Annotated in this window: 210 protein-coding genes, 4 tRNA genes, 3 pseudogenes and 1 riboswitch (2 of these 218 running past the window's edge); of the genes and pseudogenes, 108 read left to right on the plus strand and 109 right to left on the minus strand. The window is 58.7% G+C overall.

The genetic code is table 11. The features are described from left to right. Window positions 1-883: the 5' portion of a 4-phosphoerythronate dehydrogenase gene (locus I6L41_RS08330; RefSeq protein WP_216963323.1), read on the minus strand. It extends 239 nt beyond the left edge of the window; the window shows 883 of its 1,122 coding nt (coding positions 1-883); the start codon lies at window positions 881-883; its stop codon lies off the left edge, out of view. A 247-nt stretch (window positions 884-1,130) separates the two neighbouring features. Between I6L41_RS08330 and I6L41_RS08335 the strand changes: the two genes are divergently transcribed. The 3 genes from I6L41_RS08335 to I6L41_RS08345 all read left to right on the plus strand — a co-directional run bounded on the left by I6L41_RS08335 (window position 1,131) and on the right by I6L41_RS08345 (window position 4,247). Continuing rightward, window positions 1,131-1,874, plus strand: coding sequence for a phosphatase PAP2 family protein (locus I6L41_RS08335; RefSeq protein WP_216963326.1), 744 nt, complete (start codon window positions 1,131-1,133; stop codon window positions 1,872-1,874). Between the two features lie 99 nt (window positions 1,875-1,973). Continuing rightward, the gene (gene rnt / locus I6L41_RS08340) at window positions 1,974-2,651 is read left to right on the plus strand and encodes a ribonuclease T (RefSeq protein WP_076491791.1); all 678 of its coding nucleotides are present in this window, start codon (window positions 1,974-1,976) and stop codon (window positions 2,649-2,651) included. A 273-nt stretch (window positions 2,652-2,924) separates the two neighbouring features. Beyond that, window positions 2,925-4,247 carry a Na+/H+ antiporter family protein gene (locus I6L41_RS08345; RefSeq protein WP_005361308.1) on the plus strand — a complete coding sequence of 441 codons (1,323 nt, stop codon included), beginning with the start codon at window positions 2,925-2,927 and terminating at the stop codon, window positions 4,245-4,247. A 491-nt stretch (window positions 4,248-4,738) separates the two neighbouring features. Here the strand turns inward: I6L41_RS08345 and I6L41_RS08350 are convergent, their stop codons facing one another. The 4 genes from I6L41_RS08350 to I6L41_RS08365 all read right to left on the minus strand — a co-directional run bounded on the left by I6L41_RS08350 (window position 4,739) and on the right by I6L41_RS08365 (window position 11,010). Continuing rightward, on the minus strand, window positions 4,739-6,640 hold the full coding sequence (locus I6L41_RS08350) for a DEAD/DEAH box helicase (protein ID WP_216963330.1): 1,902 nt from the start codon (window positions 6,638-6,640) through the stop codon (window positions 4,739-4,741). 180 nt (window positions 6,641-6,820) lie between these two features. Then, window positions 6,821-7,282, minus strand: coding sequence for a hotdog fold thioesterase (locus tag I6L41_RS08355; protein WP_216963333.1), 462 nt, complete (start codon window positions 7,280-7,282; stop codon window positions 6,821-6,823). A gap of 168 nt (window positions 7,283-7,450) precedes the next feature. Beyond that, complete coding sequence (locus I6L41_RS08360) at window positions 7,451-7,939, minus strand: hypothetical protein (RefSeq protein WP_216963336.1); 489 nt, start codon at window positions 7,937-7,939, stop codon at window positions 7,451-7,453. Continuing rightward, window positions 7,939-11,010 carry an FAD-binding and (Fe-S)-binding domain-containing protein gene (locus I6L41_RS08365; RefSeq protein WP_216963339.1) on the minus strand — a complete coding sequence of 1,024 codons (3,072 nt, stop codon included), beginning with the start codon at window positions 11,008-11,010 and terminating at the stop codon, window positions 7,939-7,941. Before I6L41_RS08365 ends, I6L41_RS08360 begins: the two co-directional genes overlap by 1 nt. 167 nt (window positions 11,011-11,177) lie before the next feature. Here I6L41_RS08365 and I6L41_RS08370 point away from each other — a divergent pair, with 167 nt between their 5' ends. The 4 genes from I6L41_RS08370 (at window position 11,178) to I6L41_RS08385 (ending at window position 16,438) form a co-directional block, all read left to right on the plus strand. After that, window positions 11,178-12,104: a cation diffusion facilitator family transporter gene (locus I6L41_RS08370; RefSeq protein ID WP_042080468.1), complete on the plus strand. Its 927-nt coding sequence runs from the start codon at window positions 11,178-11,180 to the stop codon at window positions 12,102-12,104. Window positions 12,105-12,404: 300 nt separating this feature from the next. Further along, window positions 12,405-13,940 (plus strand): TerC family protein, encoded by a 1,536-nt coding sequence (locus tag I6L41_RS08375; protein WP_216951016.1) that lies wholly within the window; start codon window positions 12,405-12,407, stop codon window positions 13,938-13,940. A gap of 242 nt (window positions 13,941-14,182) precedes the next feature. Next, window positions 14,183-15,304 (plus strand): alkene reductase, encoded by a 1,122-nt coding sequence (locus I6L41_RS08380; protein WP_216963342.1) that lies wholly within the window; start codon window positions 14,183-14,185, stop codon window positions 15,302-15,304. A 147-nt stretch (window positions 15,305-15,451) separates the two neighbouring features. After that, complete coding sequence (locus tag I6L41_RS08385; RefSeq protein ID WP_216963344.1) at window positions 15,452-16,438, plus strand: zinc-binding dehydrogenase; 987 nt, start codon at window positions 15,452-15,454, stop codon at window positions 16,436-16,438. Between the two features lie 111 nt (window positions 16,439-16,549). On the opposite strand, the gene I6L41_RS08390 is transcribed toward I6L41_RS08385, so the two are convergent. Further along, window positions 16,550-17,614: an adenosine deaminase gene (locus tag I6L41_RS08390; RefSeq protein ID WP_216963346.1), complete on the minus strand. Its 1,065-nt coding sequence runs from the start codon at window positions 17,612-17,614 to the stop codon at window positions 16,550-16,552. 197 nt (window positions 17,615-17,811) lie between these two features. Here I6L41_RS08390 and I6L41_RS08395 point away from each other — a divergent pair, with 197 nt between their 5' ends. The 5 genes from I6L41_RS08395 to I6L41_RS08415 all read left to right on the plus strand — a co-directional run bounded on the left by I6L41_RS08395 (window position 17,812) and on the right by I6L41_RS08415 (window position 23,318). Beyond that, a complete protein-coding gene (locus tag I6L41_RS08395) occupies window positions 17,812-18,561 on the plus strand; it encodes an HAD-IIA family hydrolase (RefSeq protein WP_005337281.1) in 750 nt (249 codons plus the stop codon). Between the two features lie 54 nt (window positions 18,562-18,615). Continuing rightward, the gene (locus I6L41_RS08400) at window positions 18,616-20,190 is read left to right on the plus strand and encodes a cation:proton antiporter family protein (protein ID WP_005337288.1); all 1,575 of its coding nucleotides are present in this window, start codon (window positions 18,616-18,618) and stop codon (window positions 20,188-20,190) included. Window positions 20,191-20,320: 130 nt separating this feature from the next. Then, window positions 20,321-20,689, plus strand: a complete 369-nt coding sequence (locus tag I6L41_RS08405) for a cupin domain-containing protein (protein WP_216963348.1) — start codon at window positions 20,321-20,323, stop codon at window positions 20,687-20,689. A 192-nt stretch (window positions 20,690-20,881) separates the two neighbouring features. After that, entirely contained in the window at window positions 20,882-22,546 is a 1,665-nt protein-coding gene (gene asnB, locus I6L41_RS08410; RefSeq protein WP_216963350.1) for an asparagine synthase B, read from the plus strand. A gap of 247 nt (window positions 22,547-22,793) precedes the next feature. Beyond that, window positions 22,794-23,318: an acyloxyacyl hydrolase gene (locus I6L41_RS08415; protein ID WP_216963352.1), complete on the plus strand. Its 525-nt coding sequence runs from the start codon at window positions 22,794-22,796 to the stop codon at window positions 23,316-23,318. A 77-nt stretch (window positions 23,319-23,395) separates the two neighbouring features. Here I6L41_RS08415 and I6L41_RS08420 read toward each other — a convergent pair. The 7 genes and pseudogenes from I6L41_RS08420 to ltnD form a co-directional block, all read right to left on the minus strand. Then, a pseudogene (locus I6L41_RS08420) lies at window positions 23,396-23,904 on the minus strand (IS3 family transposase); the annotation flags it as partial. 21 nt (window positions 23,905-23,925) lie between these two features. After that, window positions 23,926-25,428 carry a GntP family permease gene (locus I6L41_RS08425; RefSeq protein ID WP_216963354.1) on the minus strand — a complete coding sequence of 501 codons (1,503 nt, stop codon included), beginning with the start codon at window positions 25,426-25,428 and terminating at the stop codon, window positions 23,926-23,928. Next, window positions 25,425-26,372 carry a D-erythronate dehydrogenase gene (gene denD / locus I6L41_RS08430; protein ID WP_216963357.1) on the minus strand — a complete coding sequence of 316 codons (948 nt, stop codon included), beginning with the start codon at window positions 26,370-26,372 and terminating at the stop codon, window positions 25,425-25,427. The genes I6L41_RS08425 and denD overlap by 4 nt, the downstream gene beginning before the upstream one ends. Window positions 26,373-26,407: 35 nt before the next feature. After that, on the minus strand, window positions 26,408-27,181 hold the full coding sequence (gene otnI / locus I6L41_RS08435) for a 2-oxo-tetronate isomerase (protein ID WP_216963360.1): 774 nt from the start codon (window positions 27,179-27,181) through the stop codon (window positions 26,408-26,410). Further along, complete coding sequence (locus I6L41_RS08440) at window positions 27,178-27,810, minus strand: aldolase (protein WP_216963362.1); 633 nt, start codon at window positions 27,808-27,810, stop codon at window positions 27,178-27,180. Before I6L41_RS08440 ends, otnI begins: the two co-directional genes overlap by 4 nt. Then, complete coding sequence (otnK, locus tag I6L41_RS08445) at window positions 27,803-29,053, minus strand: 3-oxo-tetronate kinase (RefSeq protein ID WP_216963365.1); 1,251 nt, start codon at window positions 29,051-29,053, stop codon at window positions 27,803-27,805. Before otnK ends, I6L41_RS08440 begins: the two co-directional genes overlap by 8 nt. Then, window positions 29,050-29,958, minus strand: a complete 909-nt coding sequence (gene ltnD, locus I6L41_RS08450) for an L-threonate dehydrogenase (RefSeq protein ID WP_216963368.1) — start codon at window positions 29,956-29,958, stop codon at window positions 29,050-29,052. The genes otnK and ltnD overlap by 4 nt, the downstream gene beginning before the upstream one ends. A gap of 253 nt (window positions 29,959-30,211) precedes the next feature. On the opposite strand from ltnD, the gene I6L41_RS08455 reads away from it, so the two are divergent. From I6L41_RS08455 to I6L41_RS08535, 17 genes are all read left to right on the plus strand, one after another. Next, window positions 30,212-31,009 (plus strand): DeoR/GlpR family DNA-binding transcription regulator, encoded by a 798-nt coding sequence (locus I6L41_RS08455; protein ID WP_216963371.1) that lies wholly within the window; start codon window positions 30,212-30,214, stop codon window positions 31,007-31,009. 680 nt (window positions 31,010-31,689) lie between these two features. After that, complete coding sequence (locus tag I6L41_RS08460) at window positions 31,690-32,262, plus strand: TetR/AcrR family transcriptional regulator (protein WP_042056255.1); 573 nt, start codon at window positions 31,690-31,692, stop codon at window positions 32,260-32,262. Between the two features lie 21 nt (window positions 32,263-32,283). Further along, window positions 32,284-33,093 carry a transcriptional regulator gene (locus I6L41_RS08465; protein ID WP_216963375.1) on the plus strand — a complete coding sequence of 270 codons (810 nt, stop codon included), beginning with the start codon at window positions 32,284-32,286 and terminating at the stop codon, window positions 33,091-33,093. Window positions 33,094-33,296: 203 nt separating this feature from the next. Next, a complete protein-coding gene (locus tag I6L41_RS20775; RefSeq protein ID WP_254203409.1) occupies window positions 33,297-33,608 on the plus strand; it encodes a FidL-like protein in 312 nt (103 codons plus the stop codon). Window positions 33,609-34,312: 704 nt separating this feature from the next. After that, window positions 34,313-34,591, plus strand: a complete 279-nt coding sequence (locus I6L41_RS08475; RefSeq protein ID WP_010634659.1) for a BMC domain-containing protein — start codon at window positions 34,313-34,315, stop codon at window positions 34,589-34,591. A gap of 16 nt (window positions 34,592-34,607) precedes the next feature. Continuing rightward, on the plus strand, window positions 34,608-34,892 hold the full coding sequence (locus I6L41_RS08480; RefSeq protein WP_042080492.1) for a BMC domain-containing protein: 285 nt from the start codon (window positions 34,608-34,610) through the stop codon (window positions 34,890-34,892). A gap of 14 nt (window positions 34,893-34,906) precedes the next feature. Continuing rightward, window positions 34,907-35,185: a BMC domain-containing protein gene (locus I6L41_RS08485; protein ID WP_002442217.1), complete on the plus strand. Its 279-nt coding sequence runs from the start codon at window positions 34,907-34,909 to the stop codon at window positions 35,183-35,185. Between the two features lie 53 nt (window positions 35,186-35,238). Continuing rightward, on the plus strand, window positions 35,239-36,825 hold the full coding sequence (locus I6L41_RS08490; RefSeq protein WP_069526648.1) for an acetaldehyde dehydrogenase (acetylating): 1,587 nt from the start codon (window positions 35,239-35,241) through the stop codon (window positions 36,823-36,825). Window positions 36,826-36,851: 26 nt separating this feature from the next. Further along, window positions 36,852-37,109, plus strand: coding sequence for a EutN/CcmL family microcompartment protein (locus tag I6L41_RS08495; protein WP_216963382.1), 258 nt, complete (start codon window positions 36,852-36,854; stop codon window positions 37,107-37,109). A gap of 15 nt (window positions 37,110-37,124) precedes the next feature. Further along, window positions 37,125-38,279: a 1-propanol dehydrogenase PduQ gene (locus tag I6L41_RS08500; RefSeq protein WP_216963385.1), complete on the plus strand. Its 1,155-nt coding sequence runs from the start codon at window positions 37,125-37,127 to the stop codon at window positions 38,277-38,279. 25 nt (window positions 38,280-38,304) lie between these two features. Beyond that, entirely contained in the window at window positions 38,305-41,691 is a 3,387-nt protein-coding gene (cutC, locus tag I6L41_RS08505; RefSeq protein WP_216963387.1) for a choline trimethylamine-lyase, read from the plus strand. A gap of 74 nt (window positions 41,692-41,765) precedes the next feature. After that, window positions 41,766-42,752 carry a choline TMA-lyase-activating enzyme gene (gene cutD / locus I6L41_RS08510; protein ID WP_042080494.1) on the plus strand — a complete coding sequence of 329 codons (987 nt, stop codon included), beginning with the start codon at window positions 41,766-41,768 and terminating at the stop codon, window positions 42,750-42,752. Between the two features lie 12 nt (window positions 42,753-42,764). Then, window positions 42,765-43,217 carry a BMC domain-containing protein gene (locus I6L41_RS08515; protein WP_193860773.1) on the plus strand — a complete coding sequence of 151 codons (453 nt, stop codon included), beginning with the start codon at window positions 42,765-42,767 and terminating at the stop codon, window positions 43,215-43,217. Further along, complete coding sequence (locus I6L41_RS08520; protein WP_042056276.1) at window positions 43,214-43,834, plus strand: phosphate propanoyltransferase; 621 nt, start codon at window positions 43,214-43,216, stop codon at window positions 43,832-43,834. The genes I6L41_RS08515 and I6L41_RS08520 overlap by 4 nt, the downstream gene beginning before the upstream one ends. Before the next feature lie 11 nt (window positions 43,835-43,845). Further along, the gene (locus tag I6L41_RS08525; RefSeq protein WP_042056279.1) at window positions 43,846-44,547 is read left to right on the plus strand and encodes a hypothetical protein; all 702 of its coding nucleotides are present in this window, start codon (window positions 43,846-43,848) and stop codon (window positions 44,545-44,547) included. A 19-nt stretch (window positions 44,548-44,566) separates the two neighbouring features. Next, window positions 44,567-44,953, plus strand: coding sequence for a multidrug efflux SMR transporter (locus I6L41_RS08530; protein ID WP_216963390.1), 387 nt, complete (start codon window positions 44,567-44,569; stop codon window positions 44,951-44,953). A 42-nt stretch (window positions 44,954-44,995) separates the two neighbouring features. After that, entirely contained in the window at window positions 44,996-45,325 is a 330-nt protein-coding gene (locus tag I6L41_RS08535) for a multidrug efflux SMR transporter (protein ID WP_216963394.1), read from the plus strand. Between the two features lie 428 nt (window positions 45,326-45,753). Here I6L41_RS08535 and I6L41_RS08540 read toward each other — a convergent pair. Further along, window positions 45,754-46,671: pseudogene (locus tag I6L41_RS08540) on the minus strand (IS5 family transposase). A 217-nt stretch (window positions 46,672-46,888) separates the two neighbouring features. Between I6L41_RS08540 and I6L41_RS08545 the strand changes: the two are divergent. Genes I6L41_RS08545 through I6L41_RS08565 form a run of 6 tightly spaced genes read left to right on the plus strand, consistent with a single transcriptional unit; the run spans window position 46,889 to window position 51,409 of the window. Then, entirely contained in the window at window positions 46,889-47,173 is a 285-nt protein-coding gene (locus I6L41_RS08545) for a phage tail assembly protein (RefSeq protein ID WP_019445430.1), read from the plus strand. An 8-nt stretch (window positions 47,174-47,181) separates the two neighbouring features. Further along, window positions 47,182-47,313, plus strand: a complete 132-nt coding sequence (locus I6L41_RS08550; protein ID WP_041202707.1) for a GpE family phage tail protein — start codon at window positions 47,182-47,184, stop codon at window positions 47,311-47,313. Then, complete coding sequence (locus I6L41_RS08555) at window positions 47,310-49,745, plus strand: phage tail tape measure protein (protein WP_216963397.1); 2,436 nt, start codon at window positions 47,310-47,312, stop codon at window positions 49,743-49,745. Before I6L41_RS08550 ends, I6L41_RS08555 begins: the two co-directional genes overlap by 4 nt. Before the next feature lie 12 nt (window positions 49,746-49,757). Continuing rightward, entirely contained in the window at window positions 49,758-50,249 is a 492-nt protein-coding gene (locus I6L41_RS08560) for a phage tail protein (protein ID WP_216963400.1), read from the plus strand. After that, a complete protein-coding gene (locus tag I6L41_RS20780; RefSeq protein ID WP_254203410.1) occupies window positions 50,249-50,524 on the plus strand; it encodes a hypothetical protein in 276 nt (91 codons plus the stop codon). Before I6L41_RS08560 ends, I6L41_RS20780 begins: the two co-directional genes overlap by 1 nt. A gap of 45 nt (window positions 50,525-50,569) precedes the next feature. Next, a complete protein-coding gene (locus tag I6L41_RS08565) occupies window positions 50,570-51,409 on the plus strand; it encodes a contractile injection system protein, VgrG/Pvc8 family (RefSeq protein WP_254203411.1) in 840 nt (279 codons plus the stop codon). A gap of 83 nt (window positions 51,410-51,492) precedes the next feature. Here the strand turns inward: I6L41_RS08565 and I6L41_RS08570 are convergent. The 11 genes from I6L41_RS08570 to I6L41_RS08620 all read right to left on the minus strand — a co-directional run bounded on the left by I6L41_RS08570 (window position 51,493) and on the right by I6L41_RS08620 (window position 61,705). Then, window positions 51,493-51,579: transfer RNA gene (locus tag I6L41_RS08570), tRNA-Leu, on the minus strand. Window positions 51,580-51,620: 41 nt separating this feature from the next. Beyond that, window positions 51,621-51,694: transfer RNA gene (locus tag I6L41_RS08575), tRNA-Cys, on the minus strand. 35 nt (window positions 51,695-51,729) lie between these two features. Continuing rightward, window positions 51,730-51,805: transfer RNA gene (locus I6L41_RS08580), tRNA-Gly, on the minus strand. 181 nt (window positions 51,806-51,986) lie between these two features. Continuing rightward, the gene (gene pgsA / locus I6L41_RS08585) at window positions 51,987-52,541 is read right to left on the minus strand and encodes a CDP-diacylglycerol--glycerol-3-phosphate 3-phosphatidyltransferase (RefSeq protein ID WP_031227442.1); all 555 of its coding nucleotides are present in this window, start codon (window positions 52,539-52,541) and stop codon (window positions 51,987-51,989) included. A gap of 199 nt (window positions 52,542-52,740) precedes the next feature. Continuing rightward, window positions 52,741-54,594 (minus strand): excinuclease ABC subunit UvrC, encoded by a 1,854-nt coding sequence (uvrC, locus tag I6L41_RS08590; protein ID WP_216963404.1) that lies wholly within the window; start codon window positions 54,592-54,594, stop codon window positions 52,741-52,743. A 127-nt stretch (window positions 54,595-54,721) separates the two neighbouring features. After that, entirely contained in the window at window positions 54,722-55,366 is a 645-nt protein-coding gene (gene uvrY / locus I6L41_RS08595; RefSeq protein ID WP_005337448.1) for a UvrY/SirA/GacA family response regulator transcription factor, read from the minus strand. Window positions 55,367-55,578: 212 nt separating this feature from the next. Beyond that, window positions 55,579-56,328 (minus strand): 3-deoxy-manno-octulosonate cytidylyltransferase, encoded by a 750-nt coding sequence (gene kdsB, locus I6L41_RS08600; RefSeq protein ID WP_128815636.1) that lies wholly within the window; start codon window positions 56,326-56,328, stop codon window positions 55,579-55,581. After that, on the minus strand, window positions 56,325-56,513 hold the full coding sequence (locus tag I6L41_RS08605) for a Trm112 family protein (protein ID WP_005347033.1): 189 nt from the start codon (window positions 56,511-56,513) through the stop codon (window positions 56,325-56,327). Before I6L41_RS08605 ends, kdsB begins: the two co-directional genes overlap by 4 nt. A gap of 121 nt (window positions 56,514-56,634) precedes the next feature. After that, on the minus strand, window positions 56,635-57,636 hold the full coding sequence (gene lpxK / locus I6L41_RS08610; protein WP_216963406.1) for a tetraacyldisaccharide 4'-kinase: 1,002 nt from the start codon (window positions 57,634-57,636) through the stop codon (window positions 56,635-56,637). Then, complete coding sequence (gene msbA, locus I6L41_RS08615) at window positions 57,636-59,399, minus strand: lipid A ABC transporter ATP-binding protein/permease MsbA (protein ID WP_075115539.1); 1,764 nt, start codon at window positions 59,397-59,399, stop codon at window positions 57,636-57,638. Before msbA ends, lpxK begins: the two co-directional genes overlap by 1 nt. A 104-nt stretch (window positions 59,400-59,503) precedes the next feature. Continuing rightward, window positions 59,504-61,705, minus strand: coding sequence for a DNA internalization-related competence protein ComEC/Rec2 (locus tag I6L41_RS08620; protein ID WP_216963409.1), 2,202 nt, complete (start codon window positions 61,703-61,705; stop codon window positions 59,504-59,506). A gap of 27 nt (window positions 61,706-61,732) precedes the next feature. On the opposite strand from I6L41_RS08620, the gene I6L41_RS08625 reads away from it, so the two are divergent. Beyond that, window positions 61,733-62,251 (plus strand): DUF2062 domain-containing protein, encoded by a 519-nt coding sequence (locus tag I6L41_RS08625; RefSeq protein ID WP_005350890.1) that lies wholly within the window; start codon window positions 61,733-61,735, stop codon window positions 62,249-62,251. Then, window positions 62,245-62,748, plus strand: a complete 504-nt coding sequence (locus I6L41_RS08630) for a DUF2062 domain-containing protein (protein ID WP_139708487.1) — start codon at window positions 62,245-62,247, stop codon at window positions 62,746-62,748. Before I6L41_RS08625 ends, I6L41_RS08630 begins: the two co-directional genes overlap by 7 nt. A gap of 114 nt (window positions 62,749-62,862) precedes the next feature. Here I6L41_RS08630 and I6L41_RS08635 read toward each other — a convergent pair whose 3' ends face one another. The 9 genes from I6L41_RS08635 to glpT form a co-directional block, all read right to left on the minus strand. After that, window positions 62,863-64,053, minus strand: coding sequence for an amino acid aminotransferase (locus tag I6L41_RS08635; protein WP_216963413.1), 1,191 nt, complete (start codon window positions 64,051-64,053; stop codon window positions 62,863-62,865). Window positions 64,054-64,198: 145 nt separating this feature from the next. Continuing rightward, the gene (locus I6L41_RS08640; protein WP_216963416.1) at window positions 64,199-65,140 is read right to left on the minus strand and encodes a hypothetical protein; all 942 of its coding nucleotides are present in this window, start codon (window positions 65,138-65,140) and stop codon (window positions 64,199-64,201) included. A 175-nt stretch (window positions 65,141-65,315) separates the two neighbouring features. Continuing rightward, window positions 65,316-66,188, minus strand: coding sequence for an HTH-type transcriptional regulator HdfR (gene hdfR, locus I6L41_RS08645; protein ID WP_139406517.1), 873 nt, complete (start codon window positions 66,186-66,188; stop codon window positions 65,316-65,318). Beyond that, a complete protein-coding gene (locus I6L41_RS08650) occupies window positions 66,188-66,559 on the minus strand; it encodes a DUF413 domain-containing protein (RefSeq protein WP_005350885.1) in 372 nt (123 codons plus the stop codon). Before I6L41_RS08650 ends, hdfR begins: the two co-directional genes overlap by 1 nt. A gap of 298 nt (window positions 66,560-66,857) precedes the next feature. Continuing rightward, a complete protein-coding gene (gene eco, locus I6L41_RS08655) occupies window positions 66,858-67,340 on the minus strand; it encodes a serine protease inhibitor ecotin (RefSeq protein ID WP_005337529.1) in 483 nt (160 codons plus the stop codon). Between the two features lie 218 nt (window positions 67,341-67,558). Beyond that, complete coding sequence (gene glpQ, locus I6L41_RS08660; RefSeq protein WP_216963419.1) at window positions 67,559-68,647, minus strand: glycerophosphodiester phosphodiesterase; 1,089 nt, start codon at window positions 68,645-68,647, stop codon at window positions 67,559-67,561. Window positions 68,648-68,753: 106 nt separating this feature from the next. Continuing rightward, window positions 68,754-70,241, minus strand: coding sequence for a glycerol-3-phosphate dehydrogenase (glpD, locus tag I6L41_RS08665; protein ID WP_216963423.1), 1,488 nt, complete (start codon window positions 70,239-70,241; stop codon window positions 68,754-68,756). Between the two features lie 316 nt (window positions 70,242-70,557). Further along, a complete protein-coding gene (locus I6L41_RS08670) occupies window positions 70,558-71,316 on the minus strand; it encodes a DeoR/GlpR family transcriptional regulator (protein ID WP_005347045.1) in 759 nt (252 codons plus the stop codon). A gap of 102 nt (window positions 71,317-71,418) precedes the next feature. Beyond that, window positions 71,419-72,777, minus strand: a complete 1,359-nt coding sequence (glpT, locus tag I6L41_RS08675) for a glycerol-3-phosphate transporter (protein ID WP_005337540.1) — start codon at window positions 72,775-72,777, stop codon at window positions 71,419-71,421. A 489-nt stretch (window positions 72,778-73,266) separates the two neighbouring features. Between glpT and I6L41_RS08680 the strand changes: the two genes are divergently transcribed. From I6L41_RS08680 to I6L41_RS08695, 4 genes are all read left to right on the plus strand, one after another. Next, a complete protein-coding gene (locus tag I6L41_RS08680; protein ID WP_005350866.1) occupies window positions 73,267-74,115 on the plus strand; it encodes an MIP/aquaporin family protein in 849 nt (282 codons plus the stop codon). Window positions 74,116-74,169: 54 nt separating this feature from the next. Further along, window positions 74,170-75,672: a glycerol kinase GlpK gene (gene glpK / locus I6L41_RS08685; protein ID WP_005337546.1), complete on the plus strand. Its 1,503-nt coding sequence runs from the start codon at window positions 74,170-74,172 to the stop codon at window positions 75,670-75,672. Window positions 75,673-75,898: 226 nt separating this feature from the next. After that, on the plus strand, window positions 75,899-77,875 hold the full coding sequence (locus I6L41_RS08690; protein ID WP_216963426.1) for a methyl-accepting chemotaxis protein: 1,977 nt from the start codon (window positions 75,899-75,901) through the stop codon (window positions 77,873-77,875). Between the two features lie 193 nt (window positions 77,876-78,068). After that, on the plus strand, window positions 78,069-78,302 hold the full coding sequence (locus tag I6L41_RS08695) for a hypothetical protein (RefSeq protein ID WP_216963429.1): 234 nt from the start codon (window positions 78,069-78,071) through the stop codon (window positions 78,300-78,302). A 171-nt stretch (window positions 78,303-78,473) separates the two neighbouring features. Here the strand turns inward: I6L41_RS08695 and I6L41_RS08700 are convergent, their stop codons facing one another. Further along, complete coding sequence (locus tag I6L41_RS08700; protein WP_216963434.1) at window positions 78,474-79,376, minus strand: LysR substrate-binding domain-containing protein; 903 nt, start codon at window positions 79,374-79,376, stop codon at window positions 78,474-78,476. A gap of 191 nt (window positions 79,377-79,567) precedes the next feature. Between I6L41_RS08700 and I6L41_RS08705 the strand changes: the two genes are divergently transcribed. The 4 genes from I6L41_RS08705 to dkgB all read left to right on the plus strand — a co-directional run bounded on the left by I6L41_RS08705 (window position 79,568) and on the right by dkgB (window position 81,766). Then, on the plus strand, window positions 79,568-79,954 hold the full coding sequence (locus tag I6L41_RS08705; RefSeq protein ID WP_216963890.1) for a DUF6404 family protein: 387 nt from the start codon (window positions 79,568-79,570) through the stop codon (window positions 79,952-79,954). A 75-nt stretch (window positions 79,955-80,029) separates the two neighbouring features. Next, on the plus strand, window positions 80,030-80,248 hold the full coding sequence (locus tag I6L41_RS08710; RefSeq protein ID WP_159163860.1) for a hypothetical protein: 219 nt from the start codon (window positions 80,030-80,032) through the stop codon (window positions 80,246-80,248). A gap of 352 nt (window positions 80,249-80,600) precedes the next feature. Continuing rightward, on the plus strand, window positions 80,601-80,897 hold the full coding sequence (locus I6L41_RS08715; protein WP_216963437.1) for a putative quinol monooxygenase: 297 nt from the start codon (window positions 80,601-80,603) through the stop codon (window positions 80,895-80,897). Between the two features lie 65 nt (window positions 80,898-80,962). Next, the gene (dkgB, locus tag I6L41_RS08720) at window positions 80,963-81,766 is read left to right on the plus strand and encodes a 2,5-didehydrogluconate reductase DkgB (RefSeq protein ID WP_216963440.1); all 804 of its coding nucleotides are present in this window, start codon (window positions 80,963-80,965) and stop codon (window positions 81,764-81,766) included. A gap of 161 nt (window positions 81,767-81,927) precedes the next feature. Here the strand turns inward: dkgB and I6L41_RS08725 are convergent, their stop codons facing one another. Beyond that, the gene (locus tag I6L41_RS08725; RefSeq protein WP_254203412.1) at window positions 81,928-82,938 is read right to left on the minus strand and encodes an HAD family phosphatase; all 1,011 of its coding nucleotides are present in this window, start codon (window positions 82,936-82,938) and stop codon (window positions 81,928-81,930) included. Window positions 82,939-83,289: 351 nt separating this feature from the next. On the opposite strand from I6L41_RS08725, the gene I6L41_RS08730 reads away from it, so the two are divergent. Both I6L41_RS08730 and I6L41_RS08735 read left to right on the plus strand, forming a co-directional pair. Then, window positions 83,290-84,468 (plus strand): MFS transporter, encoded by a 1,179-nt coding sequence (locus tag I6L41_RS08730; RefSeq protein WP_216963444.1) that lies wholly within the window; start codon window positions 83,290-83,292, stop codon window positions 84,466-84,468. 146 nt (window positions 84,469-84,614) lie between these two features. Beyond that, window positions 84,615-85,286 carry an NAD(P)H-dependent oxidoreductase gene (locus tag I6L41_RS08735; protein WP_216963447.1) on the plus strand — a complete coding sequence of 224 codons (672 nt, stop codon included), beginning with the start codon at window positions 84,615-84,617 and terminating at the stop codon, window positions 85,284-85,286. A 98-nt stretch (window positions 85,287-85,384) separates the two neighbouring features. Here I6L41_RS08735 and I6L41_RS08740 read toward each other — a convergent pair whose 3' ends face one another. The 8 genes from I6L41_RS08740 to I6L41_RS08775 form a co-directional block, all read right to left on the minus strand. Next, window positions 85,385-85,993, minus strand: coding sequence for a DoxX family protein (locus I6L41_RS08740; protein WP_005337566.1), 609 nt, complete (start codon window positions 85,991-85,993; stop codon window positions 85,385-85,387). After that, window positions 85,990-86,784 (minus strand): putative DNA-binding domain-containing protein, encoded by a 795-nt coding sequence (locus I6L41_RS08745; protein WP_216963451.1) that lies wholly within the window; start codon window positions 86,782-86,784, stop codon window positions 85,990-85,992. Before I6L41_RS08745 ends, I6L41_RS08740 begins: the two co-directional genes overlap by 4 nt. Further along, a complete protein-coding gene (locus I6L41_RS08750) occupies window positions 86,777-87,634 on the minus strand; it encodes a DUF692 domain-containing protein (RefSeq protein ID WP_216963454.1) in 858 nt (285 codons plus the stop codon). The genes I6L41_RS08745 and I6L41_RS08750 overlap by 8 nt, the downstream gene beginning before the upstream one ends. Continuing rightward, entirely contained in the window at window positions 87,622-87,951 is a 330-nt protein-coding gene (locus I6L41_RS08755; RefSeq protein ID WP_042056354.1) for a hypothetical protein, read from the minus strand. The genes I6L41_RS08750 and I6L41_RS08755 overlap by 13 nt, the downstream gene beginning before the upstream one ends. Further along, the gene (locus I6L41_RS08760; protein ID WP_115522273.1) at window positions 87,944-88,903 is read right to left on the minus strand and encodes an MBL fold metallo-hydrolase; all 960 of its coding nucleotides are present in this window, start codon (window positions 88,901-88,903) and stop codon (window positions 87,944-87,946) included. Before I6L41_RS08760 ends, I6L41_RS08755 begins: the two co-directional genes overlap by 8 nt. Window positions 88,904-89,032: 129 nt before the next feature. Next, window positions 89,033-89,143 (minus strand): cytochrome bd-I oxidase subunit CydX, encoded by a 111-nt coding sequence (gene cydX, locus I6L41_RS08765; RefSeq protein WP_159143942.1) that lies wholly within the window; start codon window positions 89,141-89,143, stop codon window positions 89,033-89,035. A 16-nt stretch (window positions 89,144-89,159) separates the two neighbouring features. Beyond that, window positions 89,160-90,299, minus strand: a complete 1,140-nt coding sequence (cydB, locus tag I6L41_RS08770) for a cytochrome d ubiquinol oxidase subunit II (RefSeq protein WP_216963456.1) — start codon at window positions 90,297-90,299, stop codon at window positions 89,160-89,162. Beyond that, the gene (locus I6L41_RS08775) at window positions 90,299-91,870 is read right to left on the minus strand and encodes a cytochrome ubiquinol oxidase subunit I (RefSeq protein ID WP_216963458.1); all 1,572 of its coding nucleotides are present in this window, start codon (window positions 91,868-91,870) and stop codon (window positions 90,299-90,301) included. Before I6L41_RS08775 ends, cydB begins: the two co-directional genes overlap by 1 nt. 122 nt (window positions 91,871-91,992) lie before the next feature. Here I6L41_RS08775 and I6L41_RS08780 point away from each other — a divergent pair, with 122 nt between their 5' ends. Then, window positions 91,993-93,408 (plus strand): PLP-dependent aminotransferase family protein, encoded by a 1,416-nt coding sequence (locus I6L41_RS08780; protein WP_216963460.1) that lies wholly within the window; start codon window positions 91,993-91,995, stop codon window positions 93,406-93,408. 93 nt (window positions 93,409-93,501) lie between these two features. On the opposite strand, the gene I6L41_RS08785 is transcribed toward I6L41_RS08780, so the two are convergent. After that, a complete protein-coding gene (locus I6L41_RS08785; RefSeq protein WP_101531498.1) occupies window positions 93,502-93,960 on the minus strand; it encodes a GNAT family N-acetyltransferase in 459 nt (152 codons plus the stop codon). A 154-nt stretch (window positions 93,961-94,114) separates the two neighbouring features. Beyond that, window positions 94,115-94,753, minus strand: a complete 639-nt coding sequence (locus I6L41_RS08790) for a tellurite resistance TerB family protein (RefSeq protein WP_139428430.1) — start codon at window positions 94,751-94,753, stop codon at window positions 94,115-94,117. A gap of 141 nt (window positions 94,754-94,894) precedes the next feature. Here I6L41_RS08790 and I6L41_RS08795 point away from each other — a divergent pair, with 141 nt between their 5' ends. The 3 genes from I6L41_RS08795 to rsmS all read left to right on the plus strand — a co-directional run bounded on the left by I6L41_RS08795 (window position 94,895) and on the right by rsmS (window position 95,939). Beyond that, window positions 94,895-95,197, plus strand: coding sequence for a hypothetical protein (locus I6L41_RS08795; protein ID WP_088869296.1), 303 nt, complete (start codon window positions 94,895-94,897; stop codon window positions 95,195-95,197). 20 nt (window positions 95,198-95,217) lie between these two features. Further along, complete coding sequence (locus I6L41_RS08800; protein ID WP_216963462.1) at window positions 95,218-95,688, plus strand: acyl-CoA thioesterase; 471 nt, start codon at window positions 95,218-95,220, stop codon at window positions 95,686-95,688. Between the two features lie 95 nt (window positions 95,689-95,783). After that, window positions 95,784-95,939 carry a pleiotropic regulatory protein RsmS gene (rsmS, locus tag I6L41_RS08805; RefSeq protein WP_080768580.1) on the plus strand — a complete coding sequence of 52 codons (156 nt, stop codon included), beginning with the start codon at window positions 95,784-95,786 and terminating at the stop codon, window positions 95,937-95,939. Window positions 95,940-96,016: 77 nt separating this feature from the next. On the opposite strand, the gene I6L41_RS08810 is transcribed toward rsmS, so the two are convergent. After that, window positions 96,017-96,859, minus strand: a complete 843-nt coding sequence (locus tag I6L41_RS08810; RefSeq protein ID WP_101531500.1) for a LysR family transcriptional regulator — start codon at window positions 96,857-96,859, stop codon at window positions 96,017-96,019. Window positions 96,860-96,968: 109 nt separating this feature from the next. Here I6L41_RS08810 and I6L41_RS08815 point away from each other — a divergent pair, with 109 nt between their 5' ends. Continuing rightward, window positions 96,969-97,490: a nucleoside deaminase gene (locus I6L41_RS08815; RefSeq protein ID WP_216963464.1), complete on the plus strand. Its 522-nt coding sequence runs from the start codon at window positions 96,969-96,971 to the stop codon at window positions 97,488-97,490. Continuing rightward, window positions 97,483-98,757, plus strand: coding sequence for a cyanate transporter (locus I6L41_RS08820; RefSeq protein WP_216963467.1), 1,275 nt, complete (start codon window positions 97,483-97,485; stop codon window positions 98,755-98,757). Before I6L41_RS08815 ends, I6L41_RS08820 begins: the two co-directional genes overlap by 8 nt. Before the next feature lie 80 nt (window positions 98,758-98,837). Here the strand turns inward: I6L41_RS08820 and rluF are convergent, their stop codons facing one another. Both rluF and I6L41_RS20835 read right to left on the minus strand, forming a co-directional pair. After that, the gene (gene rluF / locus I6L41_RS08825; protein ID WP_115544538.1) at window positions 98,838-99,854 is read right to left on the minus strand and encodes a 23S rRNA pseudouridine(2604) synthase RluF; all 1,017 of its coding nucleotides are present in this window, start codon (window positions 99,852-99,854) and stop codon (window positions 98,838-98,840) included. Next, window positions 99,844-99,966 carry a hypothetical protein gene (locus I6L41_RS20835; protein ID WP_005359634.1) on the minus strand — a complete coding sequence of 41 codons (123 nt, stop codon included), beginning with the start codon at window positions 99,964-99,966 and terminating at the stop codon, window positions 99,844-99,846. The genes rluF and I6L41_RS20835 overlap by 11 nt, the downstream gene beginning before the upstream one ends. 345 nt (window positions 99,967-100,311) lie before the next feature. Here I6L41_RS20835 and I6L41_RS08830 point away from each other — a divergent pair, with 345 nt between their 5' ends. Then, window positions 100,312-101,892, plus strand: a complete 1,581-nt coding sequence (locus tag I6L41_RS08830; RefSeq protein ID WP_216963470.1) for a carboxylesterase — start codon at window positions 100,312-100,314, stop codon at window positions 101,890-101,892. 122 nt (window positions 101,893-102,014) lie between these two features. On the opposite strand, the gene I6L41_RS08835 is transcribed toward I6L41_RS08830, so the two are convergent. Beyond that, on the minus strand, window positions 102,015-102,383 hold the full coding sequence (locus tag I6L41_RS08835; protein WP_005337594.1) for a VOC family protein: 369 nt from the start codon (window positions 102,381-102,383) through the stop codon (window positions 102,015-102,017). Window positions 102,384-102,955: 572 nt separating this feature from the next. On the opposite strand from I6L41_RS08835, the gene I6L41_RS08840 reads away from it, so the two are divergent. From I6L41_RS08840 to I6L41_RS08850, 3 genes are read left to right on the plus strand one after another with little or no spacing between them, the layout of a single operon-like run. Further along, window positions 102,956-104,929, plus strand: a complete 1,974-nt coding sequence (locus I6L41_RS08840) for a hypothetical protein (protein WP_216963474.1) — start codon at window positions 102,956-102,958, stop codon at window positions 104,927-104,929. Next, a complete protein-coding gene (locus tag I6L41_RS08845) occupies window positions 104,926-105,699 on the plus strand; it encodes a hypothetical protein (RefSeq protein ID WP_216963477.1) in 774 nt (257 codons plus the stop codon). Before I6L41_RS08840 ends, I6L41_RS08845 begins: the two co-directional genes overlap by 4 nt. 2 nt (window positions 105,700-105,701) lie before the next feature. Then, window positions 105,702-106,433, plus strand: a complete 732-nt coding sequence (locus tag I6L41_RS08850; RefSeq protein WP_216963480.1) for a hypothetical protein — start codon at window positions 105,702-105,704, stop codon at window positions 106,431-106,433. 99 nt (window positions 106,434-106,532) lie between these two features. Here I6L41_RS08850 and I6L41_RS08855 read toward each other — a convergent pair whose 3' ends face one another. Further along, window positions 106,533-108,110 (minus strand): DNA cytosine methyltransferase, encoded by a 1,578-nt coding sequence (locus tag I6L41_RS08855; RefSeq protein WP_216963483.1) that lies wholly within the window; start codon window positions 108,108-108,110, stop codon window positions 106,533-106,535. A 68-nt stretch (window positions 108,111-108,178) separates the two neighbouring features. Here I6L41_RS08855 and I6L41_RS08860 point away from each other — a divergent pair, with 68 nt between their 5' ends. From I6L41_RS08860 to gloA, 9 genes are all read left to right on the plus strand, one after another. After that, window positions 108,179-108,628 (plus strand): very short patch repair endonuclease, encoded by a 450-nt coding sequence (locus I6L41_RS08860; RefSeq protein ID WP_216963486.1) that lies wholly within the window; start codon window positions 108,179-108,181, stop codon window positions 108,626-108,628. Between the two features lie 186 nt (window positions 108,629-108,814). Beyond that, window positions 108,815-109,396, plus strand: coding sequence for an electron transport complex subunit RsxA (rsxA, locus tag I6L41_RS08865; protein WP_005337600.1), 582 nt, complete (start codon window positions 108,815-108,817; stop codon window positions 109,394-109,396). Window positions 109,397-109,398: 2 nt separating this feature from the next. Then, the gene (gene rsxB / locus I6L41_RS08870) at window positions 109,399-109,977 is read left to right on the plus strand and encodes an electron transport complex subunit RsxB (protein WP_005350799.1); all 579 of its coding nucleotides are present in this window, start codon (window positions 109,399-109,401) and stop codon (window positions 109,975-109,977) included. Window positions 109,978-109,991: 14 nt separating this feature from the next. After that, the gene (gene rsxC / locus I6L41_RS08875) at window positions 109,992-112,703 is read left to right on the plus strand and encodes an electron transport complex subunit RsxC (protein WP_216963488.1); all 2,712 of its coding nucleotides are present in this window, start codon (window positions 109,992-109,994) and stop codon (window positions 112,701-112,703) included. Window positions 112,704-112,714: 11 nt separating this feature from the next. Further along, window positions 112,715-113,767 carry an electron transport complex subunit RsxD gene (gene rsxD, locus I6L41_RS08880; RefSeq protein WP_005337606.1) on the plus strand — a complete coding sequence of 351 codons (1,053 nt, stop codon included), beginning with the start codon at window positions 112,715-112,717 and terminating at the stop codon, window positions 113,765-113,767. 43 nt (window positions 113,768-113,810) lie between these two features. Beyond that, window positions 113,811-114,443 carry an electron transport complex subunit RsxG gene (gene rsxG, locus I6L41_RS08885; RefSeq protein WP_005359614.1) on the plus strand — a complete coding sequence of 211 codons (633 nt, stop codon included), beginning with the start codon at window positions 113,811-113,813 and terminating at the stop codon, window positions 114,441-114,443. A 24-nt stretch (window positions 114,444-114,467) separates the two neighbouring features. Continuing rightward, window positions 114,468-115,220: an electron transport complex subunit E gene (locus I6L41_RS08890; protein ID WP_216963896.1), complete on the plus strand. Its 753-nt coding sequence runs from the start codon at window positions 114,468-114,470 to the stop codon at window positions 115,218-115,220. Between the two features lie 13 nt (window positions 115,221-115,233). Further along, window positions 115,234-115,875 carry an endonuclease III gene (gene nth, locus I6L41_RS08895; protein WP_005350790.1) on the plus strand — a complete coding sequence of 214 codons (642 nt, stop codon included), beginning with the start codon at window positions 115,234-115,236 and terminating at the stop codon, window positions 115,873-115,875. Between the two features lie 171 nt (window positions 115,876-116,046). Continuing rightward, the gene (gene gloA / locus I6L41_RS08900) at window positions 116,047-116,460 is read left to right on the plus strand and encodes a lactoylglutathione lyase (RefSeq protein WP_005347113.1); all 414 of its coding nucleotides are present in this window, start codon (window positions 116,047-116,049) and stop codon (window positions 116,458-116,460) included. Between the two features lie 86 nt (window positions 116,461-116,546). Here gloA and I6L41_RS08905 read toward each other — a convergent pair whose 3' ends face one another. Beyond that, window positions 116,547-117,422 carry an OmpA family protein gene (locus tag I6L41_RS08905; protein ID WP_005337611.1) on the minus strand — a complete coding sequence of 292 codons (876 nt, stop codon included), beginning with the start codon at window positions 117,420-117,422 and terminating at the stop codon, window positions 116,547-116,549. Window positions 117,423-117,645: 223 nt separating this feature from the next. Between I6L41_RS08905 and I6L41_RS08910 the strand changes: the two genes are divergently transcribed. The 4 genes and pseudogenes from I6L41_RS08910 to I6L41_RS08925 all read left to right on the plus strand — a co-directional run bounded on the left by I6L41_RS08910 (window position 117,646) and on the right by I6L41_RS08925 (window position 121,367). After that, a complete protein-coding gene (locus I6L41_RS08910; RefSeq protein WP_139406468.1) occupies window positions 117,646-118,611 on the plus strand; it encodes an autotransporter domain-containing protein in 966 nt (321 codons plus the stop codon). Window positions 118,612-119,233: 622 nt separating this feature from the next. Further along, entirely contained in the window at window positions 119,234-119,776 is a 543-nt protein-coding gene (locus I6L41_RS08915) for a hypothetical protein (protein ID WP_216963490.1), read from the plus strand. 87 nt (window positions 119,777-119,863) lie between these two features. Beyond that, complete coding sequence (locus I6L41_RS08920; protein WP_216963492.1) at window positions 119,864-120,247, plus strand: hypothetical protein; 384 nt, start codon at window positions 119,864-119,866, stop codon at window positions 120,245-120,247. 79 nt (window positions 120,248-120,326) lie between these two features. Then, window positions 120,327-121,367, plus strand: a pseudogene (locus tag I6L41_RS08925) (IS481 family transposase). Window positions 121,368-121,590: 223 nt separating this feature from the next. Here I6L41_RS08925 and I6L41_RS08930 read toward each other — a convergent pair. Continuing rightward, window positions 121,591-122,628, minus strand: coding sequence for a porin (locus tag I6L41_RS08930; RefSeq protein ID WP_021231018.1), 1,038 nt, complete (start codon window positions 122,626-122,628; stop codon window positions 121,591-121,593). A gap of 395 nt (window positions 122,629-123,023) precedes the next feature. On the opposite strand from I6L41_RS08930, the gene dinG reads away from it, so the two are divergent. The 3 genes from dinG to I6L41_RS08945 all read left to right on the plus strand — a co-directional run bounded on the left by dinG (window position 123,024) and on the right by I6L41_RS08945 (window position 126,976). After that, window positions 123,024-125,096 carry an ATP-dependent DNA helicase DinG gene (gene dinG / locus I6L41_RS08935; RefSeq protein ID WP_201912583.1) on the plus strand — a complete coding sequence of 691 codons (2,073 nt, stop codon included), beginning with the start codon at window positions 123,024-123,026 and terminating at the stop codon, window positions 125,094-125,096. Between the two features lie 142 nt (window positions 125,097-125,238). Then, window positions 125,239-125,898 carry a DUF2057 domain-containing protein gene (locus I6L41_RS08940; protein ID WP_216963494.1) on the plus strand — a complete coding sequence of 220 codons (660 nt, stop codon included), beginning with the start codon at window positions 125,239-125,241 and terminating at the stop codon, window positions 125,896-125,898. A gap of 181 nt (window positions 125,899-126,079) precedes the next feature. After that, window positions 126,080-126,976 (plus strand): histone deacetylase, encoded by an 897-nt coding sequence (locus I6L41_RS08945; protein ID WP_216963496.1) that lies wholly within the window; start codon window positions 126,080-126,082, stop codon window positions 126,974-126,976. A 156-nt stretch (window positions 126,977-127,132) separates the two neighbouring features. Here the strand turns inward: I6L41_RS08945 and ylqF are convergent, their stop codons facing one another. Continuing rightward, window positions 127,133-128,083: a ribosome biogenesis GTPase YlqF gene (gene ylqF, locus I6L41_RS08950; RefSeq protein WP_005334061.1), complete on the minus strand. Its 951-nt coding sequence runs from the start codon at window positions 128,081-128,083 to the stop codon at window positions 127,133-127,135. Window positions 128,084-128,405: 322 nt separating this feature from the next. On the opposite strand from ylqF, the gene I6L41_RS08955 reads away from it, so the two are divergent. The 8 genes from I6L41_RS08955 to I6L41_RS08990 all read left to right on the plus strand — a co-directional run bounded on the left by I6L41_RS08955 (window position 128,406) and on the right by I6L41_RS08990 (window position 137,082). Continuing rightward, the gene (locus tag I6L41_RS08955; protein ID WP_005334065.1) at window positions 128,406-129,803 is read left to right on the plus strand and encodes an alkaline phosphatase; all 1,398 of its coding nucleotides are present in this window, start codon (window positions 128,406-128,408) and stop codon (window positions 129,801-129,803) included. Window positions 129,804-129,814: 11 nt separating this feature from the next. Then, window positions 129,815-131,206, plus strand: a complete 1,392-nt coding sequence (locus I6L41_RS08960) for an alkaline phosphatase (RefSeq protein WP_216963498.1) — start codon at window positions 129,815-129,817, stop codon at window positions 131,204-131,206. Window positions 131,207-131,278: 72 nt separating this feature from the next. After that, the gene (locus I6L41_RS08965) at window positions 131,279-131,965 is read left to right on the plus strand and encodes a hypothetical protein (RefSeq protein ID WP_216963899.1); all 687 of its coding nucleotides are present in this window, start codon (window positions 131,279-131,281) and stop codon (window positions 131,963-131,965) included. An 82-nt stretch (window positions 131,966-132,047) separates the two neighbouring features. Then, complete coding sequence (locus tag I6L41_RS08970; protein ID WP_216963501.1) at window positions 132,048-132,785, plus strand: ABC transporter substrate-binding protein; 738 nt, start codon at window positions 132,048-132,050, stop codon at window positions 132,783-132,785. Between the two features lie 245 nt (window positions 132,786-133,030). After that, window positions 133,031-133,426: a nucleoside diphosphate kinase regulator gene (rnk, locus tag I6L41_RS08975; RefSeq protein ID WP_005334070.1), complete on the plus strand. Its 396-nt coding sequence runs from the start codon at window positions 133,031-133,033 to the stop codon at window positions 133,424-133,426. Window positions 133,427-133,618: 192 nt separating this feature from the next. Further along, window positions 133,619-134,209, plus strand: a complete 591-nt coding sequence (gene uhpA, locus I6L41_RS08980; RefSeq protein WP_216963505.1) for a transcriptional regulator UhpA — start codon at window positions 133,619-133,621, stop codon at window positions 134,207-134,209. After that, window positions 134,206-135,726 (plus strand): signal transduction histidine-protein kinase/phosphatase UhpB, encoded by a 1,521-nt coding sequence (gene uhpB / locus I6L41_RS08985; protein WP_216963508.1) that lies wholly within the window; start codon window positions 134,206-134,208, stop codon window positions 135,724-135,726. The genes uhpA and uhpB overlap by 4 nt, the downstream gene beginning before the upstream one ends. Before the next feature lie 21 nt (window positions 135,727-135,747). Then, entirely contained in the window at window positions 135,748-137,082 is a 1,335-nt protein-coding gene (locus I6L41_RS08990) for an MFS transporter (protein WP_047439233.1), read from the plus strand. A gap of 18 nt (window positions 137,083-137,100) precedes the next feature. Here I6L41_RS08990 and I6L41_RS08995 read toward each other — a convergent pair whose 3' ends face one another. Next, complete coding sequence (locus I6L41_RS08995; protein WP_101529763.1) at window positions 137,101-138,237, minus strand: GGDEF domain-containing protein; 1,137 nt, start codon at window positions 138,235-138,237, stop codon at window positions 137,101-137,103. A 513-nt stretch (window positions 138,238-138,750) separates the two neighbouring features. Here I6L41_RS08995 and I6L41_RS09000 point away from each other — a divergent pair. From I6L41_RS09000 to I6L41_RS09010, 4 genes are all read left to right on the plus strand, one after another. Then, window positions 138,751-139,551, plus strand: coding sequence for a transporter substrate-binding domain-containing protein (locus I6L41_RS09000; protein WP_201955798.1), 801 nt, complete (start codon window positions 138,751-138,753; stop codon window positions 139,549-139,551). Window positions 139,552-139,650: 99 nt separating this feature from the next. Beyond that, window positions 139,651-140,610, plus strand: coding sequence for an amino acid ABC transporter permease (locus I6L41_RS09005; protein ID WP_019445267.1), 960 nt, complete (start codon window positions 139,651-139,653; stop codon window positions 140,608-140,610). Beyond that, window positions 140,594-140,716, plus strand: a complete 123-nt coding sequence (locus I6L41_RS20840; protein WP_265177556.1) for a hypothetical protein — start codon at window positions 140,594-140,596, stop codon at window positions 140,714-140,716. The genes I6L41_RS09005 and I6L41_RS20840 overlap by 17 nt, the downstream gene beginning before the upstream one ends. After that, on the plus strand, window positions 140,700-141,443 hold the full coding sequence (locus I6L41_RS09010) for an amino acid ABC transporter ATP-binding protein (protein ID WP_203116275.1): 744 nt from the start codon (window positions 140,700-140,702) through the stop codon (window positions 141,441-141,443). The genes I6L41_RS20840 and I6L41_RS09010 overlap by 17 nt, the downstream gene beginning before the upstream one ends. 107 nt (window positions 141,444-141,550) lie before the next feature. Here I6L41_RS09010 and I6L41_RS09015 read toward each other — a convergent pair whose 3' ends face one another. After that, a complete protein-coding gene (locus tag I6L41_RS09015) occupies window positions 141,551-142,342 on the minus strand; it encodes an ABC transporter substrate-binding protein (protein WP_216951155.1) in 792 nt (263 codons plus the stop codon). A gap of 168 nt (window positions 142,343-142,510) precedes the next feature. On the opposite strand from I6L41_RS09015, the gene I6L41_RS09020 reads away from it, so the two are divergent. Further along, window positions 142,511-143,350: a sterol desaturase family protein gene (locus I6L41_RS09020; protein WP_216963511.1), complete on the plus strand. Its 840-nt coding sequence runs from the start codon at window positions 142,511-142,513 to the stop codon at window positions 143,348-143,350. A gap of 110 nt (window positions 143,351-143,460) precedes the next feature. On the opposite strand, the gene I6L41_RS09025 is transcribed toward I6L41_RS09020, so the two are convergent. The 9 genes from I6L41_RS09025 to tadA all read right to left on the minus strand — a co-directional run bounded on the left by I6L41_RS09025 (window position 143,461) and on the right by tadA (window position 154,508). Then, complete coding sequence (locus I6L41_RS09025; protein WP_216963513.1) at window positions 143,461-144,876, minus strand: basic amino acid/polyamine antiporter; 1,416 nt, start codon at window positions 144,874-144,876, stop codon at window positions 143,461-143,463. 9 nt (window positions 144,877-144,885) lie between these two features. After that, a complete protein-coding gene (locus tag I6L41_RS09030; protein ID WP_216963515.1) occupies window positions 144,886-145,788 on the minus strand; it encodes a homocysteine S-methyltransferase family protein in 903 nt (300 codons plus the stop codon). Window positions 145,789-146,081: 293 nt separating this feature from the next. Beyond that, window positions 146,082-146,624: a hypothetical protein gene (locus I6L41_RS09035; RefSeq protein ID WP_216963517.1), complete on the minus strand. Its 543-nt coding sequence runs from the start codon at window positions 146,622-146,624 to the stop codon at window positions 146,082-146,084. Window positions 146,625-146,643: 19 nt separating this feature from the next. Next, on the minus strand, window positions 146,644-147,963 hold the full coding sequence (locus tag I6L41_RS09040) for a hemolysin family protein (RefSeq protein WP_005334094.1): 1,320 nt from the start codon (window positions 147,961-147,963) through the stop codon (window positions 146,644-146,646). Window positions 147,964-148,153: 190 nt separating this feature from the next. Further along, window positions 148,154-148,864 (minus strand): phosphate signaling complex protein PhoU, encoded by a 711-nt coding sequence (phoU, locus tag I6L41_RS09045; RefSeq protein ID WP_005334097.1) that lies wholly within the window; start codon window positions 148,862-148,864, stop codon window positions 148,154-148,156. Between the two features lie 85 nt (window positions 148,865-148,949). Further along, window positions 148,950-149,768, minus strand: a complete 819-nt coding sequence (pstB, locus tag I6L41_RS09050; RefSeq protein WP_005334102.1) for a phosphate ABC transporter ATP-binding protein PstB — start codon at window positions 149,766-149,768, stop codon at window positions 148,950-148,952. Window positions 149,769-149,901: 133 nt separating this feature from the next. After that, entirely contained in the window at window positions 149,902-151,551 is a 1,650-nt protein-coding gene (gene pstA, locus I6L41_RS09055; RefSeq protein ID WP_064336777.1) for a phosphate ABC transporter permease PstA, read from the minus strand. Window positions 151,552-151,583: 32 nt separating this feature from the next. Beyond that, on the minus strand, window positions 151,584-153,821 hold the full coding sequence (locus I6L41_RS09060; protein ID WP_216963519.1) for an ABC transporter permease subunit: 2,238 nt from the start codon (window positions 153,819-153,821) through the stop codon (window positions 151,584-151,586). 204 nt (window positions 153,822-154,025) lie between these two features. Continuing rightward, complete coding sequence (tadA, locus tag I6L41_RS09065) at window positions 154,026-154,508, minus strand: tRNA adenosine(34) deaminase TadA (RefSeq protein ID WP_234898553.1); 483 nt, start codon at window positions 154,506-154,508, stop codon at window positions 154,026-154,028. A gap of 305 nt (window positions 154,509-154,813) precedes the next feature. Here tadA and I6L41_RS09070 point away from each other — a divergent pair. The 4 genes from I6L41_RS09070 to aceA all read left to right on the plus strand — a co-directional run bounded on the left by I6L41_RS09070 (window position 154,814) and on the right by aceA (window position 158,937). Then, window positions 154,814-154,890: transfer RNA gene (locus tag I6L41_RS09070), tRNA-Pro, on the plus strand. A 223-nt stretch (window positions 154,891-155,113) separates the two neighbouring features. Continuing rightward, entirely contained in the window at window positions 155,114-155,254 is a 141-nt protein-coding gene (locus tag I6L41_RS09075; RefSeq protein ID WP_005334106.1) for a hypothetical protein, read from the plus strand. 688 nt (window positions 155,255-155,942) lie between these two features. Further along, window positions 155,943-157,550: a malate synthase A gene (aceB, locus tag I6L41_RS09080; RefSeq protein ID WP_216963521.1), complete on the plus strand. Its 1,608-nt coding sequence runs from the start codon at window positions 155,943-155,945 to the stop codon at window positions 157,548-157,550. Window positions 157,551-157,623: 73 nt separating this feature from the next. Then, entirely contained in the window at window positions 157,624-158,937 is a 1,314-nt protein-coding gene (gene aceA / locus I6L41_RS09085; protein WP_005344572.1) for an isocitrate lyase, read from the plus strand. A 105-nt stretch (window positions 158,938-159,042) separates the two neighbouring features. Here the strand turns inward: aceA and hda are convergent, their stop codons facing one another. From hda to upp, 3 genes are all read right to left on the minus strand, one after another. Then, window positions 159,043-159,744 (minus strand): DnaA inactivator Hda, encoded by a 702-nt coding sequence (hda, locus tag I6L41_RS09090; RefSeq protein ID WP_013723920.1) that lies wholly within the window; start codon window positions 159,742-159,744, stop codon window positions 159,043-159,045. Between the two features lie 102 nt (window positions 159,745-159,846). Beyond that, window positions 159,847-160,866, minus strand: coding sequence for a DUF2066 domain-containing protein (locus tag I6L41_RS09095; protein ID WP_088869418.1), 1,020 nt, complete (start codon window positions 160,864-160,866; stop codon window positions 159,847-159,849). Between the two features lie 150 nt (window positions 160,867-161,016). Continuing rightward, a complete protein-coding gene (gene upp, locus I6L41_RS09100) occupies window positions 161,017-161,643 on the minus strand; it encodes a uracil phosphoribosyltransferase (RefSeq protein WP_005334115.1) in 627 nt (208 codons plus the stop codon). Window positions 161,644-161,819: 176 nt separating this feature from the next. Between upp and purM the strand changes: the two genes are divergently transcribed. After that, on the plus strand, window positions 161,820-162,857 hold the full coding sequence (gene purM / locus I6L41_RS09105; protein ID WP_021231046.1) for a phosphoribosylformylglycinamidine cyclo-ligase: 1,038 nt from the start codon (window positions 161,820-161,822) through the stop codon (window positions 162,855-162,857). Next, window positions 162,854-163,492: a phosphoribosylglycinamide formyltransferase gene (gene purN, locus I6L41_RS09110; protein WP_139435723.1), complete on the plus strand. Its 639-nt coding sequence runs from the start codon at window positions 162,854-162,856 to the stop codon at window positions 163,490-163,492. Before purM ends, purN begins: the two co-directional genes overlap by 4 nt. Before the next feature lie 222 nt (window positions 163,493-163,714). Here the strand turns inward: purN and I6L41_RS09115 are convergent, their stop codons facing one another. The 5 genes from I6L41_RS09115 to I6L41_RS09135 form a co-directional block, all read right to left on the minus strand. Further along, the gene (locus I6L41_RS09115) at window positions 163,715-164,476 is read right to left on the minus strand and encodes a Nif3-like dinuclear metal center hexameric protein (RefSeq protein WP_216963524.1); all 762 of its coding nucleotides are present in this window, start codon (window positions 164,474-164,476) and stop codon (window positions 163,715-163,717) included. A gap of 141 nt (window positions 164,477-164,617) precedes the next feature. Then, window positions 164,618-165,961: a sigma-54 dependent transcriptional regulator gene (locus tag I6L41_RS09120; protein WP_216963527.1), complete on the minus strand. Its 1,344-nt coding sequence runs from the start codon at window positions 165,959-165,961 to the stop codon at window positions 164,618-164,620. Beyond that, entirely contained in the window at window positions 165,958-166,992 is a 1,035-nt protein-coding gene (locus I6L41_RS09125) for a PAS domain-containing sensor histidine kinase (RefSeq protein WP_005334126.1), read from the minus strand. The genes I6L41_RS09120 and I6L41_RS09125 overlap by 4 nt, the downstream gene beginning before the upstream one ends. A 106-nt stretch (window positions 166,993-167,098) precedes the next feature. After that, window positions 167,099-168,520, minus strand: a complete 1,422-nt coding sequence (locus I6L41_RS09130; protein ID WP_216963530.1) for a sigma-54 dependent transcriptional regulator — start codon at window positions 168,518-168,520, stop codon at window positions 167,099-167,101. Window positions 168,521-168,788: 268 nt separating this feature from the next. After that, window positions 168,789-169,667: a DUF2726 domain-containing protein gene (locus I6L41_RS09135; RefSeq protein WP_216963534.1), complete on the minus strand. Its 879-nt coding sequence runs from the start codon at window positions 169,665-169,667 to the stop codon at window positions 168,789-168,791. 196 nt (window positions 169,668-169,863) lie between these two features. Here I6L41_RS09135 and I6L41_RS09140 point away from each other — a divergent pair, with 196 nt between their 5' ends. From I6L41_RS09140 to ppx, 3 genes are all read left to right on the plus strand, one after another. After that, window positions 169,864-170,379, plus strand: coding sequence for a glycine cleavage system protein R (locus I6L41_RS09140; protein ID WP_216963538.1), 516 nt, complete (start codon window positions 169,864-169,866; stop codon window positions 170,377-170,379). Window positions 170,380-170,453: 74 nt separating this feature from the next. Continuing rightward, window positions 170,454-172,523 carry a polyphosphate kinase 1 gene (ppk1, locus tag I6L41_RS09145; RefSeq protein ID WP_005350671.1) on the plus strand — a complete coding sequence of 690 codons (2,070 nt, stop codon included), beginning with the start codon at window positions 170,454-170,456 and terminating at the stop codon, window positions 172,521-172,523. Beyond that, window positions 172,513-174,003 (plus strand): exopolyphosphatase, encoded by a 1,491-nt coding sequence (ppx, locus tag I6L41_RS09150; protein ID WP_216963541.1) that lies wholly within the window; start codon window positions 172,513-172,515, stop codon window positions 174,001-174,003. The genes ppk1 and ppx overlap by 11 nt, the downstream gene beginning before the upstream one ends. A 60-nt stretch (window positions 174,004-174,063) precedes the next feature. On the opposite strand, the gene mgtE is transcribed toward ppx, so the two are convergent. The 14 genes from mgtE to I6L41_RS09220 form a co-directional block, all read right to left on the minus strand. Further along, a complete protein-coding gene (gene mgtE / locus I6L41_RS09155; protein WP_019446139.1) occupies window positions 174,064-175,407 on the minus strand; it encodes a magnesium transporter in 1,344 nt (447 codons plus the stop codon). 122 nt (window positions 175,408-175,529) lie between these two features. Beyond that, window positions 175,530-175,699, minus strand: a riboswitch (M-box (ykoK) riboswitch). Between the two features lie 183 nt (window positions 175,700-175,882). Then, window positions 175,883-177,091, minus strand: a complete 1,209-nt coding sequence (flgL, locus tag I6L41_RS09160; protein ID WP_216963544.1) for a flagellar hook-associated protein FlgL — start codon at window positions 177,089-177,091, stop codon at window positions 175,883-175,885. Window positions 177,092-177,095: 4 nt separating this feature from the next. Continuing rightward, window positions 177,096-179,099 (minus strand): flagellar hook-associated protein FlgK, encoded by a 2,004-nt coding sequence (flgK, locus tag I6L41_RS09165; RefSeq protein ID WP_216963548.1) that lies wholly within the window; start codon window positions 179,097-179,099, stop codon window positions 177,096-177,098. Window positions 179,100-179,102: 3 nt separating this feature from the next. Beyond that, a complete protein-coding gene (flgJ, locus tag I6L41_RS09170) occupies window positions 179,103-180,176 on the minus strand; it encodes a flagellar assembly peptidoglycan hydrolase FlgJ (RefSeq protein WP_216963551.1) in 1,074 nt (357 codons plus the stop codon). Between the two features lie 43 nt (window positions 180,177-180,219). Continuing rightward, a complete protein-coding gene (locus I6L41_RS09175) occupies window positions 180,220-181,317 on the minus strand; it encodes a flagellar basal body P-ring protein FlgI (protein WP_216963553.1) in 1,098 nt (365 codons plus the stop codon). A gap of 8 nt (window positions 181,318-181,325) precedes the next feature. After that, window positions 181,326-181,997 carry a flagellar basal body L-ring protein FlgH gene (gene flgH, locus I6L41_RS09180; RefSeq protein WP_005350662.1) on the minus strand — a complete coding sequence of 224 codons (672 nt, stop codon included), beginning with the start codon at window positions 181,995-181,997 and terminating at the stop codon, window positions 181,326-181,328. A gap of 14 nt (window positions 181,998-182,011) precedes the next feature. Continuing rightward, window positions 182,012-182,800: a flagellar basal-body rod protein FlgG gene (flgG, locus tag I6L41_RS09185; RefSeq protein ID WP_005334158.1), complete on the minus strand. Its 789-nt coding sequence runs from the start codon at window positions 182,798-182,800 to the stop codon at window positions 182,012-182,014. A gap of 14 nt (window positions 182,801-182,814) precedes the next feature. Continuing rightward, a complete protein-coding gene (flgF, locus tag I6L41_RS09190) occupies window positions 182,815-183,561 on the minus strand; it encodes a flagellar basal-body rod protein FlgF (protein WP_216963555.1) in 747 nt (248 codons plus the stop codon). A 144-nt stretch (window positions 183,562-183,705) separates the two neighbouring features. Next, the gene (flgE, locus tag I6L41_RS09195; RefSeq protein WP_042080196.1) at window positions 183,706-185,079 is read right to left on the minus strand and encodes a flagellar hook protein FlgE; all 1,374 of its coding nucleotides are present in this window, start codon (window positions 185,077-185,079) and stop codon (window positions 183,706-183,708) included. A gap of 10 nt (window positions 185,080-185,089) precedes the next feature. After that, window positions 185,090-185,830: a flagellar hook assembly protein FlgD gene (locus I6L41_RS09200; protein ID WP_005350659.1), complete on the minus strand. Its 741-nt coding sequence runs from the start codon at window positions 185,828-185,830 to the stop codon at window positions 185,090-185,092. Window positions 185,831-185,845: 15 nt separating this feature from the next. After that, complete coding sequence (flgC, locus tag I6L41_RS09205; RefSeq protein WP_005350658.1) at window positions 185,846-186,265, minus strand: flagellar basal body rod protein FlgC; 420 nt, start codon at window positions 186,263-186,265, stop codon at window positions 185,846-185,848. After that, complete coding sequence (flgB, locus tag I6L41_RS09210; RefSeq protein WP_005334169.1) at window positions 186,265-186,663, minus strand: flagellar basal body rod protein FlgB; 399 nt, start codon at window positions 186,661-186,663, stop codon at window positions 186,265-186,267. Before flgB ends, flgC begins: the two co-directional genes overlap by 1 nt. A gap of 295 nt (window positions 186,664-186,958) precedes the next feature. Continuing rightward, window positions 186,959-187,783, minus strand: a complete 825-nt coding sequence (locus tag I6L41_RS09215; RefSeq protein ID WP_005350656.1) for a protein-glutamate O-methyltransferase CheR — start codon at window positions 187,781-187,783, stop codon at window positions 186,959-186,961. Window positions 187,784-187,800: 17 nt separating this feature from the next. Continuing rightward, window positions 187,801-188,712, minus strand: a complete 912-nt coding sequence (locus I6L41_RS09220; protein WP_005334174.1) for a chemotaxis protein CheV — start codon at window positions 188,710-188,712, stop codon at window positions 187,801-187,803. Window positions 188,713-188,858: 146 nt separating this feature from the next. Between I6L41_RS09220 and flgA the strand changes: the two genes are divergently transcribed. From flgA to I6L41_RS09235, 3 genes are all read left to right on the plus strand, one after another. Continuing rightward, complete coding sequence (gene flgA, locus I6L41_RS09225) at window positions 188,859-189,542, plus strand: flagellar basal body P-ring formation chaperone FlgA (protein WP_005334175.1); 684 nt, start codon at window positions 188,859-188,861, stop codon at window positions 189,540-189,542. Between the two features lie 91 nt (window positions 189,543-189,633). Beyond that, window positions 189,634-189,954 carry a flagellar biosynthesis anti-sigma factor FlgM gene (gene flgM, locus I6L41_RS09230; RefSeq protein WP_005334177.1) on the plus strand — a complete coding sequence of 107 codons (321 nt, stop codon included), beginning with the start codon at window positions 189,634-189,636 and terminating at the stop codon, window positions 189,952-189,954. After that, window positions 189,951-190,367, plus strand: coding sequence for a flagella synthesis protein FlgN (locus I6L41_RS09235; protein ID WP_181363449.1), 417 nt, complete (start codon window positions 189,951-189,953; stop codon window positions 190,365-190,367). The genes flgM and I6L41_RS09235 overlap by 4 nt, the downstream gene beginning before the upstream one ends. Window positions 190,368-190,403: 36 nt before the next feature. Here I6L41_RS09235 and yfcE read toward each other — a convergent pair whose 3' ends face one another. Both yfcE and I6L41_RS09245 read right to left on the minus strand, forming a co-directional pair. Further along, entirely contained in the window at window positions 190,404-190,946 is a 543-nt protein-coding gene (gene yfcE, locus I6L41_RS09240; protein WP_216963557.1) for a phosphodiesterase, read from the minus strand. A 10-nt stretch (window positions 190,947-190,956) separates the two neighbouring features. Further along, window positions 190,957-192,594 carry a peptide ABC transporter substrate-binding protein gene (locus tag I6L41_RS09245; protein WP_216963559.1) on the minus strand — a complete coding sequence of 546 codons (1,638 nt, stop codon included), beginning with the start codon at window positions 192,592-192,594 and terminating at the stop codon, window positions 190,957-190,959. A gap of 156 nt (window positions 192,595-192,750) precedes the next feature. Here I6L41_RS09245 and I6L41_RS09250 point away from each other — a divergent pair, with 156 nt between their 5' ends. Then, window positions 192,751-193,650, plus strand: coding sequence for a DMT family transporter (locus I6L41_RS09250; RefSeq protein ID WP_159158619.1), 900 nt, complete (start codon window positions 192,751-192,753; stop codon window positions 193,648-193,650). A 19-nt stretch (window positions 193,651-193,669) separates the two neighbouring features. Here I6L41_RS09250 and rsuA read toward each other — a convergent pair whose 3' ends face one another. Then, complete coding sequence (rsuA, locus tag I6L41_RS09255; RefSeq protein ID WP_021231067.1) at window positions 193,670-194,362, minus strand: 16S rRNA pseudouridine(516) synthase RsuA; 693 nt, start codon at window positions 194,360-194,362, stop codon at window positions 193,670-193,672. Between the two features lie 168 nt (window positions 194,363-194,530). Here rsuA and I6L41_RS09260 point away from each other — a divergent pair, with 168 nt between their 5' ends. After that, the gene (locus I6L41_RS09260) at window positions 194,531-195,730 is read left to right on the plus strand and encodes an HD-GYP domain-containing protein (protein WP_019446125.1); all 1,200 of its coding nucleotides are present in this window, start codon (window positions 194,531-194,533) and stop codon (window positions 195,728-195,730) included. Between the two features lie 18 nt (window positions 195,731-195,748). Here I6L41_RS09260 and I6L41_RS09265 read toward each other — a convergent pair whose 3' ends face one another. After that, on the minus strand, window positions 195,749-195,928 hold the full coding sequence (locus I6L41_RS09265; RefSeq protein ID WP_005344504.1) for a hypothetical protein: 180 nt from the start codon (window positions 195,926-195,928) through the stop codon (window positions 195,749-195,751). 128 nt (window positions 195,929-196,056) lie between these two features. Next, window positions 196,057-196,710: a fructose-6-phosphate aldolase gene (fsa, locus tag I6L41_RS09270; RefSeq protein ID WP_005334193.1), complete on the minus strand. Its 654-nt coding sequence runs from the start codon at window positions 196,708-196,710 to the stop codon at window positions 196,057-196,059. 128 nt (window positions 196,711-196,838) lie between these two features. On the opposite strand from fsa, the gene I6L41_RS09275 reads away from it, so the two are divergent. The 4 genes from I6L41_RS09275 (at window position 196,839) to I6L41_RS09290 (ending at window position 202,991) form a co-directional block, all read left to right on the plus strand. Beyond that, a complete protein-coding gene (locus I6L41_RS09275) occupies window positions 196,839-197,735 on the plus strand; it encodes a glycyl-radical enzyme activating protein (RefSeq protein WP_216963561.1) in 897 nt (298 codons plus the stop codon). 4 nt (window positions 197,736-197,739) lie between these two features. Next, window positions 197,740-200,172 carry a formate C-acetyltransferase/glycerol dehydratase family glycyl radical enzyme gene (locus I6L41_RS09280; protein WP_216963563.1) on the plus strand — a complete coding sequence of 811 codons (2,433 nt, stop codon included), beginning with the start codon at window positions 197,740-197,742 and terminating at the stop codon, window positions 200,170-200,172. A gap of 94 nt (window positions 200,173-200,266) precedes the next feature. Continuing rightward, the gene (locus tag I6L41_RS09285; protein WP_139472878.1) at window positions 200,267-201,013 is read left to right on the plus strand and encodes a DNA-binding transcriptional regulator YciT; all 747 of its coding nucleotides are present in this window, start codon (window positions 200,267-200,269) and stop codon (window positions 201,011-201,013) included. 127 nt (window positions 201,014-201,140) lie between these two features. Further along, window positions 201,141-202,991 carry an extracellular solute-binding protein gene (locus I6L41_RS09290; protein WP_216963565.1) on the plus strand — a complete coding sequence of 617 codons (1,851 nt, stop codon included), beginning with the start codon at window positions 201,141-201,143 and terminating at the stop codon, window positions 202,989-202,991. Between the two features lie 94 nt (window positions 202,992-203,085). Here I6L41_RS09290 and I6L41_RS09295 read toward each other — a convergent pair whose 3' ends face one another. After that, a complete protein-coding gene (locus tag I6L41_RS09295; protein ID WP_005334204.1) occupies window positions 203,086-203,478 on the minus strand; it encodes a DUF2750 domain-containing protein in 393 nt (130 codons plus the stop codon). Window positions 203,479-203,637: 159 nt separating this feature from the next. Continuing rightward, window positions 203,638-204,186 (minus strand): hypothetical protein, encoded by a 549-nt coding sequence (locus tag I6L41_RS09300; protein WP_216963567.1) that lies wholly within the window; start codon window positions 204,184-204,186, stop codon window positions 203,638-203,640. Between the two features lie 245 nt (window positions 204,187-204,431). On the opposite strand from I6L41_RS09300, the gene I6L41_RS09305 reads away from it, so the two are divergent. Beyond that, window positions 204,432-204,680, plus strand: coding sequence for a TIGR02647 family protein (locus tag I6L41_RS09305; protein ID WP_005334209.1), 249 nt, complete (start codon window positions 204,432-204,434; stop codon window positions 204,678-204,680). Here the strand turns inward: I6L41_RS09305 and I6L41_RS09310 are convergent. From I6L41_RS09310 to I6L41_RS09360, 11 genes are all read right to left on the minus strand, one after another. Next, window positions 204,667-204,972: a hypothetical protein gene (locus tag I6L41_RS09310; protein ID WP_108540234.1), complete on the minus strand. Its 306-nt coding sequence runs from the start codon at window positions 204,970-204,972 to the stop codon at window positions 204,667-204,669. The two genes, I6L41_RS09305 and I6L41_RS09310, sit on opposite strands and share 14 nt — an antisense overlap. 90 nt (window positions 204,973-205,062) lie before the next feature. After that, on the minus strand, window positions 205,063-205,272 hold the full coding sequence (locus I6L41_RS09315) for a cold-shock protein (RefSeq protein WP_005302803.1): 210 nt from the start codon (window positions 205,270-205,272) through the stop codon (window positions 205,063-205,065). Window positions 205,273-205,480: 208 nt separating this feature from the next. After that, window positions 205,481-206,581: a dihydrolipoamide acetyltransferase family protein gene (locus tag I6L41_RS09320; RefSeq protein ID WP_128816518.1), complete on the minus strand. Its 1,101-nt coding sequence runs from the start codon at window positions 206,579-206,581 to the stop codon at window positions 205,481-205,483. Further along, window positions 206,578-207,564, minus strand: coding sequence for an alpha-ketoacid dehydrogenase subunit beta (locus I6L41_RS09325; protein WP_151287062.1), 987 nt, complete (start codon window positions 207,562-207,564; stop codon window positions 206,578-206,580). The genes I6L41_RS09320 and I6L41_RS09325 overlap by 4 nt, the downstream gene beginning before the upstream one ends. Continuing rightward, window positions 207,557-208,645, minus strand: coding sequence for a pyruvate dehydrogenase (acetyl-transferring) E1 component subunit alpha (gene pdhA / locus I6L41_RS09330; RefSeq protein ID WP_139441541.1), 1,089 nt, complete (start codon window positions 208,643-208,645; stop codon window positions 207,557-207,559). The genes I6L41_RS09325 and pdhA overlap by 8 nt, the downstream gene beginning before the upstream one ends. Window positions 208,646-208,946: 301 nt before the next feature. Beyond that, entirely contained in the window at window positions 208,947-209,816 is an 870-nt protein-coding gene (locus I6L41_RS09335) for a hypothetical protein (protein WP_216963569.1), read from the minus strand. Further along, the gene (locus I6L41_RS09340) at window positions 209,813-213,802 is read right to left on the minus strand and encodes a non-ribosomal peptide synthetase (protein WP_216963571.1); all 3,990 of its coding nucleotides are present in this window, start codon (window positions 213,800-213,802) and stop codon (window positions 209,813-209,815) included. Before I6L41_RS09340 ends, I6L41_RS09335 begins: the two co-directional genes overlap by 4 nt. A gap of 125 nt (window positions 213,803-213,927) precedes the next feature. Beyond that, window positions 213,928-214,695, minus strand: coding sequence for a 2,3-dihydro-2,3-dihydroxybenzoate dehydrogenase (dhbA, locus tag I6L41_RS09345; protein ID WP_216963573.1), 768 nt, complete (start codon window positions 214,693-214,695; stop codon window positions 213,928-213,930). Further along, the gene (locus I6L41_RS09350) at window positions 214,692-215,624 is read right to left on the minus strand and encodes an isochorismatase family protein (RefSeq protein ID WP_216963575.1); all 933 of its coding nucleotides are present in this window, start codon (window positions 215,622-215,624) and stop codon (window positions 214,692-214,694) included. The genes dhbA and I6L41_RS09350 overlap by 4 nt, the downstream gene beginning before the upstream one ends. Then, complete coding sequence (locus I6L41_RS09355; RefSeq protein WP_216963577.1) at window positions 215,621-217,267, minus strand: (2,3-dihydroxybenzoyl)adenylate synthase; 1,647 nt, start codon at window positions 217,265-217,267, stop codon at window positions 215,621-215,623. The genes I6L41_RS09350 and I6L41_RS09355 overlap by 4 nt, the downstream gene beginning before the upstream one ends. After that, window positions 217,264-218,412: an isochorismate synthase MenF gene (locus I6L41_RS09360; RefSeq protein WP_216963579.1), complete on the minus strand. Its 1,149-nt coding sequence runs from the start codon at window positions 218,410-218,412 to the stop codon at window positions 217,264-217,266. Before I6L41_RS09360 ends, I6L41_RS09355 begins: the two co-directional genes overlap by 4 nt. Window positions 218,413-218,678: 266 nt before the next feature. Between I6L41_RS09360 and I6L41_RS09365 the strand changes: the two genes are divergently transcribed. Both I6L41_RS09365 and I6L41_RS09370 read left to right on the plus strand, forming a co-directional pair. Further along, a complete protein-coding gene (locus tag I6L41_RS09365; protein WP_216963582.1) occupies window positions 218,679-220,631 on the plus strand; it encodes a TonB-dependent receptor in 1,953 nt (650 codons plus the stop codon). A 125-nt stretch (window positions 220,632-220,756) separates the two neighbouring features. Next, window positions 220,757-221,821: a 3-deoxy-7-phosphoheptulonate synthase gene (locus tag I6L41_RS09370; RefSeq protein ID WP_216963585.1), complete on the plus strand. Its 1,065-nt coding sequence runs from the start codon at window positions 220,757-220,759 to the stop codon at window positions 221,819-221,821. 77 nt (window positions 221,822-221,898) lie between these two features. On the opposite strand, the gene I6L41_RS09375 is transcribed toward I6L41_RS09370, so the two are convergent. From I6L41_RS09375 to I6L41_RS09385, 3 genes are all read right to left on the minus strand, one after another. Then, entirely contained in the window at window positions 221,899-222,897 is a 999-nt protein-coding gene (locus tag I6L41_RS09375; protein ID WP_201990420.1) for a LacI family DNA-binding transcriptional regulator, read from the minus strand. Between the two features lie 177 nt (window positions 222,898-223,074). Further along, window positions 223,075-224,976 (minus strand): transglycosylase SLT domain-containing protein, encoded by a 1,902-nt coding sequence (locus I6L41_RS09380; RefSeq protein WP_216963588.1) that lies wholly within the window; start codon window positions 224,974-224,976, stop codon window positions 223,075-223,077. 99 nt (window positions 224,977-225,075) lie between these two features. Then, on the minus strand, window positions 225,076-227,580 hold the full coding sequence (locus I6L41_RS09385; protein WP_216963591.1) for a bifunctional diguanylate cyclase/phosphodiesterase: 2,505 nt from the start codon (window positions 227,578-227,580) through the stop codon (window positions 225,076-225,078). A gap of 368 nt (window positions 227,581-227,948) precedes the next feature. Here I6L41_RS09385 and raiA point away from each other — a divergent pair, with 368 nt between their 5' ends. Next, entirely contained in the window at window positions 227,949-228,287 is a 339-nt protein-coding gene (gene raiA / locus I6L41_RS09390) for a ribosome-associated translation inhibitor RaiA (RefSeq protein WP_005334257.1), read from the plus strand. Between the two features lie 111 nt (window positions 228,288-228,398). Here raiA and I6L41_RS09395 read toward each other — a convergent pair whose 3' ends face one another. Next, window positions 228,399-228,548, minus strand: the 3' portion of a protein-coding gene (locus I6L41_RS09395; RefSeq protein ID WP_201993345.1) for a VC2046/SO_2500 family protein. 360 nt of this gene lie beyond the right edge of the window; only the last 150 of its 510 coding nucleotides appear in the window; the start codon falls outside the window, past its right edge — the gene reads right to left on this strand; its stop codon occupies window positions 228,399-228,401.

The raw sequence follows: 228,548 nt of genomic DNA on the forward strand, positions 1-228,548 counted from the left end.
CATCGGGGGCAGGCAACAGCTGACTCAAATCCTGACGAGGCTGGCGTCCCAGCTGCTGGCAGAGCGCCTGATAGAGCATCCAGGTGCCGCGCGCCTTCCCCTCCAGGCTGTAACCGGCGATATGGGGGGTGGCAATCTCGGTATGGGGCACCAGCGCTGCCAGTGGCTCGGGCTCGTTCTCCCACACATCCATTACCAGTCGCAATGGCGCATCGCTCAGCTGGCGTGCCAGCAAGGCCCGGTTATCCCACACCTCGCCACGGGAAGCATTGATCAGGATCTGTCCGGCAGGGCGCGCGGCAATCTGTTCGGCATCGAGCAGATGGTAGGTGGCATCCTGCCCTTCGCGGGTAATGGGCACATGGAAGCTAACGATATCGGCACCAAGAGCGGTCTGATAATCGACAAAGCCCGCATCGGGGGTATTACGCGCCTTGGGTGGATCGCAGCGCAGTACCCGCATGCCGAGCGCTTGGGCCTTGCCAGCCACGCACTCGCCGGTATTGCCCGCGCCAATCACCGCCAACGTCATGGCCGAGAGGTCGAGTTCATAGCGCTCCGCCAGCACCAGCAGGGCGGAGAGTACATAATCCCCCACAGAATACTTGTTGCAACCGGGGGCGCTGAAGAAGGGAATATTGCGGCTTGCCAGCAACGCCTTGTCCACATGGTCTGTGCCTATGGTGGCGGTGCCGACAAAGCCGAGTTTGGGGCTGGTCGCCAGCAAATCGCTGTTGACGCGGGTGACCGAACGCACCAGCAGCACATCGGCATCCTGCAGATCGCGGGCCTGCATCTGCCGCCCGGGCAAGGGGATCACCTCGCCAAATTCGGCAAACAGCTCCACGGCATGGGGCATATTCTCATCAACGACTATCTTCATCGGGCTCTCTTTGGTCACAACCGCCACGGGGGCGCCATTCTAGCGCAAAGCCGCCCGAGATTTCAGCCTGTGATGCAATCCGGCGCGAGAGGGGACCACATTGCGCGGCAGCCGCCCCATCCGCCCGCTCAAACAGAGGATGTCGCCACAAATGTGTAAGCAGAGGTAACAAACGTGCTGCGCGGCTTTGTCCGAGCATATCACGGTGGCACAATGCCCCTCTTTTTCGCGATCGCCCATACCCACCATGCCGCCACACGCTTCGTCGCTCCCAACGTCAACCGCCTCACTCACCCGCAGTCAGGTGCTTGGCTTCACTGCCCTGTTGATCCTGCCCCTGTTACTGCTCGCCACCCTGCCCTGGCAGCCTTTTCTGACCGGCTCCCTGCAATCAGGCTGGCTATGGTGGTCATACGCCCTCACCCGCATGGTCGATATTCCCGGGATCGGGGTCAGTGGCGCCCTCTTGCTGCTGCTGACCCGCTACAAACTGAAACTGGAACTGACCCCCTTCATTGCGCTGGGATGCGCGCTGGCAGCCCTGCTCGCCAGCGACTGGGTGCTCAAAAGCCTGATCAAATACCTGACCGAAGAGCCCAGACCCTATCTGCTCTGGCTTGAGAGTCAGGCACTGATCCCTGCCATCAAGCACTTCTACGCCAGTAGCATCGATGTGCGCAGTGAACAGGTTCACGCCGCCAGCCAGTTGCTGGCCCTGCCAGAGTGGCTCGGCCACCACTGGCAGGCCGAGGTGAACTACGCCTTCCCCTCCGGCCACAGCATCGCCGCCATCAGCCTGGCCCAATTTTTTGGTCTGATCTGGCTGGCCCGCGCTCCCACGGGCGTCTGGCTGCTGCCATTGTGGGCACTGGGAATTGGTCTGTCGCGCATGGTGATGGGAATGCACTGGCCGGTGGATGTGCTGGCCAGCGCCCTGTTGGGGTCGCTCACGGCGCTGATTGCCGCCCGCTGGTGGCTGCACAGATATTGAATCCTGCGCCATCTTGGCGCGGCATCCTGCGTGGGATGGGGGGACAAGCCTGTGCTTTTTTGCCATAATGCCGCCTCATTTTATCCCGACCGAGATCCCATGACCGACGCAGTTCATACCCTCAAGGGCCGTTTCCGTGGTTTTTACCCCGTCGTCATCGATGTTGAAACAGCCGGGTTCAACGCCAAGACCGATGCCCTGCTCGAAATCGCGGCTTACACCCTGAAAATGGATGAGCAGGGCTGGCTCGTTCCCGATCAGGTATTCCACTTTCATGTCGAGCCCTTCGAAGGGGCCAACCTGGAAAAGGCTGCGCTGGAGTTCACCGGCATCGACCCCTACAACCCGTTGCGTGGCGCTGTCTCGGAAAAAGAGGCACTGACCGAGATCTTCAAGGGGATCCGCAAGGGAATGAAGGAGCAGGATTGCAGCCGCGCCATCATAGTGGCCCACAACGCCACCTTTGATCACGGCTTCGTGATGGCTGCCGCCGAGCGCGCTGGCCTCAAGCGCAATCCATTCCACCCGTTTGCGACCTTCGACACCGCTGCTCTCTCCGGATTGGCGCTGGGTCAGACCGTGCTGGCCAAAGCGTGCCAGAGTGCCCGCATCCCGTTTGACAATAAAGAGGCGCACTCTGCCCTCTATGACACCGAACGCACCACAGAGCTGTTCTGTCATATCGTTAACCGCTGGAAGAGCATGGGGGGTTGGCCGCCAGCGCATCCGGATGATGACACAACCGATGCTCCTGCCGACGATGAGGGGCAAGAATAAACGGATGAAGGCTGCCACTGGCAGCCTTCGCTTTTTGGGGAAGTGATTGATTGCACAGCGCACCGGAAATCTCTATCAAGGTCACTATCCACCGCAGCGCATGGGATGCACGGATACAAACAGGTCACAAACCCTCATGTTGAGCAACCTTGTGCCACATGCTGCTGCGATATGAGGGGGTTGACTGATTTTTTTCTCGACATTTGTCACATTTTTCGCAAACTAACTCCCCTTCACATGACAGACAGCAATAACAAACTATAAGGAAATCAAATGAATCCAGTTGTTATCGCAGTCGGGCTGATGCTGGTGCTCAGTCTGCTGCGGATCAATGTGGTGGTCTCGCTGGCGCTGGGGGCCATTGCTGGCGGCCTGGTCGGTGGGCTGTCGTTGACCGATACCCTCACCACCTTCAGCGGTGGTCTGGGCGGTGGCGCCGAGATTGCCCTCTCCTACGCCATGCTGGGCGCCTTTGCGGTTGCCATCTCCCGCTCCGGGATCACCGACCTGCTGGCCCGCAAGGTGATCAACCAGTTGGGCAAGGATGCCAGCTCGACCCGCATCATGTGGGTCAAAACCCTGCTGCTCTCTTCCGTGCTGGCCGTGGCGATCTCCTCCCAGAACCTGATCCCGGTTCACATCGCCTTTATTCCCATCCTGATCCCGCCACTGCTGCATGTGATGGCGCAGATGCAGATCGACCGTCGTCAGGTGGCCTGTGTCATCACCTTTGGCCTGACAGCTACCTATATGGTGCTGCCGGTCGGCTTTGGTGGCATCTTCCTGAACAACATTCTGGCCAAGAACCTGATCGATAACGGCGTGCCCATCACCACCAGCCAGATCCCGCTGGCGATGGCCATTCCGGTCGCGGGTATGGTACTGGGCCTGCTGATTGCGGTATTCATCAGCTATCGCAAACCGCGCCAGTACGATCTGGCCAAGATCCTGGATGCCGAGCCCGAAGCGGTCGAGCTCAACCTCACCCACATCTGGGTGGCCCTGCTGGCCATTGGCGTAGCGCTGGGGCTGCAACTGATGACCAACAGCATCGTACTGGGTGCGCTGGCCGGTTTTGTCATCTTCACCTGCGGCGGCGTCATCAAGTTTCGCGAAAGCCAGGATGCTTTCACCCAGGGGGTGCGGATGATGTCGCTGATCGGCTTCATCATGATCTCTGCCGCCGGTTTTGCCGCCGTGATGAAGGCAACTCACGGGGTCGACTCTCTGGTTCAGGTGGTCGCCTCCGGCATCGGTCAGCACAAGGGGATCGCCGCCTTCCTGATGCTGCTGGTGGGTCTGCTCATCACCATGGGGATCGGCTCCTCCTTCTCCACCGTGCCCATCATCGCCACCATCTATGTGCCGCTCTGTCTGCAGCTTGGCTTCTCACCGATGGCGATCATCGCCCTGGTCGGTACCGCAGGCGCGCTGGGGGATGCGGGTTCACCCGCCTCCGACTCGACCCTGGGCCCCACCTCAGGCCTCAACGCCGATGGTCAGCACGACCATATCTGGGACAGCGTGGTGCCCACCTTTATTCACTACAACATCCCGCTGGTGATCTTCGGCTGGATTGCCGCCATGGTGCTCTGATAGCCCCTCGGGCTGCGACCTCTGCACATCACAATGCAAAACAAGAAGGCGACCAGATGGTCGCCTTCTTTATTGATGCCAACCAATTACCCCGCTCGATATGAATAATGGCTGCCAGCCAGACAAAGCCTCTGAGCGGCCAACTAGTCGCCACCCCTTGCGACCGCCGGAGTCAGCGGGCGCAATGCTGTCACTCCCCATCCAACTATCCGCCCAAGTGCATACGTCCCAACGCTTGCCAATACAAAGAAACGGCTGCCAGCCCAGACCTATGGCAGAACGGCGGATGATACCCAACCACGTCACAACCGCCTGTCGAGTAGAAAAGGTATTCTCTCTTTCCCCGACATCCAGTCATCAAATAGTGGCCATCATGCGCTCCCCCATTTAACGGCTTATGCCGATCTGGCGTTCAGTAAGAACACAGGGTAAACCGCAGGCAGAAAAAAAGGCCGCTCAATGAGCGGCCTTCTTCATAACGGGATCAGCAATCAGCTTTCGCGACGCTTGCCACCGAATTTGCGATCTTTGTTGAAGCCACCTTCACGGCGCTCCCCGCTCTTGTTGAACGGACGGTCACCCTGGGGACGGCGATCCTTGTTGAAAGGACGGTCGCCACGGAACGGACGATCACCACGGGGCGGACGGCTGCTGGTGTTGCCACCGGCCGGCACTTCGGTGTAGCGAGTGATCTGCAGCGGACGCTGGCAAACACGGGCTTTCTTGATCACTTCCAGCACATCGGCGCTCATACCCTTGGGCAGGTCGACGGTAGAGAAGTCGTCAGCGATGTCGATGTTGCCGATGAAGCGGCTCTCGATATTCGCTTCGTTGGCGATGGCGCCCACGATCTGGCCCGGCTTGACGCCGTGATGAGCACCCACGTCTACACGATAGCGCTCCATCTCCACATCCGGGTTGTCTTTCAGCGGACGGGGCTCCAGGGACGGCATGCGACGGGCAGGACGATCGCCACGGTCACCGAAGTCACGACCACCACGGTCGTTGAAGTCACGGCGCTCGAAGCCACCACGATCGTTGCTGTTGTTGAACAGCGGATCCGGAATGGAATCATCCAGCAGCAGCGGTTGGTCACCCTGTACCAGCTTGGCCAGTGCAGCAGCCAGCTCCAGCGGATCGGCAGAATCTTCTTCGATCAGCTCGTTGACCAGGTTGTGGTAGATCTCGAGCTCTTCACCCATCATGGTTTCGCGGATGCGCTCTTTGAACTTGGCCATACGATGCTGGTTGATGTCCTCGGTGCTCGGCATCTTCATCGGCTCGATGGCCTGACGGGTTGCGTGCTCGATGGCGCGCAGCATACGACGCTCGCGCGGGGCGACGAACAGAATGGCTTCGCCTTTACGACCGGCACGACCGGTACGGCCGATACGGTGAACGTAAGATTCGGTGTCGTACGGAATGTCGTAGTTCACTACGTGAGTGATGCGCTCAACGTCCAGACCACGGGCGACAACGTCGGTGGCGATCAGGATATCCAGCTGGCCTTGACGCAGTTTGTCGACGGTACGCTCACGCAGTTTCTGCGGGATGTCGCCGTGCAGCGCTTCACAGGCGTGACCACGGGCGGCAAGCTTGCCAGCCAGCTCTTCGGCAGCGTTCTTGGTACGCACGAACACCAGCAGGGCTTCGTAGGATTCCACTTCCAGCAGACGGGTCATGGCGTCCAGCTTGTGCAGACCGGTTACCTGCCAGTAGCGCTGGCGAATAGTGGTAGCGGTAGCAGTCTTGGAGGCAATCTTGATCTCTTTGGGCTGCTTCAGGTGCTTCTGGGCCACGCGACGGATCTGCTCCGGCATGGTGGCAGAGAACAGGGCAACCTGACGAGTGCTCGGGCACTGCTCCATGATCCAGTCAACGTCGTCGATGAAGCCCATACGCAGCATTTCATCAGCTTCGTCCAGTACCAGAGCTTTCAGGCCGGAGAGGTCCAGGTTCTTGCGACGGATCAGATCCATCACGCGGCCCGGAGTACCGACGACAACCTGAGCACCGCGACGCAGGGCGCGGGTCTGGGTTTCGTAGGAGGCACCACCGTAGATCGGCAGTACGTGGAAATCAGGCATGTGGTGGGCATAGCGTTGGCACGCTTCAGCCACTTGCAGCGCCAGTTCGCGGGTAGGCGCCAGCACCAAGATCTGGGTGTTGCGGTTACCAGCTTCCAGACGAGACAACAGAGGCAAGGCAAAAGCAGCGGTCTTCCCTGTACCGGTTTGCGCCTGCCCCAGCAGATCGTGTCCCGCCATCAGGTGGGGAATTGCTGCGGCCTGGATCGGTGACGGGCGCTCATAGCCCACGTCCTGCAGCGCTTTCAATACAGGCGCGGCCAGTCCAAGCTCACTAAAAAGGGGCAGTTGTTCGGTATCAGACATAGATTCTTCCAGATTAAGGCAGGCGGCTAACACCGCGGAATAGCAAAAAGGCGGCGATTATAGCGCCACTTTGTTCTGCTGTCTTGAAAAATGTGATAAGCCTCTCAAGACGTTGGCAATTATAGAGGGATCTGGCGAGTATGGCTTGCTTATTTTGCACTCATAGTGCGTTATTGCAGATCACTCCTCGCTGGAGTCCTTGCCCCGCTTGTGTTTGAGCACCGCCATAGTCAGTCGGCTGGTGCACAATAAACGCTCACGTTCGTCCCGAATTTCAATCTGCCACACCTGGGTTGTTGCTCCCAGATGGAGCGGCGCGCAACGCCCGGTCACCACCCCTTCCCGCTTGGCTCGCAGATGGTTGGCATTCACCTCCAACCCCACACAGTAGCTATCTGGCCCCACCGCCATATTGGCCGCCAGCGACCCAAGCGTCTCCGCCAGCACCACGGACGCACCACCATGCAGCATGCCAAGGGGCTGGTGGGTGCGGTGATCCACCGGCATGGTCGCTTCCAACCAGTCGGGGCCAAAAGCGGTGTAGATGATATCGAGGTGGGCCATCAGGGTGTTGCGAGAGGTGGCGTTGAGGCCTTCCAGACTCATGGGTTTACGCCAGATGTGCGCAATATCGTGACTCATTGCGAGCAGACTCCTTATGTAAGCGATGAATGCGTACCGATATGAGTGAAACGACCTCCATCGGCAACATGGTTCGGTTATATGAGTTGTTGGTTACCAGGTGACTTGGTAACAACGCAGCCCCGACCCGGAGCTGCGTGTTACACAATCATGCCCTTAAGCGGGATGTCACCAGGGGTAGGTAACGCCGGGCCACTCGGACCAAGGCACATCTCGCCCCGGCAAGCGGGGTTCTGGCCACTGCCACCCCCTGGCGAGCCACTCGCGCAGCTGAATCTCCAGCTCCTCATCCGTGATGGGCGCCTCGGCCACCTTCCAAAAGAAGAGCTCCACCGCTACCTCTGGCAGCACCGAGGGGTAGAGATAAACCCCGCCCCAAAATTGCGGCTCCCGATCCGGGCTCCAGAGGCCATAGGCAAAGGAGCGCTTGGCCAGAAACTCCGACTGCTGCCACTCCAGATCTCCTTCGTGCTGGCTCAGGCTGAAGTTGGCCGAGGGCCAGATATCGTTCGGGCGAAACAGCTGATGGAGCTGCTCGCGCTCGCGCAACATGGCGACAAACTCCACCACCGCCTGAGCGGGAGTGGCGGGTAACAGCAAGAAACGTGGGTGCCGATAGGCCTTCGGCACCCGAAACCGCTTGGGAAACGTCAGCATCAGAGCAGCTCCAGCAGGGCTTGCAATGGATGTTTGAGCTTTTCCCCCTCCATCCGCTTGACCTGACTGCGACACGAATAGCCGGTCGCCAGGCAGCGCGCTTTGGGTAGACGGGCGAGCGGGTCGGCCCAGCTCAGTCCATAGATGCCCTTGGAGTTCTCCACCTGTTTGACGTCATGACCATAGGTGCCCGCCATACCGCAGCAACCCACAGAGACCGGCTGCAAGCTGGCCCCGAAACGACCAAACAGGGTGCTCCAGTCACCGTGAGTGGAGGGCTTGGCGGTCTTCTCGGTGCAGTGGGCAAAGAGATACCAGGGCTCGCCCCCCTCCTCGCTCTTGGTCTTGTCAGTGCGAGCAGGCAGTTGATCTGCTGGCAGCGAGAGCAGCCACTCCTGCGGCAACAACACCTGAAAATCACCGCGGGCCGACCCCAGCGCCTTGGCATACTCGTCGCGATAGCAGAGCACCATGGCCGGATCCACCCCCACCATGGGAATGCCAAGCGCCGCCACCTTGTTGAGGAACTGGGCGCTGTTGGCCGCTGTACGGGCAAAGGCGCGCAGGAACCCCTTGATATGCTGGGGTTTACCGTTGGGTTTAAAGGGCAACAAGTAGGGCTGGAAGCCGAGCTTGCTGGCGAGTTTCACCAGGTCGCGCACCACAGGGGCGTCGTAATAGCTGGTGAAGGGGTCCTGCACGATGAGCACCACCTGCTTGCGCTGCTCGGCACTCATCCGCTCCAGACCCGGCAGATCAAAATAGCGGGCGCGGTTATCGTGCAGGCTCTCGGCCAGGGTCGGCACCGAGAGCAGCGGCACATCGACCATGCCGATGCTCTTCTCGGTCGCCTTCTGGGCCCACTCTTTTTCGAGAAAGAAGTTGACCAGCTTCGGTGCCTTGGCGAGCAGCGGCGCATAGCTTTCAACGGTGCCGACGAAGTAATCCTTCGGCGCACGCAGGTAGCGGCCGTGGTAGAGCTGCATAAAGCGGGCGCGAAAATCGGGTACATCCACCTTGATCGGGCACTGGCTGGTACATGCCTTGCAGGCCAGACAGCCCGCCATCGCCTCCATCACCTCATGGGAGAAGTCATACTCGCCGCGCTGTTTGGCCCAGCTGTTGCGCACCTTGTCCACCAGCTGTTTGAAGCGCACACCACCGGATTGCAGTGCCACCTCTTCCGCCAACGGATCGAAGCCCTGCTCCGCCAGCTGACGCAACCATTCACGCATCAGGCCCGCCCGCCCCTTGGGGGAGTGGCGGCGATCGCGGCTGATCTTGACCGAGGGGCACATGGGGGAGTCGGTCTCGAAGGTGAAGCAGAGACCGTTGCCGTTACAATCCATGGCGCGGGTGTAGCTGGTGCGCACCGCGAGCGGGATCTGGCGGTCATACTTGCCGCGCTTGGGCCCATCCACCGACACTAACTCAGCGCCGCTACCGTAGGGGATACAGATCTTGCCCGGGTTGATGCGGTTGCCCGGGTCGAATACCCCCTTGACCCGCTGCAGCTCTTCCCACAGCTCGCCAAAGAAGGCGGGGCTGTATTCGGAGCGAAAGCCCTTGCCATGCTCGCCCCACATCAGGCCGCCATATTTGGCAGTGAGCGCCACCACCTGATCGGAGATGCGGCGCAGCAGCACCTCCTGCTCGGGCTCGCACAAATCCAGCGCCGGGCGCACGTGCAGCACACCGGCATCGACGTGGCCGAACATGCCGTAGTCGAGGCCGTGGGCATCCAGCAGGGCACGAAACTCCATGATGAAATCGGCCAGAGATTCGGGCGGCACCGCGGTATCTTCGGTAAAGGCCACCGGCTTCTTGCGACCTTCGGCATTGCCCAGCAGCCCCACCGACTTCTTGCGCATGGTGTAGATGGTCTCGATGCTCGGCAGGTGGTCACACACCTGATAGCCGATGATCCCCGCCTCACCCTTGGCCAGCAGCGCATCAATACGGCGACAGAGCTCCGCCACCTTGGCCTTGTGTTCTGCTTCATCGGTATCGGCAAACTCGACGATATTGAGCCCCTGCAGATCCTTGCCGGGCACATCCTGAATAAGTTCTTTCACCGAATGCCAGATGATGTCGGCGCGGGCCAGCCCGAGCACCCGGGAGTCTACCGTCTCCACCGACAGCGCTTGGGCCTCAACCATAAAGGGGGCGTTGCGCAGGGCGGAGGGAAAACTGTCGTACTTGACGTTGACGAGCGTCCGGTAGCGCGGGATTGGCGTGATATTGAGTTTGGCTTCGGTGATAAAGCCGAGAGACCCTTCAGATCCGCACAGCACCCGGCTCACATCCAGCGTGTCGGTATCCGGTTGATAGAGGTGCTTGAGATCGTAGCCTGTCAGAAAGCGGTTGAGCTTGGGGAAGGTCGCCTCGATGTCGGCGCGGCGCTCCTTGCCGATGCGATAGAGGGTGCGATAGATCTCTCCTTCGCGACTCTCCAGCGCCAGCTTGTCGGCCAGTCGCTCACCGGTCAGCGGCTCGGTGGCCATGATGTCGCCATTCTCCAGCACCGCCTTGAGACCCAGCACGTGATCCGAGGTTTTGCCGTAGACCAGAGACCCCTGCCCCGAGGCATCGGTGTTGATCATGCCCCCTAAGGTGGCGCGATTGGAGGTGGAGAGATCCGGCGAGAAGAAGTAACCGTGGGGCTTGAGATAGGCGTTGAGCAGGTCTTTCACCACCCCGGCCTGGGCTCGCACCCACCCCTCCTCCAGATTAATTTCCATGATCTGGTTCATATAACGGGAGAGATCGACGATAATGCCGCCGCCCAATGACTGGCCATTGGTGCCGGTACCGCCACCGCGAGGGAAAAAACTCAGGGAGGCGAACGCCGGCTCTGCGGCCAGCTTGAGCATTGCTGCTATGTCGTCCGCACTGCGCGGATAGAGAACCGCCTGAGGTACTACCTGATAGACGCTGTTATCCGTCGCCATCGCCAACCGGCTTGCATAAGACTTTTCGATATCACCACGAAATGCGCTGCGCTCTAGCAACTCAAGAAACTGCAGGGTTGCGGGTGACAAACTGTCCTGGTAATCGAGTCTCGGGATCATGAATCCTTGTTCCCATCCTTTGCTTGATGCCGGCACGCCGGCGACAACGACTGGCCAGCCGCCTGTCAATGGCAGTCAGGCCAGTCCGCTCACATGTGAGCGGGCAGTATATCAGCTAGAAAACCGCTTGCGCTTGGCAATATTCACCATTTGAAAGGAGGACTTTTATGGCTCACCACAGCCATGTTATCAGTACGCTGGTCACCACCGAAAAACAGGCGCTTACCCTGTCGCTGTTCGGTTGTATCACCTTTGCCATCTTCGGCATCGGCTACGGCCTCTTCGTCGGTTCCAACGCCATCATGCTCGATGGTATCTTCACCCTGTTCAGCATGGGCATGACAGGCCTCGGTCTTGTTACCGCCTATCTCGTTACCCGCCCTTCCGATGCGCGCTTCCAGTATGGCTACGCCCACTTCGAGCCCATAACCAACGTCATCAATGGCACCATTATTCTGCTGCTCTGCCTTGGCGCTCTCTATAGCGGCATCACCACCCTGCTGGAGGGAGGACGGGAGATCGATCTCGGCCACGCTCTCATCTATGCCGCCGTCTCCACCTTCTTCTGCGCCATCATCTATCGTATCGAAGCCCAGGTCGCCGAGCAGGTAGACTCCGAGCTGGTGCGGGTCGACTCCAAGGAGTGGCTGGTGGATACCCTGCTCAGCGCCACCCTGCTTATCGGTTTCGTGGTCGCCATCGGCCTCGATGCCATCGGCTACGGCCAATACAACCGCTACATAGACCCAGTGCTGGTTTCGCTACTGGCCCTTTGCGCCACTCTCATTCCCATCAAGGTGCTCGGTCGCAACCTGCGGGAAGTGTTGAAGATCGCCCCCAAGGGAGATGTGCCACGGCAAGTCGAGCAGGAGATCGAGGCGCTGCGCCAGCGCCACGGCATAGAGTGCTACAGCCATCTGGCCAAAAGCGGTCGCCGCTTCGATCTGGAATTGAACATTCTGGTGGCGCCGGGTCAGGAGTGGCCCGTCGAACGTCAGGATGCCCTGCGCCAGGAGCTCTGGTCTCGCCTTGGCGACACCCTGGGCGATGCCTGGCTGTCGGTCTGTTTCACCCGTGAAAAGCGCTGGTTGTAACGACCGCATGGGGGAGCGTGGCACCGCCGCCTCCCCCTGTCGCATCACAACCCCATCACGCCCCACTGACACTGCTCTTGCCAAATTGGCGCCAGCCGCTATCATCAGGGCTCATTTTTCACCCGAGGTTTTATTGCCCATCATGGACAATCCCCGAAGTTGCCCTTCGTCTCTCTCTGTCAAAGCCTATCTTTTTCTGCTTAATCAGCGCCTCTGAATAACACCTTTGCCTTGCTGTTACTGCGGCCATCGTGCGCCGTGATCACTCTCTGCTCTGTCTGTTTTTATTGAGGTCATACAATGGAATTGCTGCTGGATCCCCATATCTGGATTGGTCTGTTTACCCTGATCATTCTGGAAATCGTGCTGGGGATCGACAACCTGGTCTTTATCGCCATCCTGGTGAAAAAACTGCCCCCCGCCCAACGGGACAAGGCGCGCATTATCGGCCTGTCGCTGGCCCTGCTGATGCGACTAGGACTTCTGAGCGTCATGTCATGGCTGGTCACCCTGACCACCCCGATTTTGCACCTGTGGGATCACCCCTTCTCCGGTCGGGACCTGATCCTGATGGGGGGCGGCCTGTTCCTGCTGTTCAAGGCCACCTCCGAGCTGCACGAGCGGCTGGAAGCCAAACCTCAGGATGACGGCCCTGTCGGCGCCTACGCCAGCTTCGGCGTGGTGATCGCCCAAATTCTGGTGCTCGATGCGGTCTTCTCGCTCGACTCCATCATCACCGCCGTCGGCATGGTGGAACACTTGGGTGTGATGATGGCCGCCGTGACCATCGCCATGGTGGTGATGGTGCTGGCCTCCAAGCCGCTGACCCGCTTCGTCAACGCCCACCCTACCGTGGTGGTGCTCTGTCTGAGCTTCCTGCTGATGATCGGCTTCAGCCTGGTGGCGGAAGGATTCGGCTTCCATATTCCGAAGGGCTACCTCTACGCAGCCATCGGCTTCTCGGTGCTGATCGAGTTTTTCAACCAGCTGGCCCAGCGCAGCGCCATGCGTCACGAATCCAAACAGCCCCTGCGCGAGCGCACCACCGCCGCCATCTTCAAATTGATGGGCAGCAAGGCCTATCAGGATCAGCCGGATGACGATCTGGATGCCCCGGCCGTAGCGCCGGTGAGCTTTGGCGAGGAGGAGCGCTATATGGTGACCGGCGTGCTGTCGCTGGCCGAGCGCTCCATTCGCACCATCATGACCCCGCGCTCGGAGATGGCCTGGATCGATATCAACGACTCCAGCGACGAGATCCGCGCCCTGCTGCAGCGCGAGCCCCACAGCCTGTTCCCCATCTGTGACGGGGATCTGGACGAGGTGATCGGAGTGGTCAAGGCGCGGGACCTGCTGTTTGCCCTCAACGAAGGGCAATCCTTAAGCGCGCTGGCCAAGCAGAACGATCCCATAATCGTGCCGCAGACCATCAACGTGATCCGCCTGCTGGCGGAGCTGCGCAAAGCCAAGGGGAGCCTTATTCTGGTCTCCGACGAGTTTGGCGTGATCCAGGGGCTGGTCACCACCCACGATCTGCTGGAGGCCATCGTCGGCGAGCTGCCGGACGAGGACGAAACCCCGGATATAGTGCGCGATGGCGAAGGGTGGCTGATCAATGGCAGCACCAACATCCACCATGTGGAGCAGGTGCTGGAGCACGAGGGGCTGGTGAGCGAGAGCGACGAGTACGTGACCCTGGCCGGCATGCTGCTCTCCCACTTCGGCACCCTGCCCACCCCGGGCCAGCAGCTGCAACTGCAGGCGCTCAACTTCGAGGTGCTGGAGGTAAGCGAGCGGCGCATTGAGCGGGTACGGGTGATGCCGGTCGCTGGCTAATCGAGCCGCAACGCAATCATGAGAAGAGGGCCAGCGAGCCCTCTTTTTTTATTCGCCTTTCATTTGCATGTGATGCACCGATTGCAACACCCTCTCTGCCCCGCCAGCCATCCGCCGCGACGTTCATCCGCAGTCAGTCGCGATTGCTGCATTCAGTGCAATTCAATGGTGCAATTACCCCTCTTTGTTGCAACGCTATTGGCGGCTAGAGTCACCATCAATCCCACCATGAGGAACTCAAGATGAGCCACGATCACCTGTTTTGCCCGCAGCGACTGGGTCAGCTGCACCTTGCCAACCGCATCGTCATGCCCCCCATGACCCGCTCCCGTGCCAGTCAGCCGGGTGACGTGGCCAACGCCATGATGGCCACCTACTACGCCCAGCGCGCCGAGGCGGGCCTGATCATCAGCGAAGGCACCCAAATCGACCCCATGGGCAAGGGCTATGCCTGGACGCCGGGCATCTACAGCGCCGAGCAGATCGCTGGCTGGAAGCTCGTGACCGATGCCGTGCACGCCAAGGGGGGCACCATCTTCGCCCAGCTCTGGCACGTGGGCCGAGTCACCCATCCGGACAACATCGGCGGCGCCCAGCCCATCTCGGCCTCGGCCTTGCCCGCAGTGGGCGTCAAGGTGTTCGTCGATAATGGCAGCGATGCGCCGGGCTTTGTCGAGACCGTCACTCCGCGCGCCATGACCCAGGCCGATATCGATGCGGTGGTGGGCCAGTTCCGTCAGGCGGCCCGCAACGCCATCAGCGCCGGTTTTGACGGCATCGAGCTGCACGCCGCCAACGGATATCTGATCAACCAGTTCCTCGACTCCGAATCCAACGCCCGCACCGACAATTACGGCGGATCGCTGGAGAACCGGTTGCGCTTCCTCAAAGAGGTGACCGAGGCAGTCAGCAGCGAAATCGGGGCTGACCGGGTCGGGGTGCGCCTTGCGCCGCTCACCACCCTCAACGGCACCGTCGATGCCAATCCGCAGGAGACCTATCTGGCGGCCGCCCGCCTACTGGGCCAGCTCAACGTGGTCTACCTGCACATTGCCGAGGCGGACTGGGACGATGCCCCCCTGATGCCGAAGAACTTCAAACTGGGTCTGCGGGATGCCTTCCCCAACACCCTGATCTACGCCGGTAAATATGATGGTGATCGCGCACGCGCCGCCCTCGATGCCGGCTGGGCCGACATGATTGGCTTTGGTCGCCCCTTCGTCGCCAACCCGGATCTGCCGAACCGGCTGCGCCACGGCTATCCGCTGGCCCCACACGATCCGGCCACCCTGTTTGGCGGCGGCGAAAAAGGGCTGACAGACTACCCCGTCTATCAGGCCGAGGACGCAGCAGCCAGCCGCTGATTGCCAATGGCCAACCGGCCACGTAAAGCAGGCCCCACAGGTTGGGGCCCGCCGTATTGTTGCGCATTAGCAACAGTGATATGACTGACCGAATCACTGTTGCAATGACCTCGTTGTTCTCTCCCCTCGCTTTCACAAGGAGTCATCATGAATCACACCCAAGCCTGGTGCTGGCATGCCCCCGGTGAACCGACCCAGCTTACCCTCGCCGATCTGCCCCTGGCACCGCTCGCCCCTGACGAGGTACTGGTGGCCAACCGGGTCATCGCCTTCAATCCGGTGGACTGGAAGCTGATCGAATATGGCCACTCCAACTGGCAGGATGGTCAGGTGCCCGGCGTCGATGGCATGGGCACTATCGTGGCCCTCGGCGCCAACGTCAGCCATCTGCGCCTCGGTGCCCGGGTCGCCTATCACACCGACCTGCGCCACCACGGCAGCTTTGCCCGCCACACCCGGGTACCAGCCCGCGCCCTGCTGCCGGTGCCCGATGCCCTAAGTGACGAGGCGGCCGCCGCCCTGCCCTGTCCCGGCCTCACTGCCTGGCAGGCGCTGGCCAAGCTGCCGCGCCTGCAAGGGGAAGCGCTGCTCATCACAGGTGCCGGCAGCAGTGTCGGCCGCTTTGCGGTGCAACTGGCCCTCCAGCAAGGAGCGCGGGTCTTTGCCAGCGCCAGCTCACGCCACCATCACTGGCTCAAGCAGATAGGTGTGCAGGGGGTGGCCGATTATCGGGATCCCGACTGGCTGGCCACTTTGCAGGCGGCCAACGGCAACGAGCCGTTTGAGGGGATCATCGATCTGGTCTCCAGCCAACAGGCAGAAAGCTTGCTGCCCGCCCTTGGCTACTACGGTCACATGGTGACTGTGCTCGGGCGCATCCCGCACAATCCGCTGCCCGCCTTTAGCCATTGCCACTCGTTGCACGAGATTGCGCTGGGCGCCCAGCACGCCTTTGGCTCGGACAAACAGTGGAGCCGACTGGTCGCCGCCGGTGTCGCCATGATGGCGCAGATGGCGAGCGGCGAGCTGACCCTGCCGCCACTGGTGGTCGGCGACTTTGAGGAACTACCCACCCTGCTCGAGCGCTTCAAGCGCGAAGGACAAGGGGAGAAGTTTCTGGTGCGAATGGCATAACGCTGACCTGCCCTGATAACCACACCGACCATTGAAACGAAAGAGGCCCGCCAGTGATGGCGGGCCTCTCTTTATATAGTGCATGTCATCTCGACTTCATTGGCGCCTTACTCAATGCAAGATCACCCCGTGAGTCGCGGCATAACTGCGGATCTCCCGGGTCAGCCGCGCCTTGTCGGCCAGAGAGAGCCAGCTCGCCTCCACCGCATTGAGCGACAAGCGGCAGAGCTGACTCATGGTCGCGCCAAGGCCATCGGCCAGCGCCACAAAGTTGGCATTCATATAGCCGCCAAAGTAGGCGGGATCGTCCGAGTTGATGGTGACGCAGAGCCCCTGCTCCAGCAGCCGCAACACATTGTGCTGGGCCATATTGCCGAACACCTTGAGCCGGGTGTTGGAGAGGGGGCAGACGGTGAGCGGCAGCCGGGTATCCGCCAGATAGCGCAGCAGCTCGGGATCGTCGGCCGAGCGCACCCCGTGATCGATGCGGCATACCTGCAGCTCGTTGATCGCCTGCCAGATGTAGTCGGCAGGCCCCTCTTCACCGGCGTGGGCCACTACCGGCAGCCCCAGCTCGCGGCATTTGGCAAAAATCCGGGCAAACTTGGTCGGCGGATTGCCCTTCTCCCCAGAGTCGAGGCCGATGCCGTGAATGCGTGACAAGAAGGGCATAGCCTCTGCCAACGTAGCGAACGCTTCATCCTCGCTCAGGTGGCGCAAAAAGCTCATGATAAGCCGCCAGCTGACGCCAAACTCCTGCTCCCCGCGCTGCAGCGCCCGCTCGATGCCGCCCAGCACAGTAGCAAAAGGAACGCCGCGGGCGGTGTGGGTCTGCGGGTCGAAGAAGATCTCCACATGCACCACCTTGTCGGCGGCGCACCGCTCAAGATAGGCCCAGGTGAGGTCGAAAAAGTCCTGCTCGGTCACCAGCACGCTGGCGCCGCGATAGTAGAGATCGAGAAAGGATTGCAGGCAGTCAAAGTCATAGGCGGCGCGCACGCTGGCCACATCGGGCCAGGGCAGTGGCACACCGTTGCGGCGGCCCAGCTCAAACATCAACTCGGGTTCGAGGCTGCCCTCGATATGCAGGTGCAGCTCCAGTTTCGGCAGTCCGGCGATAAATTGCGCGGCGGTGAGGTGTTCGGGTGTGACTGGCTTGGAAATCGGGGTGTCCATAGCGACGGCTCCATCAGCAAAGTGATCCGGCGTCAGCCCCTCCACCAGACTGACCCGACGGCAGCTTTATTGTGCACCGAAGTGGCGAGACAGGGGAGACTTGTCATCAAACAGACTTATAATGGCGTCACAAAAATCATAAATGATTGAACATCTTAACGATTGGCGGCTCGCCTGCGCCCTGACAAGGAGTTTTCATGAAGAAGAACGTCATCTGCGATATCGACGGTGTCATCCTGCACAACAACGATCTCATCCCCGGTGCCGACCGTTTTGTCCATCGCCTGCTGGAGCAGGGCAGCAAGCTCTTGTTCCTCACCAACTACCCGGCCCAGACCCAGAAAGATCTGCAAAACCGCTTCCGCTCCGCCGGGATCGAAGTGCCGGAGGAGTGCTTCTACACCTCCGCCATGGGCACCGCCGACTTTCTCAAGCGTCAGGATGGCAAGAAGGCGTATGTGATCGGTGAAGGGGCGCTGACCCACGAGCTCTACAAGGCCGGTTTCACCATCACCGACATAGACCCCGACTTCGTGGTGGTGGGGGAGACCCGCAACTACAACTGGACCATGATGCAACAGGGAGCCAAGTTCGTCGATCAGGGGGCCCGCTTTATCGCCACCAACCCCGACACCCACGGCCCCATGATGCACCCGGCCTGCGGCGCCCTGTGCGCCCCCATCGAGCGGATGACCGGCAAGAAGCCGTTTTATGTCGGCAAACCGAGCGCCTGGATCATCCGTGCGGCGCTCAACCGGATGGAGGCCCACTCCGACGACACCATCATCATCGGCGACAACCTGCGCACCGACATTCTGGCGGGCTTTCAGGCCGGTCTCGAGACGGTGCTGGTGCTCTCCGGGGTGAGCAAGGTCGCCGATATCGACCGTATGCCGTTCAGACCGAACCACATCTTCGACTCCGTGGTCGACATCGATATCGTCTAATCACCACCCAAGCGTTAAACAGGGCAGGTCTCTCCTGCCCTTGCAGGATCTGTTATGGAACCCATTCTGATCGCCGTGGCCTTTGGCTGCGGCATGGTAGTCAATCTGATTGGCCTGCCCCCCCTGCTCGGCTTCCTGGCCGCCGGTTTTATCCTCAACGGCATGGGATATGAAAATACCCCTGCCCTGAGCGAGGTGGCCGATCTCGGCGTCACCCTGCTGCTGTTCACCATCGGCCTCAAGCTCAATATCAAGACCCTGATGCGGCGCGATGTGTGGGGCACCACCAGCCTGCACCTGCTGCTCTCCACCCTGCTCTTTACCGTGGTACTGCTGGTCTGCAAGGGACTGGGGCTTGAACTTGCCCTCTCGCTGGACTGGAAACTGGCGCTGCTGCTGGGCTTTGCCCTCTCCTTCTCCAGCACTGTCTTTGCGGTCAAGGTGCTGGAAGATCGCAGCGACATGAATGCCCTCTACGCCCGCATCGCCATCGGTGTGCTGGTCATGCAGGATGTGTTCGCCGTGGCGTTTCTGGCCTTCTCCAGCGGCAAGTGGCCCAGTATCTGGGCGCTCTGGGTACTGGGATTGCCGCTGCTGCGCCCGCTGCTGTTCAAGCTGCTGGAGCGTGCCGGGCACGGCGAGCTGCAGGTGCTGTTCGGGGTGTTTCTGGCGCTGGTGGTCGGGGCTGCCGGTTTTGAAGTGGTCGGCCTCAAGCCGGATCTGGGGGCCCTTATAATCGGTATGATGCTCGCCTCCCATCCTGCTGCGGCAGGGCTGGCCAAGGCGCTCTTCAACCTCAAAGATCTCTTTCTGGTCTGCTTCTTTCTCACCATCGGCCTCAACGGCCTGCCGACCCACGACACCATGTTGCTGGCACTGGCGCTGGTGCTGGCCCTGCCGCTCAAAAGTGTCCTCTACTATCTGGTCTACAGCGGCGCTCACCTGAGGGTGCGCACCGCCCTGCTCTCGACCCTGGCGCTCACCAACTTCTCGGAGTTTGGCCTGATCGTCGCCGCCATCGCAGCCAAGGCGGGCTGGCTCTCCCACGAGTGGCTGGTGGCGGTCTCGCTTGCACTGGCGGCGAGCTTTATGATCTCTGCCCCGCTCAATGCCCAGAGCGAGCGCATTTATCACCGCATCGGCCACTGGCTGCGGGGATTGCAAGCGAGCAACCTCCATCCGGAAGACAGACCCATCGAGCTGGGCGATGCGGAGGTGATCATCCTCGGTATGGGGCGGATCGGTCAGGGGGCCTACTTCGAGCTGGAGAACAAGTACGGCAACGTCATCCTCGGAGTGGAGAACGACAGCGAGAAACTGCCCACCCTGCGAGCCCAGGGGATGAACGTCATCGAGGGGGATGCCACCGATACCGACTTCTGGGACAAGGTGCTGCTCTCCAATCAAGTCAATCTGGTGCTGCTGGCGATGCCCCACCACTCGGGTAACCTCTACGCCATCGAGAAGCTGCGCAGCCATGGATTCAACGGCAAGATCGCCGCCATCGTCCGCTTCGAGGATGATATCGCCTCCCTGCAGGAGCAGGGGGTGGATGCGGTGTTCAACGTCTACAACGAAGCGGGCAGCGGCTTTGCCCGCCATGTGATCCGCCGTTTGCAGCCGCTCTGATCCTGCGGCCAGCGGCTATTGGCAAGGGAATGCGCATCGTTTAAGTTATGCATAACCTCGTTTAATAAAACGAACAAACGTGGGGCCTGTATGGCCCCGCTTTCCTATCTGCCGAAGCCAAGGAGGCACCATGAAGACCCTCAACGACTGGATTTTGCTCGATCGCCACGAGGCGGCCCCTACCCCGCTGATGCCCGCCCCCGATCGCATTAAAGCAGGCCATCCGAGTCAGACGGTGTGGAACCACTACTCCGATCCCAGCCAGCAGTTTCACGTGGGCTTCTGGGCTTGCGAGCCGGGCCGCTGGGCCATCCACTACACCGAGCACGAGTATTGCCAGCTGCTGGAGGGGGATGTGGTGATCCACGACAGTCAGGGCGGCCAGCTGGCCCTCAAACCCGGCGATCAATTCGTCATTCCCGCCGGCTTTGTCGGTGAGTGGGAGACCCTCAACCCCTGTCGCAAGGTCTATGTGATCTTCGAACCCGCCTCGGCTTGACGTTCACGTCACCCTGCCCCGTTGCAGCAGCCCTTATCCTGTTGATCCGCTTGACGCTTACGGCATGATTTTCTGCGGTTTTCCCGCTTGCAAAAGGTTTTTCCGCTAGGCATTGTGTCTGACGAGGAATGTAAATGGAATTTCGAGCCCAAACGTGGGGGGCTCATATAAAAATCAAGAGGATTACCGCCAATGTGTTCAATTTTCGGCATTCTGGATATCAAGTCCGATGCAGTAGCCCTGCGCAAATCGGCGCTGGAGATGTCCAAGCGACTGCGTCACCGCGGGCCTGACTGGTCCGGCGTCTATAGCTCAGACAAAGCCATTCTGGTGCATGAGCGTCTGGCCATCGTCGATCCGGGCAATGGCGCCCAGCCGCTCTACAACCCCGAGCGCACCCATGTGCTGGCGGTCAACGGCGAGATCTACAACCACAAGGAGTTGGAGAAAACCCTCAAGGTCGACTTCCAGTTCCAGACCAAATCCGACTGTGAAGTGCTACTGGCTCTCTACAAGGAGAAGGGCCCGGCATTTCTCGACGATCTCAACGGCATCTTTGCCTTCATCCTTTATGACGCCGAACAGGATGCCTACCTGATTGGTCGCGACCACATGGGGATCATCCCCCTCTATACCGGTCGCGATGAGCACGGCAACTTCTATGTTGCTTCCGAGATGAAGGCGCTGGTACCAGTCTGCAAGAGCGTCGAGACCTTCCCGCCGGGACACTACCTGTGGAGCAAGGATGGCGAGCTCAAACAGTGGTACAAGCGCGACTGGATGGAATACAGCGCGGTCGAGCACAACGTCAGCGACAAGGCCGAGCTGAAAGCGGCGCTGGAAGCGGCGGTCAAGCGCCAGCTGATGTGTGACGTGCCCTATGGCGTGCTGCTCTCCGGCGGGCTGGACTCCTCCGTTATCTCCGCCATAACCAAGCTCTATGCGGCGCGCCGCATCGAGGACGATGGCAAGAGCGAAGCCTGGTGGCCGCAACTGCACTCCTTCGCCGTGGGCCTGGAAGGGTCGCCGGATCTCGCCGCCGCCCGCAAGGTGGCTGATCACCTCGGCACCATCCACCACCAGATCCACTTCACCGTGCAGGAGGGTCTGGATGCCCTGCGCGACGTCATCTATCACCTCGAGACCTATGACGTCACCACCATCCGCGCCTCCACGCCCATGTACCTGATGGCCCGTTACATCAAGGCGATGGGGATCAAGATGGTGCTCTCCGGCGAAGGTTCCGACGAGCTGTTCGGTGGCTACCTCTACTTCCACAAGGCGCCCAACGCTAAAGAGTTCCACGAAGAGAACGTGCGCAAGCTCGCCTCTTTGCACCTCTATGACTGCCTGCGCGCCAACAAATCGATGGCCGCCTGGGGTGTCGAGGGTCGCGTGCCCTTCCTCGACAAGGAGTTCATGGACGTGGCGATGCGCCTGCAACCTACCGACAAAATGTGTGGCAAAGGCAAGATCGAGAAGCACATCCTGCGCGAAGCGTTTGAAGATCTGCTGCCCCACGAAGTGGCATGGCGCCAGAAGGAACAGTTCTCCGACGGCGTAGGTTATTCGTGGATCGACAGCCTGAAGGCGATGGTCGAGACCGAAGTGACAGATCAGATGTTCGAAGCGGCCGCCTTCCGCTTCCCCATCAACACCCCGCTCACCAAGGAGGCCTACTTCTACCGCGCCATCTTCGACGAGCACTTCCCGCTGGAAGCCGCCGCCCGCACCGTGCCCTACGGCAAGTCGGTCGCCTGCTCCACCCCTACCGCGCTGGAGTGGGATGCCAAGTTCAAGGAGATGGCAGACCCGTCTGGCCGCGCCGTGATGGACGTGCACCAGCAAGGCTACTAAACCCTAACGGGTTCACCCGAGCGGATAACGCCAGATAGCAACAAGCCCTTCACCATGGTGAAGGGCTTATTCATGTGCCCATTGCCACGCTCGCCAAATCACATTAGGCCATGCAGATAGTTGATTTTTCATAAATATTTAATTTTTTTACCAAGTGACCATGCATTGACAGAGAGCGCGTCGATTGACTATGCCTGAAGGGTGATCAACAGGATCACCAGGATGACAACAAGGATCGGGAGGGGGCATGGATGCTAACACTCTATCAAGGATCGGCCTGCTGGTTTCACTGTCCACCAGCACAGGGGCCGTGGCCAATGACAATATTCTTGCCCTGCAGCTGGGCAAGGCGTTCAGCAATGAAAAGCTCGACATCAAGATCGCCGATGCCAAGTTTCACCATATGTTCTGGCGCTGGGGAGACTCGGTCTGTCAATTTGGATTGGGAGTGCGTGTCGGTACCCTCAAGGTAGAAGATGAAGAGACAGCAAGACTGGGAGGCGGTGCCCGTATCGAATGCCAATGGGGTAACTGGGTGACCTGGCTCCCCGGCGAAATGGTCTGGCTCGATCAGTATCAATTTGGCAACCGCGGCCAAGGCTACAAGGATTACGGCGGCCCCTTCCAGTTCGCTCTGGGTATCGGCCTCGGTTACGCCATCACCAAGAATTGGCTGATCGGCTATCAGTATGAGCACATGTCCAACGCCTATATGTATGACAAGAACCCGGGGCTCGACAGCCATACCCTCCATATCGAGTACCGTTTTTAGCCAAACAGCTGCCACTGCTATACGTACAACAATGTCTAGTCCTGAAATAGGTTTACACATTTTCAACTAGCATTTCTCTACTCAGAACCCCGATGTACCGCATCGGGGGTTCTGTATTTCAACGCATGATGCGGCCGCTCCGCGTTGTAAATATCCACCGCTTCACGCACTTGCGTCAAATCCTGCGGGCTTTGCAACAATAACTCTCCTTTCAAAATCCCGTTCACCCGCTCCACCAACGCATTCTGATAACAGTCATACCCATCCGTCATCGAGCATTTCACCCCGAACCGTTCATGTAGTGACTGATACCGCCCAGAGCAATACTGCACGCCGCGGTCTGAGTAATGGATGAGTTCACCGCTGCCACGCCGTTGCTTCAGCGCTTTCTTGAACGCCATCGCCACCGACTCCGCGTGCATCCCTTCGTGCACGTGATGGCCCACTATCTTGCGTGAGTACGCATCCGTCACCAGGCTCAGGTACAGTGGCCCGCTCCTGGCTGGCAGATAGGTGATATCTGCGACCCAGACCTGCTCCGGGCCACCGGTGTGACCTGCTCTGGTCCCGCCTTGAGCAACGTCGGTGTAGCTATGTGAGCTAGTCGCTATTTATTTTCCGTCACAGTGTCACTGAGAACCGGAACAGGTTGACGACGAACAATCCAGATAATAAGCGCCAGTACCAGTAATGGCAGAACAGGATCAAGCCAGGTGCCACCGGAGCCAAACAGCAGGTTGAGCAGGGCTACGCAAGTACCGCCGATAGCCCAGGCGATAGTGGTAGGAATAGACCAGACCACCATTTGCTGCTTCACGTCGGATACCCCCATCATACGGTTAACCACCCAGAACAAGCTGTCGTTGAAGTAACCGAAGAACAGTGAGCCCATGGTTGCAGCTTGGGCAGCCAGCAACATGTTGACCCCGGGGATCTGTGCCAAGATTGGTGCCGAAATGGAGGCGGCCGTCACCATGGCGACTGTGCCAGAACCTTGGATGATGCGTACCAAGGTTGCCACGATGAAGGGGATCAGAATTGGGGAGATTGGCAGCAAAGCGATCTGCTCGGCAAGCTGTTGGCCAGCGCCGCTGTCACGTAGAACTGCCCCCAACGCCCCCCCAGCACCGGTCACCAGCAAGATGATACCGGCCGATTGCAACCCCTCTTCAAGGCGCTCAGCGGTGGCGTGCTTGTCCATGTGCGGCACCAAGGTATAGACCGCCAGCAGCACACTGATAGCGAGTGCGATTATCGGTGTGCCAATGAAGTTGACGCCCTGCACCAAGGGGTTCTCCATCAGACCATTCATTCCCTCCAGGGTGGCGAGCGTGGTGAAGATGGCCTTGAGGAAGATAAGCACGATGGGCACCAAGATCGGCAGCAGCGACAAGGTCAGGCTTGGCAAGGGCTTGCCCTCCTTCTCCTTGAGATACTGTTCGTAGGTGACCTGCAACTCATCCGGCGTTTTTTCCGCCTGCTGAGAAAACTCGGGGGACTTGCGGTCTAGCCACTGAGCGTAGAAGACGATGCCTATCACGCAGGGGATGGCCAGGGCCATGCCCATCAAAAGCATGGCGCTAATATCCACGTCAAACAGACCGGCGACACCGAGTGGGCCCGGTGTTGGCGGCACGGTGTGGTGGGTCACTACCAGGCCACCAGTAAGTGCAACTCCCAGGGTGAGCAAGGAACGCTTGCCGCTTTTCGCCAGCGCCTTGGCAACCGGGTATAGGATGACGAAGGCGGAATCGACAAAGATAGGAATGCTGACTATGTAGCCGGTAATGGCTAGTGCCCACTCCTCGCGACGTTTGCCGAGCCATTTGATGAAGCTATAAGCGATCTGCTCTGCTGCTCCCGACACTTCCAACAGGCGGCCCATCATGACACCGAGGCCAATGACGATACCAATGCTGCCAAGGGTGGAGCCAAAGCCCTGGGTGATGACGGTGAGGGTCTTGTCGATGCTCATGCCTCCGGTGATCCCGGCGATACAGGCCGCCGCCAACATGGCAATAAGGGCATGTACCCGAGTGCGGATAACCAGAAACACCAATACGAAAACCGCAATGATAAGGCCAATGATAGGGGTAGGAATGGTGCTCATAATGCCTCCTGCAGGTCATGGGCTATAAAGCTGTCAATGATCCCAGCAAACGTCCTGTCAGCCATGAAGCCGGATGCCAATGCCCGACTGTTGTCAATCTGTCCAGGCCAACTGGCGACGATGCGCTCGATGGCAGGATCGGCAGCAAACTGCACCCGATCCAGCGCAGCCTGACCACCAGTCCGAGCGAGGACCTCCATCATCTCGCCCACGGTAACGCTGATGCCGGGCAAGTTGATGCTGCGGAAATCGCCAGTGGCGGGAAGCCTGGCGGCCCGCAGGAAGTTATCAACAACAGTGGCGGGGCTTGAGAGCCAAAGGCGAAGCTCGGGGCTCACCGGGCAAATGGCGATCTCCCCTTGTAGAGGCTCGCGGATAATACTGCTGACAAAGGATGAGGCAGCACGGTTCGGCTTACCTGGTCGTACGCAGATAGTGGGTAGCCGCAGAACCAGCCCATCCACATAACCTTTGCGGCTGTAATCGTTGACCAGTAACTCCCCCATCGCCTTCTGCGCGCCATAAGAGGAAGTCGGGGTAAGCGCGGTGCTGTCGTCCACAATCTCAGGCAGTGGGCCGCCATAGACAGCCAGCGAGCTGGTGAATACAAAGCGGATGCTAGGATGGGCATGACGGCATGCCTCCAGCAGGCTGCGGGTGGTGTCCAGGTTGACCTTCCAGCCGAGATCAAAATCCTGCTCGGCGTGGCTGCTGACGATGGCGGCAAGGTGATAGACAATGGTAGTGCGTTCGCATATCAGAGATTCGGCCACCCCCAGGGTAGTCAGGTCTGCCTGCAGGCAGCGTACGCGTGGATCGGGCTGGCGCTGTGGCTCCTGAATGTCTACCAACAGTAACTCGCTGAAAGAGACTGTACTCTGCAACAGGGCACGAGCCAGCTTTTGTCCCAAAAAGCCGCCTCCTCCGGTGATAATTATCTGCATATCGTTATCCTCAGACTCATTCGTGTGTAGGGTTGTTATTGCTTTGTCAGCCAGGTCAGTCCTTGCCGGGTATTGCCTCTGGGGTTGTATTCACAGCCGATCCAGTCGTGGTAGCCCGCCTCCTCCAGTACCTTGAACAGGTACGGGTAGGCGATTTCCCCTTCGTCCGGCTCGTGGCGATCCGGCACTGAGGCGATCTGGACGTGGCCAATAGCCGAGCCCAGCTTGCCGATGAGACGGGTGAGATCCCCGTCCATGATCTGAGCGTGATAGAGGTCAAGCTGTACCCCTACGTTCGGTCTGTCTATCTCCTCTACTAGCGCCAATGCATAGAGCTGGTGAGCCAGAAAGTAGCCGGGCACGTCCCGATCGTTCAGCGGCTCAAGCAGCACCTTGATGCCGTCTTCTGCCAAAAAGTCGGCGGCGAAGCGGATGTTTTCTATCAAGGTCTGGCGATGGGCTGCAAAGCTGTGGGCCGGATCTACGATGCCGCTCATGGCGTGTACCTTGCGACATCCAAGCGCCAGGGCGTAGTCACGCACTGTTGATAGGTGGCTGCGAAACTCGGCTTCTCTGCCGGGGATGGCAGCCATGCCGCGCTCCCCCATCGCCCAGTTTCCCGGCGGCATGTTGAACAGCGCTTGCGTCAAGCCGAACTGCTGTAACTGGCGGGCGAGCTCGGCGGCTGGCCACTCGTAGGGGAACAGGAACTCCACCGCTTCAAAGCCAGCCTCACGGGCCGCAGCGAAACGTTCCAGAAACGGTAACTCGGTAAACAGCATGGTGAGATTGGCGGCAAATTTGCTCATGGTTTCAGACTCCTTAATTCCTTGATTTCTGGTTCGTTCAGATAGCGGATCTGCCTGCCTTGTAGCAGCAGGGCCAGGCGAGCCGTCTCCTCCAGTTCCTCCATGTTGTTGACCGCCTCGACCAGATCCTTGCCAGTGACCACGGGGCCATGGTTAGCCAGCAGGAAGGCGTTGCCATCAGGAGCACGGCGACCAAGTTCCTCAGCAATGCGTACATCCCCAGGCTTGTAGTAGGGAATGAGCGGCAGCTGGCCAACTCGCATCACGTAATAAGGGGTAAAGGGACGTATCACATTGGTCGGATCCAACCCCTCCAGACAAGAGAGGGCGGTTAGATGGGGGCAGTGCAGATGTACCACTGCCTGACAGTCCGGATTGTTGTGGTAGATGGCGAGGTGGAAAGCCACCTCCTTGGAAGGGCGGTCCCCCCCGAGGTGTTCACCGCTCATGCTCACGGTTGAGAGACGAGTCGGATCGAGCCTGCCAAGGCTGGAGCCGGTTGGGGTGGCAAGCAACGTGCCATCCGGTAGTTTGGCCGAGAGATTGCCAGCACCGCCTGTGGCATAACCCCGTTCGAAAAGAGATGCGCCCAGCATCACCATGGTGTTGCGCAGAGCCTGTTCAGTCATGGAAAAACTCCTGTGCCCGGCTGAAGAAGGTGTCGTCACCAAAGTTGCCCGATTTAAGCGCCAGCGAAAGCGGTGCGTCGGTAGCTCGAACCCATGGCACGCCGGGAGCAATCTGGGGGCCTATGTAGAAAGCGGCGATGCCCAATGCCTGGGTAATACGGCTTGAGGTTTCGCCGCCAGCGATGATGAAGTTATCCACGCCGGCCTCTTTCAGCAGCACGGCCACTTGTGCAAAGCATTGCTCCACCGCTTTACTTGCCGCGTCACGGCCATGGCGTTCCTGAATGACAGCTAGCTCGTTCGGACTGGTCGTAGCGTGGATCATAGGGGCAGGAGAAACCGGTCGGTTCAGGACCCAACGGGCCAGCTCGGCCGGATAGTCTGCTTGTGTCAGGCAAGCAGCCACATCAAGCGCCAGTGCCGGCGCAACAGAGCGATAGTGTGCGACCTGGCGGTTGGTCATTTCGGAGCAGGAGCCCGACAGCACAACAGCGCGGGTACCGACTGGCCGTCCTGCCTCGCGGGCAGCGGCCAGATTACCGCTGCCGAGCAACCGGGCCAAACCGATGGCGAGTCCGGAACCACCAGTGACCAACGGCATATCGATAGCGGCCTCAGCAATGTCCAACAAATGCTGCTCGGTAAGGGTATCTACCACGGCGTAACGCACACCATCTTGTTTAAGTTGTTCAAAAGCGTCAGTAATGGCACGAGGGCCCCGCTCGATGATGGCGAACGGCACCAGTCCGGCACGCCCTGCGGCCTGTGCCTCCATCAGTCGCAGCAAATTGCTGTCTGTCATAGGAGTGATGGGGTGGTGTCGCATACCAGACTCAGCGAGCAGCTGGGCACCAACAAAGAGGTTCCCTTGATAGACGGTACGCCCGTTTATCGGCAGCGCTGGGCAGATAAGCGTGAACCTGCTTTCCAACGCCCCCAGCAGAGCGTCAGTGACCGGACCGATATTGCCGGCTGCCGTGCTGTCGAAGGTAGAGCAATATTTCTGGTAGATGCGTGGACAACCGAGCGCCTTGAGCCAGTCTAGGGCAGCCAAGGTATCGCGCACCGCCTCGTCAGTCGGGCAGGAACGGCTCTTGAGGCTTATCACCACAGCATCAACTCCCGTCAGGTCCATCGTTGCAGGGATACCGGAGAACTGGATTGTGGCGAGGCCGTTTTCCACTAGAAAACCAGCGATATCGGTTGCGCCGGTAAAATCGTCTGCAATAACACCAAGTTTCATGCTGCGCCCTCCTGTTCCGGCAGGATTATGCCGTTGAAGATCTTGATGACAGCGCTGTCGTCCTCCTTCCCATGACCGGCATTGCTAGCCGTGAGGAACATATTGAGAGCAGTGCTAGCCAGCGGCAGCGGGAAGTTCAGCGCCTTGGCTGTATCAGCAACCAGATTGAGGTCCTTGACGAAGATGTCGACTGCCGAGCGAGCTTGATAGTCACCGGTCAGTACCCTGGTCATGCGGTTTTCGAACATCCAGGAATTACCGGCGGAATGGGTCACAACGTCATACATAAGGTCCAGTGAGACGCCTGCACGGCTTGCGAGTGCCATGGCCTCGGCGGCGACCGCAATGTGCACACCAGCCAGCAACTGGTGGATAATCTTGACTGTGCTGCCTTGTCCTGGCTCGCTGCCGATCCGGTAGACCTTTCCAGCCACAGCATCAAGAACCGGCTGCAAGCGTGCAAAGGCGGCGTCGGCACCAGCAGCCATTACTGTCATCTCACCCGCGTCGGCTTTAATTGCACCGCCTGAGACTGGGACGTCCAGCATCAATAGTCCGAACCCTGCCAACTCGCGAGCAAAAGTGGCAGCCTCATCTGCTGAGATAGTGGAGGAAATCATTACGCCCGTTCCCTGTTTGAGATGAGCGGCCAAACCGTTCTCGCCAAACAGGATTCTGCGTACTTGGGTTGCGTTGACCACTAGCAGTAGGACTGCGTCCAACGTCTCTGCTAAGGGGCGGGCGTCGGCCATAACAGCAGCAGCCCCGGCGGCCTGCAGTTGCTCTCGAGCGTTCTCGCAAAGGTCAATGCCATAGGTGACAAGCCCGGCCCGCAGGCAGGAGCGAGCTGCACCCATACCCATGGCACCTAGGCCTATGACGGCAACGTGATATGGTTTGCTCATCTGTTAGTTCCTCAATAACTACGGATGAGGCCATGATAGGGGCTTGAGGTGATCAAATATCAACCACCGATCACATAAATTAACTTCTTGATGTTAACATTTGTGATTAACCAAGTTTCTAGGATTTCCACCTCACTAAACATCGATTCTCATTGTGAATAAATGTGATTCCTGATGCTTTTTAAGAGTTTTTACCATTTTTTCCCATTCACCTGGGCTAAGATGGCTCCAGTATTTTGAACTGGAGATATCCATGATCCCGATAGAGCGGCAGCAACGAATTCTGCATCTACTGGCAGAACGTGGGGCAGTTAGTATTACGGAGCTCACTGAGTGGCTTCAGGTCTCCCATATGACCGTAAGGCGGGATATTCAAAAGCTTGAGGAACAAGGCAGGGTTCTGTCCGTTTCTGGTGGAGTAAGTCTGACTCAGCGTATTCGAAGCGAGCCCTCTCATGCGGACAAACGAACGTTAATGCAAGATGCTAAAGTCGCGATAGCACACGCGGCTGTTGAACTTATCGAGCATGGAAGTTCTGTCTATCTCGATGCAGGTACCACTTCCCTTGAGCTCGCTCGTCTGCTGGCCTCGCGTGATGACCTGATGATTGTGACCAATGATTTCATGGTGTGCGGCTATCTGATTGAGTTTGGAATGTGCAATCGTCTATATCACACAGGTGGATTAGTAGTCCGTGACAATCAGTCTTGTGCCGGTGAAGCCACTGCTCATTTTTTGCGAAACCTGCATCTTGATATTGCTTTCCTCTCAACCTCCTCATGGGATGCAACAGGCATCTCTACACCAAGTGAACAGAAAGTGCCTGTTAAGCGTGCAGTAATAGATGCTGCTGCCAAGAGGATTCTCGTTTGCGACTCATCAAAATATGGCAAAGTGGGGACATTTAATGTAGCTAGCTGGGAGGTGATCGACCAAGTTATCACTGATAAGAATTTACCCTTGGCAGCAGAAGAACTCCTTCTCTCCCACGGAGTTAAGCTGACCACGGTTGAACTACATGATTCGGGGCGTACCACATTAATCAAATGATAAAGACCACACTTAAAAAGCAACAGGAAACAAGAGGAACTCTCGTTAGGCCATTGCTTACTGGTTGTCGTCATTTGACTCATCATCCTATACAGGCCCAGTCATCAAAGTGACTCACATCTTCTTGCTCAGTAATACGCCTACCACGACAAACGTGTGATCTCGATCGACTGATTGCATTGTATATATGAAAAATCGGTGGCGACAGTGGCTACGCGGCTACAACTCCCTTCTAGACCGCGCCATTGCTGTGTTTGTCGTGTAGCCACTACTCAAAAAAATGGTGGCTACAGGTGGCTGCATACTTTTTACTTGGTGGCTACAGCCCCTTTTTGTAGCCACTGTAGCCACCATTTTTGCTTCTTTCATTAACAACGCCGAAATGGCATACCCGTGGCCCTTGGTTCCTGCTCACTGGGGTTATTCACCCCCTACGTCATCTCCTTCATCACCCAATACTCTTTCATCCAGCACATAGGCCCTCATCGACTTTCCCTTACCTGGCAATCTGCCCTACCGCAGTCGCTAATCATTATCTGGACTTGTGAGCTGATAGCCGGCCTCAAGGCACATGGGTAAATGTGACCTAATACACAAGAATGGCATCTCGTCTTGGAACACATCTTCTGAGTTGATAGCGATCAAACAAAATCATACCGTCTGGTCGGTATGATTCAGTAATGAACATGGAAACAGCACACCGTAAAAAAGATCCTGTCCGTTTGCAGGAACAACTGCTGGAGTCAGCAGCCACAATCGCTGCTCGAGACGGCATCGCAGCTCTGTCTTTGAATGCCGTAGCCACTGAAGCCGGTGTAAGCAAAGGTGGATTACTACACCATTTCCCTAATAAGCAATCACTGATCTTTGCTCTCTTTGCTCGTCTACTGGCAATTATGGAAGAGGCTATCTCAGCACTGATGGCTGCTGACAAGACTGAATATGGCCGTTTTACTCGTGCTTACCTGCACTATCTTTCTGCCCCTGAATTAACGGACACCCAGGAGAGTCGCCAGTTAATGGTACTTTCATTGGCCATGCCGGATGAACCAGTGTTGCGAAAATGTTGGCGTGACTGGATGCAGGCACATCTAGAGCAAGGAGATGAGTTGGACAATAGCCATACTGGTACGCTGGTACGTTATGCCGCGGACGGTATTTGGCTATCGGAGTTAACCGAAGGGCGCACCATGATTGCAACGCACCGTCAGGCGCTGGTTGAAACTTTGCATAATATGACGCTCCCCATATAAAGCACATGGATTGAGGCCGAGATGCGCTACTTCATCAATGCCCGCTTCATTTATGATGCGACAGATGGTTCCTTGACTCAGCGGGAAAGTGTTGAGCAGGACAGTCAATTATCCATTACCGCCAATGCGCTTTTTTATTTTTTCTTGCGAAATACAGGGATCGTGAGCCGAGACGAGGTGCTTAAAAAAGTCTGGGATGATAACGGATTAACTTCATCGAACAGCAATCTCAACCAATACCTGAGCATATTGCGCAAGGCTTTTCGCCAGTACGATATAGACAATATCATCATCACGGTATCGCGCGGTTATTTGCAGCTGAATCCAGACGTCATAATTGAACCTATCGATGATGCTCCCGCGCCCCCCAATGGAATAGCGACCCCACCAACCATGGTGGCGACCGCCGCACCGATAATTGAGCCTGCAGAGTGGCAACTTCCCCTCACTCCACACTCACGAGGAATATGCTGGTATATCGCAGGGGGCTGCATGCTCGTTTTTGCCCTACTACTGGTGGCATTCGGTCTGTTGAATGACCGTGAGCCCCACCCCCTTACAATGACACAGATCCCCAATAACCAGTGCGAATTACTGGCCAGCGACGAGATGCTGCGATCGGTCAGCACCACTGCCTACGGTGAGCATTTCGACCAGGTGCGGCAGCGTTTAAACATCAACTGCAAACCCGGCGAACGTTTTCTGTTTTTCTACGGAGATAGACTGGAGACCAACGGTTTGGGCAGGGTATTTCTTGCCCACTGCGCCATGCACGAAGACAACCCGTTCAGCTATTGCGATAACTATTTTTACTACTCTTGGAAGCCGTGATGAAACTTGCGCCGCGTCCCTTCTTTCTTTTGTCCTGCTCAGTATTCCTAGCTGCGGCAGTCTATGCCTGTTATCAGCTACCTACCGAAAATGATGGCGTCATGAGCTGCGCCACTAAAGGCATTATGCGTTTTGAAGACACGAACAAAGAGAACGTAAACGGTAATATCCACTTCAACTTTGGCCGCCAGGGAAAGGGCTCAATGGTAGTTGAAGGCTATACCGACTCGGCCGCCGGCTGGCTCTACCTCCAGCGCTATGTCACGTTCACTTACAACAGCAGCCGTGTCTCAACCACCGAACGCCAGTACCGCATCAACAAATGGGAGGCGAGCGCCTCCTCCATCGATCAGTCACCGGATGTGGTCTTCGACTACTTCATGCGTGAGATGTCCGATAGTCACGATGGGTTGTTCCTGAGTGCACAACGGCTCAATCAGCAGGCGATACTACTGAGCTCCATCAACTCACCACTCTGGATCTGCACCCTCAAATCTGGCAGCAAACTGAACTAGTCCCGTCAATACTATGGATGCTCCGACCCAAGCGTCGATGACGCTGACACATATCGCCCTCCCCCAACGACTTGGCGGGCTCAAATATCCTTGATGGCTCCCCACTCATGCGGCATGTCATCCCATTTTTCGTAAAGACAGCCATGTGGTAATTGTCTCCCTGCTCTTTCTCCTGATTCTACTCCCATAGCGACACTCGCCTCTTTCGTATCGCACAACAGGAGCGGCCCCTTCCACTTTTCCAGCCCACCCCATATGCTCTCTCAGCCTGCACGCAATACCCGCCTCTTTTTTTGACCCGCAGTCACCGCCTTATCACTCCCTCTTGCTACATCCCACTCACTTTCAACATTTAGCGTCACTGGCAAAATATGAGCTCCACCACAGTTAGCAGCCGGCCAAATTACCTCTCGCCCCCATTACCTAACAACTCTTTAACATCGACAGACGATATTTTCCCGAGCCTGAATCAGGCCTTATGCAAGGCGAAAACCCCCTTTCAACTGCAGCATGAATACATAAATACCGCGTATAAAAACCATAAAATAAGAATAAAAAACTAAAAATCACATTTTATTAGATTCAAATTCCACAAACGCTGCCAATACCTATAGTGGCGGTTGAACGCCGCAACCGTGCCTCAATGTCGTGATACGGACGGTGTTTCTTAACCACACAACACAACCTGTTCTGAGGAGATCACCATGGGTGATGCATTGGGGCTTATCGAAACTAAAGGTCTGGTGGCCTGCATTGAAGCTGCGGATGCCATGTGTAAATCCGCCAATGTCGAACTGATCAGCTATGAAAACATCGGCTCCGGCCTGGTCACTGTCATGGTGAAGGGGGATGTCGGCGCAGTGAAGGCGGCGGTGGATTCTGGCGTGGAGTCGGCACAGCGCATCGGTGAAGTAGTGACCTCGCTGGTTATCGCTCGGCCGCACAACGACATCAACAAAATCGTCATTAAACACAAGGCTTAAGGCTAGGAGAGTTCAAATGGGTGATGCATTGGGTTTGATTGAAACAAAAGGCTTGGTGGCCTGTATTGAAGCGGCTGATGCCATGTGCAAGGCCGCCAACGTCGAATTGATCGGTTATGAGAACGTCGGCTCTGGCCTGGTCACCGCCATGGTGAAAGGCGACGTAGGGGCAGTCAAAGCCGCTGTGGACTCGGGCGTGGAGTCTGCACAACGCATTGGTGAAGTGGTGACTTCCTTGGTTATCGCCCGTCCGCACAGTGACATCAGCAAGATTGTCGCCCACTACAAAATTTCCGAATAACGGGAGAGAACATGATGAAAGAAGCACTTGGTCTGATTGAGACCAAAGGTCTGGTGGCCTGCATTGAAGCGGCTGATGCCATGTGCAAGGCCGCCAACGTCGAGCTGATCGGCTATGAGAACGTCGGCTCAGGTCTGGTCACCGCCATGGTGAAAGGCGACGTCGGCGCGGTCAATGCGGCGGTGGATTCCGGTGTGGAAGCGGCGAAACGCATTGGCGAAGTGGTCACCTCTCGCGTCATCGCCCGCCCGCACAACGACATCGAAAAAATAGCGGCGCAGCACAAGGCATAACCTGAGAGGGCACGCCCCGCCCGCACTTTTTTAGTCTGATGAAGGATAGATTCATGATTGAACTCGATACCGATTTGCTCTCCCGCCAGAACGCGAGAGAACTGGTGCGCAACGCCAAGCAGGCACAGGTGATTATGGCCACCTTTTCGCAGCAGAAAATCGACGCCATCGTGAAGAACGTGGCCGAAGAAGCCGCGCGCCATGCCGAAACGCTGGCAAAAATGGCCGCAGAAGAAACAGGCTTTGGCAACTGGCAGGACAAGGTGTTGAAAAACAGGTTCGCTTCGCTACACGTTTACGATGCCATCAAAGAGATGAAGACCGTCGGGATCATTCATGACGATCAGGTGAAAAAAGTGATGGACGTGGGCGTGCCGCTGGGCGTGATATGTGCGCTGGTACCCTCCACCAACCCGACTTCCACCATCTTCTACAAAACTCTGATCGCCCTCAAGGCGGGCAATGCCATCATCTTTTCGCCACATCCGGGCGCACGCCAGTGCAGCTGGAAAGCCATTGAAATCGTCAAGCGTGCCGCCGAAGCCGCCGGGGCTCCGGCGGGTATCGTGGACGGCGTCACCCAGCTGACCCTGGAGGCGACCTCCGAGCTGATGCATAGCAAGGACGTATCACTGATCCTTGCAACCGGTGGCGAAGGCATGGTGCGCGCGGCCTATGCCTCCGGCACCCCGACCATCAGCGGCGGCCCGGGCAACGGCCCGGCCTTTATCGAACGCAGTGCCGACATTCACCAAGCGGTGAAGGACATCATCACCAGCAAGACCTTCGACAACGGCGTGATTTGCGCCTCCGAACAGTCGATCATCGTCGAACGCTGCATCTACGACGAGGTTCACCGCGAGCTGGCAGCCCAGGGCGCCTACTTCATGAACGAAGACGAGGCCGCCAAGATGGCCGCCCTGCTGCTGCGCCCGAACGGCACCATCAACCCGAAAGTTGTGGGCAAGACCGCATTTCATCTCAGCCAGCTGGCCGGTTTCAGCGTCCCACCCAGCACCCGCGTGCTGGTGGCCGAGCAGACCACCGTCTCCCACAGTAACCCCTACTCCCGTGAAAAGCTGTGCCCGGTGCTCGGCCTCTACGTGGAAGAGGAGTGGAGAGCCGCCTGTCATCGGGTGGTTGAGCTGCTGACCAACGAAGGCCTTGGCCACACCCTGGTGATCCATACCCGCAACCAGGATGTGATCCGCCAGTTCAGCCTAGAAAAACCGGTCCACCGAATCCTGATCAACACCCCAGCCGCCCTCGGTGGCATTGGGGCCACTACCAACCTAACGCCAGCACTGACCCTCGGCTGCGGAGCCGTTGGCGGAGGCTCCAGCTCCGACAACGTCGGCCCGATGAACCTGCTCAACATCCGCAAGGTGGGTTACGGCGTACGCACCATCGAAGAGCTGCGAGCCCCCATCCAACCGGTTGCGGTGCAGCCCGCAAGCTCCGCCCCGGCAGCACCCCAGCACTGCAGCATCCTAGACGATGCTCGCTTCAGTGCCCAGACGCCAACCTGCCACAGCGCCGACAACCGCTTTGCCGGCGCCACCGCCGAGGTCGGCGGCGAGATCAGCGAGCAGAACGTGGAACGGGTCATCCGTCAGGTGCTTGAGCGTCTTGGCAAGTAACCCATTGAGATAAGGCGATAAAAACCATGATTCTCGCAAAGGTAACCGGACATGTCGTCGCCACGCAGAAGTGCGATGAACTGCGCGGCAGCAACCTGCTGTTGATCACCCAACTGGACGATCAGCAACAACCGATGAAGGACCGCTCTTGGGTCGCCATCGATAGTGTCGGCGCAGGCATGCACGACATCGTTCTGGCCGAGGAGTACCTCGCGCTCAACAGAGACCGCTACAAGGCCATGTCGGTGGTCGCCATTGTCGAGAAGGTGTTTCGGGAGGCTTGAGGAGTAAATGATCCAATGAGTGAATTTTTGCTGAAACCCCGGATCCGCTTCGGTCAGGACGCATTGTCCGCCTTGGCCGAACAGCCGGCCCGCCAGGCGCTGCTGGTCACCGATCAGGTGATGGTGCAAGTTGGCCTGGCCGACCGGGTGACGCAGATCCTGCGCCAACGCGGCATCGCATTCCAGCTCTGGGACGATGTTGTGGCTGATCCGGACATAACAACGGTAGTGCGCGGCATGAAACTCATGGACAGCTGCTATCCGGATCTGGTGATCGCCCTGGGTGGCGGTTCGGTAATTGATGCAGCCAAAGCGGTCATGTTCGCTCTGGCGCAAACTCGCCCGAATCTGGGGCGCGAGCGCCCCTGCTTCGTGGCCATCCCGACTACCAGCGGCACCGGTTCGGAAGTGACCAGCTTCTCGGTGGTCAAGGCCCGCAGCGAGAAGCTAGTGCTGGTCGACCCGTCATTGCTGCCGGATATCGCCATTCTCGATCCCTCGCTGGTGGCATCGGTACCGCCAGCCATCACCGCCGACACCGGGATGGACGTGCTGTGCCATGCGCTGGAGGCCTATGTCTCACGGGCGGCCAGCGATTTTTCCGACGCATTGGCGGAGAAGGTGGTGCAACAGGTCTTTCGCTACCTGCCCGCTTGCTGGCGCAACGGTCACGATCTGCTGGCACGGGAGAAGATGCACAACGCCTCCTGCATGGCTGGCATGGCCTTCACTAACGCCTCGCTCGGCATCACCCACAGCCTGGCTCATGCCCTCGGCGGCGTGTTCCGTGTCCCGCACGGACGTGCCAACGCGCTCCTGATGGCGCAGGTCGTGGCATGGAACGCCGACTATGAGGGGCAGTGTGATACCCCGGCAGCCCACAAATATGCTCGCCTGGCCCACCTGCTGGACCTGCCAGCCAATACGCCGCGCGAGGGGGTCAACAGCCTGCTGGTGGCCATCCAGGCACTCAAAGACGAGATGAAGATGCCGGTCGGCATTGGCGATACCGGCCTCCTCGCTGCCGATTTCGACTTGCGGCTGTCGGAGATGGTCAGTCAGGCGCTGCGCGACAACTGTACCCCAACCAACCCGCGCACACCGGATGAGTGGGTATTAACCGAACTCTATCGTAAGGCATGGCGTGGCAACACAGCCCCCAGCCACTAAGAACAAGAACAGGAGAACTTACCTCATGGCACACTACAGCTTAACACCGCGCGTAAACGTGCTGGCTGAACGTTTATTAGCGCACAGCAGCACCTTGTGCAGCGAACACGCAACGATTCTGAGCAGGCTGGACGGTGACATCGCGGGCATTCCCGCCGCAGTCAAACCGGCACGCCGTTTTTACGAACTGATGCGCCAGCTGCCGCTGACTATCAGTGCCGACGAACTGATTGTCGGCAACCAGACCCGTACCCCCCACGGCGCCATATTTCACGATGAAAGTGCTGGGCAGCGTCCGTCTACTTTTCAGTTCCTGAATCTGAGCAACGCCATCGACTCCCCCGACTACAAGCTGGTAGTGGAGAAGGGCGTGCTCGCCATCAAGCTGCAGCTGGAAGAAAAAACCCGCGCGCTGGGCAGTGCCGTCAGCCGCAGCGGCATGGACGAAGTCAACGGCTGCCGAGCAGCCATCTACGCTTGCGATGCCCTGATGGCACTGGCACAAAACCTGGCCAACAGCGCCGAAACCTTGGCCGCCGCAGAAACCAACCCGTTCCGCCAGGCCGAGCTGCGCGACAGCGCCGCCATTTTGCACCATGTACCGGCATACCCGGCACGCAACTTCAAAGAGGCTTGTCAATCTTTCTACCTGTTCCAGCTGGCGCTCCAGCTCGATAACGGCAGCTATGCGGTTAACCCGGAAGGTGCCGACAAAGCGCTGTTGCCCTACTTTCAGCGCGATATCACCAACGGCGCTCTCACCGAACAACAGGCGTACGAAATCGTCGAGTGCCTGTGGTTCAAGCTGGCAGAGCTGAGTGAAGTGCGCGCCACCTGTGCCCTCGACGGCTACCCCATGTTTGATGCCCTACTACACGGCGCCAGCCTGGAGCAGGCGAGCATCAACCCGCTCTCCGAGATGTTCCTCTGCGCCCAACAAAACCTGAGCACCCTCAAACTGCCGGTACGCCTCTTTCGCGGAGTGCAGCACGTCTCTGCAGTCCCATTCGCCGCCAGTGCCGATATGCCAGTGATGGAGGGGTTGACGCCGCGAATGCAACGTCTACGGAATAACTATCTCACGATGCGTCCTAGCGTCTCCATCTACCGTGCGCTCGCCGTTACCGAAGTTGTCAAAGCAAACCCAGGGATGCCGACCATCTTACTGCGTGCTAAGGCATTCCGTCATGCCTGTGAAACAGGCCCCATCCTGATTCAGGATGACGAACTGATCGTCGGCCATCCGTGTGGTAAGCCACGTGCTGGCGCCTTTTCACCGGACATTGCCTGGCGCTGGGTTCATGACGAACTCGATACAATGAGCACACGCCCGCAAGATCCCTTTGAAATCAGCGAAGCGGACAAGAAAACTATCCGCGAAGAGATTGTGCCGTTCTGGCAGGGGCGCTCATTGGATGAGGTCATGGAAGCCCAATACCGTGAGGCTGGCGTCTGGGCATTTAGTGGCGAAACCTATGTCAGCGACCTCTCCTACCACCAGATCAACGGTGGTGGCGATACCTGCCCTGGCTATGACGTACTGTTGTTTACTAAGGGAATGAATGGCATCAAGGCTGACGCACTGGCTCATCTTGATCAGCTGAGCATGGAAAACCCGGAAGATATCGACCGCATCTATTTCTACAAGGCAGCAGTCGAAACCTGTGAAGGGGTTATCAACTACGCCCGCCACATCGCGGCTCACGCCCGTGAGCTGGCTGCCAAAGAGCAGAATGCCCAGCGCCGCGCAGAGTTGCTGACTATCGCCGAGGTTAACGAGAATGTACCAGCCAATCCACCGAAGACCCTGCAAGAAGCGCTGCAGAGCATCTGGACGGTGGAGTCACTGTTCGAGATCGAAGAAAACCAGACAGGCCTGTCGCTCGGTCGGGTCGACCAGTACTGCTACCCCATGTTCGAAGCGGATATCCGCGAGGGACGCCTAACACATGAAAGCGCGCTCGAGATGATACAAGCCTTTATCATCAAGTGTGCCGAGCTGATGTGGATGTCGAGTGAGCTAGGGGCGAAATACTTCGCTGGCTATCAGCCCTTCATCAACCTGACCGTAGGTGGCCAGAAACGCATCGGTGGCGATGCCTGCAACGATCTGACCTACCTCATCATGGATGCCGTGCGGTTCGTGAAGGTATACCAACCATCGCTGGCATGCCGCATTCACAACCAGTCACCGCAGAAATATATGGAGAAAATCGTCGATGTCGTGAAAGCAGGGATGGGTTTCCCTGCCTGCCACTTCGATGACTCCCACATCAAGATGATGTTACGTAAGGGATTCGATTTTGAGGATGCTCGCGATTACTGCCTGATGGGTTGTGTCGAACCGCAAAAGTCAGGCCGGATCTACCAGTGGACCTCCACAGGTTACACCCAATGGCCGATCGCCATCGAGTTCGTACTCAACCGTGGACGTATGGTGTTGTTCGACAGCGAACAAGGGCTGGATACTGGCGATCTGCGTGATTTGAGGACATTTGAGCAGTTCGATGCTGCGGTAAAACAGCAGATTGCCCATATCGTACGTATGTCAGCGATCGGGACTGTGATAAGTCAGCGTGTTCACCGCGATGTGGCGCCGAAACCATTGATGTCATTGATGGTGGAGGGGTGTATGGAGAGCGGAAAAGATGTCTCTGCTGGTGGTGCAATGGTCAACTATGGACCCGGACTCATCTTTTCTGGCCTTGCAACTTATGTCGACTCCATGGCTGCCATCAGAAAGCTGGTATTCGAGGAGAAGAAATACACTCTGGAACAAATCCGCGATGCGTTGCTAGCCAACTTCGAAGGGTATGAAGCATTGCTCCGCGACTGTCTTAATGCCCCCAAGTACGGCAATGACGACAACTACGTCGACCAGTATGCGCTGGATATTACCGAGTGGACGGAGAAGGAGTGTCGCAAGTACAAAATGCTCTACTCCAGAATGAGTCACGGCACCCTATCCATCTCCAACAACACGCCAATTGGTCAGCTGACCAACGCTACGCCAAACGGCCGCTTGGCATGGATGCCGCTTTCTGACGGCATTAGTCCTACCCAAGGGGCAGATAAACAAGGTCCTACCGCTGTTATCAAGTCTGTGAGCAAAATGAACGTGGAGACCATGAACATCGGAATGGTGCATAACTTCAAGTTCCTCAAGGGGTTGCTGGATACCCAAGAAGGTCGGCATGGTCTCATCACCTTGCTGCGTACAGCCTCAATCCTCGGCAACGGCCAGATGCAGTTCAGCTACGTCGACAACGAAGTACTGAAAAAAGCACAACTGGAACCGGAAAAGTACCGCGATCTCATCGTACGCGTCGCGGGCTACAGTGCCTATTTCGTCGAGCTGTGCAAAGAAGTACAGGATGAAATCATCAGCCGTACCGTGATTGAGAAGTTCTGACCGACATATTGATAACAGATATTTCTTAATCGTAAAAATAACCGGAAGTACTCCGTAATGGCAGGTCGCAAATAATGCAACCGCGGCCTGCCACATACGGAGAGGAGGCAAGCGTGAACGTGAATAATGAATTAACCGGCCGCATATTCAATATCCAAAAATATTCAATATACGACGGCGATGGCATTCGCACGCTGATTTTTTTCAAGGGCTGTAACCTTCGCTGCCCTTGGTGCGCTAACCCTGAAGGGCTGAGCAGCCAATTTCAGGTGATGTTCTCGCATGATAAATGCATTAACTGTGGTGACTGCGTAAATGTCTGCCCGGCCGGAATCCATTACCGAGCCGAAGAGAACGGCAGTATGAAACACTTCATTAATCGCAATAAGGATTGCATCGGCTGTCGTAAATGTGAAGAAGTTTGCACCCAGCATGCCTTGGACATTATTGGCAAGGATGTCACCGTCAGCGAGCTGATGGACATCATCATGCAGGACTATGACTTTTACATCTCCTCTGGCGGTGGTGTCACTATCGGTGGTGGCGAAATGAGCCTGCAGACTGACTTTGCTGTCGCGCTGTTTCGCGAATGTAAAAAGATGATGATCAATACCGCAATAGAGACCCAGGGCACCACCTCGCTGGCTAATTACCAGCAGCTTGCTCCCGTCACCGATACCTTTCTGTTCGATATTAAGCAAATAAATAGCGAACAACATAAGGCAATGCTGGGCATCGACAATGAAGGTATTCGCCGCAATCTGGAATGGCTAGTCGATTATGGTGCTAAGGTCATTGTGCGCATGCCCCTTATACGTGGATATAACGATTCATGGGATGCCATCACCGGCGCTATCGAATATGTACAGAAACTGGCAAAGCGGGGAAATATCCTACGGATCGACATGCTGCCGTACCACCAGCTGGGACGCAAGAAATATGAGCGGCTGGATATGCCCTACCCGATTACGCAAGACCCGTCTTACACGCCGGATGAATTAGAACGGCTGGAGACCTTCTTTGCACAATTTGATTTCGATATTCGCTTGGTCCGCCACTAACAGGAGTCGACGATGAAAAGTTTGGGCGTAATTGAAACGCGAGGATTGATCGCCGCCATTCAGGCCGTGGACGCTGCCTGCAAAGCCGCAAGCGTCACCTGCATCGGCTATCGCAAGGTGGGTTCTGGGCTAGTGAGTGTCTGCTTCCAAGGGGAGATCAGCGCCATCCATACCGCCATCGAGCGTGGTGTAGCAGTGGCTGCCACTATCGACCAGCAGGTCCATTCACTGGTGATTGCACGCCCGGAGCCAAGCGCGGTAGCGGCGCTTAGCAACCTCAAGGGCTTCCCGCCGCGCGCACCGGCCAGCACCAGCACTGAGCTAACGGCCGTAACAGGTGCAGCCCCGGCCCTGCCACCGCCAAGCGGTGCCGATACCGAACCGGCCACTCCACCGGCCAGCAAGCCTGCTGGGGATCAAGCGGAAGACAGACAGGCCGCGGCAAGAAAAGGGAAGAAAGTATGATCGATCCCCAGTTGCATCAAAAGATCGCCGCCCGCCTGAGCCTGGTTAGCCCGGCGATCCCGGTCGGCATCTCGAATCGCCACGTTCACCTGGCACAACAGGATGTGGAGGCCTTGTTCGGCAAGGGCTACACCCTGACACCGCTCAAACCGCTGCGCCAGCCGGGCCAATTTGCCGCCGAAGAGTGCGTCACCGTGGTCGGCCCCAAAGGCTCGCTAACCCGGGTGCGGGTGCTCGGCCCGACCCGGCCGGTTTCACAGCTGGAGATATCCCGCGCCGACTGCTTCACCCTCGGTATCAAGGCACCTGTCCGTGAGTCCGGCCAGCTGGAAAATACCGGCAGCGCGCTGCTCATCGGTCCCGCCGGCCACGTGGAGTTGCGATCCCAAGTGATCTGCGCCTGGCGGCATATCCACCTCTCGCCACAAGACGCCCGCCAGCTGAACGTGACCAATGGCCAGAAGGTGAGCGTGCGCAGCGACGGCGAGCGCCAGTTGACCTTCGATGAGGTGGTGGTGCGGGTGCGCGACGATTTCGCGTTGGAGTTTCACATCGATACCGAGGAGGCCAACGCCGCCGGATTGAAAAACGGCGCGCAGGTTAGGCTGCTCGGCTAATGGAGATCCCAATGACCGACCAACAAATTGAACGCCTGGTCGAGCAGATGCTCAAACGCCTGCAGCCGCCACTGCTGGTGATGGTGACCGCGGCTCAGGGCTATCGGCAGGCCATTCGAAACCGTCTGGCCAGCTGTGGGCAGCCTCTGCAGCTTGCACTGGCAGAAGAGATCGAGGATGGCGCGCTGTGGCAACCGCTGGGGGAGACAGTGCCGGCCAACGTCTGGCAACAGGCCCTACCGCTCGCGCCCTATCGCGCGCTGGTGCTGCCCTTTCTCGACTACCCGCTGGCGATGGACCTGCTGCACGGCTCGCTGCAAAGCCCCGTGGCCCGGCGGCTGCACGATGCCCTGTTGAGCGGCTTGCCGGTACTTGCACTGCGCTATCACTGCGATCCCACCAGTGAACTAAATCAACTTTTGGGAGCGCAAACGAACACGGCGTATGCCGGGCATATGCAGGCTGCACTAACAGGTCTGAACGAGATTGGCGTTACCTTATGCACCATGAATGAGCTGCTAGATAAATTGGCATCGGACCACTTTGCAGACTTGAAACCAGTGAATACGGCGAGCCCCCCACGACGCTATCTCACCGTCAGCGATGTGGAGATGAACCCGATGCTGGCCCGAGCCCCCACGGCACAGCTAACCGATGCAGCGATTGATTTTTTGAAAAACAGTAAAAAAGAAAGAGAACCTTACCTTAAATAACAACCCCGGAGTTTAAGTTATGTCTTCAAAAGCAAAATGTTGGTTATGGATGCTGTTGGTGATTGTGTCCGAAACATCGGCAACCTCCACCTTAAAAATGTTCGGTAGCAGTGAGGGCATCACTAAGATGCTACTGCTCGGCTTGCTCGTACTGCTCTATTGTACCTGCTACTACTCACTCTCTCGTGCGGTAAAAGATATTCCAGTTGGACTTGCCTACGCTACTTGGTCTGGCACCGGAATTTTAGTCGTATCTACATTAGGTATGGCTTTTTATGGCCAACATCCAGACACAGCTGCCATTATCGGGATGGCAGTTATTGCAAGTGGCATAGTTATAATGAACGTATTTTCAAAAATGGGTAGTGAAGAAGATGACGCCTCATCAGGCAAAGCTTCAAAATAACAACGCTAAAAATCTGATAATTAAAATTAAGGAATATACACCATGTTTAACATAGGTTTTTTATGGCTAGCACTGTCCATCGGCTCTGAAATAACTGGCACCTCAATGATTAAAAAAACAAATGGATTTAGCAAGCTAGCTCCATCAGCATTAGTCGTTTGTGCCTACAGCCTTTGTTACTTTGCTCTGACACGTGCAATGAGTACAATTCCCGTAGGCGTTGCCTATTCACTTTGGTGTGGATTTGGTATCGTTGGTGTTACAATTTGCTCTATGATTCTGTATAAGCAGAAGCCTGATTTACCCGCAATAGGAGCTATGATTTTGATTATTTCAGGCGGTGTAATTATGAATGTATTCTCTGCGATGTAAATTGTACGGGAGCCTTCACCAATATCGGCAAAGGTTCCCGTCATTTTAAAAACCACAAGATATTACCTTGACAAAGAAGCAGGCTAAACAACATACATCACCAGCTACATATTCGTTCATCTAAAACATTCTTGTAGCACCTAAATAAAATTCTATTTTTGACCAAGTGTCATATTTGCAATATAAGTGCTGTGCCAATTTAAATAGCTTACCCATGCAGAAAAAATGGAAAACTTCTAACTTTCTAAGTGCAAAAATAGATGTAGTGGTCAACTAAATCCGGACTCTTGGTTAGGCCGAACCTCGGCTTTTGCTGGCGGTATCCCGTCATTGTATTGATGTGGACGCCGCCAGTTGTAGTAATCCATCAGGGGCGTTGTTTCCCAAATCAGCTAAAAAGTCATGACTTCTACAGCCCCAGGTGACCGTTACACTCGGGGCTTTCTGACTGGCAGACCAAGCCTGTTCAGTTTGTTTATCGCACTCACATACGCCATCACTTCCCCTACCTGACCGTTGTATGTTCGCAGACTGATTTTGCCCATCATTAGCTGCTTGAACCGATACATTGCCGTCTATGCCAGCGAGCGACGGTGATACCCCGATATCTTCTTCCAGTGCGCCAACCCTTCCTTGCGTATTACCAGCACAGCCTCATTTCTTGGATGCCCCTTTTTCCACAGCCCAGCGTTCTTGCGGGGCGGGATACAGGCTGTCGCCCCTTTGCGCGAGATAAGCCGATGGCTGGCTTTGCTGTCATAGGCACCATCAGCATAAACATGTCCCAGCTTACGCCGCAGAGGGTTGAGCAAGGTGGGCAACACCTCGGCATCATGGACATTTTCCAGTGAGACTTCCGCCGCCACGATATCGTGGGTCACAGGGTCTACCGCCAGATGCAACTTGCGCCACACTCGCCGTTTCTCGGCGCCGTGTTTTCTGACCTTCCACTCGCCTTCACCAAATACCTTCAGGCCGGTCGAGTCGATAACCAGGTCGGTGATACGCCCCTTGGCGGGTTGTCGATAGGCCACTTTCACTGTGTGAGCGCGCTTGCTGACACAACTGTAGTCCGGTGCGCACAACGGCATATTCATCAACTCGAACAGAGAGTCGAGTAGTCCCTGAGTGGCTCGCAGAGTGAGGTTGAAAATCCCCTTGAGCATCAGGAAGGTACAAATGGTCTGGTCGGTGTAGAGCTGGCTGCGGCCCCGCCGTCCGTGATGGTCGTGGTGAAACCAGTTGTTCATGGCCTCGGTATCAACCCAGAAGGTGAGTGAACCACGGTTAATCAAAGACTTGTTGTATTGAGGCCAGTTGGTGATGGGATGAAGCGATATGCCCATAATGCAGACTTGAAGAGGATAGTGGTGATCAGATCACCAAGTCCTCAGTTAGTTCCATTCAAGCGGCATCGATTTGGGAAACAACGCCCCCCGATGGCGTCGACCGCATGGCCGAGCACCGCAAAGCCATCGGCCTCTAACCCCTTCTCTCATCCAATGGGCGGTCCTTATCCAACCAATAAGTGCCGCCCTCACCACATCACCAGGAACCCAGACCATGGAAAACAAAACCGTTACCCTCGACCAAGCCATCCAGCGCGGCGACACCACCCTCACCGAGATCCAGCTGCGCAAGCCCAAGGCTGGCGAAATGCGCGGCCTCAATATGACCGATGTGGTGCAGATGGACGTCAACGCCCTCACCAAACTGCTGCCCCGCATCACCACCCCTATGTTGACCGAGGCCGAGATCGGCAACATGGATCCGGCTGACCTGATGCAACTGGGCAGCGAGGTAAGCGCTTTTTTGGTACCGAAGAGAATGGCCTACCTCATTGCGTAGACGAGGTGATGGCCGATCTGGCCATCATCGCCCACTGGCCGCCGTCCGAGATGGCGGTCATGGAGATCAGCGAGCTGATGGGCTGGCACCAACGCCTCGTTGAGACCCACAACCGCATCAACGGGGCAGAACAACAATGAACTCTCTCAAACTTCAAATCCTGCTTAACGGGATCGACAAGCTGACCGCCCCCCTCAAGGCAGCCAGCGGCCAGAGCCGCATCACCGCCAAAGACCTGGTCGACACGAAAAAGCGCATCAAGGAGCTGGAAGCCCAGAGCGGCCAGATTGATGGTTATCGCACCCTCGGCCAGCAGATTGGCGCAACCCGCGCCCAGCTGACCCAAGCCCAGCGCGACGCCCAGCAGATGTCCCAGCAATTCGCCAAGGTCGAGCAACCGACCAAGGCCATGACCCGGGCTATGGAGCAAGCCAAGCAGAAGGTGCGCAACCTCTCCCAGCAAGAGCGGGAAATGGTCGCCCGTCACGGCAGCCTGAAACGGGCCATGAGCGAGACAGGCATCAACACCAAACAACTGGGTATGCACCAGCGCCAGCTCAAGAGTGATCTCGCTGCCGCCAACAACCAGCTCGACCGGCAGCGGGCCAAGCTGGGGCAACTGGCCGACCAACAAAAGCGCCTTAACCAAATCAAAGCCAACTACGACAAAACCATGTCGATGCGCGGCACTCTGGCGGGCTATAGCGCTGCGGGCATGGCAACCGGGGCCGCCGCCATCTACAAGGGCACCAATATCGCGGGCAAGGCGATGGGGTTTGATGTCGATATGTCCAAGGTGCAGGCGATCACCCGGCTGAGCAAAGAGAGCCGCGAACTGGCCGCCCTGCGGGCTCAGGCACGGGAGCTCGGCGCCAATACCGCCTTCACGGCGGGCGAAGCGGCGCAGGGTCAGGGCTTTTTGGCCATGGCCGGTTTCACCCCCAAGGCAATCCGTGACGCCATGCCAGGGGTACTCGATATCGCCAAGGCGGGCGGCGTCGAGATTGCTGCCGCAGCCGATATCGGATCCAACATCCTGACCGGCTTCAAGTTACCGGCCAACCAGATGACCCGCTTGGGAGATGTGATGGTCGGCACCTTCACCCGCGCCAACGTCGACTTGCAGATGCTGGGCGAAACCATGAAATACGTGGGGCCGGTGGCGGCAGGGCTCGGGGTCGACCTTGAAACCGCCTCCGCCATGGCGGGCAAGCTGGGGGATGCGGGTATTCAGGGCAGCATGGGCGGGACTGCCATCCGCGCCATTCTCGGCCGTTTGGCCTCTCCGCCCAAGGCGGCGAACGATGCGTTGGCTGCCCTCAACGTCAAGACCGCCGATGCGGCGGGCAACCTGCGCTCGCTGCCCGATATCCTGGACGAGCTCTACAAGAAAACCAGCAAGATGGGGGACGCCACCCGCTCTGGCTACTTCAAGGCCATCGCCGGCGAAGAGGCATTTGCTGCCCTGACCGTGCTGACCGAGCAGGCCGGTTCCGGCAAGCTGCAGGAGCTAATCGCCACCTTGAAGCAAACCCAGGGGGAAGCGGGCAAGGTCGCCAAGGTGATGGCCGATAACGCCATCGGCGACCTGGACAACCTCACCTCCGCCTGGGATGACGTAGGGATCCAGATGATGGAGACCGAAAACGGCCCACTGCGCGGCATTATCCAGCGCGCCACCGAGATCATCCAGGTCACTGGCGACTGGATGCGGACCAACCCAGAGCTCACCTCGACCCTGACCCGTATTGCGGCAGTCACCGCCGTAGCGGCTGCCGCTGGCGGGTCGCTGCTGCTGATTGTGGCCGGTCTGCTGGGGCCACTGGCTGCCATCAAGATGGGGCTTTCAACCCTGCTGGTTTATGGCGGCCCGCTGCTGACCTTCATCAAGGCGCTGACCATGGGCATGGTCAGGCTCGGGATTGCCATGCTCACCACCCCGATCGGCTGGTTCATCATGGGGATTGTGGCAATCGCGGCCGGGGCCTACCTGCTCTATAAACATTGGGATGGGGTCACCAAATGGTTCAGCGACCTCTGGGCCCAGTGCAAGGCCCCTGCTCTCGCCTTCTGGGAACTCCTGAAAGAGCTCTTCTCATGGACCCCCATCGGCATGCTGATCATGCACTGGAACGAGATCTGGGCCTTCTTCGATACCCTGCCTGCGGGCGCCGCCAACAAGGGTAAGGCCATCATCGACGGCCTGATTGGTGGCATCAGTGCCAAGTGGGAGAGCTTGAAGAACAAGATCAAAGCCCTCACCGACCTGCTGCCGGATTGGATGAAGGGGGGCGGCTCGGTCACCGCCAACGTCAATCCGTCCGGCTACCTCACCGGCAACTACAACACCCCGGCCATGGCGGGCGGTTCGGGATACGGCCCGCGCATCGTCACCCCGGTGCGACCAGTGGCCCGAGGCAACAGCACCACCCAGATCCACGCCCCGATCAGTATCACCCAGCAGCCGGGACAATCAGCCACTGATGTGGCGCAAGAGGTGCGCCGCGAACTGGACCGACGCGAACGGCAGGCGGCCGCCAGTGGCCGTGCCTCCCTGAACGACCGCAACTAAGGAGCAACCACCATGATGATGACCCTGGGCTGGTTCGTGTTTATGCGCTCGACCGTGGCCCCGCAATCCCAACAAGACGAAAAATCATGGCGCCACCCGGGCAATAATCGGGTCGGCGCCCGCCCCTCATACCAGTACCTCGGGCCCGATGACGAGCTCAGTAACTTAAGCGGGGTACTCTATCCAGAGCTCACCGGCGGGCCCGTATCCCTCGACATGCTCAATAGCATGGGTGACAGCGGCCAAGCCTTCCCCCTGATCCAGGGGGATGGCGTGATGCGCGGCTCGTTCGTGATAGAGGGGATCAGCACCACCCGCAGCGAGTTCTTCCAGGATGGCAGCGCCCGAAAAATTGAGTTCAGCATCAAGCTAAAACGGGTCGATGACAACGACAGTTCCCTCGGCAACACCCTGCTCGGGCGCACTGCGGGCAACCTGCTCGGTCGATTGGGCGTTGGCAAGCTGCTGAACACCGTAGGCGGCAAACTCGGGGGGCTGCTCTGATGGGGGCATTCGACCAGTTCGGTACCCGCTTGGCTGAAAACCTTGGCATCACCAGCCAACTGGATGCCCTGCGCCAGCAACATCCGGCGCCCGCCTATCAGGTACTGGTCGATGGCAGCGATATCTCGGGCACCCTGCGCCCACGCCTGATGCACATGACCATCACCGATAACCGGGGCTTTTCGGCCGACACCATCGAGATCGCCATCGATGACAGCGACGGCAAGCTGGCCATGCCGCGCCGTGGGGCCACCCTCCAAGCCAGCATTGGCTGACAAGGTGGCCCCCTGGTCGATAAAGGCACCTTCAAAATTGACGAGGTGGAACACGGCGGCGCACCGGACGTGCTCACCATCCGGGGTAAGTCGGCAGATCTGCGCGGGAACATGAACAAACTGCGCGAGCGCAGCTGGCATTTCGAAACCATCGGCGCCATCGTTGAGCAGCTGGCCGTCCGCTATGGCCTGACACCGAGCGTTGGCGACGCCTTCAAGGGGATGGTGATCGACCACATCGACCAGACCAACGAGAGCGATCTGGCCTTTCTCACCCGCTTGGCTACCGAGCAAGATGCCATCGCCACTGTCAAATCTGGCCGCCTGATGCTCATCAAGGCGGGCAACGGCACCACCGCCAGCGGTAAGTCACTGCCGGCTGTCACCATCACCCGCCAGGACGGCGATCAGCACCAGTTCTCGGTGGCCGACCGCGACGCCTACACCGGCGTCATCGCTTACTGGCAAGACAACAAAGCCGCCGAGAAGAAGAAAATCGAGGTGAAGCGCAAGCGAAAGACCAAACCGAAAGAGGAACGGCCGCTACCACCGGGGGTGGTAGTCAACAAGAAGGAGAACGATCTGCTGGTTGGCGACAGTGAGAACGTCAAGGAGCTGCGCCACGTTTACGCCAGCCAAGGCAACGCAATGAGGGCAGCGCGGGCTGAGTGGGAAAAGCTGCAGCGAGGCGTGGCAGAGTTTCAAATCACCCTGGCCAAAGGTCGCCCCGAGCTCTACCCGGAACAACCCACCACGGTCAGGGGCTTCAAACCGCAAATCGACGAAGCAGACTGGCTACTCACCCAGGTCGTCCACGACCTCACCGACCAGGGCTACACCAACCGCTTGCAACTCGAAGTGAAACTGGCAGAGCTGCCGGAATAAATCTGTGTGGATCAAATGTGGACACTGAAGAAAAAGAAAAAGGCCACTATTTCTAGTGGCCTTTCGTAACTCTTTGATTTTAATGGTGCCCGAGGCCGGAATCGAACCGGCACGACGCGAACGTCGAGGGATTTTAAATCCCTTGTGTCTACCGATTTCACCACTCGGGCACCGCAATCGGTATCAAGCTCGCGTGGCGGGCTTGTCAATATGGAGGCACGTTCCGGAGTCGAACCGGACTAAACGGATTTGCAATCCGCTGCATAACCGCTTTGCTAACGCGCCATGCAAAAGAGAGTTGGCTCTCTATTGTCTGAATTTGGAGCGGGAAACGAGACTCGAACTCGCGACCCCGACCTTGGCAAGGTCGTGCTCTACCAACTGAGCTATTCCCGCATTGGTCTGGCTGACTGCCTGACTACGAGGACGCATTCTAGCGATGTTCCTCGCCCAGTCAACCAGAAATATTTAATTACCTGATCGTTCGGGCATTTTTTGCCCTTTTTGAACAGTTTTAGCGCCTTTGGCCGTTTCCTGCCTCAAATCAGCGGAAACCTCACCTTGCGGCGCAAGTGACTCACAGGTTGGCGTGGTGGGTCAAATCGCCCCAGGCCGCCTTCATGTACTGGAACATCGACCAGAAGGTGAGCACGGTGGCGACATAGAGCATCACATAGGCGAGCCACACCATCCAGACGTTGTATTGCCAGATAAGACCGGTGAGCGACACCATCTGGATCATGGTCTTCCACTTGCCAATCCAGCTGACCGCCACCGAGGAGCGTTTGCCGAGCTCGGCCATCCATTCGCGCAGGGCGGAGATGATGATCTCGCGGCCAATCATGGTCATGGCGGGGATGGTCACCCAGATGGTGTTGTAGTGTTCGACAATGACCACCAGTGCGGCGGCAACCATGATCTTGTCGGCAACGGGGTCAAGGAAGGCGCCAAAAGCGGTGGACTGATTGAGCTTGCGGGCCAGATAGCCATCAAACCAGTCGGTGGCAGCGGCCAGAATAAAGATGATGGCAGCAGCCAGATAGGACCATTGATAAGGCAGATAGAACAGGATGACGAAGACGGGAATGAGCAAAATCCGGAAAAACGTCAACAGGTTAGGTATATTTGTCATTATTTTCAGCCACTTCTTGTACGTCGCTACATAGTGCGCCAAAGCCGATTTGCGATGCAACCGCACTGGCGCCCGTCTTGGTCTTTTTAATCCATCAATCTTCTCAAAATGCGATGGCCATTATGGCATTTACGCCCCCCCCGCGTCACGGCTCTTGTGCATCAAGGAGTTAGCGATTTTGCCATGCCGCTAACCCTGCTCAGGCGCTGTGCAAGCCATCGTGGATGGTCTGGGCTAGCTCCTGACTGATGCCGGGTACCTTGGCCAGTTCATCCACGCTCGCCTTTTTGACCTCCTGCAGGCCACCCAGATATTTGAGCAGCGCCTGCCGCCGCTTTGGCCCCACCCCCGGAATATCCTCCAGACTGCTGCTGGTGCGGGCCTTGGCCCGTCTGGCCCGATGGCCAGTAATGGCAAAACGATGGGATTCATCGCGAATATGCTGAATAAGGTGCAAAGCGGGCATATCTGCCGGCAAATGCAACTCTTCGTGACTCTCCCCCATGATGAGAGTTTCCAGCCCGGCCTTGCGGGTGACCCCCTTGGCAATCCCCACCAGCAGCGGATATTTGCCGCCGAGGAACTCCAGCTGACGGGCCAGGATCTCTTCGGCGCGGCGCAGTTGGCCGAGGCCACCGTCAATAAACAGCACGTCCGGCACCTTGTCCGGCTCCTGCTGCTTGCCAAAGCGGCGCTCCAGCGCTTGCTCCATCGCCGCGTAGTCATCGCCGCCAGTGATACCGTCGATATTAAAACGACGATATTCCGATGAGAGCGGCCCCTCCCGGTTGAACACCACGCAAGAGGCCACGGTGCGCTCCCCCATGGTGTGGGAGATATCGAAACACTCCATGCGGGCGATGGGACGCTCCAGCTCCAGCAGCTCTTCCAGCTGATCGTAGCGGGCGGTGATGGTGCTCTTGTGAGCCAGCCGCGAGCGCAGCGCCGTCTCGGCGTTGATGGAGGCGAGCTTGATAAAGCGGGCCCGTTCGGCGCGGGTACGGCTCACCACCCGCACCTTGTAGCCTGCGGTCTGGCTCAGAGTCTCGGCGATGACGCTCTCGTCCTCAAGGGCCACATCGAGCAGCACCTCGCTCGGGATCTGCCGCCCCCCCTGCCCCGACAGATAGAACTGCAGCAGGAAGGATTGCACCACCTCGTCAAGCGGGGTGTCAGCCGGCACTTTCGGGAAGTAGCTGCGCGAGCCCAGCACCTTGCCCTGACGGATAAAGAGCACGTGGATGCAAGCAGCACCTTGCTCGAAGGCGACCCCCACTACATCCAGCTCGTCCAGCACGTTGCCGCTCACCGACTGCTGCTCGGTGACCCGGCGCAGCGCCAGGATCTGATCCCGGTAGCGGGCCGCTTCTTCAAAGCGCAGATCGCCGCTGGCGGACTCCATCTTGCCCACCAGTTCGCCAATCACCTGCTGGTTCTTGCCCGCCAGAAACAGCTTGGCCAGCTCCACCTGCTGGGCATATTCGGCCTCGCTCACCAGTCCGGGTACGCAAGGGCCGGCGCAGCGCTTGAGCTGATAGAGCAGGCAGGGACGGGTGCGGTTGGCATAGACCGCATCCTCGCACTGACGCACCGGAAAAATCTTCTGCATCAGGTGCAAGCTCTCACGCACCGCGCCGCCAGAGGGGTACGGGCCGAAGTACTCCCCCTTCACCTTGCGGGCGCCGCGATGGACGCCGATACGCGGATGCTGGTGCGCGGTGATGATGATCCAGGGGTAGGATTTGTCGTCCCGCAGCAGCACGTTGTAACGGGGCTGGTACTGCTTGATCAGGTTGTGCTCGAGGATCAGCGCCTCGGTCTCGGTGTGGGTGACGGTGACCTGGATATCGGCGATCTGTCGCACCAGGGTGCGGGTCTTGATGCTGTCGACGTTGGTGCGAAAGTAGGAGGCGAGCCGCTTTTTCAGATCCTTGGCCTTGCCCACATAGATCACGGTGCCACCGCTGTCATACATGCGGTAGACGCCGCTCTGATGGGTGACGGCGCTCAGAAACGCCTTGCTGTCGAAGAGTGGTTCGGGAGAGAGGGTCATCAGCTACTCGGCTCACACAAAGGCAAAAATTGACGGGCAGAGCATACTGCCCCCGCCGCCTGAAAAGCAAAAGGGCAGAAAAGCAAAAAGGCGGCACGCGCCGCCTTTGTGACCACACGCCACCCGATTAGAGGGTATCGGCATCCAGCATGCCATAGCGAATGGCCAGATGGGTCAGTTCCACGTCACCGTTGATCCCCAGCTTGCTGAACAGCCGATAGCGGTAGCTGTTGACCGTCTTCGGGCTCAGATTGAGCTGCTCGGAGATATCGGTCACCTTCTGCCCCTTGGTGATCATCATCATGATCTGCAGCTCGCGCTCGGAGAGGGACTTGAAGGGATTCTCGTCAGCGGAGGCAAATTGGCTGAGGGCCATCTGCTGGGCGATCTCCGGGGAGATGTAGCGCTGACCGGAGTGCACCAACCGGATCGCCTGGATCATCTCGTCAGGGGCAGCCCCCTTGGTCAGGTAACCGGCGGCGCCGGCCTGCATCACCTTGGTGGGGAACGGATTTTCTGAATGAATGGTCAGCACTATGATGCGCACATCGGGGCGGATCCGCAGAATTTTGCGGGTCGCTTCCAGACCACCAATACCCGGCATGTTCATGTCCATCAGGATCACGTCCGGATGGTGTTGGCGACAGAACGTAACTGCTGTCTCGCCGCTCTGTGCTTCGCCCACCACCTTGATCCCGCGCACATCTTCAAGAATGCGTCTTATCCCTGTACGCACCAGCTCATGATCATCGACCAGGAATACATTTATCACCCAAACACCCCGTTTTATCTCGTTTTAGCCGCCCGGTTAGGGTTAACAGGGCGTCTTGCATCATAACCAAACTCGTCGCTTTGGCAAACCATGCACGCCAAAAGTTTGAGAAAACCCATGTTTAGCGTTTAAAATCAAATAATTATATAAATTTTCAAAACAAAAAACGGTGCCTTGCGACACCGTTTTTCATGACGTTAGTGCTGTGGCCATCACTTGGCCAAAAAGGCGCGCACCTTCTCCAGATCGGCCTGGGTATCCACCCCAACCGGCGGTGCTTCAAGGGCCTGGGCGACGTGGATCTTCTCCCCGTACCAGAGCACCCGCAGCTGCTCCAGCGCCTCGACCTGCTCCAGCACGCTCGGTGCCCAGTCTACGTAACGCTGGATAAAGCCGGCGCGATAGGCATAGATACCGATATGACGCTGGTAGTGGTCACCAATTTGCTCATGGCTCTTGGCAAAGCGATCCCGATCCCAGGGAATGCTGGCGCGACTGAAGTAGAGGGCGTAGCCATCCTTGTCAGTCACCACTTTCACTGCGTTCGGATTGAACGCCTCTTCGGCATCCTTGATCGGCACAGACAGGGTCGCCATCGGCGCCGTGGCAGCGGCCAGATTATCCGCTACCTGACGAATGATGGCGGGCGGAATGAGCGGCTCATCCCCCTGCACATTGACGATGATGGTATCGGCGGCAAAGCCGTAGTGACGGCACACCTCGGCCAGACGCTCGGTGCCAGACTGGTGATCCGGTGAGGTCATGCATACTTCGACGCCGGTGCTCAGCAGTGCCTGCTGTACCCGGGCATCGTCAGTGGCGACGATCACTCGATCGGCACCTGATTGCAGAGCTTTCTCCACCACGTGCTGCACCATGGGTTTACCATGGATATCCGCCAGCGGCTTGCCCGGCAGACGAGTTGACGCATAGCGGGCAGGAATGACGACGACGAAACTCATGACGGCAGCTCATCGCTGTTGAGCGGACGGGCACGGTTCTCCAGTAGTACCGGGATCCCCTCTTCCAGCGGATAGGCCAGCTTGTCGAAGCGGCAGACCAGCTCATGAACTGCTTTGTTGTAATGCAGCTTACCCTTGCAGACCGGGCAGGCGATGATGTCGAGCAACTTGATGTCCAAAGCCAAAACGATACTCCTTCAACGATGTCGCGCTGGCGGCTTCATCACGCCAGCGATGGATGTCGAGCAACCAGCTATTCCATGCGGGGCATATTCCCCCCCTGCTCCCCCGCCGAGGCGAGAGAGATTAATCTTGTGCCTTGGTTACGCCTTGCGCCTTTCCACTCGTGTTCAGCTTGTGCAACAAGGTATCGAGCAAGGAGGCGGGCAACTCGGCGCTGACCGGCAGATACCACCAGTTATCGAGGGCAAACGGGCGGCACTTGACCGCATCCTTCTCGGTCATCAGCAGCGGCTTGCTGGCAAAGCGCCCCACCAGCTCATCCCGATCGAAGGGGTGATGATCGCCGTAGGCGGCCTGCTGATCCAGCTGATAGCCGAGCCCTTCTAGGGTGGCAAAGAAGCGGGGCGGATGACCAATCCCCGCCAGCGCATCAACCGGCCCCGACAAGGGGGCGGCCAGCGGGGCATCGTCGCGCACCCGGCGCGGGGTGTCGGCAACCAGTTGCATGGGGTACTCCCCCTTGCCCGGCTCGCCGCCGTTGCAGATGATGGCGTCCACCCGTTTGAGACGAGTGACCGGCTCGCGCAGCGGCCCCATCGGCAGCAGGCAGGCGTTGCCGAAACGGCGCGCTCCGTCCACCACCACCAGCTCGATGTCGCGGGCCAGCGCATAGTGCTGCAGACCATCGTCGGTGATGATGATATCCACCTCACCGCTCTGCTCCAGCAGTCGTACCGCGTCGGCCCGTTTCGGGGCAACCACCACGGGGCAGCCGCAGCGCCGGGCAATCAGCACCGGCTCATCTCCGGCCTGCGCCGTAGTGCTGGTCTCATCCAGCCGATAGGGGTAATGGGGCGCCTTGCCACCATAACCACGGCTCACCACCCCTGGGCGATAGCCGCGGGCTTGCAACTGCTCCACCAGCCAGACCACCACCGGCGTCTTGCCGTTGCCCCCCACCGAAATATTGCCCACCACGATCACCGGCAAGGAGGCGCTATACCCCCTGCACCAGCCGTGACGATAGGCGTAGCGGCGGGTGCCGCTGATGATGGCAAACAGCAGGGCAAAGGGGGCCAGCAACCAGCGCCAGCCACTTTTGCGATACCAGAGCCGTTCCAGCATCAGGCCTTGCTTCCCGCGTTGCCAAACTGAATGGCGCGCAGCTGGGCATAGGTGCCGCGCTGCTCCATCAATGCTTCGTGGTTACCGCGCTCGACGATATGACCTTCGTCGATCACCAGGATCTCGTCCGCCTTCTCGATGGTGGAGAGACGGTGGGCGATCACCAGCGAGGTACGCGCCTTGCAAAGCTCGTCGATAGCCGCCTGAATGTGGCGCTCGGACTCGGTATCGAGGGCCGAGGTGGCCTCATCCAGCAGCAGAACCGGCGCATCGCGCAGCAAAGCCCGCGCAATGGCAACACGCTGGCGCTGACCACCGGAGAGGGATGCACCGTTCTCGCCAACCACAGTGTCATACCCGTTGCTCATCTTGCTGACGAACTCGTCGGCATGAGCGATACGGGCGGCCTGCACGATCTGGTCGCGGCTGTATTTGTCTTCTGCCGCGTAGGCGATGTTGTTGGCCACCGAGTCATTGAACAGGTGAACATGCTGGGAGACCAGCGCGTACTGCTTGCGCAGCTCGCTCAACTTGTATTCGCGGATGTTGATGCCGTCCAGCAGGATCTCGCCCTGATCGATGTCGTAGAAGCGGGTCAGCAGGCTGGCAATGGTACTCTTGCCAGAGCCGGAACGGCCCACCAGCGCCACCGACTTACCCGCCTCCACCTTGAAGCTGACGTTGTGCAGCGCCGGGGTGTCCTTGGTCGGGTAGGTGAAGGTGACGTTGCGAAACTCGATCTCGCCGCGAGCACGCTCCAGAGTGCGGGTGCCGGTATCCTGCTCCGGCTCGGTGTCGAGCAGGCCAAACAGGCTGTGGCAGGCAGTGATGGCCCGCTGGAACTGGTTGTTGACGTCGGTCAGGCTTTTCAGCGGCTTGAGCAGCATCATCATGGAGGTGATCATGACGGTAAACGTACCGGCAGTCAGCTCGCTGCGCACACTGTCGATGGTAGCTACATAGAGGAAGGCAGCCAGCGCGATGGAGGCCACCATCTGCACCACAGGGCTGCCGATGGCATCAGCCGCGACCATCTTCATGGTTTGCTGGCGCATGTTGTTGCTGACCTGGAAGAAGCGTTTCTCTTCCACCTTCTGGCCACCAAACATCAGCACCTCTTTGTGCCCTTTGAGCATCTGCTCGGTGGAGGTGGTGATATCCCCCACCGCCTGCTGAATGTGACGGCTGATCTGGCGGAAACGACGGCTGATAAGGCCGATGATGACCCCCACCAGCGGGCCAACCACCAAAAAGATCACCGACAGCTGCCAGGAGTGCCAGAACATCAGGCCGAGCAGGCCGACCACGGTCGCCCCTTCCCGCACCAGGGTCACCAGCGTGGTACTCGCCGCCGAGGAGACCTGACTGGCGTCATAGGTCACCTTGGAGAGCAGATGACCGGTATTCTGACGGTCGAAGAAGCTCATCGGCATCGCCACCATGTGATTGAACACCTGCTGTTGCAGACGCATCACGACGTGGTTGCCAACCCAGGCCATGCAGTAGTTGGAGAGAAAGTTGGCGACACCGCGCAGGGCCACGATGCCGAGGACGAAGAAAGGCATCCATTTCAAAACGGTGCTGTCGTTGCCATTGATGCCCTGATCGATCAGCGGCTTGATGGAGTAGACAAAGGTGGTATCCACGGCGGCATAGCCCAGCATCCCGATGATGCCACCGACCAGGCCCAGCTTGCGATCACGGACATAACCGAGCAGGCGTTTGAATACTGGCCAGCTCTCTTGTGAGGTTTCTTGTTGCATGAATAGCCGTTAGTAATGGAAATGACGGGCTATTCTAGCCAAAGCGCAGGCTTACACCAAGCGCCGCCACCTATATCGCATTCCTCCACGGCAGAAATGGCCGATTATTGCTCAAACCACACTCGCGGTCGCCACCACTCGCCACTGCGCCGGTACCAGGGACCCAGATCTCGCTCGGCAGTGACGCTCAAGCCCGCTGCGGTGGGTTCGACCAGCATCGCCCCTTGCTGACCGGTGATCCACTGGCGGGCATCCCGATAGCGGGCCACCACATCGGGACGGGGAAAGCCCCACTGATTCATAAAACCGGCGCTGTGGATCACATCCTTTGCCGCCACCGCCGCGACAAACGAGGGTGTGGAGGAGGTGCGACTGCCATGATGGGGGCTCACCAGCAAGGTGCTGGCCAACCCCTCCCCCTCCAGCGCCACCAGTCGTTGTTCGGCCTGCCGTTCGATATCGGCGCTCAGCAATATGCTGCGCTCGCCATCGCTGATGCGTACCACGCAGCCATCGTTGTTACGCCCACCGCCTGGGTATTCGGGCCAGAGCACCACAAACGAGAGCCCCTGCCAGCGCCACTGTTGCCCACGCTGGCACAGGGTGGTTCCCTCACTGAAGGGGTAAGAGGAGAACTCGTGACGCACCGGCATGGCGCTGAGCAGTCGCTTGCGATTGCCGGCATGGTCCCGATCCTTGTGGCTGATGATGAGGCGATCGATGACCCAGATCCCCAGATGGCTTAGCTGGGGCAGGATCACCGCGTCCGCCATGTTGTAGCCTCCGGGATAGCGATCACCTGTGTCATAGAGGATGGCACGCTCCCCCTTGCTGATCAGCACTGCCAGCCCTTGCCCCACATCCAGCACCCGCAGTTGCCAGCGGACTGGCGTTGGCCAGAGCGCCAACAACAGCGCACACAGACCCGGTAGCAACAGCCAACGTGCCGGGCGCCACTGCGCGGCGAACCAGAGCAGCAACAGCAGGGTGCAAAGCGGCAGCCACCAGCCGGGCAGTGGCCACCACAGTTGCAGTTGATCGGAAAGCCAGTTCAGGATCGTCAACACCCACCCGAGCCCCAAATCCGCCAGCCAGAACAGGCCGTAGGCAAGCGAGGTGGAAAGCGGCGCCAGCAGCACACCGATCAGGGCCAGCGGGATGATGGCGATACAAAAGAGCGGCACCGCCAACAGGTTGATCACCATGGCAAGGGGCGCTATCCCCTCGAACAACGCCAGTTGCAGCGGCAGCAGACCGAGTAGCAGCCAGAGCTGGATCTGCCAGAGCCCCGGCTTGTCGTGGACATATCCCACCAGCAGCAAGATGGCCACCGCCAGAAACGAGAGCCAGAAGCCGGCCGAATAGAGGGCGAAGGGATCCCAGAGGGTCAATACCACAAAGGCCCACAGCCAGATGCGCCAGGCCGGCCACTCTCGCCGGCTCCAGCGCAATACACTCCACACCAGCACCATGATAAGAGCCCGTTCGGTGGCCACCGCAAATCCGGCCAACGCACTGTAGACGGCGGCAAACAGCAGGGAGGTGATGATGGCGCCGCGCAGACCAAACAGCCTGCCCAGCCACCACCCAAGCACCGCCACCAGCGCGATGTGTTGCCCTGAGATGGCGATGATATGGGTCAGGCCGCTGCCGCGAAACAGCTCCCACTGGGCATCCGTGATGCCGCTCTGCTCGCCAAAAGTGAGCGCCGCCAGCAAGGGGGCATGGTCAAGCGGACGCCAACTCTCGGTCGCGGCCCCCAACCAGCGTTCACGCCAACCCGCAGGTGCCTGTTGAATATCTATCACCCGACGCAGATTGCCAGTGGCGGTGATCCCCTTGCCCAGCAGCAGACGCCGCCCATCCAGCCCCGCCTCGTTGGCAAGACCGTGAGCCGGTTTCAACGAGGTCACCAGGGTGATCCGGCTGCCTACCGTCATGGCGGGTAATGCCTGATAGGCATTGACCCGGATCAGGGGCTCAGGTGTCACCGGTTGCTCGTCGAGGGTGCTCACCCGCAGCAGCAGCCGGACAAATTTATCCCCCTCGGGCTCTGCACTTTGCAGCTGTGCGGTTATCATGTGGCTCGTCTGATCGCCCAACCGCTCCAACCAGGCCAGCCGATAGGCAAGATTGGCCTGCATCCAGAGGATGCCGAGCAGGAGAAACAGCCACCGCCAGGCACGGCAATATGCAAGGGGGATCAGCAGGGACAGCAACAGGCCCCCCCATGCGAGTGAAGGTAACCATGGCCAGAGCAGTGAGGAGCTTGCCCCCAGGGCAAACGACAACAGACGCAGATCCATGGAGCAAGTATTTAGCAAGGTTTCAATATGCCCAAACGACTCATTAAACGCTGGATGCCCGATCAGCAAACCCTGAAAGAACACAAGCACCTGCGACTGTTCGGCAAACTGCTGCTCGATGCCAACCTCTGGCACCTCAACCGCCGCTCGGCTGCCGGGGCATTTGCGGTGGGCCTCTTCATGGCCTGGGTGCCGCTCCCCTGCCAGATGCTGCTGGCCGCCGGTGGCGCCATCCTGTGCCGGGTCAATCTGCCGCTCTCGGTGGCGCTGGTCTGGCTCTCCAACCCCTTTACCATGCCGCCCCTGCTCTATGGCGCCTATCTGGTGGGTTGCCAGCTGCTGGGACATTCGGCGCAGCAGATAGAGATTGAGTTCACCTGGGAGTGGCTGGTCTCGGTACTGGGCACAGTGGCACCGCCGCTGTTGCTGGGCTCGCTGATCCTGGCCCTGCTCAGTTCCCTTATCGGCTACACCCTGATCCGTACCTTCTGGCGGATCAGCACGGTGCGCCAGTGGCAAAAACGCAAGATGGCCCGCCCATGCTGAGTCGCTGGTTTTCCCGCTTCAAGCTCGATCCCGATACCCTGCGCCAGCAGAAGTGGTTTGCCCTGTTTGGTGAGCGACTGCTTGCCCCTGCCCTCTGGCAAGGGGGCACTCGCGCCCTGAGTGGCGCGGTGGCGGCCGGGATCTTCGCCTGCTGGTTCCCCATCCCGATGCACTCGCTCATCGCAGTCGGTCTGGCGCTGGCATTCAGCCTCAACCTGCCACTGGCGCTGCTGGCGGTCTGGTTCAACAATCCGCTGACCCTGCCGTTCATGTACCTCTACGCCTATCGCACCGGTTGTCTGGTACTGCACCAGACGCCGGAGCCTTTCCACCTCAGCTGGACCCTGCACTGGCTGGAGCAGGAGGCGGCCACTCTGGTGCCTCCCTTCCTGCTCGGCAGCCTGCTGCTGGCGGTACTCACCGCCCTAAGCGGCGGCGCCCTGACCGCGCTGCTGTTGCAACTGCGCAAGCTGTGGCAAGGTGCACGCCACCAGTGAGTCCCCCTTCCCATTGTTTGACTGTTTGACGATCAGCCGTTGGCGATCAAAAAAGCCCGTCACCAAGGTGACGGGCTTTTTCATGGCATAGTGCCAGAGCACAAGGCAATGCGATTACAGCACCTTGGCAATGGCCTCGCACAGGGGATCTATGTTGGCGCGGGTGATCCCGGCTACGCTGATCCGGCCTGAGCCGACGATGTAGATGGCAAATTCACTCTTGAGGCGCTCCACCTGATCCTTGGTGAGACCGGAGAAGGAGAACATGCCGTTCTGCTCGCGGATAAAGCTGAAATCCTGGCTCACGCCGAGGGCAGCCAGCTTCTCTACCAGCAGTTCGCGCATCTCGCGAATACGCACCCGCATGGCCGCAACTTCTTCGACCCACTCGGCATAGAGAGCCGGATCGCTCACCACGGCGGTGACCACAGCGGCGCCGTGTGACGGCGGGTTGGAGTAGTTGGCACGAATGACGGTCTTGACCTGGGTGAAGGCCACATCGGCGATCTCTTTGGTCGCGCTCACCAGCGTGAAGGCGCCGACCCGCTCGTTGTAGAGGCCGAAGTTCTTGGAGAAAGAGCTCGCCACCAGCAGCTCGTCATGGCACTCGGCGAAGATGCGCAGGCCTTCGGCATCCTCTTCGATACCACGGGCAAAACCCTGATAGGCGAAGTCAAACAGCGGCAACCAGCCGGCGGCAGCACTCTGCTTGGCCAGCGCGCGCCACTGATCGCTAGTGGGGTCGATACCGGTCGGGTTGTGGCAGCAGCCGTGCAGCAGCACCAGCTCACCCGGCTGCACTTCGGCCAGCGAGGCCTGCATGGCAGCAAAGTCGAGCCCCTTGGTGGCGGCGTCGTAGTACTTGTACCACTTGACGGTCAGACCGGCGGCCTGGAACACGCTGACGTGGTTGGCCCAGGTGGGATCGGAGATCCAGATGGTCTTGGCCAGACCGTTGCGCACCACAAATTCGGCGGCGATACGCAGGGCACCGGTACCACCCGGCGCTTGGGCGGTCTTGGCGCGGCCGCTGGCAACCAGCGCAGAATACTGCCCGAACAGCAGTTGCTGTACGATGCGGCCATATTCGATATTGCCTTCAATACCGAGGTAGTTCTTGGTCTTCTCGTCGGTCAGCAGCTTCTGCTCGGCTTTCTTGACGCAGTGAAGAATGGGGGTGGCACCGGACTCGTCCTTGTAGATCCCTACGCCCAGATTGATCTTGTGGCTGCGAGAGTCAGCACGGAAGGCTTCGGTCAGGCCCAGGATCGGATCCGCTGGGGCGGCAACAACCTTTTCAAACATGGTATTCCCTGTATTCCGTTGAGTTCGTTGGGTGGCAAAGCGGCTTGATAAACAAAAGCGCTCATCTGGCGAGCGCTTCGTCAACTCTTTATATCACCGCGTTCAATGGGGGAAAACCGCTTTTTGGCTCGCTTTCAGACCAATTTCAACCAACGGCATGCCACGCTGGCGCCAGTGCGCACACCTCGGCCGACAAGCCACCATTGAACTCAACCAAACCGCTACAAACTGCTAACAATGGCTTGGGGATCCGGCTCGGTTCCCACGGCCTAGCCTCAATCAAAGGTTGGGCATACGCACTGAGAATGGGGGCCAGATCACGGGGCAACCACCAGCTGGCCGGACGACCCAGCCGCTGGGCCAACGCCTGCAGCCGATCCACCCCTGCAGGATCGAGGGAGGTGAGATGACTCCACAGCACATTGGGGGGCAAGGCGGCCACTACCTGCTGCAAGGCGAGAGGAGCCGATGGTGGGGCCCACACCAGCAAGGTGCCAATATCAAGGGACATCTCGGCAAAGGCGCCGACGCTATCGGTGGTGATCACCCGCTCGATACTCCCCTCCCCCCACAGGATCTTGCCAAGACCCGCCAGGGTGCGCTCGGGTAGGGCCACCTCCCCCAGCGCCTGCAACCAGGGGGCAGCATCGATCAGGGTGCCGCCGCTGAAAAAGAGGCTGAACGGCTGGGCGGCGCGCAAGCGCAACAGCTGATCGGCACAGAGCCGGATGCCCTTGTCCTCGAAATCAATCTGCTCGTTGGGGGTGAAGTTCACTTCGCTCTTGCGATAGAGCGCCGCCAGCACCCGTTCATTGACCAGCTCCCCCAATTGCCAGCCCTGAGCATGCAACCACTCCTCGGGCTCGGGGGGCGCGGTGGCGATCTCGGCCAGCATCAGCTCGCGGGTGAGATAGCGCCGTCCGGCCGGGGTGAGCTCATAGCTGTGGCTGCCATGGGCGAGCAGCAGCTGGTTATCCTTGAGCAGGCCCACCAGCGGTTGCCACTGGCGGCCACGGATCACCACAGGTGAGTGGCTCAGCAACTGCTGCGCCAGCGCCCGCCATTCGGGGTGACTAAAGTCGATCAATTACAATCCATTCCTGTCAGTGCTCAATCGGATAAACAAACAGCCTGAAAAGGTACCGTTACAGACCGATGACGCCAAGCCTCCCACGCCAATTACGTGACCTCGCTCCCTGCAATTTTCCCCAAACAGAAGAGCCCACCGTGGGGTGGGCTCTTCCTTGGATAACACTCGACGCTTATTCGACGTTGAGGCGCAACTCGGCATCGTGCCAACCCAGTGGCAGGGTCAGCAACTGATCGATCAGCTCCCGGCGATCGGATTTCTCCAGATAGGCGAGATAGAGCGGGCGGCTCAGCGGCTGGCCCCCTTCTACCAGATACAACGCCCCCTTCTCGAGGAAGGGGCTGACCATCCGCCGTGGCAGGTAGGCAGCACCACCGTTGGCCAGCACGAACTGCAACGCCATGCTGGCAGAGCTGGAGTGCAGCACCGGGGTCTTTTGCAGGCTCTGCAAACGGCTGGGTTGCGGCTCGAAGCTGGTGCCCCAGTCGAGGTGGATGTGCGGCATCTGCATCAGGTTGTCGGCATTGGCGGCCGGATCCCGGCTCACCAGCTCGAACACCAGCTCACCGATGGGATGCAGGGCAATCTCGTCGATCTTGGTGGGCTCGGAGAGCAGGGCCAGATCGAGGGAGCGCTCCAGCAACTGGCGGCAGAGATGCTCGCGGGAGGCTGTTTCCAGCCGTACCGCCAAACCGGGCGCCAGCGCATAGATGTGGTTAAGCCAGTCGTTGAAATCGAGCTCCCAGAACACCGCGGGCGCGCCGATGGCCAACTGCTGGCTGAATCCAGGTGAGAGCGCCACATCCTGCTTGGCACGGCCAAGGGTGTGCAAGATGGCGTCTGCATAGGGCAGCAGACGCTCACCGGAGGCGGTCAGGCGGATGTTGTTGCGATGACGGGCAAACAGACTGACACCCAGTTGCTGCTCTAGCTGGCGGATCCGGAAACTCACCGCCGACTGGGTCAGGTAGAGATTTTCAGCAGCCCGGCCAAAATGCCGGGTCTTGCTCACCTCGATAAAGGTCCGAAGCAGCTCGGTATCCATTAATCGATGGACTCGTCACTGCCACCGCCGCTGCCACCACCGACATCAAAACTGCCGCCACCGCTGCTCTCTTCGCTGGCGCCGCCAACGACGGTGCAGAGGCGATGAACGCGCTTGGGACCGATCACCTTGAGGTATTTGAACCACACCTTGGCATGGGGGTTGGCACCGGCTTCGCCGGATTTGACCTGCTCGACGAAGGCGGACTCGACATCGTCACGGGGTGCAAGGTTGCCCTGGTAGAGTGCCAGCATGGCGGTACCATACTTTTCCAGACTGTCCGCTTCGGCCACAGTGAATTCGCCACTGCGACGCAGGCCACGGGGAAAATGTTTGAAGTCGTTGAAACGCTTGTCTGATTCGAAGCTCATAGTGCTCTTTTTTCTGGTTAGTTTGACCTTTGCGGGCAAGTATCATCAGGCCATCGCCGAGTGCAAAATCAATTTTCTCACTATGTTAATAAATATCTTTTATCGAAGTCAGTTTGCCCCATCGTTGACGCCGATTTTGTGGCATAACACACAAAAAACGTTGATAAATAATAAACTTATGTAAACGTGCAGCCAATTTGCACGTCACTTTCTGGACTGTGCAGGCAAAAATAAAGCGCCATACGGCGCTTTATTTGTCACATCAGGTGAACCAGCTGAACCTTTGGTTCAAACATGCTTACTCAATCATGGCCGGTTGGGCCAGGTTGTCGGCACGCCACAGACGGTAGCGCACTTCATACTCCTGCGGCACGTAGATCACGAATGGCAGTTTTGAGTTGTAGTTCACGAAGAAGCCCTGACCGTAGATCTGGACGAAGGTCTCTTTCTGCTGGTTATCCGGGCACATCATCAGGGTGCTGATGGGGTCGGAGACTTTGCCCAGTTTCAGGTAGTTGTAGCCCCAGCCTTTGACGCTGTGCTGTTCCAGGTTGCCTGCAAAACGCGGTACGTTGCAATCAACCATCATCTTTTTGCCGACCTGCAGCTCGACCATCATGTCGGCTTCTTTCTCGACTTCAGGCAGGCGGATCACCACACGTTCCTGATTCACGTCAGCGGCTGGGAACATGCTGATATCAAATTTTTTCGGCTCGGCGGCGAAGGCATGGCCACCCAGCAACAAGGCGCCCAGCAGGCTAAAACGCAATACGGTTTTCATCTGTACCTCATGGGGTTGGTTCAACGCCGCTAGACTAACCGCTCTGCCGATTTCATGCCAGCGATCTGCTACGTAAAAACTGCGTAAAATGATGCAGATCCGGCACACCATGACGTGATCTGGCTATTTTCTGACAGGGCGCACACTCCCGTTGCAAGAGCCTGAAACAAAAAGCGAGGCCAATTAGCCTCGCTTTGCATTCAAATGGCGCCAGAGTGCTATTTGGCCGCCTCTTGATGGGCCTTGATGACGGCCACCGCCTTGTCAGGGAAGTCGCTGAACACCCCGTCCACATCGGCTTGATAGAGGAAGATGTTGAGCAGATCGGTAAAGTCCTTGGCATAGGCCGGGATCTGCCCCTCATCCTGACGGAAGGTATAGGGGTGAACTTTCAGGCCCGCCGCATGGGCTTCTTTTACCATACCGGTGAAGACCGGTTTGCCCAAAGTGCCCGGCTCGGTGACGATCATCGGTTTCCACGGGCCAATCCCTTCGGCATAGCTGGCGATGGTTTTCATCGCTCCCGGCTTGAACATCCAGTCATAGTTGTAGGGGGTCGCCTTACCCTTGGCGTCGTAGACCATGGTCTCGTTCCAGTCGGTCTCGGCCATCAGCTGCACCAGTTTCAGATCCATACCCATGGCGGGCATCAGCTCGCTGTTGATGCGCTTGAGTTCATCGGCATCGAAGCACTGCAGATAGACCTTGTCATCCTTCCCGGTGTAGCCGAACTCCTTGAGCACCTTCAGCACCGCCTTGGAGATATCCTTGCCTTCGTGACGGAACAGCCAGGGCGCCTTGATCTCCGGGTAGATCCCGATGTTCTTGCCGGTGCTCTTGTTGAGCCCCTGAATCATCTCGATCTCCTCCTGGAAGGTATGGATCTTGAAGTCTGACTTCCAGAGCGGGAAGCGGGCCGGATAGACCGGCACCTGCTTGCCATCCACCAGCTGGAACGGCTCGGTCATACGCAGGGAGCGCACCTCGTCCAGGGTGAAATCCACCACATAATAACGGCCGTCCGGACGGGCACGACCGGGGAAGCGCGCCGCCACATCGGTGATGCCATCGAGGAAGTGATCGTGCATCACCACCAGCTGGTCATCCTTGGTCATGACCAGATCCTGCTCCAGATAGTCAGCGCCCATGCCATAGGCCAGCGCCTTGGACTCCAGGGTATGCTCGGGCAGGTAGCCGGAAGCGCCACGGTGGGCGATCACAACCTTGCCTTCATCGGCAGCCAACACGGGTAATGAGAGGGATGCCCCAAGGCTCAAGGCGATGAGAGAAACGGCGAGTTTTTTCATATGTGATGCTCTTTATTATTGTGTGTAGGTAATTGTTCTATCAGAGGTTTGTTGCATATTTACGGTGGAAAGCGGTGGGCAGCAGCGCACTGCCCACCGTCACTCATCAGCTCGCCTTGCGCAGAGCCTGATGGTATTGGTCGAGCCAAATCTGCAGCATCTGCTGCTCTGAGTCGTTCAGGCGCAGCCCCAGCTTGCTGCGGCGCCAGAGGATATCGTCCAGTGAACAGGCCCACTCCCGCTCGATGAGATAACGCACTTCCGACTCGTAGAGGCCACCACCGAAGTGAATGCCGCGATCCTCTTTCAGCCAAAGACGGGCATGGGCACCATAGGCCTCGGCAATACGCAGGGCGCTGCGATCATCGAGCCAGTCAAACTCCAGCGCAAAGGCGCGGGCCAGCTCGCGCACCGAGCAGTCAAACTCGCCGCCGGGCAGACGGGTGGTCGCCGTCCAGTCATCCCCCATCTGGCTAAACCAGGGCTTGAGCTTGTTGCAGGCGGCCTGCGCCAGCTTGCGATAGGTGGTGAGCTTGCCGCCAAATACCGAGAGCAGCGGCGCACCGTCGGATTCGCCAGAGAGTTCGAGGGTGTAGTCGCGGGTCACCGCTTGCGGCGAGTCTGACTCGTCATCACAGAGCGGACGCACTCCGGCATAGGTCCAGATCACATCTTGCGGCGCAATTTGGCGAGTGAAGTGGGCGTTGACCACCTTGCACAGGTAGGTAATTTCGGCCTCGCTGATCTTCGCTTCCCGCGGGCTGCCGTGGTGCTCCACATCGGTGGTGCCGATGAGGGAGTAGTCCTGCTGATAGGGGATGACGAAGACGATACGGTTGTCTTCGTTTTGCAGGATATAGGCCTCTTCGCGCTCATGGATGCGCGCCACTATCATGTGGCTGCCTTTAATAAGGCGAATGCCGCGTGGGGATTTCTCGTGCAGGCTCTCGTCATAAAAGGTCTTGACCCAGGGGCCCGCCGCATTGACCAGACCACGGCAGGTGACGGTGAACTGCTCGCCCCCTTCCCGCTCCAAAGTGAGCGTCCAGTGTTTGGATCCACGTACCGCCTTGATGCAGCGGGTGCGGGTCTGCACGTCGGCCCCCTTGTCACGGGCCATCATGGCGTTGAGTACCACCAGCCGGGCGTCGTCGACCCAGGCATCCGAGTATTCAAACCCCTTATTGACCCCTGCGGTCAAACCATCTTGCGGCAGGAAGCGCACGCCACAGCTCCCCTTTAGCTTGTCGCGCTTGGCCAGATTGTCATAGAGGAAGAGACCGGCACGGATCATCCAGGCCGGACGCAGGTGCGGGCGGTGCGGCAGACGAAAACGCATGGGACGGGCGATGTGAGGCGCCATACCGAGCAGCACCTCCCGCTCCGCCAATGCCTCTTTCACCAGCCGGAATTCGTAATGCTCGAGATAACGCAAACCGCCGTGGATCAGCTTGCTGGAGTTGGACGAGGTGGCAGAGGCGAGATCTTGCGCCTCAAACAGGGCAACCTTCAGACCCCGTCCTGCCGCATCGGCTGCGATACCGACCCCGTTGATGCCGCCACCGACGACGACCAGATCATAATGTTCGCTCATGTTCACCTACTTTCATTTTTATGATTGCTATAACAGCAATGTTTGATTTCGCTCATTTTAGAACATGAAAATACAACAAACGAACATTTTATGATGAAAGTGTGATCGCCACAGCCCGCCAGAGGTGGCAAAGGGGACAGGTCAGCGGAGCAAATGGCGTCGGGCCAACATCGGCGGGTTAATAGCCAAAAAAACAGATTGAATTGTGGTTTTTGCAATACCTATAAAGGGGTGAGATGAGTCCGGGGCTGGGGGAGAGAAAAAGAAAGGAGGCCGCCCTGACGGGCGACCGGCACAGCCTTGGCGTGTTTCGCCGTCAGCAGATGTGGCAAGCGATCTGGTGTTGCGCCATCAATCGCGTCAGCTTTTCCGGTGGCTCCTGATCGGTAAAAAGGGCGTGGATCTGGCTGAGATTGCCCAGATTGACCATGGCGTTGCGACCAAACTTGGTGTGGTCGGCGGCCAGGAACACCTGACGGGAGTGGGCGATGATGGCCTGGGCGATCTTCACCTCGTGATAGTCGAAATCGAGCAGGGAGCCGTCGTTGTCGATCCCCGAAATCCCGATGACACCATAGTCCATGCGAAACTGACCGATGAAGTCGCGGGTCGCCTCCCCCACGATGCCGCCATCGCGGTTGCGGATCTCGCCACCGGCAATGATGACGGTGAAGTCATCCTTGGCCGTCAGAATGCTGGCCACGTTGAGGTTGTTGGTGACGATGCGCAGCTCACGGTGATCGAGCAGGGCGCGGGCAATGGCTTCGGTGGTGGTGCCTATGTCGATAAAGAGCGATGAGCCGTCGGGAATATTGGCCGCGACCTCGCGGGCGATGCGCTCTTTCTCCTTGAGTTGCATCACTTTACGGGCGCTGTAGGCGGTATTGACGGTACTCGAATGCAGGGAGGCACCGCCATGATGGCGCCGGATCTTGTTCTGTTCGGCGAGATCGTTCAGATCCCGGCGAATGGTCTGGGGGCTGACGTCAAAGTGGGTCACCAGATCGTCGGTCGAGACAAATCCCTGCCGCGTCAGGACGTCCAGGATCTCCAGATGTCGTTGGGTTTGCTTCACGCTTGCACTCCGATGATGAAACGAAAAAAGGCCCCGGCAGATGCGGGGCCTTTTGGCAGTTTACCTGATCCCCTTTGGGATCAATAAGCTGAGGATCACGTTTTATGCCTTATGGGCAGCCGCTTTCTTGGCCGCAACAGCAATGTTCTCATGCTTGAGGGTCATCGCCAGCAGTATGATGGAGAGCACGCAGGAGACGGTCAGCACCATGAAGCCGCCATCCCAACCGAAGTGGTCAACGGTATAACCCAGCATGGCGTTGGCTGCCACGGCGCCGCCCAGATAACCGAACAGACCGGTGAAACCTGCCGCAGTACCGGCTGCTTTCTTCGGTGCCAGCTCAAGAGCATAGAGGCCGATCAGCATGACAGGGCCGTAGATCAGGAAGCCGATAGCCACCAGCGCCATCATGTCGATGGTCGGGTTGCCGGCCGGGTTGAACCAGTAAACCAGCACAGCCAGGGTCACCAGCACCATGAACAGGATACCGGCCGGGGCACGGCGGCCCTGGAACATCTTGTCAGAGATCCAGCCACACAGCAGGGTGCCCGGAATACCGGCCCACTCGTAGAGGAAGTAAGCCCAGGAGGAGTTGTCGACGGTGAAGTGCTTGGCCTCTTTCAGGTAGGTTGGCGCCCAGTCCAGCACACCGTAACGAATGAGGTAAACGAAAGCGTTGGCGATCGCGATGTACCACAGCAGTTTGTTGTGCAGCACGTACTTGACGAAGATCTCCTTGGCGGAGAACTCCTGCTCGTGGCTCTCGTTGTAATCCTTCGGATAGTCGTTCTTGTACTCCTCGATGGGAGGCAGACCGACCGATTGCGGGGTATCACGCATCACGAAGAAGGCGATCACCGCGATGGCGGCCGCCGCAGCCGCAGGTACATAGAAGGCGCTGCGCCAGTCGTTGAACCAGCCCATCCCGAGGATAAACAGCGGGCCAATCATGCCGCCACCCACGTTGTGCGCCACGTTCCAGACCGCAACCACTTCGCCGCGCTCTTTCTGTGACCACCAGTGCACCATGGTGCGACCGCAGGGCGGCCAGCCCATGCCCTGTGCCCAACCGTTCAGGAACAACAGCACAAACATGATGGCAATGCTGGAGGTGGCCCAGTGCATGGTACCCATCATGAACATGATGGCAGCCGAGAGCAGCAGACCGGCGGAGAGGAAGTAACGGGCGTTGGAACGGTCAGAGACGTTCCCCATCAGGAACTTGGACAAACCGTAAGCGATGGAGACCCCGGAGAGCGCGAAACCGAGATCACCACGGGAGAAGCCCTGCTCGATCAGATAGGGCATCGCCAGACTGAAGTTTTTCCGTACCAGATAGTAGCCGGCGTAACCGAAGAAGATCCCGAAAAACACTTGCCAACGCATGCGTTTGTAGAAGGGGTCGACCTTGTCAGCCGGGAGCCTGTCGATGTGCGCCGCAGGCCTGAAGAGACTAAGCATGTTCTGCTTCCTTATTGTTGTTATGGGCGGTTGAGGATGCCCTGACCATTCCAACGAATCATGTGAGTCCGCTGATTCGTAAGCGAGCCTATTGTGCTCATATGCGCTCATTTAATCTGTGATGCATGCTCAAATATTGCAGTTTTATTACAAATAAAAGCTCCAAATGAGAAATTACTCAGCAAGCGCCAGCCCTTGTGTGGCAAGGGTTGTAAGCTACCCCCTAAGTGGTAACTAGCGGTTATCAAGATGCTTTACGTCACATTTTCTTAGCAATGAGTGGGATCTTGTCCACATTTCCTATGGAGGGGGGATGGTGAAATTATTGGGAAGGGTTATTTTCTGTCACGACCGATAACGAGCGCAAACGAGCATAACGTTTGCGCAAGACACAAAAACAACAAGGAAACGTTTTCGGCGGCAACGGATAGACACAAAAAGATAAAACGGAACATCAAACCTCTACGGGTGGATATAAGGAACAAAAGTATGAGCATACAAAGACCCAATACCCTGCTTGGCGAGTGCATCGCCGAGTTTATCGGAACCGGCCTGCTGATATTTTTCGGCGTCGGATGTGTGGCGGCACTGGTGCTGGCAGGTGCCAACTTCGGGCAGTGGGAAATCTCCATTACCTGGGGTCTGGGTGTGGCCATCGCCATCTATGTGACCGGCGGCATTTCAGGTGCTCACCTGAACCCGGCTGTAACCCTGGCGCTGATGACCTTCTGCGGGTTCGACAAGCGCAAGGTAGTGCCCTACATCATCGCCCAGATGGCCGGTGCCTTCTGCTTCGCGGCCCTTGTCTACTTCCTTTATGGTAACCTTTTCACCCAGTGGGAAGTGACCCATAACGTGGTGCGCGGCAGCGTCGAGAGCCTCGGCACCGCCGGGATCTTCTCCACCTACCCGAACGCCCTGCTGACCAACATGCAAGCCTTCGCCGTCGAGCTGGTGATCACCGCCGTGCTGATGCTGGGCATCATGGCGCTGGGTGACAACAACAACGGCGCCCCCAAAGGGTTCGCGGCCGCCCTGCTGATCGGTATCCTGATCGCGGTGATCGGTGCCTCCCTTGGCCCGTTAACCGGTTTTGCCATGAACCCGGCCCGTGACTTTGGTCCGAAACTGTTCGCGTTCTTTGCTGGCTGGGGGGATGTTGCCCTGACCGGTGGTCGTGACAACCCCTACTTCTGGGTTCCGATCCTTGGCCCCATCGTTGGCGCCCAGATTGGTACCGCTCTGTATGTCAAAGTGCTGGCTCCCTGCGTCCCGGGCAACCGTGTCGTCACCACCGAGCAAGCGACCCAAACCGCCAAAGAAGAGGCTGCCGCATAAGAGCGGCCCCCTCCAACGTATAAAAACGTGGAAAATAGAAACGTGGAGAACATCATGTCTGCTGAAAAGAAATATGTCGTCGCTCTGGACCAGGGTACTACCTCTTCCCGCGCCATCGTGTTTGATCAGGATGCCAACATTGTCGGTACCTCCCAGCGCGAATTCACCCAGCACTACCCGAAAGCGGGCTGGGTAGAGCACGACCCGATGGAGATCTGGGCGACCCAATCCTCCGTCTTTACCGAAGTGCTGGCCAAGACCGGCCTGCGCAGCGAAGAGATCGCCGCCATCGGTATCACCAACCAGCGTGAAACCACCGTCGTCTGGGAAAAGGCCACCGGCAAGCCCATCTACAACGCCATCGTCTGGCAGTGCCGCCGCACCGCCGCCATCTGCGAGGAGCTGAAAGCACGCGGTCTGGAAGAGTACGTTCGCGAAAACACCGGTCTGGTGCTGGATGCCTACTTCTCCGGTACCAAGGTTAAGTGGATCCTCGACAACGTGGAAGGTGCCCGCGAGAAAGCGATGAACGGCGAACTGCTGTTCGGCACCATCGATACCTGGCTGGTCTGGAAGATGACCAATGGCGAAGTGCACGTCACCGACCCGACCAACGCCTCCCGTACCATGCTCTACAACATCCGCGAGCTGAAGTGGGACGAGAAGATGCTGGACGAGCTGGGCATCCCCATGTCCATGCTGCCGGAAGTGAAACCCTCTTCCGAAGTGTACGGCTACACCACCCGTGGCGGCGGCTCCCGCATCCCCATTGCCGGTATCGCCGGTGACCAGCAGTCTGCCCTGTTCGGCCAGCTCTGCTTTGAAAAAGGGATGGCCAAAAACACCTACGGCACCGGCTGCTTCATGCTGATGAACACCGGCACCGAGCCGGTTCGCTCCAGCAACGGCCTGCTGACTACCGTCGCCATCGGCCCGAAAGGGGAAGTGAACTACGCGCTGGAAGGTGCGGTATTCATGGGCGGCGCCACCATCCAGTGGCTGCGTGACGAGCTCAAGATCATTCACGATGCCCGCGATACCGACTACTTCGCCTCCAAGGTGGGTGACACGAACGGCGTCTATCTGGTGCCGGCCTTCGTCGGTCTGGGCGCCCCCTACTGGGATCCGTATGCTCGCGGCACCATGGTCGGTCTGACCCGTGGTGCCAACCGCAACCACATCATCCGTGCTGCGCTGGAATCCATCGCCTATCAGAGCCGCGATGTGCTGGATGCGATGCAGCAGGACTCCGGCATCAAGCTGGCAGCTCTCAAGGTAGACGGCGGAGCCGTAGCCAACGACTTCCTGATGCAGTTCCAGGCTGACATGATGCACACCCCGGTGGTACGTCCGACCCGCATCGAGACTACCGCCATGGGCGCCGCCTTCCTGGCAGGTCTGGCAGTCGGCTTCTGGAAGAGCTCGGACGAGCTGGAAGACAAGTTCAGCGTTGACCGCGAGTTCATCCCGCAGATGGACAGAGACGATCGCGCCAAACGTTACAGCGGCTGGCAGAAAGCAGTTGAGCGTTCACGCCGTTGGGCTGAAGAGGATTGATCGGGTACCCGACATTCCGTTGAGATAAACACCCAAGAGGCCGACCGCAATGTCGGCCTCTCTTTTTATGCTTTCCCTTGCCGCTTTCTGCCCCCTTCCCCGCTCATTGCTCACTCCTGTTTTTCTGCCGCCCTCTGTTGTTACCATCCGCCACAACGCAATTGAGTTCTCTATCTATAATCATCATCTGGGTCGCATATGCGACCTTATTTATGAGGAGAGCGATATGGAGAGGGCGATACACCGTTTTACACTGCAATCACTCTGGTCAGGGCTCGGGATCCGCACCCGGATCCTCGCTGGCGTGGCGATACTGATGGCCATCGCCATCAGCTGCATCACCTTGATCCTCGAGCAGATATCCCACAGTCAGGCCCAGCAGCGGGTCGAACGCTACGAGCTACCAAGCAGTGTGGATCGCATTGCCAACCAGCTGACCGCGCAGCTTATCCAGCACCTGACCGAGGCGCAGGCGCTAGCCAGCAACCGTTTTGTCATCGACTGGCTGACCGCTGGCATGCCAGAACAAGAGTGGCCCGCCATGGAGCGCTACTTTCAGGATCTGCAACGGCGGATCGGCGGCAACGTCTTTATCGCCCCCCGCCAGAGCAACACCCTGATCAACTTCAGCGGCGGCCCCATCGCCCAGAAATCGCTGAGCGAATCAGACCCGAAAGATGGGTGGTTTTTCGGCTTTCTCAAACGCAGCAAACCCTATGAGCTGAACCTCGACATCTCGGATTTTGACAAGCGCGCCTCCCTCTATATCAACACCGCCGTCACCCACGAGGGCAAGACCCTGGCGGTGGCAGGTACCTCCATCGACATGAGTGCCCTGAGCAAACTCATCAGCGGCTATCGGATCGGCAAGAGCGGTCAGGTCTATCTGGCGGACATGGAGGGCAATATCGAGATCCACCCCGAGCAGGAGGTGGAGGGGGCCGCCCACCACCAGCAATCCTTCCTCGATACCGTCAAACGGCTTATTCCCAATGCCCGGGAACAGGTGGCGGTAGAGGCGCTAACGCTGGAGGGGCAAACCTACCTCATCGCGGTGCGTTACATCCCCACCCTCAACCGGCTGCTGATTGGCGAGATCAACAGCGCCGAGCTGGAAGAGGGACTGCAGGAATCCCGCCAGCTCATCATCATGGTCTCGCTCGCCATCGGCGGGATCGCCATGCTGGCCTCCGCCTGGCTGGCTCACTCCATCAGTCGCCCCATTCGTCAAGCAGCAGATGGCATGCATCACATCACTGCCGATCGGGATCTGGCGACCCGCCTTGACTTCTCTGATGAGTCGGAGCTGGGAATGATGGCCCAGAGTTTCAATCAGCTGATCCAGAGCCTGAACCAGAGCTTCTCCCGCTTCCAGCAGTCAGGCAGTGCCCTCTCCGCCCAGTCGTCCCAATCCATGCAGCAGGCCCAGGCACTGGCAGGAGAAGCGTGCCAGCAGGCCCAGAGCATTCAGGAGCTGACCACTGTGGTCACCACCATCGGCGACAACGCCGAGCAGATCGCCAGCCGCTCTGAAGGGGTCAACGACGTGACCCAACGCATCGCCAACCATATGCTCAGCATCGAGCAGGATGTGACCCAGAGCGCCGCGCAACTCGACACCTTGCGCAGCAGCATCGGCAGCTCCTCAGCCCTGCTCGATGAGGTGGTGAAAGACAGCAACAACATCACCCAGATCATGAACCTCATCCGCGATGTCTCAAACCAGACCAACCTGCTCGCCCTCAATGCGGCCATCGAAGCGGCCCGTGCGGGGGATATGGGACGGGGCTTTGCGGTGGTGGCCGACGAGGTACGCCAACTGGCGGTGCGTACCCAGACCGCCACCAAGGATGTACAGGATCTTATCTTGCGCCTGCAGGAGGGAACGCGGCAGGCCAGCAGCTCGATGGCAGACTCCCGCAACCTGAGCGAAGAGGGATACAACCGGATGAATCAGGCCAGAGAGGTGCTGGTTGATGCCACCAGCCAGATCAACCAAACCGCCCTCGAGATCAACGAGATCAGCGCGCTGGCGCAGGCGCAGAATCAACAGATGGGGCAAGCCAGAACGGCGCTCGACGAGCTGGCCATGGTGGCCGAACACCAGCGGGAACACGCACAGGAGAGCAATGCCGCCAGCCGCGAACTGTTCGAACTGGCCAAAGCCATCGACGAGCAGATCCGCCAATACCGGATTGGCTAGACCCGGCGCTTCCCTCTCTCCCTCTCAATAACCAAGACGCCACCACAGGGTGGCGTTTTCATTTTGCAAATCATTTTGCCTGCGCTCTCGAAACGGGAATGACGACAGAACTCGCAAGGCATTGATAATTAACATGAAAAAATGTGGAACGGCCATTGCTTAGTGATATCAGACTCAACAGAGGGATATCGCCATGAAACCGACCACCACTCAAGCGTCCGTAGCCCACGTCGCCACTCAAAAAGAGACCCTGACCCCCCGCGAAGGCACCTTCCTGATGATGGTGGCCCAACTGGTGGTGCTCACCTGCATCGTACTGGCCGCCACCGTCGGCGGCCTCTCCTGGCAGTGGACCCTGCTGCTGGCCATTCCGCCGGTGATCGGCGGCGCCCTGCTCAGCCGGGTATGGGGCAAACTGCCACGGTAACTGCGCTTCACCTCACACACCTTCCCGAACCGACGGCCGCCCCTCAAGTCGGCCGTCTGTTTATCTGCCGCCAGGCTAATGCTGATTGACCCCAACGAATGAGCGGCTTGTTTTTCGTTAAGCAAACCGCAGCGACTAACCGTTCAAACAAACCGCACAAACCAACCTGTGCTAAAGGGTATGGCTGCCCAGCTGCTCTTTGAGAAAATCGAGCCAGACCCGCAGTCGGATATCCCGCTGGGCATCGGAGTAGAAGACCGCATTGATGGGGCGCGAGGCGCCACTGTTGCTGCGGGCCAGCACCTCCACCAGCGCGCCGCTCTCCCGATCCGGCCCGGTCATGAAATCCGACAGACAGACAATCCCCTGACCCGCCAGCGCCAGCTGACGCAAGGTTTCACCACTGCTGGCACGCAGGCTGGGGGTGATGGCAAAGCGATCCCCCTGCTCGGCACTGAGCAGCGGCCAGTGGTTGAGGTGATCGGGATGCAAAAAGCCAAGCAGCTCGTGACCGCTCAGCAGATCCGCCGGTTGGCGCGGGATGCCGCGCTCGCTCAAGTAAGCAGGAGAGGCCAGCAGCCGCAGCCGCGAACGGCCAAGCGGCAGCGCACGCAGGGAGGAGTCGGTCAGCTCGCCGATGCGGATGGCCATGTCCACCCGCCGCTCCATCAGATTGATAAAGCCCTCCGAGCTGTGCAGCTGTAGCTCGATGGCAGGGTAGCGACGGCGAAACTCGCCGATGAGCGGCACCAGCCGGTGCAGGATAAAGGGGGTGGCCGCATCTACTCTCAACACCCCTTCGGGTTGTTCCCGGCGCATCAGCAGATGCCCCTCCGCCTCGCTCATCTCGGTCAGGATCTTCACCGCCCGCTGATAGAACCAGCTCCCCTCCTCGGTCAGGCTGACCCGGCGGGTGGTGCGATTGAGCAGCACGGTGGAGAGCTTCTCCTCCAGCCGCTTGATACCGCGACTCACCACCGAGTTATCCATGCCGAGGTTCTCCGCCGCCTGGCGAAAACTGCCCGCCTCCACCACCGCCACAAACAGGGTCAGTTCATCAGAATGGGTCTTCATTGCTGTTATCCGGACAAGAGTAATGAGTCTTTATAGGCGTAGCTGCTGTGGATTGGCAAGCGTGCTCAGAGAGACGATCTTGTTTTTCGAAGAGAAATAACCAGAGAGAATCACTATCGCTCATCCTGTTTAATCAGTAGAATGCCATCAAGAGGAATCGTATGAAGCCAGATCATCAAGGAGATACATTAATGGAGTTTGAAGAACGGCTGGCTATTGCCCATCAACTACTGGCTGATAGTGGCCTCAAGGAATTTCACTACAATCCGTGGCTGTTCAAATTGCTGCGTAAACTCGACGTCCCCGTCAAGCCGCCTTATTACGCGGGCTGGCTTACCAATTTCCTCTGTTCCGGCCTCTCTATTGCGCCGTTATGGGGTCTGATTATGTGGACATTCGTCTGGCATCCAGAGGGAAGGGATCTTTTATCAGCCCTGTTCAACACAGCCATGTTCGCTGGCGTATTTGGTCTTTTCACCTTAATTGGACTCTGGCTCAAGCGCCGGCAGCTTGGATTGACCCCATGGGAGCAGTTGGATCACCAGCACATCAGTGAAGGCACAGCAGAAGAAGGTTAAAGCTCCTGCTGCCGATTGAAACTGGGTGCAATACAGGTTCTGAAGAGCACACTTTCACAGACTCGGACTCTCACCTTGCCAGATTTCGTTAAATTTTTTATCAGCTTTTCAATTAACTGCCTCATCCAAACCGCCATTGGCCTCTTGGTTCTCGCCTACAGGCTTTTCCGCCACCACAATGGCAACTGGCGCAGCTATCGACGAAGCTGGGATCCTCTCCCTCTATTTGCCTCCATTTTCCTTGGCATGGTGATCGCAAAAAAGCTTCATCCGGCCATCATGGCAGCCTTGTAATGATTGGCTATAGCTTGGACGTTCATAGCCACAAATAATCAAGTAGTTCACTAGATGATCAAACAGTTGTGCCCTCACTGTGAGATAAGCACTGGATCAAAGCGTCCATACGGGCCAGTAATATCTCTTTGCGGGTTTTAGGTGGTTTGCCATTGAACGCGCAATCAGCGAAGGTGAGCTGATGACTCATGCAGAAACAGGGGGGTTGACTACAAATTCAGACAATCATTCATAAAAATTTCTCACTACTGCTATTGCTGCTCTCCCCTCAATACTGTTTTGCGACCAGCGCTCTGTTTCCAGCAAGTCACGGCAGGCATACTGGCCCTTCGTTTTTGCCAAGGAGGTTCAGATGTCATCACCCGTGATTGTGATTGCCCAGCTTGAAGCCAAACCCGAATTCGCCGCCCAGTTTCGCGCCGCCCTTGAGCCGCTGATTGCGGCCACCTTGCAAGAGGCGGGCTGCCAGCGCTATCAGCTGCATCAGAACTTGGACAATCCCTACAGCTGGATGCTCTACGAGGTATGGGAGAGCGAAGCGGTCCTCACCGCCCATCAGGGCCAACCCCACTTTACCGAATTTGTCGCCAAGGCCGAGCCCTGGTTTGCCAGCAGCACCATTCGCCGCTATCTGCCGCTGGGCGCCTGACTGGCCCCTGTGCCACTTTCCACTTAGCCCATCAAGGGCCAACCACCACCCCATTGAGGAACAAGATGATCAATATGCCACCCATGGGTCTGGGCACTTTCCGCCTGAAGGGCGAGCCGCTGCTTGCCACCCTGACCAACGGTCTGGAGCTGGGCTATCGCCATATCGATACCGCCCAGATCTATGACAACGAAGCCGAGGTCGGCGCCGTGCTGACCCGCAGCACTGTTGCCCGCCACGAGATCTACCTGACCACCAAGGTGTGGACCAGCGAGTTTGGCCCGGGCAAGCTGATCCCGAGCCTGGAGGTAAGCCTGGAAAAACTGGGCACTGACTATCTGGATCTGGCGCTGATCCACTGGCCCTCCCCCAAGGATGAGGTGCCGATGGCGGTCTATCTGGAGCAGTTGGCCGAGGCCAAGGCCCGGGGCCTGACCCGGGAGATCGGGGTCTCCAACTTCACCGTGGCCCAACTCAAACAGGCTATCGAGATTATGGGGCCTGGGGCCATCGCTCACCAGCAGATCGAGGTTCATCCCCTGCTGCAAAACCGCAAGGTAGTCGAGTTCTGCAAGGCCCACGGTATCGCCGTCACCGCCTATATGCCGCTCGCCTATGGCAAAGTGCTGAGCGAGCCGCTGCTGATGGAGATTGGCCAGCGCCACGGGGTATCGGCGGCGCAGGTGTCGCTGGCCTGGCTGCTGGCGCAGGACATGACAGTGATCCCGAGCTCCACCAAACGGGAGAATCAGGCTGCCAATCTGGCCGCTCTCGATATCACCTTGAGTAGCGAGGAGATGGCCGCCATCGCCACGCTGGATCGGGGTGAGCGCTGCGCCAATCCCGACTTTGCCCCTGCATGGGACTGACGCGAAAGGCGTGAGACTAACGCGAAAGAAAGGCTGGCTCGCCAGCAAGCCAAATTAGACAGGGAGAGCATCATGCTCTCCCTGTCTCTTTTCTTGCCTCACGCTTTGCAGCGCTTGCTGAACGTCCAGTCGCCACATTGATGCCAGATACAGCCCCGCAATCAGGGCGCGTTCTGGCAAAGGGCGGGATCGAACACTTGCTTCCAGTCTGATTTCATATCGACCACCACCCAACCCCGCGCTTTTGCCTGTGCCAGCCCATCGATCAGCTTGCCGCTGGCAGGCGGATGGCTGTCGTAGGCGTATTCGCGCGTGGCATCGGTGTGGTGCACCAACAGACCAAAAGTGTGGTAATCCGGGTTGGTCGAGGTGTATTGCAGCATGGGCACGTCGCCATCGCTGTTACCAAAAGCGCCGACCGGACGCTGCCCCATAAAGAGGTGAATGGCGGCCGGTTTCGCCTTGCTGTCATCGAAATAAGCGCCGTTCATGGTCTTGCGGATCTCGCTGCCCTCCCCGGTCAGGGCAAACTCGCCGAGGGTAAAGGAGCCAATCACCTGCTGGGGCGGGATACCATACATCTGCTCGGACATCACCCGCATAAAATCGACGCCGCCGCCGGAGACAATCCAGGTCTGGAAGCCATTATCCCGCAGGTACCCCAGCAGCTGCTTCATCGGCAGATACCCGAGCTGATCGTAGTGGCAGCCAAAACGGGGATCCTTGCTGCTGTTGACCCAACGGCTAACCCGCTCGGTAAACTCGGTGGTGGTCATGCCGCTGTGGGTCAGTCCCACCAACTTGGCGAACCCCTTCTCCCCCGATTTGGCCACGGCTTTGAGGTCGTTGTTCAGCACTGCCGCGACGATGGGGTCAGCCTTCCACTCCGGGTGTTCCGGCGCCAGGCGCTTGATCTCGTCCATCGCAAACTGCAGCTGATAGGTCATGGGCGCTTCAGGCCAGAGGGTGCCGTCATTGTCAAACACCACATGGCGCTTCTCTGGCGGAATAAAAGTGGCCTGCTGCTGATCGGTGGCATTGGTCACCCAGCGGGTAATCGCCTGCTTGGCCGCCGTGTCATTCCAGGCAGAGAGGGGATCGCTCTGGCCAGCCTGTACCGCAAAGGCGCCGCACAGCAGCAAAAGAGAGGAGAGTCGATTCAATGTCATCATGTTACCTGTCAGCTGGGTATTGCCTGTCTATTGCCTGTAGATGAAAGCGCACGGCCATCACAACACCGGCGCGCATGGGTTCAACACACACGGGTTTCACAGGGAAAATCCTATGGCGGCCAGCTTGTACTGGAGCTTAAGCAAGCTCAGAAAAGGAGCAGCGTTCATCCCGTTCTGCGAGGCAGATCACTGCGTTGCGCTCACGCAGCGGGCAGCACAACCCCCTCCCACTCATCGCCATTGCTGCTAATTTGGCAAAAGTAATTTGATGTCACCGTCATTTTTGCCAACAAAACCCATCGGCATACTGGCGCCATTCTCCCGTCGGGAGTCCCTATCCAAGGAGTTGTTATGCCACTGGCGTTATTTGCCCTTACCTTAAGTGCCTTTGCGATCGGCACTACCGAATTTGTGATCGTGGGGCTTATCCCCACCATCGCCCAGCAGCTCAATGTCTCGCTCCCCTCGGCGGGCCTGCTGGTCAGCCTCTATGCCCTTGGGGTAGCCATCGGCGCCCCTGTGCTCACAGCGCTGACTGGCAAAGTGCCGCGCAAGTGGCTGCTGGTGGGGCTGATGGCACTCTTTACCGCCGGCAACCTGCTGGCCTGGCAGGCCCCGGGTTACGAGAGCCTGATCGTGGCCCGCATCCTCACCGGATTGGCGCACGGGGTCTTCTTCTCGGTGGGCAGCACCATCGCCACGGGTCTTGTGGCCAAAGAGAAGGCGGCAAGCGCCATCGCCATCATGTTCAGCGGCCTCACCGTGGCGCTGGTGACCGGCGTACCGCTCGGCACCTGGATTGGTCAGGTCTTTGGCTGGCGTGAAACCTTTCTGGTAGTAAGCCTGCTCGGCCTCATCGCCATGGTGGGTAGCCTGCTGCTGATCCCGAGCAACCTGCCCAAGGGGGCAGCCTCGACCATCCGCGAGCAACTCTCGGTACTGACCAAAAAGCCGCTGCTGCTGGTCTACGCCAAAACCGCCCTTGGTTATGGCGGCGCCTTCACGGCCTTCACCTTCCTCGCCCCCATCCTGCAGCAGGTGAGCGGCTTTAGCGCCGGTGCGGTGAGCCTGATCCTGCTGGTGTACGGGGTATCGGTTGCCGTCGGCAATATCTGGGGCGGCAAGCTGGCCGACAAGATGGGCCCATTGCCCGCACTGAAACTGCTGTTTGCCGGTCTGGCGCTGGTGCTGCTGGCCCTCACCTTCACCGCCCCCCATCCGGTGCTGGCCGTGCTCACCATTCTGGTGTGGGGCGCCTTTGCCTTCGGCAACGTGCCGGGTCTGCAGGTGCTGGTGGTGAAACAAGCCGAACTGCACACCCCCAAGGCAGTGGATGTTGCATCGGGCCTCAATATTGCCGCCTTCAACGTCGGCATCGCGCTGGGATCTGTGGTTGGTGGTTTTGTAGTAGAGCACCTCGGCCTGATGCACACCCCCTGGATCGGCGCCCTTATCGTGCTGCTGGCCTACGGGCTAACCCATGTCAGCGAGCGCCGCGAAGCCCTCCGGCTCGCCGCCTGTCAGGCATAAGCTGCGCCAGCAGGCGTCACGCAAGGGCGTGGCGCCTGCTGCAATCGGCGCGGCAGGCTTCTATGCTGTGACACAGCGGCAACCATTTCAGCAACTGTTTCAGTAACCAAGCCTACCCCCTAGCATCATTTGCCACGGAGTCTGTTATGAAGGTGCTTATCGTCTATGCCCATCCCGAACCCAAAAGCTTCAACGGTGCCCTCTTCTGCCACGCCATCAGGGCGCTGGAGCAGGCGGGCCACACAGTGATGACCAGCGATCTCTATGCTATGGGCTTTGATCCCGTCTCGGATCGGCGCAACTTCACTGCCGCCAGCGATCCCGATTTTCTCAAGCTGCAGCTTGAAGAGCTGGCTGCCACCGAGCAGGGCAGCTTTGCCCCGCAGTTGGAGCAGGAGATGCAAAAGCTGGAGGCGGCCGATCTGCTGATCTTCCAGTTCCCGCTCTGGTGGTTTGGCCTGCCCGCCATTCTCAAGGGGTGGGTGGATCGGGTCTTTGCCATGGGGCGAGTCTACGGTCAGGGCCATATCTACGAGAGCGGCAAGTTTCGCGGCAAGCGGGCGCTGCTGAGCCTCACAACCGGCGGCCCCGCCGAGGCCTATCTGCCCGATGGCTTCAACGGCGATATCGACGGGGTGCTGCGCCCCATCCAGCGCGGGATCCTGCAATTTGTCGGCTTCGATGTGCTGCGCCCCCATATCTGTTATGCCCCGGTGCGGGTCTCGCAAGAAGAGCGGGAAGCCTGGCTCGCCCAGTGGGCCGAGCGCCTTGGCCAGATTGAGCAGGAGTCCCCCATCGCAGTCGGCCGCTACCAGTAGTAGCTGCCCCCCCAAAGCACAAAAACAGCGAGCGGCCCCCGGCCGCTCGCTGTTTTTCACGCTCTGTCGTTATGGTTTTTGTTATCTGTGGGCAAGCATTATGCCGCCTGTTGCACGCCTGCTTTGCCGGTCACCGCCCGCTTGAGCCAGTAGTCGAGGCTGACGTAGCGGCCCCCGCCGTAAACCAGCAGCACCAGCAGCATCACGAAGTAGGTAGCGGCAAACTCCATCCCGTTGTTGAGCATCACGGGATCACCCAGCTCGGTGATGTAGTTGTAGCGACCGGGGAAGTTGGCGGCCAGCCACTCGATAAATCCGTTGAGGCGCACAGTGGCCTCCATGCTGCCGGTGGCGATGGCGTCCCAGCCGTGCTTCCAGTGCACCATGGCGCTCGCCACGCTCATCAGGAAGATGGTGGGAATGGCCATGATACGGGTAAAGAGGCCAAGGGCGATGCAGATGCAGCCCAGTACCTCGGTGCCCGCCGCCAGAAAGGCGAGCAGTGTCGGGAACGGCAAGTTGAGCCCCCCTTCCGAGACCGGGGCACCAAACCAGGCGACCGTGCCGGCAAAGCCCATCACCTTGGAGTGGGCCCCCACATAGATGACCGGAATGAGATAGAGACGAATGGCCAGCAGGGCCAGAAAATCGAGCCGCTTGCACTGGGCCACCGCCCGCTCGTACCACTGGATCAGAGTGTTGTTCATGGGAATTCTCCTTGGTGTTTGCTAAATGGGGGCAAGGGGGCGCCGGGCTGGCGCTCGCCAACGGACAAGGTCAGCAGACCCAGCCGGTGAAAATGGCGAGCCCACTCGCTCAGATCAAAATCACTGCGAACCTGTTGCACCTGCTGCTGGAACGCGGCTTGGGTGATCCCAGGTTGCTGTTGCAGCAACTGGATCAGCGCCACATCCCATTCGCGCAAGCGCTGGGTCACCACCTGATGTTCCGGGCTGCGAAACAGGCCATAGAAGTGGTTGCCCTGTCGGGTCGGCACCACGCCGCTGCGACGAATGGCAAAGGGGAGCTCAAGCAGTTGCAGGGTGGGATTGAGCGTAAACGAACTCTCCGCCGTTACCTCCTCCCCCGGCAACACTTGCGGCACCACCCCTTCATCAATCTCGACACAGAGGCAGGCCCACTCGTACTCCAGCAGCGCCAGCCGCTGCCTGGGCCAGTTGAGAGAGCCTTCACTGTGGCGATGCTGCACATAGCGGACAAACTCGGTGGCGATATGGTGAAACTCGGGAGCCTCGGCGCCGTGCGCGATAACAAAGCCCTCCACCAGTTGCCACCTGTCCACCGCTGCCCAGTGAGCGTGGGTGAGCGGAAAAGCGCTCTCCAGCACCAACTCCACATTGGCGCGCACGCTGCGGGCATAGTGGCTGGCGATGCCATCCTGCGGCAGCCGCACCCGGCTCGCCAGCCAGGCGGTCTGCTGCTGCATCCGCTGCGGTGCCGTTTTGGGCGCAGTGATCAGAGATAACCGTCTATCCATAGCGCACCTCCCGCACCTGACTGTCAATCGCCTCACAACAGGCGCCGTGCACCCGTGCCAGCTCGGCCTCCAGCTCTGCCAGCGGTGGCAGATGGTGATCCCGCTCCAGCAGCAGGGGGCGCAGGCCGTGGGTCTGCACCGTATAACGGGCCAGCGCTACCACCTCCTCACAGACCGGACGACCATGGGTATCCAGCAAGGTGCCATCCGCCTCTTCCAGATGACCGGCGATATGGAAATAGCTGATCGCACTGCCCGGCAGCCCGGCAATCATCCGCTTGGCGCAGTAACCGTGGTTGCGGCTGTTCACAAAGACGTTGTTGATATCGAGCAGCAGCTCGCAACCACTGCGCGCCACCAGCTCGGCGAGAAAATCCTCCTCCGGCATCTCGTGGTCATAGCCGTGGTAGTAGGAGATATTTTCCAGCACCAGCGGGCGGGCCAGCGCCTCCTGCACCTGCGCGATCCGCTCTGCCAGATAGGGGATGTTCTCCCACTGACGCGGCACTGGTAAGAGCTCGTAGAGATATCCCTGCTGGTCGCGGGAAAAGCTCAGGTGCTCGCTATAGACCTCTATGCCGAACTCGTCCAGAAAGGTGCGGATTTGACTGAGCAGGGTGCGATTGAGGGGCTGGCAATCGCCGAGGGAGAGGCTGAGGCCGTGGGCCACCAGCGGGTAACGCTCGGCCAGCTGATGCAGCTGCGCCCGCTTGGCTCCGCCTATAGCCATCCAGTTCTCCGGCGCCAGCTCGAGAAAGTCGATGCCGGGGCGGACGGGGCCGGAGCAGAGCGCATCCAGATGCTCCTGACGCAGCCCGATCCCCCGACTGCGGGAGCTTATTGGCCGCATACCCCCTCCGTCATCTTGCTGCCCTGGCTGGATGTATTGCCATCAATCCCCTCGCCCGCCACGCCACACTTGCCATCGCGGGCGCGCACCAGCCGCCCCTGTGGATCACTGTCGAGGGCTTGCTTTTCAAAGCGCTTCTCGGTGCCGCACTTGCCCGCCGCGCACTTGCCGCCGTGCTGTTCGCTGGGGGCGGCTTTCACCGGCGCATCGCTCGGGGTGGCCGCCAGCGCCAGCCCCGGAGTCAGGGCTATCAGGCTGGTCATGGCGATGGAGAGGGTCAGTTTGCCGGTGGTTTTGTTGCTGCTTGAGTTACTCATGAGCGGACTCCTTGACTGCTGAAACGGGGTAACTGGAGAGATCGCGGGCGGCCACGATCTGACCGTGGAACTGCTGCTTGACGATGGCCATCGCCTCTTTCTTGTGATTGAGGCCAACCCCCATCCAGTGGTTGAGCACCAGCAGCTTGGGGTTCACCTCGGCGGCAATCTTGGCCACCACAGATGGCTTGGCGTGAAGCGAGGCGGAGACCGGGTCGGCCCCTTCGTGGATGGCGAGCGGCATCACCAGAATGTCGGCCCCCTTGGCAAACGGCACAAAAGCCGGGTTGCTGCCGTTCTGATCCGCCGAGATAACGATGGTCCCCTCGGCGCTCTCGATGCGATAGGCCAGACAGGGCACGTCACCGTGAGGAATGCCGAGCGCGGTGATGGTCAGCCCATCCTGCTGATAAACGGTGTGAGGCTGCGGGCTCTGGTAGGGCACATCATGGAGGGTGATGGGGAAGAGGCCATCGGTGCCATCCTTGAAACCGCTCAGGTAGGCATAAGCGCCCTTGTCTTTGTTGAAGAGGGCATCAAAGTAGCCGCTCATGCTGGGGAAGGCTGAGCCGGCCTCTGGCCCCGCCAGATCCAGCGGATCGCTGCGCTCGAAGAAGTAGGCCCCCTTGAGCAGGGCGGGCAGGTCGGTCACATGGTCGGTGTGAAAGTGGGTGATGCCGATAAAATCGACCTCTTCGAGCTTGGCCCCCGCTTGGCCGAAGCGCAGGTAGACGCCGCCACCGGCATCGATCAGGATGCGGGATTTTCCCTTCCACCAGATCACCTCGCTGGAGGAGGCGCGCAGATCGTCGGAGATGGGGCCACCACTGCCGAGCACCTGCAGGGTGAAGGTTTTATCCAGTGGCGTCAGTTGTACCGGTTCGGCACAGGCCGGGGCGACGGTGAGCGCGCAGCCGATGGCCAGCGCCACCGCTTTCAATCTCTGTTTCATCACAATTACCTGTCGGTTGGTTGTCAGTTGAAAGTGTGTCGTGTGTGTCGTTTAAAGAGGGGGAGAGAGGGGCCGATGGCGACGAGTGAACGCCAGCCACCGGCCATGGCGGGGCGCGAGTCCCCGCCGTCAGTTGCCGTCCCGTTCATCGGCTTCCCAGCGCGCTTCCAGCCAGAGCAGGTTGCACAAGCCCAGCAGCAGGGCAAAGCCGAGCCCCAAAATCCAGGTGAAGTACCACATAGCAGATCCCTTGAGGTCAGTAGAGTTGATGGCTGTCGCGCTTGATGCGGGCACGGTCGAGCTTGCCGCGCACCACTCGATAGACCCAGCCGGTATAGCCCAGGTTGATCGGCATCAGCACCAGCACGAGGCCGAACATGATGGCCAGGGTCTTGTAGCTGGAGGTGCTGTCCCACAGGGTCAGACTGCTGACCGCATCGAGGGATGAGGGCAGCACGAAGGGGAACAGGGCGATGGCTACCGAGCAGAGCATGGCGGCGCAGGCGATGGCGCTGGCCAGCAGCGCAATCCGGCCCCGCTCCAGCCAGGAGGCAATCCCGCTCACCAGCGGCGCCAGCGCCCCGATGATCGGCACCAGCCACAACAGCGGATAGTCAAAATAGTTGCGCAGCCAGCCTCCGGCGTGGGGGATCACCCCCTTCATCAGCGGGCTGATGGCAGCATTCGGGTCAAAGGGTTGTGTGCCGACACCGGTCAGCTGAAACCCTTGCAGATCCACCAGATGCCAGCCGGCCAGCAGGTAGCAGAGGGTCACTAGCGGAGCCAGCAGGATGGCGATCCCCCGAGCCCGCAGCGCAGGGGTGCCGTTCACCTTGGCTTGCAGAAAACCGGCGCCGTGCAGCAGCAACAGGCTGATGGCGGTGGCCAGCACCGAGAGCAGCCAGCCCCAGTGGAAGTCGAAGGCGCCATAGTGCAGACGCAGCGCCGTGTCGAAGCGAAACGGCAGCCCCTCCATCACCAGACCGATAGCCGCACCGAGGATGAGCGCCGGTATCAGGCCGCCGGCCACCAGTGCCCGATCCCACCAGCGGCGCCACACCGGATCGGCCAGCTTGCTGCGATAGTCAAAACCGACCGGACGCAGAAAGAGCCCGAGCAGCAGCACCACCATGGGGATGTAAAGCCCCGAGAAGGCGGCGGCATAAACCAGCGGCCAGGCGGCAAACAGGGCGCCGGCACCGGCAATCAGCCACACCTGATTGCCCTCCCACACCGGCCCCACGCTGTTGATCACCAGACGGCGGTCGTCGTCATCTTTCGACACCACCGGCAGCAGCATGGCGATGCCGAGATCGAAGCCATCCATCACGATAAAACCGACCATCATGAAGAGCACCAGTGCCCACCAGATGAGTTTCAGGGTTGCGTAATCCATCAGGCGATCCTCGCAAGTTCGGGTTGTTCACCGCTGTAGCGGCCGGTATGGAGAATGGCGGGCCCCTTGCGGATCACATGGCGCAACAGGAACAGCTCCACCACCAGCAACAGGGTGTAGATGGAACAGATGGCGATGAGGCTGAACCAGAGTTGGCCCGGCTGAAGCAAAGAGACCGAGGCCGAGACCGGCAGCACATCGCTGATGGTCCAGGGTTGACGACCGAGCTCGGCCACCAGCCAGCCCGCCTCGATGGCAATCCAGGGCAGCGGAATGCTCCAGAGCAGGGTCTTGAGCAGTCGTGGCGAGTCTTGCAGCCGGTTACGGCAGAGCTGAACAAAGCTCACCACCATCAGCCCCAGCATGGTGACGCCAAGCCCCACCATCACCCGAAAGCCCCAAAACAGCGGTGCCACCGGCGGGATGGAGTCATCGACCGCCTTGGCAATCTCCGCCTCACCGGCCTTGGCGATATTGCTGGCATAGGGGGTGAGCAGCATGCCGTAGCCGAGATCCTTGCCATGCTGCTCGAAGCGGGCGCGGTTGGCAGGTGTATCAGCGCCCTGCCGGATCTGGTCGAGGGCCTCGGCTGCCACCATGCCGCTGCGGATGCGCGCCTCGTTCTGCACCTTGATATCCTTGAGGCCGGTCACCGCCTCGTCGATGGAGCGGGTAGCGATGATCCCCATCAGATACGGGATCTTGATGGCGGCGTGGGTGGTCTCGGCACTCTGATCCGGGAAGCCGAACAGGGTAAAGGAAGCTGGCGCTGGCTCGGTCTCCCACTCCGCCTCGATGGCGGCGAGCTTCACCTTCTGCACCTCGCCGGTGCGATAGCCCGACTCATCCCCGAGCACTATGACCGAGAGAATGGCCGCCAGCCCGAAGCCGGAAGCAATGGCGAAGGAGCGCAGGGCAAACTGCACCTCGGTTTTGCGCAGCAGATACCAACTGCTCACCCCCATCACAAACATGGAGGCGGCCACATAGCCTGCCGCAACGGTGTGAACGAACTTCACCTGCGCCACCGGGTTGAACAGCACGGCGGCGATATCTACCAGCTCCATCCGCTGGGTCAGCAGGTTGAACTCGGCCCCCACCGGGTTTTGCATCCAGCCGTTGCCGATCAGGATCCAGAGCGCCGAGAGGTTGGAGCCGAGCGCCACCAGCATGGTCACCAGCAGGTGCTTGCCGCGAGAGAGCTTGTCCCAACCGAAGAAGAAGAGCCCCACCAGGGTCGATTCGAGGAAGAAGGCCATCAGCCCCTCGATGGCCAGCGGAGTACCGAAGATGTCCCCCACATAGTGGGAGTAGTAAGCCCAGTTGGTGCCGAACTGAAACTCCATGGTGATCCCCGTGGTGACCCCCATGACGAAGTTGATGCCAAACAGTTTGCCCCAGAAGCGGGTGATGTCCTGATAGATCACCTTGCCGGTCATCACATAAGCCGACTCGGCGATCACCAGGATCCAGGACAGCCCCAGCGTGAGGGGCACAAACAGGAAGTGGAACAGGGCCGTGGCGCCAAATTGCAGGCGAGACAGGCTGACCACGTCATCCGGATTGATCATGCGTCACTCTCTTTTGTTGTATTTGCCTTGCACGTTTCGTGCGTGACAAGTACATCACGGAGCATGACACCTATAACAGATGCAGTTATATTGAATTACACCTATAACAGTTGATCCAGATCATGCCTCTTTACCAACAACTGGCCGAACGCCTGAGCCGCGAGATCGATGACGGCATCTGGCAACCGGGGGAGCGCATCCCCTCCATTCGCCAGAGCTGCAAGACCCACGGGCTCAGCCCCATGACGGTGTTGCAGGCCTATCAACTGCTCGAAAGTCAGGGGCGGATCCTCGCCCGCCCCCAGTCCGGCTACTACGTCAAAGCCGCCTCACCACAGCTCGTGCAGCACACCCCGAGCCAGACCCACTACAGCGGCTCGGTGGATATCAACGATCTGGTGTTCGAGGTGTTGCAGGCGAGCAAATCGCGGGATCTGGTCCCCCTTGGCATGTCGGTGGCCGATCCGACCCTGTTCCCACATCCCCAGCTCGGGCGGGCGCTGGCCAGCTGCATGCGCAAGCTCGATCCCTTTAGCACGGTGGCCGACCTTCCCCCCGGCAACGAAGCGCTGCGTCGTGCCATCGCCCAGCGCTACGCCAGCGATGGGGTGGCGGTCAATCCGCAGGAGATCATCATCACCACCGGCGCCATGGAGGCGCTCTCCCTCAGCCTGCAGGTGCTGACCGAGCCCGGTGACTGGGTGGTGGTGGAGTCCCCCACCTTCTATGGCGCCCTGCAGGCCATCGAGCGGCTGAAACTCAAGGCGGTGGAGATCCCGGTCATTCCGGGGGTGGGCATCGATCTCGACCTGCTGGCCGACGCCCTCAGCCAGATGCCGATCAAGGCGTGCTGGCTGATGGGCAATGTGCAGCACCCGCTCGGCCACACCATGCCTGATAGTCACAAAGCGCGGCTGATGGCGCTGCTCAACAGCCATGGGGTGCCGCTGGTGGAGGATGACGTCTATGCGGAGGTCTACTTTGGCCGCGAGCGCCCCAAGCCGATCCGCCACTGGGATCAGCGTGGCGACAGCCTGCTCTGCAACTCCTTTTCCAAGTGCCTGGCGCCGGGCTTTCGGGTCGGCTGGGTGGTGGCGGGGCCCCATGCCGAGCGGGTGCAGCGGCTGCAACTGATGTCCACCCTCTCCACCAATGTGCCGAGCCAGCTGGCGCTGGCCGAGATGCTGCGCCAGGGCGGAGTCGATGCCCACTTTCGCCGCCTGCGCCACACCCTGGCCCAGCGCCAGCAGCAGATGCGGGCGGCCCTGCAACGGCTGTTGCCGGACGAGGTGCGGATCTCCTCCCCCGATGGTGGCTACTTCCTCTGGCTGGCGCTGCCTGCTCATTTCGACAGCCGCGCCCTGCACGCCAAGGCTCTGGGCAGCGGTTTTTCAGTGGCTCCCGGCGCCCTCTTTTCCAGTCAGGGACAACACAACCACTGCCTGCGCCTCAACAGCTCCCATCCCTGGAGCGAACAGCTGGAGCAGGCCCTCACCCGGCTGGCCGCACTGATTGCCGCACAACTCGGTGAAAAGTAACGTGGCAAAGAGCCGCTGACGAAACGAACAAAGGCCCGTAACGGGCCTGTGTAGTTGGGGAGTGACGCGCCTTGGCTCGCCATCAGAAACTGGTTATCTGGCCATGATCTGCGACTGCACCTTGAAGCCCAGCGCCTCGTAGAGCGCTTGGGCACGCTCGTTGAAGGCCATCACCTCCAGCCGGATTTGCTGAGCATCACGGGCCTTGGCCCACTCATCGCAATGGGCGATCAGCGCCTTGCCAATCCCGCGGGAACGGTGCTGCTCATCCACCACCACCGAGCCGATGCGGCAAATCGGCGCACGGGTGAGAAAAGGCACGCTCTCATTGATGTCGATCCGCGCCGTCAAAAAGCCCACCACCCTGCCATCCTGCTCGGCAACGCAGAACAGACGCCCTTCTGCACCGATGGCGCCGAGCAGAAATGCCCGCTCCTCTGGCGAAGGGGGGCTGAACACTTCGGGATAGTGCTGATGGTGGATCTCTCCTATCTGCCGGTTCAGCTCGACAATCGCGTCGATATCCAGTTCGCTTGCCTTGCGTATCTCCAACGGTTGCTCCTTGCAAAAAGGGTGATGGTCCTGCGCCATCTTAGGGGCTGTGCCCCACAATCCAAATAGGCTCATCCGTATCTTTTGGCGGGCAGCAGAAACAACAACGCCCCTTGAGCGGGGCGTTATCGGCAATCCATGGCGATGAGGGGTATCAGGCGGGGGCGTTAAGCTGGGCCACCTGCCGCTCGATGCTCCCTTTGAGGTTGTCATCGAGTTTGAGGGCCCGTGCCAGCTCGTCGAGATAGCCTCGCTCCATAAAATGATCCACTTCGATGGCGAGCAGGGAGGCGAGATAGACCTCGGTGGCCAGCTCCATATCGGTCACTTCCCGCGCCAGCGCGTGGGGATCGAGGGGACGGGCCAGCTCGGCGTCAATCCAGCGGGCGACATCGCTCTGACCCTGTTCGGTCAGGTACTCCTGAATTTTCTGGCGCTCGGCGCCGTCGATATGGCCATCGGCCCGTGCCGCAGCCACCATGGCGCGCACCAAAAGCGCCGCACGGGCATCCAGCGCATTGCCTTCCAGCCCACTGATGGGATGGGTGGGCTGGGCCGGTGCCGCCTGCTGGGCCTGCCAATCCTGATAGAGCTTGTAGGCCAGCCCGCCAAGGGCCGCCGCGCCGCCCACGGCAGCGGCCTTGCCGCCATATTTGCGCACTTTTTTATTGCCCAGCAGCAGACCGAGCGCGCCACCGGCCAGCGCCCCCTGCATCTGCCCCTTGCGCTTCTCTCCGCCTTCGTTGAGCCAGCCTTTGCCAGCCCCCAGCAACTGTTCCAGCATCTGTTTCATCGTGACACCTCGCTATTGTTCGCCCCATGCTGGCGCTGGCGTCATGAACCAAGAGTGAATGGGCCCCATTATTGCGCCGTCCCCTGTGCATCCTGCCGCCATTCGCGGTATACCTGAAACAGGTCAACAAAGAGCATCAGGATGCGCATCATAACCCCTTTCGTGGTTCTGCTGTTGTGCGGCACTGCCAGTGCCGCCAGCGAGCTGGATCGCTCAGCCCAGCAGGCCAAGCTGGATGCCGCCTGCCAGCAAGCTCAGCAGCAACTGGTCGAGCAGGGCAAGCAACAGCGGATCGACGCCTGCATCAAGGAGGGCGGCAAGGCCGACAAGTGCCAGCAGGAGTTCGCCAGCTTCGGCCAGCGCGAGGGCAACAAGCGGCCCGACCTCAACAACCTGCCCCCCTGCCAACAGGCTGACGCCTACCGCAAGAGCTACCGTCAATGACCCCGAACCAAGGAGAGAGCATGATCCCCCCCCGCGAACTGACCCTGCAATTTCTGGCCGAACCCTCCGACGTCAATTTCGGCGGCAAGGTGCATGGCGGCATGGTGATGAAGTGGATCGATCAGGCGGGCTATGCCTGCGCCGCTGGCTGGTGTGGCGGCTATGCGGTGACCGTCTATGTAGGGGGGATCCGCTTTTTGCGCCCCATCCAGATTGGCCAACTGGTAGAGGTGCACGCCCAGGTGATCCACACCGGCACCACCAGCATGCATCTGGCGGTGGATGTCTACAGCCGCCATCCCACCGAGACCGAGCGCCACAAAACCACCCACTGCATCATCATCTTCGTGGCGATGGATGAGCACGGCAAGCCGACCCCAGTGCCCCAGTGGCAGCCGGTGAGCGAGAGCGATCTGCAGTTGCAGCAGTACGCCAAAAAGCTGATCGCCCTGCGCGAGGAGATCGACAAGGAGATGCGCCAGCACCTCTGACCCTGGTGATTCCCCTTCCCGATACAGCGGGCGCTTTCGGCCTGCGGCGGCGCCCCTGTATAATCCCCCCTCTTCCCGCAACCGGAACCCTGCCCATGTCACTGGAAACTGCCCCGCCCGAGGTAAAACTCGCGGTGGATCTGATTGAACTGCTGGAAACCAATGAGCTGGCTCCCGAGCTGGTGCTGGCGGCACTGGCCATTGTGAAACAGGATTACGAGCGCAAGCTGGCGGAGGGGAAGGATCACTGATCCCTCCCCGCACTTTTTCTGCCTTATCTTTCCGACGCCAGTTTTTCCCCACAGAAGTTTTTCCCCCACATAGCCACTCACTGCGGCCCCATCACCTCGTCGCACAGGGCGATTAGGGCCGCACTCAAGCGGGTGAGCGGCTCGCTCCCGCTTCCCCCGGCATGGAGCGCCAGCTCCACCGGCGCCACCTTGGGCCACTGGGTCAGGGCCAGCTGATCGGCGGGCATCAGCCGTTTGGGCAGCAAGCTCACCCCGATCCCCGCGCTCACCGCCCCCTGCAAACTGGCGAGGCTGGCGCTGACATAGGCGATACGCCAACGCCGCCCCAGACCATCGAGCGCCTCGGTCATCTGGCGCCGATAGAGCCCTTCGCTCGGGAACACCACCAGCGGCAGCGGATCCCGTTCCCGGGCGGGCCAGTCGCGGCTGTCGACCCACACCAGCGGCTCGCGCCAGCTGGCAAGGGGCGAACCCTGCCCCCGCGTCTGTTTGACCAGCGCCAGATCCAGCTCTCCCGCCTCGAAGCGCTGCCAGATCTCGTGGCTCAGGCCGCTCTCCACCTCCAGCCGCACCTCGGGGTAATCGCGGGCAAAGGCGGCCAGTACCGGGGTGATGGCACCGGCGGCGAAATCCTCCGGCACCCCGAGGCTGAGCGCCACGCTCCCTTCCGTCACTTGTTCTTCGGCCTGCGCCAGCAGCGCCAGAATGCGGCGGGCCAGCCCCAGCAATTTTTCCCCCTCCGCCGTCGCCACCACCCTTCGGCCAGCGCGATCGAGCAGCGGGCAGCCGAGCTGCTGCTCAAGGCGGCGGATCTGCTGGCTGATGGTGGATTGGGTCAGATGAACCCGTTCACCGGCGCGGGTAAAACTGCCGGTGTCGATAATGGCGACAAAACTGCGCAGTAACAGGGGATCCAGCATGGGGCACTCCATTTACAAAACCACTGAAACTCATTCTATCATTTAATTTCCAAATGACTTTTTTCGCCGCTAGGCTGGCATTTGTTCTGTCAAGTCAGGGTTTTTCATCATGTCACAGCCTCTTGTAGCGTCTACCCCTCTTCGCTCGCTCACCCCATCAACCTCACTACAGACTCACCGACAATGGCTGGAGCAGGCGGTGCAACTGGCCAGAGCAAATCACCGGCAGGGCGGTCGCCCCTTCGCCGCCCTGCTGGTGCGCGATGACCAGCTGGTAGCGAGCGCGGTCAACGGCATTCATCTGGATGGCGATCCCACCAGTCACGCCGAGCTGGAGGCGCTGCGCAAGGCAAGCCAGAGCGCGCCGCTCGCGGGCAGCATCGTCTATGCCAGCGGTCACCCCTGCCCCATGTGCCTCGGCGCGCTGGTGATGAACGGTATAGCCGCCGTCTATTACGCCTTTGATAACGCCGATGCGGCCCCGTTCGGCTTTGACAGCACTGCCGCCTATCAAACGCTGGGACTGCCGCTGGCACCGCCACCTCTGCCGCTGGTCAAACTGGCCGTCACCATGACGGCGGCGGATCTCTACGGCCACCAGCCGCAACAAGCAGCGCCTGATCATGAGTAAAGGGACTTTCGAACGCCCGGCAGAAGCGCGCCGCCAGCAGTTTGCCCTGCTGGTGCTGGTGATCCTGACTGGCCTGAATCTGCGCCCCTTTCTTACCGCCATCGGCCCGCTGAGCGGCGAGATTGGCCGCGCCCTGTCGCTGGGGATGGACACCCTCGCCTGGCTTACCCTGTTGCCGCTCTGGCTGATCGGGGTTGGCGTGCTGCTCACCCCCAGCCTGCGTCGGCGCGCCAGTGCGTGCCAACTATTGGGGGCGGCCCTGCTGCTGCTCGGCATTGGCAGCGCGATGCGCTTCGATGCCCAAAGCGGTGCCTTGCTGATCGCCAGCGCGGCGCTGTGTGGATTGGGGTCGGCACTGGTGCAGGGAGTGCTGCCCGCCCTTATCAAGCAGGCCTTCGCCCGCAAGGTGCCGCTGGTGATGGGGATCTTCTCCGCCTGCATGATGGGGGGAGGGGCGCTGGGGGCCAGCCTCACGCCAAGGCTGGCAGTGAGCCTCGACTGGTCGCGGGCGCTGGCACTCTGGAGCCTGCCGGTGCTGCTGGCCCTCGTCTGGCTGGGGTGGAAAGTGCGTCTGCCAAGCACCGCGGCAGTCGCTATTCCCCACGGCGAACAGCGGCTGATCACCCTGCCCCGCAGCTGGTTGCTGATCGTCTGCTTTGGCATCATCAACAGCGGTTACGGCATCGTAGTGGCCTGGCTGGCCCCCGCCTATATGGCGAATGGGTGGAGCGCCGCGCAGGCGGGCGAGCTGGTCGCCTGGCTGGCACTGGCCCAGACTGCCAGTGGCCTCGGCCTGCCGCTGCTGGCCGCCCGCAAGATGGATCGGCGGCCATGGATGGCGCTGGCAATTGCCATGCAGCTGGCGGGATTCGGCGGCCTCTGGCTGGCGCCAGCCAGCGCCCCCATTCTCTGGTGTATGCTGTGCGGCGCCGGTCTTGGCGGCAGTTTTTCGCTGATCATGGTGATTGCGCTCGATCACCTGCCAGACCCGCGCCGCGCAGGCACCCTGAGCGCCCTGATGCAGGGGTTCGGCTTTATGCTGGCGGCCACCGGCCCCTGGGTGGCGGCGCGGCTCTATCACTATGTGGGCGACTTTGCGGCCGCCTGGCAGTGGCAACTGGGGGGCTTGCTGCTGATGAGCCTGCTGGTGCTGCGCCTAGACCCGCGCCACTATCCCCGCGTCATGGGGTTACCGACCGCCAGCGAGCCGACCATTTCGGCCCCCCTCCCAACCAGCTCTGCTGCCCAAAACAACACACCGGCCTGAGGCCGGTGTGTTGGAGATAATAGTGTTGGGGATAACCGTATTGGAGATGACTGGCGGCTGATGCCACTCAGGGGAGCAACTTAGCGCCCCTTCTTCTGCCGTCCGGTGTTAGCGGTGCGCGGCTTGCCAGCGGCCGGTTTGCCACCCTTGGGAGCCCCTTTGCCAGCGCCGCCCTTGTTGGCAGCACCTTTACCCGCGCCCCCCTTGCCCACCGGCAGCTTCTTCTCGAAAGCCTCCGGGCCCGGCACATTAGGACGCCCGCCAATCTCGTGATCATCATCGCGGCGCGGCTTCTTGCCCTGCCCCGGTTTGGCGGTTTGCGCCGCAGGGGCCTTGGCCGCCTTGGGTTTGTCGCCTTTGGCCGGTTTCACCTCGGAGGAGGAGTCCTCAATCAGCTTGAACAGATCGATCAGCTCGTCGTCGGTCAGATCGCGCCACTCGCCCACCGGCAGCCCCTTGAGGCTGACGTTCATGATGCGGATACGCTCCAGCTTGGTCACTTCAAAACCGAAGTGTTCGCACATGCGGCGGATCTGGCGATTCAGCCCCTGCACCAGGGTGATGCGAAAGACGAACGGTGCCTCTTTCTTCACCTTGCACTTCTTGGTCACAGTACCAAGGATCGGCACCCCGGCCGCCATGCCGCGCACAAACTCGTCGGTCACCGGCTTGTCGACGGTCACCAGATACTCTTTCTCGTGATCGTTGCCTGCCCGCAGGATCTTGTTGACCAGATCGCCGTGGTTGGTGAGGAAAATCAGCCCCTGCGAATCCTTGTCGAGCCGCCCGATGGGGAAGACCCGGGTGCTGTGGTTGACGAAATCGACGATATTGTCTTTCTCGCCCGCCTCCGTGGTACTGACGATGCCCACCGGCTTGTTGAGGGCGATTAGCACCAGACTGTCCGCCTCGCGCGGCTCGATCACCTGACCGTTCACCTTGACCAGATCACCAACCTGCACCTGATCGCCAATCCCGGCGCGCTTGCCGTTGATAAAGACGTGGCCCTGCTCGATAAAGCGGTCGGCCTCGCGGCGCGAGCAGATACCGCTCTCGCTGATGTATTTGTTCAGGCGCATGGATTCGTTAGCCAGCATGGATCACCTGCCACAGGTTCTGGGCCGCGCCCGGTTGTGCCATCGCCTGTTCCGGCTGTGCCGGGGAGGCTGTTTGCTGCATCAGCCAATTCACTACGTCAAAGTTCTGCATACCATTCCATCTTCAAAAAAGGCCAATGCCAGCTTATCCATCAAAAAACGCCGCTACAGTAGCATAATTGCCCCCTTTCAGGGGCAGATAGTTGCAAGGTCGCAGCGCCCAAGCGGGCATCCGCGGATAAGTTCACAGCGCCAGATGGCCCGCGATGCAGCCTTCGAACGGCCAGCCTGATGCCAACGGCAGGATCTGGTGCCCACAGCCAGCGCGGACGAACGCCATCAACTATACATATCACCTTGTTTCCATTAGGCTTTAAGCCGGTTGGCAGCGCCTTGGATGCTGCGCCAAACTTGCCCGCCCAGAGGCGGCCCCATCTCTATCGCCAAGGATTGCACCATGCTGGCTCACACTCGCCGCCTTGTTCGCCGTGCTCTGCTGACCCTGTTGCTGCTGTTGCTGACCGCTTGGGCGGTGATCGCCTACTTCGCCTGGCAGGCAGCGCCGCTGCAACTGTGGCACACAGTGGTGCCCCCCGAACTCAGCGCCGATGAGCTCGACAGCAGCGACTGGCAAACCTATCTGGCCCGCGAAACAGAGCTGTTCGAGCTGGTGGCCACCGAGGTAGTCGCCAAGACGCCGCCGGAGCAGCAACTGGCCAGCAATCGCTACTATCAGGACGCCCCCATCAATCCCGCCCGCTTTCAACAGAACTGGAACCGCTCCTACCTGCTGCGCCCCGAGGGGGACATCAAAGGGGTGGCGGTGCTACTGCACGGCCTGACCGACTCCCCCTACAGCTTGCGCCATCTGGCCAGACGTTATCAGCAGCAGGGCTTTATTGCGCTGGGGCTGAGGATCCCCGGCCACGGCACCGTGCCCGCAGGCCTCGTGGATGTGGATTGGGAAACCTGGCTGGCCGCTACCCGACTGGCGGTGCGGGAGGCCAGATTGCTGGCACCGGGCAAGCGGCCGCTGCATCTGGTGGGCTTTTCCAACGGCGGCGCGCTGGCGGTGAAATATGCGCTCGATGCGCTGGCCGACCCGAGCGGCACGCTGGCAAAACCGGATCGGCTGGTGCTGATCTCCCCGATGATCGGGGTGACCCGCTTTGCCCGCTTCGCCGGGCTCAAGGCCGTGCCTGCCCTGCTGCCCGCCTTTGCCAACGCCGCCTGGCTCGACACCATGCCGGAGTTCAACCCGTTCAAGTACAACTCGTTTCCGGTCAACGGCGCGCGCCAGTCCTATCGCCTGACCCACGCCATCCAGCAGCAGGTACGCCAGCTGGCCGCCAGTGGCGAGCTGGCGGCGTTTCCCCCCGCCCTCACCTTCCAGTCGGTGATGGACTACACCGTCAGCACACGCTCCATCATTGCCGATCTCTACCACTACCTGCCGGCCAACGGCAGCGAACTGGTGCTGTTTGATATCAACCGCAGCACCCTGTTTGGCCCGCTGATGAGCTCGGCCTCCGAGCTGGCGCTGCAACGCTTGCTGCCAAACGCCCCCGAGCACTATCGCCTCACCGTGGTGGGCAATGTGGAACCCGCCTCTCCCGCAACCCAGGCCAGAACGCTGGCCAGCGCCGATCAGCCTGAGCAGCTCCGCCTGCTGGGTATCGATTATCCCAAGGAGATCTACTCCCTCTCCCACGTGGCGCTCCCCTTCCCGATGGACGACCCCCTCTATGGCATGGCGGCGCGCCCGGAGCTGCGGGAGCAATACGGCATCAATCTCGGCGGTCTGGCCCTGCGTGGCGAGCGCGGCGTGCTGATCGTCAACCCCGGCGCCCTCACCCGCACCTCCTCCAACCCCTTCTACCCCTATCTGCAGCAGCGGGTGATGGAGACCCTCACCGCCCCTCCCGTCGCCCGGCCTGCCGCCGTAATACCTGCCAGCAGCAATCAATATGATGCGGCCTATCAGGCAGAAGTGGAGCAGTTTTTACAGGAGAGCGACGAGAGCAGCGCGCCTTTCTAGGGCGTTTCTGGAGTATCGGCAAAGAGCCACTGGCGCTGGGTCGATGGCGATACGAGAAAGGGGTCGTCAATTGACGGCCCCTTTCTATTGATGATGGCAATCGGAGTGATGGCTTGATGGGCTCAGGGATAGATGCTCACTTCTATCAGGTTCTGGTCAGGGTCGAGGAAGTAGATTGATTCTATCGGCCCGCAGGCGCCACTTTTGGTCACCGGGCCCTCGACAATCTCCACCCCGTGGCAGGCAAGCTGGGCCATCACCTGCTCCAGCGGCCAGCGGGTAATAAGGCAGACATCCCCCGACCCCACCTGCGCCCGATTGCGCGGCTCCTGCCCCAACAGTTGCAGATTGATCTTCTGGTTGCCAAACCCTACCGCCCGGCGCCCTGCACCGAAGGTGATGGCCTCCATATTGAGCACCGAACTGTAAAACGCCACGGCCCGTTCGATATCACTGACCGTCAATACCAGATGGTCGATATGGCTGATCATGTATGAATCCATATTGATATAGTCGCGGACGATTCTAATGAATATAAAAGAAATAACTAATGCAGATAAATCAATTCGAACTAACAATCTAGTTATACTTACCAACAACAAGATAGATTTTTTCACTATATGAGATTTGGATCACGCTAATAAAGGCATACCGTGCCAAATGTAAATAAAATGTTTCAGATGGGCGTGTCGCTATGAATGCGATAGTTTACCTACCCATACAATACCAAGCTCAAGCTATCACTTGACTGTTGCACACATGCATTGCACTTGATATACAAAAACATTAAATGAACATTGGGCCACGGCCAAGTATTGATTAAAAAAACAATTAATAATAGAATAGATATATTTGCTCGCTTTGCCAAACATAGGCGACCTATCTCTATAAGTAGCTGCTGTATGAGGGTAGCCTTGTATATAACTCAACCTAGCTTAATATATGTTTTCATGGCACTTTAGACAGTTGGGATATGCCAGCACTGCTTTCGAATGTAGCATTGCATCTTTTGAAGGCTCTTAGAACCATGTACCAAAACAATTTTTCCTTTCGGAGAGATATCATGACCGAACAGCCACAGTGGCGCTTCTTGGAAAACCCCAAGGGAGCCAAAGCTCGAGACCCGATGCAGGATGAATTTTTCCAAGATCAGTCTATCGATGGGATCGGACACGCGTTGATTCGTGAGACAATCCAAAACTCCTTAGATGCACGAGAGAGTGCTCACGGAGCTCCTGTCAAAGTAGTCATATCACTAGGCTCGCTCACAGCTGATAGAGCTAATTTTTGGTTCCCAGCAGAAATTAAAAATCACTATGCAGCAAAGGAAATTAAATTATCCAACCTACCTAACTGGGGGATGGAAGAATGTACCTATCTCACCATTGAGGACTTTGGAACCAAAGGACTTGAAGGGAAGGTTGACTCAGAAACACCTCAAGAAGGCGGAAATTTTTACCACTTTTTTCGCGCTGAAGGCCTGTCCAATAAAAAGGAAGGTGAGCGGGGTAGCTGGGGTGTTGGAAAAATAGTTATTCCACGGGCGAGCAGAGTGCGTTCTTTTTTTGCAATGACACAGAGAGCATCCGATAAAGGTATGCACCTCATAGGTCAGACCATTTTACGACATCATGAATTGGATGGGAAAAGATATACTCCAGATGGCTGGTTCAGTAAAGACAAAAATGGATTACAAGTTCCATTTACTAGTGATTTTGTGACAAATCAATTGATGAAAGACTTCCGATTAAGTCGAAACAATGAGCTAGGATTAAGCGTTGTAATTCCATGGATATATAAGGAATATTTAACTTTAGAAATACTATCTACAGTTATTGCCAAAGAATATTTCATTCCCATATTGGCGGGAGATCTTGTTGTAGAACTGAAAGACCACAGTAGTGACATTTATCAACGGTTCGATGCAAGCTGTGCTGAAGAGCTCAAAAAAACAGCCCCAAATGATGATCAGCTACAAGATGCAATCCAACTAGCTAGCTGTTTACTTCGGCTAGGCCAAAACGAACCGTTAGAGGTCAAAGTAGCTCATGAATCTGGTTCGGATGAAATCAATTACAACTGGAATAGTTACCGAACTGAAGTGCCATCGCAAGATATTGAGTCAGAACTAGATCATGGGCGCGTAGTACATTTCAAAGTCCCAATGACAATAAAAGCAGCAGATAAATCGCATGTTGAAGCTACATTCGATGTACTAATAAAGAGAAAGCCTGGGCGCCATTACCCTCTCTATATTCGAGATGGTCTGGTCATTCCCAACCAACCAACCAGAAAGAAAACACCGGATAGCATAGCATTAATTTATTGCGCAGATAATGCTATTTCTGGAGCATTGAGACAAGCAGAATGCCCCGCACACACCGACTGGAAAGCCAGCCGAGATAAATTTAAAGAGCAGCGGTATCGTTCTGCAAACTTATTAATACCATTTGTACGTGAAAGTGCTCATAAACTAATTGAAAAATTATCCACGGAAGATGAAAAACCAGATCATAACTTATTGGCAGATTTACTCCCGCACCCCTCAAACAACTCCTTTTTGCAACCAAGCAACAATATTCCCTTGAACGATCGAAATAAAAAAGAAAGAACAACGAAATCAGACCACCCTAGCATTCCGCCTTCAACTCCACGATGCTGGAAATTGAAACAATCCCAAGGGAAAATTAATCTAACTGGTAACTATAGTGGCTTTACTAATGGGTGCGGATATAGATTAACGCTTCAGGTTGCATATGATATCCATGGTCGAAACCCATTTAAAGCACATTCAAAATACGACTTTAATTTAAAGCAAGCTGCTGAAAATGGGACAGATAATATAACTGGATTCCAAGTTGCCATCAGAGGAGCAGAAATCGAGAGTGGTGATTATGGACGCTTGGTGATTCTAGTGAAAAATCCTGATTTCGAGGTAATCCTTCAACCAGCAGACCTTAATCGTGATTTGATCATAAAAGTAAATTCAGCTCCTATAGGGGAGTCTTCATATGAAGATGAGGAGATAACGGAATGAGTCATCGCTTCAACTTTACAGAGCGTGAAAAAATTTCAACGGATGATGTGAATATCACCATTGAACATAGAAATAATCGCATCGTAAGCAATATCAAACTCAAGCTAGACATTAATAAGTTTAGCCATGATGCCTTGGTTGTTGTGGAAGCGGAACGAGGTCGAGTTCTACGCTTAAGACATGATTGGGGATGTGCAGGCCATGCGTTCACAGCCGATGGAGCAAGCTCCGAGTTTGACATAACTTCCATTGGAGATACAGAAGACGTACGTTTCCGCGTTATGGTTGTTGATCCAAAATCATGCCGCCTGCTAGCCACTGCTGAAAATTTAGAAGCTTATGACCGCGAGAATGGTGACCTCCCTCAAAGATCTTTGCTTCCAATAAAAATACGTGATTTACAGGGTGGGATTTGGGAACTAGAAAATATGGATGATATGCCGACTCTTGTACTGGATAGCAATTTAGGCACCAAGCAAGAACTCAAGTCTAGCCCTGTACTATCATCTCTTCTACCAGGTGTGATAAGAGCCATTTTGGTATATCAAGCTTATGCTCACCAAGACAATATCCATGATGATGAATTAGATACCGATGGCGGTAGCCCAACGACTTGGCTAGCATTGGGAAAAAAATGGGTCGGAGAGTCCCATCCAAATAATGGTAACCATCAAGAAATTGATGACTGGGCTCAAAAAGGTTCTACTGGTTTTTGTCGAGAGAAAAAGCTTCGTGACCGACTTATTAATTTTTTAGCTTTGGAGGATTAAAAATGAAAACCCTACAAATGCGAGCCTTTAACGAAAGTGGCATAGAGCAAATGCGTATCTGGTTGGAACAGGCTAGACATAGCTCATCGATTTCAATCCCAATTGAGTTATTGGAATGCAATGAATTTACTGATGTGAGAGGTAAACCAATTTCTCCTGATATATTTAACCATAAGGCATTCAGCACAAAGTTGGATCTAGCAAAAGCCATAGACATAGCCGTGAAAGATGCAGGGCTTGAAGAAGAATCCTTAGAATCAGATCAAGGTTTCTGGAGCTGGTTAACGCTCAGATATGCTGATAACTTCATTGGGAATAAAGGAAATATAGGTGAATATGCTCTATGGATATATGAACCTGGTAACTGGCGAAAAGTATATCGTCAAAAAATGGCACCTCTTTGGTTAGCTTATAGAGCTCACCGAAATACCCCAGAATGTCTCAGAGCTGTATTGGGTATTCCGGTCAACAAGACTGGTGAAGTTTTTGAGCAGATGATGGCTAGGAAATGGATTGTACTAAGCACAGGAATTATGACATTAGTTACTAAACTTTATTTTGATGAACAGGAAGGGAAATTAAAAAAAGGGAGTGGAGGAAAAGATAAAGGAGCACCTAGACGTCTTTCAACCGTACTAGAACAGCTTGGGTTAACTTATGACATTGAGAAATTGGAATGGAATAAATTAGCTGCCATGCTACCAAAAGATTTCGATAGGTTCAAACCACTCTAGTTAATTAATCCTGTCATTGCATAATGTTAAAAAAATTATGCAATGACATTGCTCATTAATTATTAGTTATTTTCAGGTCAATTAAAAACATATTATAAATTAACCATCCTTACATAAAATAGAGTATGCTATTTTTGCAATTTTATTCGAAAGTAATGGCGGCACGGCATTACCAACTTGATGATACTGCTGTGTCCTTCCCCCTTGGAAGAAATAGTTGTCAGGAAATGTCTGCAAGCGGGCGGCTTCTCTCACTGTCAGACTGCGACATTGCCTTGGATCGTAGTGAATAAAGTAATGCCCATCCTTAGATATATGACTGGTGATTGTTGTTGATGGTGCATCAGCCAGCTGCACTCTGAATCTGTCAGAAAAATTGCCAGACTCCCAATTTTTATGATCCGGAGCCAATCCAGGCAGACAAAAATCTGTATGGCCTTTTGGTGAACGACCATATTCTTCAGCAAAACATGCCGCAAAACCATAACGGGCCAAATCATCAACGCGATGCCCTCTGGTTTCATGATTCAACCATACCTTAAGCTTGGGATCAGAATACCACTCATCTAACTCGTAATTGCCAATAAAACCAGACTTGTCATCTTTTTTAAGACGCAATGCACCAGTATTTCTTGCATCAAGGGTTTCAGCCACTGCAGACAATTTATTGGCAAGAGGCTTTATATGATCAGCGCCTAATGGTGCATGCAGGGCAAGTTCCATTAGTTGATCATTAACAGAAGAAACCCAATTTTCATAAGAATCTTCCTGCTTGCTCAACTTGCTTCTCAATACAGGCAAGCCCCCTATTACCTGCTTTACGGTAATGGGATCTTCCTTCGACAATTTCGGCAACTCAGTCAATATACGATCATCCCGAATGCCGAGCAAAATGACTCGGTGACGAGCTTGTGGAATGCCATAATCCTCTGATTGAATGATGAATTTTCTTGCATCAATTGCCTTGGGGTCATCACCATCCCTGAATACTTCGTCGCTAACCAGTGACACAATCTGGTAACGCAAATCATCATCGGGCATATCCAATGCAGCATTGGGATTTGCCAGATCTCGAAGTATCTGATGAAAAATGAAATCCCCATTTATTTTTGAAGAGAGGATGCCTTTGACATTCTCCATGACAAATATATCTGGCCTGTTTCTTTGAATAATCCGCAGATACTCTTTGTATAAAAAATGTCGATGGTCTTCTTCCGGTTTGTAATCGGATTTGCCCTTGTTTCTGGAACGCCCAGCAAGGGAGTATGCTTGGCAGGGCGGTCCGCCAATCAACACCCATGGCTGTGATTCGCTTCTGTTTTCAAGCGCCTTGGTAATCGCCTGATCAAGTCGTTGATTGCCAGATTCACTGCCGATCTCCAGACACATGGCTTCCAAACCAGCCTTTTCCCACAGGTCAATGCTCTTTTCCGTGTAGGGCTGTTCAGCATCTCCATTGCAATACTGGTAGTAATCGTGGAGGCAATCTCGCCGATGATTCTTGAGCAGACGATAAAAGGAGCGAAGCCTCAAGGTTTCACGCGCTATTGGGTCCTTCTCCGCGGAAACCCTAATCTCGAATGCCTTGCCATCGTTGAGAGATGAAAACCCCTCACCCAAACCACCAGGACCGGCAAACAAATCGACTACGGGGATGGATGATGAAAAAATGCTCATTGGTAATTACTGTGTTTTTGATCAGGCCATAAAGATACCAGGAAGCTTGCCAAGCAGGAAGCAAAAGCATGGATGTTGTCGATACAGCAACCCGTTCAGCCATGATGGCTGGCATAAAAAGCAAAAACACACGCCCTGAGCTGACACTGCGCAGATATCTTCATGGATTGGGATTTCGTTTTCGACTGCATGTCAAAGAGCTTCCCGGCAAACCTGATATCGTTCTTCCCCGCTACCGGCTCTGCATTTTCGTTCATGGCTGTTTTTGGCATCGCCATCCGGGCTGCCGCTTTGCTGCAACCCCCAAAAGCAATACCGAGTTCTGGCTGCAGAAATTTGCGGCCAATACCGAGCGTGATGAACTGGTTGAAAAACAGCTGCATGAAGCTGGCTGGCGAGTGTTCAGGATTTGGGAGTGCGGACTCAAAAATGCCGATGTTCAGACATTGAGCTGGCTGCAGGAACGGATAAAGGGAACAACTTCTTTTCTTGACTGGCCTGAGTTCGAAACCCTCTGAGTACCCTCTAGTCATGGTGCTCATGCGAACAGCTTGCCAAACTGCCTCAATCTTGCCCAAAACCCCGGCTAAATTATCCAGTTGCATAATAACCATGCGGCCTTGCGGTTGTTTAACTGGCCCTAACGTCAGATAATACCGCCCGCCTTCAAACCCCGATAACCCGACTTTCAGTGACGGTAATTGATGACTGAGTACCTGCTTTTATTGATCGGCACCGTGCTGGTTAACAACTTCGTGCTGGTGAAATTCCTCGGCCTCTGCCCCTTTATGGGGGTCTCCGGCAAGCTGGAAACCGCCATCGGCATGGGGCTGGCGACCACCTTCGTGATGACCCTCGCCAGTGCCAGCTCCTATCTGGTGGAGCACTATATCCTGCTGCCGCTGGATATCGCCTATCTGCGCACCCTCGCCTTTATTCTGGTGATCGCCGTGGTGGTGCAGTTTACCGAGATGGTGGTGCGCAAGAGCAGCCCGACCCTCTATCGCCTGCTGGGGATCTTCCTGCCCCTCATCACCACAAACTGTGCGGTGCTCGGGGTGGCGCTGCTCAGCATCAATGAGCGACACGACTTTATCCAGAGCGTGATCTACGGCTTTGGCGCCGCCACCGGCTTCTCGCTGGTGTTGATCCTGTTTGCCGCCATGCGCGAGCGTCTGGTCGCCGCCGATGTGCCCGCGCCGTTTCGCGGGGTGTCGATTGCCATGATCACCGCCGGTCTGATGTCGCTGGCCTTTATGGGCTTTACCGGCCTTATCAAGATATAACCATGATCCATATTCTCTTTGCCATTCTGGTGCTCACCCTGCTGGCGCTGGCGTTCGGGATTATCTTGGGCTTTGCCGCCGTCAAGTTTCATGTGGAAGCAGACCCCATCGTCGATCAGCTCGATGCCCTGCTGCCCCAGACCCAGTGTGGCCAGTGCGGCTATCCCGGCTGCAAACCCTACGCCGAGGCGCTCGCCAACGGCGATCAGATCAACAAGTGTGTGCCGGGTGGCGAGGCCACCATGCGCAAGATTGCCGATCTGATGGGGGTCGAGCCCCAGCCGCTGGGGGGCAGTGACGAGGCCGCCGTGCCGGTCAAAAAGGTCGCCTTTATCCACGAAGATCAGTGCATCGGCTGCACCAAGTGCATTCAGGCCTGCCCGGTGGATGCCATTGTCGGCGCCACCAAGGCGATGCATACCGTGATTGCCAACGAGTGCACCGGTTGCGATCTCTGTGTCGATCCCTGCCCGACCGACTGCATCGAGATGATCCCGGTGCCCACCACGGTCGATAACTGGAAGTGGGATCTCAATAACGTGCATGTTCCGGGCAAGATTCCGGTCAAGATAGTGGAATAAACAGCGGAGCAATCATGCATTCCTTACTCGAACGTATCAAAGCCGGCACGCTCTGGGACTTTCACGGTGGCATTCACCCCGCCGACAACAAGCTGCAATCAAGCCAGAGCCCGGTGGTAGACGCCGGTCTGCCACCGCGCCTCATTATTCCGCTGCGCCAGCACGCAGGCCCCGCCGGCGATCTGCTGGTGCAGGTGGGCGACAAGGTCAAAAAAGGGCAGCCACTGACCCGTTATGCCAAGGGTCGGATCGTCCCTGTCCATGCCTCCACCTCCGGCACCATCACCGAGATTGGCAACCACACGGTTGCCCACCCCTCCGGACTCGGCGATCTCTGCGTCATTCTCACCCCCGATGGCGAAGATGAGTGGGGCGAGCGCAATGGCAAAGCCGATTATTGGAATCTGGAGCGGGGCGAGCTGCTCGAGCGCATCCAGCAGGCAGGGGTAGCGGGCCTTGGCGGCGCCGTATTCCCGACCCACAGCAAGCTCGACGGCCGCGGCCAGCTCACCGAGATCCTGATCGTCAACGGGCTGGAGTGCGAACCCTATATCACCACCGACGATCGGTTGATGCAGCAGTATGCCGACGAGATTATGGATGGCATCCGGGTGCTCAAGCACCTGCTCAAACCCAAGCTGACCCTGATCGGGGTGGAAGACAACAAGCCCGAGGCGATCGAGCAGCTGACCCGCCACGCCACAGACCCGGATGTGCTGGTCAAGACGGTGCCAACCAAGTACCCCTCGGGCGGTGCCAAGCAGACCATCGAGCTGCTCACCGGCCGTCAGGTGCCCAAAGGTGGCCGCGCGGTCGATATCGGCATCATGGTGCTCAACGTCGCCACCGTGTTTGCCATCAAGCGCGCCATCATCGACGGCGAGCCGCTGATCGAGCGGATCGTCACCCTCACCGGCGACAGCTTCAAAAAGCCCGGCAACGCCTGGGTGCGCCTCGGTACGCCGGTGCGCTGGCTGTTGCAGCGTTTCGAGCTGCAACCGGAAGCGGAGCAGCGGGTGATCATGGGGGGCCCTATGATGGGCTTTACCCTGCCCCACGCCATGGTGCCTGTGGTCAAGGCCACCAACTGCCTGCTGGCGCCGACGCAGGCCGAACTGCCCGCCCCCGGCCCGGAGCAGCCATGCATCCGTTGCAGCGCCTGCGCCGATGCCTGCCCGGCTACCCTGCTGCCGCAAGAGCTCTACTGGTACAGCCGGGCCAAGGAGTATGACAAGGCCGAGAAGCTCAACCTGATGGACTGCATCGAGTGCGGCGCCTGCGCCTGGGTCTGCCCGAGCGAGATCCCGCTGGTGCAGTACTACAAGATCGCCAAAGACGACATTCGCGAAGCCCGTGCCGAGGCCGAAAAAGCCGAACGCGCCAAGCAGCGTTTCGAGGCCAAGCAGGCCCGTTTCGAGCGGGAGAAAGCAGCCCGCGAAGCGCGCCACGCCGAAGCCGCCGCCCAGCGCCGTCAGACCATGACGGCCGCAGGCGGGGAAGATCCGGTGGCAGCGGCACTGGCCCGCATCAAGGCCAAGCAGGATGCCCCCATCACTGCCATTGCCGCCACCGCCGAGGGCTTGCCTGACAACAGCGCCGTGATTGCCGCCCGCGAAGCCCGCAAACGGGAAGCGGAGGCGCGCCGCGCCGCCAAGCTGGCAGAGAACGCAAACAGCGACACTGCCGCTGCGGCGCAACCCGCCGAGGCGGTTGACCTCGCCAGCGATCCCAAGAAAGCGGCCATCGCCGCCGCACTGGCCCGCGCCAAGGCCAAGAAAGCCGCTCAGGCTGGCGAGAGCGCCGAGCCTGTGACTGCCGAAGCCGTTGCTGCGCCTGCGGTAGATGCTGATCAGCAAAAAGCAGAGGTTGATCCGAAAAAGGCGGCGATTGCTGCCGCCATTGCCCGCGCCAAGGCCAAAAAGGCCGAGGCGAATGGTGAACCGGTAAGCGCTGCCAACGGCACGGCAGCCGAGGTCAACACGCAAAATGATGCCCCTGTCGATCCCAAAAAAGCTGCAATTGCTGCCGCCATCGCCCGGGCCAAAGCCAAGAAGGCCGCCCAGCAGGGTAACAGCGCTGAGGGCGATCTGACTGCAAATGCTGGCGCCAGCGAATCCGCTGCAACCCAAAGTGATGCGCCATCTGCGGCCAGCGAAGCGGTCGATCCCAAGAAAGCCGCTATCGCCGCGGCCATTGCCCGCGCCAAGGCCAAAAAGCTGGCCCAACAGGGCGAAAGTGCCGGTGCTGAGGGTACGCAAGTTGAGCTATCAGCAAGCGCGGAGACCCGTGACGTGACGCTAGCCAAGAGCGAAGTAACCACCAGCCAAAGCGATACGGCTGCAAGCGAAGCGGTCGATCCCAAGAAGGCCGCTATCGCCGCTGCCATCGCCCGTGCCAAGGCCAAAAAGCTGGCCCAGCAGAGCGCAAGTACCAGTGCTGAGGTAGAAAGCGCTGGTACTCAGGTAGAGAGTGCCGGAACTGAGGGTGAGCGCGCACCGGCCGAGCCGATGCAAACCGATGCAGCCAGCAGTGAGCAACCACTTGCCGTCACTGCCGAGCCTGAAGCGAACGCCCCTGCGGCTGATGCCCCGGTTGATCCGAAAAAAGCGGCCATTGCAGCCGCCGTGGCCCGCGCCAAGGCGAAGAAGCTGGCGGCCGAGGCAGCCAGAGCCGCAGAGACCGCCGCTGAAGATGCCCCGTCAGCCGACCGAACAACCACAAGGTAATCGACAGACTCATGTTCAATATTGCGACTGCGCCGTTTGCCCATAACCGCAAACAGACCCGAACCCTGATGCTGCTGGTGATCCTGGCCTGCGTGCCGGGCTTGCTGGCCCAGACCTGGTTCTTCGGCTGGGGCTCCTTTATCCAGATCCTGCTGGCGTTGGTGACCGCGCTGCTGTGCGAGGCGCTGGTGCTCAAGCTGCGGGGCCGCGCCATCAAGCCTGCCCTGATGGATGGCAGTGCGGCGCTCACCGCCGTGCTGATCGGTCTCTCCCTGCCGCCGCTGCTGCCGTGGTGGATGCTGGTGGTGGGCACGGCTTTTGCCATCATCGTCGCCAAACACCTTTACGGCGGACTGGGTCAGAACCTGTTCAACCCGGCCATGGTCGCCTATGTGCTGCTGCTGGTCTCCTTCCCGGTGCAGATGACCAGCTGGCTGCCGCCGGAGAGCGTGCGCGCCTACAGCCTCGGCTTTGGTGATGCGGCGTCGGTCATCTTCACCGGCTTTAGCCTCGACGGCTACAGCATGGCCCAGCTCAAGCAGGGGGTGGATGGTCTCACCATGGCAACTCCCCTCGATACCCTGAAAACCGGCCTGACTCAGGGGCTCACCACCGGCGAGATCCTGAGCGGCCCACTGTTTGAGGGTTGGGGCGGCATCGGCTGGAGCTGGGTCAACCTCGGCTATCTGCTGGGCGGCCTCTTCCTGCTGCAACAGAAGGTGATCAACTGGCGCATTCCCACCGCGATTCTCGGTGCCCTGCTGGCGGCCTCCACCATCGGCTATCTGGTAAGCCCGGATGCGACTGCCACGCCCATGTTCCATCTCTTTAGCGGCGCGACTATGCTGGGGGCCTTCTTTATCGCCACCGATCCGGTCAGCGCCTGCACCACGCCGCGTGGCCGACTGGTCTATGGCGTGCTGATCGGGGTGCTGGTCTACATCATTCGCCGCTTTGGCGGCTATCCCGATGCGTTTGCCTTCGCCGTGCTGCTGGCCAACCTCTGCGTACCCTTTATTGACAGCCTGACTCGCCCGAAAGTGTATGGAGCCCGTCGCCAATGATGTTTCTGCCCTTTTCCCCCATCACAGCTGACGGAGCCCGGACATGTTAAAGAGCATGCGCAAGAACGGCCTTATTCTGGCGATGTTCGCGCTCGGCTGTACCGCGCTGGTGGTACTGACCAACGAGCTGACCAAGGATAAAATCGCTCACCAGCAACAGCTGGAGAAACAGCAGACCCTCTCGGTATTGCTGCCAGAGGGGAGCTATGACAACGATCTGGTGGCCAGCTGCAAGCAGGTGACCAGCAGGAAGTATCTCGGCAGCGATCAGCCGCAGGCCCTCTATACCGCCAGCAAAAATGGCGTGGTGACCGGCTATGCATTGGAGGCGATTGCGCCGGATGGCTACAGCGGGGCGATCCGCATCGTGGCGGGCTTTGATGCCAAGGGCACCATCACCGCCGTGCGTGTGCTCGCTCACAACGAGACCCCGGGCCTGGGTGACAAGATCGAGCTGAAGAAATCGGACTGGATCAACAGCTTTGCCGGAAAATTCCTGACCCATGACAACGAGCCCCAGTGGGCGGTGAAGAAAGATGGCGGCGAGTTCGATGCCTTTACCGGCGCCACCATCACCCCGCGAGCCGTGGTCAAGGCGGTGAAGAACCTGCTTAAACTGCAGCAGGAGCAACCCGAACTGCTCAGCAACGCCCCGGCTTGTCCGGCGGCGAACTAACGGAGTCGAGCCATCATGAACCAGATGGAACAGATTGAAACGGGCGCAGCCCCGATTACCGAGCTGGAAAGCCGCAAGGGCGAGCTCAAGGAGCTGATGAGTCAGGGGCTGTGGAAGAACAACCCCTCGCTGGTGCAGGTGCTGGGGCTCTGCCCGACCCTCGCCGTCTCCTCCACCTTTACCAATGCGCTGGGGCTGGGCCTTGCCACCATGGCAGTGCTGGTCTGCTCCAACCTCGCCGTCTCTCTGGTGCGCAACTGGGTGCCGAAGGATATTCGCATCCCGGTCTATGTGATGATCATCGCTTCGCTGGTGACCAGCGTGCAGCTGCTGATGAACGCCTACACCTATGGCCTCTATCAGGCGCTCGGCATCTTTATCGCCCTCATCGTCACCAACTGCGTCATCATCGGCCGCGCCGAGGCCTATGCCTCCAAGAACCCGCCGCTGCTGGCGGCCCTCGACGGCCTGATGATGGGCCTTGGCTTTACTCTGGTGCTGCTGGTACTGGGCGGCATGCGCGAGATCATCGGCATGGGCACCCTGTTTGATGGCGCCGAGCTGCTGCTGGGCGAGTGGGCCAAATCCCTGCGCATCGAGCTGTTCCACGCCGATGCCAGCCTGCTGCTGGCGATTTTGCCGCCGGGCGGCTTTATCGGGTTGGGACTGTTGATCGCCGCCAAGAACGCCATCAACGACTGGCGGGACCGCAAACAGGCCGCTACCGTAGCCCACTGCAACGTTGCCCCGGCCCGCGTCCGGGCGACCGAACTATGACCGGACGCAAGGCATGAACAACCAGAAACGCAGAGAGATCCTCGAGCGACTGCGGGCAAACAACCCCCACCCCACCACAGAGCTCAACTTCAACTCGCCGTTTGAACTCCTGATCGCCGTGCTGCTCTCGGCGCAGGCGACCGATGTCAGCGTCAACAAGGCAACCGACAAGCTCTATCCGGTGGCCAACACCCCGCAGGCAATGCTGGATCTCGGGGTGGACGGGCTCAAGGAGTACATCAAGACCATTGGCCTCTTCAACACCAAGGCCGAGAACGTCATCAAGACCTGCGCCATCTTGCTGGAGCGCCACGGCGGCGAGGTACCTGAGAACCGCGAAGCGCTGGAAGCCCTGCCCGGCGTCGGCCGCAAGACCGCCAACGTGGTGCTCAACACCGCCTTTGGCTGGCCCACCATCGCCGTCGATACCCATATCTTCCGAGTATCGAACCGCACCGGCTTTGCGGTAGGCAAGAACGTGGATCAGGTGGAGGAGAAGCTGCTCAAAGTGGTACCCGCCGAGTTCAAGTTGGATGTCCACCACTGGCTGATCCTGCACGGACGTTACACCTGTCTGGCTCGCAAGCCCCGTTGTGGTTCCTGTATCATCGAGGACTTGTGCGAGTACAAAGAGAAGGTCTATCCCGAGAGCTGAATGACTGGGCGCCACAACCGTCCTACCTGTCTCGCTCGCAAACATCTGCTGCAGTGGTTCCTGTATCATCGAGGACCTCTGCGAGTACAAAGAGAAGGTCTATCCCGAAAGCTGATAGCCTCGCAACCGAGATTGAAAGCAGTACACATCACCAACCCGGAGAACTGAGCAATGAGAATTCTGCATACCATGCTGCGTGTCGGCGATCTGCAACGCTCCATCGACTTCTACACCCGTGTCCTTGGCATGAAGCTGCTGCGCAAGAGCGAGAACAGCGAGTACAAGTACACCCTGGCCTTCGTCGGTTACGGTGACGAGAAGGATGAAGCGGTGATCGAGCTGACCTACAACTGGGGGGTGAGCGAGTACGAACTGGGCTCTGCCTATGGCCACATCGCGCTGGAAGCGGACGACATCTATGCCACTTGCGATGCCCTGCGCGCCGCCGGTGCCAAGATCACCCGCGAACCGGGCCCGGTCAAGGGCGGTACCACCGTCATCGCCTTCGTCGAAGATCCGGACGGTTACAAGATTGAACTGATCGCCAAGAAAGATGCCGGTACTGGCCTCGGTGACAGCTTCTAAGCTGCCCTAATCCCGCTGCCTAATGGCAGGATCAAAAAAGAGCGCAGATGCGCTCTTTTTTATGCTTCTCTGACCGGGCCGCAAAGCTAGATCTCGCCGTTACGCCCCATGCTGATCACCACACGCCGGTTCTTGGCACGACCCTGTTCGGTTTCGTTGGAGGCGACGTGCTGCTTCTCGCCATGCCCCTCCACCGAGATCTTGCCGGGATCGATCCCCAGATCGACAAACACCTTCTTGATGGCATCGGCCCGCTTCTCGGAGAGTTTCAGGTTCGGCCAGCGGCCGCCATAGCTGTCGCTGTAGGCGTCGATCACCACCACATCGATGCTCTTGTCCGCCTTGATAAACTCGCTGATCATCGCCAGCCGCCGCTTGGAGGGGATGGAGAGCTGATCGCTGTTCTTGTCGTAGGTAAGCACGCTAAAGGCGATGTCATTGAAGCTGTAGGGCAAGAGCCCGCTCAGACAGTCGATAAAAGCCTGATATTTCACCCGAAAGTTGACCGACGAGAGGGACACCCGCACCGCGCGGTTCTGGCGATACCAGTCCCGATACTGGAAGGTCGGCATCCGCCCCCCCTCCAGCTCGTCGAGCATGGTCCAGGCGGTTTGCCCCTCTACCAGCCCATCGAACTGCTGATAGAAGCGCAGCTGGCTCACTTCTCGCCCGGCGATCCCCGGGCGCCATACCGGTGGCATGATGCCAAGACTCACCGTCTGTGTCTGGGCCTGTGGCCGCTTGCCCTTGAGCTCGAAGTCGAGGTTGATCTTGCGCCCGGCGCGGCTGACAAAGGCCCCCGTTCCCCAATTGGGAATAGGGTGTTCGAGGCGACACTCAATCTGGGTATCGGAGGTCAAACGCCAGACGGATTGATCCAGACCGGCACCAAATTCGGTGACCCCAGCCTGTAACTGCATACTCACGGATATGCTGACCAACCCCAACACCCAAGCGTTCAATTGCTTGTCCTCCACACGATCTCACAAGGGGTATCGGCGGCAAGAGGCCAAGCTTTAGCGACAAACTGCAAAGGCGTGCCGTTGGTGTGGCAAAGGCTTGCCCCCGGCGGCAACCGACCACAAGCGGCGCTCACTCTCCCCCTCTTTGCTCCGTGCCAACCGGCAGGAAGCTCGCTACAGTAAAGCCAGGGCAATCAGACGCCGCTTATCGGGAACCAAACTCATGCACCGCTCTTGCTCCTCTTTATTGCAGATGTTGTTGCCAATGCTGCTGGCGCTATCCGGCGGCGCCGTCAAGGCTGCAACACAGGATCAGGAGTGGGCACAGGAGCGCGCCAATGCGGTGCTTTCGCTGATGACCTTCACCGTGGTGCCCGACATCACCGCCAGCAACCTCGATATCGGCAGCGGCACCAATCAATCTGCCGCCCTTAACATGACCCAGATCGGTGGCGGCGCCACCATGAGCGAAGCCGTGCCCATCTATCTGGAAGGGGCGATCGGCTTTAGCCGCTACGATCCCCAGTTTGTGGTGAGCAACGGCACCGAGAGCCGCACCCTCCCGACCAAATGGAACAGCCTGACCGCATCTGGTGGGGTCGGCTGGGATATCGCCCTCCATGAAGACCCGCGCGGTGGCCACTGGGTGCTGCGCCCTATCGCCAACGTCTCGCTCGGTACCATGGCCAGCGATCTGCGGATCGGCAACTGGCTGCTGGAGCGCACCAAGGGCTACTCGCTGGATTTTCTCGATGGTGGGCAGCTCAATATGTACGGACTGGGGGGCTCGCTGATGCTCGACTACGAGCTCTTTTCAAAGGCGCAGGATATCGATATCGAAGTGCGCTACTCCTACCAGCACCTGCAGAGCTTTGGCGGTACCTCGACCAGCGTCCGTGGTCACGCCGAGGCGGAGAACCTCGGTCTCTATCTGCGTCGCCGGGCCCCGCTGTTTGACTGGACACTGCTCGACAGACCGGTGCGCTATGTACTGGAGGGGGCCCATACCGCATATCTGGGGGAGCAGCGGGGATTGCTTGGCTTTGACTCCCTCAACTCCATCGGCGCCGGTCTGGAGCTGGACAGCAGCAAGTACGACATCATTGTCACTCGCACCCGGCTGGTTGCCCGCTATATGTTCAGCCACAACACCAGCGGTTATTCCATCGGGTTGGCCATGAGTTTCTAAGTCGTTATATTTTCCTGCCACGAATGGGGAATCCTCTGGGAAAACACATTAACACTCCATATAATCATGCATCTATTGACGGAGGGTTTATTTATCTTGTCCCCTTCATATTCCTCACCACCCTGCCATATCAGGTAAAAATATCCACCTGCTGGTAGGCTAATCCTCCCCTCGCACACCGAATATTGGAGTTTTTGTCTTTGTATTTACGGCGCGCAATGGCTGATTGGCCCTTGATGTCGCCAGCCTGTGCCCGCTTGCAACAGAAAAAATACCAAACGCCCGACATCATAGACCGATGGCCAACTTTATCGATGCCCATAAGGAACCATTTCGGATGGTCCCCCATCTTTTGCAAAGTGCCCAGAACACACCTAACTCTTTGTTTTAAATGCTTTATAGTTTTTCATATTTTATGAATCCAATTAATCCTGTTTTATTTTACTTACATCACCCGACTGCTAAATTTGGCGTCATCCCGGCAGGACCAGGCGCACTGAAACGACTGACTGCGGGCTACCGATAACAGGTGTGCAATGGGCACAGAAATAACGTTAAGGCATAGCAACCGTTATTTTGACGACATCACACTTGCTGATCCTTGTTGATTTGAGGTTATCTGATGAAAAAAACGCTGCTTGCTCTCTCTGTATTGTTCATGACCGGAACCGCATATGCAGGGGTGCCTGATTTATCCGCCAGTTGTCCTGGACATATTAATCTTCGCGTCGAAGATGGCACGGCTTATATCAATAACCAGCCAGTTCCACTTAAAAAAGTGAATTCAAATTTCTACGAGGCGAGCAAGGGGCGCACCACCCTCTCCATGGTGAAAAATGGCGACTGGGGCATCACCTATTTTGTCCAAAATGGCGACAGCGGCGCCTGCCAGCCCAATGACGATGAGAACAATGACGACGGCGATGATAATGAAATCGCCAGTAGCAGTGTCTACAACGGTAGCACTGCGCAAACCAAGGTTGCCGAGAACGCCTGCATGAACGCCGTCGCCAGAAAAGCGGGCGTCAGCCGCAGCAAACTGACCCTCGACTATGTGGCCGGCTCCCAGGCGGGGATGATGATTGATATCAAGGGGCCCCATGACCGGCTCTGGCACTGCCTCACCGACTCCCGCGGCCATATTTCTGGCATCAATCAGGACTGATTTCGAGCCACGGCTCAGCGGGGCCCACACCGACCGTAGGGGCTCCACCCCTTATCCATTGCAATTATTTGATACAGGTAAATGAAGATGAAATCCAAACAGACTCTGCTCAATGTCGCCCTCGGTTGCCTGCTGGCGGTCGGTATCTCCGGCTGCGCCGTGGCCAAAACCCATCATGGCCACAAGACCCATGCCCAAGCGCACGCTCAGGAAGGGGCCGTGCAGTATGGGGACGAGAGCCCGTGGGCTGGCAACTATAAAGCAGTCACTGACGATGGCCGCACCGTGGCCGAAATTCACGTCGATACCACAGGGGAGACCTATATCGATGGCAATCAGGTCAAACCGAGCCACAGCGGCAGCGACTACCTGAAATTCAAGCAGGAGACCATCACTTACACCCTGCGCAACAGCGGCGCCAGCTGGAAAGACAGTGATGCTGGCACCAGCGGCCGCATCCTGTTCGATTGATAATCCCGACAACGGCCTGCCAGACCCCAAGCCCCGCCAAGGGGCTTTTTTGCACCTGTAAAATACTATCAGCCTCTGCATGATCACCAACGAGAAAGTAGCACGTCGCAAACTCAGCCTGCTAGAGCTCGCCAAAGAGCTCAATAACGTCAGCAAAGCCTGCAAGCTCATCGGCTACAGCCGTCAGCAGTTCTACGAAATTCGCCGTAATTACCAGACCTATGGCGCCGAGGGATTGCTCGACAAATTGCCTGGCTGTAAAGGGGCTCATCCCAATCGGGTCGCTCCCGAGATTGAACAGGCCATCCTCGATTACTCCCTCACCAGACCAACTCAAGGCCCGCTGCGGGTCGCGCAAGAACTGGCTCTGCAAGGCATCAATGTCAGTGCGGGCGGTGTGCGTGGCGTGTGGCAACGGCACGACTTGCTCTCTAAACACGACCGCTTGCTGCGCCTTGAGAAAACTCACCGTGAGCAGACCATTGAGCTCAATGACGAGCAAATTCGCCTGTTAGAGCGATTCAGTCCCGAGTTCCGAGAACGCCAGATTGAGGTTCACTACACCGGAGAACTGGTGGCGGTCGACACCTTCTTCGTCGGCGCGCTCAAGGGGGTTGGCAAGGTGTATCTACAAACCGTGCTGGACTGCTACAGTCGCCACGCCTGGGGAAGGCTCTACACCAGCAAGCTGCCCATCACCTCGGTACATGTGCTCAACGAAACGGTGCTGCCATTCTTTGAAACCCACGAGGCACGGGTCTACACCATCCTATCGGATAACGGACGTGAGTTCTGTGGGCGCCCAGACCATCATCCCTACGAGCTGTTCCTGCAACTGGAGGGGATTGGGCACCGGACAACCAAGGTACGTAGGCCGCAAAGCAACGGCTTTATCGAGCGGCTGCATCGCACACTGCTGGATGAACACTTCCGAATCAAGGGGAGGACGACCTGGTATTAGTCGGTAGAGCAGATGCAGACAGACCTGGATAGCTATCTGGTGCACTACAACACCCAGCGGCCACATCAGGGCAGGATGATGGAGTGTCAAACCCCCTACAGCATGTTCAAGAAGGGTCTGAAATTGATACCGAAGGAAGTGCGCTCTAAAGTAGCGTAAACAAGACACCGGTTTGAGGCCGGTGTCAGGTGATAACTAGATCTGTACAAATTAACCGAGACCGGCAATTTGCCAACTATCACTAGAAATTACAATCCGGCGATTCACCAGAACTCCGTTACGCAATAGCAATGCAGCCAAAAAGAAAATGGCCGAGATATCATCTCGGCCATTCGTAGCTTGGTCAAAGACTCAAGCCTGGATATTACTCATGTGCAACTTATTAGAAGTTGTACTGCAGAGCAACAGTCCACTCGTCGTCTTGCTTGTCGATGCCCTGGATCTTGTACTCGGTGTAAGCTTTCAGCTTCGGAGTGAAGGCATATTGAACACCCAGCAGGGTCTCGTCAACCAGATCCTTGTAAGTAGAACCGGCAGCTTGAGCGTTAGCCTTGCCTTCTTTGAAGTTGTAGCCAGCCAGGAAGGTCCAAGCGTCTACGTTGTAAGAAGCAGCCAGCTCGTAACCACGGCCGTCATCTTTCATGCCCAAGCTCTTGTTCTTCACTTCGCCTTCAGTGTAAACACCAGCGAAGTAGAAACCATTGATAGCGTAGTGCGCGCCCACAGCCCACTCGTCTTTCTTACCAGTGTGGCCATTAACTTTGTTTTGCAGGTCAGAGTAGGCATAACCGGCATTGAAGCCCAGACCGAAGTCAAAGTCATAACCAGCAGCTACGCCGTAAGCTTTCTTACGCTTAACGTCTTTACCCCAAATAGCGTCTTCTTTGATCTTCTGACCAACGTCAGTGATTTTGACCGCTACGTCATCGTTGGTTTGGTAGGAAACTTTACCTTTGAAACCACCGAAGGTGTTGGAGTAGATGATTTGACCTTCTTGACGACCGTCATAGAAGTTACCGGCATCGCCCCACTCGTTGAAAATATCGGTCGGCTCGAGTACGTCGTAGAAAGCGGTATCGGTCTGACCGAAGATGATTTTACCGTACTGGGAACCATCAAAACCGGCATAGATGTGACGCGGATCGATGTCGCTGGTGTTGCTACCAGAGTTTTCAGCAGCTACTTGCCACTCGGTTTTAGCAATGGCAGACCAGGTGTTGTTCAGAGCTACTTTACCAGACCAGCCCAGACGGGTTGCACCAACCAGTTCTGCTGATTTGTCGTTAGCTTCGCCGTAGTAGTTAGCCTGTACACGGCCGTATACGTCGAAAGTGGTGCCGTCTTTGTCATAGATCACTGCGGCGTTAGCGGCGGATGCAAACAGAGCCGGAATAGCAATAGCCAGAATTGTCTTTTTCATAGTTTCCAATGCCTACTGTAATTAAACACTAAGTTGTTGTTATTCCCTGTGTTAGCGATGTTCTTTGCATCACTATGCCGCCGAGACTAGCACCGGATTTTTTGAACCGCAATGAAAAAACTTGGAACTTTTTACGGAAACCATAGTCATGGAGGCAAAAATGTGAGCCAAGTCTCACCTAGCGGCAAGGCAAAAGGAAAACGTTTACAATGAATCCTGCTGATTATTTGGACTCAAATAGTCTATTTTGCATGCAAATAACGCTAACTACCTGATAAACAACCAAAGTGGTCTGATCAGCGTAAAACAGCCGTGATAATGGCAGTTGCCTCGACCTCACCAAGGGGTTGCGGGTATCCTTGTCCTTCGATTAACCTCTAACTGGCCTTCTCTTCATGCTCTCTACTCGCCTTAAAGCCACCATTCGTCAAACCTATCGCCAGATTTCGGATGGATTACCCGGTTTTGTGCCGCGCAAAGAGCAGAACTTTCTGGTGGCAGAGATAGCCAAAACCCTGACCGGCGAGTACGACAAGCAGCGCCGGATCCTGGTGGCCGAAGCGGGCACCGGTATCGGCAAATCCCTCTCCTATGCGCAGGGTGCCATCCCGGTGGCGCGGCTCACCCAGAAGAAGCTGGTGATCTCTACCGCCACCGTGGCCCTGCAAGAGCAGCTGATCCACAAAGACCTTCCTTTTTACCACCGCCACAGCGAGCTGCCGTTTCGCTTTATGCTGGTCAAGGGGCGTCAGCGCTACTGTTGCGAGCATCTGCTGGAGCAGGCAGCCAGTGGCGCCGAGATGGCCAACTTCGAGCTCGACTTTGGCAGTCTGAGCAAATCCAAACCATCTGACAGCGACAAAGATCGCTACCAGGCTCTGTGGCAGGCCTACACCAATGGCAAGTGGGATGGGGATCGGGACAACTGGCCGGAGCCCATTCCCGACACTTGCTGGGATCGCATCGCCGCCGACCGCCACACCTGCAACAAGGCGCTGAGCCATCACCAGCACTGCCCCTTTCATCGCGCCCGCAACGACATGGAGAGCGCCGATGTGCTGGTGGTGAACCATGCGCTGCTGCTCTCCGATCTCACCATGGGCGGTGGCATCATTCTGCCTCCCCCTGATGAGTGCATCTATGTGCTGGATGAGGCCCATCACCTGCCCACTATCGCCCGGGATCACGGCGCAGCGTCGGCCAGCGTCAAAGGCTCGCGCCGCTGGCTGGAGAAGCTGGTACAAAGTGCAGGCAAGCTGGCGCGGACTCTTAATAAGGAGAGCCTGCTCGACCCCCAACTCAAGCTGCAGGATGCACTGGCCTCCATCCAGCCCGACCTGAAGGCGGTCGAGCAGTGGCTCAGCGCCAACGATCGGCTGTTTGGCAGTGAACCTCACTACCGCTTTGCCGAAGGGGTATTGCCGGATCCCCTGCCCATGCTGGCGGAGAATCTCAAGGAGTCGAGCAAGAAGGCACTGCGGGCGCTGGATCGGATGCAAGGGGCCATAGGTGAAGCGCTGAAAGATGGCGAGATCCGCCGCAAGGAGGCCGAACCTCTGCTGGCAGAGAGCGGTTTTCATCTGCAGCGGCTGGAGAGTTTCTGCGCCCTGTGGGAGATGCTGGGGCGCCATGTCCCGACCGGTAAAACCCCGCTCGCCCGCTGGATGGCCAAGAGCGATGACGGCGATATCTGGCTGCATGCCTCCCCCATAGAGGTGGGCTATCTACTGGAGGAGTGGCTCTGGTCAAAATGTTTGGGGGCCGTGCTGGTCTCCGCGACCCTCACCGCCCTCTCTTCCTTTAGTTATTTTCGCCATCAGGTGGGGCTCAAGGAGCACGACGGCACCCGCTATCTGCGCCTGCGCTCCCCCTTTGACTATCAGAAAGCCGAGCTCTATCTGCCCAAAATGGAGCACGAACCCAACTCGCCGGCCTTTACCAACGAGCTCATCAGCGTACTGCCACGCATTTTGGCGGGCAAGGAGGCGAGTCTGGTGCTCTTCTCCTCCTACCGCCAGATGAATGAGGTGGCCATTGGCTTGCGAGCCAAGGGGCTGTCACTGCTGGTGCAGGGGGAAGCCTCCCGCAATGCCCTGCTCACCCTGCACAAACAAAAATGCGATGGCGGTCAGGCCAGCATCCTGTTTGGTACCGGCAGCTTCTCGGAGGGGCTGGATCTGCCGGGTCACTACCTTACCAATCTGGTCATCACCAAGCTCCCCTTTGCGGTGCCCAACTCGCCGGTCGAGGAGGCTACTGCCGAGTGGGTGGAGCAACGAGGCGGCAACCCCTTCCTGCAACTGACGGTCCCGGAGGCATCGCGCAAGCTTATCCAGGCCTGTGGCCGCCTCATCCGCAAAGAGGCTGATCGGGGACGGGTCACCATTCTCGACCGCCGCCTGCTGACCAAACGTTATGGCAAGGGGCTGCTCGACGCCCTCCCCCCGTTTACACGGCGGATCGAATAAATAAGTCGGTCGCTATTGATAAACAAACTGACAGCAGCGCGAACATCGACCACCAGAAAGAGCCATTGCCGCAGTAGGCCAAACCTGTAAAAATGAGCCCCTGTTTTCAGTGGGCAATCGCCTGACTGTTCAAGGAGATGAAATGAAACTGACTGTTCTGGTACCGGCGCTGGCTGGTCTGTTGTGGGCCGGTAGCGCTCTGGCTGATGCCCAATTGGAAGTGACCACCCCGTATGTCGTCCAGCTGATCGATGGTCAATCCATCAACCCCAAGCTGCTCGACAAAACCAGCACCTTCCCCCTCTCTGCCGGCAAACACCAGTTGGTCGTCGCCTTTGAAGGCAACTACTCCAGCCGTAACGAAATCAAGCTGGTGACCGCCGAGCCGCTGGTGCTGAACTTCACCGCCGCCGACAATCAGCTGCTGGTGCTGGACTATAAAAAGCCCCGCAACGAAGCCGAAGCCAAGCAGTTTGTCAAAGATCAAAAAGTGGCGCTGAAAGACAAGGTCAGTGGTCAGCAAGTGAGCAGCGAACAGTTCGTGATGCCGAAAGTAGAGGGCTTCCAGCTGACCCGTGACTATCAGCAAGAGCTGATCAACCTGGGGAAAGCCTTCAACCAGCCCAAAGCAGTGGCCGTCTCTTCTGCTGCCGTGATGGCTGCCGCCAGCGCACCGGTTCAGGTTGCCCCCAGCAAGGCTCAAAGCAATCCGGAAGCGCTGACCCAGTTGCAAAACTGGTACAACAAGGCCGATGCGGAAACCCGCAAAGCCTTCCAGATCTGGGTTATCCAGCAGCAATAAGCCGGGCTGAGAGATTGACTGAAAGGGGAGCCAAGCTCCCCTTTTCCATATCTTGCGGTCTTACTCACGACGCGTCTTGATTTATGCGCTGCCACTTCCCCTTTATATAGGGAGTACATATATGGATTCATCTGCTGATTTCATATATAGAAAGCGCCACCTTGCCAGGGAGAATGGCACCATGTCGTTGCGCATTTTCTATCACCCCCTCTACTCCTCCCTGACGCTACCCGAGCGCCATCGCTTCCCGCTGGCCAAGTATCAGGGGCTGTTTGAACGCCTGCAGGTGCAGGGTTACCCCGTGGGCGAAGCGCCCGCCGCTACCCAGGAGCAAATCTGTCGCATTCACGATGCCGATTATGTCGCGGCAGCCCTGAACGGCCAGCTGGAAGATCGCGCCATCCGCAAGATCGGTTTTCCCTGGTCACCCATGCTGATAGAGCGCACCTTGCGCTCGGTGGGTGCCACTATTGCCGCCAGCCGCTATGCACTTGAGCAGGGCTGCGGCTTGCAAATCTCAGGCGGCTACCACCACGCCCATCGGGATCACGGCAGCGGTTTTTGTCTGTTCAACGATTTGGTGATTGCCGCCCAGACTTGCCTCGATGAGGGGCGCTGTGAACAGGTGCTGATCGTCGATCTCGATGTGCATCAGGGAGATGGCAGTGCGGCCCTGTGCGCCGAACGGCGCGATATCATCACCCTCTCCCTCCATGGTGAGCACAACTTTCCCCACAACAAAACCACCTCTCACCTCGACTTTCCGCTGCCAAGCGGCATGACGGACGATACCTATCTCACCACATTGCAACAGGCGCTATCACTGGCACTGCGCCTCTATTCGCCGGACCTCATCCTCTATCAGGCGGGCGTCGATGTGCATCATGCCGACGAGCTTGGTTATCTCTCCTTGAGCGATGAAGGGGTTCGCCTGCGCGATGCCATGGTATTTGACTGTGCAATCAAGCATGGGTTGCCTGTCGCCGCTGTACCCGGTGGCGGCTATCGCCGCGACTGGCAACAGCTGATCCCGCTTCATATGTCGCTGTTTGAGGCAGCGCTCCACCGTTTTGGCTGATGGCATGGCTTTATAGCGCGGACACCCCATCAGAGTGGGCGGCATTTCACCAGATAAAACAGAAGAGGCGACCCTTGGGGTCGCCTCTTCGTGTTTCGTCATCTCGGTCACACAAGCTCGCTCGCAGTCAGGCAAGCTCGGGACGCCTGAGGATAACTATTTCTGACGCTTGCGGGCGTACTTGCGACGGGCGCGGGCCTGACGCTCCTCTTCCCGCTCGGCCTTCTCTTTGGCTTTTTGCTCGGCTTCTGCGGCGGCTTCGACAATCTCGACACTCACCATCTCCGGCGTCTCCAGCGAGATGCGGCCAAGCAAGCCTGAGCGGAACTCGTTAATCAGGATCTCGGACGCCTTGTGCAGGTCGGCCAGCCCCCCTTTGCGCATAAACGCTCGCTGGCGGGCGATCATCTCCAGCAGCTCGATCTCAGTCTCGGGCAGCTCGTCAATCTGGTAGCGCGCCTTGATCCGCTCCGGATAGGCCTTGATGAAGTAATCGGCGGCGAACATGGCGATATCGGCATAGTCGAACACCGTGTCCTTGATGGCCGCGGTGATGGCCAGACGATAACCGCAGGAGGGCGGATTGAGCTTGGGCCAGAGAAAACCCGGGGTATCGGTCAGGATAACGTTGTTATCCAGCTTGATCCGCTGCTGGGACTTGGTCACCCCCGCCTCGTTGCCGGTACGGGCGATGATGCGCCCCGCCAGGGTATTGATCAGAGTAGACTTGCCCACGTTGGGGATCCCCATGATCATCGCCCGCACGCCGCGCAGCTCAAAATTGCGCTCCGGCAGCATCTCATGGCAGAGGGTCAGCAGTTGCTTGATCTTCTCCGGCTCTTGTTGTGTCAACGGCAGCGCCTTGATCCCCTTCTCTTTTTCCATGTGCGCCACCCACAGATCGGTGATCGCCGGATCGGCCAGGTCCGCCTTGTTCAGCACCTTGATCACCGGGGTATCACCACGCAGCTCGGGCACCAGCGGGTTTTCGCTGGAGAAGGGGATGCGGGCATCGAGCATCTCGATGATCACATCGACCTGGGGCATGACCTCGGCAATCTCTTTGCGGGCCTTGTGCATGTGACCGGGGAACCAGTTGATGGACATATCCGTTACTCTCTGTGGGGCTGCGGGCGCGCGCATGGAACAACAGGCGCTCTGCCGCGGGCATCGAACGAAGGGGGGGCATTTTACCTGCTGCGGGCCTCTTTTGACAGGTCATTCTAACCATCACCTCATCAAATCAGCAAACCGCCGAGGCGGAGCAACCTTGCCGGAAGCGACCGGACCAACTGGCTCAATTGATAGATAACACATTGATATAGTGTAACATTTTCATCACTTTTTCACACAACCGTCACCGATAGTCAGTAAAAGTGTCATCTACCCCCTCTAGGCTGCGCTCAGGTTTTACAAGGAGCGAACCCCAATGAGAAAAATGGCAGGACTTGCAGTGATGATCGGCGCCGCCCTGGCTGCCGGCTGCAAATCAGACAATGACACGGTGGCGACCAAGCCCGCAGCCCAACCCACCAACGTCATCTTCTTCCTCGGTGACGGCATGGGCCTCAACACCCTGACGGCCGCCCGCATCTACGGTGTCGGCGAAGAGGGTGATCTCACCATCGATACCCTGCCAGAGACGGCCTTTATCAAGACCTTCTCCCACGATGCCCAGGTCACTGACTCGGCCCCCTCCATGGCGGCCTACATGACCGGGGTCAAGAGCAACAACGGCGTCATCAGCATGGACGGCGACGCCACCTATGAGAGCGACTGCAGCAAGAGCGCCGGCAAGCCGGTGACTACCCTGCTGGAGCTGGCCAAAGCCGATGGCCGCGGTACCGGCGTGGTAACCAGTACCCGGGTGACCCACGCCACCCCGGCGGCTACCTATGCCCATATCTGCAACCGGGATCTGGAAGCGGATATCGCCGTCCAGCTGGTACCGGGCGGCAAAGGCTACAACAGCGCCCTCAAGGAGGGGCTGGATGTGGTGCTCGGTGGCGGCAGCAGTTTCTTCCTGCCCAAAGCCGACAAGGGCAAGCGGGAGGATGGCCGCAACCTCATCAGCGAAATGCAGGCCAAGGGCTACCAGTTTGCCAGCAATCTGGATGAGCTGAACAAGGCCGATGCGGGTAAGCCGCTGCTGGGGCTGTTTGGTTCCAGCCACATGAAATATGACCTGGACCGCCCTGCCAGCGAGCCGTCACTGGCCCAGATGACCCTGGCCGCCATCAAGCAGCTCAAGGGCAAAGAGAAGGGTTACTTCCTGATGGTGGAAGGGGGCCGTATCGACCACGCCCTGCACGACACCAACGCCAAGCGGGCGCTGCAGGACACCATCGCCTTCGACAACGCCATCAAGGCCGCCATCGACGAGGTGAAAAAGAGCGACCCCGAGCTGAAAAACACCCTGATCGTGGTCACCGCCGATCACGACCACACGCTCGTGCTCAACGGCTATGCCAAGCGCACCGGCAAGACCACCGCCGACAACCCCGGCGTACTCGGGCTGGTGAAGAACTACGAGACTGGCGAGCCAAGCAAGGATAGCGAGGGCATGCCCTACACCATCATAGGTTTTGGCAACGGCTACAACCGGGTAGATGGCCCGCGCAGCAGCGTTGCCCCGCTCGACGATGCCACCGTCTCCGCCAATGACTACCACCAGGAAGTGGTGGTCAAGGTAGGCGAAATCGGCAACGAGACCCACGGCGGCACAGATGTCTTCCTCGGCGCCATCGGCAAGGGGGCTGACAGCTTCCATGGCTCACTCGATAACACCGCCGTGTTCGGCAAGATCAAGGCTGCGGCCAAGCTGTAAGGAGCACTTTCATGAGCAAACAGATGAACACATCCATCAAGCACACGCTGGTCTGCGCCGCCCTGTTCAGTGCGTTGGGCGCAACCACCCAGGCACAGGCCGGTGATGCCAAAAACGTCATTCTCTTTATCGGTGATGGCATGGGCCCCACCGTGCTCACCGCCACCCGCCTGTTCAAGGTGGGGGAAGAGGGCAATCTGGAGATGATGAAACTGCCGCGCAGTGCTCGCATCAAGACCTTCTCCAACGATGCCCAGACCACCGACTCGGCCCCCTCCATGGCGGCCTACACCACCGGGGTCAAGATGAACAACGAGGTGATCGCCATGAGCAGCGACACCAAAGCCGTCGCCCCCGGCAAAGACGTCAATGGCAACAAAACCGTCAACAATTGCAGCAGCGATAACGGCAAGCCGGTGCCCACCATCCTGGAGCTGGCCAAGGCAGCAGGCAAATCGGTCGGGGCCGTCACCACCACCGAGCTGACCCACGCGACCCCGGCGGCTACCTACGCCCACATCTGCCATCGGGATGCTGCCTATGACATCGCTGCACAAGCTGTTCCGAGAGGCGCAGGTTTCAACCAGGCGCTGGGAGATGGGGTCGATGTGCTGATGGGCGGTGGTGCCAACCACTGGACCCCCTACAGCGCCAGCAACAAGAGCGGTCGCAATGACAACCGCGACCTGACCGCCGAGATGAAGGCGCAGGGATACAGCTATGTCACCACTCAAAGTGAACTGGCCAAGGTCACCAGCGGCAAGGTGCTCGGTCTATTCAGCAGCAAATCCCACTTGGACTACGAGCTGGATCGGGTCGCCAAGGGGGCAGCCAATACCCAGCCGTCCCTCTCCGAAATGACCGCCAAGGCGATCGACCTGCTGAGCAAGAACAGTCAGGGTTACTTCCTGATGGTAGAAGGCGGCCGGATCGATCATGCCCTGCACGGCACCAACGCCAAGCGCTCGCTCACCGATGCGGTGGCACTGGATGAGGCGGTCAAGACGGCGCTGGGTAAAGTGGATCTCAACAATACCCTGATCGTGGTCACCGCCGACCATGACCACACCATGACCATTAACGGCTACTCCGCCAAGGGCAATCCGGTGCTGGATCTGGTGAAAAATGGCGACGGCTCGACCCAGAACGACGTGGATGGCAAGCCCTTCACCACCCTGGTGTTCGGTAACGGCCCCAACCGCCCTGATGTGCGCCCCGTCCTCACCAGCGATCAGGTGATGGCCAATGACTATCTGCAGGAGACCGGCGTCAAACTGACATCGGAAACCCACGGCGGCGGCGATGTGATGCTGTTTGCCGATGGAGCCGGCAGCAACCGCTTCAAAGGCACGCTGGATAACACCAAGGTGTTTGGCAAACTGCGGGAGGCGCTCGGCCTGTAAGCAGCAGGGGCCCGGGTGCATCTGAGCAATTGACTCAGCGGCCCGGGCCCCGGCTCTTTCGAGCGACAGATGATGATGCGACTTTTGCTTTCGTTATGGCTGCTTGGCAGCACCCTCGCCTTCCCCCTGCATGCTGACGACACGCCCCCGGATCTCGCCGCCCGGATCAGCTATCACGACCGGAACACCGGCAGCGATGGCATCGCCAGAGAGAGTGTCTGGCAAGAGAAGTGGCTGCGCGTTGGCAATCAGGTGTGGAGCCAGCGGCTCATTCCCCTCCCCCTTGCCCGTGCCTATCACGCCACTCACGACGCCACCCCCGGCCACAAGCACTTTACCCACCAGATGGCGGCCCGCTGGGTCAGTCGCAGTGATGAGGGTGAACTTCAGCTGCGCTATGCCGACAGCTGGCACAACCAGCTGGTTGAAGTGCCGGTGGAAGAGTATGGCCAGGTGGCCTTCAAGCCCGACTGGCTGCGGATCCGCCATCTCGTCAACCCGGTGCTGATCGAGGGGATGACCCCACTGGATGAGGCCGCCCCCGAGCAGGCCCGCTGGTATGAAAAGCGCGAAGGGCAGCAACGAACCCGCATTCTCTGGTCGAGTCAGTGGCAGATCCCGCTGGTGGTCGAGTCGGCCAGCCTCGATGGATATCGCAGCTACCGGATGGAGGTGACCCTGCGCAAGCTGCCTGCTCAGCTCCCCTGGCAGCAACTCTCTGATTACGAAGTGCGCGATCTGCGGGATTTCTTCGACTGAGATCCCAACCCCTCAGCGGGCACAACGACAACGCAGGCAGGAATGTTACACTCTGCATATTCGACTCTGGCTCACGACCTTGATGCGCGCTCTCTGCCTGCCCTTTTTTGCCCTGCTGTTATTGCTGGTGAACACCGGTGCCCAGGCTATTGTGCTGGTGGCGGCCGAGCTGCCCCCCTATGTCATTCGCTCCTCTCACGGCAAACCAAGCGGTGTCGCCATCGAGATCATGGAGGAGGCCGCCCGACGCCTTAAAGAACCGCTCATTATCGAGCTGATGCCACTGGCCAGAGCCCTCACTCAGGCTATCCACCGCAAGGATGTGCTGCTGATCCCGCCGGTACGCAGCACTCAACGGGAACACCTCTACTACTGGGTAACACCGATACTCGATGACGATTTTGTCATCGTCAGCGATCGCCACTTTCATCCTTCTCCCCTCAAAGTGACAGATCTCCCACCGCTGCAGATCGGCACCCTGCGCTACTCCTTCGGTCAACATCTGCTGAGACAACGACTTAAGCTTGAGAGTGATACCGTGGCCACCGAGAAGCTCAATGCCCAGAAATTGCATCGGGGCCGTATCGATGCCTGGGTGGCCGCCTGGAACGCCATCCTCTATAACCAGCGCCTTGGTGATTTGCCAACCGACCGGCTGGTACGCGGGGAGACTCTGATGCGTACCCAGTTTTATGTCGCCGCCAGCAAAGAGCTCCCCTTCACCGAGGGACGTCGCTGGCAAGCCGTAATCGACGAGATGCGTCATGATGGCACACTGGCGCGGATCATCCGTCAGTACAACTATCAGGCTCCTGAGTAGTCACTCAATCGCGGTTGCCAAGGCCGGCCAGAATGGTTATGGTAGCCCCATGAAAATACTCGCTATTTCCGCGCATTTGCTCACACCCTGCTGAGCCCCCGCCTCGCTCCTTCGGCCGCGAGTCGCTTGGGGGCATGGCATTTTCAATCGATTGAACCTGTTGAATCCATTTTTGTAACACTTTGCGTGATGGCCTACCTGCCCCCGCCGGTATGGGGCTATCCGCTATTGATAAGGAATATCTTATGAAACAACCTCATCTGGTTATCTCCAGCCTTGATCTGGACCGTATCGAACAACTGCTCGGCAACCATCCGCAGCATCTGGCCCTGCAAGAGGAGCTGGACCGCGCCGAGATCCGCGAACCGGCCGACATGCCGCCGGACGTGGTCACCATGAACAGCAAGGTTCGCTTCAAGATGCAGAGCAGCGGCAACGAGTTCTGCCTCACCCTGGTCTACCCGCGCGATGCCAAGGGCGACGAGAGCAACATCTCGGTACTGGCGCCGGTAGGGAGCGCCCTGCTCGGCCTGAAAGTGGGCGACAGCATCGCCTGGCCGGGCCCGGCCGGTCGCACCATCGAGGTCGAAATTCTGGAAGTGGTTTATCAGCCGGAACGCGCCGGCGAGCTGCACCGCTGAGTCCCCCGGGCTGGTCATCCCCTGTTGATCAGCCCGCTTGCTCGCCCTTGCCAGCTGATCCCGATCAAGCTTTGCGCACCTTGCCCCCCGGTTTTTAGCCCCTTTTCCTGCTGCTGCTTGAGCCTGACTCGGGGGGCAGGTATCTTGTTGGCCGCGTCATGGTCATGACGCACCGAATTTCAGGCTGACATCATGATAAAAATTGCCCTCATCGACGATCACCAGATCGTCCGATCCGGTTTTGCCCAACTGCTCAATCTGGAGCCCGATCTGCAGGTGGTCGCCGAATTCGGCTCCGCCAGCGACGCCCTTGTCGGTCTGCCCGGCAGCGGGGCGCGGGTCTGTGTCTGTGACATCTCGATGCCCGACCAGTCGGGACTGGATCTGCTCAAGCAGCTCCCCTCCGGCTTGGCTGTAGTGATGCTCTCGGTTCACGACAGCCCCGCCCTCATCGAGCAGGCGCTGCAAACCGGTGCCAAGGGATTTCTCTCCAAGCGGTGCAGTCCGGACGAGCTGATCGCCGCGGTGCGTACCGCCGCCCAGGGGGGGTGTTATCTGACACCAGACATCGCCCAGAAGCTGGCCAGCAGCAGCCGGGATCCCCTCACCAATCGGGAGCGGGAGATTGCCCAGTTGCTGGCACAGGGGCTGGAGGTGAAAGCCATCGCCGAGCAACTTGGCCTCTCCCCCAAGACGGTTCACGTCCATCGCGCCAACCTGATGGACAAGCTCAAGGTCAGCAACAACGTCAAGCTGGCCCACCGCATGCTGGATAGCTGGTGATCTCCCGTTTTGCCAGCTATGTCGCCATCGCGCTGGCGGCCTGCTTCATCTTTGCCGCTGGCTGGTTTTGCCTCTGGAGCATCAGCCTGCATCTGGCGGGTGGCCCGGCGCTGGCGGTGCTGCTGTTCCCCTTCGGCCTGCGCCTCGGCTTGCTGCTGCAAAGTCCCGGCCACTACTGGCCGCCGCTGTTGCTGTGCGAAGGCCTGCTGCTCTACTGGCTCAATCTGGAGGTAGGGCTGCCCCACTGGCCTTGGCTGGTCGCGGGCAGTCTGCTGACCCTGCTACCGCTGCTGATTGCCCGTCGCCAACAGGTGCGCAACGACTGGCAGCAACTGTTGCTGCTGCTCGCCACCGTCACGGCGGCGGCGCTGCTGCAAGCCCTGCTCTGGCATCTGGCCGGGGAAGATGGCCTCTCGGCCCTGCTGCTCAGCCTGACCGGCGGGCTGACGCTGACCTCCACCTGCATGCTGATCTGGCACTACCTCACCCGCGCCACCTGGGTGCCGCTGGGGCCTGCGCTGGTGGATCAACCGGTGGAGTGGCGCTTTCGCCATCTGGTCTGGTATCTGCTGCTGTTCGTATTGAGCCTCTGGCTGCAACTGGGGTTGCCCAACTCGCTGGTACGCTTTACCCCGTTTTGTCTGGCCATCCCCATCATCGCCATGGCGTGGCGCTACGGCTGGCAGGGGGCGCTGCTCGCCACCCTGATGAACACCATCGCCCTGCTGGCCAGTCAGGCCTGGCACGATCACCCACTGGATCTGCTGCTCTCCCTGCTGGCCCAGAGCCTCACCGGCCTGCTGCTCGGCGCCGGGATCCAGCGCCAGCGCGAACTTAATCAGGCGCTGACCCGCCAGCTCGCCCACAATCGCCAGCTCACCGAGCGGCTGCTGGAGACCGAGGAGAGCATCCGCAAGGAGGTAGCGCGCGAGCTGCACGACGACATCGGCCAAACCATCACAGCCATTCGTACCCAGGCAGGGATCGTGCGCCGCCTCGCCCCCGATAATTCCGGGGTGGGCCAGAGCAGCGCCCTCATCGACACACTGTCGCTCGGGATCTACGACGCAGTGCGCGGTCTGCTCGGGCGGCTGCGCCCGCGTCAGCTCGACGACATGACGCTGGAACAGGCGGTACGGGCACTGCTGCGGGAGCTGGAGCTGGAGCGTCACGGCATCGTCACCCGGCTGGAGTGGCAGCTGGCGGATGGGGATCTCTCGGATGCCCAGCGGGTCACCCTGTTTCGGGTCTGTCAGGAGGGGCTCAACAACGTGGTCAAACATGCCAACGCCCACTCGGTCACCATTCGCGCCCGGACCAGCGGCGAGCAGTTGCAACTGGTGCTGGAAGATGATGGCCGCGGTCTGCCGGAAAGCCGCCCGCAACAGGGCTATGGCTTGCTCGGTATTCGCGAGCGGGTACAGGCCCTCGGGGGCAGTCTGCAACTCTCCTGCATTCACGGCACCCAGCTGACGGTCAATCTGCCCAGTCGCAGACGGGAAGAGAGTCATGGCTAATCACCACCAGAGGGCCTGCCTGTGCTGAGTTTTATGAGAAGCGCGCCGCCCCGGCCCCTTATCCGGGATCAGGCCGAGATCGATGCCACCTATCGCCACTGGCGGCTGCACCTGCTGCTGACCATGTATCTGGGCTACGCGGTCTTCTACTTCACCCGCAAGAGCTTCAACTTCGCCATGCCGGACATGCTGGCGAGCGGCATGCTAGACAAGTCCGACATCGGCATGCTGTGGACCCTGTTCTACATCACCTACGGCTGCTCCAAGTTCTTCTCCGGCATCATCAGTGATCGCGCCAACCCGCGCTACTTCATGGGTGTCGGACTGATGGCCACCGGCGTGATCAACATCCTGTTCGGCCTCTCGTCGGCACTCTGGATGTTTGCCGCCCTCTGGGTCGCCAACGCCTTCTTCCAGGGCTGGGGCTGGCCACCCTGCTCCAAGCTGCTCACCAGCTGGTATTCGCGTACCGAGCGCGGGGTCTGGTGGTCGGCCTGGAACACCGCCCACAACGTCGGCGGCGCGCTCATCCCCCTTATCGTCAGCACCATCGCTCTGCAACATGGCTGGCGCTACGGCATGATAGTGCCCGGCCTTATCGCCATCATCGCGGGGTTGTTCCTCTGCTGGCGACTGCGGGATACCCCGAGTGCCATGGGACTGCCGACAGTAGGCGAGTGGCGCAAGGATGCCATGGAGCTGGCCCAGCAGACTCAGGATGCGGGGCTCTCCCATCGCCAGATCCTGCGCAAATATGTACTGGGCAACCCCTATATCTGGCTGCTCGCCTGCTGTTACGTGCTGGTCTATGTGGTGCGCACCGCCATCAATGACTGGGGCAATCTCTACATGACCGAGCAGCGCGGCTTCAATCTGATGAGCGCCAACTCGGCCATCTCCATGTTCGAGGTGGGAGGCTTTATCGGTGCGCTGGTGGCGGGCTGGGGATCGGACAAGCTGTTCAACGGCAACCGTGGCCCGATGAACCTGATCTTTGCGGTGGGGATCCTGCTGGCGGTGGGGTCGCTCTGGCTGATGCCCTTCTTCAGCTATGTGATGCAGGCGGCCTGCTTCTTTACCATCGGCTTCTTCGTGTTTGGCCCCCAGATGCTGATCGGCATGGCGGCGGCGGAGTGCTCCCACAAGAACTCGGCGGGGGCGGCCACCGGCTTTGTCGGGCTGTTCGCTTATATGGGGGCGGCGCTGTCAGGCTATCCGCTGGCCAAGGTGATGGAGATCTGGCACTGGAACGGCTTCTTCGTGGTGATCTCGGTGGCAGCGGGCGTCTCGGCCCTGCTGCTGCTCCCCTTCCTCAAGGCGCAGGCACCGCGCCCCCAGCCTGCCGAGATAACGTAATACCGGACTGAACGGGAGTTACACCTCCCGACCAGCCTGACAGACCCGGTTCTTGCCTTGCCGCTTGGCGCTGTAGAGCGCATGGTCGGCCTGAGTGAACAGAGGGTCAAAGTGCCACTCCCCTTGCCAGTGGGAGAGTCCCATGCTGACCGTGATGGAGAGGCCGCCCATGTTGCGGTTCGCGACCTCCTCCAGCAATCCCTCGCAGCGCTGCAGGGCCAGCACGCCGGGCTGCGAGAAGAGCAGCACAAACTCCTCGCCACCGAAACGACTGCACACCAGATCGGGCTGACTACCCAGATAGGCACCGAGCTCGGCCAGCACCCGATCACCCACCTCATGGCCATGCTGGTCATTGATCTGCTTGAAATCATCGATGTCGAGCACGGCCAGCGCGCCACTGTCACCCCACTTTTGCTGCTTCAGCTGCTCCATAAAGCCACGCCGGTTGAGCAGACCGGTAAGAGGGTCATGGCTAGCCTGCTGGCGCAGCGCCAGCGCACGATACTGGGTACAGAGCAGCAGCACCCCGAAGGTGGAAAGATAGCTCCCCATCAACATGGAGAGGAAGGGCAGCACATTGACCCCGCTCTTATCCATCAGCATCTGTACGTTGTCCTGCCAGAGGAACCAGAGCCGCATCAGGTAGAAGGCGTAGAGCAGCACGTTGACCAGGGTAAAGACCATCACCGCCGGCAGATAGTGGGGGTAACCGTGGCGCCAGACCAGATAGACGATCACCGCACCCAGCATCATGTAACTCAGGCAAGCCAGCAACACCCGGGACGCCATCCCCCCCTCCACAATGCACCAGCTCAGAAGCAGCAGATAGACCAGCATGAAGAGCCCCCCGGCACGCCAGTTCGGGGGCTGTCCGAAAAAGCGCTGCAGCGCCGGCGGCATCAACACAATGCAGAGCGTGATCAGGGTATTGGCCAGCCAGATGCCGGAGGAGCTGGGGAAAAATGCCTGTAACGAGAAAAGTATCTGGGCCACCAGCGCACAGAGACTGGACCACCACCATAACCCGATGCCCGGGATCTCCCGGTGGGTCGACCAGATAATGGAGAGCGTGATAAACCCGAGGCTATATCCCCCCAATGCCATCACCATCAGGGTAAATACATCCAGCTTCAGCAACAACGAGACATCCATATCAAAACCAGGCAGAGGGAGGTAAGTGAGTATATGAGAACCGTTTGCCAAGACCCAGAGACCCTGACTGTTTTCACAATAAAAACATATTGTTCGTCTGTTTTTCACACCACCAGATAACTCACACCATTCCGCTATAGCAGGTTTGAGATATGCAAGAAAGATAAGCCCAACCAGAATAGAGCCACATACGAGCCCCTCTCTATGTAACAAAATGTCTTGGGGATAATTTGGGCTTGAACCCACCCCATTAGATAGATATGTTGTTTTCGTGTGATTTTATGAATGAAGCCATGAGCAATAAATGTCTCTAACCTGTTGAGTCTTCTGACACAATCTGTTTTTGGTACATTTTTCACTCAACCACTATTCATAGCATCTCATATGGGGCTTTTGTCCCGCTCAAGACATTCATCCTGTCTTGCCTGTTGCCGGATGCAGCAGTCTCTTGTGCCACGGAGTCGCACGGGATCAGGTTCAAGGCCGAACACACCACCGACAGAGACGTCACTTATGATCAAAAAACTGATTCTTTCTACCCTGCTGTTTTGCGGGATCGCCACGGCGGCCCCGACCCCTGCCCCCACCTCCACCCTGGATGCCGTACTCGAACGCGGCGTGCTGCGAGTCGGCTTCGATGCAGGCTATCAACCCTTCGAGATGACCAACAAGCAGGGCCAATACATCGGCTTTGATGTGGATCTCGCCAAGATGGTCGCCAAAGAAATGGGCGTGAAGGTCGAATTCGTCAACACCGCCTGGGATGGCATCATTCCGGCGCTGCTGACCAACAAGTTCGACGTCATCATGGGCGGCATGACCGTCACTCCCCAGCGCAACCTGCGGGTCAACTTTGCCGATCCCTACATCGTGGTCGGCCAGACCATCGTCCTGCGCAAAGAGAAGGCGGGCGAAATCAAATCCTTCACCGACCTCAACGACCCGAAATACAAGATCGCGGTCAAGCTCGGCACCACCGGCGAGCAGGCAGTCAAGCGCCTGATCCCCAAAGCCACCCTGCTGCAGTTTGAAACTCAGGATGACGCCAAGCTGGAAGTGATCAACGGCAAGGTCGATGCGTTCGTCTATGACCTGCCCTACAACGCTATTTTCGCCTCCCAGAACAAGGGCGCCGTGGTACACCTCGACAAGCCGTTCACCTTCGAGCCGCTGGCCTGGGCCATCCGCAAAGGGGATCAGGACACCCTCAACTGGTTCAACAACTACCTGCGCCAGATCAAGGGCGATGGCAGCTACGACCGTCTCTACAAGAAGTGGTTCGAATCCAACGCCTGGCTGAATCAGCTCAAATAACCTCCAGGGGGCGGCACATGCCGCCCCTGCACCACGCAGCTCCCCACACAATAACGAGAAGAGGTTGTGACTGTGCACACACCCAAACCGACAAGACAGATGGAAAAACAGCCCAATCAGCTACTCTGGCATGGGGTTTTCCTGCTGATGCTGCTGGTTGCCGTATTCGGCATCTACAAGGCTGTCCAGTCAGTGGATTACACCTGGCGCTGGGAACGCATTCCCCAATACATCGCCTATCAGGCGGAGCAGAAGAATCTCGCCGAATTTGACGGCACCGTGATGGCGGGCACCAGCGAGGCCGAGAAGGGCAAGCTGTTCCTGCAAGACGATCTCGATCCCAATGTGCGGCAAGCCATCGCCAGTACCGGCGTACAAGTCGCCGAAGGGGATACCGTTTTTCGTGGCGATACCCTCGACACCCAACTGAGCTGGACCGCAGGCCCCATCGCCTGGGGCGTCTGGGTCACCGTCAAGCTCTCGCTGGTGGCGGGCATCTTCGCCATCCTGCTCGGTACCCTGGCCGGGCTGGCGCGTCTCTCCCCCAATCCCGCCCTGCGCAATCTGGCGGTCACCTACGTTGAGCTCATCCGCGGCACGCCGCTGCTGGTACAGATCTTCATCGTCTACTTCTTTATCGGCACCGTGCTGAACCTCGATCGCTTCACCGCCGGGGTCGCCGCGCTGGCGGTCTTTACCGGTGCCTATGTGGCGGAGATCGTCCGCGCCGGCATCAGCTCCATTCACAAGGGGCAGATGGAGGCGGGCCGCAGCCTGGGAATGACCTCCGCCCAGACCATGCGCTATGTCATCCTGCCGCAGGCGTTCAAGCGGGTGCTGCCACCGCTGGCAGGCCAGTTCATCAACCTGATCAAGGACTCCTCGCTGGTCTCGGTCATCTCCATCACCGATCTGACCAAGGCGGGGCGCGAGGTGGTGAGCTCCACCTTCAGCCCGTTCGAAGTGTGGTTTACCGTGGCCCTGCTCTATCTGGTGCTGACCGGCACCCTCTCTTTCCTGGTACGCCGTCTCGAGGTGAAATATGCACGCAGCAACTGATCCCATCATCAAGGTGCTACAGGCATCGAGAAGTGCAGCCATCACTGGCACCCCCTTCGCCTTCCCGGTTCGTTTTCTGGAGGCGAAATATGCGCGCAGCAACTGATCCAATCATCAAAGCGACCGGTGTCGAGAAGTTCTACGGCAGCGAAGTGCATGCCCTGAAAAATGTCAGCACCGAGGTGGCCGAAGGGGAAGTGGTGGTGATCGTCGGCCCCAGTGGCTCGGGCAAGTCCACCTTCCTGCGCACCCTCAACCAGCTGGAGACCATCAACGACGGCAATATCGTGGTCGATGGAATCAGCCTGACCGAGCCCGGCGATGTCAACAAGCTGCGGGAAGAGGTGGGCATGGTGTTCCAGTCCTTCAACCTCTTCCCCCACCTGACGGTGCTGGATAATATCTGCCTCGCTCCGCAGAAGGTGCGCGGCCTGTCGCGCAAAGAGGCCGAAGACAGAGCCAAGGCCCTGCTGCTGAAAGTGGGGCTGTCGGTGAAAGCGGCCAGCTATCCCTCCCAACTCTCCGGCGGTCAGCAACAGCGGGTGGCCATCGCCCGGGCGCTCGCCATGCAGCCACGCATCATGCTGTTTGACGAGCCCACCAGTGCGCTCGACCCCGAAATGGTGGGGGAAGTGCTGGATGTGATGAAGGGGCTGGCCCGCGAAGGAATGACCATGGTGGTGGTGACCCACGAGATGGGCTTTGCCCGCGAGGTGGCGGATCGGGTGCTCTTTATGGAGAGTGGCGAACTGCTGGTAGATGAAAAACCGGCCGACTTCTTCGACAATCCCCCCTCCCCACGCCTGCGCCAGTTCCTCAGTCAGGTGCTGTAGCCAACACGCTCTGCTGGATAAACGAAGAGGGACCGCAAGGTCCCTCTTCTTGTGCGCCACGCTGAGCAGGCTTAACCCAGCTGAACCCGAGTGCCCCTCTCATCGGCTCAGCGCGGGGACTTTCCCAGATAGCGCTCCACGATCACTTTCACCCCGTCACGTTTTTTGAGCTGATAGAGCTCCTTGTCAAACTGGTCGATAAAGGCCTGTTTGTAGGGATACTCCCCCTTGCGGCTGTAGCCGAGAAACCCCTGCTCCTTGCTGAGCACCGGCCCCTGTTTGAGCAGGGACATATCGGCCACCGCCAGCTGATCGGCCTTTATCATGTTGAGCAACTCATAGAGCAGGGAGAGGCGATCATTGATGGTGCAATCGACCCGGCCGCGAACAATCTTGAGCAGGTTCTCCCGATTGCTTTTCACCTCCTCCACGTCGATCTGCTTCTCTTTTACCGCCAGCCAAAAGGCATCGCCGCCGACGGCAAAACCGGCGTTCATGCCAAAGCGTAAACCATGATAGTCGAGCGGAAATCTGGCCTGCGGGGTATTAGCCGCCACACTGGCGCCGCACATCACCACCAGCTCTTCATTCAGCATCGGCTGGGAGTAGGGCCACATATAAGGGCGGGTATCGGGCATGTAGTAGGGTGGAAAGATGGCGAAGGCGGCCCCCTGTTCCACCATGCTCAGACCGCGCCGCCACGGCATGGGCTTGAGCACCACCTCATAGTCAGGCATGGCAGAGGTCACCTCGCGGATGATGTCAGCATAGATCCCCCTGACCTCCTCCCCTTCCTGCCAGGAGTAGGGGGGATAGGCGGCATCCGCCAGGATCTCGACCCGGGTCTTGGCGTGCGCCATCATGCACAACCCCAACAACAAGCAACACCAGACGCGCATAAGCCAGCACCTCCTGAAAAAGCCTGCATCAAGCATAGTCATCCACTGCGCCTTCCTCTGCTGGCGCGCCATATTTCATGCCATCTCTTCGTTGGCTGAAAAATGTTAATGAAATATTAAAACCATCCTTTATGCTGGAGAGCAATTGCTCTGAATGGATGGCCGCATATGGATGTGCAACTGCTTCTGCTCTATCTCTCCCCGATTTTTCTGGCCTTTATCGGCTGGGAGATGCTCTACCTGCGCAAACATGGCGCGGCCTTTCCCACCGCCACTTACCAGTGGCGGGATCTGTTCGCCAACGCCGCCCTGGCCCTGATGCACCAAGGGGGCGATGCGCTGGCGGCCATCGCCATTGCTTATCTGTATGACACCCTCTGGGGCTGGCGACTGTTCGACATCGACCTCACCTTCTGGAGCGTATTGCTGCTCTTCCTATTGCAGGATCTCTGTTACTGGCTGTTCCACTTCACCAGCCACCATGTCCGCTGGCTGTGGGCCTCCCACGTGGTGCATCACAGCTCGGAGCGGCTCAACCTCTCCACCGCTTTTCGCCAGAGCCTGATGTATCCCATCTCCGGCATGTGGCTGTTCTGGATCCCGATGATTGTCATCGGCTTCCCGCCCGAGGCGGTGGTCGCCACCGTGCTATTGAGTCTGGGTTTCCAGTTCTTCGTCCACACCCAGGTGGTGGGCAAGCTCGGCTGGCTTGAGTGGATCTTCAACACCCCCTCCCACCACAGGGTGCACCACGCCAGCAACGCCAAATACATAGACCGCAACTTCGCCGGGGTGCTGATCATCTGGGATCGTCTGTTTGGCACCTTTGTGGAAGAAGACCCGGCCGAGTCGTGTCGCTTTGGCATCACCAAGCCGATCCACAGCTTCAACCCCCTCACTCTCACCTTCCATGAGTGGCGCGACATGCTGCGTGACGCCCGTGGCCTACCCTGGCGACAAAAGCTCGCAGTGCTGTTTGGCAAACCGGCCGGACCTGCCAGCCGCTGAGCCTTCGCATCGAATAGCAACTACCGGATAGCAAGCCCCTGATAACCAGTCCTTGATAACAAGAGAGCGCCACTGGGCGCTCTCTTTTATGGTCTGCCATATCTTCGGTGTCAAAGATGGGCGAACGACCAGACGGCGGGGATCAGGCTCAGCAAGGTCACTCCGGCCAACAGCCGTTCGCGACCACTCAGGCAAAGATCTGCGCCCAGCTGACGGCGGCTGTAGAGAAACAGCAGCAAGCCCGGCCCGTAGAGCAACAACGACAGCAGCAGATACTCCACCCCGGCGGCATAGAGCAGCCAGAAGCCGTAACCGCTCGCCACCAGTGCCACCGCCCGCATCAGGCCTCGGCCCTGCCCACTCTCTCCCTCCTTGCTGAACGAAAGCTTGAGCAGAAACAGGCCGATCAGCAGGTAGGGCACCAAAATCATCGAGGTGGAGATAAGCAGCAGACTGGTGTAGCCCTTGCCGAGCAGCCACACCAGCAGCAGGCAAGTCTGCACCGTCACGCTGGTGAGCCAGAGCGAGGCGATAGGCGTCCCATTGCGGTTCTGGCGCCGGAAGATTGCGGGAAATGCGCCGTGGCGGGCTGCGCTGAACGGTACCTCCGCCGAGAAGAGGGTCCAGCTCACGTAGGAGGCAAGCACCGAGACGATAAGGCCGACGCTGATGAGCAGCTTGCCCCAGGAGCCGGTCATCTGGGCCATCAGCCCTGCCATGGAGGGGTTGGGCAGCGCCGCCAGCTCGGGCCGACTCAATATTCCGAGCGCCAGCACCGAGATAAGCACATAGAGCAGCAACGCCAATACCACGCCAAGCACAGTGGCCGTGCCCACATCTCGCCGGTTTCTGGCGCGGGCCGACAGCACCGCTGCCCCCTCGATACCGGTGAAGACCCAGAGAGTGATCAGCATGGTATTGCGCACCTGCTCGGAGACCGGTACCGCCAGGGTGCTGCCCTGCTGATCCGCCGCGAAAGTGACCGGATCGAACCAGTAGCAGGCAAACAGGATAAACAGCAGCAGCGGCAGGCTCTTGGCCAGGGTAGCCACCAGATTGAACAGCGCCGCCTGCTGCACGCCGCGGGCCACCAGCAGATGCACCGCCCAGAGGATGCAGGACTCGCCGACAAACACCGCCAAAGTGTTTCCCTCACCAAACCAGACCTGCTCCGGCGTATCGACGAAGCTGCCCAGCGCCGCAAATGCGATCACCAGATAACCCACCACGCCGATGGTGGCGCAGAGCCAGTATCCCCAGGCGGAGAAAAAGCCCACCAGATCGCCAAAACCGGCGCGGGCGTAGCTGTAGATGCCGCCGTCGAGATCCGGCCTTAACCGCGACAGATAGAGAAAGCTCATGGCGAGCGCCAGGATGCCCACTCCCGTCACGCCCCAGCCGATCAGCACGGCGCGCGCCCCCGCCACCTCGGCCATGTTCTGGGGCAGGCTGAAAATCCCCGCCCCCACCATGGAGCTGAACACCAGCGCGGTGAGTGACCAGAGCCCAATCTTGCTCTCTTTCATGGAAGCTCCTTAGCGCAACCGGCTGCTCAGCGCCTGAATATGCTCGGGGCCGATGCCGCAGCAGCCGCCGATGAGGCTAGCCCCGGCCGCGCGCCAGCGCTCGGCCCAGCCGAGATAATCCAGCGGCCCCAGATCGCCGCGTATCTCGTCCAGCCCGTCATTGGCGGTGGCCTCTTTGGGTTGCGGTGGGAAGGCGTTGGCGTAAGCACCGAGGCGGATGTCGATGCGACCCAGCGCCTGCAATCGGGTGCGGGCAACCTCGAGGGCCCCCTCGATCACCTCGGGCTGACAGCAGTTGAACAGGATGGCATCGACCCCGGCCGCCACCAGCGAGGTCACCGCATCAGCCACCTGCTCGCCGGAACGCAGTCGCGGCTTGTTGCCCGGCGCCTCATCTTCCAGGGTGAAGGAGACCCAGAACGGCTTGCCGTCATCAGGCAGCAGCGCTTTCAGGGCCAGTGGCTCGGCAATCAGGCTCATGGTCTCGGCCAGCCAGATATCCACATAGGGGGATAGCGCCCGGATAAGCGGCGTGGCCAGCTCGTTCACCCGGTCCGCCTTGAACAGGTCGGCACGGTAGGAGCCAAACAGCGGCGGCAGAGAACCCGCCACCTGCACGGCCCCCTTCTGCTCGTCAGCCACCTCACGGGCCAGTTGACCAGCAAGCGCTGCCAGCCCCTCCCCTTCGGCAAAGAAACGCTCATCGCCGATATGAAACGGCACCAGCGCATAGCTATTGGTAGTAATGACCCTGGCCCCGCTCGCCACATAGGCCTGATGCACATCACGCACCGTCTCTGGCGCCTCCATCAAGGCCAGCGCCGACCACTCGGGTTGACGAAACGGTGCCCCCCGCCGTGCCAACTCGCGCCCCATGCCCCCATCCAGCACCCACAATTCCCTGGTTTCCATCTGTCGTGTCTCTTTGTTATGTGCGTTGTTTATTTGCGTATTTATCTGTTTGTTTTGTTGATCTGCGGTTTCGCATCGAATCGCTGCAGATCGTCCTGCTTCATCCTGGGAAGCCCTTTTATTATGCAGCCATAAAAACATATGGATGTTTAGATGGCCAAAACAAGATAAAACAAAGTGCCACGGGCGGCAATCAGTATCAGCAGAAATCAGCGTGCAAACGGCGAGGCAAACGCAGAAATGCAAGAGGCCACCCTAAGGTGGCCTCATCACAATCTTGATCCGCTGGTAACTTAACGCCCGGCCAGCACTCGCTTAATCTGTTTGACCCAGTCGGAGACCCGGCCCTGCTGCGGCAAACCGCGCCAGATCTGCTCCCATTGGGCAGGGCTGAGCGGACGACCGAGGCGACGCTGCACACCCGCATAGAGGTAGTCATGGGCCGTGGTGGCCGCATGCTCGGAGGTGAGGAATTTGGAGACCGGATCGGTCAACCGCACATCCCGCATGCCGAGCAGCGGATAGTCGTTGTGCACCGCAGCCAGCATGGTCTCGCGCATGGCGGACTCGATATAGCCACGGGCAAACAGGGCGGTCACCGACTCCAGCGATCCCAGATCCAGGCCGTGATACTGCTCGTCAAAGACCGGGCTCGGCTCGGCCATGCCACTTTGTACCACCGCATCGGGATCCGGCTGCGGCACGACCACGGCAGGCTTGGGGGTTACCGGCTTGGCTGCCACTGTGGCTTTGCGCGGCGCACTCTGACTACAGGCACCCAGTGCCAGGGCGAGCGCGACACAGGCCAGCGCACGGGAATGAGACTGCATCTTCATGACTCTTATATCGCTCCTTTTACGATTCCTGAGCTGGCTTCTCGGCCACAGCCGGTTCGACCCGGGTAACCAGCAGCTGGTCAATCTTGTAACTGTCGATATCCACCACTTCGAACTTGTAACCGGCGTATTTGACCGAGTCAGTGCGCTTGGGGATCTTGCGCAGCATATACATGATAAAGCCGGCGATGGTCTCGTAGTTCTGGTTCTCGGGGAACTCTTCGATATCGAAGGCGCGCATCACGTCGGAGATGGGGGTAACCCCGTCCACCAGCCAGGAGTTCTCGTCGCGCTGGACGATCTGCTCTTCCACCACGTGGGTCGCCCACTCGCCCATGACAGTACTCATCAGGTCATTCATGGTGACAATCCCCACCACCAGCGCATACTCGTTCATCACCACGGCAAAGTCACCACGATGATTCTTGAAGTACTCCATCGCCTCATAGAGGTTCAGGGTATCGGGGATGATGATGACGTTCTGCACCAGGTTGCCACCGATCAGGTCGATGCTCTGGCCGCCGATAACGCGGATCAGCAGCTCTTTGGCATCGACAAAGCCCTTGATGCTGTCGAGGTTGTGGTCACAGACCAGAAACTTGTTGTGGGGATGTTCGGCGATCTTCGCTTTGATGCTCTCTTCACTCTCTTGAAGGGTGAAGTAGATGAGGCTCTCGCGGGCCGTCATGGCAGAGGTGACACCAAGGGACTGCAACTCGAACACGTTCTCGATGAGCTGATGCTCCTCACGCTGGATAACCCCCGCCTCGGCACCGGCATCCATCACGGCATAGATATCGTCGGAGGTGATCTCGTCGTTGCGCACCGTGGAGACACGCATCAGACGGAACAGGGAGTTCGCCAATCCGTTGAAGACCCACACCAGCGGCATCAACACGGTGACGAAGAAGAGCATGGGGCGTACCACCACCACGGCAATCTGCTCGGGCATGGTCATGGCCAGACGCTTGGGCATCAGATCGGCGATCAGGATAAACATGCCGGTGACGAACACGAAGGAGGCACCGGAGCTGATCTCGCCAAGCCAGGGGCCCTGGTAGAACTGGGAGACAATTCCCTTGATGGCAGGGTTGAGGGCAGACTCCCCCAGGATACCGCCCAGAATGGCGACGGTATTGAGGCCAATCTGCACCACGGTGAAAAAGTTGCCCGGTTGGGCCTGCAGGGCCAGCACCTTTTCGGCCTGGCGATTACCTTCATCCGCCATCACCTGCAATTTGATTTTGCGAGACGCGGCGAGAGAGATCTCGGAGAGGGAGAAGAACACACTGCCGCCAACCAGCAGCATTAAAAAGAACAAACTATCGGCAAAACTCATGATTAACCTATTGCTACACCCGCCTTAGCACAAGACGGCAAACTGGGCCCGGGAGACCGGACCGTGAGCCCATCCGGGACTCACACAGGGGGAGTATTCTATCAGAAAACAGCCAGTTGGGGGCTTTATCTTACTCCGACCAGTTATGCAACAAAAAAGGCGCTTCACGCGCCTTTTTATTCACTTCCGGTTAGCCCTTGCCCAGCAGGGTGCCCAGATCATCCGCCTTGGTGTGGCGCACATCCTTGCCTTTCACGTAGTAGACGATGTACTCGCAGATGTGCTGGCAGCGATCGCCGACCCGCTCGATGGCACGCGCCGCCCACAAGACGTTGAGCACCTGGGGGATGGTGCGGGGATCTTCCATCATGTAGGTCATCAGCTCGCGGATGATGGACTCGTACTCCCGGTCTACCTTGTCATCTTCCTTGTAGACAGCCAGCGCCGCATCCAGATCCATGCGGGCGAAGGCGTCGAGCACATCGTGCAGCATCTTGATGGTACGACGGCCCATGTTCTCCAGAGACACCAGCGGCGGCTGCGGCTTGTTGGCGTTGTCGGTCAGCATGCGGGCGATCTTGTCGGCCACGTCGCCAATGCGCTCCAGATCGGTGATGGTCTTGATGATGGCCATCACCAGTCGCAGGTCGGAGGCTGTCGGCTGACGCTTGGCGATGATGCGGGTGCACTCCTCGTCGATCGCCACTTCCATGGCGTTGACCTTGTGGTCGTTGGCCACGATTTTGCGGGCCGCATCGAGATCCTGATCGTGGATCGCTGCGATGGCGTCGGTGAGCTGCTGCTCCACCAGACCGCCCATCACCAGCACCTGGTTGCGCACGCTCTCTAGCTCGGCATTGAACTGACCGGAGATGTGTTTATTGAGGTTCATATTGTCCATACAAATAATCCTTGATTGCTCCGATTATGCCTTAGCCGTTGAACCGACTGCCAATCTGTTTGCTGAGATTCATCCTCTCCTCTCCTTAGCCGTAACGACCGGTAATGTAATCTTCGGTCTTTTTCTTGGCCGGGGTGGTGAAAATGGTGTTGGTATCCGAGTACTCGATAAGCTCGCCCATATACATGAAGGCGGTCTGATCCGACACTCGCGCAGCCTGTTGCATGTTGTGGGTCACAATCACCACGGTGAACTGGCTCTTGAGCTCGTTGATCAGCTCCTCGATGGTCAGGGTGGAGATGGGGTCGAGCGCCGAGGTCGGTTCATCGAGCAGCAACACTTCCGGCTCAATGGCGATGGCACGGGCAATCACCAGACGCTGCTGCTGACCACCGGAGAGACCGAAGGCGTTGTCATGCAGACGATCCTTCACCTCGTCCCACAGGGCCGCACCGCGCAGAGAGCGCTCGGCGGCCTCATCCAGGGTACGGCGATCATTGATCCCCTGCAGGCGCAGACCATAGACCACGTTCTCGTAGATGGACTTGGGAAACGGGTTCGGACGCTGGAACACCATGCCCACCTGACGGCGCAGGGCAGAAACATCGACGCTCTTGTCATAGATGTTGTGGCCGTGCAGCTGAATTTCCCCCTCGATGCGGCAGATCTCCACCAGATCGTTCATCCGGTTGATGCAGCGCAGCAGGGTCGATTTACCACAGCCTGACGGGCCGATAAAGGCGGTCACCTGCCCTTTGGGGATCTTCATGTTGACGTTGAACAACGCCTGCTTGCTGCCGTAGTACAGGTTGAGATCCTTCACCTCCAGCGCGGTCTGCTCCGGGGTCAGGTTGAGCAGGTCCAGCGCGGTGTGCTGGGTAGACGTGGTCGTTACGTTGATCATCTGTTACCTCAAAATCTATCTGGAGTGGCCGGACAGCTGCCGGCGCCCCTCACGTATTGGTGCAGAGAGATGGCGGCTCGCGCTCGGCCGCCCCTCTGTTATCTCACTCTTGTATCACTCAAGAGGCGCCGGATTAATGCTCCAGCGACCGGAATTTCTCGCGCAAGTGGTTACGAATACCGATAGCGGTCAGGTTCAGACCCACGATCACCGTCACCAGCAGGAAGGAGGTGGCGTAGACCAGCGGGCGGGCAGCCTCAACGTTGGGGCTCTGGAAGCCGACGTCATAGATGTGGAAGCCCAGGTGCATGAACTTGCGCTCCACATGCAGATACGGGAAGTTGCCATCCATCGGCAGGGTCGGTGCCAGTTTTACCACCCCCACCAGCATCAGCGGCGCCACTTCACCGGCTGCACGGGCAATCGCCAGAATAAGGCCGGTCATGATGGCCGGACTCGCCATCGGCAGCACGATGCGCCAGAGGGTTTCGGCCTGGGTCGCGCCCAGTGCCAGCGAGCCCTGACGGATGGTGCTCGGGATCCGCGCCAGCCCCTCTTCGGTGGAGACAATCACCACCGGCAGGGTCAGGATGGCCAGGGTCAGCGCCGACCAGATCACGCCGGGTGAACCAAAGGTTGGGCTCGGCAGCGCTTCCGGGTAGAAGAGGCGGTCGATGCTGCCCCCCAGGGTGTAAACGAAGAAGCCCAGACCAAACACGCCGTAGACGATGGAGGGCACGCCCGCCAGGTTGATCACCGCAATGCGAATGATCTTGGTCAGACTGTTCTTACCCGCGTATTCGTGCAGGTAGACTGCCGCCACCACCCCCAGCGGGGTCACGATGATCGCCATCAGGAACACCATGAACACCGTGCCGAAGATAGCCGGGAACACCCCGCCCTCGGTGTTGGCTTCACGGGGATCGTCAGAGACGAACTTGCCGATCTGGTGGAACCAGTGACCCACCTTGGCCAGCAGGCTCATGTCGTTGGGCCATACCACGTCCAGTACCTTGGACATCGGCATGGTCACCAGCTCGCCACGCATATCCTTGACGGTGATGGCGTCGCGGTCCGCTTGGCTACGCAGGGAGAAGAGCTCTTTTTCCAGCACCTGATAGCGATCGTTGAGGGCCTGACGCTCGCTGGCCAGTTCGGCTTTGAGCTGATCGGTCAGCTTGTCATCCAGCTCGGCCTTGCGCTCTTTCAGGCGCAGCCGCTCCAGTTGATAGTTGATGCTGCCGATGTCCCCTTTTTGCAGATCGTTGGCCTGTTCGGAGAGGGCATTGGCTCGCGCCAGCACCCGCTGCAGGGCAGGATGCAGATCAGAGGTGAGCTCGCGGCCATCCTCTTTCACCCCGACGATATAGCCATAGAAGTTGCCGTTGGTGGCACGCTCAACCATGGCCAGCTCAGCTGGCTGGCTCTGGGACTTGATGTCCGTCTCCAGCACCCAGCGAAAATCGAGGTCAACGAACTCGCGGTTGCCGGTCTTGACCAGATAGCGGGTCAGCAGCTCGCGCTCTTCCCCTTCCAGTGGCAGACCTGCAGCGCGCAGTCGCTCCACCGGTACCTGCTCGCGATCGTTGATCTCGCCGATCAGTACGCTCTTGTTGCCGCTGGCATCTTCCAGCTGCCACTCATAGATGGGGTGCGGCCAGAAGTAGACCAGACCACGCCAGCCGATCAGCAGCAGCAGACCCAGTACCGCCACCAGACTCAGGCTGACGGCACCGCCGGTCATCCAGATCCAGGGGGCCCCTGATTTAAACCACTTACCCATTGTCGATTCCTTGTCCATTACAGAGTCGCCCCTTACATCGAGCTGTATTTTTCACGCAACCGCTGACGGACAAACTCGGCCAGGGTGTTGAACAAAAAGGTGAACACAAACAGGACAAAGGCCGCGAGGAACAGTACCCGATAGTGGGAACTGCCCACTTCCGATTCCGGCATCTCCACCGCGATGTTGGCGGCGAGGGTGCGCAGCCCCTGGAACATGGAGAAGTCCATGATGGGGGTGTTGCCGGTAGCCATCAGCACGATCATGGTCTCGCCCACGGCGCGGCCAAGGCCCATCATCACCGCAGAGAAGATGCCCGGGCTGGCAGTGAGGATCACCACCCGGCTCAGGGTCTGCCACGGGGTGGCCCCCAGCGCCAGCGAGCCCTGAGTCAGGTGCTTGGGCACCGAGAAGACGGCGTCTTCGGCGATGGAGAAGATGGTGGGGATCACCGCAAAGCCCATGGCGATGCCGACCACCAGGGAGTTGCGCTGGTCGAACTTGATGCCCATGTCGTGGGTCAGCCAGATGCGGGAATCCCCGTGCATGAAGGCGTTCTCTATGATGGGGCTCAGGGCGAAGGCCCCCCAGCCAATCAGCAGTAGCACCGGGATCAGCAGGATGGCGTGCCACCCCTCCGGCAGCCAGGACTTGCCGCGCTCCGGCAGATAGTTCCAGAGCAATGCAGTCAGCAGCATCCCCATCGGCAGCAATATCAGCAGCAGGATCACCCCGGGCAACGCACCCTCGATGATCGGCGCCAGCCACAGACCCGCCAGGAAGCCCAGGATAACGGTCGGCAGCGCCGCCATGATCTCGACCGTTGGCTTGACGTATTTGCGCAGCCCCGCCGACATGAAGTAGGCGGTATAGATGGCACCGGCCACGCCGAGCGGCACAGCAAACACCATGGCGTAGAAAGAGGCTTTCAGCGTACCGAATACCAGCGGCACCAAACTCAGCTTGGCTTCAAAGTCGTTGCTGGCGGAGGTGGATTGCCACACATACTGGGGCTCCGGATACCCTTCGTACCACACCTGTTGCCAGAGGGCAGACCAGGTCACTTCGGGGTGTTCGTTCTCCACCGAGAAGAGCTTGAAGGTATTCCCTTGCTGCATCAGCAACAGGTTGTGACGGGGGGAGATGGCCAGGGCAGAGAGTTCACCCCCTTCCACCGTCTCGGTCAGCAGCTTGGTCTCGCCGGTGGCGTGGAAGAAGCTGATGATGCCGTCCTTGTCGGCACTGATGAAGCCTTTGCGAAAGTGCTCGGGAGTCAGCAGATCCACTGCGCCATCGCCCTTGAAGTCACGGATCTGGGTGAACTGGCGTTTGCCATCCTTTGCCACTTCGAACCACTGTGAAATCACGCCGTTGTCATTACCCACCAGCAGTGAAGAGGCGCCGGAGAGCAGCTGAACCCGGGTCACATTGGCGTTGGGGGCATTGATCTCCAACACGTTGCGCAGGGAGATTTCGCTCAGGTTATGAATGTCATAGACGGAGAGGCGATTACCCTCGCGCACGAACAGGATCCGCAGATTAGGGGTCAGCAACATCTGATCCACATGGCGCGGCAGGGAGGGAATCGTGTAGTTTTCACTGCTCCACTCAATCTCCCCGGAGATGAAGTTCTCCTCACCGCTCATCACCGTCATCACGCCACGACCATCTTCGGTCACGGCGGCGGTCGCCATCTTGTCCTTGGTGGCTTCGAACACCATCAGTTGCAGTGCCTTCCCTTGCGGGTCGATCACCACCGGCTCTTCGCCGAAGGGATATTGCAGGCTGGGTTCAATCACCCGCACATCGTTGGGATAGGAGACCTTGAACGCTGGCTGGACGACCTGCGCCTTGCCATCGGCAAAGCCGTAAGCAATCAGCCGCTGGCCCGGTGCCGGGGTCGCTACCGTGGTGATGTCACCAGCAACCTGGGCCTGACCCAGTGACTGGCCGACCTTGATCTTGTCATCTCCCTGCACCGCAAAGAAGTTGACCTGCCCTTTATCGCTGAAGCGATAGCCGATCTCGTTCTGCTCTTCCACGCCGAGCCAGGCGGTCTTCCCTGCGGCAGGCAGGGTAAACGAGGCAGTCGGCTCCATGGAGGCGCCATTGAAGATGGGTTTCACCACATAGAGCAGATAAAAGAAGATAAGCAGCAGCGCCACCAGTACCAGGGCTCCGCCTGTGGTGACGCCATATTTGGCCAATTTATCCTTGATCCGGCGTTTTCTACTGCCCGCCATGACCAGGTTTAACGATTCCGATGACATGCAAGACCTCAATGTAAGCTAGGCTTCGCGGCATTATATGGCGGTTGCATGACAGTTTTGTTACATCGAGAGCGCTTTAACAGAGGTTGTTAACGGAAAAATGGGCGGGGATCCTTTCGAAGGAAAATGGACGCAATATATTGTTTATAAAGGGATATTTATGAGGATAATCAGCAAGGGCAGCCTGCGCTGCCCCCGAATGATTCAGGAAAGGGTATCGTTTGATTGTTGCAACGCCAGTTTGGCCGCCTTTTTCTCGGCGCGGCGGCGCTTGAAGAAGGCCGACAACTGAGCCGAGCAGGCATCGGCCAGCACGCCGCCGGTCAGCTCAACGCTGTGATTGTGGCGCGGGTCCTGCAAGATCTCGAACACCGACCCCGCGGCACCGGTCTTGAGATCTCGGGCGCCGTAAACCACCCGCTTGACCCGGCTATGGATCAGCGCACCTGCACACATACAGCAGGGCTCCAGCGTCACATAAAGAGTGGTGTCGAGCAGCCGGTAGTTCGCCAGCTGCTTGCCCGCCGCCCTGATTGCCATCACCTCGGCATGGGCACAGGCATCGTGTTCGCTGATGGAGCGGTTCCACCCCTCGCCCACCACCTGACCATCCATCACCAGTACGGCACCGACCGGGATCTCGCCAATCCCTTCGGCCCGGGCAGCCAATGCCATGGCATGGCGCATCCACTGTTCGTCCAGCTCGGTTTGACTCGGTGTCTCTGGGACCTCTGATGGTTTCACGCCCATCCCCTCTTTATATTGTTCAAGTTTGCATTCCAGCTATCCATACCTGTCAGATGATTCCATAGATAGCAGGCATGATAGCTCGCGGTGACAGGGCGGCGATTATGCCAAATCTGCACGTCAGACCCAAGCCGCATCCCGACTGAGCAATAAAGAAGCAATCGGCATCTCTATGATAAAAAAGGAGTTGCACCCGTTTGGCCATGCTATTAGACTCCCTCCCCGTCAGCCGAGTCTGACTCCGTCGGTGTGTAGCGCAGCCAGGTAGCGCATCTGCATGGGGTGTAGAGGGTCGGAGGTTCGAATCCTCTCACACCGACCATTTTCCCCGAGAATAGCCCAGTCAAACGACTGGGCTATTTTTTTGCCTCCGATTTATCCTCCTGACAACGCCAGCCTACCAAGAACAAAAAACACTCAGAACCACTTGAATCTTTTTGCCGAACTCATTAAGATGCGCAACTTTCCGCCGGTAGACAACACAGGGAGGTGGAAACACGAGTGAAGGGATCACTGTCCGGCTTGCGTGCAACACAGGACCAGGCATGAACCAGAACACCGATTTCGCACCCGCCATTACGCTTTACTCCGTTCCTCACGACACCCCTTGCCACACCGAAAGCGAAAATGAACAGGTCATCCAGCTGGATGTGATCGATCTTGCCGAACCGGATGATGACTATTGAGCACGGCCAGATGGCTGCTCAATCACCGGCACATCGCCTGTTCAACGCTCTCCGTTTCAGGTCCTTGGCGAGAAATCTGCAAAAAACGACAAACTGCTAATTCTATCAAGGATGGCAGTATTATTGACTGATGTGTCTCCCCCTTCCCTCTCCGGCATTCCCCCCGACAACTGATACAAACCTACGTTATTGCGCTTCACTTTCCATCGTTGCAACCGCTGGTGCCAACAGAGCCTGCATCACCAAGCTAAGTTTAAAACGAACGTTCACTAACTAGGTCTAGCAATAGCAAAACATTCATTGCCACATTCAAACGCACTTTATACGGCTGTTTTGGCAAAGCCTGGAGTTAGGTCGGGATTTGTTTTTGCATTTGTAATTTTATTACGTAATAAGTTACATAACGAGGCGCAGGGTAACGGCCCAAATTAGCCGTTGTTCGATGGGAAAAAGCAGGAGCATAACCATCTGCGTAGAGTTTTTATACCAATCAAATAAAGCAATAAAAAACATCAACTTAACCATATCCAAAAAACAAGTGTTTAAAAAAAACTGTTGACGTACTCAACAATATTTCGCACCTTATCAATCGTGTTACCCCGTTGTTGCGGGAACGTTTCAGGAACAGGGATTCGACTTTAGTCGTAGTTAGTAAGTTCAAAATGTAATTCTCAAAGGAGTGAACCTTATGTCGGCACCGGCTCAGACCCACTGCAGCGCCCGCCTTCGCATCCAGGGCGAGATGCTGCCCGAATACGCGCAAATTCTGACGCCGGACGCGGTGGCTCTGGTCTCCGAACTGGTGGAACGTTTTGCTCCCCAAAGAGGGGAATTGCTGAAACAACGTGTGGCACGCCAGGCCCGTATCGATGGCGGCGAGCTGCCGGACTTCCTGCCGGAAACCGCCCACATCCGTGAAGGTGACTGGACCATTCGCGGCATTCCCGCCGACCTGCAAGACCGCCGTGTGGAGATCACCGGCCCGGTCGAGCGCAAGATGGTGATCAACGCCCTCAACGCCAACGTCAAGGTGTTCATGGCGGATTTCGAGGATTCACTGGCTCCCGCCTGGAATAAGGTGATCGAGGGCCAAATCAACCTGCGAGATGCGGTCAACGGCACCATCTCTTACACCAGTCCGGAAGGAAAGGCCTACACCCTGACCCCCAATCCGGCGGTGCTCATCTGCCGGGTGCGCGGTCTGCACCTGCCGGAAAAACATGTCACCTTCGATGGCGAGCCCATCCCCGGCGGTCTGTTCGATTTTGCCCTCTACTTCCTGCACAACTATCAGGCGCTGCTGGCCAAAGGCTCGGGCCCCTACTTCTACGTGCCCAAGTTGCAGAGCCATCTGGAAGGGCGCTGGTGGAGCGAAGTATTCGCCTGGACCGAGGACAAGTTCGGTCTGCCCCGCGGCACCATCAAGGCCACCGTGCTGATTGAAACCCTGCCAGCCGTATTCGAGATGGATGAGCTGCTCTATCAGATGAAGGATCACATCGTTGCGCTGAACTGCGGCCGCTGGGACTACATCTTCAGCTACATCAAGACCTTGAAGAACCATCCGGATCGCGTCCTGCCCGACCGCCAGGTGGTAACCATGGACAAGCCGTTCCTTTCCGCCTACTCGCGGCTGCTGATCAAGACCTGTCACAAGCGCGGTGCGCTGGCGATGGGTGGCATGGCCGCCTTTATTCCGGCCAAGGACGCTGCCGCCAACGAGCAGGTCTTCGCCAAGGTCAAGGCCGACAAGGAGCGCGAAGCCAACAACGGCCACGATGGTACCTGGGTCGCCCACCCTGGCCTCGCTGATACCGCCATGGCGGTGTTCAATACCACCATTGCGGCTGGCGCCAAGAACCAGATCGGCGTACTGCGCGAGCAGGATGCCCCCATCACTGCCGCCGACCTGCTGGCCCCCTGTGAGGGCGAGCGGACCGAAGCAGGCATGCGTACAAATATCCGGGTCGCCCTGCAATATCTGGACGCCTGGATCAACGGCAACGGCTGCGTGCCCATCTACGGTCTGATGGAAGATGCCGCCACCGCCGAGATCTCCCGCACCTCCATCTGGCAGTGGATCCGCCACGGCAAGAGCCTGTCGAACGGCAAGGTGGTGACCAAAGAGCTGTTCCGCCAGATGCTGGCCGAGGAGCTGGAGGTGGTCAAAGCCGAGGTGGGCACAGCACGCTGGCTGGCAGGACGCTTTGCCGAGGCGAGCGAACTGATGGAAGAGATCACCTGCGCCGACACCCTGATCGATTTTCTGACGCTGCCCGGTTACGAGCGGCTCTGAATCACGGGCCCCCAGCGGGGCTCGCCAATAACAAGTCAATGGAAACGTGAAATCAATGAAAGAGGGAACTGATATGGCACTGACCCGTGAGCAACAGATCCAGGCTATCGAGAAAGACTGGGCGGAAAACCCCCGCTGGAAAGGGATCAAGCGCGGCTACAGCGCCGAAGATGTGGTGAACCTGCGCGGCAGCTTGCAGCCGGTGCACACCCTGGCCCAGCGTGGAGCCGACAAGCTGTGGGGTCTGATCCACGGCGACGCCAAGAAAGGCTACGTCAACTGCCTCGGCGCCCTGACCGGCGGTCAGGCGGTGCAGCAGGCCAAGGCGGGGATCGAGGCGATCTACCTCTCCGGCTGGCAGGTGGCGGCGGACAACAACTTGTCCTCCACCATGTATCCGGATCAGTCCCTCTACCCGGCCAACTCCGTACCGTCCGTGGTGGAGCGCATCAACAACTCCTTCGCCCGTGCCGACCAGATCCAGTGGGCCAACAAGGTAGGACCTCAGGATGAGGGCTTTATCGACTACTTCCTGCCGATCGTGGCCGATGCTGAAGCCGGTTTCGGCGGCGTGCTGAACGCCTTCGAACTGATGAAGGGGATGATTGAAGCGGGCGCCGCCGGCGTGCACTTCGAAGATCAGCTGGCATCAGTCAAGAAGTGCGGTCATATGGGCGGCAAGGTGCTGGTACCGACTCAGGAAGCAGTGCAGAAGCTGGTTGCTGCCCGTCTGGCAGCCGATGTGTGCGGCACCACCACCCTGGTGATCGCCCGTACCGACGCCAACGCCGCTGACCTGTTGACCACCGACGCGGACCCGTACGATGCAGACTTCCTGACTGGCGAGCGCACAGCCGAAGGGTTCTACAAGGTGCGTGCCGGTATCGATCAGGCCATAGCTCGCGGTCTGGCTTACGCCCCCTACGCCGACATGGTGTGGTGTGAAACCGCCAAGCCGGATCTGGACGAAGCGCGTAAATTTGCCGAAGCAATCAAGGCCAAGTTCCCGGATCGCATCCTGGCCTACAACTGCTCCCCGAGCTTCAACTGGAAGAAAAATCTGGACGATGCCACCATCGCCCGCTTCCAGCAGGAGCTCTCCGACATGGGCTACAAGTACCAGTTCATCACCCTCGCGGGTATCCACAACATGTGGTTCCACATGTACGAGCTGGCCTACCAGTACGCCCGTGGCGAAGGGATGAAGCACTACGTCGAGATGGTGCAGGAGCCGGAATTTGCCGCCGCCAGCCGTGGCTACACCTTCGTGGCACACCAGCAGGAGGTTGGTACCGGTTACTTCGACAAGGTGACCACCGTCATTCAGGGTGGCCAATCCTCGGTGACCGCACTGACCGGCTCCACCGAAGAAGATCAGTTCCACTAATAAGAGAGCTGCCTTGAAATAGCAAAACCCCGGCCTGATGCCGGGGTTTCTTTTTATCTGCCATTCAAACGAAAGTCAGGCCACAACCGCACACCGCAGAGAGGATCAGAGCTCGAGGATCTCTTTGACAAAGGGAATGGTCAGCTTGCGCTTGGCGCGAAATGAGGCGTTGTCGAGCTGATTGAGGGTGGTGAGCAGGGTGCGCATATCGCGGGAGAGTCGGTTGAGCAGGAAGCGGCCCACATCGATGGGCAATTTGAAGCCCCGCAGCTCGGCACGCAGCTGCAGGGCACTGAGCTTGCCTTCATCATCCAGCTCTTCGAGATGGAAACTGACACCCCAGTCGAGGCGCGAAGCGAGATCCGGCAGTTGCAGTCCCAGTTTGCGCGGTGCGCTGCAGCCGGTGACCACCAGCGTCCCCTCGCCCTTCTCCTGCCAGCGGTTGTAGAAATCGAACAGCGCCCGCTCCCACACGGCATTGCCGGCGATCGCCTCAAGGCTGTCGAGACAGACCAGCGGCAGGCTTTCGAGGGCATCGAGCATGCTGGGATCGAGCTGTTCAAATTGATCGAGGGAAAGATAGGCCGCCGCCGCATCGCGGGCGTTGACCTCGGCACAGGTGGCGTGGAGCAGATGAGAGCGTCCGGATCCCTTGGCTCCCCAGAAATAGAGGAAAGGCGATCCCTGACCGATGGCCGCGTTTTTGAGGGCGGTGATCAGATGAGCATTGTTGCCGGGATAAAAACTGACGAAGGTTTCATCATCCGGTAGTTGTACGGCTAAAGACAGTTGGGCCGGTTGCTTCACTCGTTGGGCTTTGACTGTGACATTTGTGGCTAAGTGTATCATCGCAAAGGCAGATAGAGAACCGCCCGGACAAGCCGGGCGGTCTACAAAAGCCTTATAAAATCAGGGCTGCGACCATTGGTAACGCAAACCGCTGCCATTATCGTCAACCTTGCGCAAACGACTCTCAAGTTGCAGCGCCCGCACCAATTCGGCCTGCTCCCCTTGCAGGGTAAAGTTGAAGGTGACCTGGTCCCCCTCCAGCTTGCCGATCGCCACCTTGCTGACGTTGGCCATCCCCTGCAGCATCTTCTGCACGGCGATCATGCTGTCCACTTCGGAGAGGCCATCTACCACCAGGGTCTGGCTGGTTGCCGGACCAGAAATGCGGGCACCGTAGTTTTTCACTAGCCAGGCCGCCAGGGTATCGGCAAACCCTTGCGCCACTTCGGCCTGAGTGCCGGTGTTATTGCCACGGGTCAGCTCGGCCACTTCACCGGCCGCTTTGGGGCCGTAGAGTCCCCAATCGATGCTCCACTTGTCACCTTCCGGTGTCAGCTTGCCCAACACCACCATCTCGGCGCCATAGCGCTGGCTTGCCTGCAAAATCGGGTCGGCAAAGCGTCCCCAGACGTCGGTGGCACTGACCGCCATGTTGTCATCGAGATCCATCAGCGGAATGCTGATGGGCAGCCCCAGCGTCTGGGCCTGCTCGCGCAAGGCTTGCGCCCAACCATCGCTGGATTGATCCGCCAGCAAGCGACGCTCACCCTGATCCACCACCAGCCAGATGGCCATTTGGGGACGAGCCGGGCCAAGCAGGGCAAACTGGCTCTCGGAGACCAAGCTGTTGACCTTGTCACTCTTGAACTCGGCCTTCAGATATTTGACGGAGTCCTGATCCTGATAGCCATAGCTTTTGACATAGTCGCCCGGGGCCGCCAGCGCCTTGACCACCACCGGCTGGGTGAGGATGTCGCGCTTGCCGGTCACCTTGATCAGCACCTGACCCAGTGCCTGCCCTTGAGCGGCCACCATGTCACCACTGGTCGGGGCCTTGCCCTGATAGAGGTCGGTCACCTGAGCGGCCGAGGCCATGAATGACAAGCCGCAGCAGAGGGCGGTCACAACACGTTTGAACATGAACAGAGTCTCGAAATGGGAGAGTGTGCTAATGGTAGCGGCAAGGCGCATCCTGCGGCAAGGCTGGCACAAGCGGCCACAAACAGCAGAGCCGGCGATGCGCCGGCTCCGATCACCCCTTCCACATGGGAAGCAGGTCAAGGCATAAACTTATTTGGTACCGAAGATCTTGTCGCCTGCATCGCCCAGACCCGGCACGATGTAGCCTTTCTCGTTCAGCCCCTGGTCGACAGAAGCGCAGTAGAGCTCTACGTCAGGGTGAGCGGCTTCCAGCGCCTTGATCCCTTCCGGCGCGGCAACCAGTACCAGCACCTTGATGGATTGGCAGCCTTTCTTCTTCAGCAGATCGATGGTGGCGATCATGGAACCACCGGTGGCCAGCATAGGATCGATGACCAGCGCCAGACGCTCTTCGATGTTGCTGACGATCTTCTCGAAATAGGGAACCGGTTGCAGGGTCTCTTCATCGCGGTAGATACCGACCACGCTGACGCGGGCGCTCGGCATGTGCTCCAGCACGCCATCCATCATGCCAAGGCCGGCACGCAGGATAGGTACGACGGTTACCTTCTTGCCTTTGATCTGGTCAACTTCTACTGGCCCATTCCAGCCATCGATGATAACCTTCTCGGTTTCGAAGTCAGAGGTCGCTTCATAGGTCAACAAACTGCCCACTTCTTTGGCCAGTTCACGGAAACGCTTGGTGCTGATATCGCCTTCACGCATCAGACCGATCTTGTGTTTGACCAGGGGGTGTTTGACTTCAACGACTTTCATTATTATCTCCTCTAACCTGCCGCAAAAAAATCGCGGAATCATACAACAAAAGCCACCGCTTGTAGAGCATTTCCGCGCAAAAACGCGCAAACGATTTCCTTTCTGGTTTTTCACCGCCACTGTTAGAATACGCCCCGAATTTTACCCTCCACTTCTTTACATGACGGGGAATACTCGTGACTGACAAAACCTCACTGAGCTACAAGGATGCTGGCGTAGATATCGATGCTGGCAATGCACTGGTTGAACGTATCAAGGGCGTGTCAAAGCGCACTCGTCGTCCTGAAGTCCTTGGTGGTCTTGGCGGCTTTGGGGCCCTGTGTCAAATCCCTGCGGGCTACAAGGAGCCGGTACTGGTCTCCGGCACCGATGGTGTGGGCACCAAGCTGCGTCTCGCCATCGATCTGAAAAAGCACGACACCGTCGGTATCGACCTGGTGGCCATGTGCGTCAATGACCTGATAGTGCAAGGCGCCGAGCCGCTGTTCTTCCTCGACTACTATGCCACCGGCAAGCTGGACGTGGACACCGCGGCCGCGGTAGTCACCGGGATCGGTGCCGGTTGCGAGCAATCAGGCTGTGCCCTGGTGGGCGGCGAGACCGCCGAGATGCCGGGTATGTATGAAGGGGAAGACTACGACATCGCCGGTTTCTGCGTCGGTGTGGTGGAGAAGAGCGAAATCATCGACGGTAGCAAGGTCGGTGAAGGGGATGCCCTGATCGCCCTGGCCGCCAGCGGCCCTCACTCCAACGGCTTCTCCCTGATCCGTAAGATTCTGGAAGTCTCCAAAGCAGACGTGCATCAGCCGCTGGGGGACACCACCCTGGCCAACGCCCTGCTGGAGCCGACCCGCATCTATGTGAAACCTGTGCTCAAGCTCATCAAGGAGTGCGAGATCCACGCCCTCTCCCACATCACCGGCGGTGGCTTCTGGGAGAACATCCCCCGCGTATTGCCTGCCAATACTCAAGCAGTGATCGACGAGCAGAGCTGGCAGTGGCCGGCGGTGTTCAGCTGGCTGCAGCAGGCTGGCAACGTCACCCGTCACGAGATGTATCGCACCTTCAACTGCGGTGTCGGCATGATCATCGCCCTGCCCGCCAACCAGCTGGAGAAGGCGCTGACCCTGCTCAAGGCGGAAGGCGAGAACGCATGGCACATCGGTCATATCGCCAAGGCAGCAGACGGTGAGGAGCAGGTCGTCATCAAATGATGCGGATCCTCGTCCTAATCTCTGGCAGCGGCAGCAACCTGCAGGCGATCCTCGACCACTGCGCCAGCGGCAAGATTGCCGGTGAAGTGGTCGGCGTTATCAGCAACAAGGCCGATGCCTATGGTCTGGTTCGCGCCAAAGAAGCTGGCGTGGCGACCTCCATTCTGGCCCAGCAGCAGTTTGCCAGCCGGGAGGAGTATGACGCCGCCCTGCTGGCGCTGATGGCAGACTATCAGCCGGATCTGGTGGTGCTGGCCGGGTTTATGCGGATATTGAGCGGTGATCTGGTGCGCCATTTCGCCGGGCGGATGATCAATATCCACCCCTCCCTGCTGCCCAAGTATCAGGGCTTGCACACTCACCAACGCGCCATAGATGCCGGTGACAGTGAACACGGCGCCAGCGTCCACTTCGTCACCGAAGAGTTGGACGGGGGCCCGGTGATCCTGCAGGCCCGCGTGCCCATCTTTGAAGGAGACACGGCGGACGAGGTAGCAGCACGGGTGCAGGCGCAGGAGCACAGCATCTACCCGCTGGTGGTTCGCTGGTTCTGCGAAGGCAGGCTGCAGATGGTAGATGGCGCCGTGCAACTGGATGGCGCCCTGCTGGGCTCCGCTGGTTACGCCTGCGAGTAAGCAGACGTCTTGTCGAAATGTGAAAAAGGAGGCCGATGGCCTCCTTTTTATTTCCTGAATTTTCCCACCACAGGCACAGGCTTAAACCTGTTCACGACCTGCAGCGAGAAACCGTCAACAAGGTGAAGAGCAGCATAGGAACCGGAGCGTATAGACATACGTGAGGATTCCGAGCAGCACATGAGCCTTGATCACGGTTTCGTAGCCAGATCGTGGACAGGTTTAGACCGGATTGTCGATATCGATAAAGGTGACATCCAACCCGTGCACGGTCGCCAGCCACTCCCCCAGCGCCTTGACGCCGTAACGTTCGGTGGCGTGATGGCCTGCGGCGTAGAAGTGCATCCCCATCTCGCGAGCGGTGTGAATGGTCTGTTCAGAAGCCTCGCCAGAGATAAAGGCATCGATGCCCTGCTCCGCCGCCAAATTGATGTAGCTCTGACCGCCACCGGTGCACCAGGCCACGGAACGGATAAGCTCGGGGCCGCTGTCGCCACAATAGAGTGGCTCGCGGCCAAGGCGCTCGGCAATCAGCTTGGCAAAGTCGGCACCACTCATCGGCTGCTCCAGCTTGCCCACCATGGCGACGCTCTTGCTGTTCCACGGCTCCAGACCGCGGCGTACCTTGATGTCGAGCAGCTTGGCTAGCTGGGCGTTGTTACCCACCTCGGGATGGACATCCAGCGGCAAATGGTAGGCAAACAGGTTGATATCGTGGGTCAGCAGGGTCTTGAGCCGACGCTGCTTCATGCCGGTGATCTGGGCCGGTTCACCGCTCCAGAAGTAGCCGTGATGGACCAGAATGGCATCGGCTTCGGCAGCCACCGCCGCGTCGATAAGCGCCTGACTGGCGGTGACACCGGTCACCACCTTGCGAATGCGCTCGCGCCCCTCCACTTGCAAGCCGTTGGGGCAGTAATCCTTGATGGCGTGCGGTTCGAGCAGATGGTTCAGTACGGTTTCGAGTTTTCGATGAGAGATCATTGGGGTCCCTTATTAAGGCTCGGTCCCCTGCTTTACCAATAAAAACAGGGCCCAGGCTCAAAGCGCCAAGGGCCCCATGATAATCGAGCCGGGCCGTCAAGACCATGACAGCCCCCACACAGTGCGGTTTCCCTCCCGGCCTCAGGCTGGCAGGTCGATCCCCGCTTCCCGCATCTGGGCCAGCTTGTAGCGCAGAGTGCGCGGGCTGATGCCGAGCCGGTCGGCCACCGCCTTGCGACTGCCGTTACAATCTTGCAGGGTGTCGAGGATGATCTGGTGCTCCTGCTGCTTGAGCTCGCTGCCGAGGCGATCGCCGCCATAGCTGCGCTCCACGCTGACAAACTCCATCTCCTGCTCGTCCAGCTCCTCCAGAATGAGGTGGTCACAATCAATGATCCCGTCGGGGCTGAGGATCAGGGCACGCTGTACCACGTTGTCCAACTCCCGCACATTGCCGGGCCAGGGGTGGGCCAGCAGCCGTTCCCGCGAGGCATCCGTCAACTGCGGTGTCGGCAGCCCCTGCTGACTGGCATGAAGTGCCAGCAGGTGCTCCGCCAGCGGCAGAATGTCGCCGGGCCGCTCACTCAGGGCAGACCAGCGCAGCGGGAAGACGTTGAGGCGATAGTAGAGATCTTCGCGAAACTGGCCATCCTGCACCGCTTTTTTCAAATCCCGGTTGCTGGTGGCGATGACCCGCACATCCAGCGGGATCATCTTGCGACTGCCGAGCCGCTCCACCTCTTTCTCCTGCAACACCCGCAGCAATTTGGCTTGCAGCCCCTGATCCATCTCGGTGATCTCGTCGAGCAGCAGGGTGCCCCCCTGCGCCTGTTCGAACTTGCCCGGGCACCCCTGTACCGCACCGGTGAAAGCCCCCTTCTCGTAGCCAAACAGGGTCGCCTCCAGCATGTTTTCCGGAATGGCGGCGCAGTTGATGGCGACGAAGGGCTGCTCGGCGCGGCTGGAGTTATCGTGAATGTAACGGGCCAGCACCTCTTTCCCCGTCCCGCTCGGGCCGGTCACCATCACGGTCGCTTCGCTTCTGGCCACCCGGGTCGCCAGCTGGAACAGCTCGGCAGTTTTGGGGTCCCCATAAACCACGGCGCGCTTCTCCACCTTCTGGGCGGGCACATAGCGGCTGACCTGATTGAGCAGCACCTCCGGCGAGAACGGCTTGGCCAGATAGTCGATGGCCCCTTCACGCATGGCGCGCACCGCGCCATCGATATTGGCGTAGGCGGTCATCAGCAGCACAGGTATCTGTGGATATTGCTGGCGGATGGTAGCCAACAGGGTGAGGCCGTCCATTCCCCCCATCTGGATATCGGAGATCACCATGTCAAACGGCTGACGGGAGAGGGCCAGCAAAGCCCGCTCGCCGCTGTCCGCTTCACGGCACTCATAACCGCCGAGCAAAAGGGTATCCACCAGCGCTTCGCGCAGGCCATTGTCATCTTCAACGACCAGGATCCTGGCCTGTGTCATGCTACACCTCCAAGCTGCACCGGTTGCTGGTGCAGGGGGAACGACAGAGTAAAGCAGGTGCCTTCACCAGGAACCGAGGCCACACCGACCTCCCCCTGATGGGCACGCACTACAGATTGCACCACCGCCAGCCCGAGACCTGTGCCCTGGGAGCGAGTGGTAAAGAAGGGTTCGAATACCTGACCGAGCTGATGGGAAGGGATCCCCTTGCCATTATCAATGACCCGCATCTCCACCCGGGCACCGCTGCGCACCGCGCTGACCAAGAGTGAGGTGGCCCCTGCCTGCTGGGCATTGGCAATCAGGTTGTTGATGGCCCCCGCCAGCGCACTGCTGTTAGCCAGCAGGCAGAGATCGGGCTCCGGCGCCTCCATGTGCAGCTCGCAGCCCTGCTGCTGGCAGAAGGCCTCGGCTCCGGCCTGCACTTCGGCCAGCAGCCCTTGTACCGAGATGGGAGTGACCACCTGATTGTCACCGTTGCGGGCGAACAGCAGGATGTCGTTGATCTGCTTCTCCAGATCCTGCAAACGGGCCATCAGCTTTTGCTGAAACTGAGTGCGAGATTCCGGCTTGAGGGTGCGGTTGGCCAGATTAGCGGCATAGAGCATGGCGGCAGAGAGCGGCGTGCGGATCTGGTGGGCGAGCGAGGCCGCCATATTGCCCAGCGCCGACAGCCGCTTCATGTGGTTGATGCGGTCTTGCAGTTTACGAGTTTCGGTCAGGTCATTGATAAAGACCAGCTGGCCGGGCTGATCCGGCAGCGGTTGGGTCGAGAGCTGCACCCGGCGCCCGTCACGCAGGGAGATCTCGTGGCCATCATCCTCCCGCGGCTCGAAGCAGCGGGCAATGATATGACGCCAGAGCTCCCCTTCCAACGGCTCCCCCAGCAGGGAGATGGCCGCCGGATTCGCGCGCGTGACCACCCCAGCCCCGTCAAGCAGCAACACCCCTGTGGGGAGCGCCTTGAAGATGGCATAGAGCTGGCTCACTTCGTGGGACTGGAGTGGCATGTCCTGCTGCTGGATTGTCATAAACCTGACCTCAAACTGGCTATTGGGTCAGGTTATTCAATTTCCATGCCACTAAATTATATGAATTAAAACAATGAATTGCGCATGAGCGTCAAGGCTTTGACCCTCAGACGTCCTTGCTCATCCCGTACTTTTTCATCTTCTCCACCAAAGTGGTACGGCGCATACCGAGCAGATCGGCGGCGCGGGCCACCACCCCGTCCTGAGACTCCAGCGCCTGACGGATCAGCTCCACTTCGAGGTCGGCCAGCATCTCTTTGAGGTTGACCCCCTCCTCCGGCAACTGCATGGTACGGGCAGAGGCGAGGGAGTGATCCAGCTCGGGCGGATCCTGAAACACCGCCGCCAGCGCATCCCGCTCATCCATCTCGGTCAGCCGCTCATCCCGCGGCTCGCTCGGCAGCAGACGATAACGGCTCGGCAGATCGGCCACATCGACGATCTGGTGCGGGTAGAGGATCAACAGCCGCTCCAGCAGGTTGGATAGCTCGCGTACGTTACCGGGCCAGGGGTACTGCATCAGTGACTCCAGCGCCCGCTGGGTCAACCGGATAAAGCCATGGTGCTGCTCGGCATGGCGGTTGAGCAGCTCCTGCAGCAGCAGCGGGATGTCATCGATGCGATCCCGCAGCGGCGGCGTCTCAATGGGGAAGACGTTGAGGCGGTAGTAGAGATCTTCACGAAAACCCTGAGTGCGGATCATCGCCTCCAGATCCCGGTGGGTAGCCGCTATGATGCGCACATCGGCCTGAATGGGCTTGCCGCCACCGACCCGGTCGAACAGCCGCTCCTGCAATACCCGCAGCAGTTTGACCTGCATCGGCATCGGCATGTCGCCGATCTCGTCGAGGAACAGGGTGCCCCCCTGCGCCAACTCGAAGCGACCGCGACGAGCCGCGATGGCGCCGGTAAACGCCCCCTTCTCGTGGCCAAACAGTTCGCTCTCCAGCAATTCGGCCGGAATGGCGCCGCAGTTGATGGGCACGAAGGGACCTTGACTTCGGGAAGAGAGTTCGTGGATAGCGCGCGCCACCACCTCTTTACCGGTACCAGACTCCCCAAGGATCAGCACGTTGGCATCGGTCTCGGCCACCTGGCTGATGAGGCGGCGTACCTCCTGGATCCCCTTCCCTTTGCCCACCAGCAAACGCAGCAGGGCCTGCCCCTTGTCATGGGTCTGCTGACGGGGATGCAAGGATACAAAGGCCTGACAGAAGTGCAGATGACGGGTGAGGGATTCATAGGTAAAGGGCGAGATCGCGACCCCGATAAAGTTGCTGTTGGGCAGATCGGCCTCAACCAGCGAGAGGAAGGGGGTACGGGGGAAAGCAGCCAGCAGCTCTGACAAGGGACGGTCGGTCAGCTCACCCACCAGCACCCCTTGCAGCGGTCCGGAGGATTCGATGGCCACATCCAGATCGCTTTGTGCCACCTCCTGCCACGGGATCCCCATAAACGAGAGCACGGTTCCCAACTGTTGGCGCCGCTGCGCATCGGCATCAACAATCAACACGCCCATCTCCACCATATCCATTCCTCGCGATGTCCTGAACTAACTTATTGTTTTATTTAATGATAAAACAGCTACCGACTGTCTTTCTGCTGGCACACAAAGTGCCAAAATTCCGACACATTGTCAAAAATTGTCGTATTCAGGCTAAGTGTATCGACAGAAACGAGAGATTAGATAAATTTTGCCGAGGAATTTTCTGCATTGGCGCCGTTAACAAACGCCGCCAATAGCGGAAAGAAAACTGCCCTCGTCAGAGGGCAGCATGGGACACGGTGAAGCGCATTCAGTGGCGATTATGGTGGTGCGGCGCCGCGTAACGACACTCGGGAAAACGGCTGCAAGCCAGAAAGAGTCGACCGGCGTGGGGACCTTTTTTCGCCTCCCGCTCCACTAGCGGCGCATCGCAACGGGGGCAGTGGTGTACCTCGTGCTCTTCATCATCCTCTACATCGGCGAACAAGCCATCGACCAGCTCACCCTCACTCTGCGGCGCCTCCACCATCCCCTTGGCCTGAATGGCGGGCTCGTGGAGCGACGCAGGCGAGATCGCCTCGGCATGGGCAGTGCGGCCACGGATCCCGGCACCGACATCCACGCCGTCCAGCAACAGAGGGTTGAACGTCGGCTCGCGGCGCGCCCCGTGCGGCAGATCGTCGATCACCTGTTCGCTGGTTTTGACCAGCAGCGGCAGGATCTGTTCGCGCAGTTCTTCCACCAGATAGCTGGCACTTGCCGGGATCTGCAGCAACGGCAGACCGGCGCTGTCACAGGCAGTTTTCAGAAAGAGATCCCGCGCCTTGCGCTTCTGGTGACGATGGGAGCTGTCATCGAGTTCGATGGCGCAGATAAAGGAGAGATCCGCAGGGTGGCAAAGCAGATAGTCGAAATGCTTGGCGCTGATCTTGTTGAAATGCTGCTGCCATTTGCTTTTGCCGATCCCGGCCTGCGGCGTCAGCACATCGGCCACCCGCACCTTGGCAAAGACCCGGGCCTTGTCACCCACCGCCAGATCCAGCACCCCGAGGAAGGATCGCTCGGCGGGACTGAACAGGGTCTCCTGCACATCATAGGGCAGGCGCTTTTGCTGTCTGCCTCTGCTCCAGAAGATCGCCAGCACAAGCAGCGCCAGCAACAACAATCCCGATAGGACAAGGGTATTCATGAGAGCACGATCCAGTTCACGACACGAAAGGGGAATTACTTTACCACAGCCGCCACGGAGCAAGGCAGCAGACCCGTGTATAGAAAGTGAAAAGTCCCGTCTTTTTATCTATTTGTCAGCAGGCGGGGGTTCATATGACCAGCCCCAGCAGGCACAATAGGGATAGAGCACAAAATCCCATTTCAAGGAGAGCAGGATGCAAAAGCAATTGGTGGTCACCGTGATCGGTGCAGACAAACCCGGGATCGTCGAGAGTCTGGCTGCAGTCATCAGCCGCGAGCAGGGCAACTGGCTGGGCAGCGCCATGAGCGAACTGGCGGGCCAGTTTGCCGGTATCCTCCATGTCTCTGTCCCCGATGAGCACTATCGCAGCCTGTGCGAAGCACTGGCCATGCTACCGGGTCTGACCATCAGCTTTGCCGAAGGGACACCGACCACCGAGCCAGCCCATCAAGTCATGATGACGGTGACCGGCAACGACCGCCCCGGCATCGTCCATGAAGTAGCCAGCATCCTGCGCCAGCTCGAGATCAACGTGGCCGATCTCACCACCGGCTGTGAACCGGCTCCCCACTCCGGCGCCCCGCTCTTCTATGCCCATGCGCTGGTTGCCCTGCCCGACGGGCTCGCGATGGATACGCTTATCACCGCGCTGGAATCCCTCTCCGACGATCTGGTGGTCGACATCGACGAAGCGTTCAGCGAGCAGTAACAATACTGTCATTTATTTGTCATATATTAACGCCATAACTGCCGCGCAGACGCGACCTGAAACAGAGGCACAAGATGAGCACCGACAAGCAGTATGAAGAGAAAGAGCTGAGCTGGCTCTCATTCAATGAACGGGTGTTGCAAGAGGCAATGGACAAGACGGTGCCCCTCATCGAGCGGGTTCGTTTTCTGGGGATCTTCTCCTCCAACCAGGATGAGTTCTTCAAGGTACGGGTATCGGACGTCAAGCGTCGCATCCTCATCAATGAAGTACATGGTGGCGACGATGAAGCGAAAGTGCTGCTGCGCGCCATCCAGCAGAAGGTGATGGCGCTCGGTGAGGCGTTCGACAACACCTACAAGGAGCTGTTGATTGCGCTCGCTCGCCACAACATCTTCCTGGTCAACGAGAACCAGCTCTCCGATGCCATTCAGAAGTGGCTGCGGGTCTTCTTCAAGGAGAAGGTGCTGCGTCACATCATCCCGATCCTGCTCAACAAGGAGGTCAATCCGGTCAAATTCCTCAAGGATGAGTACACCTATCTGGCCATCGAGATGAAGAAGAACGGTCAGGTGATCCAGTACGCCCTGGTGGAAGTGCCGACCGACGACCTGCCCCGCTTCTTCCAGCTGCCGCCGGAAGGGACCCGCCGCAAGAAGCAGATCATCATTCTGGATAACGTCATCCGCTTCTGCCTCGACGAGATCTTCAAAGGCTTCTTCGACTACGACGAGATTGCCGCCTATGCGGTGAAGCTGACCCGGGATGCCGAATATGATCTCTCCGACCAGCTGGACTTGAGCCTGGTGGACAAGATGAGTGACGGCTTGAAGCAGCGCCTTACCGCCATGCCGGTGCGCTTCGTCTACGAGCGGGAGATGCCCGCTGCCATGATAAGCTTCCTCAAGCTCAAGCTGCAGATCAGCTCCTACGACGCCATCATGCCGGGCGGGCGTTACCACAACTTCAAGGATTTCATCGGCTTCCCCAACGTGGGCCGTGACTATCTGGAGAACCCCAAGCTGCCGGCCCTCGATTGCCGCGATTTTGACGGCTTCGTCAACGCCTTCGATGCGATTACCAAGCAGGATATTCTGCTCTACTACCCGTATCACAAGTTCCACCACTTCACCGAGCTGGTGCGCCAGGCGGCGTTCGACCCGGCGGTGAGCGCTATTCGCATCAATATCTACCGGGTCGCCAAGAAGTCGCGGATCATCCACTCCCTCATCGATGCCGCCAACAACGGCAAGAAGGTGACCGTGGTGGTCGAGCTGCGCGCCCGTTTCGACGAAGCGGCCAACATCGACTGGGCCAATATCCTCACCGATGCCGGGGTCAAGGTGGTGTTCGGGGTGCCGAGCCTCAAGATCCACTCCAAGCTCTGCCTCATCACCCGCCACGAAAATGGCGAGGCGGTGCGCTATGCCCATATCGGTACCGGCAACTTCAACGAGAAGACCGCCAAGATCTACACCGACTTCTCGCTGCTGACCCGCAATCCGGATATCACCGCCGAAGTGGAAGGGGTGTTTGAATACATCGAGTACCCCTATAAGCGTTACAAATTCAATCACCTGCTGGTCTCCCCCATCAACAGCCGCCGTCAGCTCTATCGCCTCATCGACAACGAGCTCTCCAACGCCAAGGCGGGCCAGCCGAGCGGCATCATCCTCAAGATCAACAATCTGGTGGACAAGGATCTCATCAACCGCCTCTATGCCGCCGGGCAGGCCGGGGTGCCGATCCAGATGATCATCCGTGGCATGTGCGCCCTGCGTCCGGGCGTACCGGGCCTCAGTGACAACATCAAGGTGATCAGCATCATCGACCGCTTCCTCGAGCACCCGCGGGTGATGGTGTTCCACAACAAGGGCAACCCCCAGCTCTATATCTCCAGCGCCGACTGGATGAGCCGCAATATCGACGGCCGTATTGAGGTGGGCACCCCCATTTATGATGAGCGGCTCAAGCAGCGCATCATGGACATTCTCGAACTACAACTGAGTGATACCTGCAAGGCGCGGGTCATTGATGCCGACCAGCAGAACGAATATGTGAAGCGGGGCAACCGCCGCAAGATCCGCTCTCAGGTGGCGATTTACGACTATCTCAAACGTATCGAGTCAAACAATGGACAATAGTCTCTATGCCGCCGTGGATCTCGGCTCCAACAGTTTTCATATGGTGATCGCCCATCTGAGCGAAGGGCGTTTTCGCATCGTCGATCGCATCAAGGAGCGGGTGCGGCTGGCGGAAGGGATGGATGAGCAGAAACGAATGAGCCCGGAGGCGATGGAACGCGGCCTCGCCTGTCTGTCGCTGTTTGCCGAGCGACTCACCAATATCAAGCCGGATCAGATCCGCATCGCTGGTACCTATACCCTGCGCCGCGCCAGCAATGCCCGCGAATTTGTGAGTGAAGCTGCCAAGGTGCTCAACCACCCCATCGAGATCATCAGCGGGCAGGAAGAAGCACGGCTCATCTATCAGGGGGTTGCCCATACCCAGCATATCGAGGGCCAGGTACTGGTCATCGATATCGGTGGCGGCAGCACCGAGCTCATCATCGGTGAAGGGTTTGAACACAAGGCCCTCACCAGCCGCAAGATGGGCTGCGTCAGCTTTACCCAGAGCTTCTTTGCCAGCGGCAAGCTGAGCGAGAAAAACTTCACCAATGCCGTGCTGGAGGCGCAGCACCAGCTCGCCCCCATCGTCAACCAGTACCGCAAGCTGGGCTGGCAGAGCTGCCTTGGCAGCTCAGGTTCCATTCGTACGGTTCGGGATGTACTGCAGGGTGAAGGGCTGACTGACGGCAGCATTACGCTGGAGGGACTGGAGCGGCTCAAGGCACTGATGATTGAGCGCAAGCGAGTCGATAACCTGAAACTGGTCGGGCTTACCGAGGAGCGTCAGGAGGTGTTTGCCGCTGCGGTCGCCATCCTGCTCGGGCTGTTTACCTCGCTGCCCATCGAGCGGCTTGACTACTCCGACGGAGCCCTGCGTGAAGGGTTGCTTTATGAATTCGAGGAGCGCTTGCAGCACCACGATATTCGCGAGCGTACCGCACAGGCGCTCGGTACCCACTACCGGATGGACCGCAAACAAGCAGCCCGGGTGGAGCAGAGCGTGCTGACGCTGTTTGATGCCTTGCAAGAGCCCTGGCAGATGGAGATAGAGCCCTATCGCGCCATCCTCGGCTGGGCGGCGCGGCTGCACGAAATTGGCCTTGCCATCAACTACAGCGGCATTCACCGTCACTCCGCCTATATCCTGCAACACACCGACCTGCCCGGCTTCAACCAGGACGATCAGGCGCTGCTGGCGGCGCTGGTACGCTTTCAGCGCAAGGGGCTCAAGCTCTCCGAGCTGCCGCCCCTGCCCAACCACGACATGCAGACGGTGCTGCGCTGCATCCGCATCCTGCGCCTCGCAGTCGCCGCTCACCACAAGCGTCAGGACAACCTGCTGCCTGAGTGGAAAGTCGCAGTACAAGGGGATCAGCTGGTCGTGACCCTGCCGATCGACTGGTGCGAGGAGAACCGTCTCCTGATGCAGAATCTGGAGAAGGAGCATCGTTATTGCCAGGAGCAGGGCTGGCCACTGTTGTTCCAGCTCGGCTAAACCGGAAAGATAAATGAAAAAGGCAGCCCACTGGCTGCCTTTTGCATCTCAATCTCCCGGTTACTGCAACTCGGGCAACAACCACTTGGCCATCTCGAAGTAGATGATAAGGCCGGTACCATCCACCAGCGTCGCGATGAATGGCGCAGAGACCACCGCCGGATCGATGCGGAAACGACGCAGCACCATGGGAATAATGGATGCGACCGTGGCACTCCAGAGCACGATGGCGATGATGGTAAAGGTCACCACCATGCCAATCTGGGGACCGACGCCAAGACTCCATGCCCGTACCCAAGCCGCCATGGCAATGGCACCCGAGATGAGCAGACCGGTGGAGAGCTCCTTTTTCAGCACTGTGCCGAGATTGCGCAGACTCACCTCCCCGACCGCCATGGCTCGTACTATGGTGGTGGTGATCTGGGTGCCGCTGTTACCACCAGTACCGATCAGCAAGGGGATAAAGAAGGCCAGCGCGATGGCCGCTTCCAGCTGCTCCTCAAATGCCCGCAGCACGGTGCCGGTGTAAGCTTCCGCCACAAACAGGATAAGCAGCCAGCCCACCCGTTTGCGCCACAGCTGCCAGGGCGTCGCCTGCAAGTAAGGGGTATCGAGCGGTGATGAGCCCCCTTGCATCTCGGCATCCTCGGTGGATTCGAGCTCCAGAATATCCGCCGCATCATCGACGTGGAAAATACCGACCAGTCGCCCCTGATCCTCGACCGGCAATACCGACAGGTCGCGGTCGATGAGTAGGCGCGCTGCCAGCTCCTGATCCGCACGGGCATTGATCCGCACCGTCTCCCGATCCATCAGGGTCGCGACACTGGCCAGCGGGTCGGCGATCAGCAAGGTCTTGAGGGAGAGGCTTCCTTGCAGACGACCATCCCCGTTGACCACATAGATATGGCGAAACAGCTGGGCATTGTCCCAGGCATCGTGGATCAGCTGTTTGGCGTGACCGACCGTGTCCTCCTCCCGCACCGCCAGATATTCGTGGCGCATGTTGGCCCCCACCGACTCGGTGGGCCAATCCAGCAGGGAGTAATACATGGCCTGCGCCTGGGTCGGGAAGCGAGCCAGCAACATGGTGCGATCCTGACGCCCCAGTTTGCGCAGGATGGCGACCATCTCGCGTCGGGGAATGGCCTCCTGCAACACGCTGACGATGCTGCCATGGAGCCGCTGCAACAGGCGCCCGGCACTCTCGGCCGAGAGTGAGCCGAGCAGTTCGGCACCTTGCGGAATTGGCAGGGTATCAAAGATGCAGTTGAGCTCTTCCGGACGCAGGGTCAGCAGTTGATCGGCGCGCTGAACCGGATCCAGATTATGTTCCAGCCAACCCTGCAGGGCGGCCAGATCGAGCAGTTGGTGACGGTTAAGAATGGTATGTGTTTTCTTCATCACAGATATCCTCATGTGATTTCAGGCGAGCCTGAATGCCTCCGGAAATAGCCGGATGCAACGACAAGAAAACAGCAATTTGATTGACGAGTAATAGGCAGGAAATGACGCCGTTCGGCGTGTCATCATCCCCACGTACCAGCTTTAGCACTGTATAACGTATCCGGCATGCCGGAAGCCACTTGGGTTTACACCTTAATCCGATGAAAACTGTCCTGATCTTGGGCGTCTCTGGACGTCGTGAGATCAGTGGCCTGTGTTTATACAGGAGCCTCGCCTAACGAGATGCTGCAAATAATGCGCACAACCCTCTGTTGTGCGGGCGGCATGATTATCCAATCCCGCTGGGAGGTCAACCCCGCAACCACCATTAAATTGGCAACGGCAACAGCTTGTTACAATTGGCAGGAGATGACACGGAACCAATTTCCATAGTCTGGACAAAAGCAAAGGCCCCAAAGGGGCCCTTCTTTAATTAGCGAATATAGTCAAATAGCGTCAGACGGCTTATTTTACTGAAAGAGAGTTGTGAGGCACTCAATGCCGCATCCTCTTTTGACAGCGCGGAAATCACTTCATAAAGGTCCGCTTCCGACACCTTGGCTCTCGCCTCGGCGTTGAGGGTACTCAATCCTTCATTGGAGCCCATAGCCTGCTCCAGACTGTTCATCCGGCCGCCCAACTCACCCAACCCATGATCGATATTCAGGCGGGCATTTTTCATATGAACGGTGGCATCGGCTATTTTCTGCTCGAAGGTCTCGGCAGAAATAGCCGGATCTCGCAGAGCCGTAATAAAGTCCGACATACCATTCAATATGTTGTCATTCTTCGGTGGATTAAGATCAAACTGCTGAGCCGCACCACCTGCAGGCAAATCAAGGGTCAACTCCAGACCATTAAAGGGGATCTTGGTGCCAGCAGTGTAGTTACCCGTTTGCAACGTATTGCCACCGGCATCCTTGATATCATAGGTATCAGGCGGACCTATGGTGGTTGATACGGTATAAGTGTTGCTGGGCAGTGCCGAGTTATAATTGGACTTATAGAAATTATCAAAGTTACCCTGATCGCCTATCCCGACCTTGATATTTGCGGTGGTTGCACTGGCGGTTCTTCTGGTCGCCACGATTTCAAACAGATCCTGCCCGGAATCATTGGCAGCGATTTGTACTGTGGGTGAGACCTGAATATTCCGCTGACCTGGATCACCCTGATAAATATATTTTCCGTTGACGTCTTTTATATATGGCTGGGTCTTGCTCTGATTGCCACCAAATATAAATTCACCTGATGAGTTTTTGCTATTCATCAGGTCGAACATCTGCTGCTGCAACCCTTCAAGCTCGCTGGCGATGGCCTTGCGATCATCCATGCTGATAGCGCCATTATTTGACTTCTGGATCAGGGTCTGGGCACTGAGCATCGCCGTATTAAGAGAATCCAATACTGTCTCTTCATGCCCCAGGCTGTTTTCCAGCAAGCTGCCATTGACACTGTACTGCTTGAACAGGTCAATCTCCTTGGTCAGAGCCATCTTCTGACTCATCCCTGCGGGATCTTCTCCAGCTGTCTGAAATTTATTGCCGGTTTGCAGTTGTTGATAGGCAGAATTCAACCGCTCGTTGGCACTGTTGAGGGAATATAAATTCCGGTCGTAGATCATGTTGGTGGTGATGCGCATGATGTTACCTCACGGAAGAGAGCAGTGTATCGAAAATGGTTTTGGCCGTGCTGACGATTTGCGCCGATGCCGCATAGGATTGCTGGAAGCGGATCAGATTGGCCGCCTCCTCCTCCAGATTGACCCCAGACACGCTTTCAAAGATGCCGGTGCTCTGGATAAGCTTGGACTCATTGGCCTTGAGCTGCGTTTTTGCCTGACTGGTATTGTTACCCACTTCCATCACCAACCCGGAATAGGCCTGATTGAAGGTCATCTTGTCGTTGGTCGTCCCACCATTGGTGCTCTTGCGCACCAGATCCTTGTTTTGCAGCTCGGCCAGAACCAGGCCATTGCTGTTATCGGCAAAGCCATTGCTGTTGTAACTGAGCTTGAAGCTGTCACCGGCATCCACCGTGCCGGTGATGCTGAACTCGTAGCCGGGGGCCTGTTTCGGGTTGGCATAGACTGCGGCTCCGGCGGGGAAAGGGTTGACGATCGCAGACATCAGGTTTTGCCCCTTGCTGCTCGCGGGGGCCGTGCCTATCAAGGTAGTACCATCGGCTTGGAAAACCTGATAGTTACCACTGGCATCAATTTTGACCACTTGGGGCGCTGTCGGGCTCAGACTATTGGTACCAAAACCTGACCCAGCACCGGTATTGAATACGCCACCCAGTTTGATATCAGCCCCGCCGCCATTATTGGTGGTCTTTTCCGCTTTAAGCGGAGAAGCCAGGGCCAAATCTTCCGGCCGGGTGATCAGCTGACCCAGAGCGGCGGCCGCACTTTTGGTGGGTTGCAGCAACAGTTTGTCACCCGCAGCCGGCGTGCCGGTGAGATCGATCGAGATCCCGTGCCCAGTCAGCTCAAAGGTTGTTGGTGGGGTAGCCCCCGCAGTGATCAAGGTACGATTGCCAGACTTGTCCAGCGAGAACACCTCATAACCGGTAGCGCTGCTAAATTGCACTTCGTAATCAAACGGGGTCACTGATGTCCCCTTGCCCGGCACGAAGCTGACATTCGCCCCGACCGTCCCGGTGTTATTGCCATAGGGTAAGCCCTTGCTGGTAGGCAGGGTGAAAATATCGCCGCCAATCTCGTTATCCAGATCCATCCCGAGGCGGTTCTGCTGGTTCATCGCATCGGCCATCGCCACGGCCAGCTGCCCCAGTTCGCGCTTGGTAGGCTCAAGGTCGGTACGCGCCTTGAACAGCCCCCCCATGGCGCCACCAAACGTATCGTGGTCGATGGTTGCCTGATTATCCCCCAGAGTCAGTTGCAGCTCCTGATCTCGGGAGTCAGGATCTCCTGCAATCACCTTGAACTGGGCGACGCCCCCATCGAGGATCAGCGAATGGCCGGTGCTCATATTGACCAGCATGCTGCCGTTGGGTTGGGCTACGGTACGAATATCCATCTTCTCCGACAGCTGGCGGATCGCCTCATCCCGCTGATCAAACAGCATCAGGTTCTCTTCGGGTGACCCCTGGGTGCGGATGATGGCCTGATTAAGATCATTGATGCTGGTGAGCAGGCTGTTGACCTGCTTGGTTTCATCTTCAATGCGGGTATTGAGGGTATCGCTCTGCTTGTCGAGCTGTGCCGAGAGAGTATGAAAACGGTTGACCATGCCACTCAACTCCGTCATCACCACCTTGCGCCCACCGATCTCGGCAGGCGATTCATTGGCAGAGTGAAATGACTTGAAGTAGGAGGTGATGGCTGCCCCCACGCTGTTGCTGGTATCCCCCAACAAGCTGTCAACGCCAGCCAGCTGTTCATAATGGGTCAGGGAGGCATGATAGGCGGAGGTATCACGGCGCACCTCCCCCTGCATATAGTCATTGATCACCCGCTGGGTCTTGATGTCACCGGTCCCAAGACCGATGGTATTGGTATACACCAGCGTACGCTCACGCACATAGCCCTGGCTATTGACGTTCACTATGTTGTTACTGGTGGTCTGCAGCAGGCGTTGCTGTGCCAGCACGCCCGATGAACCAATCCCAAGCAGGTCGCTTGCCATACGTTACAGCTCCATCTCGTGGTATTGGGCAATGGCATCACTGCGCAATACCTGTTTCAATTTTCTGGCGTAGTGCGGGTCGGTGGCATAACCCGCCTGTTGCAGCGCCTCAAAGTAGCGATCAGGACTATCCACCTTCGCCAGGGCGCCCTTGTAGCGAGAGCCGGAAGTGAGGAAGTCCACGTAGTCGTTGAAGCTCTCTTCAAACGACTCATAGGAGCGAAATGCCGCTTTCTGGCGTGAGGCAACGCCTTGCTCATACTCGAGCGTGCTGACCACAGCCTTTGGCCCTTCCCAGCGTGGATCGGCCTTGATGCCAAACAGGTTATGGGTCACCTGCCCCTCGCCATCCTTGATCACCCGCTTGCCCCAACCGCTCTCCAGTGCCGCCTGAGCGACCAGTACCGCCGGGCTTAACCCCAGCTTGTCGGCCGCTTTCTTGGCCAGCGGCATCAGGCGATTGACGAACTCTTCCGGTGTATCGAACTCTTTGCCCCCACTACCGGTGGCACTGCCCTCTTCGCTGGCCATGCGTCCCATGGGCGGAATGCTGCGGTGCGGTCGACGGGGCATAGTGAGTGCGTGGCTCTCCTTGACCCCCTCGGTCATCTCTCTTTCAGCAAAATCTTTGCCAACTTTTGATGCCGCGATCAAATCATCGGCAGCGGCCGTGGGTGGCTGATAGGGTTTGTAGGTCCGTTCGGTGCGCTGTGGCATCTTGAGCACCCGTCCATCCTGATGGGTAAAGGTCTCGGGAGAGAGCTGCTTGGCCACCATGTCAGCCAATCCCAGCCCCCCCTTGCTGGACATGTCGGCGACCCGCTGCTCATCCAGCATCCCTTCATAGAACTGGGTATAGCTGCTGTTCATCGGGTTGTCCTGAGTCAACACCCCGTTGGCCTGACGCATGCTCTGAAACAGCATCTGGGTAAAGATTGACTCGAACTGGCGTGACGCACTCTTGAGCGCTTCGGCCTGCCCCTCTTTGCTTTGGCTCATCTGGCGCAAACGGTCCAGGTTCTTGATGTCCTGTACCATCCCGAGATTCATGCCGCTGTTGCTGTCAAACTCCACCATTTTGCTTACCTCATTGCCACCCGTGGCAACCACTTGCCGCTTGTTACAATATGACCAGTTGCCCCTCGATGGCGCCTGCCTGCTGCAGTGCCTCAAGGATGGCCATCAAATCACCCGGGGCGACCCCGACCTGATTGACCGCCCGGACCAGATCGTCCAGGGTCGCACCGGTATCAAACTTGAACATCCGCCCCGGCTCCTGCTGGACATTGATGGTCGAGTTGTTTGTCACCGTCGTCTCTCCTCCCGCCAACGGGTTGGGCTGGGAGACCTGCTGGTTTTCGGCGATGGTCACCGTCAACCCGCCATGGCTGATGGCAGCCGGTTTGAGCTTGACCTGACTGCCGATCACTATGGTGCCGGTGCGGGAGTTGACGATGATCTTGGCCGCCTCGTTGGCCGGATCCACCTCCAGATTCTCGATGGTGGCGAGATAGGAGACGCGCTGACCCGGATCCCGCGGGGCATAGACCTTGACCGAGGTGGCATCGAGCGCCTGAGCGGTATTCGGCCCCACCAGATCGTTGACCACATCGGCCAGACGGCGCGCCGTAGTAAAATCGGGTCGGTTAAGGTTGAAGGTGATGGTGTCCCCCTGACTGAAGGAGTTGGGCACCTCCCGCTCCACGGTCGCACCGTTGGCAATCCGCCCGACAGTCGGGGTATTGATCACTACCTTGGAACCATCAGCCCCCTCGGCACCCAGACCACCGACCACCAGACTGCCCTGCGCGACCGCATAAACCCGGCCATCGAGCCCTTTCAGGAAGCTTTGCAGCAGAGTGCCGCCCCGCAGGCTCTTGGCCTCGCCAATGGCAGAGACCGTTACGTCGATGGTCTGGCCCGGCTTGGAGAAGGGGGGCAGGTCGGCATGGATCGCCACCGGCGCCACATCCTTGATCTTGGGCTTGATGTTATCCGGCACCTTGATGCCAAAGTTGTTGAGCATGGTACGGAAGGTCTGCTCGGTGAAGGCGTTGTTCTTCTCGCCAGTGCCGGGTAACCCCACCACCAGACCGTAACCAATCAGCTGGTTGTTACGCACCCCTTCAACCGAGCTGATGTCCTTGATCCGGGCCGCATTGACCACACCCAAGGGCAGCAGACAGCAAAGCAGAGTGACAAGACGGAGTGACTTCATAACATCTCCTAGAGCGGCCACCAGGGACCATTGAAAAAGCTGGTAAGCCACCCTTGCTCCTGGCTATTGGCCAGATCGCCGGTACCACCGTAGTAAATGCGGGCATTGGCCACTTTCTGGGACGAAACGCTGTTATCAGACGTCACGTCCTCCGGGCGAATAAGGCCGGTGATCCGGATATATTCATTGCCATTATTAAGCATGATCCACTTCTCGCCGCGCACCACCAGATTGCCGTTGGGCAGTACCTTGGCCACGCTGACCGAAATATTGCCCTGCAGGCTGTTGCTCTGGTCCGCTTTGGCCTGCCCCTTGAACGCGCTGTCTTGAGCAATGGAGGCTGAGAGATCATAGGGGCTGGCGGTCACGGGCACACCACCCAACTTGACCGGGTCCAGATTGAACTTGTTATTCTTGCCACTCTGGGTATTGGCCTTTTTCGAGGCAGAGGTCGATTCCGACAACTCGATGGTAATGATGTCGCCTACCTTGTGTGCCTTGATATCCGAATAGATGCCATTGACCTGATCCGGCTGGAAAATCGCCCCAGTCGGTCGCACCGACACCGGCTCCGACTCCCCGTAGACGGGGGAAAACTCGGGATCATCAGGCTTGGGCGTATTGGGAGTGCTGCTACACCCTCCCAGCACCAGCAATCCCAGCATCCATACGGCTTTCATCATGCACCTCCTAATTAGGTACGCTGGATCAGGAAGGACATCATGCCGTCCACGGCGGAGAGCACCTTGGAGTTCATCTCGTAGACCCGCTGAGCCTGAATGAGGTTCACCAGCTCTTCGGTCACGTTGACGTTGGAAGTCTCCAGCATCCCCTGCTTGATCACCCCCAAGCCATCGGCACCGGCAGTCCCCTGAGCGGCAGCACCACTGGATTGGGTCTCGACAAACATGTTTTCCCCCATCGGCTGCAAGCCGCTGGCGTTGACGAAGTCGGAGATGTTGATCTGACCGACGACCTGAGAAGCGCCATCGCCCTTGAGCTGCACCGAGACCTGACCATCTTCACCCACAGTGACGCTCTGGGCGTTTTCCGGGATCTGGATTTCCGGTTGCAGCGGGTAGCCATTACCCGGGGTCACGATGGTCCCTTCATCGTTGAGGGTGAACTGACCATTGCGGGTATAGGCCGCACTGCCATCCGGCAGCTGAATTTCAAAGTAGCCACGACCACTGATCATCAAATCGAGCGAGTTGTCGGTGGTTTGCACGTTGCCCTGGCTGTGGTTTTTCTGGGTCGCCACCACCTTGGCACCCGCCCCCAGCATCAGGCCGGAGGGGAGCTCGGTATCGGCAGAGGAGCGGCCACCGGGCTGGTTGATGTTTTGATAAAGCAGATCTTCAAAGATGGCCCGTGACTTTTTGAAGCCCACGGTGCTGGCGTTCGCCAGGTTGTTCGAAGTGACCGAAATATTGGTCTGCTGTGCATCCAACCCGGTCTTGCTGATCCAGAGTGCGGGATTCATAGGTAACTCCTTGATTAGCTGATTCGCAGCAGTTGGGTTTGAGCTTCATCATTCTCTTCGGCCGTCTTCATGATTTTGACCTGGGTTTCGAACTGGCGTTGCAGCCGGATCAGGTTGGTCATCTCATCCACCACATTGACGTTGCTCCCCTCAAGGGAGCCGGCAATCAGGCCGACATTGGCAGAGGCGGGTTCATTCTGACCATCCTTGCGGCGAAACAGACCATCTTGCCCCTTCTCCACCGCATCGGCGGCCGGATTGACCAGCTTGATCCGCTGGAAATTTTCCGGCAAGTTGGCGGCAGCCCCTTCCGGTCGACCGCTGATGGTGCCATCCCGATTGATCTCGAGTTTCTCCATCGGCATCGGCAGCACGATGGGCTGACCACCGTCATCCACCACATTCAGACCGGTCGAGGTCTGCAAATTGCCGGTCGCATTGACCTGCAAATTCCCCATGCGGGTATAGGCCTCACCCCCATTGGGATCCTGCACGGCAATCCAGCCAGGACCATCCACCGCCACGTCCAGATCCCGTCCGGTGGTCATCAGCATGCCATGCTGCAGGTTCTGACCCGGGCGCTCAGCCATGGCAAACACCCGGCTTGGCAAGCCCTCTCCGAACGCCTGCATGCTTCTGGCCTGCTCAAAATCGGACTTGAAGCCGGTGGTATTGGCATTGGCGAGGTTGTTGCCCCGAACAGCCAAGCTGTTCATGGTCTCTTTGGCCCCGGACATGGCGATATAAAGCAGGTGATCCATGGAATTCTCCGTCAAACAGATGACTCTGACAGGAGAAATGCAATTAGAGTGCCAACAGCAGAGATATGGGGGGATAAGGAGGATGGGAATGCGACAGAAACAGAGAGGGGGCCAAGCCCCCTCTCATTATCATGTATTGCGCGATTAACGGATCTGCAGGATGGTTTGCTGTAGCGAACTATTGACCTCCAGAGAACGGGAGTTGGCCTGGAAGTTACGCTGAGCAGTGATCAGATCCACTAGCTCCGAGGTCAAATCCACGTTGGACTGCTCCAGCGCCGATGATTTGATGGTCCCGAAAGTACCCGAGTTCGGCGTCCCCGGCAAGGCATCGCCAGAGAGCAAGGACTGTCGCCAGGAGGTATCGCCAACCTGAGTCAATCCTTGCGAGTTGGCAAACTTTGCCATGGCAACCATAGCGACCTTGAGTGTGGTGGCATTGCTATAAGTAGCAGAGACAATCCCGTCTGGCGTGATCTCCACCTTGGTCAAACGGCCGACAGTAGAGCCATCTTGAGTCAACTTGTTGACTTCAAACGGAGAAGAATACTGAGTCACAGTGCCAAGTTGAATCTCAACTTCCTGAGTGGGATCGGCACCGTTGGTGATAATGCCAGCACCTGCCGGGGGCGCGACCCCCAATTGTTCTGTCTTGATGGTTGCCGGTGTTGTTGGCGTCACCATCTTGCCATCAGCACCAAAGGTGATGCGTGCGGCAAGCGGTGGAACAGGAGTCACGCCAGCCGCCATCGTTGTTGGAACCCCCCCTGCAACATCAATGGGTTTATCCCCCTCATACATGTACATACGCCAAGCGGTAGGATTGGCAGGCTTTGTCACATCAGCTGGGTCAGCTTCCTTGACAAAATATTGTGTGATCACATGAGGAGAACCCAATGAATCATAAATAGTGACCGATGTAGATGAGGCATAACTTTTAGGATTATTGATCGGATCAAAAATGGAGGCGTCTGCAGCAGTGTTACCTGCAGCCAACGGGGTTGAATCAGACTTCAGATTGAAGCTGGCTTCAATCTTGGTTGTTTGTTTCGGCTCCCCTGCCCGATCCGGGATCTGGATAGGCTTGGTTGCGTTTATGCTCACCGCTTTTGGCGTTCCATCAACGTTCACCTCATAGCCTTGCAGATAATGGCCCTGATTGTTGACCATATAACTGTTTTCATTGAGCTTGAAGGCACCGGCACGAGTATAGGTGCGATCTAGGTTGGTCAGGCCATCGGAGGTCACAAAGAATCCATTCCCCTGAATCGCCAAGTCGAGTGCGTTATTGGTAAATTGCAGCGCCCCCTGATGGAACTGCTGGGCAACCGCACCGGTCGCCACACCATTACCGACCTGGGTCTTGGCGTTGACAAAGATGGAGTTGGCATAGACATCCGCAAACTCGGCTCGGGACTCCTTAAAGCCCATGGTGTTAACGTTGGCAATGTTGTTGGCGGTGACGTTCAAGTCTTTTTGTGCCGCGTTGACACCGCTCAAGGCATTGTTAAATGACATATCCAGCTCCTTAGATCGATGCTGTCGACGTGGTTTTTGACTGAGTTGTTGGTTTGTTCTGATTAGATCCTGAAATTTGCAGGATACTGTTAAGCGTTGTAGTGCCTAGACCTCTCAGATTAAGTTGAGTCGGGTTGGTTCCGTTCCCCAGGACCACACTATCAACCTTGCCATAGGTCAGGGCCGAGATGCTCTCCGACTTTCCATCCATGGTGCCGTTAGCTTTAATCACGTATTTTCCAGGCTTGGCCGGATTGCCACTCTTGTCTTTACCATCCCAAGCAAATTCAACATTGCCGCGTAAATCACCTTCCAGAGGAAACTCCTTTATCACCTGACCCTTTTCATCTTCCACCGTGATTTTCACATTCGAATACTTGTTCTCGACACCGACAGCCACAACCCCGGATATGGACCCCTCTTTCTCCAAATAACCGATATTGCTTGGGAGCAGCACATTTTGTCCGACCAGTGCAGAGGCTTGCAGCGCCTGACTAGATGTCATCAGAGTATTGAGATTGCCCATCTGGGTGGACAAGCTGTTGATCCCCTCAGAAGTCGACATGGATGTCATCTGGGAGAGCATCTGGGCGTTATCAACAGGCTTGAAAGGATCCTGATACGACAGCTGCATGGTCAGCAGCTTCAGAAAAGAAGCTTGATCCAGCTCTTTCTTCGGCGTTGTAGTGGTGCCTGTCGTCTGGGTCGTGGTACGGCTGATACCGTTCACATTATTGGTTGTATCGACCATGCTACATCCCTCCTATCAGGATTTGCCAAGCTGGAGCGTCTGCTGCAGCATCTTTTTGGCCGAATCTGCAACCTGTACGTTGGTCTGGTAGCTGCGCGAGGCGTTGATCATGTCGGCCATCTCTTCAACCATGTTGACGTTTGGCTTGAAGATAAAACCGTCTTTATCCGCCATCGGGTGGTTGGGGTTGTACTCCTTGAGCAGTGGCGCCTTGCTCTCGACAATCCCCTTCACCTCAACCCCGACCGAGCCCTGCTTGTCAGACATAGCCTGATCGAGCTGGGCGGCAAAGACTGGCCGCCTGGCGTGGTAAGTATTTTCCACACTGGAGCTGACGCTGTCCGCGTTGGCCATGTTGCTGGCAACCGTGTTGAGGCGCACTGACTGTGCACTCATAGCCGAGCCTGCTATGTCAAAGACCTTGAACAAACTCATCACTGCTCTCCTTTCAGGGCCTTGAGCAGGCCACTGATCTTGCTATTCATAAATTCAAGGGAGGTTTGATACTCGAGGCTATTGCGCAGAAATTCGCTGCGCTCCTGCTGCACATCGACTGTATTGCCGTCACCGGTATCCGGTTGCAGCGGGTTGCGATATTGCACTGTACCTGGGGCGTCCATATTCAAGGCAAAGTGCTTTTCGCTGGTCGTTGCCAAACCAAACCCCTGATGCGACTGGGCCTCCTGCAATGCCTGAGCAAAATTGATATCCCTGGCTTTGAAGCCCGGGGTATCTGCGTTGGCAATATTGCTGGAAAGCACCTCAGCACGCTTGGCGCGAACGCTTATGGTGTGTTGATGCACACCGAATGCCTTGTCAAATGAAAGAGCCATAGCACACCTCCTGCTTGGTTTATTTTGTTTGCAAGAGGTGTGCCATAAGCAAATCACTCAGTTCGATGGTTTGGGTATGAGCACAGTTCAGACCGAAAACGGCATGAGCATCTCGTGCCTTGAGTCAGATGGCATCATTTGGCCACCTTAAGGCTTCAACCATTTTTGCAGTGGCGAGATATGGTAGGTAAATAGAAAGTCTGAGCTGTAGATAAAGAAAGAGGGAAGCTCGTAGCTTCCCTCTTTACATGAGGTGGCAATATTCGGCAGACCCCGAATATCAAGGCGGTCAGGCCTATTTGACCTTGTAGACAATCCCCGGATTACAGCGGATCATCTCAAACCGATCAGTCAACCCGGCCAGTGACTCCGACGCACCCAGCATCAGATATCCACCGGGGTTGAGACTGGCTGCAAACTGGTTGAGGATCTTCGACTTCACTTCCGGCGCAAAATAGATGAGCACGTTACGGCAAAAAATAATGTCAAACTTGCCGAGCAGACTATAGCTCTCCAACAAGTTGAGTGGCCGGAAGGTGGTCAATTTTCTGACTCGCTCAGCAACCCGCATCTTGTTGTCACCGTAGGGCTCAAAAAACATCTTCTTGCGCTCCGGTGACAAACCGCGCGCCAGAGCAAGGCTATCGTAAACGCCTTCCTTACACTGATTTAGCATGGTCGTCGAAATATCCGTCCCGACAATCTGCACGCCACCAGGCAAGGTACCCGGCTTTTTCATCTGCTGTTCCAGTGCCGTCATGGCAATGGAATAGGGTTCCTGACCTGACGAGGATGCAGCCGACCAGATCTTGATGGGGCGGCCACTTTTCCCCAACTCGGGGAAAATCTTGTCGGTAAGAAGCTGAAACGGATAGGTATCACGAAACCAGAGGGTCTCATTGGTCGTCATGGCATCCACCACGGCCATTTTCAGGTCACGCTCTCGCACACTCATTGCACGGGTAACCAGATCAGACAGACTCTCGATGCCAAACTGAGCCATCAAAGGTGAAAGACGGCTCTTCACCAGATACTGTTTGTTATCCCCCAGCACAATTCCGCTCTGTACCGCCAGAAAGTTGCTGAACTGTTTGTATAAGTCGTCCGAAAGTGTCTTCATGCAGCTGTTCTTCTTTATTAGAGTGCGTTTTGTACGGCCTTGGCCAATTCATCAGGCTGGAACTTGGCGATAAAATTGTTCGCACCAACTTTCTGCACCATTGCCTGGTTGAATACTCCACTGAGCGAGGTATGCAGAATAACATGCAAATCCTTGAGATTGGGATTATTCCGGATCTCGGCAGTGAAGGTATAGCCATCCATTTCCGGCATTTCGATATCCGAAATAACCAGCGCAACCTGATCCTTGATAGGACCATTTTTGGTCATTTCCAGCAGCATGTTCAATGCTTCGCGGCCATCTTTTGCCAACACGCACTCGACACCGATAGCCTCAAGCGCACGTTGTACCTGTTTGCGTGCTACTGAGGAGTCATCCGCAACAAGAACAGGACGCCCCAGAGTCGGGTGATCGACACTGGCCTGAACCAACTCCTCACTAACATCCGTTGCAACCGGCGAAATTTCGTTCAATATCCGCTCAACATCAAGAATTTCGACCAACTCGCCGTCGACTTCAGTCACGGCAGTCATGTAGTTGATGCGACCCGCACCTTTAGGCGGAGGCAGGATGGATTCCCAGTTCATATTGATGATGCGCTCGACCGAATGCACCAGAAAACCCTGAATAGAGCGGTTGTACTCGGAGATGATAATGAAGCATTTGCTCAGATCATCAATCGGGCGTTTGCCAACCGCCATGCTGAGGTCGATGACCGAGATAGTCTGGCCACGAATATGTGCGACCCCGCGGATGCAGGAGTTCAGTTTGGGCATCACTGTCAAGGGGGGACACTGCAACACTTCACGCACTTTGAATACGTTGATGCCAAATCTTTGACGTCCATTGAGACGAAACAACAACAACTCCAGCCGGTTTTGCCCCACTAGCTGGGTACGTTGGTTGACCGAGTCCAGGATACTGGCCATAAACACTCCCTAAAAACGCTTGGCATTAATCATGCATGCGTGATGGATTGCGTCAGACTATCGATGTGACAACGAACAGATTCTGAAGCAATCATAGTTAAAAGTATGGTGATATGCGTGAACAACTTATCGACCAACGAGCGAAAATGATTAACCGACTTTTACTCATCAGCCTCTTTTTTGGCAGCATATCTTCCAGCTACGCCTCGGACGTCACTACTTATCTGCAAGAAAAGGCACAAGAGTTCGTTTACAGCCAGCTGGATATTCCGTTGGATGCCAGAGCTGAGGTCACCTCTGCCACGCTGGATGAACGGCTCCCACTGACCCGCTGCGAAGATCTGCTCACTATCAGCTTACCAGCAAAAATGGAAATTCGCCGCAATACAACAGTTTACCTTAAATGTGAGGAAGAAAGGCCTTGGGACGTCTATCTCCCGGTGCGGGTCAGCATTCAAAAGCCCTATGTCACTGTGACCAACCCCATCGCCAAGGGGGACCTGCTGAGTGAAAGCCAGCTGGTGTTGGCCTATCAGGATCAGACCCTTATCCGCGGCGACTACCTGACTGACACAGCCCCTCTTGTCGGAGTACGCAGCAAGCGGGAGCTAAAACCTGGGCAACCCATCCGTTTGAGCCAGGTTTGTGTCGTGTGCAAAGGGGATCAGGTCACCCTGACGGCAGAAAACAGCAACTTCCAGATCAAAACCATGGCCCGAGCCTTGCAAGATGGCAGCTTCGGAGAGATCATCAAACTCGTCAATATTCGCTCCGGCAAAACCGTTGAGGGTAAAGTCAGTGCGGTAGGTGCCGTATCGGTCACTTTTTAAATCCGGATCCTTGACAACTTTTTTCTAAAGTTTTGATCTGCCGCACCGATAAACAGGTAAGCAAACCTTAAAGCAGACGAAGGTAACTAAAATGGCCATCAACAATATCAACAACTTGGCGAATAATCGGTTGCAAAATACCGCTAATAGCCAGGGGACAGGCAGCAAGTCAGTCACCTCATCGCCCGAAAACAAAGCGGCTACTGTCAAGCTGGACTCCGTCTCCTTGACCAGTGAGGCGCAACAATTGCAAAAGATGCAACAAAACCTCAATACCGCCTCGACCGGCAATGAGAGCAAGGTCGAACGGCTGAAAAAAGCCGTCGCGAGTGGCGAATATCAGGTTAACAGCGACGCTGTGGCCAAGAAGATGTTCAGTTTCGAGGCCAATCTGGACAAAGTTCTGGGATGATGGACTTACCTTCGTTACTGCACACCCAAGATGACTACCTCAGCCAGATGCAAGGCATTCTGGAAGAGGAGTTCAGCTTGCTCGAACAGCATCAGGCACTGGCCCTGCCCGCACTGACCGAGCGCAAACAGCAGTTGCTTGCTGCGATAGAAACTCTGGACAAGACACTGGCAGAGATGCCGGAACTGGCACTGCAGCTGGCAGCCTATCCCGACGAGATGGTGCAGCTTCGTGCAAAACTGGATGCCTGCCAGGCACAAAATGATATCAACGGTCGATTGCTTGAATTGAGCATCGTCTCCAACCGTCGTCTGGCAACCTTTCTGAGTCAGCTCCGCGATCGCAACAGCCTCACCTATGACGCCAAGGGTAACACTCGCTCTGGCACCCGCTCCTACGGTATCAAGGCCTGACATCTCTTATCAGGCCTTGCATTTTTGCTCTCCGTTTTAAAGCACCAGTCGCAACAACTCTCGCCCGTCCTCACACGCATTGACGCGCAGTACTCCGTCCTCATAGCTACCGTAACTGGCAGGCAACTCGCCGCGCGGGAAACAAATTGACCCCGGGTTCATCAAGATCCGTTCCCCCTGCCACTCCAGCACCGGCACATGGGTGTGGCCGCTCAGGAACAGACTACCCGGCGGTAGCTGTACCTCGTCCGGGCGATAAAGATGGCCATGGCTGACAAACCAGCGCCGCTCATCGACCAGCAACTGGTTGTAGGGGGCTGTGATGGGAAAGCGCAACAGCATCTGATCCACTTCGGAATCACAATTGCCCCGCACCGCGATGCTCTGCGGTGCCAGCTCGTTGAGCCGATCAGCCACGGCGACCGGGTTATATCCCTCCGGCAGAGGATTGCGCGGGCCATGGTTGAGCAGATCGCCGAGCAGCAGATAGTGGTCCGGCTGCCAGGGCTCAAGTTGGGTCAGCACCCGCTCCAGCGCAATGATGCTGCCGTGGATGTCGGAAATGATGGCAAGTTTCATAAAATGCTCCTCACTGCGGGCTGAAATAGAGATCCTTGGTGGCAATCGTCCCTTTCAAATTCTGGCTGGGCAGCCCTCGCAGGGTGGGATCAACCAGTCTCATCTGATTGTAATGATACACGGGGAGGATCGGCGCCTCCTCAAGCAGCAACTGTTCGGCATGCCGGTAGAGTTCAACCCGACTCGCGCTGTCCAGCGTATTGGCTGCCTGCTCCAGCAGCAGATCAAAGTCGGGATTGCAGTAGCCGCTCTCGTTGCGCAGATCCTGACAACGGAAGCTGCCCAGCATGGCAGACGGCTCCACGTAATCGCCAAACAGGAAGCTTCTGGCCACCTGAAAATCACCGCTATCCTTGGCTACCTGATAGGCACCCCACTCCAGACTGTTGAGGGTGACCTGTACCCCCAGCTTCTGCCACATGGCGGCAATGGCCATCGCCATCTGCTTGTGGGTTTCTGCGCTGTTGTAGGTAATGCTCAGCTTGAGTGGATTGGCACTGTTATACCCGGCCGCTGACAACAACGCTGCCGCTTTGGCCTGGCGGGTTGGCATATCTTCAAGCGCCACAGGCAATATCACCCGGGGGTAACCCGGCATCTCCGGCAACAGCGACCATGCCGCCTGTTCATCCTGCCCGCTCACCGATCCAATGAGCTGCTGTCGATCAACCGCCATGGAGAGCGCCTGACGCACCCGCACATCCTGCAGTTCGGGGCGCTTCAGATTGAACGCATAGAGATAGGTGCCAAACAGCGGCAAGCCCCAGAGCCGCTCCGGAGATTCGCGCTTCATCTTCTGGTAATAACCGAGGGAGACCTTGTTGGTAAGCTGGATTTCACCAGCCTCATAGCGCAGCCGTTCGGCATGTTGCGAGGTGATCGGCAGGTAGGTGACCCGTCCGATACGGGTGTGAAGGTCATCCCAGTAGTGAATATTGCGCTCGGCTTCGATCCGCTCGTTTGGCGTCCAACTTGCCAGCCGGTAAGCACCATTGCTCACCAGCTTGCCGGGCTCGGTCCACTGCTTGCCAAATTTGGCTATCGCCTTCTGGTTGACTGGCACAAAGGGGCGCTGACTGATGAGTTGCAGGAAATAGGGAGCCGGCCGCTCCAGAGTGATTTTCAGGATCTGATCGCTTTGCGCTTCAATGCCCAGATTGCCGAGCTCCAGCGCACCGGCATAGATGGATTGCGCATTGTTGATCCCCGTCGCCAGCAGCAATCCGGCAGAAGGAGAGTTGATGGCCGGATCGAGCAGACGGCGCCAGGCATAGACGAAATCAGCGGCCACCAGCGGCTCGCCATTGGACCATTTCAGTTGAGGGCGCAGGAAGAATCGCCACTCCAGCCCATCTTCACTCACCTCCCAGCGCTGTGCCTGAGCAGGGACGATATGCCCCTGCCCATCTTCGCTGACCAGCCCTTCAAACAGATCGACCAGTACCGCCTCCCCCGGAAAACCGGATCGCACCAGCGCCGGATCCAGCGACTCCGGCTCGGCACCGTTGCCCTTGACCAGGGTTTGCCGATCGGCAAGCAAAGGCTGCTGCTCAACGGTGGTGGCATGGGCCAGGGGCCCAGCCAGCACGGCAAGCAATAGCGGGGAGAGCCAGCGTTGCGCCAGCTTGGGGAAGAAACCAGACCTCATGACAAAACCTCGAATAAAACCACTACAGGAGGGGAAGGCCGACGGCGCGCCTGATGAATGCCTGAAGCCGCTCTTGTTATCCCCGAAAACGCCCCGTATTGTATCGGGCTTGCCCGGGAGATGGAGTCTTTCGGGTTAATTTTTTCAGGAGTTTTTATGGGTTATGAGTGGCTGGCCCTCGCGTCGGCCAGTTTATGGGCAATTGCAGCGCTAATTTCGGTCAAACCGGCCCGTCATCTCGGCGCATTTGCCTACAGCCGCTGGCGCATGTTTCTGGTCAGCCTGATGCTCGGCACCATGAGTCTGCTCACCGGTGGCTGGCAAACCCTCACCGCAAGCGCCCTGCCCCTGCTCGCCATCTCGGGGCTGGTCGGTATCTTCGTGGGCGATACCGCGCTGTTTGCCTGTATGAATCGGCTGGGGCCAAGACGCAGTGCCCTGCTCTTCTCCTGCCATGCGCTGTTTTCCGCCCTGCTTGGGCTGTGGCTCTTTAATGAACAGCTGACAGGCTGGCGACTGCTGGGGGCCGTGCTGGTGTTTGCCGGCGTGATGCTGGCGATTCTGTTTGGCAGACGCAGTAGCAGCAACGAGTGGGAGCAGATCCGTGGCAATCTGGCGCTGGGAATTGGCCTTGGCCTGACGGCGGCACTGTGTCAAAGCGTGGGAGCCATCATCGCCAAGCCGGTGATGATGAGTGGTGAGGTGGATGCGGTGAGTGCATCGGGTATCCGGATGGGCAGTGCCCTGCTGGCCCACTGCGTCCTTCGGCTAGGGCGCTTGCCGCTGGCCATGCCGCTCAAACCGGTCAATCGCCATATCCTCGCCATGATTGCCACCAACGGTTTTCTGGCGATGGGGCTGGGGATGACGCTGATCCTGATGGCGCTGCGGCAGGGCGAGGTGGGCATGGTAGCCATTCTCTCCTCCACCACGCCGGTACTGCTGCTGCCGCTGTTGTGGTGGCACTCGGGGGAGCGGCCATCCGTTGCCGCTTGGGCGGGGGCACTGATTGCCACCCTGGGCACGGCGCTGGTGCTGGGTTTCAGCACTCACTGACCCCCGGCACCATACCTGATCAGAACAGGGCAATCTCCTCAGCGGTCAGCTCACGGTATTCACCGGGTGCCAACTCTTCATCCAGCGTCAGGCCGCCCACCCGCTCGCGATGCAAGCCAACGACCTTGTTGCCGATGGAGGCAAACATCCGCTTGACCTGATGGTACTTGCCTTCATGGATGGTAAGACGGGCCTCGCACTCGCCGAGAATTTCCAGCTGGGCAGGACGGGTTTTATCGGTCTCGTTACGCAGGTAGACCCCTTCGGCGAACAGCGCGATCGCATCCGGGCTCACCGGATCGGCCAACCAGACGTGATAGGTCTTGGCACACTCGTGGCGCGGCGAGGTGATGCGGTGGGACCACTGACCGTCGTCGGTCACCAGCACCAGACCCGTGGTATCGAGGTCGAGGCGACCCACTACGTGCAGCTTGCCCATCGCCGGCTCATCCATCAGGAAGAAGACGGTCGGGTGATCCGGATCCTCGTTGGAGCAGACATACCCTTCCGGCTTGTGCAGCATGAAATAGCGGTTGCGCTGCTCCAGCGTCAGTAGCACGCCGTCAAACTCGATCTGGCTCTGCTCATTGATATGAAAGGCGGGCTGCTTGACCACAATACCATCCACCATGACCTCGCCCTGACGGATCAGTTTGCCTGCCAGCGAGCGGGTCAAATCGGAACAATCGCACAGAAATTTATCAAGCCGCATTCACAACCTCGGAGTCCAACAAGTAAAGGGGCGTCATTATATCGGGCGGGGGCGACAACGCCACTGTCAAGGGGTTGCCAATTATGACGAACTGGTCATCCGATGTTACACTTCTCCGGTGTGACCCATCCGAACGATACTCATAATAATAAGAGTCAGGAAGCCCTCATGAAGTCTCAAGCATCCTATCCCGTCATTCCCGTCAACCAGCTGAAACCCGGCATGTATGTCATTGCTATCGCCAGCCAGACAGGTGGGATGGAGATCGCCCAGATGGGCTTGGTGACCAGCGTAGCGCAAATTGCCAATCTGGTGCGTCAGGGGGTACTCACGGTGCGCATCGATCTGGCCCGCAGCAAGCTGGGCAGTGCCGAAAGTGACGCCGTTACCTCCCCCGATCTCAATGCCAACAGCGCCCAGGTAGGGCGCCGTGCCAGTGCCAACGGCGAAGGACGGGAGCTTAAAATCCGCCGCCTCTATCAGGAAGCGCGCGAGCTGCAAGGCAAGTTCATTCGCCATCTCAAAGCGGGTGAACCCATCGACATCACCCCGCTGGCCGAAGTCGCCGAAGAGATGGTGGACACCATGTTCACCCACGGCGATGCCATGCTCTGTCTGGCCCGTATTCGCGCCAAGGATGCCTACCTGATGGAGCACTCCATGAACGTGGCCATTCTGCTGGCCAACTTCGGCCGCTATCTAGGACTGGAGCGCAGCGTGCTCAAGGAGCTGACCCTGGGTGGCCTGCTGCACGACGTGGGCAAGATCATGACTCCGGACGAGGTGCTCCACAAACCGGGCAAGCTGACCGATGAGGAGTTCGCTATCATGCGTCAGCATGTGGTACACAGTTACGAGATCCTCAGCAATACCCCTGGCATTACCCCCACCATGCTGGAGGTGGCCGCCAACCACCACGAGCGGCTCGATGGCTCCGGCTACCCGCAGCGACTGAAGGGGGAGCAGCTCTCCCTCTATACCCGGATGAGTGGCATCGTCGATGTCTATGATGCCATCACCGCGGATCGGGTCTACAAAGCAGGTATGCAGCCGACCCAGGCCTTCCGCATTCTGCTCAAGGGGATCAATCAGCACTTTGATGCCGAACTGGTTACCAAGTTCATCAAGTGCATGGGAGTCTATCCGGTGGGCACTCTGGTACAGCTCTCAAACCAGCGCCTGGCTATCGTGATGCAGCGCAACGAGCAGCAGCCGCTCAAGCCGGTGGTCAAGGTGATCTATCACGCCACCCAGCGTCACTACCTCGAGGTGCAGTGGCTGGATCTGGCCAAGTCAGGGGTGCAGGAGAGCATCGAAAACACGGTCGACCCCAAAGAGTTTGGCATCAACCTCGCCAACTTCTTCTAAATCTCTCACCTCGAATATTCATGATTGGCGCTGGCTGTCGAGCCAGTGCCGGATCAAAAACTCCTCATCCAGCGGCGAGAGATCAAAACGCAGACTGGCCTCTTCAATGGCGGCGATATCGTGCTGGTGATGCTCGCTGAGCCAAAGCACCGCACGACGCAAATCTTCACCATGGGGGAGTAGCAGATGGTCGCTCATGGGATACCTCCGGTAGACTGCAGGGCGGCCAGCGAACGTGGCCACCTGTTTCAAGTCTAGTCGGTCATCTCCATCACCCGCGCTTCTTCACCCCCACCTCAATCACGCCAATCAGCTTGCCACCGGGATCAGCGACCGAAAGCGCGCTGCCAATCCTGATCGAACTTCACCAGCGCCGCATCCACCGCAGGCACGTTCAGCAACTGCTCCGCCACGTCGAGCGGCAAGGTGATCGATTGGCAACCCGCCAGCAGGCAATCGAGCGCCTGACGGGGAGTACGGAATGACGCCGCCAGCACCTTGCTGTTCGGGGCGTGCAGCGCAAGCAGCTGTTGCAGCTCCTGCACGGTGGCGATGCCATCGCCCCCCTGAGCATCCAGCCGGTTAACGTAGGGCGCGACATATTCCGCCCCCGCCACCGCCGCCAGCCAACCCTGCAGCGGGGTATAGACAGCGGTGCCCAAAGTCGGCACACCGTTGGCGGTCAGGCTCTTGATGGCCGCCAGCCCCTCTGCGCATACTGGGATTTTGATCACCAGATCCGGGTCCAGCTCACGCAGGGCAAATGCCTCGCGCACCATCTCGGTTTCGGTTTTGGCCATCACCTGGGCAAACAGGCGCGCCTTGGGGCCCAGCACGTCGCGCAGGGCGGGCAGCAGCTCACAGAGCGGCAATCCCCCGGCGGCGGTAATGGAAGGATTGGTGGTGACACCGGCCAACGGCAGGATCCGTGACCAGCGACGCACTGCCGCCACATCGGCGGTATCGAGATACAGCTCCATCTCTAACTCCTTAACGGGATGTTCAATATGTCGCCATTCTAGCGATAAAACATCTGCAAATAGCTTGATCGGAATCAAATCAACTTTCGAATGAAAGCAAATAGAATGCAAATACAAAAGGAGGCGGTATGATTTTTGACCTGCAACGATATTCAACTCACGATGGCCCCGGCATTCGCACCCTGGTGTTTCTCAAGGGGTGCTCGCTGGCCTGTCGCTGGTGTCAAAACCCGGAAAGCCGCTCTCCCAAGCCGGACATACTACTCGACCGGCGCCAATGCATCGAGGGATGCCAGCTCTGCAGCCAGGCGTGTCCGGCAATCTTGCGTGACAGCAAGGGCATCCAGCTCAGCCGTTCTGCCCTCAAGGCCGACGATATGGAACGGCTGCGCGGCCTCTGCCCCAGCGAAGCGCTACAGGTGTGCGGTCGGGATGACACCCTGGACACCCTGATGGACACCATACTGCGGGATCGCCCCTTCTTCGAGCGCAGCGGCGGTGGCGTCACCCTCTCCGGCGGCGAGCCCTTCATGCAGCCCGACTTTGCCGCGTCCCTGCTGGCCCGCTGCAAGGCCGAAGGGCTGCACACCGCGGTCGAGAGCTGCCTGCATGTGCCCTGGCATCAGATTGAGCCAAGCCTCCCCTCACTGGATCTGGTGCTGGCGGATCTCAAACACGTTGATAAAGAACGCTTCTTCCACTGGACCCGCGGCAAGGTGGAGCTGCCCATCGCTAACCTCAAACGCCTCGCCGAGCACGGCGTGCCGATGCAGATCCGGGTGCCGCTCATTCCCGGCTTCAATGCCGACCGCGCATCGATCAGCGCCATCACCGACACCGCTGCCAGCCTCGGCACGGTACAGGAGATCCACTTCCTCCCCTACCACACCCTGGGGATGGGCAAATATGCCCTGCTGGATCTGCCCTATCAGGCGCCAGAGACACCGCTCGAGGACCCCGATTTACTCCACTTTGCCCATGCATACGCCCAACGTCAGGGGCTGACCCCTGTGACCAGAGGATAAGATCATGACCCAGCTCGACCTCAATACCCTCAGCCCGCGGATCCGCGCCCACAAAGAGAGCCTGATCCACATCGTTCAGCCGCCGGTCTGCACCGAGCGTGCCCGCCACTACACCGAGGCCTATCAGGCTCATCTCGCCCGGCCGCTGCCGGTGCGCCGCGCCCTGGCGCTGGCTCATCACCTCAAGGAGCGCACCATCTGGATCAAGCACGACGAGCTTATCGTCGGCAATCAGGCCAGTCAGGTACGGGCGGCCCCGCTCTTTCCCGAATACACGGTGAGCTGGATTGAGAAGGAGATCGACGAGCTGGCAGACCGTCCCGGCGCCGGTTTTGCAGTCAGCGAAACCGACAAGGAGATCATCCACGCCCTCACCCCCTTCTGGCGCGGCCAGACGGTGCAGGATCGCTGCTTCGGCCTCTTTACCGACGAGCAAAAAGCGCTGCTGGAGAGCGGCATCATCAAGGCCGAGGGCAACATGACCTCGGGGGATGCCCACCTCGCGGTCAACTATGAGGAGCTGCTCACGCTGGGTCTCGATGGCTTCAAGGCCAAGGTGGCCGAGCGCCGCAGTCGGCTGGATTTGGCGGATTGGGCCGATCTGCAGCGCGAGCAGTTCCTGCACGCCGTCGCCATCACTCTGGATGCGGTCAGCGCTCACATCGGGCGCTACGCTGCCCTTGCCCGTGACATGGCAGCACAAGAATCTCGCCCCGAGCGCCGAAACGAGCTTGAGACCATCGCGCTCAACTGCGCCCACATCGCCCACCAGTCCCCCGAGACCTTTTGGCAGGCACTGCAGCTCTGCTACTTTATCCAGCTCATCCTGCAGATCGAATCCAATGGCCACTCGGTGTCGTTCGGCCGGATGGATCAGTATCTCTACCCCTGGTATCGCCGCGAGGTGGAATTGTCGGAATCCCTGCCTCGGACACGCGCCATCGAACTGCTGCAAGGGTGCTGGCTCAAGTTGCTGGAGGTGAACAAGATCCGCTCCGGCTCCCACTCCAAAGCCTCCGCCGGCAGCCCGCTCTATCAGAACGTCACCATCGGCGGCCAGAACTGGCGGGATGGCAGTGCCCATGACGCGGTCAACGGCCTCTCCTACGCGATTCTGGAGTCCTGCGGCCAGCTGAGATCCACCCAGCCCAACCTCTCGGTGCGCTACCACGCCGGGATGAGCGAGGATTTCCTCGACGCCTGCATTCAGGTGATCCGCTGCGGCTTTGGCATGCCCGCCTTCAACAACGACGAGGTGGTGATCCCCGAGTTCATCAAGCTCGGGGTGAGCGTGGAGGATGCCCACCACTACGCCGCCATCGGCTGCATCGAGACCGCCGTGCCCGGCAAGTGGGGCTACCGTTGCACCGGCATGAGCTTTATCAACTTCGCCCGCATCCTGCTGGCCTCCCTCGATGGCGGCCGCGATGCCACCACCGGCAAGGTCTTCCTGCCCCAAACCCAATCGCTGCGAGACGGGAGCTTTGGCAACTTTGACGAGGTGATGGCCCGCTGGGATGAGCAGGTGCGCTACTTCACCCGCAAATCCATCGAGATCGACTGCGTGGTCGACAGCGTGCTGGAAGCCCAAGCCCATGACATCCTCTGCAGCACTCTGGTGGATGACTGCATAGAGCGCGGCAAGACCATCAAGGAGGGGGGCGCCGTCTATGACTGGGTCTCAGGTCTGCAGGTGGGGATCGCCAACCTTGGTAACAGCCTGGCTGCCCTGAAGAAACTGGTGTTCGAGCAGGGCGTGGTGGAGCAGCAAGAGCTGGCCGAAGCACTCGAGCAAGACTTTACCGGGCTGGCAGGGGAGCAATTGCGCCAGCGCCTCACCAACGCAGCCCCCAAATATGGCAACGATCTGGACGAGGTTGACCTGCTGCTGGTGCGGGCCTACCAGAGCTACATCGACGAGCTCAAGGAGCTGCACAACACCCGCTTCGGCCGTGGCCCCATCGGCGGCACCTACTATGCCGGCACCTCCTCCATCTCCGCCAACGTGCCCTTCGGTGCCGCCACCATGGCCACCCCGGATGGTCGTCACGCCCGCACGCCGCTGGCGGAAGGGGCCAGCCCCTCGTCGGGTTCAGATCGTCTCGGCCCGACAGCAGTATTCAACTCCATCGGCAAGCTGCCCACGGCGGCCATTCTCGGCGGGGTGCTGCTCAACCAGAAGCTGAGCCCGGCGAGCCTTGAGAACGAGCGGGACAAGGCCAAGCTGATGAGCCTGCTGCGCACCTTCTTCGAGGTGCACAAGGGGTGGCACGTGCAGTACAACATCGTCTCGCGGGAAACCCTGCTGGCAGCCAAGGCCAATCCGGATCAATACCGGGATCTGGTGGTACGGGTGGCGGGCTATTCGGCCTTCTTCACCGCCTTATCCCCGGATGCGCAAGATGATATCATCGCCCGCACCGAGCACAGTCTCTGACGGGGCGCCCCCCATGGCGCCTGTGACGTCATATGATTGGCAAGCCACCCTCGGGTGGCTTGCCGCTATCCACCACCTTGCATGTGAGCGCACCATGAATCCACGCCACCAACTGATCCTCACTCTGGTCCATCAGGCTCGCAAGATGAGCGTGAGTGAACTCTCCCGACACACAGGCGTGTCTGAGGTGACGGTGCGCAACGACCTCACCGCGCTGGAGAAACAGGGACTGCTCAGACGGGTACACGGCTCGGCCATGGCGCTGGAGACCGATGACCCGGATGCCCGGATGAACATCAATTACCTGCTCAAGGAGCGCCTCGCCGAGCGTGCCGCCCAGCTGGTGGAAGATGGCGAGACGGTCTTTATCGAGGGGGGCAGCGCCAACGCCATGCTGGCGCGACATCTGGCCCTGCACAAACGGGTCACCATCATCACCATCAGCAGCTATATCGCCCATCTGCTCAAAGATACCCCGGCTCAGGTGGTGCTGCTCGGCGGGCTGTTCCAGCATCAGAGCGAGAGCGTGGTGGGGCCGCTCACGCGCCTCTGCATTGAGCAGGTGCACTTCTCCAAGGCCTTTATCGGGGTCGACGGTTTTCATCCCGAGATGGGCTTTACCGGCCGCGACATGATGCGGGCCGATGTGGTCAACAGCGTGCTGGCCAAGGGGATGACCAATGTGGTGATCACCGACAGCAGCAAATTTGGCGCCATCCATCCGAGCCAGCTTGGCGCGCCGGGCCAGATCAACGTGCTGGTTACCGACGATGCCCTGCCAGCCCCCATGCGGGCAGCCATCGCGGCCAAGGGGATCACAATGCACTGCGTTGCGGCCTAGGCCACCCGCTAATTCACGCTATTTCATTGACCTGACAGGATAAAATTTTCATGATGAGCCAGTCCCCATCGGGACTGACATCACCAGTGTGTGATCTGCAGGAAGCAGACTTCAGGAGAGCAAGGACATGCCATCGACCATCACCGCCGGGGAGCGCCGCCTCCCCCCTATCATTCGCGCCACCGCCATCACCCTGACCCTGTGCTGGAGCCCGTTTGGCTGGAGTGCCACGCTGCCTGCCGACTTGAAGTGGGAGAGCAACAACCAGGATCCTCTCTATGCCGATCCGGCCGCCAAGCGCGGCGGCACCTTTCGCACCTTTATGACCAGCTTCCCCCTGACCCTGCGCAAATATGGCCCCGACTCCAACGGCGGCTTTGCCGGTTACGTGCGGGAAACCAACCTGCCACTGCTGAGCACTCATCCCGTCACCGGCAACCCCATGCCGATGCTGGCAAACGAGTGGGCCTTCGGCGCCGACAACAAGACCCTCTATTTTCGCATCAATCCCAAGGCGCGCTGGTCAGACGGCCAACCGGTCACCGCCGATGACTGGCTCTTTACCCTCAAGATGATGCGCAGCAAAGAGATCAACGACCCCTGGTACAACAACTACTACAGCGCCCAGATAGCAGACATAACCAAGTTTGATGATCACACCCTGGCCATCACCAGCGGCACCGAAAAGAGCCGCCAGGATCTGCTCGAGTCACTGCCCATCAGCCCGGAGCCGAGCCACGCCATCAAGCTCACCGCCAACTGGGTCAAGGAGTACAACTGGAAGGTGTTGCCAGTCACCGGCCCCTATCAGATCGATCAGGTGAAAAAGGGTAAATCGGTCACCTTCAAGCGGATTGAAAACTGGTGGGGGGATGACGAGCGCTACTTCCAGCATCGCTTCAATCCTGCGCGGATCGAGATCAAGGTGCTCAGGGATCTGAACATCGCCTGGCAGCACTTCCTGCGCGGCGATCTCGACACCTTCCCGCTGGTGATGCCCAACTGGTGGCACGACAAGACCAAAACCGCCGAGTTCGAGAAGGGGTATATCGCGCGCACCTGGTTCTTCAACCAGACCCCGCAATCGCCGATGGGGCTCTATCTCAACACCGCCGATCCGCTGTTGAATAATCTCGATGTGCGGCTCGGGGTCCAGCATGCCCTCAACCTCGACAAAATGCTCACCACTCTGCTGCGGGGGGATTACCAGCGACTCAACAGTTATGGCTCAGGTCAGGGTGAGTTTACCAACAGCGAGATCAAGGCCCGTCCGTTCGATCCCAAACTGGCACGGGAATACTTTGCCAAGGCAGGCTTTAACAAAGTGGGGCCACAGGGGATTTTGCAAAACGACAAGGGGCAGTCACTGACCCTCGCCATCACCTACACCACCGCGGAGCACGCCCAGCGGCTCACGCTGTTGCGGGAAGAGGCCAAGAAGGCGGGGCTTAATCTGGAGCTCAACCTGATGGATGCCTCGGCCGGTTTCAAATCGATGCTGGAGAAAAAGCACCAGAGCGCCTGGATGGCCTGGGCAGGCAGCCGCTATCCCGCCTATTGGGAGTTCTTCCACAAGGTCAACGCCAACAAACCCCAGACCAACAACATCATGAACATCGATGATGACGCCATCACGGCCTTGGTGGAGCAGTATGACAAGGAGTTCGACTTTGCCAAAAAGGCGGCCCTGTCACGGCAGATCCAGCAGCGGCTCTATGAGCTGGCGAGTTTCGTGCCTGCCTATCAGGTGCCCTATACCCGGGAAGGGGCCTGGCGCTGGATAAAACTGCCAAAAGTACCTGCAACGCCCAAGAGCGAGCAGCTCTACTGGCCCCTCGGTGGCGACAACAGCGGTTACAGCTATGGCGGTCTGCTGTGGATCGATGAAGAGCTAAAATCCGAGACCAGGGCAGCTATAAAGAGCGGCAAGACCTTCCCGGCCGCGCCCATAATCGACACCACTTATCGCCAGCCTTGATTGCATCAGCCCATCGGCAAAAGTCCTTAAAACAAAAGACCCCGCCAGATAGCGGGGTCTTTGTTGGCAACCGGTGTTGCGAATCGAGCGGTGATCAGCCGCGCTTGGCCTGCTTCTCGGCAATGGCGTCAGCCACGTCAGCCGGCTCCAGTACGATGCCTTCCTGATCCGGGGTCGGGAACACGGCAACACACAGCTCATCCTGCTCCATACCGTCAACCCAGCGCTCCAGCCACACCTTGAGGGTGATGGACTGCGGCTTGCAATCGGCCCACTCACCTTCGGCCCACGCCTTGGCGTACTCCGGGTGCGGCCATACCGGGATGCAATCTTCATCGTCGGTGGTCAGCATCATGACGCCATGCTCGTCAGTCAGGACGAACAGCTCTTCATGCTCGACCAGCTTGCTGATGAAGTGATCGTAACGGTAATCAGCGTTCAGTTGCAGCGCGGCATTGCGCTCGGTGTCGCTCAGTTCATAGCTCATTGGCCAAGTCTCTCTCTCGATAAAGGGCGCCATGTTCACATCTTGTCGTCAGCTTGTCCAGCTTGCAGCCCCTTGGCACCGGATGGGGAGGACAATGACGCAAATAAGGATAGAGCAGCCTCCTCGATAGCGAGACCGCCAGCCATCATATTGCCCCTTTTACAGCGCAGGGGTGATCAGCTCCACATCAGGCTGCTCGCTCAGCTTTTGCCGCAGCCAGTAGGCGGACTCCACCTCGACAAAGCAGAGCAGATCCCGGCCATTGGCCGCCATCATCATCAGCTGTTCAAAGCGAAGCTGTTGTTGCTGCTCCCAGGCGGCAGCGAGTTTGGCACCGTGGGCCTCATCCACCACTTCGCGGCGCAACTCGAACAGGTTATCGGTGATCGGGCTGTTGATCTTGGCGGCGGTGTGCCAGTACATCAGCAGGTTATCCATCATCTCGCTGTCGTAGTTGGCCAGTGCATCCAGCTCTGGCGTATCGCCGCTGTCGCTGGCGGCAAAATCACACCAGCCCGCATCGAGTGACGCCAGCTCATGAGCCCCCTTGGCATGCTTGCGTAACAGCGCAATGTCGGCCCCCTTGCGTGCAGGCAACCATACCTCGCCCTGATGGGCATCCAACAGGGACGTCAACGAAGCAGCGGGGTAAACCGGAAAGCGGGTACAAAGTGAATGCAGCAGGGATACCAGAGTGATCTTGACCATGAGCGATACCTTGAACAGGGCGAACAGCCACCAATAGACCGTCCGATATAAAGAAGTGCCCTATCCTACCACGTTTGGTCCGGCTCGGCCCTTGGCGAACCTGTCAGCCAACCATCTGATTACGCCGAAAAAAACAGCATTTGAAACGCAACATCCAGCCAAAGATCAATAATTTGAGCCAGCGCCCACTAAAGTGGATCCGGGGATGCTAGTTTGCATACATCTTTAGCGTAAGGAGTAAATCCATGATTGGGATCGACCAGGTTTCTAACGAATTCGTGAACGATTTGAAAATACTGGCATGCTTTGATCCGGCCAACATGAGCCTGGGGATTAAATTACGCAGCGATATGTCTGAAGAGTTGTGCCAGGCGGCAGCCCGTCTGCATCAACAGGGGCTCATCAGCGCAGAAGATGGCGGCTATCTCACCCCGTTTGGCATGACCATGGTTGAACACCTGCAACATCTGCTGGTCGCACTCAAACCGCTTTGACCGGCTGTGGTGCCCAGAGTGAAAAGTTGAGTAGCTCCCAGCGCTCCCCTTGGTGAAGATGACAGGCAAACAGCAAAGGACCTTCGGGTCCTTTTACTTTGCCATCCACCAGCCACTCCCCCTCCCTTTCAGGCACCAGTCGCGCATTCACCTCATCGGGTTGCTGTGCAGTGCCCATCCGGACCTGGACAAATTGCTGGCAGATCACCTGCGCTTCCATCGCGGATTGAACCGGTACCGGCGCATCAGACGTCGGAGTCAAGGTGGCAGCAAGCAGGAGCGATAGCAGCATGATTCAGCACATGGGAGTCAGTAGCAGAAGCCAGATAAACAAAAAGCCGTGGCACCAGAGGTACCACGGCTTTCTTAAATTCTGTAAGAATTACAGAGCGGTTACGTTCTCAGCCTGCGGGCCTTTCTGACCTTGGGTCACAGAGAACTGTACGCGCTGACCTTCAGCCAGGGTACGGAAACCGTTACCTTGAATGGCGCTGAAGTGAACGAAAACGTCCGGGCCGTTTTCTTGCTGGATGAAGCCAAAACCTTTGGTTTCGTTGAAAAACTTAACGGTACCGGTGATCATGTTAGACATATCTTTTAAACCTGTATTCAAAATAATTACTTATGCTTTTCAGCGGGTAAAGCTCAAAAAACGGGATTAACTTATGAACAACAGGACAAGATGTGAAACATCGTATTCATTGACATAACTATCGCCCTTTCAAGCTGGTTTGGATTATACGTGGCTTTGTAGATTACGCAAACAAATTTGTGCCCTGCCAACGGCAGGGCACAAACCGTTATAAGGTGGCCGCTTCCAACGCTTCCACCAGTGCTCTGAGAAAACGAGCCGCCTCCCCGCCAGTACAGGCTCTGTGGTCAAATGTCATCGACAGCGGCAATGCCCTGACGGGACGCGCTTCACCGTGGATGAACACCACTTTTTCGAACAGTTTGCCTGCCCCTATGATGGCCACCTGCGGCGGCGTGACGATGGGGCTGGCATAACGGCCTGCGATGGCACCGAAGTTGGTGAGCGTAATGGTCGCCCCCTGCAACATCTCGCGCGGCACGGCGCGCGCCTTAACATCAGCGATCATCCGATCCAGCCCCTGCCGGATATCTGCCCCCTCCCGCTCGGCCACGTTCTCCATCACCGGCACATAGAGGCCATGCTTTGAATCCACCGCGATGGCCACATTGACCTCTTTGAACAGCCGCCGTGACAGGGTGTCGCCATCAAACCAGGCATTCATCGAGGGCTCGGCGCGGCACGCCATGCCAATGGCCTTGATAAGGCGCACCGTCACATCCTCATCAGGCCGCCAGTGACGCAAATCCACCTCGTCGGTGATGCTGACCGGCACCACAGTCTGATGAGAGAGCTCCATCGCCTTGGCCATGGCCCTGCGCGACCCTTTGAGGAATTCGTTGCCACTGCTCTGCTGGGCCTCGAATGCCTGCTGCACATCCAGCTCGGTCACCATGCCGCCGCTGCCACTTCCCTTGATCCGGTCGATTTCCAGACCCAGCTTCTGCGCCAGCAGGCGCACGGCAGGCATGGCTTGCACCAGCGATCCCCCCGGGGCAATGGCCCCTACCACGAAGTGATCCTCGATATGCTGCTGATGGGCGCTCACCTTGCCCACCACAGTGCCATCATCCTCCCCCCCCTCGAACTCCACCAGCGGCGCACCGATATGGAGGATATCCCCCTCGGCGCCGCAGAGACGGGCAATCACCCCGGCCACCGGAGAGGGCACATCCACCAGCGCCTTGGCCGTTTCCACCGACAAGAGCACCTGATCGACCGCGACGGTATCACCGGCACTCACCTTCCACTCGACGATCTCGGCTTCGGCCAACCCTTCACCCAGATCCGGTAATTTGAAAAATTTCATAGCCACTGGTTCTCCATCAGCTGGTGAGCGGCATCGGCGATATCCTGCTCGGTGATGAGGTAATACGCCTCGTTGCGATAGTAGGGGACGGCGGCATCCACCCCGGTCAACCGTTTGGGTGGCGCCTTGAGGCTGGGAAGTGCCTGCTCGGTCACCCGCGCCACAATTTCGGCCCCGACCCCGAAGCTGCCACACGCCTCTTGCACCACAAGCAAGCGGCCGGTCTTGCGTACCGAGGTGAGGATGGTCTCCATATCCAGCGGCTTGATGGTGGCCAGATCCAGCACCTCGCACTGGATATCCTGCTCGGCCAGCAGGTTCGCCGCCCGCATCACCTCCTGAATGCAGGCCCCCCAGGCCACTACCGTGATATCGCGGCCAGGGCGCAGGGTGAAGCAGACATCCAGCGGCAGGCCGACACCGTCATCCACCACCTCGGATTTCATCGAACGGTAGATGCGATCGGGTTCGAAAAACATCACCGGATCCGGATCGCGGATGGCCGAGAGCAGCAGGCCATAGGCGCGTCTCGGGCTGGAGGGGATCACTACCCGTAGCCCAGGGATATGGGCAAACAGCGCCTCGACGCTCTCGCTGTGATGTTCAGGCGAATGAATGCCCGCACCATACGGGGAGCGATAGACAAGGGGACAGGAGAGACGGCCACGGGTGCGGTTTCGCATCCGCGCCGCCTGACAGATGATCTGCTCCATCCCGGGGAAGATGAAGCCCTGAAACTGGAACTCCGCCACCGGCTTGAGCCCCTGGGTCGCCATGCCGACCGCCACCCCGGCGATCAATCCCTCGGCCAGCGGCGTGTCGATCACCCGCTTGAAACCGAACTTGTCGCGCAGGCCCACAGTGGCGCGAAACACCCCGCCGTTGACCCCCACATCCTCGCCCAGTACCACCACATCCGGGTCGTGCTCCATCTCGTAGTGAAGGGCCATGTTGACCGCTTCCAGCAAACTGATCTCACTCATGGCCAACCTCCTGCTTCATCCCCTTGGCAATCACTCGCTCGCGCTGGGGCACGAGTTCGGCGGGCAGGCTGGCGTAGTGATAATCGAGCATCGCCTCCGGCGGCTGGGGCGCCATCGTCTCATAACGGGCGACAGCCTGCTCTACCTCTCGGGTAGCCTCCGCCAGCAGGCTCTGCTCCTGCTCTTCATCCCACCAGCCTTTGCTATGCATAAACTGGCGCAGCCGCTTGACCGGCTCTTTCGCCCAGGCGGCCTCGACCTCGGCCCCATCGCGATAGCGAGTGGCATCGTCGGCCGTGGTGTGATCGCCGAGGCGATAACTGACCGCCTCGATCAGGGTCGGCCCCTTGCCGCTGCGGGCCCGTTCGACGGCACTGCGGGCGGCATCGTAGACCGCCACCACATCGTTGCCATCCACCTGCAGGCTGCGCACCCCGGCGCCAATACCCTTCTGGGCCAGCGTAGGAGCGCTCGATTGCAGCTTGCGCGGCACCGAGATAGCCCACTGGTTGTTGTTGACGATGATGACCATCGGCAGGTGCCAGACCCCGGCGCAGTTGAGCCCCTCCAGAAAATCCCCCTTGGAGGTGCCGCCGTCGCCGATGGTGACTACGGCAACGCGCGGTTGATTACGCAGTTTGAAAGCCGAGGCAATACCGCAGGCGTGGGTGATCTGGGTGGCGATGGGGACGCAGATAGGGAGATCTTCAGAGGGAGTCCCATCGGGTTTGAGAAAATAACTCCCCCGCTCGTCACCGCCCCAATATTGCAGGTTCTTCTCCATCGGTACGCCCCGCACATAGAGGGTGGGCATGTCCCGATAGTAGGGAACGTAGACATCCTGCGGCTGCATGGCCAGACCAATGCCAATCCCCACGGCTTCTGCGCCGAGATGGGAGGGAAAAGTACCGAGTTTGCCGGTTCGTTGCAGCGCAATCGCTTTTTTGTCATAGCTGCGCACCATCACCATATTGCGGTAGAAAGTGTGCAGTATCGCCTTGTCCAGCCAGGTCGGTAAGGTGGCGACCGGGCACCCTTCCGCATCGAGGTAACGAAGGAAAGGGATGTCGACATGGGTCATAACTGGCTCCTTGCCGTTGTGAGCGTCACCGATGCTGGTGACACCTAGATGTAAATACCTTGTTAAATAAAAAGCAAAGGGATTTACTCAGGTAAGACCAGTAGAAACTTCTTTAAAGTAGCGAAGGAGCTGAATTTTCGGCGATGAGTGGCAAGGTATGCCGTAAATGGTGCAACTTTGCAGCGCTGAATGCAGGATGCAAAATGTGAAAAAGGGGAGCCTTGCTCCCCCATTGAGTTACTCAAGTCAGCAGTTACTTCAGTTAGCTGTTACTTCGGTCCGCCGTTACTCCAACCAGCAGTTACGCCAGCCAGTGTTGCAGTTGGCGGGCCATGCCAACTGGCAGCAAGTGAGCGCGACTTAGCAAGTGGCTGCGCCAGGGTTCGGCCAGCAAGGTAGGGCAAATTCGCATCTCCCGTCCCCGGTCAGCCACGCGCACCAATCGATCGATGAGAGTCTCCAGCGGCGGATGCGCCGGCCAGTGAGGATAGAGGTCGGCCGTCGCGATCCCGGCCAGCTCGCACACCCGCTCCTCTTCCTCATTTCCCTTCCCATCAACCATTGGCCAGGGGTGAAGCACCTGCAGCCAACCCGGCCTTGCGGCCTCCAGCAACTGGCCCAGCGTCGGCTGCGCAAAGTGGGGATCTCCTGCGGCTTTGAGCAGATGGCGCGCCCCCGCCAGCACCACCACGCCGCGGGCGGGAAGTGCAAGAAGATAATCGGCCAGCGCCCGATCCCGCCCCCTGTTGTGTTGCTGCCATAGCTCCGGGCTCATCTCCTGCCACTCGAATAAGGGCTCGCAGAGATGCACCCGCAGCCGCACATGTTCGGGGCGCGCCAGATTGCTCTGGCGCAGAGCGGTGAAGAGAGCCGGAAACTCGGGGGCCATCCAGGCGGGAAAGGCGCAGGAGTCGAGCCAGACCGGATAGAGCCGCGCCAGCGTGAGCGGCTCACCCTGCCAGCTCTCCTGCTCCGTCAGCCAGGCATCGAGTAAGCCCTGATGGCGGCGATTGCCGCACTCCAGCACCAGATCGGTCATGACTCCCCAGAGCGCCGGATCACGCAGCCAGGCGTGCTGGCGCCGGATAAAATCCGGGTGCCAATGCGGCTCCCCCAGCCCCACCAGTTTGCCCGCCTGCAAAGCTTCCCTGATAGCGGCAACAGGGGTCATGCGTCCCCCTCCTGCCGGATGTGCGGTTGCTGCCCGAGCCCATAGACCCGCTCACAAATAAAAGCGCCGATCTTCGCCAACCAGTCGGGATGCACCATCTCCTGATGCAGGCAGAGGAAGCGCTCATAGCGGATCTCCCCTTTTGTCAGCGACGCCCAGCCACGCCCATCCAGCCAGGGCTGGCGGGAGGCTGACGCCTCGATAAAGATCACCTCCCCGTGGTAGCAGTAGTTGACCGGCTCACGGATCAGCCGGTTGTTGTGGCCCACCTGCTCAATCATGGCGCTCACAACCTGCTCGTCGAGCATGGCCAGCGCACTCCCCTCCGCCCCCAGTCGGGCCACCACCTCGTCGCGAGTGAGGGAGTCGAGCGCCTCGTCCGCAACCGCAATCCCCCCCATCCGCAGCAGCGCATCGAGCATCCGCTGCTCGTCGGGCAACGGCTGGGTCTGCCACTGCTGGCAGGGGTAGGCATCGAGCAGCAGCACCATGGCCACCTCTTGTCCCTGCTCTTGCAGCATGGCGGCCATCCGGTGCACCAGCATGCCCCCGAGGGACCAGCCGAGCAGCCAGTAGGGCCCCTCGCTCTGCTGACGACGCAGCTCGGTCACATAGTCAAGTGCCAGCTCGTCGAAACTGGCGGGCAGCGGCGCATCCGGCTGACAAAGCGCCCGCGCCTGCAGGGCATAGACCGCCATGTCGGTCGGCAGATGGGGCACCAGTGGCGCATAACACCAGCCGAGCCCCCCTGCGGGGTGGACGCAAAAGAGGGTGGGGCACGATGTGCCAGACTGCGCACCATGCGCCCGCAGGGGCAACAGCATGGGCATCGCCTCCCGCTCGCCGCCAAGACGACGCGCCAGCTGGGCAGGGCTCGGTGCTTCGAACAGACTGGCCAAAGTGAGCGCCTGTCCGGTCGACTCTTCAATGCGCACCACCAGTTGCGCCGCCAGCAGGGAGTGGCCGCCGAGGGCAAAGAAGTTATCGTCGGCGCCGACCCGCTCCAGCCCCAGTATCTCGGCGAAGAGGCGACAAAGCCGCTCCTCCAGCAGGTTTTTTGGCAGTGACTGACCGACCGCCGACGCCATATCAGGCAGCGGCAGCCCCTTGCGATCCAGCTTGCCATTGGGGGTGAGCGGCAGCTCGGCCAGAGTAACCAACAGTCCCGGCACCATGTAGTCGGGCAGCGCGGCGCCAAGGGCGGGTGCTAACTCGGCCAGCGTCAACTCGCTGCTATCTGCGGCCACCACGTAGGCCACCAGACGGCGATCGCCGGGGGCAAATTCGGGGGCCAGCACCACCGCTTGCGCCACCCGGGGATGGCGAAGCAGCACCTGTTCGATCTCCTCCAGTTCGATGCGCTGGCCACGGATCTTCACCTGAAAATCGAGTCGCCCCAGATACTCGATGGCGCCATCCTCGCGCCAAGCAGCCAGATCGCCGCTGCGATAGAGCCGTCCCGCGCCGAAGGGGTTGGCAATAAAGCGCTCGGCGGTGAGCTCGGGCTGACCAAAGTAGCCCTCCGCCACCTGCACGCCGCCGATCCAGAGCTCGCCTGCCACACCGGGCGGCACCGGCTGCAACCAGGGGTCAAGAATGTAGATGCTGGTATTCCAGACCGGATAGCCGATGGGCACGCTGGTCACCGCCTCGTCTGCCCGGCAGGGATACCAGGTGACATCCACCGCCGCCTCGGTCGGGCCATAGAGGTTGTGCAGGGGGGCTGAGAATGTCCCATACCAGCGCTGCACCAGATCCGCGGGCAGCGCCTCGCCGGAGCAGAAGACCTGCCGCAGGGCGCGGCAACGGGCAGGCTCGGCTTGTGCGACGAAGATCTGCAGCATGGAGGGGACAAAGTGCAAGGTGGTGATCCCGGCCTGCTCAATCAGCTCGGCAAGGTAGGCGGGATCCTTCTGGCCGCCCGGTTTGGCGAGCACCAGCCGCGCCCCGGTCATAAAGGGCCAGAAAAACTCCCAGATGGAGACATCGAAACCGGCCGGGGTCTTTTGCAGCACCCGATCCGCCGGACCGATGGAATACATGTGCTGCATCCAGAGCAGCCGGTTGACGATGGCGCCATGGCTCACCACCACCCCTTTGGGCCGACCGGTCGAACCGGAGGTGTAGATGATATAGGCCGCATCTTCCGGTTTGGGGGCTGGCAGATCACAAGGTGCTATCCCCGCCACGTCTATCGTCGCCAGCTGCTCTGCCACACCGGGGGCATCTAGGCAGACAAGTGGCGCGGCCACGTCGAGCGGCATCTGAAGCGTATGGCTGGTCAACACCAGCGCAGGATCGCTGCTGGCGAGAATGTAGCCGATCCGCTCCGCCGGATAGTCCGGATCAACGGGCACATAGACGGCCCCCACCGCCATGATGGCCTGCTGGGCGAGAATAAGCTCGGGAGAGCGCGGGATCACCACCGCCACCCGACAACCGGGGCCCACGCCCCTCCCTGCCAGATAGCTGACCAGCTGGCGGGTACGCTGGCGCAGCTCAGCCACACTCCAGCGCTCGGCGCCACACTCCAGCGCGATGGCGCTCTGATCCGCCGCCGCCAGCCCCTCGGCCAGCAGTGCGTTCAGGGTGGTGATCGGCAACGGATAGTCGGTCTGGTTCCAGCGCGCCAGCTCAGCCTGCTCGCAGGGCAGCAGCAGCGGCAAGCGCACAGCCTCGACTTCGTCACCCGCCTCACTCCAGGCCGCCAGATAAGCTACCAGCCGGGCCAGATGACGTTCACTCTCCTGTTGGCTGAAGCGCCCCTGATGTGCTTCGAGGGTCAGGGTCATAGCGCCTGCCTCCTCGCCAAAGTAGAAGGCGCACTCCTCCACCGGCCCCGCCGCCAGCACCTGCACCTCACCACGAACCTGGTTGTGTCCTTCACCAAAGCTGAGGGTGCGGGCAAAGGGCATCAAATTGACCTGAGGGCCAAACAGCGGCTGACCCGGCTGACGCTGTTGCAACCACTCCTGACGGCAGCCCTGATGACGGCGCAGGGCGGCAAATTGCCGCTCGACCTGTGCCAGCAACTCCCCTACCCGGCTGGTGCCGCTCAGCTCGATGCGCAGGGGCACCACATTGACCTTCATGCAGGGGGTATCGGCCGCCGCTGAGCCTAGCCGCCCCATCAGCGGAATACCCAGCACCACCTCGCCAGCGCCGCTCATCCGCTGCACATAGCTGGCCACCGCCGCCAGCAGCAGGCTGTAGGGGTGACAGGCCGAACGACTCGCCCGTGCCACCAATGCCTGCCACTGGCGGCCAGCCAGCCGCTGCTCAAGACGATATGTGGGGCCCGCCCCTTGCGCCGGACGGCGGGAGAGCGACGCCGGATTCTCCACCCCGGCCAGCTGCTGCACGAAGAAATCGCGATCCCGAACGGCGCGTGGCGAATCCTGATAGGCCGCCTCTTCAGCCAGCAACTCCTGCTGGGATGCATAACGGCAGGGTACAGGCTGCTCGCCGGCACAGAGCGCCTCATACCAATTTGCCACCCGCTGGCAGAGCAGGCTCAGGCCAAAGCCATCGATGGCGATATGGTGCACGGCGATAAACCAGGCCCACCGCCCCTCGCCAAGGCGATAGAGCGTCGTGGTAAACAGCGGCCCCCCGGCCAGATTGAAGGGGACGGCCAACTGTGCACGCATCTCGGCCTGCGCAGCGGCGAGCGGGTCGGCTTCGCTGCGCAGATCCCGCTCGCTCAGCTGCCAGCAAGCGGGGTTGGCCACCATCTGCGGACCATCGGCAGTGGCCACAAAAGCGCAGTGCAGACCGGGGATCTCGTCGATAGTCTGGCGCACCGCGCGGGTGAAGTGATGGGGTGCCAGCGCCCCCTCCAGCAGCCAGTACTCGCCGGTATTGCAGGCGGGGCTCTGCGGGTATTTTTGCTGGGCAAACCAGATGCCCGCCTGAGCCGTGGTAAGCGGCCAGCGCGGCAGCTCACCACGCTGGTGGGTGGCGCGCATCGCCATTGTCTGTTCCATGGGAATGTCCTTGCGCAAACATCGAGCGAGCAGTGGCTTGCCCCTGCCCGCATGGCTGAAAAGCGAGGAGGCCAAGCCTCCTCCATAAAGAGAGTGTCACGCCTGCCAGATCGGCAGTGCGCTGGCTAAACCCCCAGGGTGGCACCGCCATCGACCACCAGATCCTGCAGGGTGATATGGCTGGCGGCATCGGAGGCGAGAAACAGCACGCAGGCAGCCACCTCGTCGGGGGTCCCAAGTTTGCCAAGGGGGATCCCCAGCTTGAACTGCCCGGGCAGGCCCGCGATGGTGCGCTGCTCTCCCTCCCGCTGCTCAGCCTCCCCCTCCTGCCACATGCCGTACAGCATGGGGGTGCGGGTCGAGCCCGGCGACACCAGGTTGCAGCGCACCCCATAGGGGGCAAGTTCCAGCCCTGCCGTTTGAGTGAGGCTGGTCAGCGCCGCCTTGGAGGCGCCATAGATGCCCATCCCCACTCGCGGCACCCGACCGGCATTGGAGGAGACATTGACGATGGCGCCCCTGCGCCGCCTCTGAAACCAGGGGGTCAGGGCCCGCATCAGGTAGAAGGGGGCGAAGGTGTTGATGGCGAAGGTGCGCTGCAAGAGGGCGTCATCCACCTCATCGATCCTGCCGGTCGCCAGTATGCCGGCGACATTGACCAGCACATCGGGCCCCAGCCCCTCGTCCAGCAGCTGTTCGCAACAGCGGGTCACGGCCTCGCTGTCACTCACGTCGATCACCACCCCCTTCACGTTGCCGGGTAGCGCCTCGGCCAGTTGCAGATCGAGCGCCACCACGCTGGCCCCCGCCTCGGCAAAGGTGCGCGCCACCGCATGGCCAATTCCCTGCGCCGCGCCGGTCACCCAGATGGTTCTGCCTTGCCACTCGCTCATGGGGTGCACTCCGGTTCGCTGACGTGCTCTTCGTTGACCTGATAAGCCGTGTCCTGACTGACATTCAGCTGACGGGAGAGGAGCGCCCACCAATGGGCCAGGGTCGGCGTGCGAGCCAGCTCGGCCAGCTCCACCACCAGCTCCTGCTGACGCCACTCTTCCACCAGCCCCATCACCGCCAGCGAGTCGAGACCGTAGTCAAGCAGGTTGTCATCCTCGGCAGGCTGCTCCTGCTGCATCTCGGCGGGCAGCCGTGCCAACACCTGAGCACGTAGTGACTCGCGAGTCAGAGGGCGTTTGCTGGCCGCCATCACCTCGGCCACGGTAATCACTCGACCGGCATTGCGGCTGACATAGGAGAGCGCCAGCAGATGATCCTCGCGTGAGAAGTCGGCGATGGCATCTGCCACCAGGAAGGGACGGATATCGCGCATAAAGGCATCGACCGCCGTCTGCATCACCCCGATATGACCGTAGATGCCGCAGATCACCAGCTGATCTCGCCCCCATCCGGCCATCAGCTCGGCCAGCGGTGAGCGGCAAAAAGCGCTGTAGCGCCACTTGGTCAGCACCGTATCCTGCGGCTCGGGGGCCAGCGCCGAAACGATGGGTTGACGCTCGGGCGCTCGGGTCAATCCGGGCCCCCACATGTCGTTGAGCAGCGCCCGATCGGCCTGACTCTGCTCGGCGGGCTGAGCGGTGTAGACCACCGGCATGCCGAGAGCACGCGCCTGACGGATCAGGGTGGCGATATGGTCGATGACCTGATTGATCAGCGGATTGTCCGTCCCGTAGAAGTCGACGAAATAGTGCTGCATATCGTGGACCAGCAAGGCGGCGCGGCCCGGTTCGAAGGGCCAGTTCACCCGCCCGGTGGGCAGCTCCTCAGCGGTGGGCAGCGGATAGGCGGCGAGGGATTGAATGGTCATGCACACTCCTTGGCGAGCTGCTCGCGCAGCCTCTGTTTGTCTATCTTGCCGACCGGGGTGTGGGGCAGTTGCTCCACCAGCACCAGGCGATCGGGCAGTTTGTAATCGGCCACCCCCTGCTCGCGCAGGAAACGGCGCAAGCGGGGCAGATTAAGGGGCTCGCGGCACATCAAAAAGGCGCAGCTGCGCTCCCCGAGCATGGGATCGGGCATTGCGACCAGTGCCGCCTGCCGCACCTCCGGGTGGGTCAGCAGCAGCTCTTCAATCTCGAGGGCGTCGATCTTCTCCCCACCCCGGTTGATCTGATCCTTGTTGCGCCCCACCACCATCAGATGACCGCCGGGCAAGCGGCAGACCAGATCGCCGGTGCAGTAGAAACCGTCCCGATCAAAAGCCCGCTGATTGTGGGCATCAGCCTTGAAGTAGCCGCGAAAGGTGTAGGGGCCACGCGTCCAGAGCTCGCCGCACTCACCATCGGGCAAGGGGTGCCCATCGCTATCCCGCACCTCCACCTCGTCACCCGGGCTCATCGGGCAACCCTGGGTATTGACGATGTGCCACTGGTCATCCTCGGTGCGGGTGTAGTTGACCAGCCCCTCGGCCATGCCGAACACCTGCTGCAAGCGGCAACCAAGGCGGCTCGCTACCGCATCGGCATGAGCCGGGCTGAGGCGCGCACCTCCCACCTGCACACACTCCAGAGAGGCCTGCGGATAGTGGCTGGCCGCCTCCAGCCAGAGCGCCAGAGCCGGTGGCACCAGTGCCGCCCAGTTGACCTGATGGCACTGCACCAGCGGCAGACAGGTTGCTGCAGAGGGATCCTTTGCCAGCACCACGCAGCCACCGGCATAAAACACCCCGAGTGCCCCGGGGGAGCTCAGGGGAAAGTTGTGGGGCGCTGGCAGGGCGCAGAGATAGCTCACCCGCTCATCCCAGCCGCACACCTCTACGCTCTGGCGCACGCTGTAGCCATAGTCATCGTGGGTACGGGGGATCAGTTTGGGGGTGCCGGTGCTGCCGCCGGACAGCTGGAAAAAAGCGACTTGATCGGCCGGGGTAGGAGTTGGCGCGATAGCCGTCAGCGGCGAACCATCAGCACGATCCACGGTTTCAGGCTGACGCCATGCAAATCCTGACAGAAGATCGGAGCCTTCAGCCTGCTCGAACAGCAGTGTCTGGCAGGAAGGAGATACCAGCTCATCAAGGGCCGCGAGGCTCCCCGCTTCACCGGCAAAGCCGGGATGGGAGGGGCTGAGTACCAGCAAGGCGGGCTCAATCTGGCGGGCAAAGGCCACCAGCTCGCGCCGCTGATGGCTGTAGAGGGCGTGCACAGCCACTACGCCGCAGCGGATCAGGGCAAACCAGCAGATATAGAACTCGGCGCAGTTGGGCAACTGCACCAGAGCGGTATCGCCATGGCCCAGCCCGCGCGCTGCCAGCCCCGCCGCCAGCGCATCGACCTCACGCTTTAACTGGCCATAACTGAGGGTGCGCTCGCCGCAGATCAGGGCCGTGCGCTCGGGATAACGTTCGGCGGAGTCATCGAGCAGGGCGGTGAGCGGTTGCCCGCGCCACCACCCTTGCGCACGGTAGTGGGCTGCCAGCTCGGCGGGCCAGGGGGTAAAGGGCACCAGCGGCTTCATGCGGTTACCTCCGGCTCCCGGCTTTCGAGGCCGAAGGCACGCAACATGGTGCCGAGCTTGGCGGCGGTCTCCTGCCACTCCGCTTCCGGCGAGGAGCCCACCACGACCCCGGCGCCAGCATAAAGCCGCAGTTGCCTGCCAGCCAGCACGCCACAGCGAATGGTGACTACCCACTCGCCATTACCATCGGCATCCATCCAGCCGACGGCGCCGCAGTAGAAGCGGCGATCGTACCCCTCGAGCCGGGCGATGGCCTGACGTGCTGCCGAGAGCGGCGTGCCGCATACCGCTGGCGTCGGGTGCAGTGCCAGCGCCAGAGCCAGCACGGGAGAGGGCTCATGGAGCCGCCCGGCGATGCGGGTCGAGAGGTGCCACATGGTAGGAGTGGCGATCACCTGCGGCTCCAGGGGGACGTCCAGCTCGCGACAGAAGGGAGCGAGGGCCGCAGCGACTGCATCGGCCACCAGCGCATGTTCATAGCGATCCTTCTGCGCCCCAAGCAGTTCGGCACTGGCCGCCTGTTGATCAGGAAAAGCGTGGCGCGGACGGGAGCCCGCCAGCGGATTGCTCACCACCCCCATCTCGCTACGCGATACCAGCAGCTCGGGGCTGGCACCAAGCAGGGTCTCCCCCTCCGGCAGCGGGATCTGGAACACATAGGCCCCCGGATTCTGGGCCAGCAGAGAGCCATAGGCGTGTGCGGGGGAGGTCTGCTCTGCGCTCTGCACATCGATGGCGCGCGACAACACCACTTTCTCGAGTTGCCCCTCGCTGAACTGCTGCAACGCCGCCCGCACCGCCCCCTGATAGTGGGCTGAGCCGGTCACTTCGCTCACCTCGCCATGGAGCTGGCAACAGCGGGCGGGCAACAGCGCATCCCGTTTGACCCACTGCGATTGCGCCGGGATCACCAGATGCCAGGGGGATTGGGTATCAAACGGAATGGCGCCGATGGCGATGGGATTGACCATCCCCTGTTGGCGCAACTGACGCAGATGGGCAAGGAGCTTATCCGGTGGGATGCCGGTAAAACTGTCGTGGATACCGGAGGCGACCAGTACCCTGTCACCGCTGGCAAAACAGCACACTTTATCCAGCCCGGCCGCTGTGGCGGGCCACTCTCCTTCCAGTGCATGGTCACACATGACGGTGCTACTCCTTGGAATGAATCACTGCCTGACACGACTTAAGGTGAGTCATTTGACTCACCAGATATCAGGGTGAACGGCATCCTAACAAGGAGCGAAAAAACGATCAATACAAATGAGAATCAATTTCATTAACTTCTTTTTAGTCAAAAGAAGGTGACGAACGAAACTGAGCTTCGCCGATAAAAAAGAGTTGCGATCGGAGCAAATTCAACTTGATAATGATAATGCTTATCATTTGTATATTATGGAAGATGTAAATAATGAAATCCTCAACCTCCCGTTTTATTGCTCCCAGCCTGCTGGCCACCACCATCGTCACTCTGCTGACCCAGCAAGCGATCGCCGCCAGCAACGCCCCTCAAGCCGATGAAGTGATCACCGTCACCACCACGGCGCACAATACCCGCTCGGCACCAGCCTCCATCTCTGTCATCACGGCCGAACAGATCGCCGCCGCGCCCGTCAATGACCTTGCCGACCTGCTGCGCCACGAAGTGGGCATTCAGGCTGAAGCTGACACCAATGGCCGCAGCGATATCGGCATTCGCGGCATGTCCGGCAAGTACACCCTGGTACTGGTGGATGGCAAACGCCTCTCCTCCTCCAATGCCCTGTGGCGCGGCGGCAACTTCGACAACACTCCCGTGCCCCTTGGCATGATCCAGCGGGTCGAGGTGATCCGTGGCCCCATGTCGGCACTTTACGGCTCCGATGCCATCGGTGGTGTCATCAACATCATCACCAAGCAGCCGGGCAAAACCTGGCAAGGGGCGGCCGATGCCGACTTCAAGGCTATCGAAGGCAAGGATGGCGGCGATCAGCACAGAACCAACCTGGGCTTTACCGGCCCGCTGACCGACAACCTGCTGATCCGGATGAACGGCGAGGTGTATGACCGTCAAGCCTGGACCCCCACCGAAGCTGCTGACGGCATCCCTCTTATCGAAGCCAAACAGACCCGCAACTTCGCCTCCACCCTCAGCTGGCTGGTGGATGAGCAGCAGCGCTTCGAGCTGGATTACCTCTACAACCAGGATGAGCGGCCTCTCGATATCTTCCGTAAAACCGGCAACAAGGTGCACAGCCGCCAGCAGCAAAACGATCGCAACCTGTTTGGTCTGACCCACAAGGGGAACTGGAGCTGGGGTGACACCACCGTCATGGCCAACTATGAAAGCTCCCAGATCGATGATTTCAATACCAGCTACTCGCCCCCGCAGCAGCGCGAACTGGAAGAGAACACCTTGACCCTCAAGGGCTACACCAACCTGGCGCTGGCCAACCACTACCTGACCCTGGGTGGTGAATATCTGGATCGGGAGCTGGTGGATGCGGTGAGTTACAAGGATATCGGCGGCAAAGAGAGTCACTCTCAGGAGGCGCTGTTTGCTCAGGACGAAATTGGCCTGACCGACAGCCTGACCTTCACGCTGGGCGGCCGTTACGATCACCACGAGATCTACGGCAGCCACTTCACCCCGCGCGGCTATCTGGTCTATGAGATGAACGATGTGGTGACAGTGAAAGGCGGGGTCAGCCAGGCCTTCAAGGCACCGGCGCCGCACCAGTACTCCAACGGTTACAGCATCGAGAGTTGCGGCGGCAGTTGCCGCATCTATGGCAGTGACAAGGTCAAGCCGGAAACCAGCACCAACTACGAGCTGGGCGTTATCGCAGGAGAAGGGATCTGGGAAACCAGCGCCACCCTCTTCTACTCCGATATCGACGACATGCTCACCTTCAAACAGCTGTCGAACTCCACTGACCGCACCTGGTACAACTTGGAGAAGGCCACCACCAAAGGGCTGGAGCTGACCGGCAGGCTCGATCTGACCGACGACATCAATCTGGGTGCCAACTACACCTACCTGAAAGCGGAAGGCGATCAGGGTCAGGCCCTGCCCGAACGGCCGGAGCACAAGGCCAACGCCAAACTGACCTGGCAGGCCACCGAGCGGGTCAACGCCTTCGTTGGCACCACCTACACCGGCACCCAATATGCGGAGCAGACCGTCAACAAGGCCGTGGTGCTGCACAAGCTGCCCAGCTATCAGACCTTCGATCTCGGCACCGGCTTCAAGGTCACCGAGAACTTTGACCTGCGACTGGGGATCAACAACCTGACCGACGTGCGCCTGCAAGAGAAAGACACCGTCTTCCAGAACGTCGAACCGGGTCGCAGCTACTACGTCAGCGGCTCAGCCCGCTTCTAAGGTAGCCAAGGCCGATATAACAGAGCGCGGGCCCATGCCCGCGCTCTGTTAACCAAGAGAATAAGGGGGAGATCCCCACTGGACAGCAAAGAGCATGCAGATTTCCATTTTCATCAGGATCGCTCATGTTCACCTCACTTCTGAATGCTTCACCCCTTGCAACATTGCCCACCCCTGACGAGATGTTAAAGGCCAGACCCTGTCCGGTACGGCTCGCTCGCCAAATTGCACGCAGCCGCCAGCAAGCCCGCCATATTCTGCAGGGTGAGGATGATCGCCTGCTACTGGTGATCGGCCCCTGCTCCATTCACGATCCGGCTGCCGCCCGCGACTATGGTGGCCAGCTCGCTGAACTGCAGGACCAATACGGGGAGCAGCTGCAACTGGTGATGCGCACCTATTTCGAAAAGCCGCGCACGACGCTCGGCTGGAAAGGGTTTATCTTCGATCCCGACCTCGATGGCAGCGATCGGCTGGAAAAGGGCCTATCCCAGGCCCGAGAGTTACTGCTGGCCCTTGGACAGGAAGGGCTCGCCTGTGCCACCGAATTTCTCGATCTCACCAGCATGCTCTATCTGGGGGATCTCATCAGCTGGGGCGCTATCGGTGCCCGCACCACCGAATCCCAGCTCCACCGCCAACTGGCCTCGGCCCTCCCCTGCCCCATTGGTTTTAAAAACGGCACCGACGGCAATATCCGGATCGCGGTCGAGGCGATCCTCGCCAGCCGGGCAGCCCACCTCTATACCCAGCCTTCCGGTGATGGCCAGCTGGCACTGGTGCGCAGCCATGGCAACCCCGACTGTCATCTGATCCTGCGCGGTGGCCGCCAACCCAACTATCAGAGCAATCATGTTACAGAGGCTGGAGACTTGCTGCGCCAGCATCATCTGTCACCCCGGCTGATGATCGATTGCAGCCACGGCAACAGCCAGAAGCAGCATGCCCGCCAGCTGCTGGTTGCCCGAGATATCGCCGACCAGCTGGGCGCTGGTAGCCATGCCATCGCCGCCATCATGGTGGAAAGTTTTATCTGCGAAGGGCGTCAGGAGATTGGCAGCAAACCGCTACGCTACGGCCAGTCGATCACCGATAGCTGCATCAGCTGGGAACAGACAAGGCAGCTGCTCGATATGGTGGCAGAAGGGGTGGAGGCGCGCCGTCAGCAGCGGATCGCCCTCGCGGGATAAATGGCGGATTATTCAGATAACGCAGAAAACACTGTGGCCCCGATGGGGCCACCTTGTTGTTCGCTGTTTGACACTCGTCAGGCGACTGACTCCCGCTCCACCAGCTGGGCTTCAAACTTGAGCGCCAGGCCGTCCACCGGCTTGTGATCGAGCAGGCGCAGCGCCAGCTCGGCAGCGCGGCTGCCCATCTCCTCGATGGGGTAGCGCACCGTGGTGAGCTTGGGATAGATGTAGCGGGCGTAAGGGATATCGTCGAACCCCACTACCGACACCTGCTGCGGGATCTTGTAACCCCGCTCCAGCAGGCAAGAGATCGCCCCCGCCACCATGCCGTCGTTGAAACCGAGCACGGCAGTGAACTCGACACCACGGGCCAGCAGTTCACTCATCGCCACATAGCCGCCATTTTCGTCGGCAAAGGCGCGGCTGACGAGTGCAGGATCAAAGGCGATCCCGGCTCTGGCCAGAGTCTGGGTGTAACCGGCCATCCGCTGCTGACCATCGACAAACTCTTCATCATCGGAGGTGATAAAGGCGATGTTGCGATGCCCGGCATCCAGCAAGTACTGGCACGCGGTGGTGATCCCCGCCTGGTTATCGAGCCAGACGCAGCGATCCTCAAAGCCCGGTACCTGACGGTTGATGAAAACGATGGGGGTAGAGCCAGCCGCGAGCTCGCTCAGCTCCTCGTCCGGAAGCGCCTTGCTGTGGAGGATCAGCGCATCGCACTGGCGCTGCAGCAGCGCCTGAATGGCGTGACGCTCGCGCGCGATATCATGGTTGCCAGACATGACGATGGTGAACTTGTTGGCCTGATCGACCATGGTTTCGATGCCACGCATCATCTGGGCAAAGAAGGGGCCGCCGCAGAGGTCGCCCACCAGCACGCCAATGCAGTTGGAACGCTTGCTGACCAATGCCTGGGCAAAACTGTTGGGTCGAAAATTCAGTTCCTTCATGGCCGCCAGTACGGCCTCACGCTTTTCCGGTGCTACCTGTGCCGTGTTGTTGATAACCCGCGACACGGTGGAGATAGACACATTTGCCAGCTGAGAAACGTCTTTAATCGTTGCCACTATCCATTCCTTTATTGTGGGGGAACCTGTCGGTGCCGACGCCCGAGTATACCCTGCGGCCTGATGCAATTCCCGGAGCCAGGTCACCAGGCATGTTTCCTTTGGTAACAAAACCTTACCCGATGATACCCGGCAGCAGGGAAATTTGAAAACAGGGGCCGGCTGGCGGCCCCCGACTCAATAGGCGTGATTGAGCTCCCGCTCTGACATGAAGCGCAGCGGCTGCTGCAGCTTGTGCTGATAAATGAGATCGAACGACAACACGTTTTGCACGTAGTTGCGGGTCTCCTTGTAGGGGATGCTCTCGACCCACACGTCCATCGGCTTGTTGTCACTCTGCTCTCGCCAGCGTTTTACCCGTCCCGGCCCGGCGTTGTAGGCGGCTGCCGCCAGGATCCGGTTGCCGTCATAGACATCCAGCAAGCGCTTGAGATAAGCGCTCCCCAGACGAATATTCATCGTCGGATCAAACAGTTGCTGCTCGTTGCGATAGGGCACCCCCAGCTTGCCGGCGGTTTCTTTGGCGGTGGCCGGCATCAGCTGCATCAGACCGCGCGCCCCCACCGGCGACTGGGCCAGCGGATAGAGGGCACTCTCCTGACGGGAGATGGCATAGAGCAGACTGGTGTTCATGGTGCGCTCTTGCGCCATCTGGGAGAAGGTGCGCTTGAGCGGCAGCGGGAAGCGCAGGTCCAGGGCATCCCACGCTTCGGCGCGAATGCTGGCGAGAATGGCCAGCTCGTGCCACCCCTGATTGAGGGCGATATGGCCAAACTCGATGCGCTGGGCCACCGGATTGCGATCCATGTTGTGGATCCACTCCGAGCGGGCCGCAGCAATCTCGTTCATCGAGAGCAATTCGCGCACCCGCAACAGGAAGGGCCAGCGCTGACTGGCCGTGCGCCAGTCCGGTACATGCTTGACGCTCTGGTTCTTGATGCGATAAGGCACGCCGGTGCGCTGGGCGGCCATAAAGCCGTAGAAACCGCGCAGGTTGGCAGTCTCCAGATAGAGATCCCGCGCCGGTTTTTGCTGCCCCTGCACCTCAAGGGAGCGCGCCATCCAGTAGCGCCAACGATCCTCTTTCTGACGGGCCATCGGCATCATCTTCACCCAGCCGGAGAGGCCACGCCAATCCTGCTCCCAGATGGCCAGTCGCGCCCGCAGCTCGGTAATGTCGGGATCCGCCAGCTTTTTCACCGTGCTATCGACCCAGCTGCGCTGGGCAATGGAGCGATCCAGCAGCAGGCGGCGGGCAATGGCACGCTCTACCGGTTTCACCTCGGCCTGGGTCAGGCCAAAACGGCTGCGAAACAGCGTAAGCTGGCGCAGCACCGACTCCGGCTCCTGATTGGCATAGCGGGTCAAACCAAGAGAGAGCAGCTTGCGGGAATAGGGGTTGCTGCTGAAATAGGCCGGGTTCATCGCCTTGGCGGGCTGCTCGAACAGGGTCACCATCTGATCGCCATAGCTCTGCAAGCCGCTACCCAGGGTCGCGCCAAGGTGGCGGATCAGGTTGGGGTTTTCCGCCTCGAACGCCAGCGTCATCCGCTGCCAGATCTTCTCCTGGGTTCGCTGACCGGATGCCTGCCACAGCTGGAACAGCGGTGAGCAGGCATCGGGATGGGATTGGCCGCTCATCCAGATCTTGCCCGCCCCCTGCAACGCCTCTTTCGGCTTGCCGGTGTAATAGAGCGCCTGATAGTGCATGCAGAGCAGGTCGGTAGAGCTCGGCTTGGCCGGATAGAAGCGCAGGAACTGCGACCACTGCTGGCTCTGGGCCAGATAGGTCAGATAACTGCGCTCCAGCCGGTTGGACTGGGGAGTATCCCCATGCTGGCGGATAAAGCGGGTCACATCGTTGTAATCGGCCGCCCCCGGACGAAAGGCGAGCTGATAGTAATCGAGGTAAGGGAGCAGGGGGTAATGGGTCAAACGGGCACGAATTTGCTGGAAACGGGCCTGATCATTGGCCCGTACGGCGTCATACGCCTGACGGTAGAGCGTCTGGTCGGCAGTCTGCGCCATCAGGGTCGGCACGAACAGCGCCGACAAAACTATTCCCCATACAGCTTTCACTGAACATCTCCATTGAGGGCAATACACCGCCCGGTGGCGGTGGGTCTACTGCCTCTCATTCTACCCGTTGCCGGGCAGCGCTACAGCGGGGAGCAGGGACTATTTTTCTGCCTCACTCAGCTGCATTTCGCGCAGTTGCTCCGGTCTGGTCAGCCGCTGTACATATTTCTCCAGATAGGGCACCGGCAGCGGCTTGGAGGCGAGATAGCCCTGATAGAAACTGCACCCCTGCGCCTTGAGAAACTCCAGTTGCTGACGGGACTCCACCCCTTCCGCCGTGACGTTGAACCCCATATGTCGCGCCATGGCGATCACCGCCTCGACGATGGCCATGTTGTCGCCATCTTTCGGGATGTCCTGAATGAAGGAGCGGTCGATCTTGAGCTCATCGGCAGGCAGCCGCTTGAGGTAGCTCAGAGAGGAGTAACCGGCGCCAAAATCGTCGATGGCAAAGCTGATGCCGAGCTCCTTGAGCTCGGTCATCTTGCTGATGGTGTCCTCGGCATGACCCAGCACCACGGATTCGGTGATCTCCAGATTGAGGCAGGCCGGATCCATGCCGGTTTGTGCCAGCACATCGTGGATCCGCTCGACAAAGTCGGTGGCATGGAACTGCTTGGCACTGACGTTGACCGAGATCTGCGGAATGTGGATGCCGTTCTCCTCCCACAGCACATACTGGGCGCACGCCTCGTGCAGCACCCAGTTGCCGATATCGACAATCAGGTCCGTCTCCTCGGCAATGGGAATAAATTCGGCCGGCGAGACCAGCGAGCGACCGGCTGGCTGCCAGCGAATGAGCGCCTCGACACCAATGATATCGCCGCCATCGACCATATGCTGGGGCTGATAGTAGAGGGTCAGCTCTTGCTGGCTGAGGGCGTTACGCAGTTCGTTGTGAATGAGCAGACGGCGATCCGCCTGCTGCTGCATCGAGGCATCGAAGAAGCGACGGGTCTTGCGGCCAGCGGACTTGGCCTGATACATGGCGGTATCTGCCTGCTTGAGCAGATCATCGACCCCCTGCTCCCGATCCGGAAACAGGGTAATACCGACACTGGCGCCGATGTGCAACACCTGCCCCACATAGGTATAAGGAGCGGCAATCTCGGTGATAAGCCGTTCGGCAATGATATCGGCCTGCATCTCAGCCTGGGGCGGGCTCGCCGAGAGCGATGGCAGCAACAGTACAAACTCGTCACCGCCGAGGCGGGCCAGACAATCCCCCTGTCTCACCAACCGTTTGAGACGGGCGGCGACCTCCTTGAGCAGCCAGTCACCGGTAGCGTGGCCGAGGGAGTCGTTGATGGTCTTGAAGTGATCGAGATCGATAAAGAGCAGCGCGCCAATCAAGCCATCGCGGGTCGCCTCGTTGAAGGTCTGCACCAGAGTCTCGTGGAGCTGACGGCGATTGGGCAATCCGGTCAGCTCGTCGTAATAGGCGAGATCCTGAATGCGTCGCTCGGCCGCCTTGCGCTCGGAAATATCTTCAAAACAGATGACAAAGTGGCTGATCACCCCTTTTTCATCCTGCACCGGTGTCACTATCTCCCACTGGGGATAGGTGTGACCATCGACATGGCGACGCTGGGTCTCCCCCTGCCAGCGGCTGAGGGTATTGAGCTCGTAACCGAGCCCCCCCAGATTGGGCCAGAGATCCTCTTCCAGATGCAGGCCCAGCACCGATTGGCTGTCAAAGCCGGTGATCTGGCTGAAGGCGTTGTTGACCCGCAGGATCTTGAACCCCGGATCCGTGATGATGATCCCTTCGTGGGTCTCGAATGCAACGGCAGAGAGTCGCATCTGGGCATCTGATTGCAATCGCTCCAGCTCGGCCACCATCCGTACCGAAAAGGTATTGAGCACCGAGGTGAGATTGCTGGTATCTGCCGGGGCCGAATAGAGCAGCGCCAGATGGCCCAGAAGTTGGCCTCTGGCATCAAACAGCGGCTGACCATAATAAGTCTGCTCGGCCGCCAGCCAGGGTTGATACTCCTGCGACTCGTCGATCACCTCGAAACAGATGGCCCCCTGCTTATAGAGCTCCTGACAGGGGGAGCCCGCCAGCGGGTAGTCTTTAAGCGACAACCCGTCGGCAGCCAGCACTTTGACCCGGTCGGCACCGCACAACTCCCCCACCCAGACCGCATCCACCTTGAGGATATGAGCCAGCTGGCTAACCAGGGTATTGAAGAAATCGAGCCCGGTGCGGGCAGAGAGCGCCTGCGCCAACTGGGTGAGCAGGGTGGTTTGCAGCAATGGCAAAGAGAGATTGAGGGAGGAGACAGCACTGTTGGCGGTATCAAGAGGGGCCAGCCAGCCACAGCAGATCTGCTGGGTGGGCACAAACTGGCCACTCCAGAGCACATGGTTGAGCTGCCCCTGATCATCTTTCAGATGACCGATGAACTGTTCAGGCAGATGTGATTCATGAAGCCGGACAAGAAAGTCGGCAAAGCCTGCCTCATCTTCCGGTAACAGGCGAGCGGCCCAAGGATGATTGCCCTCCCCTTGCCACTGCTGGTAGGCCCCCTGATCAGAGAGACTCCACTGATCATGTTGCCGATCGAAAAACCACATGACTTGCGTGGCCTGCTGCTTCATTTACCACTCCAACACAACAACCAACCACGTTTGATGTCCAATCAGGCATAGCAACGCCCCCTGCATCCGCTCATGAGATCAGAGGTTGCGAGGGAAGAGTACAAACATGCGATATCAAGCAGTGGAAACCGGACATGAGGTCGACACGAAGTGCTGCCAAGAAGGGACAGAAACGATCCTATTCCCGTCATACTGCCTGCCAGTTTCATGGAGCTCAAGCTGTTTTTGGCACGAAACCGGAAAAGATCACAATTTATAAGTTGCTGAATAGCCAAGGGAAGGTTATGTGACATGGATCACATTTCAATCTTTACCAATGAGTAATCTGAAGGTGAAGACACAAGCAAGACGACCCGAAGGGGGCCAATATGAAAATCGAAATTACCAGCAAAATCATCGACATCACCCCGGCTATCCGCGAGCGCATCGAATCCCGTTTTGAAAAGCTCGAACGTCTTCAGGTGCCTCTCATCACACCCCATGTGATTGTTTCCAAAGAGCGTCTGATGTTCACTGTCGAAGCCAGTGCTGGCATCCCCAACGGCAAACTGTTTGCCCAGGCAGAGCATGAGGATCTCTACGCCGCCATCAACGAACTGGGGCAAAAACTGGAGCGCCAACTCAACCGTCACACCGAAAAGCCGATTGCCCGTCGTGCCAATGCCGCACTCAAAGAGCAGCCGCAACCGGATGAAGCTGACGCTTGATTGCATGCCGCAAGGCTAAAAATTCTAAAGAGCATAAAGGCGGGGTCACCCGCCTTTTTGTTGCCTGTGATTTGCCGACAAGCATCGCGTTACACCACTGAACAAGCGCCATCAACTGAGCCAGTGCAACCGGGTATCCACCCCCTCTTGCAAACGATCGAGGATCGGCAGCAATACCAGCGGATCCTCCTGCCTCGGCACATCGGCCAGCTTTTCTTGCAACCGCTCCCGCGCCAGCGGCGACAGGTTGTCGTAGACAGC

It is taken from the genome of Aeromonas sp. FDAARGOS 1411 (genome assembly GCF_019047125.1).
Classification (GTDB): Bacteria; Pseudomonadota; Gammaproteobacteria; order Enterobacterales; family Aeromonadaceae; genus Aeromonas; species Aeromonas veronii.

What these genes read in the sequence shown, in the direction of transcription:
- I6L41_RS08500 (WP_216963385.1), top strand. Translation starts at nt 37,125, where the DNA reads ATGAGTGAATTTTTGCTGAAACCCCGGATCCGCTTCGGTCAGGACGCA.
- I6L41_RS08525 (WP_042056279.1), top strand. Translation starts at nt 43,846, where the DNA reads ATGACCGACCAACAAATTGAACGCCTGGTCGAGCAGATGCTCAAACGC.
- I6L41_RS08715 (WP_216963437.1), top strand. Translation starts at nt 80,601, where the DNA reads ATGTCATCACCCGTGATTGTGATTGCCCAGCTTGAAGCCAAACCCGAA.
- I6L41_RS09010 (WP_203116275.1), top strand. Translation starts at nt 140,700, where the DNA reads ATGCGCGCAGCAACTGATCCAATCATCAAAGCGACCGGTGTCGAGAAG.
- I6L41_RS09340 (WP_216963571.1), bottom strand. Translation starts at nt 213,802, where the DNA reads ATGGAACAGACAATGGCGATGCGCGCCACCCACCAGCGTGGTGAGCTG.
- I6L41_RS08920 (WP_216963492.1), top strand. Translation starts at nt 119,864, where the DNA reads ATGAAATCCAAACAGACTCTGCTCAATGTCGCCCTCGGTTGCCTGCTG.
- I6L41_RS08535 (WP_216963394.1), top strand. Translation starts at nt 44,996, where the DNA reads ATGTTTAACATAGGTTTTTTATGGCTAGCACTGTCCATCGGCTCTGAA.
- I6L41_RS09385 (WP_216963591.1), bottom strand. Translation starts at nt 227,580, where the DNA reads ATGAAGCAGCAGGCCACGCAAGTCATGTGGTTTTTCGATCGGCAACAT.
- I6L41_RS08960 (WP_216963498.1), top strand. Translation starts at nt 129,815, where the DNA reads ATGAGCAAACAGATGAACACATCCATCAAGCACACGCTGGTCTGCGCC.
- I6L41_RS08800 (WP_216963462.1), top strand. Translation starts at nt 95,218, where the DNA reads ATGATCCCCCCCCGCGAACTGACCCTGCAATTTCTGGCCGAACCCTCC.
- pgsA (WP_031227442.1), bottom strand. Translation starts at nt 52,541, where the DNA reads ATGACAAATATACCTAACCTGTTGACGTTTTTCCGGATTTTGCTCATT.
- I6L41_RS09250 (WP_159158619.1), top strand. Translation starts at nt 192,751, where the DNA reads ATGGGTTATGAGTGGCTGGCCCTCGCGTCGGCCAGTTTATGGGCAATT.
- I6L41_RS09115 (WP_216963524.1), bottom strand. Translation starts at nt 164,476, where the DNA reads ATGATCTCTCATCGAAAACTCGAAACCGTACTGAACCATCTGCTCGAA.
- uvrC (WP_216963404.1), bottom strand. Translation starts at nt 54,594, where the DNA reads ATGACCCTCTCTCCCGAACCACTCTTCGACAGCAAGGCGTTTCTGAGC.
- denD (WP_216963357.1), bottom strand. Translation starts at nt 26,372, where the DNA reads ATGCAGATAATTATCACCGGAGGAGGCGGCTTTTTGGGACAAAAGCTG.
- I6L41_RS08350 (WP_216963330.1), bottom strand. Translation starts at nt 6,640, where the DNA reads ATGTCTGATACCGAACAACTGCCCCTTTTTAGTGAGCTTGGACTGGCC.
- otnK (WP_216963365.1), bottom strand. Translation starts at nt 29,053, where the DNA reads ATGAAACTTGGTGTTATTGCAGACGATTTTACCGGCGCAACCGATATC.
- I6L41_RS08490 (WP_069526648.1), top strand. Translation starts at nt 35,239, where the DNA reads ATGATTGAACTCGATACCGATTTGCTCTCCCGCCAGAACGCGAGAGAA.
- I6L41_RS09095 (WP_088869418.1), bottom strand. Translation starts at nt 160,866, where the DNA reads ATGTTCAAACGTGTTGTGACCGCCCTCTGCTGCGGCTTGTCATTCATG.
- fsa (WP_005334193.1), bottom strand. Translation starts at nt 196,710, where the DNA reads ATGGAGCTGTATCTCGATACCGCCGATGTGGCGGCAGTGCGTCGCTGG.
- ppx (WP_216963541.1), top strand. Translation starts at nt 172,513, where the DNA reads ATGGACAATAGTCTCTATGCCGCCGTGGATCTCGGCTCCAACAGTTTT.
- pdhA (WP_139441541.1), bottom strand. Translation starts at nt 208,645, where the DNA reads ATGACCCATGTCGACATCCCTTTCCTTCGTTACCTCGATGCGGAAGGG.
- cydB (WP_216963456.1), bottom strand. Translation starts at nt 90,299, where the DNA reads ATGGATTACGCAACCCTGAAACTCATCTGGTGGGCACTGGTGCTCTTC.
- I6L41_RS08795 (WP_088869296.1), top strand. Translation starts at nt 94,895, where the DNA reads ATGCGCATCATAACCCCTTTCGTGGTTCTGCTGTTGTGCGGCACTGCC.
- I6L41_RS09060 (WP_216963519.1), bottom strand. Translation starts at nt 153,821, where the DNA reads ATGTCATCGGAATCGTTAAACCTGGTCATGGCGGGCAGTAGAAAACGC.
- I6L41_RS08940 (WP_216963494.1), top strand. Translation starts at nt 125,239, where the DNA reads ATGAAACTGACTGTTCTGGTACCGGCGCTGGCTGGTCTGTTGTGGGCC.
- I6L41_RS09000 (WP_201955798.1), top strand. Translation starts at nt 138,751, where the DNA reads ATGATCAAAAAACTGATTCTTTCTACCCTGCTGTTTTGCGGGATCGCC.
- I6L41_RS08740 (WP_005337566.1), bottom strand. Translation starts at nt 85,993, where the DNA reads ATGAACAACACTCTGATCCAGTGGTACGAGCGGGCGGTGGCCCAGTGC.
- I6L41_RS09135 (WP_216963534.1), bottom strand. Translation starts at nt 169,667, where the DNA reads ATGAATACCCTTGTCCTATCGGGATTGTTGTTGCTGGCGCTGCTTGTG.
- I6L41_RS08840 (WP_216963474.1), top strand. Translation starts at nt 102,956, where the DNA reads ATGACCGAACAGCCACAGTGGCGCTTCTTGGAAAACCCCAAGGGAGCC.
- I6L41_RS08630 (WP_139708487.1), top strand. Translation starts at nt 62,245, where the DNA reads ATGCTGAGTCGCTGGTTTTCCCGCTTCAAGCTCGATCCCGATACCCTG.
- I6L41_RS09220 (WP_005334174.1), bottom strand. Translation starts at nt 188,712, where the DNA reads ATGGCCAGTATCCTGGACTCGGTCAACCAACGTACCCAGCTAGTGGGG.
- I6L41_RS08680 (WP_005350866.1), top strand. Translation starts at nt 73,267, where the DNA reads ATGAGCATACAAAGACCCAATACCCTGCTTGGCGAGTGCATCGCCGAG.
- I6L41_RS08915 (WP_216963490.1), top strand. Translation starts at nt 119,234, where the DNA reads ATGAAAAAAACGCTGCTTGCTCTCTCTGTATTGTTCATGACCGGAACC.
- rsxD (WP_005337606.1), top strand. Translation starts at nt 112,715, where the DNA reads ATGTTCAATATTGCGACTGCGCCGTTTGCCCATAACCGCAAACAGACC.
- ylqF (WP_005334061.1), bottom strand. Translation starts at nt 128,083, where the DNA reads ATGTCCATCAACTGGTTCCCCGGTCACATGCACAAGGCCCGCAAAGAG.
- I6L41_RS08560 (WP_216963400.1), top strand. Translation starts at nt 49,758, where the DNA reads ATGATGATGACCCTGGGCTGGTTCGTGTTTATGCGCTCGACCGTGGCC.
- I6L41_RS08690 (WP_216963426.1), top strand. Translation starts at nt 75,899, where the DNA reads ATGGAGAGGGCGATACACCGTTTTACACTGCAATCACTCTGGTCAGGG.
- flgM (WP_005334177.1), top strand. Translation starts at nt 189,634, where the DNA reads ATGGCCATCAACAATATCAACAACTTGGCGAATAATCGGTTGCAAAAT.
- rsxC (WP_216963488.1), top strand. Translation starts at nt 109,992, where the DNA reads ATGCATTCCTTACTCGAACGTATCAAAGCCGGCACGCTCTGGGACTTT.
- I6L41_RS09315 (WP_005302803.1), bottom strand. Translation starts at nt 205,272, where the DNA reads ATGTCTAACATGATCACCGGTACCGTTAAGTTTTTCAACGAAACCAAA.
- I6L41_RS08650 (WP_005350885.1), bottom strand. Translation starts at nt 66,559, where the DNA reads ATGAGCTTCGAATCAGACAAGCGTTTCAACGACTTCAAACATTTTCCC.
- I6L41_RS08845 (WP_216963477.1), top strand. Translation starts at nt 104,926, where the DNA reads ATGAGTCATCGCTTCAACTTTACAGAGCGTGAAAAAATTTCAACGGAT.
- I6L41_RS09030 (WP_216963515.1), bottom strand. Translation starts at nt 145,788, where the DNA reads ATGGAAACCAGGGAATTGTGGGTGCTGGATGGGGGCATGGGGCGCGAG.
- I6L41_RS08405 (WP_216963348.1), top strand. Translation starts at nt 20,321, where the DNA reads ATGAAGACCCTCAACGACTGGATTTTGCTCGATCGCCACGAGGCGGCC.
- I6L41_RS08815 (WP_216963464.1), top strand. Translation starts at nt 96,969, where the DNA reads ATGTCACAGCCTCTTGTAGCGTCTACCCCTCTTCGCTCGCTCACCCCA.
- I6L41_RS08835 (WP_005337594.1), bottom strand. Translation starts at nt 102,383, where the DNA reads ATGATCAGCCATATCGACCATCTGGTATTGACGGTCAGTGATATCGAA.
- I6L41_RS08855 (WP_216963483.1), bottom strand. Translation starts at nt 108,110, where the DNA reads ATGAGCATTTTTTCATCATCCATCCCCGTAGTCGATTTGTTTGCCGGT.
- I6L41_RS09325 (WP_151287062.1), bottom strand. Translation starts at nt 207,564, where the DNA reads ATGAGTGAGATCAGTTTGCTGGAAGCGGTCAACATGGCCCTTCACTAC.
- I6L41_RS08730 (WP_216963444.1), top strand. Translation starts at nt 83,290, where the DNA reads ATGCCACTGGCGTTATTTGCCCTTACCTTAAGTGCCTTTGCGATCGGC.
- flgH (WP_005350662.1), bottom strand. Translation starts at nt 181,997, where the DNA reads ATGAAAGCCGTATGGATGCTGGGATTGCTGGTGCTGGGAGGGTGTAGC.
- rnt (WP_076491791.1), top strand. Translation starts at nt 1,974, where the DNA reads ATGACCGACGCAGTTCATACCCTCAAGGGCCGTTTCCGTGGTTTTTAC.
- yfcE (WP_216963557.1), bottom strand. Translation starts at nt 190,946, where the DNA reads ATGAAACTTGCCATCATTTCCGACATCCACGGCAGCATCATTGCGCTG.
- msbA (WP_075115539.1), bottom strand. Translation starts at nt 59,399, where the DNA reads ATGCAACAAGAAACCTCACAAGAGAGCTGGCCAGTATTCAAACGCCTG.
- otnI (WP_216963360.1), bottom strand. Translation starts at nt 27,181, where the DNA reads ATGAGCAAATTTGCCGCCAATCTCACCATGCTGTTTACCGAGTTACCG.
- I6L41_RS08385 (WP_216963344.1), top strand. Translation starts at nt 15,452, where the DNA reads ATGAATCACACCCAAGCCTGGTGCTGGCATGCCCCCGGTGAACCGACC.
- I6L41_RS20775 (WP_254203409.1), top strand. Translation starts at nt 33,297, where the DNA reads ATGGTAGTTGAAGGCTATACCGACTCGGCCGCCGGCTGGCTCTACCTC.
- I6L41_RS09285 (WP_139472878.1), top strand. Translation starts at nt 200,267, where the DNA reads ATGAATCCACGCCACCAACTGATCCTCACTCTGGTCCATCAGGCTCGC.
- I6L41_RS08475 (WP_010634659.1), top strand. Translation starts at nt 34,313, where the DNA reads ATGGGTGATGCATTGGGGCTTATCGAAACTAAAGGTCTGGTGGCCTGC.
- I6L41_RS09305 (WP_005334209.1), top strand. Translation starts at nt 204,432, where the DNA reads ATGATTGGGATCGACCAGGTTTCTAACGAATTCGTGAACGATTTGAAA.
- I6L41_RS08700 (WP_216963434.1), bottom strand. Translation starts at nt 79,376, where the DNA reads ATGAAGACCCATTCTGATGAACTGACCCTGTTTGTGGCGGTGGTGGAG.
- I6L41_RS08480 (WP_042080492.1), top strand. Translation starts at nt 34,608, where the DNA reads ATGGGTGATGCATTGGGTTTGATTGAAACAAAAGGCTTGGTGGCCTGT.
- I6L41_RS09360 (WP_216963579.1), bottom strand. Translation starts at nt 218,412, where the DNA reads ATGTGTGACCATGCACTGGAAGGAGAGTGGCCCGCCACAGCGGCCGGG.
- rsxG (WP_005359614.1), top strand. Translation starts at nt 113,811, where the DNA reads ATGTTAAAGAGCATGCGCAAGAACGGCCTTATTCTGGCGATGTTCGCG.
- I6L41_RS08775 (WP_216963458.1), bottom strand. Translation starts at nt 91,870, where the DNA reads ATGATCAATCCGGATGACGTGGTCAGCCTGTCTCGCCTGCAATTTGGC.
- I6L41_RS08635 (WP_216963413.1), bottom strand. Translation starts at nt 64,053, where the DNA reads ATGTTTGAAAAGGTTGTTGCCGCCCCAGCGGATCCGATCCTGGGCCTG.
- rluF (WP_115544538.1), bottom strand. Translation starts at nt 99,854, where the DNA reads ATGCTGGCTAACGAATCCATGCGCCTGAACAAATACATCAGCGAGAGC.
- phoU (WP_005334097.1), bottom strand. Translation starts at nt 148,864, where the DNA reads ATGGACAATATGAACCTCAATAAACACATCTCCGGTCAGTTCAATGCC.
- nth (WP_005350790.1), top strand. Translation starts at nt 115,234, where the DNA reads ATGAACAACCAGAAACGCAGAGAGATCCTCGAGCGACTGCGGGCAAAC.
- I6L41_RS09265 (WP_005344504.1), bottom strand. Translation starts at nt 195,928, where the DNA reads ATGAGCGACCATCTGCTACTCCCCCATGGTGAAGATTTGCGTCGTGCG.
- I6L41_RS08755 (WP_042056354.1), bottom strand. Translation starts at nt 87,951, where the DNA reads ATGAGTAACTCAAGCAGCAACAAAACCACCGGCAAACTGACCCTCTCC.
- rsxA (WP_005337600.1), top strand. Translation starts at nt 108,815, where the DNA reads ATGACTGAGTACCTGCTTTTATTGATCGGCACCGTGCTGGTTAACAAC.
- I6L41_RS08515 (WP_193860773.1), top strand. Translation starts at nt 42,765, where the DNA reads ATGAAAAGTTTGGGCGTAATTGAAACGCGAGGATTGATCGCCGCCATT.
- flgE (WP_042080196.1), bottom strand. Translation starts at nt 185,079, where the DNA reads ATGTCATTTAACAATGCCTTGAGCGGTGTCAACGCGGCACAAAAAGAC.
- flgA (WP_005334175.1), top strand. Translation starts at nt 188,859, where the DNA reads ATGATTAACCGACTTTTACTCATCAGCCTCTTTTTTGGCAGCATATCT.
- I6L41_RS08965 (WP_216963899.1), top strand. Translation starts at nt 131,279, where the DNA reads ATGATGCGACTTTTGCTTTCGTTATGGCTGCTTGGCAGCACCCTCGCC.
- I6L41_RS09335 (WP_216963569.1), bottom strand. Translation starts at nt 209,816, where the DNA reads ATGACCCCTGTTGCCGCTATCAGGGAAGCTTTGCAGGCGGGCAAACTG.
- I6L41_RS08910 (WP_139406468.1), top strand. Translation starts at nt 117,646, where the DNA reads ATGCACCGCTCTTGCTCCTCTTTATTGCAGATGTTGTTGCCAATGCTG.
- I6L41_RS08425 (WP_216963354.1), bottom strand. Translation starts at nt 25,428, where the DNA reads ATGAGCACCATTCCTACCCCTATCATTGGCCTTATCATTGCGGTTTTC.
- I6L41_RS20840 (WP_265177556.1), top strand. Translation starts at nt 140,594, where the DNA reads ATGCACGCAGCAACTGATCCCATCATCAAGGTGCTACAGGCATCGAGA.
- I6L41_RS08465 (WP_216963375.1), top strand. Translation starts at nt 32,284, where the DNA reads ATGCGCTACTTCATCAATGCCCGCTTCATTTATGATGCGACAGATGGT.
- I6L41_RS08555 (WP_216963397.1), top strand. Translation starts at nt 47,310, where the DNA reads ATGAACTCTCTCAAACTTCAAATCCTGCTTAACGGGATCGACAAGCTG.
- I6L41_RS09075 (WP_005334106.1), top strand. Translation starts at nt 155,114, where the DNA reads ATGAACCAGAACACCGATTTCGCACCCGCCATTACGCTTTACTCCGTT.
- glpK (WP_005337546.1), top strand. Translation starts at nt 74,170, where the DNA reads ATGTCTGCTGAAAAGAAATATGTCGTCGCTCTGGACCAGGGTACTACC.
- I6L41_RS08995 (WP_101529763.1), bottom strand. Translation starts at nt 138,237, where the DNA reads ATGGATGTCTCGTTGTTGCTGAAGCTGGATGTATTTACCCTGATGGTG.
- I6L41_RS08725 (WP_254203412.1), bottom strand. Translation starts at nt 82,938, where the DNA reads ATGATGACATTGAATCGACTCTCCTCTCTTTTGCTGCTGTGCGGCGCC.
- gloA (WP_005347113.1), top strand. Translation starts at nt 116,047, where the DNA reads ATGAGAATTCTGCATACCATGCTGCGTGTCGGCGATCTGCAACGCTCC.
- pstA (WP_064336777.1), bottom strand. Translation starts at nt 151,551, where the DNA reads ATGGGTAAGTGGTTTAAATCAGGGGCCCCCTGGATCTGGATGACCGGC.
- I6L41_RS09295 (WP_005334204.1), bottom strand. Translation starts at nt 203,478, where the DNA reads ATGAGCTATGAACTGAGCGACACCGAGCGCAATGCCGCGCTGCAACTG.
- I6L41_RS09035 (WP_216963517.1), bottom strand. Translation starts at nt 146,624, where the DNA reads ATGAAGATGCAGTCTCATTCCCGTGCGCTGGCCTGTGTCGCGCTCGCC.
- I6L41_RS08400 (WP_005337288.1), top strand. Translation starts at nt 18,616, where the DNA reads ATGGAACCCATTCTGATCGCCGTGGCCTTTGGCTGCGGCATGGTAGTC.
- I6L41_RS08955 (WP_005334065.1), top strand. Translation starts at nt 128,406, where the DNA reads ATGAGAAAAATGGCAGGACTTGCAGTGATGATCGGCGCCGCCCTGGCT.
- I6L41_RS08625 (WP_005350890.1), top strand. Translation starts at nt 61,733, where the DNA reads ATGCCCAAACGACTCATTAAACGCTGGATGCCCGATCAGCAAACCCTG.
- I6L41_RS09275 (WP_216963561.1), top strand. Translation starts at nt 196,839, where the DNA reads ATGATTTTTGACCTGCAACGATATTCAACTCACGATGGCCCCGGCATT.
- dinG (WP_201912583.1), top strand. Translation starts at nt 123,024, where the DNA reads ATGCTCTCTACTCGCCTTAAAGCCACCATTCGTCAAACCTATCGCCAG.
- glpT (WP_005337540.1), bottom strand. Translation starts at nt 72,777, where the DNA reads ATGCTTAGTCTCTTCAGGCCTGCGGCGCACATCGACAGGCTCCCGGCT.
- rsuA (WP_021231067.1), bottom strand. Translation starts at nt 194,362, where the DNA reads ATGCGGCTTGATAAATTTCTGTGCGATTGTTCCGATTTGACCCGCTCG.
- mgtE (WP_019446139.1), bottom strand. Translation starts at nt 175,407, where the DNA reads ATGAAGAAAACACATACCATTCTTAACCGTCACCAACTGCTCGATCTG.
- I6L41_RS08440 (WP_216963362.1), bottom strand. Translation starts at nt 27,810, where the DNA reads ATGACTGAACAGGCTCTGCGCAACACCATGGTGATGCTGGGCGCATCT.
- I6L41_RS08810 (WP_101531500.1), bottom strand. Translation starts at nt 96,859, where the DNA reads ATGCTGGATCCCCTGTTACTGCGCAGTTTTGTCGCCATTATCGACACC.
- I6L41_RS08735 (WP_216963447.1), top strand. Translation starts at nt 84,615, where the DNA reads ATGAAGGTGCTTATCGTCTATGCCCATCCCGAACCCAAAAGCTTCAAC.
- I6L41_RS08550 (WP_041202707.1), top strand. Translation starts at nt 47,182, where the DNA reads ATGGCCGATCTGGCCATCATCGCCCACTGGCCGCCGTCCGAGATGGCG.
- I6L41_RS09370 (WP_216963585.1), top strand. Translation starts at nt 220,757, where the DNA reads ATGTTCACCTCACTTCTGAATGCTTCACCCCTTGCAACATTGCCCACC.
- I6L41_RS08820 (WP_216963467.1), top strand. Translation starts at nt 97,483, where the DNA reads ATGAGTAAAGGGACTTTCGAACGCCCGGCAGAAGCGCGCCGCCAGCAG.
- I6L41_RS08850 (WP_216963480.1), top strand. Translation starts at nt 105,702, where the DNA reads ATGAAAACCCTACAAATGCGAGCCTTTAACGAAAGTGGCATAGAGCAA.
- I6L41_RS08460 (WP_042056255.1), top strand. Translation starts at nt 31,690, where the DNA reads ATGAACATGGAAACAGCACACCGTAAAAAAGATCCTGTCCGTTTGCAG.
- I6L41_RS08345 (WP_005361308.1), top strand. Translation starts at nt 2,925, where the DNA reads ATGAATCCAGTTGTTATCGCAGTCGGGCTGATGCTGGTGCTCAGTCTG.
- rsxB (WP_005350799.1), top strand. Translation starts at nt 109,399, where the DNA reads ATGATCCATATTCTCTTTGCCATTCTGGTGCTCACCCTGCTGGCGCTG.
- I6L41_RS09140 (WP_216963538.1), top strand. Translation starts at nt 169,864, where the DNA reads ATGCAAAAGCAATTGGTGGTCACCGTGATCGGTGCAGACAAACCCGGG.
- I6L41_RS08415 (WP_216963352.1), top strand. Translation starts at nt 22,794, where the DNA reads ATGGATGCTAACACTCTATCAAGGATCGGCCTGCTGGTTTCACTGTCC.
- flgC (WP_005350658.1), bottom strand. Translation starts at nt 186,265, where the DNA reads ATGAGTTTGTTCAAGGTCTTTGACATAGCAGGCTCGGCTATGAGTGCA.
- cutD (WP_042080494.1), top strand. Translation starts at nt 41,766, where the DNA reads ATGCAACCGCGGCCTGCCACATACGGAGAGGAGGCAAGCGTGAACGTG.
- purN (WP_139435723.1), top strand. Translation starts at nt 162,854, where the DNA reads ATGATGCGGATCCTCGTCCTAATCTCTGGCAGCGGCAGCAACCTGCAG.
- I6L41_RS08355 (WP_216963333.1), bottom strand. Translation starts at nt 7,282, where the DNA reads ATGAGTCACGATATTGCGCACATCTGGCGTAAACCCATGAGTCTGGAA.
- I6L41_RS09260 (WP_019446125.1), top strand. Translation starts at nt 194,531, where the DNA reads ATGAAGTCTCAAGCATCCTATCCCGTCATTCCCGTCAACCAGCTGAAA.
- glpD (WP_216963423.1), bottom strand. Translation starts at nt 70,241, where the DNA reads ATGAGCGAACATTATGATCTGGTCGTCGTCGGTGGCGGCATCAACGGG.
- I6L41_RS08945 (WP_216963496.1), top strand. Translation starts at nt 126,080, where the DNA reads ATGTCGTTGCGCATTTTCTATCACCCCCTCTACTCCTCCCTGACGCTA.
- I6L41_RS08750 (WP_216963454.1), bottom strand. Translation starts at nt 87,634, where the DNA reads ATGCGGCCAATAAGCTCCCGCAGTCGGGGGATCGGGCTGCGTCAGGAG.
- I6L41_RS08620 (WP_216963409.1), bottom strand. Translation starts at nt 61,705, where the DNA reads ATGGATCTGCGTCTGTTGTCGTTTGCCCTGGGGGCAAGCTCCTCACTG.
- I6L41_RS08485 (WP_002442217.1), top strand. Translation starts at nt 34,907, where the DNA reads ATGAAAGAAGCACTTGGTCTGATTGAGACCAAAGGTCTGGTGGCCTGC.
- flgJ (WP_216963551.1), bottom strand. Translation starts at nt 180,176, where the DNA reads ATGGTGGAGTTTGACAGCAACAGCGGCATGAATCTCGGGATGGTACAG.
- kdsB (WP_128815636.1), bottom strand. Translation starts at nt 56,328, where the DNA reads ATGAGTTTCGTCGTCGTCATTCCTGCCCGCTATGCGTCAACTCGTCTG.
- I6L41_RS08790 (WP_139428430.1), bottom strand. Translation starts at nt 94,753, where the DNA reads ATGAAACAGATGCTGGAACAGTTGCTGGGGGCTGGCAAAGGCTGGCTC.
- I6L41_RS09005 (WP_019445267.1), top strand. Translation starts at nt 139,651, where the DNA reads ATGGAAAAACAGCCCAATCAGCTACTCTGGCATGGGGTTTTCCTGCTG.
- I6L41_RS09310 (WP_108540234.1), bottom strand. Translation starts at nt 204,972, where the DNA reads ATGCTGCTATCGCTCCTGCTTGCTGCCACCTTGACTCCGACGTCTGAT.
- I6L41_RS09130 (WP_216963530.1), bottom strand. Translation starts at nt 168,520, where the DNA reads ATGGTGGAGATGGGCGTGTTGATTGTTGATGCCGATGCGCAGCGGCGC.
- I6L41_RS09245 (WP_216963559.1), bottom strand. Translation starts at nt 192,594, where the DNA reads ATGAGGTCTGGTTTCTTCCCCAAGCTGGCGCAACGCTGGCTCTCCCCG.
- I6L41_RS20835 (WP_005359634.1), bottom strand. Translation starts at nt 99,966, where the DNA reads ATGCAGAACTTTGACGTAGTGAATTGGCTGATGCAGCAAACAGCCTCC.
- I6L41_RS09020 (WP_216963511.1), top strand. Translation starts at nt 142,511, where the DNA reads ATGGATGTGCAACTGCTTCTGCTCTATCTCTCCCCGATTTTTCTGGCC.
- I6L41_RS08930 (WP_021231018.1), bottom strand. Translation starts at nt 122,628, where the DNA reads ATGAAAAAGACAATTCTGGCTATTGCTATTCCGGCTCTGTTTGCATCC.
- I6L41_RS09175 (WP_216963553.1), bottom strand. Translation starts at nt 181,317, where the DNA reads ATGAAGTCACTCCGTCTTGTCACTCTGCTTTGCTGTCTGCTGCCCTTG.
- aceB (WP_216963521.1), top strand. Translation starts at nt 155,943, where the DNA reads ATGTCGGCACCGGCTCAGACCCACTGCAGCGCCCGCCTTCGCATCCAG.
- ppk1 (WP_005350671.1), top strand. Translation starts at nt 170,454, where the DNA reads ATGAGCACCGACAAGCAGTATGAAGAGAAAGAGCTGAGCTGGCTCTCA.
- pstB (WP_005334102.1), bottom strand. Translation starts at nt 149,768, where the DNA reads ATGATCAACGTAACGACCACGTCTACCCAGCACACCGCGCTGGACCTG.
- flgF (WP_216963555.1), bottom strand. Translation starts at nt 183,561, where the DNA reads ATGGATCACCTGCTTTATATCGCCATGTCCGGGGCCAAAGAGACCATG.
- I6L41_RS08545 (WP_019445430.1), top strand. Translation starts at nt 46,889, where the DNA reads ATGGAAAACAAAACCGTTACCCTCGACCAAGCCATCCAGCGCGGCGAC.
- I6L41_RS08360 (WP_216963336.1), bottom strand. Translation starts at nt 7,939, where the DNA reads ATGCTGACGTTTCCCAAGCGGTTTCGGGTGCCGAAGGCCTATCGGCAC.
- cutC (WP_216963387.1), top strand. Translation starts at nt 38,305, where the DNA reads ATGGCACACTACAGCTTAACACCGCGCGTAAACGTGCTGGCTGAACGT.
- I6L41_RS08390 (WP_216963346.1), bottom strand. Translation starts at nt 17,614, where the DNA reads ATGGACACCCCGATTTCCAAGCCAGTCACACCCGAACACCTCACCGCC.
- flgK (WP_216963548.1), bottom strand. Translation starts at nt 179,099, where the DNA reads ATGGCAAGCGACCTGCTTGGGATTGGTTCATCGGGCGTGCTGGCACAG.
- asnB (WP_216963350.1), top strand. Translation starts at nt 20,882, where the DNA reads ATGTGTTCAATTTTCGGCATTCTGGATATCAAGTCCGATGCAGTAGCC.
- I6L41_RS08370 (WP_042080468.1), top strand. Translation starts at nt 11,178, where the DNA reads ATGGCTCACCACAGCCATGTTATCAGTACGCTGGTCACCACCGAAAAA.
- raiA (WP_005334257.1), top strand. Translation starts at nt 227,949, where the DNA reads ATGAAAATCGAAATTACCAGCAAAATCATCGACATCACCCCGGCTATC.
- I6L41_RS08365 (WP_216963339.1), bottom strand. Translation starts at nt 11,010, where the DNA reads ATGATCCCGAGACTCGATTACCAGGACAGTTTGTCACCCGCAACCCTG.
- dhbA (WP_216963573.1), bottom strand. Translation starts at nt 214,695, where the DNA reads ATGAGCGAGTGGCAAGGCAGAACCATCTGGGTGACCGGCGCGGCGCAG.
- ltnD (WP_216963368.1), bottom strand. Translation starts at nt 29,958, where the DNA reads ATGAGCAAACCATATCACGTTGCCGTCATAGGCCTAGGTGCCATGGGT.
- flgB (WP_005334169.1), bottom strand. Translation starts at nt 186,663, where the DNA reads ATGGCTCTTTCATTTGACAAGGCATTCGGTGTGCATCAACACACCATA.
- hdfR (WP_139406517.1), bottom strand. Translation starts at nt 66,188, where the DNA reads ATGGATACCGAGCTGCTTCGGACCTTTATCGAGGTGAGCAAGACCCGG.
- I6L41_RS09290 (WP_216963565.1), top strand. Translation starts at nt 201,141, where the DNA reads ATGCCATCGACCATCACCGCCGGGGAGCGCCGCCTCCCCCCTATCATT.
- I6L41_RS08745 (WP_216963451.1), bottom strand. Translation starts at nt 86,784, where the DNA reads ATGGATAGACGGTTATCTCTGATCACTGCGCCCAAAACGGCACCGCAG.
- lpxK (WP_216963406.1), bottom strand. Translation starts at nt 57,636, where the DNA reads ATGCTGGAACGGCTCTGGTATCGCAAAAGTGGCTGGCGCTGGTTGCTG.
- I6L41_RS09350 (WP_216963575.1), bottom strand. Translation starts at nt 215,624, where the DNA reads ATGACCATTCAATCCCTCGCCGCCTATCCGCTGCCCACCGCTGAGGAG.
- I6L41_RS20780 (WP_254203410.1), top strand. Translation starts at nt 50,249, where the DNA reads ATGGGGGCATTCGACCAGTTCGGTACCCGCTTGGCTGAAAACCTTGGC.
- I6L41_RS08520 (WP_042056276.1), top strand. Translation starts at nt 43,214, where the DNA reads ATGATCGATCCCCAGTTGCATCAAAAGATCGCCGCCCGCCTGAGCCTG.
- I6L41_RS08395 (WP_005337281.1), top strand. Translation starts at nt 17,812, where the DNA reads ATGAAGAAGAACGTCATCTGCGATATCGACGGTGTCATCCTGCACAAC.
- I6L41_RS08495 (WP_216963382.1), top strand. Translation starts at nt 36,852, where the DNA reads ATGATTCTCGCAAAGGTAACCGGACATGTCGTCGCCACGCAGAAGTGC.
- I6L41_RS08705 (WP_216963890.1), top strand. Translation starts at nt 79,568, where the DNA reads ATGGAGTTTGAAGAACGGCTGGCTATTGCCCATCAACTACTGGCTGAT.
- I6L41_RS08530 (WP_216963390.1), top strand. Translation starts at nt 44,567, where the DNA reads ATGTCTTCAAAAGCAAAATGTTGGTTATGGATGCTGTTGGTGATTGTG.
- I6L41_RS09025 (WP_216963513.1), bottom strand. Translation starts at nt 144,876, where the DNA reads ATGAAAGAGAGCAAGATTGGGCTCTGGTCACTCACCGCGCTGGTGTTC.
- upp (WP_005334115.1), bottom strand. Translation starts at nt 161,643, where the DNA reads ATGAAAGTCGTTGAAGTCAAACACCCCCTGGTCAAACACAAGATCGGT.
- I6L41_RS09120 (WP_216963527.1), bottom strand. Translation starts at nt 165,961, where the DNA reads ATGACACAGGCCAGGATCCTGGTCGTTGAAGATGACAATGGCCTGCGC.
- I6L41_RS09280 (WP_216963563.1), top strand. Translation starts at nt 197,740, where the DNA reads ATGACCCAGCTCGACCTCAATACCCTCAGCCCGCGGATCCGCGCCCAC.
- I6L41_RS09040 (WP_005334094.1), bottom strand. Translation starts at nt 147,963, where the DNA reads ATGAGTTTTGCCGATAGTTTGTTCTTTTTAATGCTGCTGGTTGGCGGC.
- aceA (WP_005344572.1), top strand. Translation starts at nt 157,624, where the DNA reads ATGGCACTGACCCGTGAGCAACAGATCCAGGCTATCGAGAAAGACTGG.
- tadA (WP_234898553.1), bottom strand. Translation starts at nt 154,508, where the DNA reads ATGCGCCATGCCATGGCATTGGCTGCCCGGGCCGAAGGGATTGGCGAG.
- I6L41_RS08890 (WP_216963896.1), top strand. Translation starts at nt 114,468, where the DNA reads ATGGAACAGATTGAAACGGGCGCAGCCCCGATTACCGAGCTGGAAAGC.
- I6L41_RS08375 (WP_216951016.1), top strand. Translation starts at nt 12,405, where the DNA reads ATGGAATTGCTGCTGGATCCCCATATCTGGATTGGTCTGTTTACCCTG.
- uhpA (WP_216963505.1), top strand. Translation starts at nt 133,619, where the DNA reads ATGATAAAAATTGCCCTCATCGACGATCACCAGATCGTCCGATCCGGT.
- I6L41_RS09125 (WP_005334126.1), bottom strand. Translation starts at nt 166,992, where the DNA reads ATGACAATCCAGCAGCAGGACATGCCACTCCAGTCCCACGAAGTGAGC.
- I6L41_RS08860 (WP_216963486.1), top strand. Translation starts at nt 108,179, where the DNA reads ATGGATGTTGTCGATACAGCAACCCGTTCAGCCATGATGGCTGGCATA.
- I6L41_RS08780 (WP_216963460.1), top strand. Translation starts at nt 91,993, where the DNA reads ATGCCTCTTTACCAACAACTGGCCGAACGCCTGAGCCGCGAGATCGAT.
- glpQ (WP_216963419.1), bottom strand. Translation starts at nt 68,647, where the DNA reads ATGAAAAAACTCGCCGTTTCTCTCATCGCCTTGAGCCTTGGGGCATCC.
- cydX (WP_159143942.1), bottom strand. Translation starts at nt 89,143, where the DNA reads ATGTGGTACTTCACCTGGATTTTGGGGCTCGGCTTTGCCCTGCTGCTG.
- flgG (WP_005334158.1), bottom strand. Translation starts at nt 182,800, where the DNA reads ATGAATCCCGCACTCTGGATCAGCAAGACCGGGTTGGATGCACAGCAG.
- I6L41_RS09200 (WP_005350659.1), bottom strand. Translation starts at nt 185,830, where the DNA reads ATGGTCGATACAACCAATAATGTGAACGGTATCAGCCGTACCACGACC.
- rsmS (WP_080768580.1), top strand. Translation starts at nt 95,784, where the DNA reads ATGTCACTGGAAACTGCCCCGCCCGAGGTAAAACTCGCGGTGGATCTG.
- I6L41_RS08760 (WP_115522273.1), bottom strand. Translation starts at nt 88,903, where the DNA reads ATGAAACAGAGATTGAAAGCGGTGGCGCTGGCCATCGGCTGCGCGCTC.
- I6L41_RS08970 (WP_216963501.1), top strand. Translation starts at nt 132,048, where the DNA reads ATGCGCGCTCTCTGCCTGCCCTTTTTTGCCCTGCTGTTATTGCTGGTG.
- I6L41_RS08695 (WP_216963429.1), top strand. Translation starts at nt 78,069, where the DNA reads ATGAAACCGACCACCACTCAAGCGTCCGTAGCCCACGTCGCCACTCAA.
- I6L41_RS08380 (WP_216963342.1), top strand. Translation starts at nt 14,183, where the DNA reads ATGAGCCACGATCACCTGTTTTGCCCGCAGCGACTGGGTCAGCTGCAC.
- I6L41_RS09365 (WP_216963582.1), top strand. Translation starts at nt 218,679, where the DNA reads ATGAAATCCTCAACCTCCCGTTTTATTGCTCCCAGCCTGCTGGCCACC.
- flgL (WP_216963544.1), bottom strand. Translation starts at nt 177,091, where the DNA reads ATGCGCATCACCACCAACATGATCTACGACCGGAATTTATATTCCCTC.
- eco (WP_005337529.1), bottom strand. Translation starts at nt 67,340, where the DNA reads ATGAAAACCGTATTGCGTTTTAGCCTGCTGGGCGCCTTGTTGCTGGGT.
- I6L41_RS08455 (WP_216963371.1), top strand. Translation starts at nt 30,212, where the DNA reads ATGATCCCGATAGAGCGGCAGCAACGAATTCTGCATCTACTGGCAGAA.
- I6L41_RS09215 (WP_005350656.1), bottom strand. Translation starts at nt 187,783, where the DNA reads ATGAAGACACTTTCGGACGACTTATACAAACAGTTCAGCAACTTTCTG.
- I6L41_RS09355 (WP_216963577.1), bottom strand. Translation starts at nt 217,267, where the DNA reads ATGAAGCCGCTGGTGCCCTTTACCCCCTGGCCCGCCGAGCTGGCAGCC.
- I6L41_RS08335 (WP_216963326.1), top strand. Translation starts at nt 1,131, where the DNA reads ATGCCGCCACACGCTTCGTCGCTCCCAACGTCAACCGCCTCACTCACC.
- I6L41_RS09235 (WP_181363449.1), top strand. Translation starts at nt 189,951, where the DNA reads ATGATGGACTTACCTTCGTTACTGCACACCCAAGATGACTACCTCAGC.
- I6L41_RS09320 (WP_128816518.1), bottom strand. Translation starts at nt 206,581, where the DNA reads ATGAAATTTTTCAAATTACCGGATCTGGGTGAAGGGTTGGCCGAAGCC.
- dkgB (WP_216963440.1), top strand. Translation starts at nt 80,963, where the DNA reads ATGATCAATATGCCACCCATGGGTCTGGGCACTTTCCGCCTGAAGGGC.
- rnk (WP_005334070.1), top strand. Translation starts at nt 133,031, where the DNA reads ATGAAACAACCTCATCTGGTTATCTCCAGCCTTGATCTGGACCGTATC.
- I6L41_RS09300 (WP_216963567.1), bottom strand. Translation starts at nt 204,186, where the DNA reads ATGGTCAAGATCACTCTGGTATCCCTGCTGCATTCACTTTGTACCCGC.
- I6L41_RS08830 (WP_216963470.1), top strand. Translation starts at nt 100,312, where the DNA reads ATGCTGGCTCACACTCGCCGCCTTGTTCGCCGTGCTCTGCTGACCCTG.
- I6L41_RS09015 (WP_216951155.1), bottom strand. Translation starts at nt 142,342, where the DNA reads ATGCGCGTCTGGTGTTGCTTGTTGTTGGGGTTGTGCATGATGGCGCAC.